The sequence below is a fragment of the Streptomyces sp. NBC_01237 genome (assembly GCF_035917275.1).
In the GTDB taxonomy this organism is placed as follows: Bacteria; Actinomycetota; Actinomycetes; order Streptomycetales; family Streptomycetaceae; genus Streptomyces.
In genome coordinates this window covers 1,034,097-1,263,445 of record NZ_CP108508.1, presented here as the reverse complement: position 1 = coordinate 1,263,445, position 229,349 = coordinate 1,034,097, and the positions used below count along the sequence as shown (strand labels likewise).

General features: G+C 71.4%; 204 protein-coding genes, 4 pseudogenes and 3 riboswitches (1 of these 211 only partly in view). Of the genes and pseudogenes, 101 read left to right on the top strand and 107 right to left on the bottom strand.

The features are described 5' to 3' along the window. A protein-coding gene (locus OG251_RS05645; protein ID WP_073718773.1) for a response regulator crosses the window boundary here: on the bottom strand, nt 1-128 show its start. The gene continues 523 nt to the left of window position 1, outside the view; only the first 128 of its 651 coding nucleotides appear in the window; its start codon is at nt 126-128; the stop codon falls past the left edge of the window. A gap of 4 nt (nt 129-132) precedes the next feature. Then, a complete protein-coding gene (locus OG251_RS05640) occupies nt 133-1,308 on the bottom strand; it encodes a sensor histidine kinase (RefSeq protein WP_326676090.1) in 1,176 nt (391 codons plus the stop codon). A 108-nt stretch (nt 1,309-1,416) separates the two neighbouring features. Here OG251_RS05640 and OG251_RS05635 point away from each other — a divergent pair, with 108 nt between their 5' ends. The 3 genes from OG251_RS05635 (at nt 1,417) to OG251_RS05625 (ending at nt 3,652) form a co-directional block, all read left to right on the top strand. Beyond that, nucleotides 1,417-2,355, top strand: a complete 939-nt coding sequence (locus OG251_RS05635; RefSeq protein ID WP_326676089.1) for an ATP-binding cassette domain-containing protein — start codon at nt 1,417-1,419, stop codon at nt 2,353-2,355. Continuing rightward, nucleotides 2,352-3,095, top strand: a complete 744-nt coding sequence (locus OG251_RS05630) for an ABC transporter permease (protein ID WP_326676088.1) — start codon at nt 2,352-2,354, stop codon at nt 3,093-3,095. The genes OG251_RS05635 and OG251_RS05630 overlap by 4 nt, the downstream gene beginning before the upstream one ends. A gap of 119 nt (nt 3,096-3,214) precedes the next feature. Further along, nucleotides 3,215-3,652, top strand: coding sequence for a hypothetical protein (locus OG251_RS05625; protein ID WP_326676086.1), 438 nt, complete (start codon nt 3,215-3,217; stop codon nt 3,650-3,652). A 113-nt stretch (nt 3,653-3,765) separates the two neighbouring features. On the opposite strand, the gene mug is transcribed toward OG251_RS05625, so the two are convergent. The 7 genes from mug to OG251_RS05590 form a co-directional block, all read right to left on the bottom strand. Continuing rightward, the gene (mug, locus tag OG251_RS05620; protein ID WP_326676085.1) at nt 3,766-4,320 is read right to left on the bottom strand and encodes a G/U mismatch-specific DNA glycosylase; all 555 of its coding nucleotides are present in this window, start codon (nt 4,318-4,320) and stop codon (nt 3,766-3,768) included. A 19-nt stretch (nt 4,321-4,339) separates the two neighbouring features. Next, complete coding sequence (gene purB / locus OG251_RS05615; protein ID WP_326676084.1) at nt 4,340-5,782, bottom strand: adenylosuccinate lyase; 1,443 nt, start codon at nt 5,780-5,782, stop codon at nt 4,340-4,342. Between the two features lie 277 nt (nt 5,783-6,059). Continuing rightward, a complete protein-coding gene (locus tag OG251_RS05610) occupies nt 6,060-6,905 on the bottom strand; it encodes an SGNH/GDSL hydrolase family protein (protein WP_326676083.1) in 846 nt (281 codons plus the stop codon). A gap of 128 nt (nt 6,906-7,033) precedes the next feature. Continuing rightward, nucleotides 7,034-8,053, bottom strand: a complete 1,020-nt coding sequence (locus tag OG251_RS05605; protein ID WP_326676082.1) for a hemolysin family protein — start codon at nt 8,051-8,053, stop codon at nt 7,034-7,036. Further along, complete coding sequence (locus tag OG251_RS05600; RefSeq protein ID WP_326676081.1) at nt 8,050-9,387, bottom strand: hemolysin family protein; 1,338 nt, start codon at nt 9,385-9,387, stop codon at nt 8,050-8,052. Before OG251_RS05600 ends, OG251_RS05605 begins: the two co-directional genes overlap by 4 nt. Before the next feature lie 219 nt (nt 9,388-9,606). Then, nucleotides 9,607-10,032: a GNAT family N-acetyltransferase gene (locus OG251_RS05595; protein WP_326676079.1), complete on the bottom strand. Its 426-nt coding sequence runs from the start codon at nt 10,030-10,032 to the stop codon at nt 9,607-9,609. A gap of 218 nt (nt 10,033-10,250) precedes the next feature. Then, complete coding sequence (locus tag OG251_RS05590; protein ID WP_326676077.1) at nt 10,251-11,132, bottom strand: TIGR03621 family F420-dependent LLM class oxidoreductase; 882 nt, start codon at nt 11,130-11,132, stop codon at nt 10,251-10,253. A 242-nt stretch (nt 11,133-11,374) separates the two neighbouring features. Between OG251_RS05590 and OG251_RS05585 the strand changes: the two genes are divergently transcribed. Then, nucleotides 11,375-11,602, top strand: a complete 228-nt coding sequence (locus tag OG251_RS05585; RefSeq protein WP_073718784.1) for an antitoxin — start codon at nt 11,375-11,377, stop codon at nt 11,600-11,602. Then, complete coding sequence (locus OG251_RS05580) at nt 11,599-11,970, top strand: fic family toxin-antitoxin system, toxin component (RefSeq protein WP_073718785.1); 372 nt, start codon at nt 11,599-11,601, stop codon at nt 11,968-11,970. Before OG251_RS05585 ends, OG251_RS05580 begins: the two co-directional genes overlap by 4 nt. Nucleotides 11,971-12,084: 114 nt before the next feature. Here the strand turns inward: OG251_RS05580 and OG251_RS05575 are convergent, their stop codons facing one another. From OG251_RS05575 to bioB, 4 genes are read right to left on the bottom strand one after another with little or no spacing between them, the layout of a single operon-like run. Next, complete coding sequence (locus OG251_RS05575) at nt 12,085-12,780, bottom strand: class I SAM-dependent methyltransferase (protein WP_326676075.1); 696 nt, start codon at nt 12,778-12,780, stop codon at nt 12,085-12,087. Nucleotides 12,781-12,840: 60 nt separating this feature from the next. Continuing rightward, the gene (gene bioD, locus OG251_RS05570; protein ID WP_326676074.1) at nt 12,841-13,539 is read right to left on the bottom strand and encodes a dethiobiotin synthase; all 699 of its coding nucleotides are present in this window, start codon (nt 13,537-13,539) and stop codon (nt 12,841-12,843) included. A 1-nt stretch (nt 13,540) separates the two neighbouring features. Further along, entirely contained in the window at nt 13,541-14,893 is a 1,353-nt protein-coding gene (locus OG251_RS05565; protein ID WP_326676072.1) for an adenosylmethionine--8-amino-7-oxononanoate transaminase, read from the bottom strand. Next, nucleotides 14,886-16,055, bottom strand: coding sequence for a biotin synthase BioB (bioB, locus tag OG251_RS05560; protein ID WP_326676071.1), 1,170 nt, complete (start codon nt 16,053-16,055; stop codon nt 14,886-14,888). The genes OG251_RS05565 and bioB overlap by 8 nt, the downstream gene beginning before the upstream one ends. A 143-nt stretch (nt 16,056-16,198) precedes the next feature. Here bioB and OG251_RS05555 point away from each other — a divergent pair, with 143 nt between their 5' ends. Continuing rightward, the gene (locus OG251_RS05555; protein ID WP_326676070.1) at nt 16,199-17,365 is read left to right on the top strand and encodes an 8-amino-7-oxononanoate synthase; all 1,167 of its coding nucleotides are present in this window, start codon (nt 16,199-16,201) and stop codon (nt 17,363-17,365) included. Here OG251_RS05555 and OG251_RS05550 read toward each other — a convergent pair. Together OG251_RS05550 and OG251_RS05545 are read right to left on the bottom strand one after the other, a co-directional pair. Then, on the bottom strand, nt 17,358-17,564 hold the full coding sequence (locus tag OG251_RS05550; RefSeq protein WP_073718791.1) for a DUF397 domain-containing protein: 207 nt from the start codon (nt 17,562-17,564) through the stop codon (nt 17,358-17,360). The genes OG251_RS05555 and OG251_RS05550 overlap by 8 nt on opposite strands. Nucleotides 17,565-17,628: 64 nt before the next feature. Next, a complete protein-coding gene (locus OG251_RS05545) occupies nt 17,629-18,486 on the bottom strand; it encodes a helix-turn-helix domain-containing protein (protein WP_326676068.1) in 858 nt (285 codons plus the stop codon). Between the two features lie 236 nt (nt 18,487-18,722). Between OG251_RS05545 and OG251_RS05540 the strand changes: the two genes are divergently transcribed. Continuing rightward, nucleotides 18,723-19,154, top strand: coding sequence for an ATP-binding protein (locus OG251_RS05540; RefSeq protein WP_326676067.1), 432 nt, complete (start codon nt 18,723-18,725; stop codon nt 19,152-19,154). A gap of 200 nt (nt 19,155-19,354) precedes the next feature. Here OG251_RS05540 and OG251_RS05535 read toward each other — a convergent pair whose 3' ends face one another. After that, nucleotides 19,355-20,272, bottom strand: coding sequence for a LysR family transcriptional regulator (locus OG251_RS05535; protein WP_326676065.1), 918 nt, complete (start codon nt 20,270-20,272; stop codon nt 19,355-19,357). A gap of 72 nt (nt 20,273-20,344) precedes the next feature. On the opposite strand from OG251_RS05535, the gene OG251_RS05530 reads away from it, so the two are divergent. Beyond that, the gene (locus tag OG251_RS05530) at nt 20,345-20,986 is read left to right on the top strand and encodes a LysE family translocator (protein ID WP_326676064.1); all 642 of its coding nucleotides are present in this window, start codon (nt 20,345-20,347) and stop codon (nt 20,984-20,986) included. Nucleotides 20,987-21,012: 26 nt separating this feature from the next. On the opposite strand, the gene OG251_RS05525 is transcribed toward OG251_RS05530, so the two are convergent. The 7 genes and pseudogenes from OG251_RS05525 to OG251_RS05495 all read right to left on the bottom strand — a co-directional run. Beyond that, nucleotides 21,013-21,483: a C40 family peptidase gene (locus OG251_RS05525; RefSeq protein ID WP_326676062.1), complete on the bottom strand. Its 471-nt coding sequence runs from the start codon at nt 21,481-21,483 to the stop codon at nt 21,013-21,015. A 3-nt stretch (nt 21,484-21,486) separates the two neighbouring features. Then, a riboswitch (cyclic di-AMP (ydaO/yuaA leader) is annotated at nt 21,487-21,651 on the bottom strand. A gap of 473 nt (nt 21,652-22,124) precedes the next feature. After that, the gene (locus OG251_RS05520) at nt 22,125-22,433 is read right to left on the bottom strand and encodes a hypothetical protein (protein ID WP_326676060.1); all 309 of its coding nucleotides are present in this window, start codon (nt 22,431-22,433) and stop codon (nt 22,125-22,127) included. Nucleotides 22,434-22,440: 7 nt separating this feature from the next. After that, the gene (locus OG251_RS05515; RefSeq protein ID WP_326676059.1) at nt 22,441-23,076 is read right to left on the bottom strand and encodes an ATP-dependent Clp protease proteolytic subunit; all 636 of its coding nucleotides are present in this window, start codon (nt 23,074-23,076) and stop codon (nt 22,441-22,443) included. A 544-nt stretch (nt 23,077-23,620) separates the two neighbouring features. Further along, nucleotides 23,621-23,845: a ferredoxin gene (locus OG251_RS05510; RefSeq protein ID WP_326676057.1), complete on the bottom strand. Its 225-nt coding sequence runs from the start codon at nt 23,843-23,845 to the stop codon at nt 23,621-23,623. A 4-nt stretch (nt 23,846-23,849) separates the two neighbouring features. Next, nucleotides 23,850-25,103, bottom strand: a complete 1,254-nt coding sequence (locus OG251_RS05505; RefSeq protein WP_326681165.1) for a cytochrome P450 — start codon at nt 25,101-25,103, stop codon at nt 23,850-23,852. A gap of 904 nt (nt 25,104-26,007) precedes the next feature. Beyond that, complete coding sequence (locus OG251_RS05500; RefSeq protein WP_326681164.1) at nt 26,008-26,196, bottom strand: hypothetical protein; 189 nt, start codon at nt 26,194-26,196, stop codon at nt 26,008-26,010. Nucleotides 26,197-27,192: 996 nt separating this feature from the next. Continuing rightward, nucleotides 27,193-27,405: pseudogene (locus OG251_RS05495) on the bottom strand (IS630 family transposase); the annotation flags it as partial. 46 nt (nt 27,406-27,451) lie between these two features. Here OG251_RS05495 and OG251_RS05490 point away from each other — a divergent pair. Then, nucleotides 27,452-27,631 (top strand): hypothetical protein, encoded by a 180-nt coding sequence (locus tag OG251_RS05490; protein WP_326676055.1) that lies wholly within the window; start codon nt 27,452-27,454, stop codon nt 27,629-27,631. Nucleotides 27,632-27,644: 13 nt separating this feature from the next. On the opposite strand, the gene OG251_RS05485 is transcribed toward OG251_RS05490, so the two are convergent. From OG251_RS05485 to OG251_RS05470, 4 genes and pseudogenes are all read right to left on the bottom strand, one after another. Then, on the bottom strand, nt 27,645-28,016 hold the full coding sequence (locus OG251_RS05485) for a S24/S26 family peptidase (RefSeq protein WP_326676053.1): 372 nt from the start codon (nt 28,014-28,016) through the stop codon (nt 27,645-27,647). 110 nt (nt 28,017-28,126) lie between these two features. Next, nucleotides 28,127-28,576 (bottom strand): annotated as a pseudogene (locus OG251_RS05480) (transposase); the annotation flags it as partial. Nucleotides 28,577-28,598: 22 nt separating this feature from the next. Further along, nucleotides 28,599-29,267, bottom strand: a complete 669-nt coding sequence (locus OG251_RS05475) for a response regulator transcription factor (RefSeq protein WP_326676051.1) — start codon at nt 29,265-29,267, stop codon at nt 28,599-28,601. 33 nt (nt 29,268-29,300) lie between these two features. Further along, nucleotides 29,301-30,473, bottom strand: coding sequence for a sensor histidine kinase (locus OG251_RS05470; protein ID WP_326676048.1), 1,173 nt, complete (start codon nt 30,471-30,473; stop codon nt 29,301-29,303). Nucleotides 30,474-30,620: 147 nt separating this feature from the next. Between OG251_RS05470 and OG251_RS05465 the strand changes: the two genes are divergently transcribed. From OG251_RS05465 to OG251_RS05455, 3 genes are read left to right on the top strand one after another with little or no spacing between them, the layout of a single operon-like run. Continuing rightward, on the top strand, nt 30,621-31,361 hold the full coding sequence (locus OG251_RS05465; RefSeq protein WP_326676047.1) for an ABC transporter ATP-binding protein: 741 nt from the start codon (nt 30,621-30,623) through the stop codon (nt 31,359-31,361). Further along, entirely contained in the window at nt 31,358-32,725 is a 1,368-nt protein-coding gene (locus OG251_RS05460; protein ID WP_326676045.1) for an FtsX-like permease family protein, read from the top strand. The genes OG251_RS05465 and OG251_RS05460 overlap by 4 nt, the downstream gene beginning before the upstream one ends. Nucleotides 32,726-32,779: 54 nt before the next feature. After that, entirely contained in the window at nt 32,780-33,496 is a 717-nt protein-coding gene (locus OG251_RS05455; protein WP_326676044.1) for a DUF4097 family beta strand repeat-containing protein, read from the top strand. Between the two features lie 54 nt (nt 33,497-33,550). Here the strand turns inward: OG251_RS05455 and OG251_RS05450 are convergent, their stop codons facing one another. Beyond that, nucleotides 33,551-33,982 (bottom strand): VOC family protein, encoded by a 432-nt coding sequence (locus tag OG251_RS05450; RefSeq protein ID WP_326676043.1) that lies wholly within the window; start codon nt 33,980-33,982, stop codon nt 33,551-33,553. 230 nt (nt 33,983-34,212) lie between these two features. After that, complete coding sequence (locus OG251_RS05445) at nt 34,213-34,788, bottom strand: TetR/AcrR family transcriptional regulator (RefSeq protein WP_326676042.1); 576 nt, start codon at nt 34,786-34,788, stop codon at nt 34,213-34,215. A gap of 97 nt (nt 34,789-34,885) precedes the next feature. Between OG251_RS05445 and OG251_RS05440 the strand changes: the two genes are divergently transcribed. The 11 genes and pseudogenes from OG251_RS05440 to OG251_RS05390 all read left to right on the top strand — a co-directional run bounded on the left by OG251_RS05440 (nt 34,886) and on the right by OG251_RS05390 (nt 44,201). Further along, entirely contained in the window at nt 34,886-35,146 is a 261-nt protein-coding gene (locus OG251_RS05440; protein ID WP_326676040.1) for a hypothetical protein, read from the top strand. Between the two features lie 40 nt (nt 35,147-35,186). After that, nucleotides 35,187-35,384, top strand: a pseudogene (locus tag OG251_RS05435) (antibiotic acetyltransferase); the annotation flags it as partial. Between the two features lie 16 nt (nt 35,385-35,400). Further along, nucleotides 35,401-36,678 carry an erythromycin esterase family protein gene (locus OG251_RS05430; protein WP_326676039.1) on the top strand — a complete coding sequence of 426 codons (1,278 nt, stop codon included), beginning with the start codon at nt 35,401-35,403 and terminating at the stop codon, nt 36,676-36,678. Between the two features lie 522 nt (nt 36,679-37,200). Then, nucleotides 37,201-37,485 carry a type II toxin-antitoxin system Phd/YefM family antitoxin gene (locus tag OG251_RS05425; RefSeq protein WP_326676037.1) on the top strand — a complete coding sequence of 95 codons (285 nt, stop codon included), beginning with the start codon at nt 37,201-37,203 and terminating at the stop codon, nt 37,483-37,485. Between the two features lie 471 nt (nt 37,486-37,956). Continuing rightward, the gene (locus OG251_RS05420) at nt 37,957-38,259 is read left to right on the top strand and encodes an urease subunit gamma (protein ID WP_326676036.1); all 303 of its coding nucleotides are present in this window, start codon (nt 37,957-37,959) and stop codon (nt 38,257-38,259) included. A 15-nt stretch (nt 38,260-38,274) separates the two neighbouring features. Next, nucleotides 38,275-38,586 (top strand): urease subunit beta, encoded by a 312-nt coding sequence (locus OG251_RS05415; protein WP_326676035.1) that lies wholly within the window; start codon nt 38,275-38,277, stop codon nt 38,584-38,586. Further along, on the top strand, nt 38,579-40,300 hold the full coding sequence (locus tag OG251_RS05410; RefSeq protein ID WP_326676034.1) for an urease subunit alpha: 1,722 nt from the start codon (nt 38,579-38,581) through the stop codon (nt 40,298-40,300). The genes OG251_RS05415 and OG251_RS05410 overlap by 8 nt, the downstream gene beginning before the upstream one ends. Nucleotides 40,301-40,315: 15 nt before the next feature. After that, on the top strand, nt 40,316-40,978 hold the full coding sequence (locus tag OG251_RS05405; protein ID WP_073718803.1) for an urease accessory protein UreF: 663 nt from the start codon (nt 40,316-40,318) through the stop codon (nt 40,976-40,978). A 25-nt stretch (nt 40,979-41,003) separates the two neighbouring features. Then, entirely contained in the window at nt 41,004-41,681 is a 678-nt protein-coding gene (gene ureG / locus OG251_RS05400) for an urease accessory protein UreG (RefSeq protein WP_326676032.1), read from the top strand. Next, complete coding sequence (locus tag OG251_RS05395; protein WP_326676030.1) at nt 41,678-42,463, top strand: urease accessory protein UreD; 786 nt, start codon at nt 41,678-41,680, stop codon at nt 42,461-42,463. Before ureG ends, OG251_RS05395 begins: the two co-directional genes overlap by 4 nt. Before the next feature lie 157 nt (nt 42,464-42,620). Continuing rightward, nucleotides 42,621-44,201: an alpha/beta hydrolase gene (locus tag OG251_RS05390; RefSeq protein ID WP_326676028.1), complete on the top strand. Its 1,581-nt coding sequence runs from the start codon at nt 42,621-42,623 to the stop codon at nt 44,199-44,201. Nucleotides 44,202-44,408: 207 nt separating this feature from the next. Here OG251_RS05390 and OG251_RS05385 read toward each other — a convergent pair whose 3' ends face one another. The 7 genes from OG251_RS05385 to OG251_RS05355 all read right to left on the bottom strand — a co-directional run bounded on the left by OG251_RS05385 (nt 44,409) and on the right by OG251_RS05355 (nt 50,949). Further along, entirely contained in the window at nt 44,409-45,458 is a 1,050-nt protein-coding gene (locus OG251_RS05385; protein ID WP_326676026.1) for an NAD-dependent epimerase/dehydratase family protein, read from the bottom strand. Nucleotides 45,459-45,522: 64 nt separating this feature from the next. Then, nucleotides 45,523-46,233 carry a lysophospholipid acyltransferase family protein gene (locus tag OG251_RS05380; RefSeq protein WP_326676024.1) on the bottom strand — a complete coding sequence of 237 codons (711 nt, stop codon included), beginning with the start codon at nt 46,231-46,233 and terminating at the stop codon, nt 45,523-45,525. 260 nt (nt 46,234-46,493) lie between these two features. Next, a complete protein-coding gene (locus tag OG251_RS05375; RefSeq protein WP_198952991.1) occupies nt 46,494-46,652 on the bottom strand; it encodes a hypothetical protein in 159 nt (52 codons plus the stop codon). A 66-nt stretch (nt 46,653-46,718) separates the two neighbouring features. After that, nucleotides 46,719-47,672: a cytochrome c oxidase assembly protein gene (locus OG251_RS05370; RefSeq protein WP_326676023.1), complete on the bottom strand. Its 954-nt coding sequence runs from the start codon at nt 47,670-47,672 to the stop codon at nt 46,719-46,721. Nucleotides 47,673-47,781: 109 nt separating this feature from the next. Then, the gene (locus tag OG251_RS05365; RefSeq protein ID WP_073718810.1) at nt 47,782-48,807 is read right to left on the bottom strand and encodes a 6-phosphofructokinase; all 1,026 of its coding nucleotides are present in this window, start codon (nt 48,805-48,807) and stop codon (nt 47,782-47,784) included. A gap of 140 nt (nt 48,808-48,947) precedes the next feature. Next, complete coding sequence (locus tag OG251_RS05360) at nt 48,948-49,676, bottom strand: type 1 glutamine amidotransferase (RefSeq protein WP_073718811.1); 729 nt, start codon at nt 49,674-49,676, stop codon at nt 48,948-48,950. 34 nt (nt 49,677-49,710) lie between these two features. Further along, nucleotides 49,711-50,949 (bottom strand): MurT ligase domain-containing protein, encoded by a 1,239-nt coding sequence (locus OG251_RS05355; protein WP_326676020.1) that lies wholly within the window; start codon nt 50,947-50,949, stop codon nt 49,711-49,713. A gap of 114 nt (nt 50,950-51,063) precedes the next feature. On the opposite strand from OG251_RS05355, the gene def reads away from it, so the two are divergent. Next, the gene (gene def, locus OG251_RS05350) at nt 51,064-51,609 is read left to right on the top strand and encodes a peptide deformylase (protein WP_326676018.1); all 546 of its coding nucleotides are present in this window, start codon (nt 51,064-51,066) and stop codon (nt 51,607-51,609) included. 29 nt (nt 51,610-51,638) lie between these two features. Here the strand turns inward: def and OG251_RS05345 are convergent, their stop codons facing one another. Further along, nucleotides 51,639-52,289 (bottom strand): TetR family transcriptional regulator, encoded by a 651-nt coding sequence (locus OG251_RS05345; protein WP_266809377.1) that lies wholly within the window; start codon nt 52,287-52,289, stop codon nt 51,639-51,641. 174 nt (nt 52,290-52,463) lie between these two features. Between OG251_RS05345 and OG251_RS05340 the strand changes: the two genes are divergently transcribed. Beyond that, nucleotides 52,464-53,693, top strand: a complete 1,230-nt coding sequence (locus tag OG251_RS05340) for an acyl-CoA dehydrogenase family protein (RefSeq protein WP_326676015.1) — start codon at nt 52,464-52,466, stop codon at nt 53,691-53,693. A gap of 147 nt (nt 53,694-53,840) precedes the next feature. On the opposite strand, the gene OG251_RS05335 is transcribed toward OG251_RS05340, so the two are convergent. Beyond that, entirely contained in the window at nt 53,841-54,329 is a 489-nt protein-coding gene (locus OG251_RS05335) for a glutathione peroxidase (protein WP_073718815.1), read from the bottom strand. 32 nt (nt 54,330-54,361) lie between these two features. Then, nucleotides 54,362-55,372, bottom strand: coding sequence for an Lrp/AsnC family transcriptional regulator (locus OG251_RS05330; protein WP_326676013.1), 1,011 nt, complete (start codon nt 55,370-55,372; stop codon nt 54,362-54,364). Between the two features lie 151 nt (nt 55,373-55,523). Here OG251_RS05330 and OG251_RS05325 point away from each other — a divergent pair, with 151 nt between their 5' ends. The 3 genes from OG251_RS05325 to OG251_RS05315 all read left to right on the top strand — a co-directional run bounded on the left by OG251_RS05325 (nt 55,524) and on the right by OG251_RS05315 (nt 59,914). Then, nucleotides 55,524-57,083: an amidase gene (locus OG251_RS05325; RefSeq protein WP_326676011.1), complete on the top strand. Its 1,560-nt coding sequence runs from the start codon at nt 55,524-55,526 to the stop codon at nt 57,081-57,083. 94 nt (nt 57,084-57,177) lie between these two features. Further along, on the top strand, nt 57,178-58,611 hold the full coding sequence (locus tag OG251_RS05320) for an MFS transporter (RefSeq protein ID WP_326676009.1): 1,434 nt from the start codon (nt 57,178-57,180) through the stop codon (nt 58,609-58,611). Nucleotides 58,612-58,663: 52 nt separating this feature from the next. Continuing rightward, complete coding sequence (locus tag OG251_RS05315) at nt 58,664-59,914, top strand: metal-dependent hydrolase family protein (protein WP_326676008.1); 1,251 nt, start codon at nt 58,664-58,666, stop codon at nt 59,912-59,914. On the opposite strand, the gene OG251_RS05310 is transcribed toward OG251_RS05315, so the two are convergent. From OG251_RS05310 to OG251_RS05300, 3 genes are read right to left on the bottom strand one after another with little or no spacing between them, the layout of a single operon-like run. Then, complete coding sequence (locus OG251_RS05310) at nt 59,884-60,477, bottom strand: GNAT family N-acetyltransferase (RefSeq protein ID WP_326676007.1); 594 nt, start codon at nt 60,475-60,477, stop codon at nt 59,884-59,886. The genes OG251_RS05315 and OG251_RS05310 overlap by 31 nt on opposite strands. Nucleotides 60,478-60,491: 14 nt before the next feature. Then, nucleotides 60,492-61,073 (bottom strand): helix-turn-helix domain-containing protein, encoded by a 582-nt coding sequence (locus OG251_RS05305; protein ID WP_326676006.1) that lies wholly within the window; start codon nt 61,071-61,073, stop codon nt 60,492-60,494. Between the two features lie 44 nt (nt 61,074-61,117). Continuing rightward, nucleotides 61,118-61,813, bottom strand: coding sequence for a hypothetical protein (locus OG251_RS05300; RefSeq protein ID WP_326676005.1), 696 nt, complete (start codon nt 61,811-61,813; stop codon nt 61,118-61,120). Between the two features lie 68 nt (nt 61,814-61,881). On the opposite strand from OG251_RS05300, the gene OG251_RS05295 reads away from it, so the two are divergent. Then, the gene (locus OG251_RS05295) at nt 61,882-62,136 is read left to right on the top strand and encodes a DUF6011 domain-containing protein (protein WP_326676003.1); all 255 of its coding nucleotides are present in this window, start codon (nt 61,882-61,884) and stop codon (nt 62,134-62,136) included. A 25-nt stretch (nt 62,137-62,161) separates the two neighbouring features. Here the strand turns inward: OG251_RS05295 and OG251_RS05290 are convergent, their stop codons facing one another. Both OG251_RS05290 and OG251_RS05285 read right to left on the bottom strand, forming a co-directional pair. Further along, nucleotides 62,162-63,031 (bottom strand): acyl-CoA thioesterase, encoded by an 870-nt coding sequence (locus tag OG251_RS05290; RefSeq protein ID WP_326676001.1) that lies wholly within the window; start codon nt 63,029-63,031, stop codon nt 62,162-62,164. 61 nt (nt 63,032-63,092) lie between these two features. After that, the gene (locus tag OG251_RS05285; protein ID WP_326676000.1) at nt 63,093-65,606 is read right to left on the bottom strand and encodes a DEAD/DEAH box helicase; all 2,514 of its coding nucleotides are present in this window, start codon (nt 65,604-65,606) and stop codon (nt 63,093-63,095) included. Between the two features lie 138 nt (nt 65,607-65,744). Here OG251_RS05285 and OG251_RS05280 point away from each other — a divergent pair, with 138 nt between their 5' ends. Together OG251_RS05280 and OG251_RS05275 are read left to right on the top strand one after the other, a co-directional pair. Next, nucleotides 65,745-66,536: a metal-dependent hydrolase gene (locus OG251_RS05280; protein ID WP_326675998.1), complete on the top strand. Its 792-nt coding sequence runs from the start codon at nt 65,745-65,747 to the stop codon at nt 66,534-66,536. A 173-nt stretch (nt 66,537-66,709) separates the two neighbouring features. Continuing rightward, entirely contained in the window at nt 66,710-68,245 is a 1,536-nt protein-coding gene (locus OG251_RS05275; protein WP_326675996.1) for an ATP-dependent DNA ligase, read from the top strand. A gap of 66 nt (nt 68,246-68,311) precedes the next feature. Here the strand turns inward: OG251_RS05275 and OG251_RS05270 are convergent, their stop codons facing one another. The 3 genes from OG251_RS05270 to OG251_RS05260 form a co-directional block, all read right to left on the bottom strand. Continuing rightward, the gene (locus tag OG251_RS05270) at nt 68,312-69,673 is read right to left on the bottom strand and encodes an NAD(P)/FAD-dependent oxidoreductase (RefSeq protein ID WP_326675994.1); all 1,362 of its coding nucleotides are present in this window, start codon (nt 69,671-69,673) and stop codon (nt 68,312-68,314) included. Between the two features lie 163 nt (nt 69,674-69,836). After that, complete coding sequence (locus OG251_RS05265; protein ID WP_326675993.1) at nt 69,837-71,618, bottom strand: ABC transporter ATP-binding protein; 1,782 nt, start codon at nt 71,616-71,618, stop codon at nt 69,837-69,839. After that, entirely contained in the window at nt 71,615-73,462 is a 1,848-nt protein-coding gene (locus OG251_RS05260; protein ID WP_326675992.1) for an ABC transporter ATP-binding protein, read from the bottom strand. The genes OG251_RS05265 and OG251_RS05260 overlap by 4 nt, the downstream gene beginning before the upstream one ends. Before the next feature lie 283 nt (nt 73,463-73,745). On the opposite strand from OG251_RS05260, the gene OG251_RS05255 reads away from it, so the two are divergent. After that, the gene (locus OG251_RS05255; RefSeq protein ID WP_399591841.1) at nt 73,746-74,468 is read left to right on the top strand and encodes a hypothetical protein; all 723 of its coding nucleotides are present in this window, start codon (nt 73,746-73,748) and stop codon (nt 74,466-74,468) included. A gap of 48 nt (nt 74,469-74,516) precedes the next feature. Here OG251_RS05255 and OG251_RS05250 read toward each other — a convergent pair whose 3' ends face one another. The 3 genes from OG251_RS05250 to OG251_RS05240 all read right to left on the bottom strand — a co-directional run bounded on the left by OG251_RS05250 (nt 74,517) and on the right by OG251_RS05240 (nt 79,867). Continuing rightward, the gene (locus tag OG251_RS05250; RefSeq protein WP_326675991.1) at nt 74,517-75,959 is read right to left on the bottom strand and encodes a Gfo/Idh/MocA family protein; all 1,443 of its coding nucleotides are present in this window, start codon (nt 75,957-75,959) and stop codon (nt 74,517-74,519) included. Nucleotides 75,960-76,435: 476 nt separating this feature from the next. Beyond that, the gene (locus OG251_RS05245) at nt 76,436-79,366 is read right to left on the bottom strand and encodes an FAD-binding and (Fe-S)-binding domain-containing protein (protein WP_326675990.1); all 2,931 of its coding nucleotides are present in this window, start codon (nt 79,364-79,366) and stop codon (nt 76,436-76,438) included. Nucleotides 79,367-79,423: 57 nt separating this feature from the next. Continuing rightward, nucleotides 79,424-79,867 (bottom strand): MarR family winged helix-turn-helix transcriptional regulator, encoded by a 444-nt coding sequence (locus OG251_RS05240; protein WP_073718830.1) that lies wholly within the window; start codon nt 79,865-79,867, stop codon nt 79,424-79,426. 122 nt (nt 79,868-79,989) lie between these two features. On the opposite strand from OG251_RS05240, the gene OG251_RS05235 reads away from it, so the two are divergent. Both OG251_RS05235 and mltG read left to right on the top strand, forming a co-directional pair. Beyond that, on the top strand, nt 79,990-81,795 hold the full coding sequence (locus tag OG251_RS05235; protein WP_326675989.1) for an ABC transporter ATP-binding protein: 1,806 nt from the start codon (nt 79,990-79,992) through the stop codon (nt 81,793-81,795). 368 nt (nt 81,796-82,163) lie between these two features. After that, nucleotides 82,164-83,012 (top strand): endolytic transglycosylase MltG, encoded by an 849-nt coding sequence (mltG, locus tag OG251_RS05230; RefSeq protein WP_326675988.1) that lies wholly within the window; start codon nt 82,164-82,166, stop codon nt 83,010-83,012. A gap of 52 nt (nt 83,013-83,064) precedes the next feature. Here mltG and OG251_RS05225 read toward each other — a convergent pair whose 3' ends face one another. From OG251_RS05225 to OG251_RS44955, 6 genes are all read right to left on the bottom strand, one after another. Beyond that, the gene (locus OG251_RS05225; protein ID WP_326675987.1) at nt 83,065-84,171 is read right to left on the bottom strand and encodes an NAD(P)-binding domain-containing protein; all 1,107 of its coding nucleotides are present in this window, start codon (nt 84,169-84,171) and stop codon (nt 83,065-83,067) included. A gap of 122 nt (nt 84,172-84,293) precedes the next feature. Beyond that, the gene (locus tag OG251_RS05220) at nt 84,294-85,502 is read right to left on the bottom strand and encodes an LLM class flavin-dependent oxidoreductase (RefSeq protein WP_326675986.1); all 1,209 of its coding nucleotides are present in this window, start codon (nt 85,500-85,502) and stop codon (nt 84,294-84,296) included. Then, on the bottom strand, nt 85,499-86,527 hold the full coding sequence (locus OG251_RS05215; protein ID WP_326675985.1) for an ABC transporter substrate-binding protein: 1,029 nt from the start codon (nt 86,525-86,527) through the stop codon (nt 85,499-85,501). The genes OG251_RS05220 and OG251_RS05215 overlap by 4 nt, the downstream gene beginning before the upstream one ends. Nucleotides 86,528-86,584: 57 nt before the next feature. Continuing rightward, a complete protein-coding gene (locus OG251_RS05210; RefSeq protein WP_326675984.1) occupies nt 86,585-87,352 on the bottom strand; it encodes an ABC transporter ATP-binding protein in 768 nt (255 codons plus the stop codon). Beyond that, nucleotides 87,325-88,224, bottom strand: a complete 900-nt coding sequence (locus OG251_RS05205) for an ABC transporter permease (RefSeq protein ID WP_326675983.1) — start codon at nt 88,222-88,224, stop codon at nt 87,325-87,327. Before OG251_RS05205 ends, OG251_RS05210 begins: the two co-directional genes overlap by 28 nt. Before the next feature lie 194 nt (nt 88,225-88,418). Next, the gene (locus OG251_RS44955) at nt 88,419-88,502 is read right to left on the bottom strand and encodes a putative leader peptide (RefSeq protein WP_353962292.1); all 84 of its coding nucleotides are present in this window, start codon (nt 88,500-88,502) and stop codon (nt 88,419-88,421) included. 92 nt (nt 88,503-88,594) lie between these two features. Between OG251_RS44955 and OG251_RS05200 the strand changes: the two genes are divergently transcribed. Beyond that, the gene (locus OG251_RS05200) at nt 88,595-89,017 is read left to right on the top strand and encodes a YjbQ family protein (protein WP_326675982.1); all 423 of its coding nucleotides are present in this window, start codon (nt 88,595-88,597) and stop codon (nt 89,015-89,017) included. Between the two features lie 211 nt (nt 89,018-89,228). Further along, nucleotides 89,229-91,517, top strand: a complete 2,289-nt coding sequence (locus OG251_RS05195) for a serine/threonine-protein kinase (protein WP_326675981.1) — start codon at nt 89,229-89,231, stop codon at nt 91,515-91,517. A gap of 88 nt (nt 91,518-91,605) precedes the next feature. Here the strand turns inward: OG251_RS05195 and OG251_RS05190 are convergent, their stop codons facing one another. After that, on the bottom strand, nt 91,606-92,166 hold the full coding sequence (locus tag OG251_RS05190; protein ID WP_326675980.1) for a hypothetical protein: 561 nt from the start codon (nt 92,164-92,166) through the stop codon (nt 91,606-91,608). Nucleotides 92,167-92,344: 178 nt separating this feature from the next. On the opposite strand from OG251_RS05190, the gene OG251_RS05185 reads away from it, so the two are divergent. Together OG251_RS05185 and OG251_RS05180 are read left to right on the top strand one after the other, a co-directional pair. Continuing rightward, nucleotides 92,345-94,072 (top strand): AAA family ATPase, encoded by a 1,728-nt coding sequence (locus OG251_RS05185; RefSeq protein ID WP_326675979.1) that lies wholly within the window; start codon nt 92,345-92,347, stop codon nt 94,070-94,072. 154 nt (nt 94,073-94,226) lie between these two features. Then, nucleotides 94,227-96,998, top strand: a complete 2,772-nt coding sequence (locus tag OG251_RS05180; RefSeq protein WP_326675978.1) for a SpoIIE family protein phosphatase — start codon at nt 94,227-94,229, stop codon at nt 96,996-96,998. A gap of 72 nt (nt 96,999-97,070) precedes the next feature. Here the strand turns inward: OG251_RS05180 and OG251_RS05175 are convergent, their stop codons facing one another. Continuing rightward, nucleotides 97,071-98,879, bottom strand: coding sequence for a flavin-containing monooxygenase (locus OG251_RS05175; RefSeq protein WP_326675977.1), 1,809 nt, complete (start codon nt 98,877-98,879; stop codon nt 97,071-97,073). A 202-nt stretch (nt 98,880-99,081) separates the two neighbouring features. Between OG251_RS05175 and OG251_RS05170 the strand changes: the two genes are divergently transcribed. After that, entirely contained in the window at nt 99,082-100,101 is a 1,020-nt protein-coding gene (locus tag OG251_RS05170) for an SMP-30/gluconolactonase/LRE family protein (RefSeq protein ID WP_326675976.1), read from the top strand. A 14-nt stretch (nt 100,102-100,115) separates the two neighbouring features. Here the strand turns inward: OG251_RS05170 and OG251_RS05165 are convergent, their stop codons facing one another. Further along, on the bottom strand, nt 100,116-100,706 hold the full coding sequence (locus tag OG251_RS05165) for a TetR/AcrR family transcriptional regulator (RefSeq protein ID WP_326675975.1): 591 nt from the start codon (nt 100,704-100,706) through the stop codon (nt 100,116-100,118). Nucleotides 100,707-100,737: 31 nt separating this feature from the next. Next, nucleotides 100,738-101,484, bottom strand: a complete 747-nt coding sequence (locus OG251_RS05160; RefSeq protein ID WP_326675974.1) for an SDR family NAD(P)-dependent oxidoreductase — start codon at nt 101,482-101,484, stop codon at nt 100,738-100,740. Between the two features lie 145 nt (nt 101,485-101,629). Between OG251_RS05160 and OG251_RS05155 the strand changes: the two genes are divergently transcribed. Beyond that, entirely contained in the window at nt 101,630-102,043 is a 414-nt protein-coding gene (locus tag OG251_RS05155; protein WP_442818308.1) for a winged helix-turn-helix transcriptional regulator, read from the top strand. A gap of 114 nt (nt 102,044-102,157) precedes the next feature. On the opposite strand, the gene metE is transcribed toward OG251_RS05155, so the two are convergent. Then, nucleotides 102,158-104,476: a 5-methyltetrahydropteroyltriglutamate--homocysteine S-methyltransferase gene (gene metE, locus OG251_RS05150; RefSeq protein ID WP_326675973.1), complete on the bottom strand. Its 2,319-nt coding sequence runs from the start codon at nt 104,474-104,476 to the stop codon at nt 102,158-102,160. A gap of 163 nt (nt 104,477-104,639) precedes the next feature. Beyond that, a riboswitch (cobalamin riboswitch) is annotated at nt 104,640-104,855 on the bottom strand. Between the two features lie 215 nt (nt 104,856-105,070). Between metE and tsaD the strand changes: the two genes are divergently transcribed. From tsaD to OG251_RS05120, 6 genes are all read left to right on the top strand, one after another. Next, nucleotides 105,071-106,141: a tRNA (adenosine(37)-N6)-threonylcarbamoyltransferase complex transferase subunit TsaD gene (gene tsaD / locus OG251_RS05145; RefSeq protein ID WP_326681161.1), complete on the top strand. Its 1,071-nt coding sequence runs from the start codon at nt 105,071-105,073 to the stop codon at nt 106,139-106,141. A gap of 263 nt (nt 106,142-106,404) precedes the next feature. Further along, nucleotides 106,405-106,589, top strand: a riboswitch (cobalamin riboswitch). A gap of 224 nt (nt 106,590-106,813) precedes the next feature. Beyond that, a complete protein-coding gene (locus tag OG251_RS05140; RefSeq protein ID WP_326675972.1) occupies nt 106,814-108,313 on the top strand; it encodes a CoA-acylating methylmalonate-semialdehyde dehydrogenase in 1,500 nt (499 codons plus the stop codon). Nucleotides 108,314-108,318: 5 nt separating this feature from the next. Continuing rightward, nucleotides 108,319-109,467 (top strand): acyl-CoA dehydrogenase family protein, encoded by a 1,149-nt coding sequence (locus OG251_RS05135; RefSeq protein WP_326675971.1) that lies wholly within the window; start codon nt 108,319-108,321, stop codon nt 109,465-109,467. After that, nucleotides 109,464-110,531 (top strand): enoyl-CoA hydratase/isomerase family protein, encoded by a 1,068-nt coding sequence (locus tag OG251_RS05130; RefSeq protein ID WP_326675970.1) that lies wholly within the window; start codon nt 109,464-109,466, stop codon nt 110,529-110,531. Before OG251_RS05135 ends, OG251_RS05130 begins: the two co-directional genes overlap by 4 nt. After that, nucleotides 110,528-111,457, top strand: a complete 930-nt coding sequence (gene mmsB, locus OG251_RS05125) for a 3-hydroxyisobutyrate dehydrogenase (RefSeq protein ID WP_326681160.1) — start codon at nt 110,528-110,530, stop codon at nt 111,455-111,457. Before OG251_RS05130 ends, mmsB begins: the two co-directional genes overlap by 4 nt. Continuing rightward, complete coding sequence (locus OG251_RS05120; protein ID WP_326675969.1) at nt 111,454-112,236, top strand: enoyl-CoA hydratase; 783 nt, start codon at nt 111,454-111,456, stop codon at nt 112,234-112,236. Before mmsB ends, OG251_RS05120 begins: the two co-directional genes overlap by 4 nt. A 105-nt stretch (nt 112,237-112,341) precedes the next feature. On the opposite strand, the gene OG251_RS05115 is transcribed toward OG251_RS05120, so the two are convergent. Continuing rightward, on the bottom strand, nt 112,342-112,800 hold the full coding sequence (locus tag OG251_RS05115) for a hypothetical protein (RefSeq protein ID WP_326675968.1): 459 nt from the start codon (nt 112,798-112,800) through the stop codon (nt 112,342-112,344). Between the two features lie 333 nt (nt 112,801-113,133). Continuing rightward, on the bottom strand, nt 113,134-113,688 hold the full coding sequence (locus OG251_RS05110) for a hypothetical protein (protein ID WP_326675967.1): 555 nt from the start codon (nt 113,686-113,688) through the stop codon (nt 113,134-113,136). A gap of 389 nt (nt 113,689-114,077) precedes the next feature. Here OG251_RS05110 and OG251_RS05105 point away from each other — a divergent pair, with 389 nt between their 5' ends. The 15 genes from OG251_RS05105 (at nt 114,078) to OG251_RS05035 (ending at nt 137,281) form a co-directional block, all read left to right on the top strand. Continuing rightward, nucleotides 114,078-114,314 carry a hypothetical protein gene (locus OG251_RS05105; RefSeq protein ID WP_326675966.1) on the top strand — a complete coding sequence of 79 codons (237 nt, stop codon included), beginning with the start codon at nt 114,078-114,080 and terminating at the stop codon, nt 114,312-114,314. 231 nt (nt 114,315-114,545) lie between these two features. After that, a complete protein-coding gene (locus OG251_RS05100) occupies nt 114,546-114,785 on the top strand; it encodes a phosphopantetheine-binding protein (RefSeq protein ID WP_326675965.1) in 240 nt (79 codons plus the stop codon). Continuing rightward, complete coding sequence (locus OG251_RS05095; RefSeq protein WP_326675964.1) at nt 114,782-115,633, top strand: siderophore-interacting protein; 852 nt, start codon at nt 114,782-114,784, stop codon at nt 115,631-115,633. Before OG251_RS05100 ends, OG251_RS05095 begins: the two co-directional genes overlap by 4 nt. Before the next feature lie 103 nt (nt 115,634-115,736). Further along, nucleotides 115,737-116,735, top strand: coding sequence for an ABC transporter substrate-binding protein (locus tag OG251_RS05090; protein WP_326675963.1), 999 nt, complete (start codon nt 115,737-115,739; stop codon nt 116,733-116,735). Next, a complete protein-coding gene (locus tag OG251_RS05085) occupies nt 116,732-117,754 on the top strand; it encodes a FecCD family ABC transporter permease (RefSeq protein WP_326675962.1) in 1,023 nt (340 codons plus the stop codon). The genes OG251_RS05090 and OG251_RS05085 overlap by 4 nt, the downstream gene beginning before the upstream one ends. Nucleotides 117,755-117,816: 62 nt before the next feature. Then, entirely contained in the window at nt 117,817-118,746 is a 930-nt protein-coding gene (locus OG251_RS05080; protein ID WP_326681159.1) for a FecCD family ABC transporter permease, read from the top strand. Then, nucleotides 118,743-119,528 (top strand): ABC transporter ATP-binding protein, encoded by a 786-nt coding sequence (locus OG251_RS05075; RefSeq protein WP_326675961.1) that lies wholly within the window; start codon nt 118,743-118,745, stop codon nt 119,526-119,528. Before OG251_RS05080 ends, OG251_RS05075 begins: the two co-directional genes overlap by 4 nt. A 1-nt stretch (nt 119,529) precedes the next feature. Then, complete coding sequence (locus tag OG251_RS05070) at nt 119,530-129,504, top strand: non-ribosomal peptide synthetase (protein ID WP_326675960.1); 9,975 nt, start codon at nt 119,530-119,532, stop codon at nt 129,502-129,504. Then, nucleotides 129,501-130,922, top strand: coding sequence for an MDR family MFS transporter (locus OG251_RS05065; protein ID WP_326675959.1), 1,422 nt, complete (start codon nt 129,501-129,503; stop codon nt 130,920-130,922). The genes OG251_RS05070 and OG251_RS05065 overlap by 4 nt, the downstream gene beginning before the upstream one ends. A gap of 294 nt (nt 130,923-131,216) precedes the next feature. Next, nucleotides 131,217-131,570 carry a hypothetical protein gene (locus tag OG251_RS05060; RefSeq protein ID WP_326675958.1) on the top strand — a complete coding sequence of 118 codons (354 nt, stop codon included), beginning with the start codon at nt 131,217-131,219 and terminating at the stop codon, nt 131,568-131,570. Nucleotides 131,571-131,824: 254 nt separating this feature from the next. After that, nucleotides 131,825-133,849 carry a CocE/NonD family hydrolase gene (locus OG251_RS05055; RefSeq protein ID WP_326675957.1) on the top strand — a complete coding sequence of 675 codons (2,025 nt, stop codon included), beginning with the start codon at nt 131,825-131,827 and terminating at the stop codon, nt 133,847-133,849. Continuing rightward, the gene (locus OG251_RS05050) at nt 133,846-134,841 is read left to right on the top strand and encodes an ABC transporter substrate-binding protein (protein WP_326675956.1); all 996 of its coding nucleotides are present in this window, start codon (nt 133,846-133,848) and stop codon (nt 134,839-134,841) included. The genes OG251_RS05055 and OG251_RS05050 overlap by 4 nt, the downstream gene beginning before the upstream one ends. A 79-nt stretch (nt 134,842-134,920) precedes the next feature. Next, on the top strand, nt 134,921-135,919 hold the full coding sequence (locus OG251_RS05045) for an ABC transporter ATP-binding protein (RefSeq protein ID WP_326675955.1): 999 nt from the start codon (nt 134,921-134,923) through the stop codon (nt 135,917-135,919). Further along, nucleotides 135,916-136,623, top strand: coding sequence for an ABC transporter permease (locus OG251_RS05040; RefSeq protein ID WP_326675954.1), 708 nt, complete (start codon nt 135,916-135,918; stop codon nt 136,621-136,623). Before OG251_RS05045 ends, OG251_RS05040 begins: the two co-directional genes overlap by 4 nt. A gap of 4 nt (nt 136,624-136,627) precedes the next feature. Next, on the top strand, nt 136,628-137,281 hold the full coding sequence (locus OG251_RS05035) for an ABC transporter permease (RefSeq protein WP_326675953.1): 654 nt from the start codon (nt 136,628-136,630) through the stop codon (nt 137,279-137,281). Between the two features lie 100 nt (nt 137,282-137,381). On the opposite strand, the gene OG251_RS05030 is transcribed toward OG251_RS05035, so the two are convergent. Beyond that, a complete protein-coding gene (locus OG251_RS05030) occupies nt 137,382-137,936 on the bottom strand; it encodes a YceI family protein (RefSeq protein ID WP_326675952.1) in 555 nt (184 codons plus the stop codon). Between the two features lie 266 nt (nt 137,937-138,202). Continuing rightward, nucleotides 138,203-140,515 carry an FdhF/YdeP family oxidoreductase gene (locus tag OG251_RS05025; protein ID WP_326675951.1) on the bottom strand — a complete coding sequence of 771 codons (2,313 nt, stop codon included), beginning with the start codon at nt 140,513-140,515 and terminating at the stop codon, nt 138,203-138,205. A 325-nt stretch (nt 140,516-140,840) separates the two neighbouring features. Between OG251_RS05025 and OG251_RS05020 the strand changes: the two genes are divergently transcribed. Further along, nucleotides 140,841-141,485: a DUF1345 domain-containing protein gene (locus OG251_RS05020; RefSeq protein WP_326675950.1), complete on the top strand. Its 645-nt coding sequence runs from the start codon at nt 140,841-140,843 to the stop codon at nt 141,483-141,485. Nucleotides 141,486-141,553: 68 nt separating this feature from the next. On the opposite strand, the gene OG251_RS05015 is transcribed toward OG251_RS05020, so the two are convergent. Beyond that, nucleotides 141,554-142,036 carry a GreA/GreB family elongation factor gene (locus OG251_RS05015; RefSeq protein WP_326675949.1) on the bottom strand — a complete coding sequence of 161 codons (483 nt, stop codon included), beginning with the start codon at nt 142,034-142,036 and terminating at the stop codon, nt 141,554-141,556. A 118-nt stretch (nt 142,037-142,154) separates the two neighbouring features. Then, nucleotides 142,155-142,568: a DUF6083 domain-containing protein gene (locus OG251_RS05010; protein WP_326675948.1), complete on the bottom strand. Its 414-nt coding sequence runs from the start codon at nt 142,566-142,568 to the stop codon at nt 142,155-142,157. A 318-nt stretch (nt 142,569-142,886) separates the two neighbouring features. Between OG251_RS05010 and OG251_RS05005 the strand changes: the two genes are divergently transcribed. From OG251_RS05005 to OG251_RS04995, 3 genes are all read left to right on the top strand, one after another. Continuing rightward, nucleotides 142,887-143,975, top strand: a complete 1,089-nt coding sequence (locus OG251_RS05005) for an MDR family NADP-dependent oxidoreductase (protein WP_326675947.1) — start codon at nt 142,887-142,889, stop codon at nt 143,973-143,975. Nucleotides 143,976-144,046: 71 nt separating this feature from the next. Then, a complete protein-coding gene (locus OG251_RS05000) occupies nt 144,047-144,478 on the top strand; it encodes a helix-turn-helix domain-containing protein (RefSeq protein ID WP_326675946.1) in 432 nt (143 codons plus the stop codon). A gap of 227 nt (nt 144,479-144,705) precedes the next feature. Continuing rightward, entirely contained in the window at nt 144,706-149,670 is a 4,965-nt protein-coding gene (locus OG251_RS04995; protein ID WP_326675945.1) for a HEAT repeat domain-containing protein, read from the top strand. Nucleotides 149,671-149,722: 52 nt separating this feature from the next. Here the strand turns inward: OG251_RS04995 and OG251_RS04990 are convergent, their stop codons facing one another. Continuing rightward, complete coding sequence (locus tag OG251_RS04990) at nt 149,723-150,283, bottom strand: DNA polymerase ligase N-terminal domain-containing protein (protein ID WP_326675944.1); 561 nt, start codon at nt 150,281-150,283, stop codon at nt 149,723-149,725. 289 nt (nt 150,284-150,572) lie between these two features. Between OG251_RS04990 and OG251_RS04985 the strand changes: the two genes are divergently transcribed. Together OG251_RS04985 and OG251_RS04980 are read left to right on the top strand one after the other, a co-directional pair. Then, nucleotides 150,573-151,463 carry a glycoside hydrolase family 16 protein gene (locus tag OG251_RS04985; protein ID WP_326675943.1) on the top strand — a complete coding sequence of 297 codons (891 nt, stop codon included), beginning with the start codon at nt 150,573-150,575 and terminating at the stop codon, nt 151,461-151,463. A 55-nt stretch (nt 151,464-151,518) separates the two neighbouring features. Beyond that, entirely contained in the window at nt 151,519-152,511 is a 993-nt protein-coding gene (locus OG251_RS04980; RefSeq protein ID WP_326675942.1) for an aldo/keto reductase, read from the top strand. A gap of 511 nt (nt 152,512-153,022) precedes the next feature. Here the strand turns inward: OG251_RS04980 and OG251_RS04975 are convergent. Further along, nucleotides 153,023-154,225 (bottom strand): annotated as a pseudogene (locus OG251_RS04975) (serine/threonine-protein kinase); the annotation flags it as partial. A gap of 381 nt (nt 154,226-154,606) precedes the next feature. Then, nucleotides 154,607-155,089 (bottom strand): Lrp/AsnC family transcriptional regulator, encoded by a 483-nt coding sequence (locus OG251_RS04970; RefSeq protein WP_326675940.1) that lies wholly within the window; start codon nt 155,087-155,089, stop codon nt 154,607-154,609. 228 nt (nt 155,090-155,317) lie between these two features. On the opposite strand from OG251_RS04970, the gene OG251_RS04965 reads away from it, so the two are divergent. Then, complete coding sequence (locus OG251_RS04965) at nt 155,318-156,820, top strand: FUSC family protein (RefSeq protein ID WP_326681158.1); 1,503 nt, start codon at nt 155,318-155,320, stop codon at nt 156,818-156,820. Nucleotides 156,821-156,946: 126 nt separating this feature from the next. Then, nucleotides 156,947-158,014 (top strand): lactonase family protein, encoded by a 1,068-nt coding sequence (locus tag OG251_RS04960; protein WP_326675938.1) that lies wholly within the window; start codon nt 156,947-156,949, stop codon nt 158,012-158,014. Nucleotides 158,015-158,225: 211 nt separating this feature from the next. Here OG251_RS04960 and OG251_RS04955 read toward each other — a convergent pair whose 3' ends face one another. The 4 genes from OG251_RS04955 to OG251_RS04940 all read right to left on the bottom strand — a co-directional run bounded on the left by OG251_RS04955 (nt 158,226) and on the right by OG251_RS04940 (nt 162,317). Beyond that, nucleotides 158,226-159,149 carry a sirohydrochlorin chelatase gene (locus OG251_RS04955; protein ID WP_326675936.1) on the bottom strand — a complete coding sequence of 308 codons (924 nt, stop codon included), beginning with the start codon at nt 159,147-159,149 and terminating at the stop codon, nt 158,226-158,228. A gap of 166 nt (nt 159,150-159,315) precedes the next feature. Then, nucleotides 159,316-160,428, bottom strand: a complete 1,113-nt coding sequence (locus OG251_RS04950) for an N-acetylglucosamine kinase (protein WP_326675934.1) — start codon at nt 160,426-160,428, stop codon at nt 159,316-159,318. A gap of 80 nt (nt 160,429-160,508) precedes the next feature. Then, complete coding sequence (locus tag OG251_RS04945) at nt 160,509-161,186, bottom strand: uracil-DNA glycosylase (RefSeq protein ID WP_326675932.1); 678 nt, start codon at nt 161,184-161,186, stop codon at nt 160,509-160,511. A 45-nt stretch (nt 161,187-161,231) separates the two neighbouring features. Further along, the gene (locus tag OG251_RS04940) at nt 161,232-162,317 is read right to left on the bottom strand and encodes a WD40/YVTN/BNR-like repeat-containing protein (protein WP_326675930.1); all 1,086 of its coding nucleotides are present in this window, start codon (nt 162,315-162,317) and stop codon (nt 161,232-161,234) included. A 331-nt stretch (nt 162,318-162,648) separates the two neighbouring features. On the opposite strand from OG251_RS04940, the gene OG251_RS04935 reads away from it, so the two are divergent. The 6 genes from OG251_RS04935 to OG251_RS04910 all read left to right on the top strand — a co-directional run bounded on the left by OG251_RS04935 (nt 162,649) and on the right by OG251_RS04910 (nt 168,482). Then, on the top strand, nt 162,649-163,365 hold the full coding sequence (locus OG251_RS04935; protein ID WP_326675929.1) for a cupin domain-containing protein: 717 nt from the start codon (nt 162,649-162,651) through the stop codon (nt 163,363-163,365). 134 nt (nt 163,366-163,499) lie between these two features. Then, the gene (locus OG251_RS04930) at nt 163,500-163,907 is read left to right on the top strand and encodes a hypothetical protein (protein WP_326675927.1); all 408 of its coding nucleotides are present in this window, start codon (nt 163,500-163,502) and stop codon (nt 163,905-163,907) included. Nucleotides 163,908-164,020: 113 nt separating this feature from the next. Continuing rightward, nucleotides 164,021-165,127, top strand: a complete 1,107-nt coding sequence (locus OG251_RS04925) for an NADH:flavin oxidoreductase/NADH oxidase (protein WP_326675925.1) — start codon at nt 164,021-164,023, stop codon at nt 165,125-165,127. Nucleotides 165,128-165,520: 393 nt separating this feature from the next. Then, the gene (locus OG251_RS04920; protein WP_326675923.1) at nt 165,521-167,221 is read left to right on the top strand and encodes a PHP domain-containing protein; all 1,701 of its coding nucleotides are present in this window, start codon (nt 165,521-165,523) and stop codon (nt 167,219-167,221) included. A 38-nt stretch (nt 167,222-167,259) separates the two neighbouring features. Continuing rightward, nucleotides 167,260-167,988, top strand: a complete 729-nt coding sequence (locus tag OG251_RS04915; RefSeq protein WP_326675921.1) for a class I SAM-dependent methyltransferase — start codon at nt 167,260-167,262, stop codon at nt 167,986-167,988. An 86-nt stretch (nt 167,989-168,074) separates the two neighbouring features. After that, entirely contained in the window at nt 168,075-168,482 is a 408-nt protein-coding gene (locus tag OG251_RS04910; protein WP_326675919.1) for an ArsR/SmtB family transcription factor, read from the top strand. Between the two features lie 78 nt (nt 168,483-168,560). Here OG251_RS04910 and OG251_RS04905 read toward each other — a convergent pair whose 3' ends face one another. Both OG251_RS04905 and OG251_RS04900 read right to left on the bottom strand, forming a co-directional pair. After that, nucleotides 168,561-169,940 carry an FAD-dependent oxidoreductase gene (locus tag OG251_RS04905; protein ID WP_326675917.1) on the bottom strand — a complete coding sequence of 460 codons (1,380 nt, stop codon included), beginning with the start codon at nt 169,938-169,940 and terminating at the stop codon, nt 168,561-168,563. A gap of 70 nt (nt 169,941-170,010) precedes the next feature. Continuing rightward, entirely contained in the window at nt 170,011-170,697 is a 687-nt protein-coding gene (locus tag OG251_RS04900; protein WP_326681157.1) for a DUF305 domain-containing protein, read from the bottom strand. Nucleotides 170,698-170,856: 159 nt separating this feature from the next. On the opposite strand from OG251_RS04900, the gene OG251_RS04895 reads away from it, so the two are divergent. Beyond that, nucleotides 170,857-172,347 carry an LVIVD repeat-containing protein gene (locus OG251_RS04895; RefSeq protein ID WP_326675916.1) on the top strand — a complete coding sequence of 497 codons (1,491 nt, stop codon included), beginning with the start codon at nt 170,857-170,859 and terminating at the stop codon, nt 172,345-172,347. A 247-nt stretch (nt 172,348-172,594) separates the two neighbouring features. On the opposite strand, the gene OG251_RS04890 is transcribed toward OG251_RS04895, so the two are convergent. From OG251_RS04890 to OG251_RS04870, 5 genes are all read right to left on the bottom strand, one after another. Continuing rightward, nucleotides 172,595-173,092 carry a GNAT family N-acetyltransferase gene (locus OG251_RS04890; protein WP_326675915.1) on the bottom strand — a complete coding sequence of 166 codons (498 nt, stop codon included), beginning with the start codon at nt 173,090-173,092 and terminating at the stop codon, nt 172,595-172,597. 54 nt (nt 173,093-173,146) lie between these two features. Next, nucleotides 173,147-173,344, bottom strand: a complete 198-nt coding sequence (locus OG251_RS04885) for a hypothetical protein (protein ID WP_073718891.1) — start codon at nt 173,342-173,344, stop codon at nt 173,147-173,149. A gap of 137 nt (nt 173,345-173,481) precedes the next feature. Further along, nucleotides 173,482-174,189 carry a phosphatase PAP2 family protein gene (locus OG251_RS04880; protein ID WP_326675912.1) on the bottom strand — a complete coding sequence of 236 codons (708 nt, stop codon included), beginning with the start codon at nt 174,187-174,189 and terminating at the stop codon, nt 173,482-173,484. A 33-nt stretch (nt 174,190-174,222) separates the two neighbouring features. Then, nucleotides 174,223-175,158: a M56 family metallopeptidase gene (locus tag OG251_RS04875; RefSeq protein WP_326675911.1), complete on the bottom strand. Its 936-nt coding sequence runs from the start codon at nt 175,156-175,158 to the stop codon at nt 174,223-174,225. An 87-nt stretch (nt 175,159-175,245) separates the two neighbouring features. Then, complete coding sequence (locus OG251_RS04870) at nt 175,246-175,890, bottom strand: DUF5134 domain-containing protein (RefSeq protein ID WP_326675910.1); 645 nt, start codon at nt 175,888-175,890, stop codon at nt 175,246-175,248. A gap of 245 nt (nt 175,891-176,135) precedes the next feature. On the opposite strand from OG251_RS04870, the gene OG251_RS04865 reads away from it, so the two are divergent. Next, a complete protein-coding gene (locus OG251_RS04865) occupies nt 176,136-176,684 on the top strand; it encodes a GNAT family N-acetyltransferase (protein ID WP_326675909.1) in 549 nt (182 codons plus the stop codon). Nucleotides 176,685-176,781: 97 nt separating this feature from the next. Here OG251_RS04865 and OG251_RS04860 read toward each other — a convergent pair whose 3' ends face one another. Continuing rightward, nucleotides 176,782-177,432, bottom strand: a complete 651-nt coding sequence (locus tag OG251_RS04860; protein WP_326681156.1) for a glycerophosphodiester phosphodiesterase — start codon at nt 177,430-177,432, stop codon at nt 176,782-176,784. A 327-nt stretch (nt 177,433-177,759) separates the two neighbouring features. Here OG251_RS04860 and OG251_RS04855 point away from each other — a divergent pair, with 327 nt between their 5' ends. The 4 genes from OG251_RS04855 to OG251_RS04840 all read left to right on the top strand — a co-directional run bounded on the left by OG251_RS04855 (nt 177,760) and on the right by OG251_RS04840 (nt 181,248). Next, on the top strand, nt 177,760-179,157 hold the full coding sequence (locus OG251_RS04855) for a DUF6421 family protein (protein WP_326675908.1): 1,398 nt from the start codon (nt 177,760-177,762) through the stop codon (nt 179,155-179,157). 26 nt (nt 179,158-179,183) lie between these two features. Continuing rightward, entirely contained in the window at nt 179,184-179,951 is a 768-nt protein-coding gene (locus OG251_RS04850) for an SDR family oxidoreductase (RefSeq protein WP_326675906.1), read from the top strand. Then, entirely contained in the window at nt 179,930-181,009 is a 1,080-nt protein-coding gene (locus OG251_RS04845; RefSeq protein ID WP_326675904.1) for a threonine aldolase family protein, read from the top strand. Before OG251_RS04850 ends, OG251_RS04845 begins: the two co-directional genes overlap by 22 nt. Before the next feature lie 104 nt (nt 181,010-181,113). Continuing rightward, nucleotides 181,114-181,248 (top strand): hypothetical protein, encoded by a 135-nt coding sequence (locus tag OG251_RS04840; RefSeq protein WP_326675902.1) that lies wholly within the window; start codon nt 181,114-181,116, stop codon nt 181,246-181,248. Nucleotides 181,249-181,280: 32 nt separating this feature from the next. Here OG251_RS04840 and OG251_RS04835 read toward each other — a convergent pair whose 3' ends face one another. Next, the gene (locus OG251_RS04835) at nt 181,281-182,003 is read right to left on the bottom strand and encodes a lysophospholipid acyltransferase family protein (protein ID WP_326675900.1); all 723 of its coding nucleotides are present in this window, start codon (nt 182,001-182,003) and stop codon (nt 181,281-181,283) included. Nucleotides 182,004-182,221: 218 nt separating this feature from the next. On the opposite strand from OG251_RS04835, the gene OG251_RS04830 reads away from it, so the two are divergent. The 5 genes from OG251_RS04830 (at nt 182,222) to OG251_RS04810 (ending at nt 186,821) form a co-directional block, all read left to right on the top strand. Beyond that, nucleotides 182,222-182,548, top strand: a complete 327-nt coding sequence (locus OG251_RS04830; protein WP_326675898.1) for a TlpA family protein disulfide reductase — start codon at nt 182,222-182,224, stop codon at nt 182,546-182,548. 243 nt (nt 182,549-182,791) lie between these two features. Continuing rightward, nucleotides 182,792-183,298, top strand: a complete 507-nt coding sequence (locus OG251_RS04825) for a flavin reductase family protein (protein ID WP_326675897.1) — start codon at nt 182,792-182,794, stop codon at nt 183,296-183,298. A 200-nt stretch (nt 183,299-183,498) separates the two neighbouring features. Beyond that, nucleotides 183,499-184,284 (top strand): electron transfer flavoprotein subunit beta/FixA family protein, encoded by a 786-nt coding sequence (locus tag OG251_RS04820; RefSeq protein WP_326675895.1) that lies wholly within the window; start codon nt 183,499-183,501, stop codon nt 184,282-184,284. A 78-nt stretch (nt 184,285-184,362) separates the two neighbouring features. Next, nucleotides 184,363-185,325, top strand: coding sequence for an electron transfer flavoprotein subunit alpha/FixB family protein (locus OG251_RS04815; protein ID WP_326675893.1), 963 nt, complete (start codon nt 184,363-184,365; stop codon nt 185,323-185,325). Nucleotides 185,326-185,522: 197 nt separating this feature from the next. Next, nucleotides 185,523-186,821 carry a DUF6986 family protein gene (locus tag OG251_RS04810; protein WP_326675892.1) on the top strand — a complete coding sequence of 433 codons (1,299 nt, stop codon included), beginning with the start codon at nt 185,523-185,525 and terminating at the stop codon, nt 186,819-186,821. A 90-nt stretch (nt 186,822-186,911) separates the two neighbouring features. Here OG251_RS04810 and OG251_RS04805 read toward each other — a convergent pair whose 3' ends face one another. Then, nucleotides 186,912-187,940, bottom strand: coding sequence for a LacI family DNA-binding transcriptional regulator (locus OG251_RS04805; protein WP_073724429.1), 1,029 nt, complete (start codon nt 187,938-187,940; stop codon nt 186,912-186,914). A 195-nt stretch (nt 187,941-188,135) separates the two neighbouring features. Here OG251_RS04805 and OG251_RS04800 point away from each other — a divergent pair, with 195 nt between their 5' ends. Next, nucleotides 188,136-189,083 (top strand): ROK family protein, encoded by a 948-nt coding sequence (locus tag OG251_RS04800; protein WP_326675889.1) that lies wholly within the window; start codon nt 188,136-188,138, stop codon nt 189,081-189,083. A 232-nt stretch (nt 189,084-189,315) separates the two neighbouring features. Beyond that, nucleotides 189,316-190,353 (top strand): NUDIX hydrolase, encoded by a 1,038-nt coding sequence (locus tag OG251_RS04795; RefSeq protein ID WP_326675888.1) that lies wholly within the window; start codon nt 189,316-189,318, stop codon nt 190,351-190,353. Nucleotides 190,354-190,461: 108 nt separating this feature from the next. Here OG251_RS04795 and OG251_RS04790 read toward each other — a convergent pair whose 3' ends face one another. Beyond that, on the bottom strand, nt 190,462-191,826 hold the full coding sequence (locus tag OG251_RS04790; RefSeq protein ID WP_326675886.1) for a dipeptidase: 1,365 nt from the start codon (nt 191,824-191,826) through the stop codon (nt 190,462-190,464). Between the two features lie 195 nt (nt 191,827-192,021). Between OG251_RS04790 and OG251_RS04785 the strand changes: the two genes are divergently transcribed. Beyond that, nucleotides 192,022-193,236: a geranylgeranyl reductase family protein gene (locus OG251_RS04785; RefSeq protein ID WP_326675884.1), complete on the top strand. Its 1,215-nt coding sequence runs from the start codon at nt 192,022-192,024 to the stop codon at nt 193,234-193,236. 132 nt (nt 193,237-193,368) lie between these two features. Here the strand turns inward: OG251_RS04785 and OG251_RS04780 are convergent, their stop codons facing one another. Next, complete coding sequence (locus OG251_RS04780) at nt 193,369-193,821, bottom strand: nitroreductase/quinone reductase family protein (protein ID WP_326675883.1); 453 nt, start codon at nt 193,819-193,821, stop codon at nt 193,369-193,371. 126 nt (nt 193,822-193,947) lie between these two features. Between OG251_RS04780 and OG251_RS04775 the strand changes: the two genes are divergently transcribed. From OG251_RS04775 to OG251_RS04765, 3 genes are all read left to right on the top strand, one after another. Beyond that, entirely contained in the window at nt 193,948-194,724 is a 777-nt protein-coding gene (locus OG251_RS04775) for a TetR/AcrR family transcriptional regulator (protein WP_326675882.1), read from the top strand. Nucleotides 194,725-194,898: 174 nt separating this feature from the next. Continuing rightward, a complete protein-coding gene (locus OG251_RS04770) occupies nt 194,899-196,182 on the top strand; it encodes a sensor histidine kinase (RefSeq protein ID WP_326675880.1) in 1,284 nt (427 codons plus the stop codon). After that, nucleotides 196,179-196,844, top strand: coding sequence for a response regulator transcription factor (locus OG251_RS04765; protein WP_326675879.1), 666 nt, complete (start codon nt 196,179-196,181; stop codon nt 196,842-196,844). The genes OG251_RS04770 and OG251_RS04765 overlap by 4 nt, the downstream gene beginning before the upstream one ends. Here OG251_RS04765 and OG251_RS04760 read toward each other — a convergent pair. From OG251_RS04760 to OG251_RS04745, 4 genes are all read right to left on the bottom strand, one after another. After that, complete coding sequence (locus OG251_RS04760; RefSeq protein WP_326675878.1) at nt 196,805-197,101, bottom strand: DUF6332 family protein; 297 nt, start codon at nt 197,099-197,101, stop codon at nt 196,805-196,807. The genes OG251_RS04765 and OG251_RS04760 overlap by 40 nt on opposite strands. An 86-nt stretch (nt 197,102-197,187) precedes the next feature. Next, nucleotides 197,188-197,958, bottom strand: a complete 771-nt coding sequence (locus OG251_RS04755; RefSeq protein ID WP_326675877.1) for a maleylpyruvate isomerase family mycothiol-dependent enzyme — start codon at nt 197,956-197,958, stop codon at nt 197,188-197,190. A 22-nt stretch (nt 197,959-197,980) separates the two neighbouring features. Continuing rightward, nucleotides 197,981-198,349 carry an SCO4225 family membrane protein gene (locus tag OG251_RS04750; RefSeq protein WP_326675876.1) on the bottom strand — a complete coding sequence of 123 codons (369 nt, stop codon included), beginning with the start codon at nt 198,347-198,349 and terminating at the stop codon, nt 197,981-197,983. A 96-nt stretch (nt 198,350-198,445) separates the two neighbouring features. Then, nucleotides 198,446-199,570 carry an MFS transporter gene (locus tag OG251_RS04745; RefSeq protein WP_326675874.1) on the bottom strand — a complete coding sequence of 375 codons (1,125 nt, stop codon included), beginning with the start codon at nt 199,568-199,570 and terminating at the stop codon, nt 198,446-198,448. 240 nt (nt 199,571-199,810) lie between these two features. Between OG251_RS04745 and OG251_RS04740 the strand changes: the two genes are divergently transcribed. Next, entirely contained in the window at nt 199,811-201,025 is a 1,215-nt protein-coding gene (locus OG251_RS04740) for an ROK family protein (protein ID WP_326675872.1), read from the top strand. Between the two features lie 196 nt (nt 201,026-201,221). On the opposite strand, the gene OG251_RS04735 is transcribed toward OG251_RS04740, so the two are convergent. The 3 genes from OG251_RS04735 to OG251_RS04725 form a co-directional block, all read right to left on the bottom strand. Then, the gene (locus OG251_RS04735; protein ID WP_326681155.1) at nt 201,222-202,121 is read right to left on the bottom strand and encodes a phosphotriesterase family protein; all 900 of its coding nucleotides are present in this window, start codon (nt 202,119-202,121) and stop codon (nt 201,222-201,224) included. Nucleotides 202,122-202,192: 71 nt separating this feature from the next. After that, entirely contained in the window at nt 202,193-202,774 is a 582-nt protein-coding gene (locus OG251_RS04730) for a DUF4865 family protein (protein WP_326675870.1), read from the bottom strand. A gap of 69 nt (nt 202,775-202,843) precedes the next feature. Beyond that, the gene (locus OG251_RS04725; protein WP_326675869.1) at nt 202,844-203,437 is read right to left on the bottom strand and encodes a TetR/AcrR family transcriptional regulator; all 594 of its coding nucleotides are present in this window, start codon (nt 203,435-203,437) and stop codon (nt 202,844-202,846) included. A 197-nt stretch (nt 203,438-203,634) separates the two neighbouring features. Here OG251_RS04725 and OG251_RS04720 point away from each other — a divergent pair, with 197 nt between their 5' ends. Further along, on the top strand, nt 203,635-203,934 hold the full coding sequence (locus tag OG251_RS04720; protein WP_326675868.1) for an SHOCT domain-containing protein: 300 nt from the start codon (nt 203,635-203,637) through the stop codon (nt 203,932-203,934). A gap of 68 nt (nt 203,935-204,002) precedes the next feature. Here the strand turns inward: OG251_RS04720 and OG251_RS04715 are convergent, their stop codons facing one another. Together OG251_RS04715 and OG251_RS04710 are read right to left on the bottom strand one after the other, a co-directional pair. After that, nucleotides 204,003-204,521 (bottom strand): ATP-binding protein, encoded by a 519-nt coding sequence (locus OG251_RS04715; RefSeq protein WP_326675866.1) that lies wholly within the window; start codon nt 204,519-204,521, stop codon nt 204,003-204,005. Nucleotides 204,522-204,814: 293 nt separating this feature from the next. After that, complete coding sequence (locus OG251_RS04710; protein WP_326675864.1) at nt 204,815-205,132, bottom strand: hypothetical protein; 318 nt, start codon at nt 205,130-205,132, stop codon at nt 204,815-204,817. 302 nt (nt 205,133-205,434) lie between these two features. Here OG251_RS04710 and OG251_RS04705 point away from each other — a divergent pair, with 302 nt between their 5' ends. Next, nucleotides 205,435-206,568 carry a PLP-dependent cysteine synthase family protein gene (locus OG251_RS04705; RefSeq protein WP_326675861.1) on the top strand — a complete coding sequence of 378 codons (1,134 nt, stop codon included), beginning with the start codon at nt 205,435-205,437 and terminating at the stop codon, nt 206,566-206,568. Nucleotides 206,569-206,756: 188 nt separating this feature from the next. Here OG251_RS04705 and OG251_RS04700 read toward each other — a convergent pair whose 3' ends face one another. The 4 genes from OG251_RS04700 to OG251_RS04685 all read right to left on the bottom strand — a co-directional run bounded on the left by OG251_RS04700 (nt 206,757) and on the right by OG251_RS04685 (nt 210,944). Next, nucleotides 206,757-207,236: an SRPBCC family protein gene (locus OG251_RS04700; protein WP_326675860.1), complete on the bottom strand. Its 480-nt coding sequence runs from the start codon at nt 207,234-207,236 to the stop codon at nt 206,757-206,759. Nucleotides 207,237-207,439: 203 nt separating this feature from the next. After that, the gene (locus OG251_RS04695; RefSeq protein ID WP_326675859.1) at nt 207,440-209,443 is read right to left on the bottom strand and encodes a hypothetical protein; all 2,004 of its coding nucleotides are present in this window, start codon (nt 209,441-209,443) and stop codon (nt 207,440-207,442) included. A gap of 134 nt (nt 209,444-209,577) precedes the next feature. After that, a complete protein-coding gene (locus tag OG251_RS04690) occupies nt 209,578-210,057 on the bottom strand; it encodes an SRPBCC family protein (RefSeq protein ID WP_326675857.1) in 480 nt (159 codons plus the stop codon). A 41-nt stretch (nt 210,058-210,098) separates the two neighbouring features. Beyond that, on the bottom strand, nt 210,099-210,944 hold the full coding sequence (locus tag OG251_RS04685; RefSeq protein WP_326675856.1) for a DeoR/GlpR family DNA-binding transcription regulator: 846 nt from the start codon (nt 210,942-210,944) through the stop codon (nt 210,099-210,101). Nucleotides 210,945-211,304: 360 nt separating this feature from the next. Here OG251_RS04685 and OG251_RS04680 point away from each other — a divergent pair, with 360 nt between their 5' ends. Then, a complete protein-coding gene (locus OG251_RS04680) occupies nt 211,305-213,584 on the top strand; it encodes a hypothetical protein (RefSeq protein WP_442818411.1) in 2,280 nt (759 codons plus the stop codon). Here the strand turns inward: OG251_RS04680 and OG251_RS04675 are convergent. The 4 genes from OG251_RS04675 to OG251_RS04660 form a co-directional block, all read right to left on the bottom strand. Further along, complete coding sequence (locus OG251_RS04675) at nt 213,554-215,998, bottom strand: right-handed parallel beta-helix repeat-containing protein (RefSeq protein ID WP_326675853.1); 2,445 nt, start codon at nt 215,996-215,998, stop codon at nt 213,554-213,556. The two genes, OG251_RS04680 and OG251_RS04675, sit on opposite strands and share 31 nt — an antisense overlap. Nucleotides 215,999-216,275: 277 nt before the next feature. Next, the gene (locus tag OG251_RS04670) at nt 216,276-216,884 is read right to left on the bottom strand and encodes an Rv1733c family protein (RefSeq protein ID WP_326681154.1); all 609 of its coding nucleotides are present in this window, start codon (nt 216,882-216,884) and stop codon (nt 216,276-216,278) included. Between the two features lie 163 nt (nt 216,885-217,047). Beyond that, a complete protein-coding gene (locus OG251_RS04665; protein ID WP_326675851.1) occupies nt 217,048-217,872 on the bottom strand; it encodes an MOSC domain-containing protein in 825 nt (274 codons plus the stop codon). 102 nt (nt 217,873-217,974) lie between these two features. Further along, nucleotides 217,975-218,499 carry a DUF6643 family protein gene (locus tag OG251_RS04660; RefSeq protein WP_326675849.1) on the bottom strand — a complete coding sequence of 175 codons (525 nt, stop codon included), beginning with the start codon at nt 218,497-218,499 and terminating at the stop codon, nt 217,975-217,977. Nucleotides 218,500-218,761: 262 nt separating this feature from the next. Between OG251_RS04660 and OG251_RS04655 the strand changes: the two genes are divergently transcribed. Continuing rightward, entirely contained in the window at nt 218,762-220,066 is a 1,305-nt protein-coding gene (locus OG251_RS04655) for a TerD family protein (protein WP_326675847.1), read from the top strand. An 86-nt stretch (nt 220,067-220,152) separates the two neighbouring features. Here OG251_RS04655 and OG251_RS04650 read toward each other — a convergent pair whose 3' ends face one another. Further along, on the bottom strand, nt 220,153-221,334 hold the full coding sequence (locus OG251_RS04650) for a glycosyltransferase (protein ID WP_326675845.1): 1,182 nt from the start codon (nt 221,332-221,334) through the stop codon (nt 220,153-220,155). A 58-nt stretch (nt 221,335-221,392) separates the two neighbouring features. Here OG251_RS04650 and OG251_RS04645 point away from each other — a divergent pair, with 58 nt between their 5' ends. Together OG251_RS04645 and OG251_RS04640 are read left to right on the top strand one after the other, a co-directional pair. Beyond that, nucleotides 221,393-222,178, top strand: a complete 786-nt coding sequence (locus OG251_RS04645; RefSeq protein WP_326675843.1) for a glutamate racemase — start codon at nt 221,393-221,395, stop codon at nt 222,176-222,178. Nucleotides 222,179-222,248: 70 nt separating this feature from the next. Beyond that, nucleotides 222,249-222,812, top strand: coding sequence for a hypothetical protein (locus tag OG251_RS04640; RefSeq protein WP_326675842.1), 564 nt, complete (start codon nt 222,249-222,251; stop codon nt 222,810-222,812). On the opposite strand, the gene OG251_RS04635 is transcribed toward OG251_RS04640, so the two are convergent. Beyond that, nucleotides 222,760-223,923, bottom strand: coding sequence for an O-antigen ligase family protein (locus OG251_RS04635; protein WP_326675840.1), 1,164 nt, complete (start codon nt 223,921-223,923; stop codon nt 222,760-222,762). The genes OG251_RS04640 and OG251_RS04635 overlap by 53 nt on opposite strands. 323 nt (nt 223,924-224,246) lie before the next feature. On the opposite strand from OG251_RS04635, the gene lnt reads away from it, so the two are divergent. Then, on the top strand, nt 224,247-225,851 hold the full coding sequence (lnt, locus tag OG251_RS04630; protein WP_326675839.1) for an apolipoprotein N-acyltransferase: 1,605 nt from the start codon (nt 224,247-224,249) through the stop codon (nt 225,849-225,851). Between the two features lie 51 nt (nt 225,852-225,902). Beyond that, nucleotides 225,903-226,382, top strand: coding sequence for an NUDIX hydrolase (locus tag OG251_RS04625; RefSeq protein WP_326675837.1), 480 nt, complete (start codon nt 225,903-225,905; stop codon nt 226,380-226,382). A gap of 27 nt (nt 226,383-226,409) precedes the next feature. Here OG251_RS04625 and OG251_RS04620 read toward each other — a convergent pair whose 3' ends face one another. Then, complete coding sequence (locus OG251_RS04620; RefSeq protein WP_326675835.1) at nt 226,410-227,804, bottom strand: MFS transporter; 1,395 nt, start codon at nt 227,802-227,804, stop codon at nt 226,410-226,412. Between the two features lie 940 nt (nt 227,805-228,744). Next, nucleotides 228,745-229,335, bottom strand: a complete 591-nt coding sequence (locus OG251_RS04615) for a hypothetical protein (RefSeq protein ID WP_326675834.1) — start codon at nt 229,333-229,335, stop codon at nt 228,745-228,747. Nucleotides 229,336-229,349 lie beyond the last annotated feature (14 nt).

Sequence of the window (229,349 nt, the reverse complement as noted above, 5' to 3'; positions counted from 1 at the left end):
AGAGGGATCACCGCGGCGCCGTCGGCCGCCTCGCCCACCACCTCGATATCGGGCTGAGCCCCAAGGACGGCACGCAGGCCCGCGCGTACAAGAGGTTCGTCGTCGACCAGAAGAACGGTAACCGGCATCCGGTCAGCGTATGCGGTCCAGAGGGAGGCTCACATGGACTCTCCACTCGCCGTCGTAGGGCCCTGTTCTAGCCATTCCGCCCAGGAGCGCCGCCCGCTCACGTATGCCACGCAGCCCACTTCCGCTCCCCGACAGCCCGGAAGATCCCGTCAGCGGATTGGCCACCTCCAGCTCCAGGCACCCGCTCATCACGGCAATCCTCACCCGGACGGGGACCGACCCGGCGTGACGCAGCACATTGGTGAGGCACTCCTGAAGAATGCGATAGCCCTCGCGGGACACCGGGCCCGGTACCTGGTCCAGAGTTCCGGACACCTCCGCGTCCACCGTGGCACCGGAGCCGCGGGCCGAGTCGAGGAGGCGGTCGGCCTCGCCGAGCGTCGGCCGTCGGCTCACCGGCGTACCGGACTCCCGCAGCACCCTCAGCACCCGCTCCAGATCGTCCAGCGCATCACGCCCCGTCTCCTCGATGGCGGCGAGTGCTCGCTCGGTGAACTCGGGATCGTTCGCGGTCCGCGCCGCACCCGCCTGCACCACGGCGACCGTGAGCGCGTGCCCGATGGAGTCGTGCAGCTCGCGAGCGATGCGATTGCGCTCCAGCAACTGCTCGGTGAGCTCCTCAAGAGCGGTCATCCGCTCCGCCGGTGAAGGCCCGAGCAACTGGCGGGCCGCCGCTGTGGCGAGAGTGCCCGCGAGAACGATCACGGGGAACAGCAGCACCATGGGCAGAGGAGCGAGCAGCAGCGTGCACCAACCGGGCGGATCGCCGTACGCGAGCAGTCCGTCGTCACTTGGGACTCTGCCCAGGCCGATCAGGACGAGGTCGACCGTGGTGGCGGGCAGCCAGATCGTCGCCAGCCCTGCTGTGAGGGCCAGCAGCAACCGCACCTCCAGCCACAGAACGGTCCGCCACCGGTCCGCCCATGTAACCGCGACCGCCGCGGAGATCGAGGCATCCGGACTACCGCGCTCGTCAGGAGTGAGGAGCAACTGCGCCTGGACCCCCTCCGCGAGGCGCATCGCGGGGACGAGTCCCACCGGCACCGCGAGGAGCATCGGCATCCACGGTGTGTCCATCGAGATGAACAGCCACACGCTGACGACGGCGGCCGGAACGAGCAGATGCAGCCAGCGGGTGTAGGTGACCGGCCTGGCCAGCGGGATGAGGAAGCGGCGCATGCCGTCATCGTGTCAGCCGCGCAGCACACGACGGCTCCCCCGAGCGAGGGAGATGAACCCCACGGTCGGGGGAGGCAGGGCGGCGGGCACGGCGGCCAGGCTGAGGACATGACCAGCATCGACGTCCACGAACTCACCAAGGAATACGGCCCCGCTCGCGCCGTGGACCGCCTCACGTTCAGCGTGCTGCCCGGCCGGGTCACTGGATTCCTCGGTCCGAACGGTGCGGGAAAGTCCACCACCATGCGACTCGTCCTCGGTCTCGACCGGCCGACCGGTGGCACGGCGACCGTGGGCGGGAAAAGCTACGCCGCGCTGCACAATCCGCTGAATCGGGTCGGTGCGCTGCTCGACGCCCAGGCAGCTTACGGCTCGCGCACAGCGCGCAACCACCTGCTCGCCCATGCCGCGAGCAACGGCATAGCGCCCACCCGTGTGGACAACCTGCTGGAGGAGGCCGGACTCGGACCGGTGGCGAGAAAGCGGATCAAGACCTTCTCCCTCGGTATGCGGCAACGCCTCGGAATCGCGGCGGCGCTGCTCGGCGACCCGGAGGTGGTGATGCTGGACGAGCCGTCCAACGGACTGGACCCCGAAGGCATCGTCTGGATCCGCGAGCTGATGAAGAGGCTGGCTCGCGAAGGCCGCACGGTTCTGATCTCCAGCCATCTCATGAACGAGACATCGTCCTTCGCCGACCACTTGGTGGTTCTCGGCAGGGGCAGACTCCTCGTCGACATGCCGATGCGGGAGTTCCTCGACTCCCGCAGCCGGCCCCGGGTGCGACTGCGTACGACGCAGTCCAGCAGGCTCCGAGACGTGCTGACCCGGAAAGGTCATACACCCGCACAAAGTGACGACGGGAGTTGGACGGTCGACGGTGCCACGGCCGAGGACATCGGGGTCCTGGCCGCTCTTGAAGGCATCCCTCTCCTTGAACTCATCGACGAGCGGATGAGCTTGGAACAGGCATACCTGGATCTCACGGCGGACCAGACGGAATTCGCCGCCGCCACGGCGTCGCCCAGCGATCGCCAGGAGGCGTGACCATGTCCCCGACCGCAGTGCTCCACTCCGAGTGGATCAAGATCAGATCGATGAGGTCCATCTCCGGCTCGCTGGCAGCGGTCTTCGTCGCGACACTTGCCATCACTGTTCTCACGTTCGCCACGATCGGCCGCGCGGAGGCGGGCAACGCGGGTGCCGAGCCGGTCTTCGACGCCTTCTACGCCTTGAATTTCGGACAGATCGCCGCCATCAGCTTCGGTGCGACCGCACTGTCTTCGGAGTTCCTCAACGGTGCTCTACGGATATCGCTGTGTGCCGTCCCGCGCCGCGGTCTCTTCTACCTGTCCAAGATGACAGTCGTGGGCGGCCTGGCCCTTGGCGTGGGGCTGATCACCAGCTTCACCGCGTTTCTGGTGGGACAGCTCTTCATGGGGGACTTCGCGATCGGCCTCGGGCATCCGGGCGCACTGCGGGCAGCCTTCGGAGGCGGTGTCTACCTCGCGCTGATGGCCTTGTTCGCGGCAGGGCTGGCGGCGCTGTTCCGTAGTGCCGTGGCAGTGCTCAGCCTGCTCATACCCTTCATCCTGATCGTCTCCTTCGTGATCGGGGACATCGTGGGCGGTGTGTCTCGATATCTTCCGGACCGGGCGGGCCAGTTGGTGCTGCACCAGAATCCGGACGGCAGCCTCGGGCCGTGGACGGGACTGACGGTGACGGCGGCCTGGGCCGCGGCCGCGCTGCTCGCGGGCTGGTGGGCGATACGGAAACGGGACGCGTGAGGCCCAATAGCGGAGGCAGAGGGAGGCGCCTCGGGAGACGAAGCCGCTCCAGCCACCCGGTGCGCTTCACGGCAGGGGCCAGGACGTCACTTGTCAGTGCCAGACGGTTTACTGATGGCATGACGACCGCACATCACCTCCGCCTCATCGACGGGATGCGCACCAGGGAGTTTCCCGAGGAGCGCACCCCATGGGGTTCAGGAGTCAGCGGACCCGGCTATCACACTGCCTCCCTGCACACGGATGAGGAGCACTGGGACGACGACGAGCCAGGTGGTCCTGAGCACCGGGCCCAGTGTCTCGCGGAGCACGACGCGCTGCTGACTCTGCTCACCTCGCGCTGGGGCGAGCCGCAGTTGGTGAGTCTGTGGAGCGCGCAGGAGCGGATGATGGCAGGCGAGGTGATACCGGAACCCTGGGCGGATCCGGTCGCCGGTTGCGAGTACCTTCAGCTCTGGCGGATAGAGGACCGGTGGCTCGCGGTGGGGCTCTTCCTGGAGGCGGGCGGACCGGGCTGCGAGCTGACTGTCCTGGTGACCGTGATCGACCCGCCCTGATCGGTTTTGCCGCGAGGCATGAACGGAGTGAACTCTCTCCGGCATGGGGCCGACGGGACGGTGAGGTCTTGTCGGCGCAGAGGTACCTGGGTGAAGCCCGGTTTCCGCAGCGTTCAGGGACAGGCCGATGGGGGCGACTCGACGGCTTCACGGAGGCGGGCGTACTCGTCGGCCATGGTGTGGGTGGTCCAGTGGGCGTTGAGGCCGCTGGGGTTGGGCAAGGCCCATACGCGGGCGCCGCCGATCGTCCGGTCCTGCGGGCCGATCCGCGCACCGCGTTCACCGAAGGCCGTGCGATACGCCGTGACACCGACCACGGCGAGCCACAGCGGTGCGAGCCGTTCCGTCTTCTCCGCCAGGATCCGGCCGCCTTCGCGGAATTCGTCGGCGCCGAGTTCGTCCGCCCGAGCCGTCGCACGGGCCACCACGTTGGTGATGCCGAGTCCGTGGGCCAGTAGTTCGCCCTGCTCCGAGGGCTTCAGCCGACGGGGCGTGAAGCCCGAGAGGTGGAGCACCGGCCAGAAGCGGTTGCCGGGGTGCGCGAAATGATGGCCCGTGACGGCGGTCATCAGGCTCGGATTGATTCCGCAGAACAGCACACGCAGGCCGCCCGCGACCACATCGGGAACGACGCGATCGCGGGCGGCCTGGAGCTCTTCGGGTGTCATCGGGTGACCGTGGTGACCGTCAGAGGATGGAACCGGGGGTGTAGGCCGCGGCCTCCGGGTGCTGCTTCGTGATGTCCTCGATCCGGGACACCAGGGCGGTGACCTGGTCGCCCGCCGCACCGGTGAAGGACAGCTTGTCGGCCATCAGGGCGTCCAGCTGTGCGCGGTCCAGCGGGATCCGCTCGTCGGTGGCCAGCTTGTCCAGCAGTTCGTTGCGTTCCGCACCCTGCTCGCGCATCGCCAGGGCGGAGGCGACCGCGTGCTCCTTGATGGCCTCGTGGGCGACCTCGCGGCCCACCCCGGCCCGTACGGCGCCCATGAGGACCTTGGTGGTGGCCAGGAACGGCAGGTAACGGTCCAGCTCCCGCGCCACGACAGCCGGGAACGCGCCGAACTCGTCCAGAACGGTCAGGAAGGTCTCCAGCAGGCCGTCGAACGCGAAGAAGGCGTCCGGCAGGGCCACCCGGCGGACCACGGAGCAGGACACATCGCCCTCGTTCCACTGGTCACCGGCGAGCTCACCCGTCATCGAGGCATAGCCGCGCAGGATCACCATCAGCCCGTTCACACGCTCGCAGGAGCGGGTGTTCATCTTGTGCGGCATCGCGGACGAGCCGACCTGGCCGGGCTTGAAGCCCTCGGTGACCAGTTCGTGGCCGGCCATCAGCCGGATGGTCTTCGCCACCGACGAGGGGGCCGCCGCCAGCTGGACCAGAGCGGTCACCACGTCGTAGTCGAGCGAGCGGGGATAGACCTGACCGACCGAGGTGAAGGCCTGGGCGAAGCCGAGGTGCCCGGCGATGCGCTGCTCCAGGTCGGCGAGCTTCCCGGCGTCCCCGCCCAGCAGGTCGAGCATGTCCTGCGCCGTACCGACAGGGCCCTTGATACCGCGCAGCGGGTAGCGGCCGAGGAGGTCCTCCAGCCGCCCGTACGCCACGAGCAGTTCGTCCGCCGCGGTGGCGAAGCGCTTGCCGAGGGTCGTCGCCTGAGCCGCGACATTGTGCGAGCGCCCCGCGATGACCAGCTCGCGGTACTCGGCCGCCAGCTTGCCGAGACGGGCCAGGACCGCCACCGTACGGTCGCGCATCAGCTCCAGCGAGAGCCGGATCTGCAGCTGCTCGACGTTCTCGGTCAGGTCCCGGGAGGTCATGCCCTTGTGGACCTGCTCGTGGCCCGCGAGAGCGTTGAACTCCTCGATCCGGGCCTTCACGTCGTGCCGGGTGATCTTTTCGCGCTCGGCGATCGAGGCCAGGTCCACCTGGTCGAGGACGCGCTCGTAGTCGGCGAGAGCCGCGTCGGGGACCTCGATCCCGAGGTCCTTCTGAGCGCGCAGCACCGCCAGCCACAGCTGACGCTCCAGCTTCACCTTCTGCTCGGGGGACCAGAGGACGGCCAGCTCCGTGGAGGCATAGCGGCCGGCCAGGACATTGGGGATGCGAGGCTTCGCAGACACAGCAGTCACGTGAACAGATTCTACTGGCGGTTTGTGCAGGCCAGCGCCGCAGGCCGGTTTGTGGCTTGCTACGAACGCGCGCGGGGTATGGCAGCGGTGAGTGGGGCCGGGGTCAGTCCCTGCCGTCGGGCGGTGGAATCCACCGCGTGCACCCGGAGGCGTCGGATACCCGGGAGCCGAGGCGCCCCGGATGCCCGAGAGCGAAGGATGCCGTGCACGGGCCCCGAGGCGCCGTCAGTGTCCGGAGGACTTCACCCGGTCAGTCCGTGTGAGGTCTTTCACCCGGTCAGGGTGCGGAGTCTTCCACCCGGTGCCAGCTCGCCACCGGGCCCGGAGCGGCGGAGTCGGCGGGCGTGATCCAGAAAGCCCGGCCCGTCTCCGCGCTGAACTGTGCCCCCGACCGCCCGTCCCCCGACGACCGGCCGGTGAGCCGACGCCCGATCCAGGGCGCCAGGTGCTGCCGGGCGAAGCGGAGGTCGTCGACCCGCCGCGTCGGCCAGCGCAGAGGCGGTGTCGCCCGCATCGGCGTCCGCCAGTCGAGCTCGGAGGGGAGGCCCAGGCTCTGCCAGACCGCCTCGGCCACCCTGCGGTGCCCCTCGGCGGTGAGGTGCAGCCGGTCGACGTCCCACATGCGGGGATCGCCGAGCGAAGGCGCGCCGTACAGGTCCACCACCAGTGCCCCATGCCGGTCGGCCAGGTCGTCGACCAGCGAGAACAGCTCCTCCATGCGCGGACGGAAACGTTCCATCACCGGGCCGTTGCGACCGGGGCTGCGCATGAGCACCAACTGCTTGCAGGACGGAGCCAGCCGCTCCACCGCTTCTTCGAGCCGGGCGCGCACCATGCCCATGTCGCACTTGGGCCGCAGCGTGTCGTTGAGACCGCCCACGAGGGTGACGACATCCGCCTGCAGGGCTGCCGCGGGTGCCACCTGCTCGTCGACGATCTGGCCGATCAGTTTTCCGCGTACGGCGAGGTTGGCGTACCGGAATCCGGGGGAGCGGGCCGCGAGCCGGGCGGCGAGGACATCGGCCCACCCCCGGTACGTACCGTCGGCCAACAGGTCCGACATGCCCTCGGTGAACGAGTCGCCGACCGCGACAAGACTGGTGTAGGAGGCATTCAATTCCATGGCCTTGCGATCGTACCGTGGCAGCCGCGCCGGGGTCCGGGCGTCCGGGACGGGGGATGGACAGGCACGGCACATGAGTGAGGGGCGGGGCAGCCGTGCACGTCGGCTGTCCCGCCCCTCCTGGTGACTCAGCGCGCCTGTGGCCTGCCCACGAGCTCGCGCAGTACGTCCTCCATCGTGACCATGCCCGCCAGCCGGCCGTCCTCGTCGAGTACGGCCGCCAGGTGGGTGCGGCTGCGCCGGAGCGCGGTGAGCACGTCATCGAGCGGAGTCGCCGCGCGCACCCGTGCGATCGGCCGCATCGCGGTCACCGGGAAGGGGACATCGCGCGGAGTCGCGTCCAGCGCGTCCTTCACATGGAGGTAGCCCAGGATGCGCTCCTCGGTGTCCATCACGGGGAAGCGCGAGAAGCCGGACACGGAGGAGAGGCGTTCCAGCTCCTCGGGTGTGGTGCCGATCCGGGCGTACACCACCCGGTCGACCGGCATGACCACGTCCCGCACCGGGCGACGGCCCAGTTCCAGGGCGTGCCGCAGCCGCTCCGCCGAGCGGTCGTCGACCAGCCCGGCGTCCCCGGCGTCCTTCACCAGCCGCGCCAGTTCGTCGTCCGAGAAGGTCGCGGACACCTCGTCCTTCGTCTCCACCCGCAGAAGCTTCAGGAGCGCGTTGGCGAAGGCGTTGATCGTGAAGATCACCGGACGCAGGGCGCGGGCGAGGGCCACCAGGGGCGGCCCGAGCAGGAGGGCGCTGCGGGCAGGCTCGGCCAGGGCGATGTTCTTGGGGACCATCTCGCCCAGCAGCATGTGCAGATATGTGGCCACGGACAGGGCGATCACGAACGAGATCGGATGGACCAGTCCGTGCGGCACACCGACCGCGTCGAAGACGGGCTCCAGGAGGTGCGCGATGGCCGGCTCCGCGACGATGCCCAGCACCAGTGTGCAGAGCGTGATGCCGAGCTGGGCCGCCGCGAGGAGCGCAGATACATGCTCCAGTCCCCAGATGACGCTGCGGGCCCGCCGGTTCCCGGCCTCCGCCTCCGGCTCGATCTGGCTGCGGCGTACGGAGATCAGCGCGAACTCCGCGCCGACGAAGAAGGCGTTGACCACGAGGGTCAAGAGGCCGATGAACAGCTGGAGGGCGATCATCGTGCGTCCTCCATGTCTTCCTCGGAGCCGGGCAGCGGGGCGTGCAGAAGGGCACGCGCGGCGCGGCGCCCGGAGGCGTCCACCACATCGATCCGCCAGTCGGCCAGTTCGACGGTGTCACCCACCGCCGGGATGCGGCCGACCTCGGTGGCGATCAGCCCGGCCAGCGTCTCGTACGGTCCGTCCGGCACCCGCAGCCCGATGGTGCGGAGCTGGTCGGTGCGGGCCGCGCCGTCGGCCGACCACAGGGTGCGTCCGTCGGCGTCCTCACCGGCGGGGGCGAGGTCCGGTGTCTCGTGCGGGTCGTGCTCGTCGCGCACCTCGCCGACGACCTCCTCGACGATGTCCTCCAGCGTCACCACGCCGGCCGTGCCGCCGTACTCGTCGATCACGACGGCCATCGCGAGTTTGCCGGACAGCCGGTCCAGCAGCCGGTCCACGGTGAGCGTCTCCGGTACGAGAAGGGGTTCGCGCAGCATCTCCGAGACTCGTCTGCGCGACCTCTGCTCCGCCGGGATCGCCAGCACGTCCTTGATGTGGGCCACGCCGACGACCGTGTCGAGGCTGCCCCGGTAGACGGGGAAGCGGGACAGTCCGGTCGCCCGGGTGGCGTTGGCCACATCCTCGGCCGTCGCCTGTATGTCGAGGGCGGTGACCTGGACCCGCGGCGTCATCACGTTCTCCGCGGTCAGTTCCGCCAGATTGAGGGTGCGGACGAAGAGCTCGGCGGTGTCCGCCTCCAGCGCGCCCGCCTTGGCGGAGTGCCGGGCCAGTGCCACCAGCTCCTGGGGGCTGCGGGCCGAGGCCAGTTCTTCCGCCGGTTCGAGACCGAAGCGGCGGACGATCCGGTTGGCGGTGTTGTTGAGGTGGCTGATGAAGGGGCGGAACACCGCGGTGAACGCACGCTGCGGTGTGGCGACCGCCTTGGCCACGGCCAACGGGGAGGAGATCGCCCAGTTCTTCGGGACGAGCTCGCCGACCACCATCAGGACCACGGTGGACAGGGCCGTGCCGATCACGAGGGCGATCGAGGACGACACACCGGGTGAGAGGCCGATCGCCTCCACCGGTCCGCGGATCAGCTTGGAGATGGACGGTTCGGAGAGCATGCCGACCACCAGGTTGGTGACCGTGATGCCGAGCTGCGCACCGGAGAGCTGGAAGGTGAGGCTGCGAACGGCCTTCAGGGCACTCGACGCGCCCCGGTCGCCCCGCTCCACGGCCCGTTCGAGCTCGCCGCGCTCCACCGTGGTCAGGGAGAACTCCGCGGCGACGAAGGCGCCACAGGCCAGGGAGAGCAGTACCGCGACGAGCAGCAGAAGCACTTCGGTCATCGGTTCACCTCCGTCCCATGATCGGGCAGGGTCAGGAGGATCGCGCGATGTCGGCGATGTCGGCTACTGGGAGGCTCGCCCATGGGCGGACGCTCACACCTTTCGAAGAGGGGGGTGGTCGAAATGAGATCCCATAGTAAAGGATCAGCAAAGTCGCAGGCGGGTCGTCGATATCGCATGCGGGTGGTCGATCGAGGGTAGTCGGTCCCTCCGCGGGGGTCATCCGGTCAGATGCTTCACCCACCGGCTCCACTGGGCTTCCGGGACGTATCCCGCCGCTCGCCAGGCGTGCCGCGCGAGATCGTTGCGGTCGAGCACCATGGCGTCGCCCCGTCGCCCGCCCAGCCGGACGAACCGTTCCTCCGCGGCCGCGAGCAGTGCACCACCGACTCCTCGGCGGCGCTGGTCGGGGTGGACCGCGAGCCGGTACAGATGGCAGCGCCAGCCGTCGAAACCCGCGATCACGGTTCCGGCGAGGGCGCCGTCCCGCTCCGCGAGGATCAGGGACTCGGGGTCGCGTTCCACCAGGCGTGCGACGCCTTCCCGGTCGTCACTGATGCTGGTGCCCTCGGCCGCCACCTTCCAGAAGGCGAGAATCCCGTCCAGGTCGGCGGGCGTCGCGACGCGTATCGAAAGATCATCCATGACGTAATCCCAGCACCGGGCGACCGGGGCGTCGACAGTGTTTCGGCATGCGATACCCCGTACCCCGCGGCCCGTATTCCGTCACGCTCAGTCGCATTCCTGCTGATTCCGACACGCGCCGACGACACGCGCCGACAGACGCCGACAGCGCGCGCCGACGTGCTCCGGCGGGTTCCGTCATGCTCCGGTACGGGGCACTCCGCGCCGGGTTCGCGCGGTCAGCTGCCCGCCAGCTCCTCGATCACCAGTCCGAACGCCTCCATCGACGGCTCCAGCACGCTCAGATACGAGAAGCCGAACCGTTCCCGCTGTTCGCGCAGCTGGTCGGCGATCTGCCGCACGGTGCCGACCGCGAACAGCGGCAGCTCCAGCACCGTTTCGTCGTCGAGGTCCGCGAAGGGCGGCAGCAGGCCGCTCACGGCCGCACGCCGGTTCTCGGTCACCTCGACCTTCTGGAGGAGCAGATTCAGCTCTGCCGGGGTCTCGCGGTCCCTCGCGAACCCCTGGTAGGCGGCGACCCGCTCGTCGAGCTGTTCGGCGCTGATCATGGAGAGTGAGCCGTCCTTCCCCGTCGCGGCTCCGGTGAACGCCACGATGTCGGCGTACTCGGCCGCGAGTCGCAGGACCCGGTCCCCGTTCCCGCCGATCATCAGTGGGGGCCGGGGCCGCCGCACGGGGGCGGGCAGATGGGCCTCGTCCCGCAGGAGCCGGTCCACTTCCTGGACCGTACGCCGCAGGTGATCCACCCGGTCGCCGGGGGAGAGGAACGGGATGCCTGCCTGCTCGTGCTCCCCGCGTACGTATCCGGTGCCGATTCCCAGCTCCAGGCGGCCCTCGGTGAGCGCGTCCGTCCCCGCCGCCTCGCGGGCCAGCAGCGTCGGATTCCAGAAACCGGCATTCAGTACGAACGTGCCCACCTGAGGGCGCTCCGTGGCCGCGGCGGCGGCGACCAGGGCGGGAAAGGGGGCGGGCATGCCCAGATGGTCCGGGACCAGGATCACGTCGAATCCGAGCTGTTCCGCCCGGCGGCAGCGATCGCGCCACTCCGCGCCGCCGGTCGGTGTCAACATGTTCACGCCGAAGCGGAACGGCCTGGTCATACCGTCTCCTCACTCCGCCGGCGCCCCGAGAACCCCGGCGGTACGGAACGCCGGTGCGCCGGGCGCACAACGGCGGTGGACCGGTGGACGGTCCGATCGATGGCTTGCCACCCACCATGCCAAGCGCACGGCGGGGCGTCCGCCGAACCGGGGAATCCCGCGATCCATGGAGCGGGAACGGTGTACGGGGCAGCTCCGGCTTCCTCTTGCCGCTGCTAGCGGAGTCGCGCTAGCGTGAGGCTGTGCCCAAGACTCAGCTGAACGTTCGAGTGGACGAGGCCACCGCCGAGGCCGCGCGGCAGCGCGCGCTGCAGAGGGGGATGAGCGTGAACCGCTACATAGAAGAGCTCGTCAAACAGGACGCGGGCGAGGTGGGACACACCTTCGTCGAAGCGGCGGCCGACTTCATGAAGCAGTACGAATCGGTGTTCGCCGATGAGTTCGGCCCGGAGCGCGAAGGTACCCGTTGAACCTACGGATCGACCTTTCCTGGCTGCTCATGGTCGCCGAGCACAAGACGCCCGGTGATCCGCAGGTCGTCGACTGGGGCGCGCTCGTCGCCGCGGTGAGCCGCCACGAGGCGGAGATCTTCGGCAGCCCCGTCTACAGCGACCCGCATTCCCGTGCCGCGGCCCTGCTGCAACTGCTGCTCCACGTTCCCGCGCTCGAACGCTCCAACGCCATGTTCGCCTCGGCCGTGGCATACGGCTACCTGGTCGCCTCCGGGCTGAAGGTGATCACCTCGCCCGAGCAGGTGAGAGATCTGGCCCGGCTGGTCAAGGAGGGCAAGGCCGACGTCCGGGCCATCGCGGACGAGCTCCGGCAGTGGAGCGTGTGAGGGCCCTCCCGCCCGGCCGCTGTCGGCCGATGTACGACCGTCCGGTCGACGTGAGACCGGACAGCAGCCCTGCGCGACCGGTCGGCCACCCGCCCCGGAGTGGGACGTGACGGGTCATTCCGCCGCGGCCGGGCCGTCCACCGTGAAGGGCCGACGGGCCACGCCCAGCACACAGGGCGAGGTGGGGAGCTGCACGCCCTTCTCCGGAATCCGCAGCCTGCGGTACGTCCCCATCTCGAAGCCCGCGGCCTCGATCGCGGCGAGGGTGTCGCGCGCCGTGTGACAGCCCCCGAAGAGCAACGGCCAGACGGTCCGGTCCGCGGCACGCTGTGCGACCGCCAGGGGCCGGCCCGGCGCCAGCCCGTGTTCGAAGAAGCGCAGTTCACCACCGGGCCGCAGGACGCGCTTGAGCTCGGCGAGCGCCCGGGGCAGATCCCGTACCGTGCACAGGACCAGTGAGGCCACGGCCACGTCGAACGCCTCGCTCTTGACCGGCAGCGCCTCCGCCGCGCCGGGCACCACGTCCACCGGCACCTCGGACCGCAGTGCGGCACGGACCGCCAGTTGCCTCAGGGTGCGCTCCGGTTCGATCGCCACCACCTCGGAGACGGCGCCCGGGTAGTGCGCGAAGTTCAGCCCGTTGCCCGCGCCGATCTCGATCACCCGGCCGGACACCCCGGCCAGCAGCTCCCGGCGGTACGCGGCGATGCCGCCCCGCTGATCGGCGCTCACGCTCATCCGGGCATAGAACCGGGCGAAGACCGGGTGGTGCACGGCGTCCCGGGGGATCTTCGTGCTGCGCAGATGCATGACGGGCCTCCGTGGCGGGAAAACAGCGGCTGCCTTCGATTCTCCCCCGTACCGGCCCGCTCAGCCCCCCGTCGTCCACGTACGGACCCCGCCGAGCTCCGGGGCCAGCCAACTGGCCGCCCGCGCCCTGAAGTCGGCGGGTGCCAGCGCCCCCGCCCCGGCCGGGACGGCGCCCAGCAGCGGGGCGCCGGCCGCCACCGGCAGGTCGTCCACATTGCACCGTGCGGCCAGATCCGGCTCGGCCGGCATGCTGCCCACCACCACACCGAGGCACGTCAGGCCCCGGGCCCGCAGGGCCTCCGCGGTCAGCGCGGTGACATTGAGCGTGCCGAGACCCGCCTGCGCCACCACCAGCACCGGCGCCGCCAGCAGCCGGGCCGCGTCCGCGAGTGTGGCGCCCTCGTCGTCGAACCGCACGAGCAGCCCGCCCGCCCCCTCCACCAGCACCAGATCGTGCTCGGTGGCCAGCTTCTCGGCCGCCTCGGCGACCTCGTACGGGCGCACCGGTGCGAGACCGGCCCGTCGCGCCGCGGTCGCCGGGGCCAACGGCTCGGGGAAGCGCGCCAGTTCGACCGCTGTGACATGACCGCCCGCCAGACGCACCACCTCGGAGGCGTCCCCCGGCTCCCCGGGCCGGAGACCGGTCTGGGCGGGCTTGAGCACCGCGACCCGGCAGCCCCGGGCGGCCGCGGCCACGGCGGCGGTCACCACCGTCTTGCCGATCTCGGTACCCGTACCGGACACCACCAGAATCGTCATCTCAGCCCTCCTCGGCCGCCGCGCACACGGCCCGGCAGATCAGCGCCACATCGTCATCACCGGTCACATACGGCGGCATCGTGTACACGAGATCGCGGAACGGCCGGAGCCAGACACCCGTGCGTACGGCCGCCCGGGTCGCGGCCTCCATGTCCACCTCGTGATCGAGCTGTACGACACCGATGGCGCCCAGCACCCGTACATCGACGACACCGGGCAGACCGGCCGCGGCGGCCAGTCCGTGCCGCAGCCCGGCGCCGATCCGCTCGACCTCCCGCTCCCAGTCCTGGCCGACCAGCAGATCCACGGAGGCGCACGCCACCGCGGCGGCCAGCGGATTGCCCATGAACGTCGGGCCGTGGGCCAGCACCGGAACCTCGCCGCGGGAGATGCCCTCCGCCACCCGGGAGCTGCACAGCGTCGCCGCCATGGTCAGATAGCCGCCGGTCAGGGCCTTGCCGACACACATGACATCGGGGGAGATCCCGGCGTGCTCGGCGGCGAACAGCTTTCCGGTGCGGCCGAAGCCGCTCGCGATCTCGTCGAACACCAGCAGGACGTCGTTCTCGTCGCACGCCTCGCGCAGAACCCGCAGATACGCGGGCGAGTGGAACCGCATCCCGCCCGCACCCTGCACCACGGGCTCCACGATGACCGCGGCGAGTTCGTCCGCGTGGAACGCGATCAGTTCCCGCAGACGGCGTATGTAGCCGGGGTCCGGCTCCACGTCGAAACCGTCCGGTGGCGCGTCGGCGAACACCTGCCGGGGGAGCGCCCCCGACCACAGTTCGTGCATCCCGCCCTCGGGATCGCACACGGACATCGGCTGCCAGGTGTCCCCGTGGTAGCCGCCGCGCCAGGTCAGCAGCCGGTGCTTGGCCGGCCGACCCGCCGAACGCCAGTACTGGAGGCACATCTTCACCGCGACCTCGACGGAGACGGAGCCCGAATCGGCGAGAAAGACGTGGCGCAGCGGCTCCGGGGTGATCTCCACCAGCCGTGTCGCCAGGCGCACGGCGGGCTCATGGGTGAGCCCGCCGAACATCACATGGCTCATCCGGTCCAGCTGACCGCGCGCCGCGTCGTTGAGTACCGGGTGGTTGTAGCCGTGCACCGCCGACCACCAGGACGACATGCCGTCCACCAACTCGCTCTGCCCGTAAGCCGGTTCGGCGAGCCGGAGTCGCACCCCGGACGCGGACTCCACGACCAGCGGTTCCTGCCGGCCCGGCATCGGGCCGTACGGGTGCCAGACGTGCGCCCGGTCCAGGGCGCGCAGTTCGGCGGGGGCGAGCGCGGGCGTGCGCGGGAGCGAGGGAGCTACGGACGACTCGGGGGCGCAGGTCTCAGGCATTGGGCGCGAGATCCGTACCGGCGCCCCGGCGGCGGACCGCCACCAGATCCGTGCGCGCCGCCGGGACCTCGGCGGAGACGGGCTCCTCGCCCTCCGCGGCCGTGTCACCGCAGGGTGCGCAGCCGCCCTCGTGCGAACCGCAGCCGCCACCGGACGGCACCCGGTGCTCGGGCAGCGTCGTCGTTCCCGCGCCCTCCACCTCGAAACCGGCATCGGCGATCATGTCCAGGTCCGTCTGGCCGGCCTGGCCCTCGCTGGTCAGATAGTCGCCCAGGAAGATCGAGTTCACCAGGTTCAGGGCGAGCGGCTGCATCGAGCGCAGATGCACCTCGCGCCCGCCCGCGAGGCGGACCTCGACGTCGGGGCAGACGAAGCGGACCATGGCCAGAATGCGCAGGCAGCGCTGTGGGGTGAGGTTCCACTCCTTGGCGAGCGGGGTTCCCTCGAACGGGATCAGGAAGTTCACCGGAACGGAGTCCGGGTCCAGCTCCCGCAGCGAGAAGACCACGTCCACCAGGTCCGCATCGCTCTCACCCATACCGGCGATCAGCCCGGAACAGGCCGAGAGCCCCGCGGCCTGCGCCTGCTGGACGGTCTCCACCCGGTCCGCGTAGGTGTGCGTGGTCGTGATGTCCCCGTACGTTCCCTCGGACGTATTGAGGTTGTGGTTGTACGCGTCCGCGCCCGCCGACCGCAGCCGGTCGGCCTGCCCGTCGGAGAGCAGACCGAGACAGGCGCAGACCTCGACGCCCTCGTTCTGCTCCTTGATCGCTTCGATCGTCTGCGACACCCGGTCGACGTCGCGGTCCGTCGGCCCGCGTCCGCTCGCCACCAGACAGACCCGCTTCGCCCCGCCGGCCACCCCGGCGGCCGCGGCCTTGGACGCCTCATCGGGCTTGAGCCACGTGTACTTGAGGATCTCCGCCTTCGACCCCAGCCGCTGCGAGCAGTAGGAGCAGTCCTCGGGGCAGAGCCCGGACTTGAGGTTGACCAGATAGTTGAGCTTCACGCGCCGCCCGAACCACTGGCGGCGCACCTTCCCTGCGGCGGCCACCACATCGAGCAGTTCGTCATCGGAGGTCGCCAGCACGGCGAGCGCTTCTTCGCGGGTCGGCAGTTCGCGCCGCAGCCCCTTGTCCACCAGCGTGTTCAGCAGGTCCATGGCGTCGATCCTGGCCTACGCCGGGGTCTCCGGCCAAGGAGGAACCAGACAGGAGAGCCGGGTGAGCGTGTGTGTATTGCCACACCCTGACCTGCTGCGCACCCGGCTAGGGTCTGTGAGCTGCCTACAAAAGGGACCGTCTCATGTCCTTCGCCCCGTTCGACTGGATCAACGACGAGGCCCGCCGCCGAGCCGCCGCCGGACTCGTCCGCACGCTCCGCCCGCGGCCCGCCGAACCGGACGTCCTCGACCTCGCGAGCAATGACTATCTCGGCCTCACCCGGCACCCCGAGGTCACCGCCGCCGCCGCCGGAGCGGCGCACCGCTGGGGCGCGGGTGCCACCGGATCGCGGCTGGTCACCGGATCCACCGCGCTGCATGCCGAACTCGAACGCGAACTGGCCGATTTCTGCGGCTTCGAAGCGGCTCTGGTGCTCTCCTCCGGATACGCGGCCAACCTCGCGGCTCTCACCGCGCTGTCCGCCCGTGGCTCGCTGATCGTCTCCGACGCGGGCAACCACGCCTCGATCGTGGACGGTTGTCGCCTCTCCCGGGCGGAGACCGCCATCGTTCCGCACGCGGACCCCGAGGCGGTGCGCAAGGCGCTGCACACGCACGGCGGACGGGCGCTCGCCGTGACCGACTCCGTCTTCTCGGTCGACGGCGACGCCGCCCCGCTGTCCGCGCTCGCCGACGCCTGCCGGGCCGAGGGTGCCGCACTGGTCGTCGACGACGCGCACGGTCTGGGTGTGCTCGGGGACGGCGGACGCGGTGCGCTCGCCGCCGCCGGGCTCGCGGGCGGCGAGGACATCGTCGCCACGATGACCCTCTCCAAGTCGCTGGGCAGCCAGGGCGGAGCGGTGCTCGGTCCGGCCCGGGTCATCGACCACCTGGTCAACACGGCGCGTACCTTCATCTTCGACACCGGACTCGCTCCGGCGTCGGCGGGCGGCGCCCTCGGCGCGCTGGGACTGCTGGGCCGGGAACCGGAACGCGCGGACCGGGCCCGAGCGGTCGCCGCCGCCCTGTACGAACGGCTGACCGACGCGGGGCTGACCGCCGTGCGACCCGACGCCGCGGTGGTCTCCGTGCGCGCGCCCTCCGCGGACGCGGCGGTGCGCTGGGCGGCCGACTGCCGCGCTGCCGGGGTGCTGGTGGGATGCTTCCGCCCGCCGTCGGTGCCGGACGGCATCTCCCGTCTTCGGCTGACCGCGCGGGCCGACCTCACCCAGGAGCAGATCATGACCGCGGTGGACACGGTCGTACGCACCGCGCCCCGGGCGGAGGCCGTCCCGGTCCGGGTCAGCTGACCGGGCGGTCGCCCAGTCCTGTCACGAACGACGTCCAGGCCGGCGCGGAGAAGCGCAGCGCCGGCCGGTCCACGTCCTTGGAGTCCCGCACGGCCAGGTGCTCACCGTCGAGCGGCGCGGTCTCCACGCAGTTGTTCATTCCGGTGCTGCGGCTGCTGCGGCGCCACCGTAACGCGGGCTGTGCAAGGCGGTCGGACATGAAGCACCCCTCGGGCAGTCGGAAGGTCCTAGGGGGAGCCCGGCGGGTCCGGCCCGATCTCCCCCTAGTCGCCGCGGTTGACCGCGGCGATGAGGTCCAACGAACGCTCCGGCGACAGCGCGTGAGCCTGCAAGGTGCGGAAGGCCGAGCTGTACGCCTCAAGGTCTTCTTTCCGCTCCAGGTAGAGGCTACTCGTCAAGTGGTCAAGAACGACCACATCCAGATCAGAAATGTTCGGAAAGGAGAAAATAACGAAAGGGCCGGTGAGCCCGACGTAGCCGCCTACCTTGAACGGCAGTAACTGAAGTTGCACGTGCGGTAATTGGGCCACACGCGTCAGATGGGCCAGCTGGTCCTTCATCACCTCGGGCCCGCCCACCTCGCGCCGCAGTACCGCCTCGTCGAGGACCGCGGTGAAGTGCAGTGGTGGCTTCGCCCACAGAACCCGCTGACGGGTCAGTCGCACCTCCACCAGCGAATCCAGCTGTCCCGCAGGCAGTCCGTCCAGCGACGCATGGGTCACCGCACGGGCGTACTCGGCGGTCTGGAGCAGTCCGGGCACCACCGACGTCTCCAGCGTCCGCGCGGTCCGTGCCTGGGACTCCAGGCTGATGAAGTCGCGGTACTGGGGCGGGATCAGGCCCCGGTACGCGTGCCACCACCCCGTACCGCCGCCCCCCGCCGAACCGGCGAGCACTTCGAGGAGAGCGCGCAGCTGTATGTCGCGTACGCCGTAGGCGTCCAGCAGCCGGGTCACATCGGCGGGACTCACCCCGCTCGCGCCGGTCTCGATACGGCTCACCTTCGACTGGTGCCAGCCGAGCAGCCGCGCCGCGTCCCGGCTGGTCAGCCCGGACGAGTGGCGCAGACCGCGCAACTCCTCGCCCAGTTTGCGTCGGCGTACCACGGGGCCGTGCTGCATGCCGGCCTCCTTCCGCTCGTACAGAGGAGCCGGCCCGCACCGGGGTCCGGCCCGCAAAGAGGTCAGTGTGCCGCGTGTTCGAGCCCCACCGGAGCAGAGTTCACCGCTTCGAGCGACAGATATATGCATATCTTGGTCGATCGTCGTTACAGAGGGCAGCATCAGTGGCAATCTGGCGCGAAGCACAATCCTGGCCGATCGCGGGTCGGCCGGGGCGGGAAAGGGACGGCGTCGCCATGGCAGACCATCAGGAAGCAACCGTCACTCTGCCGAGCGATCCGGTATCGGTCTCCTCGGCCCGCAGGTATGTCGCCCGGACGCTCGCCGAGTGGGGCATGTCCGAAGACACCGAGATCGCCGAAACCATCCGGCTGATCGTCTCGGAGCTCGCCACCAACGCCGTGCAGCACACGTTCGGGCAGTCGCCCACCTTCACGGTGGACCTCCGGCTGGACCGAGAGGAGGAACTGCACCTGGGGGTGACGGACAGCCACCCCCGCTGGCCCCAACGGCTGCCGGCCGCCGTGCAGCAGGACAACGGACGCGGCATGGTCATCATCCGGGCCCTGGCCAAGGAGTTCGGAGGACGGCTCACCGTCACTCCCACCGCGGAGGGCGGCAAGACCGTCTGGATCACCCTGCCCTGGACGGTCCCGGTCCAGGGCTGACCCCGGCCCTGTCGACAGCGCTCGTGGTCGATACGCCCGAGGGCTGTCCCGTCATCCCCGGCGGGCGCACGACGACGCCTACGGCACCTCGCGGCGATGTCGGAACGCCCGAACACGTCCCGTATGCGGATGTCCCTCCGCCATGCGACGCACCGCATCCGAGGTCGCGCGCCGATCCACCAGGGACGACGGGACAGCCCTCAGCGCGTCGCGGCACCACGGCCGAAACCGCTGCGCAGCAGGGCCATCAGCGTCGACGCCGCGGCGCTCGCCCGGTCGCCCCGGTGCGCGACGGAGATCGTCCGCCGGAAGGCCGCGGGCTCCAGCCGTCGCACCGACAGCGGGGTCGGGGACATCGCGGCGACCATCTCCGGCACCACGGCCACCCCGAGCCCCGCGCTGACCAACGCGCACACCAGGGCATAGCCGGGCGACTCGCACACGACGGCAGGGGTGGCCCCGGCCTCCGCCAGGGCCCGTTCCACCCCGCGACGGGGCGGATGTGTGGGCGCGCTGCTGATCAGCGGCCGGCCCGCCAGCTCGGCGACGGGCAGCCGGCCCGTGCCCTCGGACAGCATGTGGCCGACCGCGGTGATCAGGACCAGCTCCTCGACCAGCAGAGGTTCGATGGTGACGCCCGCCGGAGGCGGATCGGCGGCTGCCGGTTCGTATGTGTGGGTCAGGGCGAGATCGACCTCCCCGGCGGCCACCGCGGCGACCGTACCGGGCGGCTCGTAGTCGGTCACCGCCAGCTCGACATCGGGATGGGCGCGCCGGAACGCGCTCAGCACCGGCGGCAGCAGATGGATTCCGGCCGTGGTGAACGTGCCGACCCGCAGCCGCCCCCCGGAGAGCCCCGCGAGCTGGGCCAGCTCGTGCCGCGCCTGGTCCAGCTCGTCCAGGACCCGTCTGGCCCGGCCCGCGAGCAGCTCACCGGCGGCCGTGAGCCTGGCGCCGCGGTGGTGGCGCACCAGGAGCGCCGCACCGGCCTCGCGCTCCAGCTTGGCCAGCTGCTGGGAGAGGGCGGGCGCGGTGTAGCCCAGCCGGGCCGCGGCCCGAGTGATCGATCCGGCCTCGGCGACCGCCACCAGCGCCGCGAGCCGTGTCGGGTCGTACATTAAGCGTTCCTTTTGGCAGACCCAGAAGATTGCAAGTACACGCTAAAGGCTACTTCGGGCCAGGCTGTACGCATGGACGCACAACTGCTCGCCTTCACGGGAGTCGCCGCAGGCATGGTGGCGCTGCCCGGCGCCGACTTCACCGTCGTCGTACGCAACGCGCTGGCCTCACGCCGTTCGGGGGTGGCCACAGCGCTGGGAGTCGCCGGGGGGCTGCTGGTGCACACCGCGCTGGCCGTGGCGGGGCTGGCCGCGGTGCTGGTGACGATGCCCGTGCTGTTCCGCACCGTCCAGCTGCTCGGCGGGGCGTATGTGCTCTATCTCGGTCTGAGCGCCCTGTACGCGATACGGCGACGGACCGCGGCGACCGACGGGGTGGCGGCACAGGCCCCCGGCCCCGCGCCGAAGGAACTCGGCCGCTCACTGCGCCAGGGCTTCCTGACCAACGCGCTGAACCCCAAGGCGCCGGTGCTCTTCCTCAGTCTGCTGCCCCAGTTCGTCCCCGACGGGCAGCCGCCGTTGCCCAGGACCCTGCTGCTCGCGGCCGTCGTCGTGGTGCTGGCGCTCATCTGGTTCCCGGCCGTGGCCCTGCTGGTGGACCGGTTGGGCCGGTGGCTGCGCCGGCCGCGTACCGCCCGTGCGATCGAGGGCGGCAGCGGCGCGGCGCTCACCGCACTGGGGCTCGCGCTGGTGACCGGACCGCTGCTGCGCTGAAGCGGTTCCGGCCGGGGATCAGGGGATCAGCGCACCCGCCCGTACCAGACGCTGTTCGACCAGATCTTCTCCAGCCGGACCAGGGCCCCCGTCTTGGGGGAGTGCCAGATCTTCCCCTTACCCGCGTAGATGCCCACGTGGTACACGCTGCGGCCGGAGTGGAAGAAGACCAGGTCGCCCTTCTTGCGCATCGAGGAGGAGATGTGGCGGGTCTTGTTGTACTGCTGCTGGGCCGTGCGGGGGAGCTTCTTGCCCGCCTTCTTGAACGAGTAGAGAGTCAGCCCCGAGCAGTCGAACCGGCGGGGGCCGGATGCTCCGTACTTGTAGGGCGATCCCTTCTTCGAGGCAGCGATCTTGAGCGCCTTCGTCGAGTGAGTGGCGGCCTCGGCATCGGTCACCAGACCCGGCGCCAGCATGGTGCTGCCGACGGCGAGAGTGAGAACCGAGGCCGTACCGACCCGGGCAAGCAGAGACGGGACATGTACCTGCGCAGTCATGCGCAACCCTTCGTCAGCCGCCTGTGAAGGATGACCTGTCGGGTTCGGGCTGGCGAAGTTGCCCGGCCGCACTTGGCGGCTTCACCCCGAGGGGCGACCGGTTGCCCGGTCGACCCGTTGTGCTCGGGTCCTCCACTCCTGCCGATCCACTTCTGTCGACCAGTCATCCGGGCAGCGGCAGGACTCGGCGTCCGCCCGGACCGCCCCGCCGCGGTGGCGGGGGCTTGTCGTCCCAGGGATCTTGACTCACGAAGTGCCGGATTTCCGAGGCGAAACAGTGATTTGTGAGGCTCATCACGACTGATCCGTTCGGGTGGACGGGTCGGATTCGAGCCCTCGGCGGCGCTGTCCGACCAGTCTCGTACCAGCGGCGGAACCGCATATTCCGAGTACCGTCCACGCGCAGAGCGCAAGTTGGGTTGTCCCTCATGAGGGGGACTGCCTACGCCGAACGAGCGAGGAAAATTGATCAATCGACCGGGCGTGTCGCGTCGGCTCAGCGGCGCCCCGGTCCGGCTCCCTCACGCCCGGCCCGGCTCCCTCTCACCCGTGGCCACGGCCCCCCTCACGCCCAGACCCCGGCCTCAGCCGCGGGGGCGGGAGGGGCCGGGGTCGGGGTCGGGGTCGAGGTGGAGGGGCGGTCAGCCCGTCGGTGGTGGGGGTACCGCGACCCGGCCCGCGCGCCGCTCCCCGTCGAGCAGGCGCAGCGCCCGCGCCAGGGTGGTCGCGTGGATCTGTGTCTCGCCCCGCTCGTGCATCAGCGTCAGGGCGTCGCGCAGTGCCGCGGCCCGGGAGGCCAGTGCCTGGGCGGCCCGCAGAGCGCCGTAGGTGTCGCTGCCACGGGCCGGGTTGATCCGGCCCAGCTGGTCGAGGACTTCCAGGTAGCGGTCGATGAACTCCCCTTCGGCGCGGGTCAGGGCGGGGAGCGGTGGGAACTCGGGTGGCAGCATCGTCGGTTCACCTCGCGGGGTGCGGCGGCCGGGGCGGGTTGCGGTTCTCCACGACGTGGTCGACCAGCCCGTACGCCTTGGCGGCCCGTGCGTCGAGGATGGTGTCGCGCTCGATGTCGGCGGTGATCCGCTCGGCGGACCGGCCCGTGTGACGGACCAGCATGCCCGCGAGCATCTCGCGTACCCGCATCAACTCGCGCGCTTCGATTTCGAGATCGGACGGCTGGCCCTGCACCGGTTCGTCCAGCACGGGCTGACGGATGACTACCCGGGCGCCGGGCAGGGCATGTCGGCGGCCCGGTGCCCCGGCCGCCAGCAGTACGGCCGCGCTGGAGCCGGCCTGGCCGAGGCAGAAGGTCTCCACGTCGCAGGCCAGGTACTGCATCGTGTCGTAGATCGCTGCCATGGCGCTGAACGATCCGCCGGGAGAGTTGATGTACAGCGATACGGGCCGGTCCGGTTCGGCGTATTCCAGGTACATGAACTGGGCGATCAGGTCGGTGGCCGCGGTGTCGTCCACCGGGGTGCCGAGGAAGACGATCCGCTCGGAGAGCAGCTTGGAGTAAGGGTCCAGAGTCCGGGTCCCCGTCGCGGTGCGCTCGGTGAACTCGGGCAGGACATAACGGGCGACAGGTCGGATCATCGCGGTGCCTCTCCTGGGATCTGCGCAGGCCTCGGTCCGCATGCGTGCTTCAGCTGCTGCATGCCGGTAAAAAATGTACAGGACGTACAGAAGGGTGTGGTGCTGGTGTGTTCCTCGACGGTGGCCCTGACCGTGCGCTCGCGCGCAGAGGTGAAGTCGACGTCTGCGGTTGAGGATTCTGCTCGTGTGTCCCGCGGCCATGACGCCGACCGCGGCCCGGCGGCGTCATGGATTCGGGGCAGAACGGCGACGGAGCCGCGCCCGTGGGCTCTCTTTCGCCGACCGAGACCGCAGGCCGGGTGGAGGTGGAGGGCCGAGGCCGGTGACGGAGGTCTCGCCGTGGGCGGTGGCCGGCGAGGATGATCAGCCTGCGCAACGACTGCTCGGTCGGCAGTCGCATGGACCGATCGCCAAGGCCCACCGGCGGTGTCCGCGGCCGCGTGGCAGCGTGGCGGACGTGTCCGTACGCGGCGAGAGCCCCCACCGGGTCCGTGGTGCGCACGGTGCCCGATGCGGGGCTCTGCTCAGGGAAATGCCACGGTCGCTACGATTCCGGAGAGTTGAGGGCGATGGCCCCGGCGGGGCAGAGGCCGACGGCCATCCGGGCGGCGGCGCGGTGCTCGGGTGCCGGTGCGGGCCGCAGGAGTATCACCAGGCCTTCCTCCTCGTCCTGGTCGAAGACCGCGGGAGCCGTCAGGGCGCACATGCCGGCGCCCGCGCAGCGCTCACGGTCGACGCCGAGACGCAGCGGTGCTTGTGGGTCGCTCACGGTGCTACTCCTTGTCCCAGGTGACGGGCAGGCTGACCACGCCGTAGATGTTGGAGCGCTCACGCAGCGGCACCTCCTGCGGTGGCACCGCGAGGCGCAGGGTCGGGAATCGGGCGAGTAGCGCCGGGAACGCAACGGCCATCTCGACGCGGGCGAGCTGCTGGCCCAGGCACTGGTGGGCGCCGTGGCCGAAGGACAGGTGCCCGGTGGCCTTGCGGTGGATGTCGAGCCGGTTGGGGTCGGGGAACCGGCGTGGGTCCCGGTTGACGGCCTGGACGGAAATGGTCACCGTCTCGCCTGCCCTGATGAGCGTGCCCTCCACCTCGACGTCCTTGAGCGCCGACCGAAGCAGAGGGTCGGCCACGCTGAGGTAGCGCAGCAGCTCCTCGACGGCCTGCTCGGCAAGGCCCGGGTCGGCGCGCAGGGCGTCCATCTGGTCGGGGTTGCTGAGCAGGGCGAAGGTTCCGAGGCCGAGCATGTTCGCGGTGGTGTCGAGTCCGGCGGCGAGCAGCAGCCCGCCGACTCCGGCCAGTTCCTCATCGGTGAGGTCGGAGGTCGTCAGATCACTGAGCAGATCATCGGTGGGTTCGGCGCGCTTGGCGAGGACGAGTTCGCCCAGGTACCGCACCAGCGCCGTATAAGCCCCGCCCGTCGCCTCGGCATCCGCCGTCTGGTCGAAGATGGTCGCCACGTGGCTCTGGAATCGCTTCCGGTCGGTGTACGGAACGCCGAGCAGCTCGCAGATCATGAGCGCGGGCACGGGCTGCGCGAACGCCTCCACCAGGTCGGCCGTGGGTCCGGCCTGTTCCATGGCATCCAGGCACTCCTCGGTGAACTGCTTCACGCGTTCCGTGAGTTGTCGCATCCTGCGGACGGTGAACTTGCCGGTGAGCAGGCGACGGTAGCGGGTGTGCTCGGGGGCGTCGAGGCCGATGATGTCGCCGACCGGTGCCGGTGGTAAGTCCCCTGACACACCCTCCATCGGCACCGGTAGACGCAGAAGTTCGTAGCGCGAGCTGAAGAGGGGGTCGGCCAGGACCGCGCGGGCCGTGGCGTGGCCGGTGACCAGCCGCCCCACATGTCCGTCGGCGTAGCGCATGCGGCGCATCGGCTCGTCGCTCAGGGCGGTGAGCCCTTCGGGCGGGTCGAAGGGGCAGCCGGTGTGCCGGTCGGTGGGCAGGGTGGGCAGATCATCGGCGGTGATGTCGTCGGTCGTGGCACCGGTGATGGTGTCGACGGCCGTCGGGTCGTGCGACATGGGGTCCTCCCGTGATCGTGGGGCGGGGTGCGGCTGCTGCGAATCGGTGAAGCGGTGCGAGGCAAGCGGCGGATACCGCTTGGGCCCGGTCCTGAGGGCGCGGGTGCGCCCATACGTGACCGACCGGGGGAGCGCTTCGCACCGGGCGAGGCCGCTGACTGCGCTGGAGCCGGTCTCGGTGCAGAGCCGTTGTTCGCGCAGCGTCTCGATGAGTGGAGTCAAGAGCTGGTACTCGGCGAGCGAGCGCGGGTCGGTGGGCATGGACCGCGTCGGCACGATGACGCTGCCGACGCCGACGCTTCGCGCCGTCAGGGGTGGTGGAAACGGCCCGCGACGGCCGGGTGTTGACCGCCCGGCGCGTCCGCTGCGGCGTTCGCGGTGCGGGTGCGGGTGCGGGTGCGGGTGCGGGTGCGGGTGCGGCGGGGCCGTGACCGGTGCCCGCTCCCTCCGGAATGGTGCGGGTGGCGGCGTCACCGCGAATAAGGGGCGAACCGCGCTCGGGCAGGGTGCGGGCTTCGTGACCACACATGCCCGCCGGGGCGACCAACTGGCGTCGGAGGGCGCCGACATAGGGCATGAGGTTCATGGTGCCATCGTGGCACATGATCGGCGCCAGGGCGAAGTAATCTGACTATTTGTTGCCGATTGGGACCTGACCTGCAATGTTTTACTGGACATTGCGCAGTGTCATGTCGTTTCGGCGAAGAAATGGCTTGCGTTGGCGGGAAGTTGGCGCCAAGGTGACACCACTGGATCGAGTGTCGGACACGTCGCTGTGCTACGGACGACGAGTGGGCTTTGACCAAGCCGGTGTTCGTCACCGGACACCAGGGCAAGCAGGCGTTCCTCGCCCCCGACGCAGATCGTCCGGGGACCACGAAGGCCAAACCAGGCACTCGCTCCGTCAGCGCCTCTGTGCCCGGTAGTGCTTGAGGAGAGCGGTGATCTTCGCCGCTTCAGCGGCACCGTTCAACTCTGCCAGGAGAGCGTCAGGGCAGAGTGCGTAGTGGTCACCCCACCACCGCCGACCCTTGTTGTCCCAGATGCGATAACCCCCGGGTACACCCCGCGCCACGTACCGTCGTCTGCTGATATCACTCACCCCATGGCAGTTTCCTCACAGTACAACTGGCGGGCCCTCTGCCCGACCTGAGTTTTCCTGCCGGGGGTTTTTGACAAGGCGGCGGTCCATGCGGATCGGTGCCGGTCTCGCAGGCGACAGGCGGGATTGAACGGGAGATGGGACGGCTCTGCGGGACCGGTCGGCGGTCGAGGTGCAGGGCAGAAGTGGACAGCCTTTCGTTCACCGATCCAGGCCACGTGAAATCTGGGGGTGGCTACCCGGGGCGGGACAGCGGCATGTGTCCAATTCTGGTCTTGGGTGGAAGTCGGATATCTCGCGACGGGTCCGTGCTGCGATTTCCGTTCGCGAGTGATGGTGGCCCTCAGTTCCGCCTGGCGTGAGCCGCGTACTTTCGTGTCAGCTCGTCGGTTGTTCGGGTCGGTGCCGGACAGGGTGGTGGCCCGGCTCTCGTGTCGTACGGCCTCGATCAGCAACAGCCCACCGGCGTACCGGACCATGCGCGTCGCCGTGCGGATCACCTGCCGCTGCCTCCGTCTTCGGATGTCGGCGACACGTGGCCCTGGCGACATGCACTCGCCGCCGCATTTCGCCGCCCGGCCGCACTATCCCGCCCCGCCGACTGACCCGTTGTCCCTGCCCATCCTCGGCTCAAGGACCTCGAAAACCCAGCCCCGCGTCGGGCTCACCTCATGCCCACCGGCCGACACAGCCTCGAACAACCGCACTCAGCCACCACGCACCCTCAGTCGACAGCGAGGCCAACTCAGCGACTTCACTGGGTGCTTGGGTGAACCTGTTGTTCGGGGCGATCGGTGATGACACCATCGGTCGAAACTGTATTCGGGGGGTACATCATTATTCTCATCGTCTTGGGCGGCCTGTTACTGGCTGCAATCTGTCTGGCGTTTCTGGGCCCGGTCATGCTTCGTGAGCGGATCGGCTGCTCAGGCTGCCTGGTTGTCACCATTGTCGTCTGTCTGATCGGTGCAGGCATCACGATCGCGGTCATGGGGAACTAGTGCCGCTCCAGGCGGCGTTTGCCGTGTCGACGACGGCGCGTAGGCGCCGGTCGTCGGCACGGCGGTTTCGCCAGATGATGTAGCGGCGAATCATGCTGCCCTGCTCCCTGTGGTCGACGTGGTCGGTGCCGTCGAGGGTGAGGTGGCGCAGGGCCGCGGACTGGGCCTCGATCCGGTTCAGCCAGGAGGAGTCGGCCGGCATACAGGCGGTCTCGATGGTCGGCGGTCGCGTAGAGGTGTTCGGCGTGGGCCTTCTTGGCTGCGTGGTCCGGATCGCGGAGGTCTTCCAGGTCTTGCAGGTCCTCCAGGTCTTCAGGCGTCGAAAGGGGGACGGCCTCCTCGCGGAGCGGAAGGCGCCGGCCCTCGTCGCCATCGATCTCGCGAACGCGCACTCGTTCTGCCACCCATATGCCTTGGCGGCGTGATGCCGAGGGGACGTCAGGTCCGGGAGGAGTCGTTGGAGTCGGCCGCGAGTGCCTTGCGGGCAACTCCGGACCGGGTGACGCCGTCGACTGTCATGCAGATGCCGAAGACACGATCGTGGCTGGTCCAGCCATTGACGCGGCCACGGTTGTTGCTGATCTGCACCCGCTTCCTGGCGGGGTCCACGGACGACACCAAGTGCAGGTAGACCGACCCGGCTACACGGGCGAGAACGATGTCCCCGACCTCCAGTTTCGACGGGTCGACCGGGGCAACGACCACCCGCTGCCGACTGCGTATCAGCGGGACCATCGAGGAGCCGCTGGGCCGGAACGTCACGGTGGCCCCGCCGGCGACCCTGCCTGCCACTGCATCCAATGCACCCATCCGATGATCGTGGCAGATTCCCCTGCATTACCCCACCGATTTCCGCTCCGCGCTTCATCAATGAGGCGAACGCTGCCTGATGCGGCTCCAGGGGCTGTGTGAGGTCGTGATCACTCTGCTGTCCAGGTGAGGGCGTTGAGCCAGATCATCAAGGCCCGGAGGCGGAGGCCGGCGTCGTAGTTTTCGGGGGTTCTGTCGTAGCGGGTGGCGATGCCGCGTCAGGCTTTGAGTTTGTTGGTCATGCGCTCGACGGTGTTGCGGTCCTTGTAGAGCTCGGCCTCGTAGGTCGCGGGTCGGCCGCCTCGGCTGCCGCGCCTCTTTCTGTTCGCGGCCTGGTCCTTCTTCTCCCGGATGAGGGCCTCGATGCCGCGCCTGCGCAGGTGGGCGCGGCTGGCGCGAGAGGAGTACGCCTTGTCGCCGGCCACCGCGTCGGGCCGGGTACGGGGCCGGCCGACGGGCAGCCGGATGCGGACCTTGCTCAGGACGGGCCCTTGCGGATTTTGCTGAGCGCGTGAAATCCATCGAGAACGAGCAGCGGAAGCGGCAGCTCGATCAGCCGACGGAGACCCCTCAGGCTTGAACTCAGTAGTTGTACTCGAACCAGGTCAGAATGGCCTTGACGCGGCGGTTGTCTTCGTTCGGGGGCATTCCGAGTTTCACGAACACATTGGCCACGTGCTTACTCACGGACGCTCCGGAAAGAAACAGCTTTGATGCGATCTCCGCGTTGGAGCGCCCTTCCGCCATAAGTGCGAGAACCTCGCGTTCGCGGTCGGTGAGCCGGGCGAGCGGGCCCTGGGGTGCGTCCGCGTGTGTGACGTAGCGGACGACTTCCGGGTCGATCACGACGCCGCCGGCGGAAACCGTATCGAGTACGCGCAGGAAGTCGACGACTCTGCCGACCTTTTCCTTGAGCAGGTACCCGACGGCCCCGTCCGCGCCCGGACCGTTCAGCAGCTCTTGGACGTACGGTCCGGTGACGTAGGCGGAAAGGACGAGGACCGGCAGATCCCGATGGCGTGATCGCAGGTCGATGGCGGCGCGGAGTCCGTCGTCGGTGTTTCCCGGGGGCATGCGGACATCGGTGATCACCAGGTCCGGTGCGGCCCCGGAGCTCGCGAACTCGTCGACGGCGGTAACCAGTTCGGTAGCGTCCTCACATTCACGGATCACTTCGTGAGAGTGGGAGGTCAGGATTTCCCGGATTCCGGCACGAATCAGCATGCTGTCATCTGCCAGGACAATTCTCATGGCCTCTGCCTCACCTGTTCGCCTTCATTCACTCTATTCCCATGTGGGTTGGCCGGGAGCGGATGCTATGACTTCGGTCCCACGGCCATCCGCAGGACTTCGGATCTCGAGCTCCCCACCGATGCTTCGCATCCGCTCGCGCAGTCCGGCAAGACCTGAACCCGCGTCGATTTCCGCGCCGCCCGCACCGTCGTCACGCACGCAGACGCGTACGCCACTTGAATCGCACTGCAGGTCGATCCGGGCGCTGCCCACGCCCGCGTGCTTCGTAATATTCGTGAGCGCCTCGGAGACCGTGAAATAGGCCGCTGTCGCAGTCGGCGACGACAAACGGGCATCATCTCCGGTGCTGTTCAGCTCGACCCGCAGCGGTGATCGGGCGGCCAGCTCGCGGACGGCGGCGACGAGGCCGAGGTCGCTCAATTCGCGAGGGTGGATCTCGCGCACTGTTTCCCGGAGCCGTTCCAGCGCATGCTCGGCCTGGTCCTGTGCCTGACGTGCCAGTTCCACGACGCGTTCCTCGCCGCTCGCCGAGGCTGCGGCCTCCAGCATCCCGAGGCGCATCACGACGGCGACCAGCTCCTGTTGAGCGCCGTCGTGCAGATCACGTTCGATGCGGCGGCGCTCGAATTCGAAGGCCGTTGTCAACGAGGCCCGGCTGCTGCGGAGTTCCTCCAGTTTCGCGAGCAGATCCGGGTCCTGGCTTCTCGAGAATGCGTGCAGGACGAGGTCCCGGAGAAGAGAAATTCCGGTCAGGAGAACTGTGGTGAACGCACCCAGAAGTACCCCTGCGGGCATCGCCAGAAATGATTCCGTAAGCGATTTCGGAGTGAAAGGGCCGACCTGTGCGGCGATACCGAACGACCAGAAAACAGGAGAGAAAACCAGCGCGGCGGCACCGATGAACCCGAAGAATGCCACCGCCAGTGAAAGTGCGGAAAGAAGCGTGGCGGCGACGAGGACCGGGAGGCCGGTACGCCACATCGACCGCGATCGCAGCTGGCGTGCCACCCACTGCGCCCAGCTCTGGTCCGCGGGCCGCAGCGGCATCGTGCCGACGCCGCACCACCGCGCTCTCGAGCGGTCCAACTCCGTCAGCACAGCCGCCGAGGCCGGTGCAACAAGAAGGGAGAGCAGCAGAATCGGGAAGGCCATTGCTGCGATGATTTCCGTCAGCACCCTTCGGGCGACACGAATCTGCGACATGATCATTATTATGGCATACGGCGGATCTCAAGAAGGTAGACCTAGGTCTACCTACAAGTAGTGCTGACACCCGTGCGGAGCGTGTTCAGTGCTGCCCAATATTGCCATATGCCTATCGCAGCCCCCATTTCCGCACCGTGTATCCGTATGCGCGGCCTCCGTATGGACTTCCCCATTCCCGGCCGTAAAAGAGAAATTACACGTGTACTGCGCGATATCGATCTGGACATTCCTGAGGGCCGACTGACCGCGATCGTCGGACCCTCCGGATCGGGAAAGTCGACGCTCCTGCTCTGCATGGCCGGCCTGGAGCGAGTGACCGCAGGTTCCATCGAGATTCTCGGAACGGATGTCCTGTCGCTCGGCCCACGCAAGCAAGCCGCGTTCCGCAGCGAGAACATCGGTTTCGTCTTCCAGGAGTACAACCTCGTCAGCTCGCTCACGGTCGAGGACAACATCTATCTGCCGTCGAGACTCGCCGGCCACCGGGTGCCCAAGTCACGGGTCCGCGAGGCCATGTCGCGGCTCGGCATCGCCCAGCACGCCAGGCGGCGACCCGACCGGCTCTCCGGAGGCGAACGCCAGCGCGTGGCCGTGGCCAGGGTCCTCGCGAATCAGCCACGGATCGTCTTCGCCGACGAGCCGACCGGCGCGCTCGACCTCAAGTCCGGTCATGTCGTACTCGATTGGCTACAGGCACTGCCCGCACAAGGATCGACGGTGGTCATGGTCACGCACGACCCGCATGCGGCTGCGCGTGCCGACCAGGTCGTGGTGATGGGGTCCGGGCGGGTGCACGCCGTCATCTCCGGCGGCGACCCGCACACGGTGAGCGATGCCGTCCTCGCGGCGCAGTCGAAGGATGACGCGAACGAGGCGGCGGCGTGAGCGGCGTGAGCGGTACGAGCGGCATGTTGCGGCTCGTCCTGTCGGACGTCCGCATGCAGGCGTCGATGTGGGTGTGGACGCTCGCGTGCGCGGTCGTCGGCGCGGCCTGCTCCGCGGGCTCGGTCATCGCCATGTTCACCGCCGTCTCGGCGGCGCGGACGGCGGGCGACGCACGGATGGTCTCCGCGTCGATCGCGCTCGGCGGCAACATCGTCTTCTTCACCGTGCTGGCCGCCGTGGGTGTCGTCGCCTCCACCGTCGGTCTGACCTTGACGACTCAGCGACGCGAACACGCCCTGTGGGTGATCCTCGGGATCCCGCGCCGCCGCGTCAGGTCCGTTCTCCGCGCCGAGCTGGTGGTCCTCGGCACGGTGGCCGGCGCGCTGGCCGTACCGTTGGCCCCCTTCGTCGCGAACACAGCCCTCTCGCAGTGGACGGCGACGGGACTCGACCTGCACGGAGCCACCGCCGGACTCCAGCTCTGGCACATCGGCGCGAGTCTGCTGGCCGGAGTGGTCCCGTGCCTGCTCGGCGGCTGGGGCGTCACACGCCGAGCCGCCAGGACGCCGGAGATGCGCGCCTTCCGGGACCACTCCGATCCGCCGGCGCGGCCCGGTGTCACGCGGAGCGTTCTCGCCCTCTGCCTTCTCGCCGGTGTGCTCGGGATGTGGATTCCCGGCCTCGGCCTCGAACTTGAAGGGGGCATCGAACAGCGGACCGCCTTCGCCTTCGCCGGAAACCTTTTCCTCATCTGCCTGTTGCTGCTGATGGGGCCGTGGGTGCTCACACCTCTGATGAGACTTTGGACCGCCCTCGTCCCGTCGCGTGGCGTCGCCTGGCACCTCGCCGTGCAGTCGTGCCGAACGCGCGCGGCCCGAAGCGTCACCACGGTGCTGCCCTTCGCACTCTCCCTGTCGTTCATCGCACTGTTCATGACGATGGGCAGCGTCATGCCCGGAAGTACCGCAGGGCTGGGCGATGTCATGACCGTTCTGGGCTGGGTCTTCGTCGTGTCCTGGTCCGGTGGCCTGGCGGTGATTGCCCTGGTCGGGCGGGAGCGCACACGCGATTCCGCGGTCGTTACCGTCGCCGGCGCGCGGCCGGGCGTCACCACGCGGTCCACGGTCTACGAGGGCGTGATCTACGCAGGCACGGCGATCGTCTTCAGCGCCGTCTTCCTCGCGGTGGCGAGTACCACCATCGCCGTGGGAGCCAAGGTCGGCGTGGGCCAGGTGCTCGACGGCCTCCCGTGGGCGACGCTCGGCGCACTTGCTGCCGTGACGCTCGTGACGACCTGCCTCGCCCTTGCACTCCAGGCCGCCCGCGTCTCCCGCACCGTCCCGGCCCGGGCTCTGCGCTCCTGAACCGAACCGGGACGACGACCGAACATGCAACTGAATCACTTGGGAACGGAAACAATGAACGACAGCCGGACACGCACGATCCTTGCCCTCGGCGCAGCCGCCTTCCTCGCACTCGCGGCAACCGGCTGCGACCCGGATGCCGACCAGGCGAATGCCACTTCTGAGTCGAAGTCCTTCGGCTTCAGCGGCGACAGCCTGACCGTGAAGTCGAACTCCGCCGACCTCCACCTCATCGCCTCCGACGTCGACGACGTCGAAGTGGAACGCCGGGTCAGCGGCACGAAATTCGGCGGTGAGATAGATGCCGGATGGCAGTTCGAGGGCGGGATTCTCACACTCTCGGTGGATTGTGGTGGTGTTTCCGTCAACTGCAATGCGAAGTACACCGTGAAGGTGCCGCACAATGTCGCGCTCACGGCCGAGTACGGCAACAGCGACGTGCAGTTGTCGAACCTCGGCGGCGCCGCCCTCCACCTGGAAGGACGCGACGGAACCGTGCAGGGCGACGGGATCTCCGCGACGTCTGTGAGCGCCGTCTCGCGAAACGGCGACATCGACCTCGGCCTCACCTCCGTACCCGATCGTGTCGATGTGCAGAGCCAGGACGGCAACGTTCAACTCGGCCTGCCTGCATCGGCATACGCGGTCCGTACGGCGGCGAAGAAAGGGGACGTCACCGTGGATGTCGCGGACGACAGCACGAGCAGCCACAGCGTGCACGTGCAGACGCGTAATGGCGACATCGACATCAGCGAGGGGGAGTCGTCCTAGGGACTGTGTGAGGTCGTGATCACTCTGCTGTCCAGGTGAGGGCGTTGCGCCAGATCATCGAGGCCCGGAGGCGCCCTCACCCAGTCCTTGGTTCTGCTGCGGTGCCAGGGTGCGCAGAACGTCGAACTCGTTGCCCTCGGGGTCGGCCATGACCACCCAGTTCCGGTCCGAGCCCTGACCTGCATCCGCTGTGATGGCGCCGAGTGCGAGCAACCTGGTCACCTCGTCCTCGGTGCTGCCGTCGATCGGGCTGACGTCGAGGTGGAGTCGGTTCTTGATGGTCTTCGCCTCGGGTACCTGGAGGAAATGCAGGGTGGGCGGCATCTGGCGGGCCCGCACCTCTTCGACTGTCGGTACCCAGGATCCGATCTCGACCCTGCCCTCGCTCCGGTCGATCACCTTGAAGTCCAGGACCGCGCACCAGAACGCTGCGAGCCGTTCTGGATCACGGCAGTCAACGACCAACTCAGTGAACCTACTTGTCATGACTCTCCCCTGTAATGAGGTCTGCGTGGAACATGCGCTCCGGTCCCGAGAGGTGTGGCACGTTGCTCACCCTCACCTCACGGGCGGGCTTGATGTCATCGGGGCATTGTTCGGCCCTCGCGAAGTTGTTGCTCCAATGCCGCGGAGGTCCCGGGGTACATGAGGGCGCCCGCGCCCTGGGCTCGTCCGGACGTCTGCGGCCTGATGGGCCCGCTGTCGCGCGACGGGCCTCATGAGGGTTTCCCCATGCCGGTGAAGAGGGCTTGGAGGACACGGTCGACGTACTCGTGGGTCAGGGGCTCCTGGGTGATCAGGAATTGGAAGTAGAGCGGGCCGGAGAGGATTGCCATGGCGAGGCCCAGGTCGAAGGCGGGCGAGAGCTGGCCTTGTTCCTGTGCCGCCTTCAGTCGGGCGACGGTCCTGTCGGCCTGGGGCTTGATGAAGCGCTCGTTGAGCGCGTCGGCGAGCTGCGGGTCGTGCTGGGCTTCACCGACCAGGGCTTGGTACAGCGGGCCGAAGGGCGGGTTGCCCAGCAGGTCGACGGCCGCGTGGATCTGTGTGCGCAGGTCGGCGACGATGTCGCCCGTGTCGGGGTAGTCCAGGCTGGACTTGTACAGAGAGAGCAGCGAGTCCAGGAACAGGGCGCCCTTGGAGGGCCATCTGCGGTAGATGGTGTGTTTTCCCGCGCCGGCCCGGGCCGCGATCGCTTCCATGCTGAGCTTGGCGTAGCCGATCTCCTGGCCCAGTTCCAGCGTGGTCCGCATGATGGCCTCGGTCCGGGCGGCGCCGCGGCGGGAGTCGGTCATACCGCCACCCTATCGGCACGGCACGTGCCGTACTTGACGAGATGCCCGCATGTGCGTTCTTCTGTCGGCACGACACGTGCCGTTCCGAAGGGAGTGTATGGACACCGCCCTGCACGCCGCACGGCCGCTCCTCCTGGACCTGGTCGGCCCCGAGGAACTCCGCCGGGCGACCCGGGACCGGCGCTCCCGCGTCGACATCCACACCACCAAGGCCCACGACAGCGCTGCCGACGCCCCTGATCCTGCCCGGCGCGCACATCGCCCGAGCCGCGGCCGTCGAGGAGCCTTCGCCGTCGCGGTGCCGGTACTGCGCGAAGGTTCTTCCGGCTGGTTCGGCGCCGTTGAAAACTACGCCTGACGTCCCCGTCTCCGGAAAGGATCGATCACAGATGCCGCTCGTTACCGACCACGGCATCGTCGGCGGCAACCCCGCCCGGCTGCTGCGCCGCCGCCACAGCGACGCCGGCATCGACCGCCTCCTCGCACTGGCCCGGTGGGACTGGCCCTTGCCGCACCTCACCGAACATCTCCCCACCACCATGTCCGGCACCCTCGAAGCCCTGGAGGCCGCGGCCCCCGGCCCCTTCCCGCACTGAGAATCGAGCCGCCAGTATGCCCCGTCCGTCCTCCGCCACCCCGTTCACCGGCTGGCTCGGCGAACACGCCGTCCCCCTCGCGCACCTCGATCCCGAAGCGCCGCTCGACGACCTGGAACCGCTGCGCGGCATCATCGGGGACGCCCGCGTCGTCGCGATCGGCGAACACTCCCACTTCATCGAGGAGTTCGCACTCCTGCGCCGCCGTCTTCTGCGGTTCCTCGTCGAACGCTGCGGCTTCAACGTCCTCGCCTTCGAGTACGGCTTCAGCGAAGGCATCCCCCTGGACGCCTGGGCCCGGGGAGAGGGAACGGACGAGGACCTGGCGGTCCACCTCGCCACGGCCATACCCGTGGGGATCACCGAGCCCGTGCAATGGGTCCGCCGGCACAACCGCACCGCCTCACCACCGGTGCGCTTCGCAGGCATCGACATCCCGGGGGCAGGCGGTTCCCTGCTCCCCGCTCTGGCCCCGGTCGCCGACTACCTGCGCCACATCGACCCCGAGACCGCGCCGGCGGTCGAGACGGCCATGCGGATCGCCGCATCATTCGCAGGCGGCTCGGCGGCCGTTGCCGCACCCGCCTGGGCGCGCCTGCCCACCACCGAACAGAACGCCCTCACCGCGATCCTCGCGCGCCTGTTCGTCCGATTCCGTTCCCTCGAACCGCTGTACGTCACCCGCGGCGACCAGGACGACTACGACCTCGCCCTGCACCGCCTCGAAGGCGCCTGCCACGCCGACTACACCTTCCGCGCCATGGCCGGGCTGTTCGCAGACAACGGCCTCACCGCCGACACCTCGGCCCGGGACGCCTACATGGCCAGAACGGTCCTCTGGCACCTGGAACGCCTCGATCCTGGAACCCGTATCGTCCTGGCCGCCCACAACGCCCACATCCAGACGGCACCCATCTCCTTCGACGGGCGCCTCACGGGGCTGCCGATGGGACAGCAGTTGCAGCGTGCACTGGGCGACGGCTACTTCGCGCTCGGTCTGACCAGCGTTGCCGGTCACACCGCGGACATGCACCGCGACGAGAAGGCGCCCTTCGGCTTCACCCTGGGCCACACGACGTTGGAACCGCCCGAACCCGGAAGCGTCGAGGGCGCCTTCGCCGACGCCGGCCTGGGACTCGGCATCGCTGATCTCCGCAAGGCACGCACGGAGACTTCCGGCCCTCCCGACCGCATCCGATTGCAGGGCACCTATGTGCACACCCCCGTCATCGACGCCTTCGACGCCGTCCTGACCACCCCTGCTTCCAGCGTCACCAAGGACCTCCGCATCTGATGATCGGACGCGCCGAACCGTGGCGTGCACGGGGCACCCGCTCCATATCTGTGCGCGCCGCCGGACCCGTGCGCGCCGCCGAAAGGAGGCGCACCGAAGTCCGCGCCGGACACGCGAACCCGGTAGAAACGGCAGGCGGGACGCAACAGCGGGAACGAGGCCGCGAGTGCCGCGGCGAGAAGCCCGGTCCCGGCCCCATGGGGTGACCTGCATGGTCGCGCTGCAACCGGCCACCGCGACGGTCCGTGCGGCCCGGCCGGCGGCGCAGGTGATCTGCCCGCCGGGCGCGCTGAGGAACACGGCGCCCAGGACGGTGACGCCCAGTGCCCAGTGCCCAGTGCCCAGTGCCCAGTGCGCTGCCGAGCTGCTGGACGGCGGTGACGGCCCCGGAGGCGGAGCCGCTCGTCTCACCCCGTCTCACACATTTCTCACCGACGAGAGCAGACGAGAGCCTCTGACCTGGACAATCGCTGTCGCCGCGGACCACAGCGGACCAAGTGGGCATTGCATAAACTGGGGACCATGGCCTACGAGATTCCGGTGACGCAAGCCCGGGCAGAGCTCGCCGAACTGATCAACCGTGTCGTCTACGGCGGTGAGCGCGTCGTCGTGACGCGGCACGGCAAGCCGCTCGTGGCGCTGGTCTCCGCCGCTGACCTGGAGCGGCTCGAGGGCGAGGAAGCCGCCGCGGAGGAGCAGGTGATCAGCTCGGTGTCCTCGATCGGGTCGGTGACGTCCGCTCCGGGGGAGCGGCGCCGCTTCGGCATCGCCGCCGAGCACCGCGGGCACCACGAGCGGAACGACTGAAGGCCCCGGGGTCTCAGGGGTCCCGCCGGCCCCAGGAATCTTCCCGGGCGCACCCCCGCCCGGAACAGAAAGGCCGTGCGTCCCCGTCCGCTGCGGACGGGGACGCACGGCTGTCTTCGGGCCTCGCGGTGGCGAGGACCACGCCCGTATACGAGACGGTCGCGAGGGCGGTACGGACACTCCGGTGCATCCGCCGACGGCAGGGTGCGCACGGTGATCGCCACGGCCCGGAGTCTCGTCGCCCAGGAGGCGCTCTTCGGGCGCGTACGGCCCGAAGAGCCGGAGGGCGGGTTGTGCGGCCCGATGTCCATGGCTTCACCAAAGATCAGTTAACGCGGTGGAAAAACTTCCGCCCTAACGTGCAATACCTCGCCGCGAGACCCTCATTCATCGTTCAACAGACTGTTGATGGCGGATAGGGTCCCGCTGCGCCCAGGGCCGGTACTGGGCGGAAGACGATGAGGTGGAAGCGTGCAACTGACCCCGCACGAGCAGGAGCGTCTGCTCATCCATGTGGCCGCCGACGTGGCCGAGAAGCGCCGGGCACGCGGGCTGCGGCTCAATCATCCCGAGGCCGTCGCCCTGATCACCTCCCATCTGCTGGAAGGCGCCCGGGACGGCCGCACAGTGGCCGAACTGATGGCGTCCGGACGCACACTGCTCACCCGGGCCGACGTCATGGACGGCATACCCGAGATGCTCCACGACGTGCAGGTCGAGGCCACCTTTCCGGACGGCACCAAGCTCGTCACCGTCCACGACCCGATCGTCTGACGAGGAGCGCCGCCGATGATTCCCGGAGAGATCCTGTACGCGGACGGGACCGTGCCCATCAACGAGGGCCGTGCCGTCACCCGCCTCACCGTCCTCAACGCAGCCGACCGCCCGGTCCAGGTCGGCTCGCACTATCACTTCGCCGAGGCCAACCCCGGGCTCCGTTTCGACCGCGCCGCCGCGCACGGGCTGCGCCTCCACATCGCCGCCGGTACGGCCGTCCGCTTCGAACCCGGCATTCCCGTCGACGTCGAACTCGTCCCGCTCGCCGGCCGCCGGGTCGTCCCCGGCCTGCGCGGTGCGACCGGAGGTCCCCTCGATGCCTGAGCTCCACCGTGCCGTGTACGCCGATCTCTTCGGGCCCACCACCGGCGACCGCGTCCGCCTCGCCGACACCGACCTGCTCGTGGAGATCGAGGAGGACCGCTGCGGCGGCCCCGGAATGGCCGGTGACGAGGCCGTGTTCGGCGGCGGCAAGGTGATCCGCGAATCGATGGGCCAGGCGCGCACCACCCGCGCCGAAGGTGCCCCCGACACCGTCATCACGGGCGCCGTCATCATCGACCACTGGGGCATCGTCAAGGCCGACCTAGGCATCCGGGACGGCCGGATCACCGGCATCGGCAAGGCCGGGAACCCGGACACCATGGACGGGATCCACCCCGACCTGATCATCGGGCCCGAGACCGAGATCATCGCGGGCAACGGCAAGTTCCTCACCGCGGGCGCCGTCGACGCGCATGTCCACTTCATCTCACCGACCGTCATCGACCAGGCGCTCTCCAGCGGGGTGACCACACTGGTCGGCGGCGGCACCGGTCCCGCCGAGGGCACCAAGGCCACCACCGTCACGCCCGGCCCCTGGCATCTCGCCCGGATGTTCGACGCGCTGGAGGCGTACCCGGTCAACATCGGGCTGCTCGGCAAGGGCAACACGATGTCCCGCGACGCGATGTACTCACAACTGCGCGGCGGAGCCCTGGGATTCAAGATCCACGAGGACTGGGGTGCCACCCCCGCCGTCATCGACGCGTGCCTGAACGTCTGCGAGGAGACCGGAGCCCAGCTCGCCATCCACACGGACACGCTCAACGAGGCCGGATTCGTCGCCGACACCCTCGCCGCGATCGCCCGGCGTTCCATCCACGCGTACCACACCGAAGGTGCCGGCGGCGGCCACGCCCCCGATATCATCACCGTCGTCTCGGAGCCCTACGTCCTGCCGAGCTCCACCAATCCGACCCGGCCGCACACCGTCAACACCCTCGAAGAACACCTCGACATGCTGATGGTCTGCCACCACCTCAACCCCTCGGTCCCCGAGGACCTCGCGTTCGCCGAGTCCCGGATCCGGCCCTCCACCATCGCCGCCGAGGACATCCTGCACGACCTCGGCGCGATCTCGATCATCTCCTCCGACGCCCAGGCGATGGGCCGCGTCGGCGAGGTCGTCCTGCGGACCTGGCAGACCGCCCATGTGATGAAGCGGCGGCGCGGCGCACTGCCCGGGGACGGGGCGGCCGACAACCACCGGGTCCGTCGCTATGTCGCCAAGTACACGATCAACCCGGCGGTGGCACAGGGCCTGGACCGGGAGATCGGCTCGGTCGAGACCGGCAAGCTCGCCGATCTCGTGCTGTGGGACCCGGCCTTCTTCGGCGTCAAGCCGCAGACCGTCATCAAGGGGGGCCAGATCGCGTACGCGCAGATGGGCGACGCGAACGCCTCCATCCCCACTCCGCAGCCGGTGCTGCCGCGTCCGATGTTCGGCGCACACGGCAGGGCGCCCGCCGTCAACTCCTTCAACTTCGTCTCGGCCACCGCGATCGAGGACGGTCTGCCCGAACGGCTCGCCCTGGGAAAGCGGTTCGTTCCGATCACCAGCACCCGAGGTGTCACCAAGGCGGACATGCGGCAGAACGACGCTCTGCCGCACGTCCACGTCGACCCCGACAGCTTCGCCGTCACCATCGACGGCGAACCGGTCGAACCCGCACCCGCCCAGGAACTTCCCATGGCCCAGCGCTACTTCCTCTTCTGACCGGCGGATCCGACCATGTCACGCGCAGCTCTGCTCGTCCTGGCCGACGGCCGGTTCCCCGCCGGAGGGCACGCCCACTCCGGCGGCGCCGAACCGGCCGTCAAGGCGGGACGCATCCGCGACGCCGACGATCTCGCGGACTTCTGCCGGGGCCGTCTGCACACCAGCGGACTCACCGCCGCGGCACTCGCGGCGGCGGCCGCCCACGGCCTCGACCCGCTCGCGCTGGACGAGGCCGCCGATGCCCGCACCCCGTCCCCCGCCCTGCGGGCTACCGCGCGCAAACTGGGCCGGCAGCTGATGCGGGCCGCCCGTGCCACCTGGCCGAGCCCCGAACTCGCCGCGCTCGCCGCCGCCCGGCCGCGCGGTGCCCACCAGCCCGTCGTCCTCGGGCTCACCGCACGCGCGGCGGGGCTCGGACCACAGGACGCGGCCCACTGCGTCGCATACGAAACGGTCAGCGGACCGGCCACCGCCGTGGTCCGGCTGCTCTCCCTCGACCCCTTCGAGGCCACCGCCGTCCTCGCCCGCCTCGCCCCCGAACTCGACCGAGTGGCCGCGCTGGCCGCCGCTGCCGCCCGCCAGGGCATCGACGCCCTGCCCGCCGCATCGGCCCCGCTGCTCGACATCACCGCCGAAGCGCACGCGGCCTGGCCGGTCCGGCTGTTCGCCTCGTAACCGCAAGAATCAGGAGCCGCACCCCATGCACCTCGACCACTTCCACGACGGACCCGCTGCCGTCGCCGCGGACGCCGCACGCCCCGACGGCACCCGCCGGGCCCTTCGGATCGGACTCGGCGGGCCGGTCGGCTCGGGCAAGACCGCGACCGTCGCCGCGCTGTGCCGCACCCTGCGCGACCGGGTGTCCATCGCCGTCGTCACCAACGACATCTACACCCGCGAGGATGCTGCCTTCCTCCTCCGCAACGCCGTCCTGCCGCCCGAACGCATCCAGGCCGTGGAGACCGGCGCCTGCCCGCACACGGCCATCCGGGACGACATATCCGCCAACCTCGAAGCGGTCGAGGACCTGGAGGACGCCGTGGGTCCGCTCGACCTGATACTCGTGGAGTCCGGCGGCGACAACCTCACCGCCACCTTCTCCAAAGGGCTGGTCGACGCCCAGATCTTCGTCATCGATGTGGCGGGCGGCGACGACATCCCGCGCAAGGGCGGCCCCGGCGTCACCACCGCCGACCTCCTGGTCGTCAACAAGACCGACCTCGCCCCTTACGTCGGCTCCGACCTGGACCGGATGGCCCATGACGCAGCCGAGCAGCGCGGCGAACTCCCCGTCGTCTTCACCTCCTTGACCTCCGCCGAGGGCGTCGGGCCGGTCGCGGACTGGGTACGGGCGCAGCTCGCCGCCTGGACCGCGTGAGCGTGCGGGCGACCGCCCGGATCGTCGCCGCACCGGACGGCCGGGGTTCCACCGCGCTCCCCGTGCTGGAGAGCGACGGGCCGCTCGCCCTGCGGCGCACCCGGTCCGTCGTCGGATCCTGCGCCAGGGTCACGGTCGTCGGCGCGATGAGCGCACCCCTGGGCGGTGACCGGCTCACCATCGAGGCGCGTGTCGAGGACGGCGCCCGGCTGACCGTCGACTCGGCTGCGGCCACGGTGGCGTTGCCGGGAGCCGGACCGGATGCCGAACCGGCCTCGTACGAACTGAAGTTGTCCGTGGGGGAGGGCGCGGAACTGCGCTGGCTGCCGGAACAGCTCATCTCGGCGTACGGCAGCGAGCTGCGGATGGCCACCAGGGTCGAACTCGCCGCCACCGCACGGCTGGTGCTGCGCGAGGAGCAGATCCTCGGCCGCCACGGCGAGAGTACGGGGGACCTGGCCACCCGGCTCACCGTTCGACGGGCCGGCCGCCCGCTGCTCGACCAGCAGATCGCCTACGGGCCCGGCGTACCCGGCGGCTGGGACGGTGCGGCCGTCCTCGGCGGTCACCGCGCGATCGGTCAACTCCTCGTCGTCGATCCGTACTTCGAGGACGCCCCGGCCCGGCCGGGGCTCATCGGCGACACGGCCGCGGTGACCCCGCTGGCCGGGCCCGCCGTCCTGGTGACCGCCGTGGCCGCCGACGCGCGCCTGCTACGAGGAGTCCTGGACGCGGCGTTGGACGACGTACTGGACGGGTTGCGGTCCGGTCGCGGTGAGTGAGTCCGCTCAGCGGGACAGCGGGCACCGGTTATTGGTTCGGTAAAGAAACATGTGTACGCACTGTTCTCAGGAACCCCACAGACGAAAGGATCCCGGGGAAGTCCCGATGAACTGCGCCGCCACCGGCGGCGCATCGGATAGATGGGGGAGGTTCCACTTGAGACGCACCGCAGTGCTCGGTTCGGCCGGCACTCTGATCGCGGGCACGCTCATAGCGGGCGCGATAGCCGCACCGGCGGCCACTGCCGACGGACGCCACCACAACAACGGCTCCGAGGCACGAGGCGTCCAGCTCGCCGCCGAGCGAGCGGCGAGGGCCGGGATCGACTGGACGGACTGTCCGGCCGACTGGGCGATCGCCAAGCCCATCCAGTGCGGCTGGGTGACCGTTCCGCTCGACTACGCCAAGCCGAACGGCAAGAAGATCAAGCTTGCCGTCGACCGCCATGTCAGCACCGGCACGAAGGCGGAGCGCCAGGGCGCGCTCATCTACAACCCGGGCGGTCCGGGCGGCTCCGGCATGGCGTTCCCGAAGCGGATCGTCACCAAGAACCCGCTGTGGACGAAGGTCGCGAACGCGTACGACTTCGTCGGCTTCGACCCGCGCGGTGTCGGCCACTCGGCGCCGATCTCCTGCATTGACCCGCAGGAGTACGTCAAGGCTCCGAAGGCCGACCCGGTCCCCGACAGCGAGGCCGACAAGCGCGCCCAGCGCAAGCTCGCCGCCGAGTACGCGGACGGGTGCGCCGAGCGCAGCGGCGACATGCTGCCGCACATGACCACGCCCAACACCGCACGCGACCTGGATGTCATCCGCGCCGCGCTCGGTGAGAAGAAGCTCAACTTCCTGGGTGTCTCCTACGGCACCTACCTGGGCGCGGTCTACGGCACCCTGTTCCCGGGCCATGTGCGCCGCATGGTCGTCGACAGCGTGGTCGATCCGTCGAAGGACAACATCTGGTACCAGGCCAATCTGAACCAGGACATCGCCTTCCAGTCCCGCTGGGACGACTGGAAGGCATGGGTCGCCGAGAACGACGCGGCCTACCACATCGGCAACACGCCCGCGAAGGTCGAGAAGGCGTGGCTGAAGCTGCGCGCGGCCGCCAAGAAGAGCCCGATCGGTGGCGTCGTCGGACCCGCCGAGCTCATCGGCTTCTTCCAGAACGCGCCGTACTACGACTCCACCTGGGCGCTCGTCGCCCAGACCTGGAGCGACTACCTGGGTGGCGACACCCAGGCGCTGGTCGACGCCGCCGGCCCCGATATGTCGGACATCGCGGGCAACATCTCCTCGGAGAACGGCAACGCCGTCTACACGGCCGTCGAGTGCGCGGACGCCAAGTGGCCCACCAGCTGGCGCAAGTGGGACCGCGACAACACCCGGCTGCACAAGGACTACCCGTTCATGACCTGGGCGAACGCCTGGATGAACCTGCCCTGTGCGACCTGGTCGTCCAAGCAGCGGTCCCCGCTCGACGTCAAGACCGGCAAGGGTCTGCCGCCGGTCCTGATCGTGCAGTCCACGCGTGACGCCGCCACTCCGTACCAGGGTGCCGTCGAGCTGCACAAGCGGTTCAAGGGTTCGCGTCTCATCACCGAGAAGGGCGCCGGATCGCACGGCGTCACCGGGCTGGTCAACCCCTGCGTCAACGAGCGGGTGGACGCCTACCTGCTCAGCGGGACGACCGACCGGCGTGACGTGACGTGCGCTCCGCACGCCACGCCCAAGCCGTAAGGACCCGGCACGGCAGGGGCGGGCGGGCGGAGTCTCTCCGTCCGCCCGCCTCGTCCCTCCGCCCGTCTCGTCCGTCCGCCCCGCCCCGATCGTCCGCATGGACCGGTAGGGGCAAAGGCGGTCCGGGCCCGCGACGGGCAGGGCGTTTCCGCCCGCCCCGGCAGGCCCCGAGCTGCCGGGCCCTCAGGCCCCGAGCTGCCGGCCCCCTCATACCCTCCCGTCGTACCGCGCCAGCCACGCGTCCTCCGCCGCGTAGTCGAAGAGCCCCGGACCGTAGTTCTTGAGCATCTTGGGAAACGCCTCCGTCCACTCCCGCCCGGCGAGCTGCGCGGACAGCCATTCGACGGTCTCCGGCAGCGACTCGGTGTAGCCGGTCACCGGCCGGTACCCCAGCTCCCGCTCGGCCGCCGACATGTCGTACACCACCGGATGCTCGGTACCCCACGGTGTGTCCCCGACCCCGTCCGCGCCCGGCGCCCCCGCCATCAGCACGGTCTCCGTCTCCCGGCCCAGCACCTCATCGACCGCCGCACCGATCTCCGCGGCCGTCGGCGTCTGCGGGTCCCCGGCGTTCAGCACGCGCGAGGCGGGCCGCAGCGCGGCCAGCCGGATCAGCTCGGCCACATTCGACGCGTGGACCGGATGGAAGACGCTCTTCCCGCCGTACGCCAGCACCCGGCGCCTGCGCCCGTCCAGTGCCCGCTTCACGAAATACAGCTCGCGGGGGGTGCGGCAGTACGGCCCATGGATCGCGCCCGCCCGCAGCAGGGTCACCGGCAGCTCCTCGCCCGCCGCCAGCAGCAGCCGCTCCAGCTCGATCTTCCGGGTCCCGTACGTCGTGTCCCCGGGCGACACCGTGCGCTGCGTCTCCGCGATCGGTACCGGATACACCGGAGCACCGCCGGGCTGCTGCTGGGTGTCGAAGCCGCGCCCCTCGTCGTCCTCGTACACCGCGCCGCTGGAGACGACGACCGCCGAACCGATCCGGCCGGCGAGGCCGGTCAACTGCCGGGCGTGGGACGCGTCGAAGGCCACCATGTCGACCAGGACGTCACAGCCCGTGCCGAGCGCCGACGCGAGCGCACCCTCCTCGTTCCGGTCGAGGCGCACCGTGCGCACTCTGTCGGCCCACCGTTCGTCACGCCCGCCGCCGAGCGAGGCCGCGGTCACCTCCCAGCCGTCCTCGACGAGGGCCCGCACCGCGGCCCGCCCGATCTGTCCCGTCGCCCCGAGTACCCACGCGTTTCCCTTGATCATGCGAGGAACGCTAGGCGCGACCGGTCTGCCGGGCGAGGGTTCTTCGCCGATCGCGAATTCGCCGTCAGCGTCGCAGTTTCGGGAACCTCTTCGCCTGAGCCGGCTGCTCGGCCTTCACCTTGACCGCGTACTCGTCGACGTACTCCTGGCCCGAGAGGTTGAGGATCGCGTACATGATCTCGTCGGTGACGGCCCGGATCGCCGCCTTCTGGTCCGCCAGGCCCGCGTAGCGGGAGAAGTCCAGCGGCTCACCGAACCGGATGGTGACCCGCTTGATCCGCGGGACGACCTGACCGGGCGGCTGGATCTCGAACGTCCCGACCATCGCGCACGGAACCACCGGAACCTGTGCCGTGATCGCCATCACCGCGACCCCGACCTTGCCCTTGTACAGGCGGCCGTCGTGCGAGCGGGTGCCCTCCGGGTAGATGCCCAGGAGCTCGCCCTTGCTCAGCACCCCCAGCCCCTCGCGGATCGCCGCCCGACCGGCGTCCTTGCCGGACCGGTCCACCGGAATCTGCCCCGCGCTGCGGAAGAACGCGGCGGTCAGCCTGCCCTTCAGGCCCGGTCCCGTGAAGTACTCGGCCTTCGCCAGAAAGGTGATGCGCCGCTTGATGATCGCGGGCATCAGGAAGTGGTCGGAGAACGAGAGGTGATTGCCCGCGACGATGGCCGCGCCGTCCGCCGGAATGTGTTCCAGACCCTCGATCCGGGGGCGGAACAGCAGCCGCAGAACGGGTCCCAGTACGACATATTTGAGGACGTAATAGAACACGGAGAGTGCACCTCGCTCTGCCGGGGTCGGCGTCAGGGCTGCGTTGTACCAGGTCATCGTGGTGCAAAGGACCGTCAGTCTAGGGTCCCGGTGGCGCGGTGTGACCGTTCCGACCGGTCACGGCCCGGTCACCTCTCACGCCTGCCCGTACTTCCGCGGGGCACGCTTCCCCTCCGGACGTGAAACGCCGCGGCGGCCCGGCCCCTCCTCCGGGGCCGGGCCGCCGCGCCGCCCGGAATGCCCTGTGGCGTGGAGCCGGGTCAGGTGTCCTGGGTGGCGAGCACCCCGAGTGTGGCCAGCCCCAGCACCACCCAGCCGAACCAGAGCCAGCCGTTGCTCCCCAGCGCCACGGTGTACGCGGTCACCGCGACCAGCGCCCCGACGGTCATGACTCCCATGGTCTTCGTCGATCCGGACATGAGCACACGCTCCTCATCGGCCACGCGGCCGTTGAGCCCATGGTCGCCCCACCGGCGTGCCCGGCGCTACTGTCCGCGGGCCTGCAAAGAGGCCAGATAGGTGTTGTACGCCGCCAGCTCCTGGTCGCCGTCCCGGTCGGCTGCCCGGTCGGCGCGCTTGGCGATCCGCTGGTCGGAGCGGTACCACTGGAAGACCAGGGCGATCAGCACCAGCACCGACGGGATCTCACTGAACGCCCAGGCGATGCCGCCGGCCCAGCCCTGATCGCTCAGCGCCTCGATGCCCAGCGAGGCCGGGGGGTTCTTGTACGTCTCCACCATCGGCGTGGTCGCCATCATCAGCGCGATGCCGAAGAACGCGTGGAACGGCATGCCGGCGAACAGCTCCAGCATCCGCATCACATAGCCCGGCCGGTGGGGGCCGGGGTCGATGCCCATGATCGGCCAGAAGAACACCAGGCCGACCGCGAGGAAGTGCACCATCATCGCGATGTGGCCGGGCTTGGACCCCATCAGGAAGTCGAAGAGCGGGGTGAAGTACAGCCCGTAGAGGCTGGCGATGAACAGCGGGATCGTGAACACCGGGTGCGTGATGATCTTCATGTAGCGGCTGTGCAGCAGCTTCAGCAGCAGCTCGCGCGGACCGGTGCGCCCCCGCCGGCTCGCGACCGGCAGCGCCCGCAGCGCGAGGGTCACCGGGGCGCCCAGCAGCAGCAGGATCGGCGACAGCATGCTGATCACCATGTGCTGCACCATGTGCACGCTGAACATGACCATGCCGTAGTCGTTGAGCTTGGTGCACATCACCAGGGCGATGCTCAGCACACCGATGACGAAGAAGACGATCCGGTTGACCGGCCAGCTGTCCCCGCGCCTGCGCAGGCGCACCACGCCGTAGCCGTACAGGGCGAGGCCGAGGAGGCAGCCGATGAAGAAGAACGGGTCCGCGGAGAATTCGAGCCCACGACCCAGCGTGAACGGCGGCAGATCCATGTTCATGCCGTGCCCGCTGTGATCCATCTGTTCACTCCCGATGGGGACGTCCCCGTTTCGTGCCGGTTGTCCGGTCCAGAGTAGAACTGCCCCCGGCCGCGGTTGCGGCCGGGGGCAGTTCCTCAGGTCATGTCGTTCAGAGCACGCACTCCGCCTCGGCGTACCGCTCGGCGGGGACCGTCTTCAGCGTCTCCACGGCGGCGGCCAGCGGGACCATGGTGATGTCCGTGCCACGCAGCGCCGTCATCATGCCGAACTCGCCGCGGTGCGCCGCCTCCACGGCGTGCCAGCCGAAGCGGGTGGCGAGAACCCGGTCGTACGCGGTGGGGGTGCCGCCGCGCTGGACATGGCCGAGTATCACCGGGCGGGCCTCCTTGCCGAGGCGCTGCTCCAGCTCGATGGAGAGCTGTGTGGCCACTCCGGCGAAGCGCTCGTGGCCGTAGATGTCCTTGGTGCCCTGCTCGAACTCCATGGAGCCCGCGCGCGGCTTGGCGCCCTCGGCGACCACGACGATCGCGAACTTCTTGCCCGCCGAGAAACGCCTTCCGACGACCTCGGTCAGCTCGTCGATGTCGAAGGGGCGCTCGGGGACGACGATCGCGTGCGCACCGGCGGCCATGCCCGAGTGGAGGGCGATCCAGCCGGTGTGCCGTCCCATGACCTCGACGATCAGTACCCGCTGGTGCGACTCGGCGGTGGTCTTCAGCCGGTCCAGGGCCTCGGTGGCGACACCGACCGCGGTGTCGAACCCGAAGGTCACATCGGTGGAGGCGATGTCGTTGTCGATGGTCTTCGGCACTCCGACGATCGGCAGGCCCGCCTCGGAGAGCAGATTGGCCGCCTTCAGGGTGCCTTCGCCGCCGATCGGGATGATCGCGTCGAGGCCGAGGTCCGCGACATGGCCGCGGGCCCGCTCCACCCCGTCACGCAGATGCGCGGGCTGGACCCGGGAGGAGCCGAGTATCGTGCCGCCGCGGGCCAGGATGCCGCCCACCGCGTCCAGGTCGAGCTTGCGGTAGTCGCACTCCAGCAGTCCCTTCCAGCCGTCGTGGAAGCCGATGACCTCGTCGCCGTGGTCGACCACCGCGCGGTGCACGACGGAACGGATGACTGCGTTGAGGCCGGGGCAGTCGCCGCCGGAGGTGAGCACACCAATTCGCATTGCCCGGGAAACCTTTGCAACGTGGGCCGACGACCGGACCACGTCGTCCGGTTGGATCCCCGCCACCCTACCGGCGCAGGGTGGCGGGACCGAACCGGGCGTCCGCCTGCTGGACTCCGCTCAGCTGAGCGAAAAACGCCTCAGGCGGGCTGTGTCGCCGCGGAGATCCGTTCGGCGCGCAGCGCGTCGTACCAGCGCTCGTCCGTCGGCGGCAGCGCGTTCACATCGAGCGCCAGCTTCAGCAGCAGATCGGCGATCTGCGGGTTGCGGGCCATCACCGGACCGTGCATGTACGTACCGAAGACGGTGTCGTTGTACGCACCCTCCGTACCGTCCCCGGTCCCGTTGCCCCGGCCGAACTGCACCCGGGCGAACGGCCGTGCGGTGGGGCCGAGATGGGTGACGCCCTGGTGGTTCTCGAACCCCGTCAGCGGCGGCAGCCCCAGGTGCGGGTCGATGTCCGCCAGTACGTCGCCGACGCACCGCGCACCCTCGCCCCGGGTGGACACCACATCGAGCAGACCGAGACCGGCCTCGCGCTCACCGAGGTCGTTGACGAACTCGTGCCCGAGGATCTGGTAGCCCGCGCACACCGAGAAGATGATCGCGCCGTTGGACGCGGCCCGGCTCAGCCCGCCGTCGCGGCGCAGCCGTTCCGCGGCCAGTCGCTGCGGCCGGTCCTCGCCGCCACCGATCAGATAGATGTCGCCGGAGGTGGGAACCGGCTGGTCGCTGCGCACGTCGACGCGCTGCACGTCCAGACCGCGCTGCCGGGCCCGGCGCTCCACGACCAGGGCGTTGCCCTGGTCGCCGTACGTGCTGAGCAGGTCGGGGTAGACCCAGACCAGACGCAGACCGTTGTTGCTCATGCTTCGTCCTCTCCGGAGGTGGCCGGCGCCGGGGTCAGTTGCCGACACGACGGCGCAGATCCTGGAAGGCGGTGTAGTTGGCGATGACCTCGATACGGCCGGGCGGAGCCAGCTGCACGGCCTCGTCGAGGGTCTCGCAGACCCGGAAGTCGAGACCGGCCACTTCGAGCCGGACCGCGAGGTCCAGCTTGCGGTCACCGAGCACGAAGATCGGGTGGCCGGCGAGCTGGGTGTAGTCGACGTCCCACAGCCAGGAGGTGTCCGTACCGTCCGCGCCACGGGCGTTGACCGAGAGGATCACCGGCGTCGGCGGCGGGTCGATCAGGGAGAACGTCTCCAGCCAGCCCGCCGGGTTCTTCGCCAGCAGGAGCCGCAGCTCACGGCCCTGGAAGGAGACCACGTCATAGCGGCCCGCGACGGCCTGCACCTGGTACATGCGTTCCAGGGCGACCTGCGGCGGCACACCGAAGACGGCCGCGACGGCGGCCGAGCTGGTGGCGTTCGCCTTGTTCGCCCGGCCGGGCAGCTGGAGGTGGATCGGCCATGCCGAACCGTGCGGGTCCAGCACGTAGTCGCCGTTCAGCGCCCAGCTCGGGGCGGGACGGCGGAAGCCGCACTGCCCGCAGAACCAGTCGTCGCCCGGCCGCTGCATCACGCCGCCGCAGGACGGGCAGGACCACGCGTCGTCCTTCCACGCCTGACCGGCCGCCACCCACACCACATTGGGGGAGGAGGACGCCGCCCACACGATCAGCGGGTCGTCGGCGTTGGCGATGATCACGGCCTTCGAGCCGGACAGCCCCTCGCGCCAGTGCTCCGCGAGCATCCGGGTCTCCGCCGCGCGGTCCAGCTGGTCGCGGGAGAGATTGAGCAGCGCGATCGCCTTGGGCGTCGTGTCGCGTGCGACACCGGCGAGGTACTTCTCGTCGACCTCGATCACGCCGTACTTCGCGTCCGAGCCGCCGGCCAGCGCCGAGGTGATGCCCGCGGGCATGTTCGCGCCGAGCGCGTTCGACACGACGGGCCCAGCGGCCCGCAGTGCCTCGGCGATCAGCCGTGTGGTGGTCGTCTTGCCGTTCGTCGCCGACACGAGGATCACGTCCAGGTGCTGCGCCAGCCGCCCCAGCAGGTCGGGGTCGAGCTTGAGCGCCACCCGGCCGCCGATCACCGATCCGCTGCCGCGCCCCGCGGCGCGCGACACCGCCGCCGCGGCCTTGCCCGCCGTCACGGCCAGCTTGGCCCGCGGCGACAACGGCTCCGTGTTGCCTGCCATCGTCCTAGATCCTCCTTGCATCGGTCCGCGCCCAGCCTATCGATGTCCGGTGCGACGACCGCACCGCGGCACCACGGGAAGTCCGTGGCCGCGGCGGAACGTACGCTTGCCGGCATGCGAAACCGCCCGATCCCCGGCAGTTCCGGACTCATCCGTGCCATGAGTCTGCTCGGTGACCCGGTGCTCCACAGCGCCTGCGAGGACGTCACGGACTTCGGACCCCCGCTCGCCAGGCTGGTCGAGGACATGTTCGCCACCATGTACGCGGCGCAGGGTGTCGGGCTCGCCGCCAACCAGATCGGCGTCCCGCTCAAGGTGTTCGTCTACGACTGTCCGGACGACGACGATGTCCGGCACCTGGGGCACATCGTCAATCCGGAACTGGTCGAGGCGGACGGCCTTACCGTACGCGGACCGGAAGGGTGTCTTTCACTTCCGGGTATCGAGGCGGGTACGGCACGCTTCGACCGCGCGGTCGTCGAAGGGGTCACGATGACCGGCGAACCGGTACGGATCACCGGCACGGGCTGGTTCGCCCGCTGCCTCCAGCACGAGTGCGACCACCTCGGCGGCACGGTCTACACCGACCGGCTGACCGGGCTGCGCCGCGCCAGGGCGCTGCGCGCGGCGCGGCGGGCGCCCTGGGCGAGCGGCGGCTGAGCGGCTGAGCGGTGGTGCCGGGCGGGGGGTCAGAAGCCGGGACCGCCGGGCCGGTCGCCCGCGCCGGCCAGCCTGCCCCACAGCAGATCGGCCAGGCTGCGCACCAACTGCGCGCGGGAGCAGGGCCGGTCGCCCAGCCACCAGTCGCCCGCCGCGTGCATCATGCCGACGATGCCGTGGCCCCAGATGCGCGCCATCTGCTCGCTGTCCGGGCCCAGGTCCACCCGCTCGGCGATGACCTTGCCGAGCTCCTCGCCGAGGCGGCGCAGCAGCGGCGCGGAGTGCCGGCCGACGTCGAAGCCCTGCTCGGGGGAGGGGGCGGCGTCGTCGGACGGGTGCATCAGGAAGCGGTAGACCTGCGGGCGGGCCTCGATCGCGGCGAGGTAGGTGTCGAGCGTGGCCTCCACCCGTTCACGGCGCTCAGCCGGTGCGTCGAGCGCCGAGCGCAGCGCGCTCAGCAGCGCGTCGGTGTGCCGCTTGGCGAGTGCGCGGTAGAGCCCGCCCTTGTCCCCGAAGTGGCGGTAGAGGATGGGCTTGGTGATCCCGGCCTCGGCGGCGATCGCGTTCATCGACGCCTTGGGCCCGTCCCTGAGCACCACCCGGTCCGCGGCCTCCAGCAGCTCGCGGCGGCGGCGTTCGGCCGCGCTGCGCTGCCGCTCGGCCTGTCGCGTGGTCTCCATGTCGTGTCTCTCCCCACCCCTGCCCTGCAGTTTCTTCACGCCGGGGCAACGTAACACCCTGCCCCGGGAGGGTGCCGATCGGCATCTTGGCTGTTGACAGTGGCTACTTGCCGGTAACAGACTGTTGTTACCGCAAGTAACGCACGCTTTTGACGGCAGTGCATGGAGGGGAACATGGCCGAGTTCACGCTTGATCTCAACGACGACCAGAAGCAGGTCCGCGACTGGCTCCACGGCTTCGCCGAGGATGTGATCCGTCCGGCCGCTTCGGAGTGGGACGAGCGTGAGGAGACGCCCTGGCCCGTCATCCAGGAGGCGGCCAAGATCGGCATCTACTCCCTCGACTTCTATGCCCAGCAGTTCTTCGACCCGACGGGCCTCGGCATCCCCATGGCCATGGAGGAGCTCTTCTGGGGCGACGCGGGCATCGCCCTGTCGATCGTCGGTACGGGCCTGGCGGCCGTCGGCGTCCTCGCCAACGGCACCGAGGAGCAGATCGGGACCTGGATCCCGCAGATGTACGGCGACGCCGACGATGTGAAGGTCGCCGCGTTCTGCTCCTCCGAGCCGGACGCGGGCTCCGACGTCGCCTCGATGCGCACCCGTGCCGTCTACGACGAGGCCAAGGACGAGTGGGTCCTCAACGGTACGAAGACCTGGGCGACCAACGGCGGCATAGCCAACGTCCACGTCGTCGTGGCCGTCGTCGACGCGGAGCTCGGCTCCAAGGGCCACGCCTCGTTCATCGTGCCGCCGGGCACGCCCGGTCTCTCGCAGGGCCAGAAGTTCAAGAAGCACGGCATCCGGGCCTCGCACACCGCCGAGGTGGTCCTGGAGGACGCGCGCGTCCCCGGCCACTGTCTGCTCGGTGGCAAGGAGAAGCTCGACGAGCGTCTCGCCCGCGCCCGTGAGCGGGCCAGGGCCGGTGGCGGCGAGCGCGTCAAGAACGCGGCGATGGCCACCTTCGAGGCGTCCCGCCCGGCCGTCGGCGCCATGGCCGTGGGCACCGCCCGCGCCGCGTACGAGGTCGCCCTCGACTACGCGAAGACCCGTACCCAGTTCGGCCGCCCGATCATCGACAACCAGGGCATCGCCTTCCAGCTCGCCGACATGCGGACGCAGATCGACGCGGCCCGGCTGCTGGTCTGGCGCGCCTCCTGGATGGCGTCCGCCGGAAAGCCGTTCACCTCTGCCGAGGGCTCCATGTCGAAGCTCTACGCGAGCGAGACCGCGAAGAAGGTCACCGCCCAGGCGATCCAGATCCTCGGCGGCAACGGGTACACCCGGGAGTACCCGGTGGAGCGGATGCACCGGGACGCGGCCATCTACACCATCTTCGAGGGCACCAGTGAGATCCAGCGCCTGGTGATCGCGCGGACCCTGTCGGGCATGCCGATCCGCTAGTGCCTCGGCCGGCAGTGTTCGCCCCGTAGGGGGCGTGCGTGCTGGGCGGCGCGACGGGGCAGAGCCCGTCGGGAGGGGCCGCCGGCCCTGAGGCGTCCGGCCGTGTGCCGCGCGGGAACACGCTCCCGCGCGGCACACGGCGTCGGCTCAGGACGGGAGCTGGGCCTCGATGGCCGCGACGACCTCGGGTGCCTCCGGCTCGGTGCCGGGGCGGATCCGGGCCACCGGCACACCGGCCGGTGAGATGACGAACTTCTCGAAGTTCCACTTCACGTCGCCGGCCTCGCCCTCGGCGTCCGCGAGCTTCGTGAGTTCCGCGTACAACGGGTGCCGGCTCTCGCCGTTGACGTCGAGCTTCTCCAGGAGCGGGAAGGTGACCCCGTACGTCGTCGAGCAGAAGGTCTGGATCTCCTCCGCGCTGCCCGGCTCCTGGCCCGCGAACTGGTTGCAGGGCACGCCGAGGACGGTGAAGCCGCGGTCCCCGTACTGATTCTGGAGCCGCTCCAGGCCCTCGTACTGCGGGGTGAGGCCGCACTTGGAGGCCACGTTCACCAGCAGGAGCGCCTGGCCGCTGTAGGCGCCCAGGGTGGTCGGCTCGCCGGTGAGGGTGTGCAGCGGGATGTCGTGCAGCGTCATGGAATCGCTCCTCGTGTCCAATGCGTCGGTGTTCATTGTGACGCCCAGAGGTTCATGGGAACGAAGCCGACGGCCCGCCCCTCGGGATCCAGCAGCCTGCCCATCAGCTTGACCGCGCGCAGGGCTACCGCCCGGTCGGCGATGCGCAGATGGGGCAGGGCGGCGGCCAGACGTACCTCCAGGGCTTGGGCGTCCACCAGGGACGATACCCAGACTGTGGCGATCAGATTCTGCGGCCCGGCAAGTCCCAGGCACTGCCGGATCTCGGGCAGCTTCGCCAGCTCCCGCGCCGTCGCGTCCAGGTGCTCGGCCGCCACGGTCCCGAAGAACGTCACGGCGACCGGTGAGCCCGACAGCGAACGGGCCAGGTCGCAGCGGAGCACCAGCTTCCCGGACTCCAGCAGCCGGTTGAGCCGGCGGCTCGCGGTGTTCACCGAGATCCCCAGCTGGTCGGCGAGTTCGCTCAGCGAGATGCGCCCGTTCTCCCCGATCGCGGTGACCAGGTCGGCGTACTCGGGAAGTTCGTTCGAGCTGCCCGCCGCCGCCCGCCGGGACGCGGCCAGGACCTCCTGCTGCGAGCGGCTCAGGCTCGTCAGCCGCCAGACGCTGCCCTCCGTATAACTGCGGGTGACCAGATGCGCCCGGGTCGCGATGATGCCGGGGATGGTGCCGAGCCGGTCCACGATGTACCGCGAGAGGGCGCCGAAGCTCGTGGCCATGGCGGTGATCAGCAGGTCCCGGCCGCCCGCCGCGTGTTCCACGGTCACCGCGTGCGGGTCCGCCGACAGGATCGCCGCCACCGCCCCCGCCTGACCGGGCGCGCAGTCGATCTCGATCAGCGCGCCGCCGCCGGCGTCCCCGTACGGATAGGCCGTCACCCAGGCGTGCCCGGCCGTCCGCACCCGCTCCCAGCGCCTCGCCACCGTCGCCGCGTCGACGTCCAGGGCCTTGGCCAGCTCGGTCCACGGCGCCCGCGGGTTGATCTGGAGGGCGTTGATCAGTGCCAGATCGAGCTCGCTGAGCGGGGGCAGATTTTCGGTCATCGGTGATCCGCATCCTGGGCCGTCGTGGGAAATTACTGCATTTGATGTTGGGCAGTGACAGGAATCAGCAATTCCTGGCCGCTTCTTGATCGGAGACTAGCATCGCCGTACCCCATCAGATCCAGCCACTTTCAGCGTCCGGAGGTGCGTCGTGCAGCAGCCATTCCCGACTCTCACCGAGGCGGTCCACAGCCTGCGCTCGGGTGCCGTCGGCAGCCGGGAACTCGTCGAGGCGGCCCTGCGCGACGCCGACCGGCTCGACCCGCTGCTCGGTGTGTACGTGACCCGCTTCCCGGAGCAGGCGCTCGCGGCGGCCGACGCCGCCGACGCCCGGCGCAGCGGCGACCGGGGTCCGCTGCACGGACTGCCGCTCGCCGTGAAGGACAACCTCGCCACGGTCGAGGGTCCTTCCACCGCACAGAGCCCCGTGCACGACCCCGGCTGGTGGCACGGCCAGGACGCGCCCGCCGTCGCCCGGCTCCGCGGCGCCGGGGCGGTCGTCCTCGGGAAGACCACCATGGCCGAGTACGCCATCGGCCGGCCCGACCCCGTCCACACCTTCCCGGTGCCCCGCAACCCGTGGGACCCAGAGCGCTGGACCGGCGGATCGAGCACCGGCAACGGCGCGGGGATCGCCGCGGGGCTCTTCCTCGGCGCCCTCGGGACCGACACCTCCGGAAGCGTCCGGCTCCCGGCCGCCCTGTGCGGCACCACCGGCCTGAAGACCACCTTCGGCCTGCTGCCCGCCGAGGGCTGCGTACCGCTCAGCCCCTCGCAGGACGTCCTCGGCCCGATGGCCGTGAGCGCCCGCGACTGCGGCCTGCTGCTCGACGCACTGACCGGACGGCCGAGGCCCACGGCCCCGGTCGCCGGGGTACGAGGTCTCCGCATCGGTGTCCCGTACGGTCTCGTCGAGGGGGCGGGCGTCACCGAGGAGTGCCGCACGGCCTTCCACCGCTCCTTGCGCGAGCTCCGGGAACTCGGTGCGGAGATACGGGAGTTCGACCTTCCCGAATTCGGCCCCCTGCTCGCCGTGAACGCCGTGACCATGCTCGCCGAGGCGTTCGCCGTGCACGGCGAACGCCTCGCCGCCCACTGGCAGGGACACGGGCGCGGATTCCGCAGGCTGGCCGCCGCCGGGGCCGTGCTCCCCGCACACCTCTACCTCCGCGCCCAGCGGACCCGCGAACAGCTCACCGCCCGCCTCCTCGCCCGCCTGGACTCACCCGGCGGCGTCGATGTGGTCGCCACCCCGACCTGGCCCGCGCCCGCCCGCACCTACGCGCACGAAGCGGCGCCCGGCGACGAGCTCAACCTCACCGCGGTCTGGAACCCCACCGGCTTCCCGGCCCTCGCGCTCCCCATGGGCGCCGATCCGGCCGGACTGCCGCTCTCCCTCCAACTGGCCGGCCGCCCCCACACGGAGAGCACCCTGCTCGCCGCGGGCGAGGCCTTCCAGTCCGCCACCACCTGGCATCTGCGCCGGGCCGCGCCCGACCCCCGGCACCGGCCCGCCCCGCTCCGGGACCCGGACGCCACCGGGGCCGACCCGAAGCCCCCCGTACCGTCCGCTCCCGCCCAGGCCCCGGAATCCGCCGGCATCGAGGCCGCCCTGGCCGCCGTCGGCATCACCCCGGGACCGGCCGATCTGGCCGCCGTACGGGCGGTCGCCCAGGCACTGCTGAACGCCGGAACACGCCCGGCCGGCTGATGCCGGGTCCTCCCCGTACCCGCTCCACCGCCATCGCTTCACCTCCTGCCTCAACCGCCGCGTCCCGATGCGGCCGTTCCCCAGTGGAGAACCCATGTCGCGTATCCAGCCCGTCAAGGGCACCGGCGCGCCCGGCCTCGACGGTCCGAGAGTCGCCGCCGTCGTCGGATTCCTCGTCTTCGTCGAACTGACCAGCGGCATCATCCAAGGAATGATGCCGACGCTCCTGCCGGAGCTCGGCGCCGTCCTGAACGTCGGCGCGGGTGACCTCAACTGGGTCAATGCCGCGCAACTGCTCGCCGCGGCCGTCTCCGTACCGGTCTTCGGACGCCTCGGCGACATGTACGGCCACCGGAGGCTGCTCCGCATCGCCGTTCTCTGCCTCGCCGTCGGCTCCGTCCTCGTGGCCTGGTCACCCTCCTTCGAGGTGCTCCTCGTCGGCCGGGTCCTCCAGGGCCCCCTCGCCGCCCTTCTCCCGCTGGAGATCGGCCTGGTCCGCGACCGGCTCGACGCGGCCGGCAGCCGCAGCGCCATCGCCATGCTGGTCGGCTCGCTCACCTTCGGCGCCAGCGCGGGCATGGTCATCGCCGGGCTGCTGCGCGAGGTCATCTCCTCCGTGCACGGCGTCCTGTGGATCCCCGCCGCCGCCACCGCCGTGTGCGCTGCCGTGGTCTTCTTCCTCGTCCCCGAGTCCACCGTCCGCGCCCGGGGCAAGGTCGACTGGGCGGGCGCGGGGCTCCTCAGCGTCGGGCTCGCCACCCTGCTGCTCGCCATCTCGCAGGGCCCCAAGTGGGGCTGGACCGACGCCTGGACGCTGACCCTGTTCACGGTCGCCGCACTCGCCCTGGTGACCTGGGTCCTGGTCGAGCTCCGGGTCGCCGAGCCGATCGTCGACATCCGGCTCACCGTGCGGCGCACCCTGCTCCCGGTCTACGCGGCGAGTTTCCTGCTGGGCACCGCCCTCTTCGGCGCCCAGACCGCCGCCGTGCTGTTCGTCTCCTCGCCCGCCGAGAAGCTGGGCTACGGCTTCGGATACGACGCCCTCGGCATCGCCTGGCTGATGCTCCCCTCCGGTGTGATGGCCTTCGTTGCCTCACTGTTCGCCGCGCGGCTCTTCAAGCGCATCGGCGGCCGCGGTGTCCTGGCGCTCAGCGGGGTGCTGATGACGGCCGGGTACCTCTTCCTGATCGCCGCCCATGACGAGCCCTGGCAGTTCGTCGTCGTCAACGGCGTCGTGGGTCTCGGCATCGGACTCGCGCTCAGCGCGATGCCCGTACTGATCGTCGACGCCAGCCCCCAGGAGCGCACGGCCGTCGCCACCGGCATCTACAACACCGCGAAGACCGTCGGAGGCTCCGTCGCGGGCGCCGTCTTCGCCGCCGTCCTCACCGCGATCACCTTCAAGGGCACCGAGATCCCGACCATCGACGCCTACACCACCGTGTGGTGGTGCTGCGCCGCCGTGTCGGCCCTGGTCGCCGTCGCCGCTTCGGTCGTGGCCCGGCCCCGCGCGGGCACGGCCACCTGAGCGCCCCGCGCACGCACCCCGCAACCACCCCCTCCAGAGAAGGAACCGTGCCATGCCCGCGCCCGCAACCACCCCCGTACTCCTGCACAACGGCCTGCTCATCGACGGCACCGGGGGCGAACCGGTCCGGGACGGCGCGGTGCTCGTGGTGGACGGGACCGTCCAGTGGGCGGGACCGTCCGCCGAGCACCCCGGACTCCCCGATCACACCCGCCGGATCGACGTGCGGGGCGACACGATCCTGCCCGGCTTCATCGACTGCCACGTCCATATGGCCGCCCCGGGCACCGCGATGAGCCACGCGGAGATCGCGACCATGCCGCGCAGCCTCCTCACGTTCCTGGCGGCGCCCCGGATGAAGCAGACCCTGGAAGCGGGTGTCACCACGGCCCGTGACCTCGGCGGAGCCGACGCCGGGCACCGGCACGCCGTCGAATCGGGACTCCTGGTCGGCCCCCGGCTGCTGATCGCCGTCGCCATGCTCAGCCCGACCGGCGGCCACGGCGACTTCCGTGCCGCCGACAACGACGGCGCGGTGGACAGCACCATGGGCCGCCTCGCCGACGGACCCGCGGAGTGCCGCAAGGCCGTACGCGGGGTGCTGCGCCAGGGCGCCGACTGTGTCAAGGTCGCCGCGACCGGGGGAGTGTGGAGCCCCACCGACCAGCCGGACGACGACGGATTCCTGGAGGACGAGATCCGTACGATCACCGAGATCGCGGCCGGACACCGGGGCAAGAAGGTCGCCGCCCACGCACAGGGCCGGGGCGGCATCCTCAACGCCGTGCGCGGCGGGGTCGCCAGCATCGAGCACGGTTACGAGATCGACGACGAGGCCATCGATCTGATGCTGGAGCGCGGCACCTTCCTCGTCCCGACCCTCACCACGGCCAACACCGACCCGGACCCGAAGAAGGCGGCGCCCTGGGCGTACGCGAAGAAGAGGCACTGGCAGGAGGTCGCCCGCACCCACATCCCGCACGCCATCGAACGCGGTGTGCGGGTGGCCATGGGAACCGACTGCGGCATCGCCGAGCACGGCACCAACCTGCGGGAGCTCGGCCATCTCGTGGACTGCGGGATGACCCCCATGGGCGCCCTGCGCGCGGGCACGAGCGAAGCCGCCGAACTCCTCGGCCTCGCCCATGAGATCGGCACCCTGGAACCCGGCAAGCGCGCCGATGTCGTCATCGCCCGCGGCAACCCGCTGACCGACATCCACGCACTGGGCAGGCCCGAGAACATCCTGCTCGTGATGAAGGACGGTGTCGCCTACAAGGACGTCGACGGGCTCGCGGCCTGATCCGTCGCCCGGCCGGTCGCTCCCGCCGGTCGGCCGGGCGCGGCGGAGCCGACCTCCTTGTAGTAGAAGGTGGTCGGCTTCAACACGCCCGCCGGGTCACCGGCGTACGCCGGAACCGTCCCGCACGCGGTCCAGCCCGCCGCGCGGTAGAGCCGCTCGGCGGGGCTCCCCGTCTCCGTGTCCAGGATCAGCAGCGTCACCCCGGAGCCGGCCGCCCACTCCTCGACCGCGGCCAGCAGCGACCGGCCGACGCCCCGGCCGCGTGCGGTGGGGCGGACCATCAGTTTGGCGACCTCCGCGCGGTGCCGCGCGTTCGGCAGCGGAGCCCGGACCAGACCGATGGTGCCCGCCACCCGCTCCCCGTCGCGGGCGATCCAGACGCCGAGGCCGCCCGCGTCGACCGCCGCGGCCCGCTCGCGCCACCAGGCGGCGGCGACCTCACGGTCCAGCGGGGCGAGGAAGCCCACCGACGACCCCTCCTCGACGGTCTCCACCAGGAGGGCGGCCAGCTCATCGGCGTACGTGACCAGTTCGGGGCCGGACACGGGGACGATCTCGGTCATGGGGCAGGGTCCTTTCACGGCAGAACGATCACGAGGGCGTAGCGGACCCGCTCCGGGCCCGGACAGTGGAAGTGCGAGGGGCCGTGCAGCCGGAAGCGCAGACTGTCACCGCGGCCCACGCGGTACGCGGTTCCGTCGACGGTGATCTCCACCGTCCCCTCCAGCACCCAGATGTGCTGCTCCACCCCGGGCACGGGAGCGTGCTCGTACGCGAGGGAGGCACCGGCTTCGAGCGTGGACTCGATGACCTCGGCGCGCAGTCCGGCGTGCGGGGGCGAGACCGAGCGCCGGACGAAACCGGCCGCCTCGTCCCGCCACACGGGCTGCTGATCCACCGGCACGAACATCACAGGCTCGGCCTCCACCTCCATCAGGAGCCGCGACATCGTCCGCCCGTACACCGTGCACAGGCGTCCCAGCAGGGTGGCGGTCGGGCTCAGCTCGCCCCGCTCCAGCCGGGAGAGCGTCGAACGGCTCACTCCGCTGCGCCGGGACAGTTCGTCCAGCGACCAGCCCCGCTCGCCGCGCAGTTCGCCCAGCCGCCGGGCGAGCCCGGCATCGAGGGAACCGGGTTCCACAGCCTCAGCGTCTCTCACTTGAGAGACGATATCCCATATCCGGGATGCCCTGAGGTGCTGGCCTACTTCTTCCCGTCGTCCCACGGGTGGCCGAGCCAGCCCTCGAAGGTCGGTACCAGTGCCACGAGCGCCGCACCGAGCCGCCAGTCGCACCACGGCGCGTGCAGATGGAGTTCGTCCTTGTCCGAGCGGAACTCCAGCGGGGCCTCCTCGCCCGTGCGCCACACGATGCGCCGGGGCCCGCGGGCGACGTCGCCGTTGCCGCTGAGCAGAGCGAGCGTGGCGACGACCGCCTGGACGGGCAGCAGCAGCCACCAGACGTACCACCAGAAGATCCGGCCCTTGTAGCCGACCGCCGCCGGGCAGCCGGTCTGGGTCACCGTCCAGCGCGTGCGCAGCCCCTTGCCGGAGAGGGCCTTCTCGCGGACGAGCGTGCCGATCGGTTCGTCCTGGGCGCCCAGCACCTGATAGGTCCACACGCCATGGGCCACCGACGCGGTGACCAGGGTGGCCAGCCGCTGCCGCCGGTCCGGATCGGCCCACAGGACGAAGGAGCGTGCCCCGTTCTTCCGGGCCGCGAGGTACTCCGGTATGCCGCCGGGCGGCAGCTCGCGCTCCACATGAGCCACCGCCCGGGGCTCGCCCCGGCCGTCCCGGAGGTTGATGACGCGCCCCACCGGAGCGGGCGGACCGCCCGTTCCCGGCGCCCGGACCGTCGTGTCCCGGGGGACGGATCTCATGGTCAGTACGCCGCTCATGCGCCCGCTCCTCGTTGTTCTGTCGCTGGGACCGCAGCGTAGACCGGACGGTTTGAGAGGATCACACCGTGGAGTCCGCCGAACCCTTCCCCGAACCGCTGCCCCAGCCCGCCGGAAACGCCGAGGCCGCCGGGACGGCGACGTCCGACGACCCTCCCGTACGCCGCCCCGTGCGCTGCCGGCTGTGCGGCCGCCCGCTCATCGGCGCCGGGTCACGGCGCAAGGCGCTCGGGCCGTCCTGCGACGCCAAACTGCACCCCGCGCCGCCGGACATCCGCACCCGCCGTCACGAGGTCGATCAGGACCCGTTGCCCGGCATCTGAGCCGGTCCCGGCCCGAGGGAACCCCCTACGCGTCCAGGCGCCGGAACAGCCCCTCCTGCACCACGGACACCAGCAGCCGGCCCTCACGGTCGTAGATCCGGCCGCGCGCCAGACCCCGTCCGCCCGTCGCGATGGGCGACTCCTGGTCGTACAGGAACCACTCGTCCGCCCGGAACGGCCGGTGGAACCACATGGCGTGGTCCAGCGACGCCATGTCGAAACCGCGCGGGCCCCACAGCGGTTCCACCGGAATGCGGACCGCGTCGAGCAGCGTCATGTCACTCGCGTACGTCAGCGCGCAGGTGTGCACCAGCGGGTCGTCGCCCAGCGGTCCGACCGCGCGCATCCACACCGCGCTGCGCGGATCCGCGTCCTTGATCTCCTCCCGCGTCCAGCGCAGCCGGTCGACGTAGCGGATGTCGAAGGGCTGGCGCCGGGCCATCCGCTCCAGCGCCTCCGGGAGCGCGCCCAGATGCTCACGGACCTCGTCGGCCACGGTCGGCAGCCCGTCCGGGTCCGGCACCGTGCGGGCCGGCGGCAGCTGGTGCTCGAAGCCGCCCGCCTCGGGGCGGTGGAAGGACGCCGTCAGATTGAAGATCGTCCGCCCCTCCTGGACGGCCGTGACCCGGCGGGTGGTGAAGGACCGGCCGTCCCGCACCCGTTCCACCTCGTACACGATCGGCACCCCGGGGCGCCCCGGCCGCAGGAAGTAGGCGTGCAGCGAATGCACCGGCCGCTCCCCGTCGGTGGTCCGGCCCGCCGCCACCAGCGCCTGGCCCGCGACCTGCCCGCCGAAGACCCGTTGCAGGGACTCCTGCGGACTGCGGCCGCGGAAGATGTTGACCTCGATCCGTTCCAGGTCGAGAAGGTCGACCAGACGCTCCGGGTTCGTCATGCCGTTCGTCTCCACTCCCGCGTGCGGTCCGCGGTGGCCGCCCGCCTCATCCGGTACGTGCTCACAGCTGGCCCACCGAGGTGACCCGGACGACCGCCCGGCCCTCCTCGTCGGAGGCCGCCAGATCGACCTCCGCCCTGATGCCCCAGTCGTGGTCCCCGTTCGGGTCGGCGAAAGCCTGCCAGACCCGCCACAGACCGTGCTCCGGGTCCTCCTCGATCTTCAGCAGCTTCGGCCCGCGCGCGTCGGGGCCGGTGCCGAGGTCCTCGTACTCGTCCCAGTAGCCGTCCATCGCCTCGCCCCAGGCGTCCTCGTCCCAGCCGGACTCGCCGTCCATCTCGCCCAGGTCGCGGACCCGGTCCAGAGCGGCCAGCTCCACCCGGCGGAACATCGCGTTGCGCACCAGCACCCGGAAGGCACGGGCATTGGCGGTGACCGGCTTGACCTCGTCGGCCCGCTCCTGCGCCTGCTCGGCCGTCTCCACCTCGGGGTTGGCGAGCTGCTCCCACTCGTCCAGCAGACTGGAGTCCACCTGGCGGACCATCTCGCCGAGCCAGGAGATCAGGTCCTCCAGGTCCTCGGACTTCAGGTCGTCGGGGATCGTGTGCTCAAGGGCCTTGTACGCGCTCGCCAGATACCGCAGCACAATGCCCTCGGTGCGGGCCAGCTCGTAGTGCGAGGTGAACTCGGTGAACGTCATGGCCCGTTCGTACATGTCCCGGATCACCGACTTCGGCGACACCGGGTGGTCGCCGACCCACGGGTGGCTCGTGCGGTACACGTCGTAGGCGTGCCACAGCAGTTCGCTCAGCGGCTTGGGGTACGTGACGTCCTGGAGCAGCTCCATCCGCTCCTCGTACTCGACACCGTCCGCCTTCATCTGCCCCACGGCCTCGCCGCGCGCCTTGTTCTGCTGGGCGGCGAGGATCTGCCGGGGGTCGTCCAGCGTCGACTCGACGACGGAGACCATGTCCAGCGCGTACGAGGGCGATTCGACGTCCAGCAGGTCGAACGAGGCCAGGGCGAACGTGGACAGCGGCTGGTTCAGCGCGAAGTCCTGCTGAAGATCGACGGTCAGCCGCACGATCCGGCCCTCGGCGTCCGGCGCGTCCAGCTGCTCCACCACACCGCCGTCGAGCAGCGAGCGGTAGATGGCGATGGCCCGGCGGATGTGCCGCAGCTGCGCCCTGCGCGGCTCGTGGTTGTCCTCCAGCAGATGCCGCATCGCCTCGAAGGCGTTGCCGGGGCGCGCGATCACCGCGAGCAGCATCGTGTGGGTGACCCGGAAGCGGGAGCTCAGCGGCTCCGGATCCGACTGGATGAGCTTGTCGAACGTGGTCTCCGACCAGGCGACGAAGCCCTCGGGGGCCTTCTTGCGGACGACCTTGCGCTTCTTCTTCGGGTCGTCGCCCGCCTTCTTGACGGCCTTCTCGTTCTCGATGACGTGCTCGGGCGCCTGTGCGACGACGAAGCCCGCCGTGTCGAAGCCCGCCCGCCCCGCGCGGCCCGCGATCTGGTGGAACTCACGTGCGCGCAGCGTTCGGACCCGGGTGCCGTCGTACTTGGTGAGCGCGGTGAACAGCACCGTGCGGATCGGCACGTTGACGCCGACGCCCAGGGTGTCGGTGCCGCAGATCACCTTCAGCAGGCCCGCCTGGGCGAGCTTCTCCACCAGGCGCCGGTACTTCGGCAGCATGCCCGCGTGGTGCACACCGATCCCGTGGCGTACGTACCGGGAGAGGTTCTGGCCGAACTTGGTGGTGAAGCGGAAGCTGCCGATCAGATCGGCGATCTTCTCCTTCTCCTCCTTCGTGCACATGTTGATGCTCATCAGCGACTGCGCCCGCTCGACGGCCGCGGCCTGCGTGAAGTGCACGATGTAGACGGGGGACTGCCGGGTGTCCAGCAGTTCGGTCAGCGTCTCGGTGATCGGGGTGAGCCGGTACTCGTAGCTGAGCGGGACCGGCCGGGTCGCGGAGCGCACCACGGAGGTGGGGCGGCCGGTGCGCCGGGTCAGATCCTCCTCGAACATCGCGACGTCGCCGAGCGTCGCCGACATCAGGATGAACTGTGCCTGCGGCAGTTCCAGGATCGGAATCTGCCAGGCCCAGCCGCGGTCCTGCTCCGCGTAGAAGTGGAACTCGTCCATCACGACCTGGCCGATGTCGGCGTGCTTGCCGTCGCGCAGCGCGATGGAGGCCAGCACCTCGGCCGTGCAGCAGATGACCGGGGCGTCGGCGTTGACCGAGGCGTCGCCGGTGAGCATTCCGACGTTCTCGGTACCGAAGAGCTTGCACAGGTCGAAGAACTTCTCCGAGACCAGTGCCTTGATCGGGGCGGTGTAGAAGGTGACCTTGTCCTGGGCCAGCGCCGTGAAGTGGGCACCCGCCGCTACCAGGCTCTTCCCCGAGCCGGTGGGGGTGGACAGGATCACGTTGGCCCCGGACACCACCTCGATCAGCGCCTCCTCCTGAGCGGGATAGAGGGTAATGCCCTGGGTCTCCGTCCATGACGAGAAGGCCTCGAAGAGGGCGTCGGGGTCGTCGGTCGGGGGCAGCTGATCGATGAGGGTCACGCCCCCATCTTGCCTGTCTTCCACCCCGATGAGGGAACCGGAGGACAGCACGAAGATCACGGACGATACGCTTCCCACTCAACTCGGCCGCGCCGCAACGGCGATGGCCGCACCACCGTACTGGGGGCGGGAACGACCATGATGGGACCGGCACACTCACTGTCAGGGGCAGCGGCCTGGCTGGGGGTGGGTGCGGCGGCGGCCGCCGCGGGCCACACGATGCCCTGGCCCGTCCTGGTCGTCGGGGCGCTGATCTGCGCGGGCGCCGCGCTCGCCCCCGACCTCGACCACAAGTCCGCGACCATCTCGCGCGCCTTCGGCCCCGTCTCGCGCGGCCTGTGCGAAATAGTCGACAAGCTCTCGCACGCGGTCTACAAGGCGACCAGGGGCCCCGGTGACCCCCGCAGGAACGGCGGCCACCGGACGCTGACCCACACCTGGCTGTGGGCGGTCCTGATCGGCGGCGGGGCCTCGGTCGCCGCGATCACCGGCGGCCGCTGGGCGGTCCTGGCGATCCTCTTCGTCCACCTGGTGCTCGCGGTCGAGGGCCTGCTGTGGCGGGCCGCCCGGATGTCCAGCGACGTCCTGGTTTGGCTGCTCGGCGCCACCAGCGCCTGGATCCTGGCGGGCGTCCTGGACCAGCCGGGCAACGGCTCCGGCTGGCTGTTCGACGCCCCGGGCCAGGAGTACCTGTGGCTGGGGCTGCCCATCGTGCTGGGCGCCCTCGTCCATGACATCGGCGACGCGCTCACCGTCTCGGGCTGCCCGATCCTGTGGCCGATCCCCCTGGGGCGCAAGCGCTGGTACCCGATCGGACCGCCGAAGGCCCTGCGCTTCCGGGCGGGCAGCTGGGTGGAGCTGAAGGTGCTGATGCCCGCGTTCATGGTGCTCGGGGGAGTGGGCGGGGCAGCCGCCCTCAACTTCATCTGACGGGGGCGTACGGGGGCGGGCGCGGCCCTGGGACGTCGGGGACGTACGGGGGCGCGGTGTCCCTGGGCCGACGTCGGCGTACGGGGGTACGGCGCACGGACCGGGTCCGCGATGCGCCGCCCGCCGCAGGTTCTGCGCGGGCGGTGTGTCCGGCGGCGTAGGACGATGAACCCATGCTGCTCGCCCGGCTCGCCCACGTGTCCCTCCAGGTCGCCGCCACGTCCGGGCGGAACCGGAAGGTGGCCCTGCTGGCCGAGCTGTTCCGGGACGCCGGGCCGGACGACGTACCGATCGTGATCCCGTACCTCGCGGGCCGCCTGCCGCAGGGGCGGCTGGGCATCGGGTGGCGCACGCTGGGCGACCCGGTGCCGCCCGCAGCCGCTCCCACGCTCACCGTGACCGGGGTCGACGCCGAGTTCACCGCGCTCGGCGCCCTGTCCGGCACGGGGTCCCGGGCCGTGCGCCGCGAGCGTCTGCGCGCCCTGCTCGGCGCGGCCACCGCCGACGAACAGCACTTCCTGCGGGCACTGCTCACCGGCGAGGTGCGCCAGGGCGCGCTCGACGCCGTCGCCCTCGACGCCCTGGCGCGGGCCGCCGGAGCGCCGCCCGCCGAGGTGCGGCGCGCCGTGATGCTCGCCGGGTCGCTCCAGGACGTGGCGCGGGGCCTGCTGGCGGACGGGCCGGACGCGCTCGCCACCTTCCGGCTCACCGTGGGCCGCCCGGTCCAGCCGATGCTGGCGCACACCGCACGCTCGGTCACCGAGGCGGTCGAGCGGCTCGGGCCGTGCGCCGTGGAGGAGAAGCTCGACGGCATCCGGGTGCAGGTGCACCGGGACGGCTCCCGCGTACGCGCCTATACGCGCACCCTCGACGACATCACCGAGCGGCTGCCCGACGTGGTCAACGCCGTGGCCGGATTCCCGGGGGAGCGGTTCATCCTCGACGGCGAGGTGATCGCGCTCGGGGACGACGGGAGGCCGCGCCCGTTCCAGGAGACCGCGGCCCGGGTGGGCTCCCGGCGTGACGTGCCCGGCGCGGCGGCGAACGTCCCCCTCGTCCCCGTCTTCTTCGACGCGCTGTCCGTCGACGACGAGGCACTCCTGGACCTGCCCTTCACCGCCCGGCACGCGGCGCTGGCCCGGCTGGTCCCCGAGACGCTGCGGGTACGGCGCACGCTGGTACCCGATCCGGACGACGAGGCCGCCCGGCTGGCCGCCGACACCTTCCTCGCCGACACTTTGGAACGCGGCCACGAGGGCGTCGTCGTCAAGGGCCTCGGCGCGCCGTACAGCGCCGGCCGGCGCGGTGCCTCGTGGCTGAAGGTGAAGCCCGTGCACACCCTGGACCTGGTGGTGCTGGCCGCCGAATGGGGACACGGCAGGCGTACCGGCAAGCTTTCCAACCTGCACCTGGGGGCTCGGCTGCCGGACGGCTCGTACGCCATGCTCGGCAAGACCTTCAAGGGACTCACCGACACGATGCTCAGCCGGCAGACCGAGCGGCTGGGCGAGCTGGCCACCGGAGACGACGGATTCGTGGTGACCGTGCGCCCGGAACTGGTCGTGGAGATCGCCTACGACGGACTCCAGCGCTCCACCCGCTATCCGGCCGGGGTGACCCTGCGCTTCGCACGGGTGCTGCGCTACCGCGAGGACAAGCGGCCGCAGGAGGCGGACACCCTGGAAACGGTGCTGTCCCGGCAGGGCTGACACAGGGCCGCGCCCCGCCGTCGCGGCGGAACACGGCCCTGCGGTGGTGCCGGGGCGGACCGGCCGTCAGTGGCGGATCACCGCCGACTCGGTGTACTCCTTGATCTGCTCCGGCGTCAGATACGAGTCCGTGTACTCGAAGTCCCGCAGCGTGGCCGGCTTGCGGGACTGGAATCCGGTCCGTACGAAGTCGTCACCGGCGACCGCGTTGAGCATCCAGTTCGTCAGGACCCGGGTCCTGGCCACATTCGTCCGCAGTGCCGACCAGTGGTAGCCGCGCGCCACCGCCTGCGCGGGCAGCCCCTTCAGCTCGATGCCGAGCGGCTTGGACACCGCGTCCGTGCCACCGAGGTCCACGACCAGACCGAGATCCTTGTGGACGTAGTTCCGCAGCGGGCGGCCACGCAACGACGCGATGAGGTTGTCCGCCAGCAGACGGCCCTGGCGCATGGCGTGCTGGGCGGTCGGCGGGCAGATCGCGCCGTCGCCCTTGGCCAGGTCCGGCACCGCCGCTGCGTCACCGAGCGAGAACACCTCGTCCGAGCCGGGCAGCTTCAGTTCGGGTGTCACGGCGAGCCGGCCGCGTACCGTCTCCGCGCCGAGCGTGGCGACCAGCGGGCTGGCCGCCACCCCGGCCGTCCAGATCAGCGTGCGGCAGGGCAGCACCCGGCCGTCGGTGAACGTCACCTGTTCCGGTCCGGCTTCGGCGATCGAGACCCCCAGCGACACTTCGATACCGCGCTTGCGCAGCACCTCCAGAGCGCTCAGCCCCAGCTTGTCGCCGAGCTCCGGCATGAGCTTGGGAGCGATGTCGATCAGATGCCACTTGATCAGCTTCGGATCCAGCCGCGGGTAGCGCTTGACGGCGCTCGTGGTGAGCCGCTGGAGACAGGCCGCGGTCTCCGTGCCCGCGTAGCCTCCGCCGACCACGACGAACCGCAGCCGGGAGGCCCGCTCCTCCTCGTCCTGGCTGGCGTCCGCCAGATCGAGCTGGGCGATGACATGGTCGCGGATGTAGGCGGCCTCGGCGAGCGTCTTCATGCCCCGGGCGTTGTCCAGCAGACCGGGGATGTCGAACGTCCGGGTGACGCTGCCCGCGGCGAGCACGATGTAGTCGTACGGCTCGTTCACGATCTCGTCGGTGATCTTGCGGATCACACAGACCTTCGCCGCCGTGTCCACACCGATGGCCCCGCCGGGGACGATCCGGGTGCGGTGCCGGCTGCTGCGCCGCAGCGAAACGGCGACCGACTGCGGAGTGAGCACCCCGGCGGCGACCTGGGGCAGCAGCGGCAGGTACAGCTGATAGGAGAACGGGGTGACGAGCGTGATCTCGGCTTCCCCGGGGGCCAGCCGACGCTCCAGACGGCGTACGCATTCGATACCGGCGAAGCCGGCGCCGACGACGAGAATCCTGGGTGGTGCCACGGTGTGCGTCCCTTCTCGGGCTTACGCGGTCCTGAGCTCGCCTGCCCCGTATTCCGGGACGGTCACCTCATCCTCACCGGGCACCGCTGAATTCGCCTCCCGGCGCCGGGCAGCCCCGGGGCGGTGGCCGCGGCCGATCCGCCCCAGGGGTGACCCGTGTGGCTCAGCCGTGCCAGGAGCGCCACAGCGCCGCGTACGCGCCGTCCGCCGCCACCAGGTCGTCATGGCTGCCCAGCTCACTGATCCGCCCGTTCTCCACCACCGCGATCACATCCGCGTCGTGCGCGGTGTGCAGCCGGTGCGCGATCGCCACGACCGTACGCCCGTCCAGCACCCGGGCCAGCGAACGTTCCAGATGGCGGGCCGCCCTCGGGTCCAGGAGCGAGGTCGCCTCGTCCAGCACGAGCGTGTGCGGATCCGCGAGCACCAGCCTGGCGAGCGCGATCTGCTGCGCCTGCGCCGGGGTGAGCGCCAGACCGCCCGAACCGACCTCCGTGTCCAGACCCTTCTCCAGCGCCTTCGCCCACCCGTCCGCGTCGACCGCGGCCAGCGAGGCCCACAGCTCCGTGTCGCCCGCGCCGTCCCGGGCGAGCAGCAGGTTGTCGCGGAGCGAGCCGACGAAGACATGGTGCTCCTGGTTGACCAGGGCCACGTGCTCACGCACCCGCTCCGCCGTCATCCGGGACAGCTCGGCACCGCCGAGTGTCACCTCACCGGTCCTCGGCGCGTAGATCCCCGCCAGCAGCCGCCCGAGCGTGGACTTGCCCGCACCCGAGGGGCCCACCAGAGCGAGGCGGGTGCCCGGGGCGACGTCGAGTGTCACCTCGTGGAGCACGTCGACCCCGGCCCGGTACCCGAAGCGCACCTCGTCGGCCCGTACCTCACGGCCGTCGGGACCGACCCCGGCGTCGCCCGCGTCCGGCTCGATCTCCCGCACACCGACCAGCCGGGCCAGTGACACCTGGGCCACCTGGAGCTCGTCGTACCAGCGCAGGATCAGCCCGATCGGGTCGACCATCATCTGGGCCAGCAGCGCCCCCGTCGTCAGCTGCCCGACGGTGATCCAGCCCTCGATGACGAACCAGCCGCCGAGCATCAGCACGGCACCGAGAATCGTCACGTACGTGGCGTTGATGACGGGGAACAGCACCGAGCGCAGGAACAGGGTGTACCGCTCCCAGGCCGTCCACTCCTTGATCCGCCCGTCCGAGAGCGCCACCCGCCGGGCCCCCAGCCGGTGCGCCTCCACGGTCCGCCCGGCATCCACGGTCTCGGCGAGCATCGCGGCGACCGCCGCGTATCCGGCGGCCTCCGAGCGGTACGCGGACGGGGCACGCCGGAAGTACCAGCGGCAGCCCACGACGAGCACCGGCAGGGCGACCAGCACGGCCAGCGCCAGCGGCGGAGCGGTCACGGTCAGCGCGCCGAGCAGCAGCCCGGCCCACACCACCCCGATCGCGAGCTGCGGCACTGCCTCGCGCATCGCGTTGGCCAGCCGGTCGATGTCCGTGGTGATGCGGGAGAGCAGATCACCCGTACCGGCCCGCTCCAGGACACCCGGCGGCAGCCCGACCGAGCGTACGAGGAAGTCCTCGCGCAGATCGGCCAGCATCTCCTCACCGAGCATCGCGCTGCGCAGCCGCATGGTCCGGGTGAACAGCGTCTGGACGACCAGCGCGAGCGCGAACACCGCGGCGGTGCGCTCCAGATGGAGGTCGGTCACCCCGTTCGACAGGTCCTCGACCAGTCCGCCCAGCAGATACGGACCGACGATCGACGCGATCACCGCCACCGCGTTCACCGAGATGAGCACGGTGAACGGTGTGCGGTGGCGCCGCAGCAGGTCGCGTACGTAGGCCCGTACGGTCGCCGGTGTACCGACCGGCAGGGTCGTCGCCGACTCCGGGGCGTCCGGGTCGTACGCCGGTGGTGCGACGCCGATCATGCCCTCTCCTCGATTTCCTCGATCGCGTTGATCGCTTCGATGCCGGCGATCCCCTCGGGTGCGGCCGATGCCGCGGCTTCGTCGTCGGTCTCGCGGGTGACGACCGCTCGGTAGTGCGGTTCGGCGCCCAGCAGTTCGCGGTGGCTGCCGACGGCCACGACGGTTCCCCCGTGGATCAGGACCACCCGGTCGGCCAGGTCGAGCAGCAGCGGTGACGAGGCGAACGCGACCGTCGTGCGCCCCTGGCGCAGCCGCTTGATGCCCGCCGCGACCCTCGCCTCCGTGTGCGAGTCGACGGCGGACGTCGGCTCGTCGAGCACCAGTGCCTCCGGGTCCGTGACCAGGGAACGGGCCAGTGCGAGCCGCTGGCGCTGGCCACCGGAGAGCGACCGGCCCCGCTCGGTGATCCGGGTCCTCATCGGATCGCCGTCCGTGTCGAGCGACGCCTGGGCCAGCGCGTCCAGCACATCGCCGCACTGGGCCGCCTCCAGCGCGTCCTCGGCGGCCACCTGGCCGGACGACGGAACGTCGAGCAGCTCCCGGAGCGTCCCGGAGAGCAGCACCGGGTCCTTGTCCTGCACCAGTACGGCGGCCCGCGCCGAGTCCAGCGGCAGTTCGTCCAGCGGTACGCCACCGAGCAGCACCGAAGGAGCCGTCGCGGCGGCCCCGTCCCCCTCGTCGGTCTCCTCGGTCTGGGCGTGCCCGCCGAGCCGCTCGGCCAGCCGGCCCGCCTCGTCCGGATCGCCGCAGACCACGGCCGTGAAGAGACCCTGGGGGGCCATCAGCCCGGTGGCGGGGTCGTACAGATCGCCCGACGGCGCCGTGCCGTCGATCGTGGCGGTCCGCGCGCTGCGGTGCAGCGACAGCACCCGTACCGCGCGCTGGGCGGAGGGCCGTGAGAAGGAGTACGCCATCGCGATCTCCTCGAAGTGCCGCAGCGGGAACAGCATCAGCGTCGCCGCGCTGTACACCGTGACCAGTTGGCCGACGTCGATCTTCCCGTCCCGGGCCAGTGTCGCCCCGTACCAGACCAGTGAGATCAGCAGAACACCCGGCAGCAGGACCTGGATCGCCGAGATCAGCGACCACATGCGGGCGCTGCGCACGGCGGCCTTGCGGACCTCCTGGGAGGCACGCCGGTAGCGGCCGAGGAACAGCTCCTCGCCGCCGATGCCGCGCAGTACCCGCAGACCGGCGACCGTGTCGGAGGCCAGCTCGGTCGCCCTGCCCGCCTTCTCGCGCTGGAAGTCGGCCCGCCGGGTGGCGCGGGGGAGCAGGGGCAGTACGGCCAGTGCCAGCACGGGCATGGCGATCGCCACCAGGACGCCGAGGGAGGGCAGATAGAGGACGAGCCCGACGCAGATCAGCACCAGGGCGGCGGCGGCGGAGGCGAACCGGGAGATCGCCTCGACGAACCAGCCGATCTTCTCCACGTCGCCGGTGGAGACGGCGACGACCTCGCCCGCGGCGACCCGCCGGGTCAGCGCGGAGCCGAGTTCGGCGGTCTTGCGGGCCAGCAGTTGCTGGACCCGGGCGGCCGCGGTGATCCAGTTGGTGACCGCGGTCCGGTGGAGCATGGTGTCGCCGACCGCGATGAGTACGCCGAGCACCACGATCAGCCCACCGGACAGCGCGAGCCGCCCGCCGGAACGGTCGATGACGGCTTGGACGGTGACACCCACGGCGAGCGGGAGTCCGGCGATCGCCAGCTGGTGAAGCAGCCCCCAGGAGAGGGCCTTCAGCTGCCCGGCGAGCTGATTGCGCCCGAGCCAGAACAGGAAACGTGGGCCTGAACGGACATCGGGATCGCCGGGATCTGCGTACGGAAGATCGCGAATCTGCATGACGTCCCAGGGCTCGGAAGGGCGGAGATCAGTGGTGGATCCCGATGTGCAGGTGGGGGGACCAAACCGTGCAAGGTTCGCTTCCCGCCCCCGTCCGGGGCAACAGGTTTTCCGCGCGGTGGACTTCGGCCGTTCCCGCGGCGACGGTGGCAGCACTGGCAGCAGTGCAGGGAGAGCAGCGACAGCAGTGGCAGCGGTGGCGGTGACGGCCTGGTGTCCTCGGCCGGGGGAGTGGAGTCCGGCCGGTCTCCGACCCGGCAGGTGGGGGTGCGACCATGGGCGGATGCCGAGGCAACGCGCAGTGCGCATGGCGGTCGCCGCAGGAGTCTGCGGCGCGCTGTTGATACCCCTGACCTCCTGCGGTGCGCCGCAGGGCGGCACGAGTCACCGCGACACCGGCCACGGGAAGGCGCGGGCCACGGCTCCCGAGCGCGTACCGGGCGTCGGTGACCGGTTGCGGTCGAAGATCCCGAAGACCTCTCGCCAGGTGGTCGCGGTGTACGGCGCGGGCAAGGACTCCCCGGACGCCACCGTCGTGCTCTACACGAAGGACGGCGCCGGCTGGGAGACATCGGGCCGATGGGCCGCCCACAACGGCAAGAAGGGCTGGACCACCGACCACCGCGAGAACGACAAGCGCAGCCCGGTCGGTGTCTTCACGCTCAGCGACGCGGGCGGGGTCCTGCCGGATCCCGGCGCCCTCCTGCCGTACGCGGAGTCGGCCTCCTTCCAGGCGCCCCACTACTGGTCCAAGAGCCACTGGCACGACTTCGACTACGTCATCGCCATCGACTACAACCGTCTCAAGGGCACCCCGCCCAACGAGCCGACGCGCCCGCGGGGACGGACGAAGGGCGGCAGTATCTGGCTTCACATGGACCACGGCAGCGGCACATCGGCGTGCGTGAGCGTGCCGAAGTCCGCCATGCGGGTGCTGCTGCGGACCCTCGATCCGCGCCAGCACCCGGTCGTCGTCATGGGTGACCGGGCCACCCTCAAGGTCTGAGCGTGCGGGTGGGGGTCCCACGCGCGCCGGCGCGGAACCCCCGGGCCGTCACGCCTCCGGGTTCTCCGAGTCCATGCCGGAACGGGCCTTCTTCCACTCACCGCGGGTGAAGTCCGGAATCTGCTGCGGGGCGCCCTTGGCCTTGATGGACAGATGACTGAGCGGTACGGGTGCCGTCCAGGTCGCCGCGTCGTAGACATCGAAGTCGGGAACGAGCCCGAGCCTCATGCACTGCATCAGCCGGAACACCATCATGTAGTCCATACCGCCGTGGCCACCGGGCGGATTGGCGTGCTCCTTCCACAGCCAGTGGTCCCATTCGGCGTACTTGGAGAAGTCCGCCCACTCGTCGTCGGTGTGGTCGGGCTCGATGTAGATACGGGCCGGGTAGTCCTCGAAGACGCCCTTCGTGCCGCCGAGGCTGTTGATGCGCGAGTACGGGTGCGGCGTCGACACGTCGTGCTCCAGCCGGATGACCCGGCCCTTGGCGGTCTGGACGAGACTGATCGTCCGGTCGCTCTCGATATAGGTCTCCTTCCAGCTGGGGTCACCGGCCGGCATGTGCTCCTTGCGGTACGCGGCAAGGCCGAGCGCGGGCGAACCGACGCTGGTGATGCTCACGGCGCGGTCCCCGCGGTTGATGTCCATGTAGTTGGAGACCGGCCCGAACCCGTGGTTGGGGTACAGGTCGCCCCGCAGCCTGGTGTGCCAGAGCCGGCGCCAGGGCCCCTCGTAGTAGTCGGGGTCGAACATCAGGCCGCGCAGATCGTGGTTGTACGCGCCCGCGCCGTGCAGCAGATCGCCGAAGAGACCGGCGTGCGCCATGCGCAGGACGCGCATCTCGTTCTGGCCGTAACAACAGTTCTCCAACTGCATGCAGTGCCGCCGGGTGCGCTCGGAGAGGTCGACCAACTCCCAGAGCTGGTCGAGCCGCAGCGCGATCGGACACTCCACACCGACATGCTTGCCATTGAGCATGGCGGTCTTCGCCATCTCGAAGTGGAAGTCCCAGGGCGTCGCCACATAGACGAAGTCGATGTCCCCGCGCTTGCACAGGTTCGCGTAGTCGTCCTCACCGTTGGTGTAGACGGCCGGTGCCGGCTGACCGGCGGCGGTGACCTTGGCGGACGCTCTCTCGGCCTTGGCCCTGACCGGGTCGCAGACGGCCACGACCCGCACTCCGGGGACGGCGAGGAAGAGATCGATCATGCTGCCGCCGCGGTTGCCGAGGCCCACGATGCCGACCCGCACGGTGGAACGTCCCTCGAAGGGTACGGAGACCATGGTGCGGCCCTTGCGCGCGGGTACGGCGGCGGCCTCCGGGCTCCGGGAGCCGGTGGCGGGCGCGGCGGACGCGGTACCGCCGCCCGGACCGCCGAGGACGAGCCCGGCACCGGCCACTCCCGCCGTGGTCCAGAGCACCGAACGGCGGCTCGGTGAGCCACCGTTCGCCTCCTGCGGAGCGTTCTCGTGCTGTGCGTCGTCGTTCATCGAGCCTCCAGGTGGGGTGGGGGTTCTGACGGTGCGCGTGCGGATCCGGAACCCCGGCTGTGCGTCGGGGCCCGAACCTCGGTAAGGACCCTGGACGGTGAGGCTGGTGATGCGCAAGAGATGCAATTGGACTCTCGCGCCGAAACCATGGACTTTCGTCCCGGCGGCGGGCCGTCACGCCGTACGGGATGCGTGCACGCAGCACGAACGCCGGTGCGCCGCAGAGTGCGGCGCACCGGCGTGAGCGCACCGGCGTGCGGGGTGCACGGCCGTGCACGGGCGTACGGGGTGCACGGGCGTGCGGAGTGAGGCGGTGTACGGCGGGGGCGTGCTCCGGCGTGAGGGCACGGGCGTGCGGGGTGTGCCGGTGTGAGGCGGTGGGCGTGGGCGCGCGGCTACGTCACCCGATGCCGGGACCCACCACGGTCACCCGGCGGCCGGCCTCGGCTCCACCCCGCCCGGCGGCCGTCGATCGCTCAGCCGGACGGCCGGGTGGCCCGTTCCAGCTCCATCAGCACCGAGTAGTACTCGCGGCCGGTCGCCCGGTCCATCCCGATCTCGCACATCCGGTTCGCCGACAGATAGGCGTCGTACTCCCGGCTGTTGACCTCGGCGGCCTCCTTCGCGGTCGCCGAATCCGTCAACTCCTTGTGCAGCATGCCTCGGTCGCCCGCGAAGGCGCAGCAACCGGCATCGTCCGGAATGACCACCTCGTCCGCGCATGCCTCGGCCAGCGTACGCAACTGCTCGACGTCGCCCAGGTGTTCCATCGAACACGTCGGGTGGAGGACCGCCGAACCGGCCCTTCGCAGCACCGTCAACTCCGGCAGCAGTTCATCGGCGGCCCAGACCAGGGAGTCGACGACCGTCAGCTCCCGGTGCAACTCCCGGTTGTCCTCGGTGAGATACGGCACCACCTCATGGGCGATACCGAGCGTGCACGACGAGGCGTCGACGACCAGCGGCAGCTTTCCGCCCGCCGTCCAGCCCCACGCCGCCTCCACGATGCGGTTGGCCATCACGGCGTTGCCCGCGTCGTACCCCTTGGAGTGCCAGATCGTCGCGCAACAGGTCCCCGCGACGTCCTCCGGGATCCACACCGGCTTTCCGGCGCGGGCGGACACGGCCACGACGGCCTCGGGCAACGAGGGCTCCCGGTGCCGGTCGGGGCCCGCGAAGATGCGGTTCACACACGCCGGGTAGTACACGGCGCTCGCACCGACCCGCGCCGTACGGGGCAGCTTCCGGGCGGCGGCACCGGGGATCTCCGGCAGCCACTCCGGTACGAGATCGGGGCGCACGGCCTTGCGGGCCAGCCCGGTCACGGACTCCAGCAGCCGGTCACCGATCCTGTCGGCCGCCGCGACCGCGAGCCGTGCCGAGACCTCGACGGACTTGAAGTTCTTCGCGGTGAGGGCGGCGACGCGCTCCTCGCGCGGCGAGTGCCGACGGTGGCGGAAGTCCTTCATCATCGCGCCGGTGTCGATGCCGACCGGGCACGCCAGCTTGCAGGTGGAGTCGCCGGCGCAGGTGTCCACGGCGTCGTACCCGTACGAGTCGAGCAGCGCGGTCTCCACCGGGGAGCTGTCCGGCTGCCGCATCATCTCGCGGCGCAGCACGATCCGCTGGCGCGGTGTGGTGGTCAGATCCTGGCTGGGGCAGGTGGGCTCGCAGAAGCCGCACTCGATGCACGGGTCGGCGACCGCCTCCACCTTCGGGATCGTCTTCAGGCCACGCAGATGGGCCCGGGGGTCGCGGTCGAGGACGATGCGGGGAGCCAGGACCCCGTCGGGGTCGATGATCTGCTTCGTGCGCCACATCAGCTCCGTCGCCTTCGGCCCCCACTCCAGCTCCAGGAAGGGGGCGATATTGCGGCCGGTGGCGTGTTCCGCCTTCAGCGACCCGTCGAAACGCTCCACGACGAGGGTGCAGAAGTCCTCCATGAACGCGGCGTACCGCTCGACGTCGGAGGGCAGCGCGGCGTCGAAGGCGAGCAGGAAGTGCAGGTTGCCGTGTGCCGCGTGGCCCGCGACGGCGGCGTCGAAGCCGTGCTCCGCCTGGAGCCCGAGCAGGGCCTCGCAGGCGTCGGCGAGCCGGGACGGCGGGACCGCGAAGTCCTCCGTGATCAGTGTCGTGCCCGAGGGACGGGAGCCGCCGACCGCGGTGACGAAGGCTTTGCGCGCCTTCCAGTAGCCGGAGATGGCCTTGGTGTCCCGGGTGAACTCATTGGTGACGGAGGCGGCCGGCGCGACCAGGTCGAGACCCGCGACGACCGCGTCCGCCACCCGCTCGTACTCCTGCTGACCGGCTTCGTCGGGGGCACGGAACTCCACCAGCAGCGCCGCGGTCTCCTTCGGCAGGGCCGCCCAGTCCGCGGGAACGCCCTGGACGCTGACCGAGGCGCGCAGCGTATTGCCGTCCATCAGCTCCACCGCGATGGCGCCCGCGTCGTTGAAGCGCGGAACCGCTGCCGCGGCGGCGGTCAGCGACGGGAAGAAGAGCAGCGCCGAGGAGATCCTGCGGTCCAGCGGAAGGGTGTCGAAGACGACCTCGGAGATGAAGCCGAACGTGCCCTCGGATCCGACCATCAGCCCGCGCAGGATCTCCACGGGCGTCGAGCCGTCGAGGAACGCGTCGAGGCGGTAGCCATTGGTGTTCTTGATCTCGTACTTGGCGCGGATCCGGGCGGTGAGCGCGTCGTCCGCCTCGATCTCCGCCTTCAGCGCCAGCAGTCCTGCGCACAGGTCCGGCTCGGCGTGCGCCAGCGTCGCGTCGGCCTCGGGATCGGCCGTGTCGACGACCGTGCCGCTCGGCAGGACGAAGGTGAGCGAGGAGACGGTGCGGTACGAGTTGCGGGTCGTCCCGGCCGTCATGCCGGAGGCGTTGTTGGCGACGACACCGCCGACGGTGCAGGCGATGGCGCTCGCCGGGTCGGGGCCGAGCAGGCGCCCGTGCCGGGCCAGCGTGGCATTGGCCCGCATCACGGTGGTCCCCGGCCGGATCCGGGCCCGCGCCCCGTCGTCCAGGACCTCGATCCCCGTCCAGTGGTGCCGTACGTCGACGAGGATGTCCTCGCCCTGCGCCTGCCCGTTCAGGCTGGTGCCGGCCGCCCGGAAGACGACGTCGCGGCTCTTGCCGTGCGCGTACGACAGGATCGCCGAGATGTCGTCGATGTCCTCGGGGACGACGACGACCTGGGGAAGGAACCGGTAGGGGCTGGCGTCGGAGGCGTACCGCACGAGGTCGGAGACCTTCCACAGCACCTTGTCGGCGCCGAGCAGCGCGGTCAGATCGGAGCGCAGTGGCTCCGGGGTGCCCTGCGCGTTCCGGTCGGGCACCCGGTCGGGCGAGGGCTCACGCACCGTACCGGGACGAAGGGATTCCGGGTTCGGCTCCAGCAACGGCATGTCAGGTCCCCTCAAGCGGCTCGGCGCGGTGCCCCGCGCCCGTTCGGTTTCAGCATGTCAGCAATGCCTTTCCGGCATTCCGTCGACCAGGGCGGACAGCAGTCCGCCGAGCACTTCGCGCTGATCGGCGGTCAGTGGAGCCAGGATCTCCTCCGCGGCGGCCCGGCGCGCGCTGCGCAGGGACCGGAGCGTGGCGTGCCCCTCATCGGTGATCTCGATGCGCACCACCCGGCGGCTGTCCGGATCCGGGGCCCGCCGCACCCGGCCGCTCGCCTCCAGGGCGTCGACCACGGTGGTCACGGCGCGCGGCACGACGTCCAGGCGCTGGGCGAGATCCGCCATCCGGGGTGCGGCGTCGTACTGCGCGACGGTGCGCAGCAGCCGGAACTGCGCGGGCGTGATGCCGATCGGCTCCAGCTGGCGGCTCTGGATGCGGTGGAGCCTGCGCGTCAGCCGCAGCAGTTGCTCGGCCAGCAGGCCGTCGGAGTCGGGGGAGTCCATGAGGGAACAATAACAGGACCTTGTTCATTGTGAGTATAGGTAACAATGAGCTATGCTCTCAAAAGTTCGGCAAGCTTGTCCGTGATCGCATGTCCGCCACCTCACGCCCGGCGAAGGAGCACATGAAACCCGACGAACCCACGTGGACGCCCCCGCCCCGAGATGCCGCCCAGCCGCCCGCCGAGCTGCGCCGCATCTTCCGTCTCTTCCATCCGTACCGCGGCCGGCTCGTGCTGGTCGGGCTGCTGGTCGGCGCCTCGTCGCTGGTGTCGGTCGCCTCTCCGTTCCTGCTCCGCGAGATCCTCGACACCGCCATCCCGCAGGGGCGCACCGGCCTGCTCACGCTGCTCGCCCTCGGCATGATCCTCACCGCCGTGATGAACAGCGTCTTCGGCGTCCTGCAGACCCTGATATCGACCACGGTCGGCCAGCGGGTCATGCACGATCTGCGCACAGCCGTCTACACCCAGCTGCAGCGGATGCCGCTGGCCTTCTTCACCAGGACCCGCACGGGCGAGGTGCAGTCCCGCATCGCCAACGACATCGGCGGCATGCAGGCGACGGTCACCTCCACCGCGACGTCACTGGTCTCCAACCTCACCGCGGTCATCGCCACCGTCGTCGCCATGCTCGCGCTCGACTGGCGGCTGACCGTCGTCTCCCTGCTCCTGCTGCCCCTGTTCGTCTGGATCAGCCGACGGGTCGGCCGGGAGCGCAAGAAGATCACCACGCAGCGTCAGAAGCAGATGGCCGCCATGGCCGCCACGGTCACCGAATCGCTCTCGGTCAGCGGCATCCTGCTCGGCCGCACCATGGGCCGCTCGGACTCCCTCACCCAGGGATTCGCCGAGGAGTCCGAGCGGCTGGTCGACCTCGAAGTGCGCTCCAACATGGCCGGGCGGTGGCGGATGTCGACGATCGGCATCGTCATGGCCGCGATGCCCGCCGTCATCTACTGGGCCGCGGGTCTCACCCTCCAGTCCGGCGGCACGGCGGTGTCCATCGGCACGCTGGTCGCGTTCGTCTCGCTCCAGCAGGGCCTGTTCCGTCCGGTCGTGAGTCTGCTCTCCACGGGTGTGCAGATGCAGACCTCTCTCGCGCTCTTCCAGCGGATCTTCGAGTATCTCGATCTGGACGTGGACATCACCGAGCCCGAGAAGCCCGTACGGCTGGAGAAGATCCGGGGCGAGGTCGCCTTCGAGGACGTCGACTTCAGCTATGACGAGAAGAGCGGCCCGACGCTCACCGGAATCGATGTGGCCGTGCCGGCGGGCGGCAGCCTGGCCGTCGTCGGACCCACCGGCTCCGGCAAGTCCACCCTCAGCTATCTGGTGCCGCGCCTGTACGACGTCACCGGAGGCCGGGTCACGCTCGACGGGATCGACGTGCGGGACCTGGACTTCGACACCCTCGCGCGGGCCGTCGGCGTGGTCTCGCAGGAGACCTATCTCTTCCACGCCTCGGTCGCCGAGAACCTGCGCTTCGCCAAGCCGGACGCCACCGACCAGGAGATGGAGGAGGCGGCCCGCGCCGCGCAGATCCACGACCACATCGTGTCCCTGCCCGATGGGTACGACACGCTGGTCGGGGAGCGGGGCTACCGCTTCTCGGGGGGCGAGAAGCAGCGGCTGGCCATCGCGCGCACGATCCTCCGGGACCCGCCGGTGCTGATCCTCGACGAGGCGACGAGCGCCCTCGACACCCGTACGGAACATGCCGTGCAGCAGGCGATCGACGCCCTCTCCGCGGGGCGCACCACGATCACCATCGCCCACCGGCTGTCCACGGTCCGCGACGCGGACCAGATCGTCGTCCTGGACGGCGGACGCGCGGCCGAGCGCGGCACGCACGAGGACCTGCTCGCCCAGGACGGCCGGTACGCGGCCCTGGTCCGCCGCGACGCCCAACTGGTCCCGGCGGCCCCGTGAGCACGGCACACGGCGACGCCGCCGCTCCCGTGGGACGGGGAGCGACGGCGTCAGGTGATGCGATCGTCAGACGAGCCAACCCACGAAGTGGATGACGCCGGCAAGCAGGTTGGTGAGGAAGTTCATCTGGTGCTTTCTCCTTGTGCGTGGTGCATCTGTGGGACTGCGCAGTCGCGGTCTGCAGCCCGTTGCCTGCGCTCTGTAATCATCAGGCCCCGTACGGGGGATGAGCAACGAAAACCGATACGATCACGCGTTCCAGCGAACACCCGATCCCTTGTTCGTGTGTTCTGGTCCTGCTCGGTGGTGCGCGTGTCGCCGATGTCGGGCTACCGGACCGCGAGGGCAGCGCGGGTTAACGTGCCCGCATGGTGAACGAGTCCCCGGACGTCCGGCCCCGCCGCAGACTCCGTCCGACGCGTCGCGGACGACTGGTCCTGATCATCGGCGCGCTGCTCGTCGTGGCGGCAGCGGTGGCGGTGCCCCTGCTGATCAGCGGGACGGAGGGGAAGAAGGAGCAGGTGCGTTCGCTGCTGATCCCCGAAGGCATGCGGGCCTCCCAGGTGTACGCGGCGGCCGACAGGAGCCTCGGCGTGGCGGCAGGCACCACCGAGAGGGCTGTGCCGTCCGCGGACCTCGCCCTTCCCGTCGAGGCCAGGGGCAACCCGGAGGGGTATCTCTTCCCGGCCACGTATCCCCTCGCCTCCGCCACCACCCCGAAGAGTCTGCTGCGCTACATGGTGGACACCGCGCTCCAGCGGTTCGGGGCGGACCGCATCACCGCCGGGGCGCAGCGCAACAGCGTCTCCGTCTACCAGTCGGTCACGATCGCCAGCGTGGTGCAGGCCGAGGCCGACACCACCTCCGACATGGGCAAGGTGGCCCGCGTCGTCTACAACCGGCTGGCCCGGGACATGCCCCTCCAGATGGACTCCACGCTCAACTACGCGTTGAAGCGATCCACCCTGGACACCACCACCGGCGACACCCGGATCGACAGCCCGTACAACAGCTACGAGCGCAAGGGACTCCCGCCGACGCCCATCGGCAACCCGGGCGAGCAGGCGATGCGGGCGGCGATCAGCCCCACGCCCGGCCCCTGGCTGTACTTCGTCACGGTCGCACCGGGGGACACCCGCTTCACCGACAACTACGCGGAGCAGCTGAAGAACGTCGAGGAGTTCAACCGCAACCGCCGCGCCGCCACCGCGGGCTGACCACGCCGTCGGGGCCCGCTCGGCCCCGAGGGATCGCCGTGCCGCGGTCCGGTCAGGCCGGAACGGATGCCGGGGCTGCCTCGTGGCGCCCGGCCGAGTCCAGCAGCCGCCGGACCGACCGGACCGCCGCCCGTCCCGCCCGGTTGGCCCCGATCGTGCTGGCCGACGGACCGTACCCGACGAGATGCACGCGCCCGTCCCGTACGGCCCTGGTGTTCTCGGCCCGGATGCCGCCCCCGGGCTCGCGGAGCTTCAGGGGCGCCAGATGGTCGACGGCGGCCCGGAAGCCGGTCGCCCAGAGGATCACATCGGCCTCCGCGGTCCGTCCGTCGTCCCAGGCCACCCCGGTCGGCGTGATCCGGTCGAACATCGGGAGCCGGTCGAGAATCCCCTGCTCACGGGCGCGCCGGACGGCGTCGGTGACCGGAAGGCCGGTGACGCTCACGACGCTCTGCGGTGGCAGCCCGCGGCGTACCCGTTCCTCGACCATCGCCACGGCGGCCCGTCCCGCTTCCTCGCCGAAGGGCCCTTCCCGGAAGACCGGGGGGCGCCGCGTCACCCAGTACGTCGCGGCGGCGACATCGGCGATCTCCATCAGATGCTGCGTACCGGAGGCGCCGCCCCCGACGACGATCACCCGCTGCCCGGCGAATTCCTCGGGTCCCGGGTAGTCCGCCGTGTGCAGCTGCCGCCCCCGGAAGGTCTCCTGCCCCGGGTAACGGGGCCAGAAGGGCCGGTCCCAGGTGCCCGTCGCGTTGATGAGCGCGCGCGTGGCGTACCCGCCCTCGGACGTCTCGACGAGCAGCCGCCCCCCGTCCCCCTCGCGTACGGCGCTGACCTCGACGGGGCGGTGCACCCGCAGGCCGAAGCGGTGCTCGTACGCGTCGAAGTACTCACCGATCACCTCGGACGAGGGCCGGCTGTCGTCGGCGCCGGTCAGTTCCATGCCGGGCAGCGCGTGCATCCCGTGGACCTTCCCGTACGTCAGCGAGGGCCAGCGGAACTGCCAGGCGCCGCCGGGGCGGGGCGCGTGGTCGAGGACCACGAAGTCACGGTCCGGCTCCAGCCCCGAGCGCCGCAGGTGGTAGGCGGCGGACAGGCCCGCCTGCCCGGCGCCGATCACGACCACGTCCAGCTCGCGCACCCCAAAGTAATTCACGCTTCTACTAACTGTGAGGGGTTCCCGGATCTTCCCGCCGGAAGGAAGTCCGGGAAACCCGCGCGCCGGCCTGTCACCTTCACTTTCGCCTTCCGGCTCAGCGCCGCGGCTCGGTCCCCGGCTCAGCGCCCCCCGGCGAACAGCAACGGCGCCCCGCCGGGTGCCGACGCCGGACGGCCATTGACCGCGGGCACGCCCAGCAGCGGAGAGGCCGGGACGGTGGACAGCAGCCCGCGCGCCGCCAGCTCGGGAGTCACGCCCTCGCCGAACCAGTACGCCTCCTCCAGATGCGGATACCCCGAGAGCACGAAGTGCTCCACGCCCAGCTCGTGATACTCCTCGATCCGGTCGGCGACCTCCGCATGGCTGCCGACCAGTGCGGTGCCCGCGCCACCCCGTACCAGACCGACGCCCGCCCAGAGATTCGGCGCGATCTCCAGCTTGTCGCGGGAGCCGCCGTGCAGCGCCAGCATCCGCTGCTGACCCACCGACTCGCTCCGGCCCAGCGCCTGCTGCGCCGCCGCGACCGTCTCCGCGTCGAGATCGCCGAGCAGCCGGTCGGCCGTCGCCCATGCCTCGCGGGAGGAATCCCTCGAAATGGTGTGCAGCCGGATGCCGAACCGGACCGTGCGCCCCCGCTCCTCCGCCAGCCCGCGAATCCAGTCGATCTTCTCCTTCACGGCCGCCGGGGGCTCGCCCCAGGTCAGATAGACATCGGCGTGCGCGGCGGCCACCGGACCGGCCGCCGCCGACGAGCCACCGAAGAAGATGTCCGGCAACGGGTCCGGCGGCAGGGCCGTCAGCCCGCCCTCCACCTGGTAGTGCTCGCCGTCGTAGTCGAACGGCCGCCCGCTCCACGCGCCCCGCACCACCGAAAGGAACTCCGCGGTCCGCGCATAGCGCCGGTCGTGGTCCAGATGGTCGCCGAACCGTCGCTGCTCCGTCGAATCGCCGCCGGTCACCACGTTGAGCAGCAGCCGTCCACGCGTGATCCGCTGATATGTCGCGGCCATCTGCGCGGCCAGCACCGGCGAGATCACGCCGGGCCGGAACGCCACCAGGAACTTCAGCCGCTCGGTGTGCTGGGCCAGCGCGACCGTGGTCAGCCAGGCATCCTCGCACCACGTCCCGGTCGGTGTCAGCACGGCTTCGAACCCCAGCTGCTCCGCCGCCTTCGCGATCTGCGCCAGATACTCGATGTCGGGAGCGCGCACCCCGCTCACCGGAGTGATCCGGTCGCGTTTGATACCGCCGTCGGTGTACGCGTGCCGGTCGACGAGGGTGCGGCCGTCACCGCCGGTGGGCAGGAACCAGTGCAGATGTACGTTCACGAGGAAGCCTTTCCGTACGAGCGGGGAGCCGCGGACGACGCGGGGAGGTCGCGGTTGAAACGGGTGTCGACGTAGTCCTTGAAGGAGAAGCGGCGCGGGATCAGACCCAGTTCGGCGAAGGTGTCGGCGATCTGCTGCTCGGAGGCGACGGCGGCCGCGTCGACGGCCACCGGGACCCGGGTCCCGTAGGTGAGCTTCACGGCGTCCAGTGCCACCTCGTACGGCATGCCCGTCTCCTTCGCCCAGACCTTCGCCCAGGCTTCCGGGTGTGCGAAGACCCATTTCTGCGCGCGCTGAAGGCGGACGAGTAGATCGCCGATGGCCCGGGACTTCTTCTCGTCCCTGAGTGCGGCGGGTGAGGCCACCTGGAACCCGAGTCCGTTGACCACCCCCTCACCCGTGGTGAGCACCCGGGCCCGCGCGGTCCGCAGGATCTGTGAGGTGTACGGATCCCAGATCGCCCAGGCGTCGACCTTGCCCCGGCTGAACGCCGCCAGCGCGTCGGCGGGCTGAAGGTAGTTCAGCTTCACATCGGAGATGCGCAGTCCGGCCTTCTTGAGCGAGGCCACCAGCTGATAGTGCGCGGAGCTGCCCTGGGCGACGGCGATCGACCTGCCCTTGAGCTGGGCGGGCTTCTTCAGCGGGGAGTCCTCCGGCACCACGATCGCCTCGCCCGCCGACGAACCGTGCGTGGCACCCACCACGACGATCTTCGAGTCGGACCCCGCGGCGAAGACCGGTGGTGTGTTCCCCACTCCGCCCAGGTCCACCGCCCGGGCGCTGACGGCCTCCAGGAGCGGTGGGCCGGAGGTGAACGTCGACCAGGTGATGCGGTAGTCGAGATCGTCCAGCTCTCCGGAAGCCCGCAGGATGGCTTCGTAACCTCCCCTCTGGTCACCGATGTCGAGGACGACACCGCCCTTCCCGTCGGTGTTGCCCGCCGTGTTCGCGGACGAGGCACCACCGCAGGCGGTGACCAGCAGGGCGAAGGGGAGAAGCAGGCCGGGCAGGGTGCGGCGTCTCATGATCTGTCTCCAGTGAGTCCGTGCGGAAGGAGAGCGGCAGGGGCGGGAGGGCGGGACTCAGGCGGCCGCGTCCGGGGCCTCGACACCGAGCTCGGCCAGGAGCCGGGAGCGCAGGGCGGCGAACCCGGGGCTGCCGGCACCGCGCGGCCGGTCCAGGGCGACCGGAGTGTCGTACGCGATCTCCCCGTCCCGCATCACCAGGGCCCGGTCGGCGAGCAGCAGGGCCTCATCGACGTCATGGGTGACCAGCAGCACCGCGCAGCCACGCCGCCGCCAGAGCTCGGCCACCAGCCGCTGCGCCCTGATCCGGGTCAACGCGTCGAGTGCGCCGAACGGTTCGTCGAGCAGCAGCAGGTCCGGTTCGCGTACGAGGGCGCGGGCCAGGGACGCGCGCTGAGCCTCGCCCCCGGAGAGCGTCCGGGGCCAGGCCCCGGCCCGCTCGGCGAGCCCGACCTCGGTCAACGCCTGCTCCGCCAGCGCCCGTTCGGGCTTGCCGGGCAGCCCGAGCAGCACGTTGCGCCAGACCCGCTTCCAGGGCATCAGCCGCGGTGCCTGGAAGGCCACGGCACGCCGTCTGGGCACGAGGACGGTGCCCTTGATCTCCCGGTCGAGTCCGGCCAGCACCCGCAGAAGGGTGGACTTCCCGCAACCACTGCGTCCCAGCAGAGCGGTGAACTCCCCGGCCCGAAGGGTGAGATCGAGCCCGTCGATCACCGGCCGGCCGTCGAATGCGCGGGTGAGCCCCTGGACCCGTACAGCGGCCTCCGGTTCCTCGGGCGGTGTGAGCGAGCGGGTGGTCACTGGCCCGTGAAGGTCGGTCGCCATTGCAGCAGCAGCCTTTCGAGAGTCCGGACGATGACATCGGCGGCGAGACCGAGGAAGGCGTAGACGACCAGGCAGACGACGATCACATCGGTGCGGAAGAACTCCCGTGCCTGGTTCATCAGGAACCCGATTCCGGCGTCGGCGTTGATGGACTCGCCGAAGACGAGGGCCAGCCAGGCGGTGGCGAGGGAATACCGCAGTCCGGTCATGGCGCCCGGAAGCGCCCCCGGAAGCACCACATGCCGCACCAGCCCCCATCGTCCGAGCCCCAACGACCGGCCCGCCTCGATGAGTTCGGCATCCACGCCCCGGATGCCGGCGTACACGTTCAGATACAGATGGAAGGCGACTCCGAGGGCGATCAGCGCCACCTTCGGGGCCTCGCCGATGCCGAGCCAGATGATGAACAGCGGAATGAGCCCCACCCAGGGCACGGTGCGCAGCATCTGCACGGTCGCGTCCACGAGATCCTCGCCCAGCCGGGAGAGCCCCGAGACCAACGCGAGTACCGTCCCCGCGATGCCGCCCAGCAGCAGCCCCATGGCCACCCGCTGGAGCGACACGGCCATGGCGGAGGGCAGGGTCCCGTCGGCGATCAGACCGGACCCGGCCCGCGCGATGGTGCCGGGCGAGGCGAGGACGTCCGGGTGCAGCACGCCCGTGGCGCTGAACACCTGCCACAGCGCGAGGAGCGACAGCGGACCGATCGTACGGCGAAGCCATCGGGGCAGGGAGCGCAGGCGGGAGGTGCGCACGGACGCCGGGACGACGGGTTCCAGATCGAGCGGCCCCGGCCAGGGGCCGGGAGTTCTTCCTGATTCCACGGTTATGTCGGGTGGCGGGGACGATGCGGGGGCATGGCCGATGGTCATGAAGGCTCCACGGGCAGTCCACGAAAGGAGCGGGGAGGGCGGCATGGCGCCGCCGGGACCGCACGCGCCCACCGGTCGGCTACGACCGGGGCACGGGGCTTACGTCGCGGGTTCGGTGAACCACGACGCGGGGGTACGTACGGCAAAGTGGCGCGAACCCGGTCGGATCGGGTGCCGCCAGACCTGAGAGAACGTCAGCAGCCGCGACAACACGCGGCGGAAGCCACTCGCAGCAGGTCGATGTGACCGCGCGCAGTGAGCAGAGCTGATCGGAACATGTCGCCGAACGTAGCGATGCGGTCCGGAACGGGTCAATGGTGTCTCGGCACGTGGACGCGCCATCTCGCCGCGCGGGCGGCAGGATGGGGGCATGGCCGATACCTTCACCACGAGCGTTCTCCACGTCACCACCGGCGCGACGGAGACCGTCACCGACCTGACCCGCGACTGCGAGGAGTTCCTCACCCGCACGGCGGCCGGCCGGGACGGGCTGCTCAACATCTTCGTCCCCCACGCCACCGCCGGAATCGCCGTGCTGGAAACCGGCGCGGGCAGCGACGACGACCTCCTCGCCGCACTGCACACCCTGCTGCCCGCCGACGACCGCTGGCAGCACCGCCACGGCACCCCCGGCCACGGACGCGACCACGTGGTACCCGCCTTCGTCCCGCCGCACGCCACGCTGCCGGTCATCGGCGGACGGCTGGAGCTGGGGACGTGGCAGTCGGTGTGCCTGGTCGACACCAACGTGGACAATTCCCACCGCCAGGTGCGGTTGAGCTTCCTCGGCTAGCGGGCCGGTGCGGTGGGGCCGCGGGGCTGGTCCCACGCGCGCCGAATGAGCGGCGCGCGTGGGGGCAGCATGGTGGGTAGGGGAGCAGCCCCGGACTTCCTGTGGGTCACCCGCTTTGCTCTGTCGTACTGCCTTGCGGCTAGTTTGTGTGCAGGACAGATACGCAGGCCCGTGGTGGCAGAGATGCACGGGGGACGGGAGGTCGGGAAGAGTGTCGCTGCGCGGAGGTGATCCAGCCGAGATCGGCGGTTATCCGCTTGAGGCGCGGCTCGGCTCGGGTGGCATGGGCACGGTCTTCCTGGCCCGTACGAGCTCGGGGCGGCCTGTCGCGATCAAGCTGATCCATCAGCAGTTCGCCGCCGACGACGAGTTCCGCACCCGTTTCCGGCAGGAGGTGGCGGCGGCGAGGCGGGTGAGCGGCGCGTTCACCGCCGCCGTGGTCGACGCCGCACCCGAGGCCGAGCAGCCGTGGATGGCGACGACCTATATCGAGGGGCACACGCTCGCCCAGCGCATCGCCATGAAGGGCCCGCTGGACGGAGCGGAGCTGAGGAGGCTCGCCATCGGGCTGGCCGAGGCGCTGCGCGACATCCACCGGGTGGGGGTCGTCCACCGTGATCTGAAGCCCTCGAACGTCGTGCTCTCGCCCGAGGGCCCGCGCGTCATCGACTTCGGCATCTCACGCGCCGTGGACCAGGAGACGCTGACGATGACGGGACGGGTCATCGGTACGCCGCCCTTCATGTCGCCGGAACAGTTGCAGGCGCCGCGTGGCGTGGGGCCGCGGTCCGATGTCTTCTCGCTGGGGACGCTGCTGGTGTACGCGGCGACGGGGCAGGGGCCCTTCGATGCGGACAGCCCCTACCTGACGGCATATCAGGTGGTACATGAGGAGCCGGCGCTGGGCGCCGTGCCCGCGGCTCTGCGCGCGGTCGTCGAGCCCTGCCTGGAGAAGGAGCCCGAGGGGCGCCCCTCGGCGGACGAGCTCCTCGTACTGCTGCGGGACCTGCCGCTCGATCTCGGCGGGACCGAGACAGGTGGGGTGGTCACGGGCCGCACCCGCGACATGATCACCCAGCATCACCTGGCGACACCGGCCACCCCGACGCCGGCTGCCCCTGCGCCGGCCACCCCTGCGCCGACTGCCCCGACACCGGTCACCCCGGCCGCCGACACGGCCGGTCCCGACACCGGGAGCACCGCCACCCCCATCGGGCGCCGTCTGCGCCGCCGGTGGCGGCCCGTGCTCGCGGCCGCGGTCGCGGTGGCAGCGATCGGCGGCGGAGTCGCCGCGGTGACGGCCGACGGCTTCGGGGGGAAGGGCGGCGTCGACAAGGACAACGGCGTCGCGGCGCCGGGCGCCGCACTTCCGGCCGGTTTCGCACCGTGGCGCACGACCGTGCCGGGGGGCCGCGAGGACATCCCCGACGAGCTGCGCTGCCTCGCGCACGGCGACGCGCTGTTCTGCGGGGGCGGCGGAGTCGTGGCGACCCGTATCAAGGCCGACGACGGCTCGCGGGTGTGGACGGCGAAGAGTCCGGGCATCCCCGTCCAGGGCATGCACCTGGTGGGCGCCACCGACGACACGGTGCTCGGCTACCGCTTCGCGGACCAGGACGCCCCGCAGGGCCCTCCCAGTGAGGTGGTGGCCATCGACGCGAACACGGGCCGGGAGCTGTGGTCCGTGCCGTCCGGTGCTCAGTCGACGGCTGTGACGGGCCGGACTCAGGACGCCGTGGTGGTCGGCTCCGCCGTCGTGACGGTGGACTCCTCCAACTCCCGCTTCGAGGCCCGGGACGCGCACAGCGGCAAGGTGGCCTGGCGCACGCGGTTCCCCGCGGGCAAGCAGTGCGCACCCGTTCCGGCGGGTGCCCAGCTCTACGCGATGTGCGCGACGGACACGGAGGTGGATGCCTTGGAGGTTCGCCACCCCACCCTGTACACGGTCGACCGCGCCTCGGGGACACTGGGCAGGCCCGTCGCGGTCGACGGCCCCGCCGTGCCGATGGGCGTCGCCGACGGCGGGCTCGTACTCCTTCAGAGGCGCATGGAGGGAACGGCACTGGCCGGCTACGACGGCGTGGCGCGGGTCGACCCGACCTCGCGCGAAGTTACGTACTCCCGGCTGGCCACGACATACGCGGGGACGCCCGGTATGGCGGACGGCACCGTCTACGTGAGCGGGCAGACGGGTCTCGTCACGGCGCTCGACCCCGCGACCGGCCGGAAGAAGTGGTCCCGGCAGACGGGCGTGGAGGGCGCGTCGGGCCCCGTGGCGGGAGCCGACGCGGTGTATTTCAGCTCGGCCACCGGCCGGGTGGTCGCGCTGTCGCCGCGCGACGGCGAACCTCTGTGGACAACGGATCCGCAGGCCGACGGCCTGACGGGCGAGCAGGGCGCAAGCCCGCGCGTGACCGTCGCGGGGCGTGCGCTGGTCGTCGCCGCGGCCAAGAACACCCTCTTCGCCTTCGACACACAGAAGCCGCCGAAGTCGGGCTGACCCCGGCGGAACCGGCCGTCGGCCGTCGTCTTCCTCGCCCGTGCCGACTCGGGAACAGGGCATCGGCGGCCCGGGGCGAGCGGGGCCGCTATCCGGGGAACGGGGCGACCGTCCGCCCGCCGGCCAGCGCGTCGAGCCGTCCGGCCGCGTCGTCGTCGAGGAAGAAGAGCGTCATGGCCTGGCCGTTGTGCCGGACATGGAAGCGCCGGTTGCCCTGTTCCAACTCGTCGACGAGATAGCCGACCACCAGCAGGTCGGCCCAGTCGTCCCTGACATCGATGGGCCAGTTGACCCGCCGGCCGTCGGCCGTGTACTCGATCCACGCCTCCTCCGTGCCGAGGTCGACGTGGTCCCGCACACCGGACAGGGCGTCCGGCCGGCCGGCGATCCGGCACAGCTGCCGGGCGATCGCCACGTACGAACCGGGCCCGCGGACGCACTCGGTGTCGAAGTGCCATGCCCGGTCGCAGAACCACCGCTCCCACGGCTCTTCCTCGACCGCGCACCCCAGCGCGAACAGCACCAGGTCGAACGGCTTGAGTTCGTACTCCTCACGCGGCCACGCGCGCAGCAGCTCCTCCACGGTGCGGCCGGCCGCGAGCGGCAGCCCCAGTTCCGCCAATATGTCCAGCTGATCTTCGAGACGCATGGCCGGGATCGTAACCGCCACCTCGGACAGGACCGAGGCACACCGTTCCGGCGGGTGACGCCAGGGGTGGCAGGCCGGGGCGTGGATACCGACGGACTGGACCCTTCCAAGATCCCCGGCACATACAATCGGGTGCCGAATTGCGTGATGGGACGGGGTATCAATGCCGGGTTCACCGGTGTCGCGACGATCCGCGAAGAAGTGCGAGCAGACCTGGGCCCAGGCCGTCACACTGCTGCGGCAGGGGAACTGGGCCGGTGCCGCCGACGGGTTCCGCGCAGCCATCGGGCATGATCCGACGGCCGCTGACGCCTGGCTGGGTCTTCACGCCAGTGGCCAGGGCCGGGACGAGGCGGTCGACGCGATGTCCGCGCACCGTGAATCGTTCGGCGCTCTGCGGGCCGGACTCGGAATGCCGGTGAAGTCCCAGTTCCAGATCGGGGTGTATGTGCGCTTCCGGCTGGAGTCGGCCCGTGATCTGTGGCTGGCGGGCATGACACGGCTGCTCGATGACGGCCGGCCGGACGAGGCGTGGCAGGTGCTGTCGTCCGCCATGCTCGACTGCGACGAGACGCGGTTCGTCTGCACGCGCTACGCGTTCCTCAAGAGGGACTGGCCGCTGGTCCTCGCCTTCGCCGAGGGCATCGGCGACAGCTTCCTGCGGGACGAGTCCCAGTTGTACGTCGCCTCGGCGCTGGTGGCGCAGCAGGTCCACCACGAAGCCCTCAACGTCCTGGCTCCGCTGCCGCTCGCGCTCGGGGAGCAGACCGAATTCCTGGCGGAGGTCGCCTATCTGCGCGGTTGCGCGTACGAGGGGCTGGGCCACGACGAGCAGGCGCTGAAGCAGTACCAGACCGCGTTCCGGTACAACCCCGGCCTCGCGGACGTCGCCGAGCGCGCGAAGGCTGCGGTGCGGACCGGACCGGCCGTCCCCGCCGAGTCCGCCACCTCCGACGGTCCCACCGCACCCCTCCCGCCCGCCGGGGCCGCCGCGCCCGCCGAGGCCCCGGGCGCCCTCACCGCCGCGGACCGGGCCGCGCTGCTGGACGAGGCGATGGCACAGCTCGACGGGATGGTGGGGCTCGCTCCGGTGAAGCGTCAGCTGCGCACCCTGTCCGCGCAGCTGCGGATGGCGGCCGTGCGCAGGGCACAAGGGCTGTCCGTCGTCTCCACGCCACAGCACTTCGTGTTCGCCGGGCCTCCCGGAACCGGGAAGACCAGCGTCGCCCGTATCGTCGGCAAGGTCTTCGCCGGGCTGGGTCTGCTCGAACGCGGCCACGTCGTCGAGGCCCAGCGCGTCGACCTGGTGGGGCAGCACCTCGGGGAGACGGCCATCAAGACCACGCGGGCCATCGACTCCGCGCTGGACGGCGTCCTGTTCGTCGACGAGGCGTACGCCCTGGTCAACAGCGGGTACTCGGGCGGCGACGCGTTCGGGAACGAGGCGCTCCAGGTGCTGCTCAAGCGGGCCGAGGACGACCGGCACCGCTTGGTCGTCGTCCTCGCGGGTTACTCCGAGGAGATCGCCGGACTCCTGGACAGCAACCCCGGGCTGGCGTCGCGCTTCACCACGCGGGTGGACTTTCCCGCGTACGCGGCCGATGAACTCGACCGCATCGCCCGTTCGTTCCTGCATGACCAGGGCGACGTCCTCGCGCAGGACGCGGCCGCCGCCCTGGCCTCGTGCTGTGATCTCGCCGTGGACGACGGGCTGATCGACCGGTTGGGCAACGGCCGTTTCGCGAGGGAGCTGAGCCGGAAGGCGGCGGCCCTGCGCGATCTGCGCGTCTTCGACCTGTACGGCAGTTCCGGCACCCCCTCGCCCGCGGAGGTCACCACCCTCCACCTCGGCGACATCATGGACGCCTACCAGGAACTCACGGAGGGCGTCCGGCCGAAGGCGTAACCGGATTCCCGATGATCGCCGGGCCGCGGACCGGCCGCGTCGAGATTCCTTCGTCACCGCGTTGACCAGCCAAAACGCTCAAATAGGGTGAGGAAATCCCCATGGGGGGATCATTGCTTCCACACCGGAATTCTCCAAGCCGTACGGAGACGGCATGAGGCACCCCAGAGCGACCACCGGCTCCGGTTCGGGGCTGCGACGCCTGCTGGACCTGCGCACCGCCGCCGGGCAGGTGTTCGTGCTCCAGGTCGTGATCGTGGTGCTGCTGGTGGCGGCGGCCGTGACGGCGCAGGTGGTCCAGGCCTCGCGGGACGCCACGCGCGAGGCCCGGCATCAGTCGGTGTCGGTGGCCGAGACGTTCGCCAACGCGCCGGGCACGGCCGCGGCGCTGAAGAGCCGGAATCCGACGGCGATCCTCCAGCCGCGCGCCGAAGCGGCCCGCAAGAAGGCCGGTGTCGACTTCATCGTCGTCCTGAACACGAAGGGGATCCGCTACACCCACCCCGACCCGGGCCGGATCGGGAAGAAGTTCATCGGCACCATCGGGCCGTCGCTGGACGGCCGTACCACCGTGGAGAAAGTCAGCGGAAACCTCCAGCCCGGCAAACGGGTGACGGTCGTCCAGGCGGTGGTCCCGGTGATCGGGGCCGACGGTTCGGTCGTCGGTGCGGTGTCCGTCGGGCTCACGGTCATGAACGTGACCGGCGTGTCCGATCAGCAGCTGCCGATCATCTTCGGCACCGGTGCCGCGGCGCTCGTGCTGTCCACCGCGGGGACGGCACTGGTGTCGAGGCGGTTGCGCCGGCAGACGCACGGGCTGGGCCCGGCCGAGATGACGCGGATGTACGAGCACCACGACGCGGTGCTGCACGCGGTGCGGGAGGGTGTGCTGATCATCGATGCCGACGGACGGCTGCTGCTGGCCAACGACGAGGCGCAGCGGCTGCTGAACCTGCCGAAGGACGTGGAGCGGCGGCAGGTGACGGACCTCGGTCTGGACGGGGACACCATGCGGCTGCTGGCATCGGGTGAGCCGGTCACGGACGTCGTGCATCCGGCCGGGGACCGCCTTCTCGCCGTGAACAAGCGGCCCACCGCCCTGCACGGAGGACCGGCCGGCAGCGTGGTGACACTGAGGGACACCACGGAGCTGGCGGCGGTCACCGGGCGGGCGGAGGTGGCACGGGAGCGCCTGAAGCTGCTGTACGACGCCGGGGTGCGCATCGGGACGACGCTGGATGTGGTGCGTACGGCCCACGAGCTGGCGGAGGTGGCGGTGCCGCGGTTCGCCGAACTTGCCGTCGTGGATCTGCTGGACGCGGTGGCACGGGGGCAGGAGCCGGTGCGGGAGTCCTGGGGGCGTATGCGCCGCACGGCGATCAGCGGGGACCGTGAGGCGTCGCCGCTGTACCCGGTGGGGGAGCTGATCACGATGGTGCCGACGACGCCGCAGATGCGGGCGCTGGCGTCGGGGCGGGCGGTGCTGGAGGCGGATCTCACCCGGGCGGAGGGGTGGCGGGAGCAAGATCCTGACCGGGCACGGAGGGTCCTGGCGTACGGGCTGCATTCGCTGGTGACCGTGCCGTTGCGGGCGCGCGGTGTGGTCCTGGGGATAGTGACGTTCTGGCGGGCGGATGATTCTCCGGCGTTCGACGAAGAGGACCTTTCGTTCGCGGAGGAACTGGCGGCCCGCGCGGCGGTGGCCATCGACAACGCGCGGCGGTTCACGAGGGAGCACGCGATGGCGGTGGCGCTGCAGCGGAGTCTGCTGCCACGGGTGCTGCCGGAGCAGGACGCGTTGGAGGTGGCATGGCGCTATCTGCCGGCCCGGGCGGGGGTGGGCGGGGACTGGTTCGACGTCATCCCGCTTCCCGGCGCCCGGGTGGCGCTCGTCGTCGGCGACGTGGTCGGTCATGGTCTGCACGCGGCCGCGACGATGGGCCGGCTGCGTACCGCCGTGCGCAACTTCTCCGCCCTCGATCTGCCACCCGACGAGCTGCTCTGGCACGTCGATGAACTGGTCGCACAGATCGACGGCGAGGAGAGCGGTGCCAACGGTCCGGCGGACGGGGAGAGCGAGGGGGTCACCGGTGCGACGTGCCTGTACGCGATCTACGACCCGGTGACGGGCGTGTGTACGGTTGCGCGGGCCGGACACCTGTGCCCGGCCGTGGCGTATCCGGACGGGAGCGTCACCTATCCGGATGTTCCGGCCTCCCCGCCGCTGGGCCTGGGCGGCCATCCTTTCGAGACGCTTGAGCTGCTTCTGCCGGCGGGGTCACAACTGGTGCTGTTCACGGACGGGCTGGTGGAGCGCCGGGACCGGGATATCGATGTCGGGCTGGACGCGCTGCGCACGGCGTTGGCGGCCGGAACGGACCGTACCGCGGAGGAGACCTGCCGGGCGGTGACCGACGCGACGATGCCGGCACACCCGGCCGACGACATCGCGCTGCTGGTCGCGCGCACCCGGCTGCTCGCGCCGTCGAGGGTCGCGGAGTGGGACGTGCCGGCGGACCCGGCGGCCGTGGCGCCTGTGCGCGCGGAGTGCGGCGCGCGGCTGCGGGAATGGGGGCTTGAGGAGATCGGGTTCAGCACGGAGCTGATCCTCAGCGAGCTGATCACCAACGCGATCCGGTACGGGTCGCCGCCGATCAGGGTGCGGTTGCTCCACGACCGCAGCCTGATCTGCGAGGTTTCGGACGGCAGCAGCACGTCCCCGCACTTGCGACGGGCGGCGACCACGGACGAGGGCGGGCGCGGACTGTTTCTGGTGGCGCAGTTCGCGCACCGGTGGGGGACGCGCTACGTGCCGGACGGCAAGATCATCTGGACCGAACAGCCCCTCCACGGGGCGGTCGCCGCCGCCATGAGTGCCACCCCGGCCGACGTCCTCCTCGACCGGTTCGACGACCCGCCCCTCTGAGACGCCCGCTCTTCCGGAAGGACGGGCCACGCGTCCGGGACCCGCTCCCCGCAGAACGGGGCAGATGGATCGTCAGGGACGAGCGGGAGTCCTGGTCCGGAGGATCTCGTCCATGGACTCCTCGCGCCATCGCCTCAGGAGGTCGTGGAAGGCGCACGCCCCGTGGGGGTAGGCGAACGGGCCGTTCGGCCGGCCGCGCCCTTCGCGGTTGTAGTAGCCGGGGGTGCACTCGGCGTGGAACCACTCGTGGTCGGGGGCGTCCTCGGCCAGCGCGGCGATCCAGGTGTCCTCGGACTCGCGGGACGGTTCGATGAGGGCGCCCCCGGCTTCGGCGGCGGCGACGAGGGCGGCGGCGTGGACAGCCTGCTCGTCCAGGATGTGCGTGTAGTTGACGCTGCTGGCGTTCTGCAGGGAGCCCATCAGGATCAGGTTCGGGAAGCCGTTGCTGGTGAAGCCGTGCAGGGTGCGCGGACCCTGTCGCCCCCACGCGTGCAGCAGCGGGACGCCGCCGCGGCCGTGGACGGGGAGCTTGCCGGACAGGACACCGGAGGTGCCGACGGAGAATCCCGTGGCGAAGATCAGGCAGTCGAGTTCGTACGCGGTGTCGCCCACCACGACGCCGTTCTCCGTGACGCGCTCGATGCCGTGGGTGTCCGCGGTGTCGACCAGGGTGACGTTGTCGCGGTTGAACGCGGGGTAGTACCGGTCGGAGAAGGTGGGGCGCTTGCAGGCGTACCGGTACCAGGGTTTGAGCCTGTCCGCCGTCTCCGGGTCGGTGACGGTCTGCTCGACGCGGGCGCGGAGCTCGTTCATCTTGGCGGCGTCGGCCTTCTCGTACGCGGCTTCGAAGGCTGTCCGGTCGCCCTGGCGGCGGAAGCTCGGCAGGAGCTTCTCCAGGAGTCCCGCCGACGTGGTCCAGCGGTCCGCCACGAGATCCTGTTCGGCCGTCTCGCCGGAGACGATACGGAGGTAGTTCTCGCGGCGCTCGCGTGCCCAGCCCTCGCGGTCGGCGCCGACGTCCCGGGCGGTGGTACGGCGGTTGGCGCGCACGTCCACGGTGGAGGGGGTGCGCTGGAAGACGTAGACGTGTCCGGCGTCCTCGGCCAGCAGGGGAATGACCTGGACGCCCGTGGCTCCGGTGCCGACGATGCCCACCCGCTTGTGCGAGAGGCCGCTCATGCCGCCGTCCGCGGTGCCGCCGGTGTAGGCGTAGTCCCACCGCGAGGTGTGGAAGGTGTGGCCCGTGAAGTCCTCGATGCCGGGTATCCCGGGGAGCTTGGGCTCGGAGAGGGTGCCGGTGGCGGTGACGACGTACGTGGCCCGGAACGCGTCGCCGCGGTCGGTGGCCACGATCCATGTCCCGGATTCCTCGTCCCAGGTCAGCGAGGTGACCGCGGTCGAGAACAGGGCGTCCGGGTAGAGGTCGAACTGCCGTGCCACCCGTACCGCGTGGCGGCGGATCTCCTCACCGGGAGCGTACTTCCACTCCGGCACGTATCCGGTCTCGTCCAGCATCGGCAGGTACACGTGCGACTCGATGTCGCAGTGGACGCCCGGGTAGCGGTTCCAGTACCAGGTGCCTCCGAAGTCGCCGCCCTTCTCCACGATACGGACGCGCGCCACACCCTGTTGCCGCAACCGGGCCCCGGCGAGGATGCCGCCGAATCCACCACCGACCACGGCGACGTCGACGGTGTCGCGCAGCGGATCGCGTGCGGCCGGCTCCCCCGCGTACGGATCGGCGGCGTAGTAGCCGAACTCGGTCTCGGCGTCGCGGTACTGGCGGGTGCCGTCGGGCCGTACGCGTCGTTCACGTTCGAGGCGGTATCGCTGCCTCAGCGCGGTGAGGCCGTCGGGTGTCGACGCTTGAGTAGGTGTCATGCGGGGACCTCGATCCTGCCGATCGGACCGTCCCGGGGTGAACGGCCGTCCGCTACGGTAGCAACTACCGGACAGTGGTGTCCGGTTGAAGCGCGGGCCCATCGCGACACTCGGCCGGAGCACGTCCGCACGCCCGAACGGGCGCTTGCGAACCTCCCGGCCCGCGGCACCCGCACCCAGCGGACAGGAAGAGTGATCCCCCATGCGACGACTCCCGATCCGATCCCTTGCCGTGCTCGCCGCGATGGGCGCGCTGGCCCTCACCGGATGCGGTACGGAACCGGGCGACCCTCGTGACCGAGCGGCCCCCGCAGGTACGGACCGGACCATCCGCGCGCACAAGGTCATGCGGCTGACGCAGGTGCACGAGGAGACCGGGATGACCCTGCTGGAGGGGCCGACCTTCGACGAGGACGGCCACCTGATCGTCGTCGATGTCACCGCACCCGCGGGCAAGCCGAAGGTGATACGCGTCGACGTGGAGAAGAAGACGTCGCGGGCGCTCCACACCGACGCCCGGGGGGCCTACACCTCGGCACAGTTCAGCCCGTACGACGGACGGCTCTACCTGACCGACTACGCCCACGGCGAGGTCGTGAGCCTGGCCCCGGACGGCAGCGATCCGCGGACCTTCTTCTCCGGCGAGGTCGACGGAGCGCAGATGAACCCCGACGACATCGCCTTCGACGAGGAGGGAAACCTGTACGTCAGCGACTCACGCGGCCTGGCCGAGGGAGTGGCGCACGGGCGTGTGGTGCGGATCGGCCGCGACGGCGGAAAGGCCACCGTCCTGGCCGAGGACCTCGCCGCGACGAACGGCATCTCGTTCGACGCGGACTACCGAGGGCTGTGGATCAGCGAGCTGACACAGAACCGGATCTCCTACCTCCGCCTCGACGGAAAGGGCGGGGTGGCTTCCCGGCACACCGCTGTCCGCGTCGACGGGGGGATCGCCCAGACCGACTCGATCGCCGTCGACGCGGACGCCAACCTCTACCAGGGGCTGCACGGCCGGCCCGCGATGGTCGTCTACGACCAGCACGGTGAGCGTCTGGCGACGGTCGAAGTACCCGCCCGCGACAAAGGGCTGGAGTCGGTGACGAACGTGGCGATCACGCCCGGCGGGACCAGGGCGTACATGACCGTCAGCGGGCCCGCCGGGGGGTATCTGTACGCCTTCGACGCGCCCGCGGAAGGCATCCGGCAGTCCAACGGCGGCTGACACCGCTCCCGCACTCACCCGTCGAAGGGCCGCACCGGTCCCACCTCGACGCCGAGCAGCCGCCAGGCGGCCAGGGCCCGGCGTTCCCGCTCCTCACGGGTCGGGCCGGTGACGGCGCCGGAGACCATGGCGACCGCGAGCATGAGGTCGTCCGCCGCACCCAGCCGGTGACCGTCCGTCAGGTGCCCCCGCAGGCCGCGCTCGACCCGCTCGGAGAGCGCCAGGGCGTGGGCGCGGATGCCGGATCGGCCGGCCGCTCCATCGACGTGTAAGAGGCCGATGAATGCCGCCGACTCCGTCAGGTGCCACGTCATGACACCGAGGGCGTCGGCCAACGTCGCGTCCTGGGCGGCGGCTGCCTGCTCGACCTGCCGCACGTTCTCCTCCAGAACCGCGGTCGCCACGGCGGCCCGGTCGGGAAAATGCCGGTACAGAACGCCCTGCCCGACCCCGGCCCGGCGCGCGATCGCGGAAAGCGGAGCGTCCAGCCCGTACTCCGCGTAGATCTCCCGCGCGGCGGCGACCAGCGCGGCCCGGTTGCGGGCGGCAGCCTTCGGCCCGTCGTTCGCGGGACGCCGTTCGTCCGGCATGGGGTGCTGCGTCACCCCGGAAGCGTACCGGCCGGACGGAGCGGGCTCATGCCTGCCGAGTGTGCGCACCGTCTTCGGAGCCTGCGGCGTCCGGCGCCCCGTGGACCCGCTGGTCCACGAGGGCCCGGAAGGCGTCCAGGTCGCCGATGATCTCCTCGGCACGGTCCCGCCGCTGATACAGGGTGTAGTACCGGGCCCCGATGACGTCGGGGTCGGCCTCACCGCCACCGGGGACGATGCCGCGGGCGATGGTCACGGTGCCGACGTGGACCCCTTCCGGAGCGAGTTCGGTGTGCAGGGCGTGTGCCCAGTTCCGCAGCCCGGCCATGGCCATGCCGACGTTGGCCAGGAAGGGAGCCGGGACCGTCGAGGAGACGCCCGTGGTGAGCAGCAGCGTGCCATTGCCACGGGCGCGCATCTCCGGCAGCACGTGCCGCACCGCGGTCACGGCTCCCAGTGCGTGCAGTTCGAACTGTGCGGTGGCCGAGGCGACCGTGGTCGCGGCGGCGTGCGTGATGGCCCCGGTCGGGCTGGGGCTGTATTCCAGGACGTCGATCGGACCCAGCGCGCTCCTCGCCGCGGTCAGAGCCGCGGCGAGGGCCTCGCGGTCGCGGATGTCGGCGGGGAAGGCCGCGGCGGTGACGCCCAGCGCGGTCAACTCAGCGACCAGGGCGTCCAGTTTCGCCTTGGTACGTGCGATCAGTCCGACCCTGAAGTCATGGCGGCCGAACGCACGGGCCACCCCCATCCCCAGCCCCGGGCCCGCACCCACAACGATCAGTGTCTTTGCCACCAAGGTTCCTTCCCGACCGGAGCGTCGGACGTAACACCGGCCCGAGCCCCAATACTTACGTATTGTTCGTAGCCCCATGCTTCGTTACTACGAGGAGAGGGACAAGACGGCACATTGCTGTCAGTCACGCACACGGAGGTAACCGTTGCCTTCCATCCCGGACAGCTCGTCGGCGGCCAGGACCGAGGGGCACGAGCGAGGCGAGACCGAGGAAGAAGCATGCCGACAGGTGCTCCAGATCCTCGGCGTGATCGGCGACAAGTGGAGCATCCTGGTCATCGGCCGGCTCCGCGACCGCACGCTGCGCTTCGGTGAGCTCCACCGCGCCGTCACCGGCATCTCGCAGCGGATGCTCACACTGACGCTGAGGCAGCTCGAACGGGACGGACTGCTGACCCGCACCGTCTATGCCAGCGTTCCTCCCCGCGTGGAGTACACCCTGACCGGACTCGGCTCGACACTGCTGGATGCCGCCACCGCCTTCGGTGAATGGGCTGCCTCGCACCGGAAGGAGATCGGCGACAACCGGCGCCGCTACGACGACACGCTCCGGCCCTGACCCGAATCCCGTCCTCGCCTCCGTTGTCGTGCGCTGTCCGCCGTGCCGCGGCCGGGGTGCCCGTAGGGGCCGGGGAGCCGGTCGGCGCGCCCCGGCCCCTTGGGCACCTTCGGGTCAGGCGGAGGGCAGCTCACCGCGGACGGTGCGGGCCGCGGCGACCAGGTTCTCCAGGGATGCCCTGGTCTCTCGCCAGCCGCGGGTCTTCAGTCCGCAGTCGGGGTTGACCCAGAGCCGTTCGGCGGGGATGGCCTCCAGGCCCTTGCGGAGCAGGGCGGCGGCCTCGTCCGCGCCGGGCACCCGGGGGGAGTGGATGTCGTACACCCCGGGGCCCGCCTCGCGCGGGTAGCCATGGGCGGCGAGTTCGCGGGCGACCTGCATATGGGAGCGGGCGGCCTCCAGGCTGATGACGTCGGCGTCGAGGTCGTCGATGGCCTGGACGATGTCGCCGAACTCGGCGTAGCACATGTGGGTGTGGATCTGGGTGTCGGGACGCACGCCGCCGGTGGTGAGGCGGAACGACTCGGTGGCCCAGTCGAGGTAACCGGCGTGGTCCGCCGCGCGCAGGGGCAGGGTCTCGCGCAGGGCGGGTTCGTCGACCTGGATGACCGAAGTGCCGCTCGCCTGGAGGTCGTCGACCTCGTCGCGCAGGGCGAGGGCGACCTGGCGGGCGGTGTCGCCGAGCGGCTGGTCGTCACGGACGAAGGACCATGCGAGCATGGTGACGGGCCCGGTCAGCATGCCCTTGACCGGGCGGTCGGTGAGGGACTGGGCGTACGAGGTCCAGCGCACCGTCATCGCCTCGTGGCGGGAGATGTCGCCGGCCAGGACCGGCGGGCGGACGTAACGCGTGCCGTACGACTGGACCCAGCCGTGCTGTGTGGCGAGGTAGCCGGTGAGCCGCTCGGCGAAGTACTGGACCATGTCGTTGCGTTCGGGCTCGCCGTGGACCAGGACGTCGATGCCGGTCTGCTCCTGGAAGGAGATGACCTCGCCGATCTCGGCCTTGATCCGCTCCTCGTAACCGGCCGTGTCGATCCGGCCCGCGCGCAGGTCGGAGCGGGCCGTGCGCAGCTCGGCGGTCTGGGGGAACGAGCCGATGGTCGTGGTCGGCAGCAACGGCAGCCCGAGGTGCGCCCGTTGAGCTGCGGCACGCTCCTCGTACGGCTGGGAGCGGCGGCCGTCGGCGTCGGTGATGGCGGCGGCCCTGGCCCGTACGGCGGGGTCGTGGGTGATGGGGGAGTGGGCGCGGGAGGCGAGGTCGGCCCGGTTGGCGGCGATCTCGGCGGTGACGGCACCCGTGCCCTGTGTCAGGCCCTTCGCGAGTGTGACGACCTCCGCGGTCTTCTGTTCGGCGAAGGCGAGCCAGCGAAGGATCTGAGGGTCGATGTCCCTCTCCGGGGCCGTGTCCAGCGGGACGTGCAGCAGGGAGCAGGAGGCCGCGACGTCGACCCGGCCGGCGAGGCCGAGGAGGGTGGCGAGGGTGGCCAGCGACTTCTCGTAGTCGTTGATCCAGATGTTGCGGCCGTTGACGACACCAGCGACGAGCCGTTTGCCGGGAAGCCCGCCGGCGGCGGCGAGGTCTTCGAGGTTGGCGGCGGCGGCATCGGTGAAGTCGAGGGCCAGGCCGTCGACCGGGGCCTTCGCCAGGACGGGAAGGGCCTCGCCCAGCCGGCCGAAGTAGGAGGCGACGAGCAGCTTGGGGCGGTCGGTGAGGCCGCCGAGGTCACGGTAGACGCGGGAGGCGGCGTTCAGTTCGGCCGGGGTGCGGTCCTGGACCAGCGCGGGCTCGTCCAACTGCACCCATTCCGCGCCGGCGGCCCGCAGATCGGCGAGGACCTCCGCGTACACCGGCAGCAGCCGGTCGAGCAGGGTGAGCGGTTCGAAGCCGGCCGCCACCCCGGGGGCGGCTTTGGCGAGCAGGAGATACGTGAGGGGGCCGACGAGCACCGGGCGGGCGGTGTGCCCGAGCGCGAGGGCTTCCTTCAGCTCGGTGACCTGCTTGGTGGAGTCGGCGGTGAAGACGGTGTCCGGGCCCAACTCGGGTACCAGGTAGTGGTAGTTGGTGTCGAACCACTTGGTCATTTCCAGCGGTGCCACGTCCTGCGTCCCGCGCGCCATCGCGAAGTAGCCGTCGAGCGCGTCGGCTTCGACGGCCTCACGGTGCCGCCGGGGGACAGCACCGACCATGACGCTGGTGTCCAGGACGTGGTCGTAGTAGGAGAAGTCGCCGGTGGGCACTTCGTGCACTCCGGCATCCGCCAGTTGCCGCCAGTTGGACCGGCGCAGGCCCACCGCCGTCTCCCGGAGGGCGTCGGCGGTGATCCGGCCGTTCCAGTAGCCCTCGATGGCCTTCTTCAGCTGCCGCTTCGGGCCTTGGCGGGGGTAGCCGTACACGGTGGCCTGTGCTGCCGCGGCTGCGGGCTGGGTTGTCACGGAAATCTCCTTCGCGAGATGACTCCTTGAGATCCCGGAGACGGGACACGGACGCGAAGGGGTGACGAACCGGACGGACCCGGTGTACGCCATCGGCGTGCAGTTCCGTCTGGTATGTACGCCGACCCGCCCACGAGGTCACCGGGATATCCGCACACGAGGGGTCGCGTGCGGGCAACGGGCAGGTCTTCGGACTCGTGGGCGCATCTGCCGGGGCAGATTCCTAGTGGCCGTCGCTTCCCGGATCCGACCGGATCCAGTGCGTATGACGGCGGTCGTTCCCACTCACCGCTGCGGGGCAGTCCCGGATTCCCACCGGGTTCCCTCTTACGACGCGTCTGCCTGGCGGACAGGGCGAACCAGCTGCACCGCCAGAGTAGAGGGCGGGCCACTTCCGGTGCGCCGATGTTCACCATCCGGAACGTGACATGAGACACGGGATCCGCCCCCACGGGTCATGCCGAAGGGGCGTGCCGCGGGCCGCTGCCCCGCTCTCCACGCATCGTCGGCCCCTCGCGGAACCGTTCCGGCCCGACGCCTTATTGCACATCTGTTGCAACTACACTGGGTGTGCGAAAAGCCTGGGTGGAGGAGATGCCGGTGGCAGCGGGGCGCATTGTGCTGGGGATCGAGTCGTCGTGCGACGAGACGGGCGCGGGGATCGTCTCCCGGGGACGTCTGCTCGCTCACGCGGTGGCGTCCAGCATGGACGAGCACGCCAGGTTCGGCGGCGTGGTACCGGAGATCGCCGCACGGGCGCATCTGCACGCCTTCACCCCCGTCGTCGGGCAGGCCCTCGACCAGGCGGGTCTGCGGCTGTCCGGCATCGACGCGGTGGCCGTCACCACGGGACCGGGCCTCTCCGGTGCGCTCCAGGTCGGCCTCGCGGGCGCGAAGGCCCTGGCCTACGCGATCGACGCCCCGTTGTACGGGGTGCACCACCTGGCGGGGCATGTCGCCGCGGACACGCTGGAGCACGGCCCGCTGCCCGACCCGTCTGTGGTGCTGATCGTCTCCGGCGGGCACACCTCCCTGCTGCTCGTGCGGGACCTGGCCCGCGACCCGATCACGCATCTGGGGGACACCCTGGACGACGCCGCCGGCGAGTGCTTCGACAAGGTCGCCCGGGTCTTCGGTCTGCCGTATCCGGGAGGCCCGGCCATCGACCGCGCCGCCCGGGGAGGCGATCCGCGCGCGGTGGCCTTCCCCCGCCCGCTGACCGGTCGGACGGAGGACCCGTACGCGTTCTCCTTCTCCGGTCTCAAGACCGCCGCCGCGCGCTGGGCCGAGGGGCACCGGGGCCGTGAGCTGCCGGTGGCCGACGGCGCGGCCTCGCTCCAGGAGGCGATCGCGGACGTCCTGACCCGTACGGCGCTGGCCGCCTGCCGGGACCACGGCGTCGGGACCCTCGTCGTGGTCGGTGGTGTGGCCGCGAACTCAAGGGTGCGCGCGCTCGCCGAGGAGCGGTGCGCGGCCGCGGGCGTGCGACTGCGCGTACCTCCGATGACCCTGTGTACGGACAACGGCGCGATGATCGCGGCTGTCGGCGACCTCCTCGTACGAGCGGGAGCGGAGCCCGCCCCCCTCGATGTGTCGATCGATCCGTCCGCGCCCCTGGAATACGCGGCCCTGACCCCCGGGGCGGCTGCGGCGACGGCCGCCTGAGGGCTGTCCGCGTCAGGATTCCGCGAGGCGGGTGACCGCTCGCGCACGCCGGTGTCCCGCGCGCCTGGAGGAGCGGACGTCGCCCGTTCACCACCGCGTGGGCCACGCGCCCTCTTGTGTCGCTCCGGTCCCTCCGGCCGCTCCGGTCCCTCCTTGTTCCGAGGTGCGCCCGGCGCGCGGTCACGGCATAAGCCGGCTGCTCGGGAAGGCCGTTCGGGAGGCCGGTCGCGACGCGGGGTGAGGAGGGGTGGACTTACTAGGACGTCCAACTATATGTTCGTGGCACAAGGTCCGCGGTGCAGGGAAGCCGGTGTGAATCCGGCACGGTCCCGCCACTGTGACCGGGGAGTGTGCTGCCATCCACACGCCACTGGCGAGGTCTGCCGGGAAGGCGGGCGGCACGCGGGGATCCGGGAGTCAGGATACCGGCCGCGGAATGTTCCGTGTTTTCCACGAGGATGGAGCAGACACGCATGGCACCGGTCCGTACGCATACCCACGACCCTGGTGATCCGGCGGAGCGCACCCGAACCACCGCGCGCTCATAGACCTCCGAGGCCCCCGGCCCCGCTGTTCGCTGTCCCACGGCCTTCCCGGCGGTGCGCCCACCCGTGCGCCCGACGGCGTCCCGCCGTGCCATCCCCGGATCTCACCTGACGAGAGCAGGCATCCATGGTCCGTGAACTCACCCACTTCATCGGCGGCAAGCACACCACCGGTACGTCCGGCCTCTTCGGCGACGTGTACGACCCCAACACCGGCGCCGTCCAGGCCCGCGTACCGCTCGCCGGCCACGCCGACACCGGAGCCGCGATCACCGACGCGGCCGGCGCGCAGCAGGAATGGGGCCGGTGGAACCCGCAGCGGCGCGCCCGCGTCCTGCTGCGCTTCCTCCAACTCGTCGAGGCGGAGCGCGAATCCCTGGCCCGGATGCTGTCGGCCGAGCACGGCAAGACCGTGGCCGACGCACACGGCGACATCCAACGCGGGCTGGAGGTCGTCGAGTTCGCCGCCGGAATCCCGCATCTGCTCAAGGGCGAGTTCACCGACAACGCGGGCACCGGAATCGATGTGCACTCGCTGCGTTCCCCGATCGGAGTGGTCGCGGGAATCACACCGTTCAACTTCCCCGCGATGATCCCGCTGTGGAAGGCCGCACCCGCTCTCGCGTGCGGAAACGCGTTCGTCCTCAAGCCGTCGGAGCGGGACCCGTCCGTGCCGCTGCGCCTGGCCGAGCTGTTCCTGGAGGCCGGTCTGCCGCCCGGTGTCCTCAACGTCGTCAACGGCGGCAAGGAAGCCGTCGACACCCTCCTGAAGGACCCCAGGGTCGGTGCGCTGGGCTTCGTCGGCTCCACTCCCGTCGCCGCCCACATCTATGCCACCGCCGCAGCCCACGGCAAGCGCGCCCAGTGCTTCGGCGGCGCCAAGAACCACATGATCGTGATGCCGGACGCCGACCTCGACCAGGCCGTCGACGCGCTCGTCGGCGCCGGATACGGGTCCGCGGGAGAGCGCTGCATGGCGATCTCCGTGGCCGTACCCGTCGGGGAGGAGACCGCCGACCGGCTCGTCGCCGCGCTCAGGGAACGCATCGCCACGCTCCGCATCGGCCGCTCCGACGACCCGGAGGCCGACTTCGGCCCCCTGGTGAGCCGGGACGCCCTCGAACGGGTCCGCCGCCATGTGGACATCGGCGTCACCGAGGGCGCCGAACTCGTCGTCGACGGAAGGGATTTCACCCTCCCCGGCCATGAGAACGGGTTCTTCGCCGGGGCCTCCCTCTTCGACCGGGTCTCCTCGCGGATGCGGATCTACCGGGAGGAGATCTTCGGACCCGTCCTGTGCGTCGTACGGGCCGCCGACTACGAGGAGGCCCTGCGCCTGCCCAGCGAGCACCCCTACGGGAACGGGGTCGCGATCTTCACCAGGGACGGGGACACCGCCCGCGACTTCACCCGCCGGGTGAACACCGGCATGGTCGGCGTCAACGTCCCCATTCCGGTCCCCGTCGCCTACCACACCTTCGGCGGCTGGAAGCGATCCGGCTTCGGCGACCTGAATCAGCACGGCCCGGACGCCATCCGCTTCTACACCCGCACCAAGACCGTCACCTCGCGCTGGCCCTCGGGCGCCAGGGAAGGCGCGAGCTTCACCCTCCCCACCATGGGATGAGCGCCATGACCACGACCTCGCTCACCGAGGACCAACAGGCCCTGATCGAGACCACCCTGGACTTCGCGCAGGACCATCTGGCCCCTCATGCCGTCCAGTGGGACCAGGACAAGCACTTTCCGCTCGACACGCTGCGCAAGGCGGCCGGGCTCGGGCTCGGCGGCGTGTACGTACGGGAGGACGCGGGAGGCAGCGGCCTCTCCCGCGCCGACGGTGTCCTCGTCTTCGAGGCCCTGGCCTCCGGCTGCCCGTCCATCGCCGGCTACCTCTCCATCCACAACATGGTCGCCTGGATGCTCGACACCTATGGCGACGAGGGGCAACGCGCACGGTGGCTGCCCCGGCTGTGTGCCATGGACGACCTCGGCAGCTACTGCCTCACCGAACCCGGCGCGGGATCGGACGCCGGGGCGATCGGCACCCGCGCGGTGCGGGACGCGGACGGCTACCTCCTCACCGGCGTCAAGCAGTTCATCTCCGGGGCGGGCGCCTCCCAGGTGTACGTCGTCATGGCCCGCACCGGGGGAGCGGGCCCCGACGGCATCTCCGCGTTCGTCGTGGACCGGGACGATCCCGGCCTGTCGTTCGGGCCGAACGAGAAGAAGATGGGCTGGAACGCCCAGCCCACCCGCCAGGTGATCCTGGACGGGGTCCGGGTGTCCGCGGACCGGCTGCTCGGCCGTGCGGGCGACGGCTTCCGCATCGCGATGAACGGCCTGAACGGCGGCCGGCTCGGTATCGCCGCCTGCTCCCTGGGCGGCGCCCGCAGCGCCCTCGGCAGGAGCCTGTCGTATCTCGCGGGCCGGGAGGCGTTCGGCGCCCGGCTGCTGGACCAGCAGGCCCTGCAGTTCCGCCTCGCCGACATGGCGACCGAACTCGCCGCGGCCCGCGCCCTGGTCCACCAGGCCGCCGAGGCCCTGGACCGCGGAGACCCGCAGTCCCCGCAGTTGTGCGCGATGGCCAAACGTTTCGCCACCGACACCGGCTATTCCGTCGCCGATCGCGCCCTCCAACTCCATGGAGGCTACGGATACGTGCACGAGTACGGCATCGAGAAGATCGTCCGCGACCTCCGTGTCCACCAGATCCTGGAAGGAACCAACGAGATCATGCGCGTCATCGTGGCCCGCGGACTGACGGAGGCGTTCCGGTGACCGCCGCCGAGGAGCACGTACTGCTCCGTACCGAGGGCCGCGCGGCCCACCTCACGCTCAACCGGCCGAAGGCGCTCAACGCCCTCACCCACAGCATGGTGCGGCGCATCGACGCGGCACTGACCGCCTGGGAGCACGATCCGGCGGTGGAGACCGTGATCATCACCGGTGCCGGCGCACGCGGCCTGTGCGCCGGCGGCGACATCCGCTCCATCTACGAGGACGTGCGCGCCGGGAACACGGCCTCGGCCGGTTTCTGGCGGGACGAGTACCGGCTCAACGCCCGCATCGCCCGCTACCCGAAGCCGTACGTCGCCGTGATGGACGGAATCGTGATGGGCGGCGGCGTCGGGGTCTCCGCGCACGGCAGCGTCCGCATCGTCACCGAACGCTCCCGGATCGCGATGCCGGAGACGGGCATCGGCTTCGTCCCCGACGTGGGCGGCACCTATCTGCTCGCCCTCGCACCGGGCGAACTCGGTACCCACCTCGCGCTGACGGGTGCGCGGATCGGCGCGGGTGACGCGCTGCTGTGCGGGCTCGCCGACCACTTCGTCCCCTCCGAGGATCTGCCCCGGCTGCTCGCCGACCTCGCCGCGCGGCCGGTGCACGATGTGCTCCCCGCGTACGTGCGGGAGGCGCCGCCCGGCGAACTGGCCGGTCACCGGCCCTGGATCGACGCCTGCTACCGGGCCGCCACCGTCGAGGAGATCCTCGCCCGGCTGCGCGCCCACGGCTCGCGTGCCGCCGCGGAGAGCGCCGGCACCCTGGCCGACAGGTCGCCCACCGCGCTGAAGGTCACGCTCGCCGCGCTCCACCGGGCACGGGGACTCGGCCCGTTGGAGCGTGTTCTGGAACAGGAGTACCGGATCTCCTGCGCCGCACTCGCCTCGCACGACCTGGCGGAGGGGATCCGGGCGCAGGTCATCGACAAGGACCGCAGCCCCCACTGGACACCGGCCACCCTGGCCGAGGTCACCGAAACGGACGTGGCGCGCTACTTCGCCCGGCCCGCCGGGGGCGGACTCCACCTGGCCGCAACCGCACAGGAGGTGCCGTGGTGAACAGCAGGCGCACGATCGGCTTCATCGGCCTCGGCCACATGGGCGGCCCGATGGCGGCCAACCTCGTCCGGGCCGGCCACCGGGTCATCGGCCACGACCTGATGCCCGAACTGCGCGGCACGGCCGTGGCGAACGGGGTGGAACCGGCCGGATCATCGACGGAGGCAACCGCTGCGGCGGACGTGGTGATCACCATGCTGCCCGCGGGACGCCATGTCCTGGGCCTCTACCGGGAGGAGGGGGCGTTGGCCGCCGCCCGGCCCGGCACCCTGTTCATCGACTGTTCGACCATCGATGTGGCCGACGCGCGAAGCGCCCACGGGACCGCGGTCGCGGCGGGGATGCGGGCGCTGGACGCCCCGGTCTCCGGGGGAGTGGTCGGCGCGGAGGCCGGCACGCTCACCTTCATGGCGGGCGGCGGCGAGGCCGAGTTCGCCGAGGCGGACCCACTGCTGGCGATCATGGGGAAGCGGGCGGTGCACTGCGGCGGCCCCGGCGCCGGGCAGGCCGCGAAGATCTGCAACAACATGATCCTCGGTATCTCGATGATCGCGGTGAGCGAGGCGTTCGTCCTCGGCGAGAGCCTGGGCCTGTCCCACCAGGCCCTGTTCGACGTGGCCTCCACCGCGTCCGGCCAGTGCTGGGCCCTGACCGTCAACTGCCCCGTGCCGGGCCCCGTCCCGGGCAGCCCGGCCAACCGCGCCTACCGTCCCGGCTTCGCCGCCGAGCTGATGGCCAAGGACCTGGGACTCGCGGCCGACGCCGCCAGGGCCGGTGGTGTGCACGCGGAACTCGGCGCGAGGGCGGCAGAGGTGTACGCGGCCTATGCCGAGGGGGCCGGGACGGGCCGGGACTTCTCCGGGATCGTCGGAACCATCAGGGAGAAGTCGGCACCGCACACGGTCCGGGAAGGAGACGGCGCATGACCACAGAGCCCTACGGGACGATCCGGGTCGAACGCACGGGGCGTACGGCACTTCTCACGCTCGACCGCCCCAAGGCCCTCAACGCACTCAACGTCCAGGTGATGAACGAGGTCGTCGCCGCGACGGCGGACCTGGACCGGGACCCCGGCGTCGGCTGCATCGTCCTCACCGGATCGCCCGAGGCATTCGCGGCCGGAGCCGACATCAAGGAGATGCGGCCCCACAGTTATATGGACATGTACCTCAGCGACTGGTTCACCGCCTGGGACCGGCTCGGGGCGCTGCGGACTCCGACGGTCGCGGCCGTCTCCGGATACGCGCTCGGCGGCGGATGCGAGCTGGCGATGCTGTGCGACATCCTGCTGGCCGCCGACACCGCCGTGTTCGGACAGCCCGAGATCAAGCTGGGCGTCATCCCCGGTATCGGAGGCTCCCAGCGGCTGACCCGTGCGGTGGGCAAGGCCAAGGCCATGGAGATGTGTCTGACCGGCCGCACCATGGACGCCGCAGAGGCGGAGCGGGCCGGTCTCGTCTCACGGGTGGTACCCGCCGACGACCTCATCGGCGAGGCGCTCGCCGTCGCCGGGACCGTCGCCGCGATGTCCCTGCCCGTCGCGATGATGGCGAAGGAAGCGGTGTCCCGCGCCTTCGAGACGACCCTCGCGGAAGGGGTCCGCTTCGAACGCCGGCTCTTCCACGCCGTGTTCGCGACCGCGGACCAGAAGGAGGGCATGACCGCCTTCGTCGACAAGCGACAGCCCGGTTTCACCCACTCCTGACGCAAGAGGCCGGCCGTGCCACCCGCCGAGGACGGGTGGCACGGCCGGCCGCACCGACATGCCGGTCCGCTGTACCGATCCGGCACGTCGGCCGGTCGGGACCGGTCAGAACACGAACGGGCCGGGCGACTGCGCGGAGGTCGCGTTGCAGGTCGCGGTGATGCCGAAGACCACAACCTTGAGGGATGTGGCCGCCAGGCTGTCTCCCGGGGCGACCGTCCCGGCGAGCGGCCCCGTCGACACGGGACTTCCGGCCGGGATGGCCGGGTTGGAGTTACCGGTGAAGGTCACCGCGCCTGCGCCCTTGTTGCTGAGCGTGAGCGTTGATTTGACGGAGTTCGCGCCGATACTGATGGGGGCGGTGATGGCGGACGTCGAGACGTTGATGGTCGCGGCCGTACCGCTCTGGGTGGCAGTGAGCGTCGCACTGCCCGAGCCGTACGAGCCGCAGTCGAAGGAGATGGTGGCGGTGGTGGGGGCGACCGCGCCGGCCGTGGGGGCCAGAGCGAGCGTGCCCGCGGCGAGGGCGGAACAGACACCGAGCCGCCGTAAACCGTGCCTCATGATGTTTGCCCTTCATGTGGGGGGACTGCCGGCGCGCCGGGGCTGCGTGCCGCGCCGACCAACTTCCTGACGAGCCATCAGCAAGGTGGGTCCCCCATTGAGACACGGTCGCCTTGAGGCAACAAGACACATCGCCATGATTTTTGACATGCTACGGTCAATCAAGGGTGTGGCGTGTCGCGCGGACCGCCGTCGGCGGGGCCTGTGGCCCGGCTCCGCCCCGCTCGGTCCGGGCGGCGTGCCGGTCTCGTCGGGCGATGGTGCCCGGGTGTGCCCGGTGCGCTCATCCTGTGCCGCCGGCGCTTCCGCCGACGGCTGGATGTGCGGCCGGTGTCACATGAACAGCAGGCCCACGAGGGCGAAGTAGGCGACCGTCGACGCGGTCAGCAGGAGGATCGTGGCCCATGGGCGGGCGTGCCACCACGGCAGTCGCACGTGGGGGTACTGCCTCTTCAGCTCCTTGGGCGAGAAGGTCTGCGCGTCCATCAGGGGTATGTCCCGAAGCCGGCGCGACAGCCGCTCCACGTCGGCCGCTCGCCACAGCCGCAGGTCGAGCACGAAGGGCCGGGTGGACTGCGAGGCGATGACCATGCGTTCGGGTGTGGGGGCGAAGGGGCCGGTGCCGAACGTGATCGGGTGCAGCGCGGTCAGGAACTCCAGAGGAGCGCTGTAGAGGTTCACTCCGAAGGAGTTGTCGATCCGGAGTTCGTCGTCGATGACCGTGATCTGGGCCATCGAGGAGCGTAACGCCATCATCACGAGAGTGGTCGCCACCGGCAGGAGGATCAGCACCACGAACGGCAGGAGCCAGCTCACCCCGAACTCGCCGATGGTCATGGCCCCCAGGGAGCAGAGTGCGGGAACGCCGATCACCCCGTACATCGCCAACCGTCGACGATAGAGGGAATTGTCCGGTGTGACGACCACACGTGCACCCACCGTACCCACGGCATCCCCCTGCCCCGCGAAGTTTTGTGCACAGCATCGCACCCGCGCACTCCTCCGGGACAGGGTATGGGCCACCCCGCCTTGGAACAGGCCCGTCCCGGCGGTGCGGGCGGGCTCACAAGTGAGTGCGCCGACGCTACGGACGGGGGTGATCGGTGGGACCGCGAGACGATATGACGGGCAGTCATGCGACGTGGGGCCGCCTCGCGCGAGTCGGTCGACGCCCATTCCGCTTTCCCGTATCCCCCACTCGTGAGTTAGGTTAGCCTTGCCTGGGTTGAGCGCGAGAGGGGGAGTTCATGGTGGCCTGGAACCTGAGAGGCCGGGGCTTGAGCGTCGACGTCGACGAGGCCGGAGCGGAGGGCGCGGACACCTTCTCCCTCGCCACCGCCGGGATGCCCTGCGACGGCACGGTCGCGTACACCGTGTCCACCGCGCGAACCCGCCCCCACGGCCCGGAGTCCGCCCGCGACGGCATCCGTTGCGACGTCCCCCGGCCCGGCCCGAACGGCACCCCGGCACCTCGGCCGGGCGTCGGACGGACGGGGACGACCGTGCACGGGTGATCGCCTTCCGGGCGGTTCCCGGCCGGGCGCACCGCCGACGTCGTGCTGCACCCGCTTCCCGGCCGCGCCCGGCACCCCGCCGTGCGGGACCTGTTCGCCGACCTCCCTCGCGCACGCCATGGCCGGGCGGGCGTCCACCTCCCACGTCGCCCAGTGCTGTGGCGTCGTCCCCACCATCACCGCCGGCCTGCTGACCGCCGGGCCGGTGCCCATCCCCGCAGGAGTGAACCGATGAACAAGACCTTGTCGCCCGAACGTGTCCGCGCCGACGTCGCGGAGCTGCTCGACTGCGACCCCGCGGACATCGCGCCCGAGGAGAACCTGGTCGACCTCGGCCTGGACTCGGTGCGGATCATGATCCTGGTCGAGCGCTGGCGCGCCGCGGGGGCGGCCACGCTGGAGTTTCCCGATCTGGCCGAGCAGCCCGAACTGGCGCACTGGACGGCGCTGCTGACGGGGGGTGCCGCATGAGCCGCGTCGATCACCGGCACCGGCACCTGGACCGGATCGCGGAGGTGCGGGCGGGCCGTCACGCGGAGAAGGTGGGCTACCCGATCGGCATCCGGGAGACCGAGGTCGTACGGACCGCCATGGTCGGCTCCGGCCTGCTGCGGGTGACCCTGGGCGGGGCGGGCGCCGAGGGGTTCGAGGCCCATGCGCCGGACGAGCACGTGAAACTGATCTTCCCGGATCCGGACGGCTCGCTGCGGCTGCCCGAGCCGAACGGGGCGATGCTGCGCTGGCCGCGCCCGGCGCTCGTCTCGCGGGAGTACACCGTGCGCCGGTACGACCCCGTCGCGGGCGAGATCGATATCGATATCGCGCCGCACGAGGGCGGTCTCGCGTCGGACTGGGCGCTTGCGGCCCGCCCGGGCACCGTTATGCACATCGCGGGACCGCCCGGCGGGCTGATCGTCCCGCACGCCTACGACCACTATCTGCTGGCGGGCGACATCACGGCCCTGCCCGCGATCGCGCGCCGGCTGGAGGAGCTGCCCAGGGCCGCGAAGGGCTGGGCGTTCGTCGAAGTCGCCGATGCCGCGGAGGAGATCGAGCTGTCCGCGCCCGAGGGTGTTCGGGTGCACTGGCTGCACCGCGGCGGCCTGCCGGCCGGAACCGGCGACGCGCTGGCAGGGGCCGTGATGTCGGTGACCGTGCCCGAGGGGGAGCGCGTGTACGTGTGGGCGGCGGGTGAGGCGGGGCAGATCAAGCCGCTGCGCCGCTGGGTCCGCGACGAGTTGTGCCTGGACAGGGCTGACAGCGACATCACCGGCTACTGGAAGCGCGGCGTCGCCGACTTCGACGAGGACGAGCACTGATCAACCGGCCGGACCGGGGCGGGCGTTACGCCCGCTCCTGGCTTGTCCTGCCGAAAGGCCATCAACTAAGGTGAGCCTTACCTAACTAGCAAGGAGCAATCGCATGTCCATACGCAGATCGTTCGGCCTGGTCGGCGCGGTGTCGCTGACCCTCGTCCTGGCCGGATGCGGGTTCTCCTCGGAGGGCGGGTCGGCCGCCTCGGAGGAGGGCGGGACCCGGGTGTTCGCCGCGGACAACGGCAAGATCACCATCCCGGCGAAGCCGAAGCGTGTGGTGGCCACCGGCTATGCCGTGCCGGTCATGATCGAGGCCGACGCGCCGCTGGTCGGGATCTCGTCGTGGAAGCGCGGTGAGCCGATGATGTCCAAGGAGGACCTGGCCGCGTACAAGAAGCTCCCCAAGGTGGCGGGAGAGCAGGCGGCCGAGACCAACTACGAGGCCGTGGCCGAGGCCGAGCCCGACCTGATCGTCATCGGGGTGCCCGCCCCGGTGCTCGGCGACATCGACATCAAGCGACTGGAGTCCATCGCCCCGGTCGTGGCGATCGGCCCGACCGTGCCGTCCGCATGGCGCGAGCTGTCCCACAAGCAGGCCGACGCCGCCGGCGCGCTCAAGCGGTTCGACGCCGCGAAGGGCACGTACGAGGCCAAGGCCGCCGAGCTGGCCACGAAGTACAAGGACGTGCTGCCCCAGCTCAAGCTGGGCCACGTCGGCGCGTACGGAGAGGTCGCCAAGGGCACCTTCCAGCGCGAGTTCGGTGGTTCGTGGGGCACCAACATCGCCGAGGACCTCGGCGCGAAGTACTACGGCAAGGTCAAGGAGTCCGGTCCGGGCTCGCGCTCGGTCAGCGAGTACCCGTCCATCGAGGAACTCCCGGCCGCTTTCGGTGAGGCCGACGTCATGACGTACTCGGTCAACGCCGACGGCAGCATCCCCAAGCCGGTCCAGTACGTGATGGACTCGAAGCTCTGGAAGAACCTGCCCGCGGTCAAGGCCGGGAAGGCATACCCGCTCCGCTACACCGAGGCCGCGACCTACGGGCAGGGCATGCAGACCCTGGACGCGATCGACAAGTCGCTCGCCCCGCTGCTGAACCGGTGACCGTCGCGGGCCGCGCGTCCGGGGCGGCGGAAACCAGGCGGGCCGTACCGCAGACCGGCCTGCTGATCGGCGGACTGGTGCTGCTGGCGGCGGTCGCCGTGCTCAGCATGGGTGTCGGGGCCCGCCCGGTCCCGCCCGCCGAGGTCGTGCGGGCGTTCCTGGACTTCCACGGCACCGACGACCATGTGATCGTGCGGGACGTCCGGGCGCCGCGCGCGCTGCTGGCCATCGCGGTGGGCGCCGCGCTCGCGGTGGCCGGCGCGCTGATCCAGACACTGGCCCGCAACCCCCTGGCCGAGCCCGGCATCCTCGGGGTCACCGCGGGCGCCGGGTTCGCCGTCACCGTCGGATCGGCGCTCGGGCTGGCCGCCGGACAGGCGGGCGAACTGGGCTTCGCGATCGCCGGCTCCGTGCTCGCGGCGCTGCTGGTCGCCGCGGTCGGGCGGCGCTCGCCACTGCGCCTGGTGCTCACCGGCGTGGCTCTGACCGCGGTGCTCAGCGGCGTCTCGCTGGGCATGCGGCTGATGCTCCCGGACGTCTTCGACACCTACCGGTTCTGGTCGGTCGGGTCGCTGGCGGCCCGCGAACAGGCTCCACTGGCACTGCCGTTGGCCGCGATCGCCGTGTCCCTGCTCGGCGCGCTGATGCTGAGCCGCGCACTCAACGCACTGACGCTGGGCGAGAGCGTGGCGCACACCCTGGGGGCGGGCGTGGGCCGGGTCCGGGCCCTCGCCCTGGTGCTGATCACCGTGCTCAGCGGGGCGGCCACGGCGGTGGCCGGGCCGATCCTGTTCGTCGGGCTGATCGTGCCGCACCTGGTCCGCAGACCGGCCGCGGGCTCCGTGCCGTGGCTGATCCTCTACACGATGGTGCTGGGTCCGATCCTGCTGCTGGTCGCCGACATCGGGTCGCGGGTGCTGCTGCCCACCGGCGAGGTTCCGGTGGCCATCGTGACCGCGTTCCTCGGCGGCCCCATGCTCATCTGGGCCGTTCGCCGCTACGGGGCGGGGTCGCTGTGAAGGCGCTCGCGCTGAGGGCCGGACGACGCACGGTGGTGCTCTGCGCCGTGCTGGTCACCCTGATGCTGGGCCTGGGCCTGCTCGGGCTCTGCTACGGGGCGTCATGGTCCACCCCCGGCGAGGTGTTCGCCGCGCTGAGCGGGTCGGACCCCTCCGTGGTGATCCGGGACTGGCGGTTGCCACGCGTGCTCGCCGGACTGGTCTTCGGCGCCGCGCTCGGTGTGGCGGGGGCGATCTTCCAGAACCTCACCCGCAACCCGATGGGCAGCCCGGACGTCATCGGTCTCGACGCGGGCGCCTACACCGGCGCCCTGGTCGCCATCACCGTGCTGTCGGGCACGTCCGCGCAACTGGCCGTCGGCTCGGTGCTCGGCGGGCTGGTCGTCGCGGCCGCGATCTATCTGCTCTCGTTCGACCGGGGCTTCTCCGGGATGCGGCTGGTGGTCATCGGCATCGCGTTCAACGCGATGGTGACCGCGATCAACTCGTGGATCGTGCTGCGCGCCGAGCTGGAGGTGGCGATCGCCGCCGTCGGCTGGAGCGCCGGCTCGCTCAACGGCGTGGGCTGGGCCGACCTGGGAATTCCGTTCACGGTGATCGCCGTCCTGCTCACCCTGATGACCGCGCGGGCGCACGCCATGCACCAGGCAGCGCTCGGCGACGCGATCGCGGTGACCACCGGGGTCGGGCTCGACCGGCTGCGACTGCTGATGGTGCTGGTCGGCGTCGGCTGCACGGCCACGGTGACCGCGGTGGCCGGGCCGATCGCGTTCATCGCCCTCGCCGCCCCGCAGATCGGCCGCAGGCTCGCGGGCGCGGCCGGAGTGCCGCTGCTCCCGGCCGCGCTCACCGGGGCGGTGCTGCTCCTGGGCGCCGACCTGATCGCCCAGATGCTGCTGGCGCCCGTCGCGCTGCCCGTCGGCGTGGTGAGCACCGCGATCGGCGGTTGCTACTTGATCTGGCTGCTGACCAAGGAGGTGAGGCGCGCGTGACCGCACGCCTGACGGCGCGGGAGATCACCCTGCGCTACGGAGACCGCGTCGTGTCCACACGGCTGAGCCTCGACATCCCCGATGGCGCGTTCACCGCCATCGTGGGCCCCAACGCCTGTGGGAAGTCGACCCTGTTGAGCGCCCTGGTCCGGCTGCTGCGCCCCGACTCCGGTCAGGTGGAACTCGACGGCCGCGCGGTCGGCGGCTATGCGACCAAGGCGCTGGCCAAGCAACTCGGCTTCCTGCCGCAGGATCCGCTGGCACCCGACGACATCAGGGTCCGGCAACTCGTGGGCCGGGGGCGGTTCCCCCACCAGTCGATGCTGGCGCTGTGGTCGCCGGACGACGAGGAGGCCGTCACCGGGGCGATGGACGCCGCCGGCGTCGGCGACCTGGCCGACCGGCCGGTGCAGGAGCTGTCCGGCGGACAGCGTCAGCGGGTGTGGATGGCCATGGTGCTCGCCCAGCAGACGCCCTACCTGCTGCTCGACGAACCGACGTCGTTCCTGGACATCACCCACCAGTACCAGCTGCTCGGACTGCTGACCCGGCTGCGCAACGAGGGCCGGACGGTGGTCGCGGTCCTGCACGACATCAACCAGGCCTGCCGGTTCGCCGACCACCTGATCGCCATGAAGGACGGCCGGGTGGTCGCCGAGGGCGATCCCGGGGACATCGTGGACGCCGCGCTGATCAAGGACGTGTTCGACCTGCCGAGCGTCATCGTCCCCGACCCGGTGACCGGCACACCGATGATCGTTCCCACACTTCTAGGAGAGTAAGTTGAGCACCGCAAGCGTGTCATCGGACGGCCTCCTCGCCCTGACCAGCGCCCAGTTGGGCATCTGGAACGCGCAACGCCTCGAACCCGACTCGCCGTACTACATGGTCGGCGACGTGGTGGAGATATCCGGCAGCGAGCCGGTCGACGTGGACGCGCTGGCGGAAGCGGTCCGGGCGACCACCGAGGAGGCCGACACGCTGCGGCTGCGGGTGTACGACACCCCGGACGGGCCGCGCCAGGCGGTGAGCCGGGAGCCGGTCGAGCCGCCCTCGGTGGTCGATGTCAGCGGCGCCGCCGACCCTGTGGCCGCCGCACACGCGCTCGTCGACGCCGAGCGGGGCCGGGCGGCCGAGGCATGCCGGGGGATGGTGGACCGGCCGCTGTACGCGCGTACCGTCATCAGGCTGTCCGACCGCGAGGTCTGGTACACCCAGCTCGGCCACCACCTGGTCTTCGACGGTTACACCGCCGCGATGCTCGCCCGCCGCACCGCCGCCCGTTACACCGCCCTGGTACGCGGGACCGAGCCGCCGAAGTCGACCTTCGGCGCCTTCGACCGGCTCGTCGCCGCCGACCGGGCCTACCGGGACAGCGACCGGTTCGCCGAGGACCGCGCGTACTGGGTCGAGCGGTTCACCCCGCTCCCCGACCTCGGTCACCTCGCTGATCCCGACACCGCCGCCGGTTCGCCCGACCGCACCCTGACCGCCCGCGCCGTCGTCACGCCCGAGGAGACCGCCCGGCTGCGCGCGTTCGCCGACGGGCAGGGCGTCACCTGGGGCGAGGCACTGATCGCCTGCTACGCCGCCTTCCTGCACCGCATGCTGGGCCGCACCGATGTGGTGTTCGCGCTGCCGCTGATGTGCCGGGCGGGTTCGACCGAGCTGCGTACCCCCGCCATGGCGGTCAATGTGCTGCCGCTGCGGGTGACCGTGCGCGGCGGGGACGGGCTCGGGGAGCTGAGCCGGCGGGTCGCCTCCGCCATGCGCGAGATGCGCGACCACCAGCGCTACCGGGGCGAGGATCTGCCGAGGGACCTCGGAGCACCCGGCGCAGGCGCGCTGCTGCACGGACGCGGGATCAACCTCAAGGCGTTCGACCTGGCGATCGACTTCGCCGGGGCCGGCGGCGTGATGCGCAACGTCGCGGGCGGTCCGCCCGAGGACATGGGCCTGAGCGTCCTGCCGACCCGTGACGGTGGGCTGCTGCTCGGCTTCGAGGTCGACGCCCGGTCCAACGACCAGGCCGCGGTCGACGGTCTGCTGTCCGGACTGCGGGCCCTGCTGTCCGGGCTGACCGACGGGCTGCCCGTCGCACGGATCGCCCTGACCGCCGACGTGGACCGGCTGCTGGCCGACTGGTGCCCGCCCGCGCTGCCCGGCACGCCGGTGGACGTGCCGACCGCGTTCGACACGATGGCCGCCGCCGGTCCGGGGCGTACGGCCCTGGTGTGCGGTGAGGACCGGCTGTCCGCGGCGGAGCTGGCGGGCCGGGTGCACCGGCTGGCCCGTGCGCTGCGGGCCCGCGGGATCGGGGCCGACGACGTCGTGGCGCTCGCGCTGCCGCGCTCGGCCGACTCGGTGGTCGCCCTGCTGGCGGTGCTGGACGCGGGCGCCGCGTTCCTGCCCCTGGACGCCGCGTACCCGCCCGAGCGGCTGCGCGAGCTGATCGACGACACCCGACCCGCGCTGGTCCTGACCACCGGCGCGGTCGACGGGCTGCCGTGGACCACCCTGCTCGACGAGGCCGCCGCCCTGTCCGGCACGCCGCTGGCGGCCGATGAACTGGCCGAGCCCCGGCACCCCGAACACCTCGCCTATGTGATCCACACCTCCGGGTCGACCGGGCGCCCCAAGGGCGTGCTCGGCCGGGCCGGCGGTCTGGCCTCGCTGCTGCACCACCAGCGGGCGACGGTCGTCGCGGAGGCCGAACGGTCCGCTGGCAGGCCGCTGCGCGCCGCGCACACCTACTCGTTCGCCTTCGACTCCGCGTTCGACCACCTGGTGTGGCTGCTGTGCGGGCACGAACTGCACGTCTACGACACCGAGACCGCCCGCGACGCCGACGCCCTCCTCGCCGCGTACGCCCGCGACGGCATCGACATCGTGGACACCACGCCGTCGATGGCCACGCCGCTGATCGACGGCGGCCTGCTGGACCGGCGGCCGACGCTGCTGGTCCTCGGCGGGGAAGCCACCCCGCCCGCGCTGTGGCGGCGGGTCGCCGCGTCGGGCATCACCGCGCGCAACATGTACGGGCCGACCGAGGCGACGGTGGACAGCACCACCGCACCGGTCGACGGCGACGAGCCGACGATCGGCCACCCGCTCGCGGGCACCCGGATCCATGTGCTGGACAGCGCGCTGCAGCCGGTGCCCCACGGCACCGCCGGCGAGCTGTACCTGGCCGGACCGCACCTGGCCCGCGGCTACCTCGGCCGGCCCGGAGCGACCGCCGAGCGCTTCGTCGCCGACCCGTTCGGCGCGCCGGGGGAGCGGATGTACCGCACCGGCGACCTGGCCCGATGGGTGCCCGGCCGGGGCCTGGAGTACCGGGGCCGGGGCGACGGACAGGTCAAGATCCGCGGACACCGGGTGGAGACCGGCGAGGTCGAGGCGGCGCTCGCCGCGGTGCCCGGAGTCACCGCGTCGGCCGCCAGGGTGCGGTCGTCCCGGCTGATCGGTTACGTCGTGTCCACCTCGGTCACCGGGGACGAGGTACGTGCCCGGCTGGCCGAGCGGCTGCCCGAGCACATGGTGCCCGCGGCGGTCGTGGTGCTGGCCGGGCTGCCGCTGACGCCCAACGGCAAGCTCGACCGCGCCGCCCTCCCCGCGCCCGCGCTGCCCGGCGGCGGCCGGGAGCCGGGCACCGAGCGGGAGCGGCTGCTGTGCGCGGTGCTCGCCGAGGCGCTCGACGTCGAACGGGTCGGCGTGGACGACGACTTCTTCGCCCTCGGCGGGGACAGCATCACCGCGATCACCGTCAGCAGCAGACTGCGGGCGGTGGGCCTCGGGCTGCGTCCGCGGGACCTGCTGGCGCGCCGCAGTTTCGCCGCGCTGGCCGCCTCCGCCGAGCTGTTGGAGGACGCTCCCGAGCCGGCGGACGACCCGGTCGGGCCCGTGCCCGCGCCGCCGATCGTGCGCGGTCTCCTCGACCCGCATCCGGATGTGGACGTCGTCGCCGGCTACGCGCAGTGGACCGCCCTGCGTGTCGACGAACTCGCCCACGACGACCTGGTTACCGGCGTGCAGGCCGTACTCGACCACCACGACGCACTGCGGCTGCGGGCGGGCGAGGGACTGGAGATCCTGCCCCGCGGCGCCGTGCGGGCCGTCGTCGGAGAGGTCCACGGCGAGGACGTGACCGCCCTGGCCCGGCGGCTGGCGGGAGAACTCGACCCGAGGACCGGCGACCTGCTGCGGGCCGCGCTGCTCCGCACCGGTGACGACACGTCGGACCGGCTGGTCGTCGTCGTGCACCACCTCGCCATGGACGGCGTGTCCTGGCGCATCCTGCTGCCCGACCTGTACACGGCCTGCGCGGGCGGCACCCCCGACCCGGTCGGCACATCATGGCGGAGGCACGCCACACTCCTCGCCGACCAGGGAGAATCCGGCGCGCGCCGGGGCGAACTCGACCACTGGCGGACCGCGCTCCGCTCCGCGTCCCGGCTGGGCGCCCGGCCGCTGGACCACACACGGGACACGGTGTCGACCGCCCACCGGTCGGTCACCGTGGCCTCGGCCGAAGCCACCGAGGCGCTGCTGACCACCCTGCCCGCGGCGTACCGCGCCGGGGTCGACGAGGTGCTGCTGGCCGCCCTCGTACTCACCCTGCGCAACTGGGGCCTGCCGGGCGACGCGGTGACCGTGTCGATGGAGGGCCACGGCCGCGAACACCTCGACCTGTCGCGCACCATCGGCTGGTTCACCAGCGAGTACCCGGTGCGCGTGCCCGCGTCCGACGACATCGGGCAGGCGCTGCGCGCCGCCAAGGAGGCCAGGCGCGGCGTCCCCGACGGCGGTGTCGGCTACGGCGTCCTGCGCCACCTCGACCCCGAGACCCGTGCCGAACTCGCGGCCACCCCGCCGCCGGACGTGCTGCTCAACTACCTGGGCCGGTTCGCCCCGCTGTCCGGAACCGGCTGGCGCCTGCCCGAGCACGACGCCTTCTCGGTGAACGAGCCCGGTGCCAAGGCGCTGGAACAGGTGCTGGCGCTCAACTGCTTCGTCCACGAAGAGGGTGCACCACGGCTCGCCGTCGAGTGGACGGCCGCGACCGGGGTGCTCGGCACCGACGCCGTCGCAGCCCTCCAGAGCGCCTGGGCCGCCGCCCTGGACGCACTCGCCGAGCACGCGCTCCGCACCCCGGGCGGCCTCACCCCGTCCGACCTGCCGCTGGTAGACCTCGACCAGACCGCCATCGACGCCCTCGAACGCACCGGCCGCATCGCTGACGTACTGCCCGCCACACCCCTCCAGGTCGGGCTGTCCTTCCACACCCTGGTCCGCGACGACACCGACACCGACGTCTATGTCGTCCAGGCCGTGACCACCCTGGCCGGTGAGCTGGAGCCGGACCGGATGGCCGAGGCCGCACGCGAACTGCTGCGCCGCCACCCCGCCCTGCGCATGTACCTGGGCACGGCCGGGGACGACGTGGTGCAGGTGATCCCCGCCGATGTCGCCCTGGACTGGCGGGAGGACGACCGGTTCCCCGAAGCGGCCCGCGCCGAACTGGAGCGCCCGTTCGACCCGGCCGGGCCGCCGCTGATCCGCTTCCTGCTGTCCCGTGTCGGGCCCGCCGAGCACAAGCTGGTGATCACGAACCACCACGCCCTGCTCGACGGCTGGTCGATGCCGCTGGTCGGCCGCACCCTGCTCGCCATCTACGCCGAGCTGAGCGGCGGCCCCGCCGCCCCCGCCGCCCCGCCGCTGTCGGAGTACTTCCGGTGGCTGGCGGGCCGGGACCGGGAGGCGTCGCTCGCCGCGTGGCGGGACGCGCTGGCCGGAGTCGACGACGCGACACGGCTGGCACCCGCGAGCACTGGAACCGGTGTCGAGCGGCCCGGCCGCGAAATCGTCGGACTGGGACGCGAGTTCAGCGACCGGCTGCGGGCGTTCGCCCGTGAACAGGGCGTCACCCTGACCACGGTGCTCCAGACGGCGTGGGGCCTGCTGCTGGGCAGGCTCACCGGGCGCCGCGATGTCGTGTTCGGCTGCCCGGTGTCCGGGCGGCCCGCCGAGGTCGACGGCGTGGAGTCGATGATCGGCCAGCTCGGTACCACCATCCCGGTGCGGGTGCGGCACACCCAGGACCAGACCGCGCGGGACCTCATGGCACACGTGCACGCCGACAGCGTCGCGCTGGGCGAGCACCACCACATCGGCCTGCCCGAGATCCAGCGGGCGGTGGGCATCGGCGAACTCTTCGACACGATGCTGGTCATGGAGAACTTCCCGCTGTCCAGCCGGAAGCGCACCCCGCTCACCCCCGGCCTCGACCTGGCGGGCGTGGACATCACCGACGCCACGCACTACGCGCTGACCGTCATCGTGATTCCGGACGAGGAGATCACGATCGGCCTCGGCTACCAGCCGCACGCCTTCGCCGCGGAGACCGTGCGCGACTACGGACGCTGGCTGCACCACCTCCTGCGGGAGCTCGTCGACGACCCGGCACGGCCCGCGATCCGGCTGTCCGCGCTCGACCCCGACGAGCGGGCGCGGATGCTGCGTACCGGCACCGCGGCCGTCCCCGCCAAGGCGCGCGGCCACTGGCTGGAGGAGTTCGCCGCCCAGGTGCGCCGCAGGCCCGACGCCGAGGCCCTGGTCTGCCGCGACCGCAGCCTCAGCTATGCCGAGCTGGACCGGCAGGCCAACCGGCTCGCCCACGCGCTGATCGGGCGTGGGGTACGGCCCCAGGACCCGGTCGCGGTCCTGCTCGGACGCGACATCGAGATGACCGTGGCGCTGTTCGGCGTGGCCAAGGCGGGCGCGGTGTACGTGCCGATGGACGCGAGCTACCCGCGGGAGCGGCTGGCGTACATGTTCGACGACATCGCCCCGGCAGCCGCCGTGACGACCGGCGCCGAACTGCCCGTCGACCGCGAGATCCCGGTACTGCGGCTGGACGACCCCGCCGCACTCGCGTCCGCGGCGGACACCGACCCGGCCGGGGCGCGCGCCCGGCTCACCGAGGACGCGCTCGCCTACGTCATCTACACCTCCGGAACCACCGGGCGGCCCAAGGGCGTCGGCGTGACCCACCGGGGCGTGCCCGACCTGATCGCGCTCCAGGAGGAGGTCGTCGGCGTCACCGAGAACGACCGGTACCTGCACTTCGCGTCGACCGGCTTCGACGTCGCGTTCTGGCAGACCATGGTGCCCCTGCTCTCCGGCGGTACGTCGGTGATCGCGCCCGAGGAGGTACGCGTCCCCGGCGACGAACTGCTCGACTACATAGTCGAGCACCGGGTGACCGGAGTGAACCTGCTTCCCTCGTTCCTGGCCGCGATGCCCGACGACCGCACCGTCGACCCCGACGTGTTCTTCGTCGTCGGCGCCGAGCGCCTCGACCCCGAGCTGGCACGACGCTGGGGCCGGGGCCGCAGGGCACTGTTCAACGCCTACGGTCCGACCGAGGTCACCATCAACTCCACGACCTGGCACTACGACCCGGACGACGCCGGGCCGCTGCCGATCGGCCGCCCCGACCCCAACGTCCGCGCCTATGTCCTCGACGGCGGACTCCAGCCGGTCGGCGTCGGCGTCACGGGCGAGCTCTACCTCGGCGGGCCGAGCCTGGCCCGCGGTTACCTGGGCCGCCCCGGTCTTACCGCCGCGACGTTCGTGGCCGACCCGTTCGGACCGCCGGGGGAGCGGTTGTACCGCACGGGCGACCTGGTGCGGTGGCGGCCGGACGGACAGCTGGTGTTCCTCGGCCGCGCCGACCACCAGGTGAAGGTCCGCGGCTTCCGGGTCGAGCTGGGCGAGATCGAGTCCACTCTGACCAGCCACCCCGATGTGCGCGCCGGCGCCGTGATCATGCGGGAGGGCAGGCTCGTCGGCTACGTCATCCCGACCGACGACGCCGACCTCGACACCGCGCGGGTGCGCGCGTACCTGGCCGAGGAACTGCCCGACCACATGGTGCCGACGGTGCTCGTACCGATCGACCGGCTGCCGCTGAGCCCCAGCGGCAAGCTCGACACCGCCGCGCTGCCCGCTCCCGAAACCGTCGCAGCCCCGCGGCGCGAACCCGCCACCGGGGCGGAAGCGGTGCTGCTCGGCGTCTTCCAGGACGTCCTGGGCACCGATGACATCGGCCCCGACGACAGCTTCTTCGCCATCGGCGGGGACAGCATCGTGTCACTGCAAGTGGTGTCGCGGGCCCGGCGCCAGGGCCTCGGCCTGAGCGCGCGGGACGTGTTCGAGGGAGAGACGGTCGCCGGGATCGCGGCGCGGGCGCGCACCCTCGACGACGGTGCGGGACCCGCGGACGGGGACGCACCGCTGACCCCGATCATGCGGGACCTGCTGCGCCGCGCCGGCTCCACAGCGGACGGATTCTGCCAGTGGGTGGAGATCTGCGTCCCGCCGGGCGGCGACGAGCCGGCCTGGCGGGCGGTGCTCGACGCGCTCCTGGCCCGTCACGACGTGCTGCGGGCCCACCTGGCCGACGACGTGCTGCGCATCCCGCCGGTCGGCACGGTGACCGGTGCCGAGGTGCTGACCCGCGTGCCGGCGACGGAGGACCTGCGGGGTCCGGCCGACGCCGCGATCGCCGCCGCCCGGGAGTCCATGGACCCGCGCACGGGCCCCTTGCTGCGCGCGGTGTGGGTGGACGCCGGCCCGGCCCGGCCCGGCCGGCTCGTCCTGATCGCCCACCACCTGGTCGTGGACGGCGTGTCCTGGCGCATCCTGCTGGACGACCTGGAACACGCCCACTCCGGTGGATCACTGGCCCGGCACGGTCAGTCGTTCCTCGGCTGGGCGCGCTCGCTGCGCGACGCCGACCGGCGGACCGAACTGCCGCACTGGCGGCGGATGAACACCACACCGGCGCTCACCCGCCCGCTCGACCCCGCCCGGGACACCGTGGCGACCGCGACGCACCACGAGATCCGGCTCGACGCCGACTCGACCCGCGCCCTGATCACGACCCTGCCGGCCGCCTGCCGCATCACGCCGGACGCCGTGCTCCTGACGGCGCTCGCCCGGGCGGTACGGGCCTGGCGCGGGACACCGCGGGTGCTGGTCGCGCTGGAGAGCCATGGCCGCCCCCGGCAGGTCGACCTGTCCCAGACCGTCGGCTGGTTCACCGCCGTCCACCCCGTGCGACTCGACGCGGGCGACGACGTGAAGGCGGTCGGGGAACGGCTGCGCGCACAGGGCGACGGCCTCGGCCACGGCATTCTCACCGCGGCGGGCCTGCTGGATCCCGTGGCACCGGAGATCGCCTGGAACTACCTCGGCCGGTACCCCGGCGCCCCGGCGCGGGAGACGCCGTGGCAGGCGCCCCCGGACGCCGACCCGCTCGGTTCCAACGGCTCCGACGCGATGCCCCTGCCGTACAGCCTGATGATCAACGCCCTGGTGCGCGACGACGCGCTCGGGGTCCGGATCACCTGGCCGTCCGCGCTGTTCACCGCAGCCGAGGTCGAGGAACTGGCCGAGAGCTTGCGGACCGCGCTCCTGCACGTCGCCGCCGCCCCGGAGATCAGGGCGCTCGACCAGGACCGTCCGGTCGCCGACATGCAGCCGCTGACCCCGTTGCAGGAAGTGATGCTGCGGCACTCGCGCACCGAGCGCCCCGACCCGTACACCGTGCAGTCGGCGTTCACCCTCGCCGGCCCGCTCGACACCGAAGCCCTGCGCGACGCGGGCGCCGACCTGCTGGCCCGTCACCCGAACCTGGGTGCCGTGTTCCCCGCCTCCCTGGCGGTGATCCCCACGTCGCCCCGCCCGGACTTCCGCGTGATCGACGGGCCCGCCGAGGAGGTGCTGGCGGCGGACCTGGCCGAGCCGTTCGACCTCGCCCGGGGCCCGCTCTTCCGGCTGACCGTGATCCGGCGTGGCTCCGAGCGCGCCGATCTGGTCCTGACCAGCCATCACGTGCTCTCCGACGGCTGGTCGGCCCCGCGCATCCTCACCGAGCTGTTCGCCCTCTACACGGCGAGGGTCCGCGGCGAGGCCCACGGTCTGCCCACCCCCGTACCGTTCGGCGACTACCTGGCCTGGTGCGCCGACCACGAGCCCGATCTCGGTGCCTGGGCAGCCGAGTTGGAGGGCCTGCCCGAGGGTGACTATCTGGGTGGCGGCGCACCCGGTCCGGCCTGGCAGGAACCCGAGGTCATCGCGTTCGACGCGGCACTGGTGGCCGACCTCACCCACCTCGCCGCCCGGCGCGGTCTGACCCTGAACACGCTGGTGCAGGGCGCGTGGGCGGTGCTGCTCGCACGGCGATCCGGCCACGCGGACGTCTGCTTCGGCGCCATGGTCTCCTGCCGTCCCCCGGAGCTGGAGGGTGTCGAGGAGATCATCGGGCTGCTGGCCAACACCGTGCCTGTACGGGCCCGGCTCGGCGGCACGCTCGCCGACACGCTCACCGGTCTGCAGGCCGGACAGCGGGCACTGGTCGAGCACCACCACGTCGCCCTCACCGACCTGGAACGGCTGACCGGGCGGCGCAGGCTGTTCGACAGCCTGGTGGTGTTCGAGAACTACCCGGTCGACCCGGACCGCCTCCGTGAACCCGCCCCCGGGCTCACGGTCGTCGGAACCCGCTTCCGGGAGGCCACGCACCACCCGGTGACCCTGACCGTCATGCCGGACGGCGACGGCTGGACCGGCGTGTTCGCCCACCGGGCCGGGACGGACGCCGACGGGCTCGCCGAGGAACTGCTCGACCTGCTGCGCACCCTGGACAAGCACCTCGACAACGACGTGCTCGATCTCCTGGAGGGCCGATGAGCGGGAAGACCGCGCCGCCGGACGGGAACGTCGCGCCGGCGGACGACCGCATGGACAGGCAGTTGCTGCGGGTCGCGTTCATCCTGGTGCTCGGCACCTTCATGGCCACGCTGGACGCCACGATCGTCAGCGTCGGCATCGACAGCCTGACCCAGGAGTTCGGCGCCTCCGTCGCCGAGATCCAATGGGTCACCACCGCCTACCTGCTGGCCGTCGTGGCCGCCGTACCCGCGTCCGGCTGGCTGGCCGGCCGGTTCGGCGGCCGACGGACGTGGCTCGTCGCCGTGGGGGTGTTCCTGCTCGGCTCGATTCTCTGCGCCTCGGCCTGGTCGGTGACCAGCCTGATCGTGTTCCGGGTGATCCAGGGCCTCGGCGGCGGGCTGCTGCCCGCGACCGGGCAGGCGCTGCTGGCCCGCGTCGCGGGCCCCGGCCGCACCGGGCGGGTGATCAGCGTCGTCGCCGTCGTCCCGCTGCTGTCACCGGTGTTCGGCCCGCTGGTCGGCGGCTCCATACTCGAAGTGGCGCCCTGGCCGTGGCTGTTCCTGGTCAACCTGCCGATCGGAGTGGTCGCGGCCCTGCTCGCCCGCCGCCATGTGCCCGTGGTGCCGCCGTCGACGCGGCGTACGGCGTTCGATCTGCGGGGGGCGCTGCTGCTCTCGCCCGGCCTGGCCGTGCTGGTGTTCGGGCTGACCGAGGTCGCCCACGGCCGCACCCTCCCGGCCACGGCCGGCGTGGTGGCGGGGCTGGCGATGCTGACCGGCTTCACCGTGCACGGGCTGCGGACCCGCCGCACCCCGCTGGTCGACCCCCGGCTGTTCGCCCGGCCGCCCTTCGGCGCCGCCGCCGTCGCGCTGCTCGTCCTGGGCGCGTCGGTGTTCGGCACGATGTTCCTGCTGCCGCTGTACTTCCAGACCGGCCGCGGAATGTCGGCGTGGGAGGCCGGGCTGCTGCTCGCCCCCCAGGGGCTGGGCGCGGCGGCCGGGTCCGTGCTGGTCAACCGCACCATCAACAAGGTCGCGCCGCGGACCCTGGTGGTCACCGGCATCGTGCTGATCCTGGCGGGCACGGTTCCGTTCACCCAGCTCGGCCATGAAGTCCCGGACGCCGTGATCGTCTCGGCGCTCGCGGTCCGCGGCGTCGGGATGGCCATGGTCGGCGCGCCCGTGATGAACATCGTCTACAGCCGCATCGAGCCCGAACAGCTTCCGCGCGCGGCCGGAGCGCTCAACCTGCTCAACACCGTGGGCGGTTCGGTCGGCACCGCTGCCCTGGCCGTGGTCCTGCAGAACCGGCTGTCGGCCCGCGGCCCGGACGTCGCCGCGGCGTTCGGTGACACCTTCTGGTGGGTGCTCGGCTTCTGCCTGATCGCCGCCGCCGGAGCCACGAGGCTGCCCCGGACCCGGACCGGGAAGCCGTGACGCGCCCACTCGCCGGCACCGGCCGAGCGCACACCCGCCGGCGGGAGGCGAACGCCACGGCCGCGGTGACGCGGTGTCGGGTTGCGGGTTCACCACAGGGCGATGACGGCCACCGGGCCTTGTGGACCGTCCGGCCGTCCGTCACGATGGTGATCGTGACGATCTGCCGAAAGGCCCATGCCGCGTAGACGGCCCGGCGCGCTTCGCGCCGAAGACCCGGTGGCGCCGGTCCCAGGCCCCTGGACCGAACGGATTCCGGGCCTCTCCGAGCGCACCTGCGCCGAGGTTCAGCGCATGGAAGGCGAACACGACGACCCTGCGGGCGGCCTGTGGCGTGGCGCGGTCGAGGCCGCGCTCAGGCACTATCGGGCGTTCCTGCGGCAACCCGGCCGCTACCTCGACCTGTGTTTCGAGGTCTCTCCCCATCCGGAGTCCTCGCTCGTCAACGTGGCGAACGCCCGGGACCTCCTGCAAGAAGCGCTGTGCTCCCTGCCCCCGTCCGCCCGCGCCGAGCTCGGGCGGCTGGTGGCGGCCCTCGATACCGAGCTGCGACGTCGGACCCTGCCCGATCCGCTCGCGCACCGGCGCGTTCGGTGCGGTGGCGGATGGTGGCACCGGCGGCTCTACGACGGTGAGTTCCGGTGGTGAGGTTCTTCGGCCGGCACCGTCGCGCCCCAACGCCGGTGATACGGAGCGGAGATCGGCCCCGTCCACCCCCGAGAGAGTGGCCGAAAAGAGCGGGTGGGAGGTGTTCCTCTGGCGCCCCCTCGGCAGAGGGGCATCATCCGTCTACCCCCGATGCCCCCTCGCAATCCTGTGCTCTTGTTCACCGTTAAACAATTCCGGAATATCCAGGAATATACGTCCAGTTCATCCCAGCTGCTCGTCTATCGTCCGGGATCATGAGCACCACCAGTACCTCGCAAACCACCGCACGTCACCCCGTACGCGTCCTGCGCCACGTATGGATTCCTCTCAAGGACGGCAACAGGCTCGCCGCCCGGGTGTGGCTGCCCGCCGACACCGAGGGGCCGGTTCCAGCCGTTCTGGAGTACATCCCGTACCGCAAGAACGACGGCACCGCGCCCCGTGACGTGACCCTGCACGCTCAGTTCGCCGCCGCCGGATACGCGGCCGTGCGCGTCGACTGCCGGGGCAGCGGCGACTCCAGCGGCATCATGCTCGACGAGTACCACGCCACCGAACTCGCCGACGCCCTCGAAGTCCTCGACTGGATCGAGGGCCAGGACTGGTCCGACGGCCAGGTGGCGATCATCGGCAAGTCCTGGGGCGGATTCAACGGCCTCCAGATCGCGGCGCTCCAGCCGCCGCAACTGCGCTGCATCGTCACCGTCTGCTCCACGGACGACCGGTACGCCGACGACGTGCACTACGCGGGCGGTTCCCTGCTCGCCTCCGAGATGCTGCCCTGGGCCGCGACCATGCTCGCCTACAACGCCCGCCCCGCGGACCCCGCCGTGCTCGGCGACTCCTGGCGTCAGGAATGGCTGGACCGGCTGGACCGCACGGTCCCCTACGCCGAGGAGTGGCTGAGCCACCAGCGCCGGGACGCCTACTGGCAGCACGGATCGGTCTGCGAGGACTACTCCGCGATCAAGGTGCCCGTCTACGCGGTCGGCGGCTGGCTCGACCCCTACCGGGGCGCCGTCCTGCGGCTCATGGAGAACCTGGAGGTGCCTTTCAAGGCCATGCTCGGGCCCTGGGCGCACACCTACCCCCACCAGGCCGAACCCGGCCCGGCGATGGACTTCCAGAGCGAGTGCGTACGCTGGTTCGACCGCTGGACGGGCGGTGTCGACGACGGCATCATGGACGAGCCGGCGCTGCGCGCCTGGATCCCCGACCCCGCCCCGGTCGGCTCCGACCTCACCGGGCGTCCCGGCCGCTGGGTCGGCGAGCCCTCCTGGCCCGCACCCGGTGTCGAGGCGCGCGAGCTGCCGCTGAGCACGCTCGGCGGAGCCCCGGGCGCCGCGGTACTCCGCTCGCCGCTGACCATCGGCGCCGGTGGCGGCGACTTCCTCAAGTTCGGTGACGTACCCGGCCAGTACGGGGACCAGGCCGCCGACGACGGCCGGTCGCACACCTTCACCGGTCCCGCCCTGACCGAGCGGCTGGAGATCCTCGGCACCCCCGGGATCACCCTCCGGGTCACCAGCGACCGGCCGCAGGCGCAGCTCGCGGTGCGGCTGTGCGAGGTCGCCCCGGACGGCAGCTCGAAGCTGGTCACGGCGGGATTCCTCAACCTCACCCACCGCGACGGACACGCCGACCCGAAGCCCCTGGAGCCGGGCCGCGCCTACGAGGTGTCGGTGCCCCTGTTCGCCATCGGGCACGCCTTCGCCGCCGGAAACCGCGTCCGGGTCTCCGTCTCCGCCTCCCTGTGGCCCTGGCTCTGGCCCTCGCCCGAGGTGGTCGCCCTGGAACTGGACACCGCCCACGGCGCCCTGACGCTGCCGGTACGCGCGCCCCGCCCCGACGAGGAGGCGGCGCTGCGCCCGTACGGTCCGCCGCGGGCGGTTCCCCCGCACAGCATCGAGACGGCGCCCATCCCCGGCGACCGGAAGGTCAGTCACGACGCCGAGACCGGGGAACAGGTCATCGTGACCACCCCGGCGGACGGCACCATGACGGACCACACCGACGGTCTCACCCGTTCCGGCAAGGATCTCAACCGCTTCCGGCTGGTCGAGGGCGATCCGCTGTCCGCGACGGTGGAGAGCGAGCGTGAGGAGTTCATCAGCCGGGGCGACTGGGCGACGCGCGTGCGCACCCGGTCCCGTATGACCGCCGACGCCAACGACTTCTGTGTGGTCAATCAGCTGTCCGCGTTCGAGGGCACCGGAGCGGCGGAGCGCGAGATCTTCACCCGCACCTGGTCCTTCACCGTCCCCCGGGACCAGGTGTGAGAGGCATCCGCCGCGTGTCGGCGGTCCTGTCCACCCTGGTCGGCAGAGTACGCGGAACGGATTCGGCCCCCACCCGGCGCTCCCGGCTCCGCCGTCCGGCAAGGGGAGCGGCGGCCGGGCTGCTGGCCTTCGCCTCCCTCGTCGCGCTCTCGGGCTGCGGCAGCGCCGTTGCCACGGTCGGCAAGCCCACCGTGGTCATCGGGGCCAAGCAGTTCACCGAGCAGTGGATCATCGGCGAGCTGTACAGACAGGCGCTGACCGAGGCCGGTTACGACGTCGAGCTGAAGTCGAACATCGGCAGCACCACGATCATCGACGGCGCGCTCACCTCCGGTCAGATAGACGTCTACCCCGAGTACACCGGGGTGATCCTCCAGGTGCTGGCCAAGAGCGATTCGATGCCCCCGACCGCCGCGGCGACCTTCCGCGAGGCGAAGACGTATCAGGAGACCCGCGGGCTGACGATGCTCGACCCGACCCCGTTCCAGAACCGCAACGCGGTCGCGGTCAAGCCCGCGTTCGCGAAGGAGCACGGGCTGAGGACCATCGGCGACCTGGCCAAGGCGGACCATGTCGTCTTCGCCGAGTACCCGGACAACATGGAAGGCGCACTCGGCTACCACGACATGGTGAAGGCGCACGGACTCACCAACACCGAGGTGAAGTCCCTGAACATCGGCCTCCAGTACCCCGCGCTGGACAACGGTCAGGTCGACGCCGCCGACGTCTTCACCACGGATCCGCAGCTCGCCCGCGGCGACTACACGATTCTGGAGGACGTGAAGGGCTACTACGGCTACCAGAACGTGGCCCCCGTCATCCGCCAGGGCGTACAGGAGGAGCAGGGCCCGGGGTTCGCCGAGACGCTCAACCGGGTGGACGCGCTGCTCACCGACGAAGCGGTACGTGAGATGAACCGGGGCGTCGACACCGTACGGCTCGCTCCGTCCGAGGTCGCGGCGGAGTTCCTGCGGGTCAACGACCTCATCTGACCTGCGGGGGACCGAACGTCCCGCCCGCACCCCTCGTGTCCGCGACCGTCCGCACCCGTCGCCCTCCAGGAGAAGCCCCATGAGCCAGGAAAACCAGAGAATTCCCGCCGGCGCGCAGGAGATCGTCTTCGACCATGTCGTCAAGACCTACCCCGGCAGCACCTCGCCCGCCGTCGACGACCTGTCGCTGACCGTCCCCGCAGGTGAGATCTGTGTGCTGCTCGGTCCGTCCGGCAGTGGCAAGACCACCGCACTGATGATGGTGAACCGGCTGGCCGAGCCGACCGGTGGCGACATCCGCATCGGCGACCGGTCCATCCGCGACCTCGATCCGATCCAGCTGCGCCGCTCCATCGGCTACGTCATCCAGCAGAGCGGCCTCTTTCCCCACCTGACGATCGCGGCCAACATCGCCACCGTCCCGAAGGTCCTCGGCTGGGACCGGAAGCGGGTGACGGACCGGGTGGCCGAACTGCTCGACCTCGTCGGGCTGCCGGTCGCGGAGTACGGGTCGCGCTACCCCGCCCAGCTCTCCGGCGGCCAGCGGCAGCGCGTCGGCATCGCCCGAGCGCTGGCGGCCGACCCACCGGTGATGCTGATGGACGAGCCGTTCGGCGCGCTCGACCCCATCACACGGGAGCATGTGCAGGACGAGTTCCTGGCACTGCACGAACGCATCCGCAAGACCGTGATCTTCGTGAGCCACGACATCGACGAGGCCGTGAAGATGGGCGACCGCGTCGCGATCTTCCGCGAGGGCGGCAGACTCGCCCAGTACGACACCCCGCAGAAGCTGCTGAAGGAGCCGTGCGACGACTTCGTGGCCCGCTTCGTCGGCGCCGACCGGGGCCTGCGGCGGCTCTCCCTGATCCGCCTCGCGGACCTGGAACTGACCCCCGGGACCACCACGCCCGCGGCCGGGACCGAGCTGCCCGGCCTCGCCGCCGACGCCACGCTCCGCTCCGCGCTCTCCCTCATGGTGGCCGAGGGCACCGACGCCGTCCGGGTCACCGGTGACGACGGCACGGTCCTCGGCACCGCCTCGCTGGACGCGATACGGAAGGCGGGCGCGGCATGATGGGCGGCCCCGTCATCCCCGACTACGGGGACCCCAGTACCTGCGTGGCCAACGACGCCACGTTCTGCGCGGACTGGTTCGCCGACCACTGGTCCAGCCTCTTCTGGCCCGCGCTCGTCCAGCACATCGAGCTCACCCTGATCGCCGTGGTGACCGGCTTCGTCATCTCCTTCCTGATGGCCGTACTCGCCCACTTCCAGGGCTGGTTCGCGGCACCCGCCTCCGCCGTGTCGTCCTTCCTCTACACGGTTCCGCCGCTGGCGCTCTTCCAACTCCTCGTACCGGTCAGCGGATTCTCCGTCCTCACGGTGGAGATCGCGCTCATCGCGTACAGCCTCTACCTGCTCTTCACCACACTCCTCACCGGGCTGCGCGAGGTGCCGGAGGACGCCGTGCGGGCGGCTCGCGGCATGGGGCTGACCAGACGGCAGATCCTCTTCAAGGTCGAACTGCCCCTGTCCCTCCCGGCGCTCGTCTCCGGGCTGCGCGTGACGACCGTGATGACCGTCGGGACCGTCGCCATCGCCGCGTACGTCATCGACGCCGGTCTCGGGTCGCTGATCCTCAAGGCGCTCCAGTCGCCCTTCAACACCCAGTTCGTCGGCGCGGGCGCGCTCGCCGTCGTCCTGGCGCTGACCGCCGACGGCCTGCTGGTACTCGCCGGACGACTGCTCACCCCCTGGGCCCGAAGCAGGAGGGCATAGCCACATGGACACCTTCATCGGCTCGTTCACCTTCATGCACGAGCGGCTGCCGCTGATGCTGGAGAAGACCGGTCAGCACGTGTGGATGTGCGCGGTGGTCATCGCCGTCTCGCTCGTCGTCGCCGTACCGGCCGGACTCTGGCTCGGGCATCTGCACCGCGGTGAGTTCCTCACCACCAGCATCTCCAACATCGGGCGCGCCCTGCCCAACCTCGCCGTCATTGCGATCGGGCTGGGCATCTTCGGCCTCAACTTCACGAACATCGCCGTGGCGCTCCTGATCACGGCCGTCCCGCCGATCCTCAGCCAGGCGTACCTGGCCGTGGACCAGGTCGACCCGGACACGGTCCGCGCGGCGCGCGGGATGGGCCTCACCCCGGTACAGGTGCTCATCAAGGTGGAGCTGCCGCTCGCGCTTCCGCTGCTCTTCGCGGGTATCCGTATCGCGGTGGTGTACGTCATCTCCGCCGCGACGCTGGCCACCGTGGCCGGCGGCGGCGGGCTCGGTGACATCGTTCTCGGCCAGGCCAACTACGGGCTGGAGGGGGTGATCGCCGCCGCGCTCTGGGTGGCGGCGCTGGCCCTCCTGGCCGACGGCCTGATCGGACTGGTCCAGCGCCTGCTGGTGCCCAAGGGGCTCCGCGGCTCACGGGCCTGAGCGGCGGAGACGACCGGGAGAGACCGGCCCCGGACCCCGGCAGGATCTCCTGCCGGGGTCCGGGGCCTGCCGCCATGAGCCGCAGGACGGGCCGCTCCGGTCAGGGCTGCCGGATCGCGGACACATCGAACTCCAGCACGACCTTGTCGCCGACCAGGACACCGCCGCCCTCCAACGGGGCGTTCCAGGTGATGCCGTAGTCCTTGCGGCTGATCGGTACCGAGCCTTCGAACCCGACACGCAGATTGCCGAACGGGTCCGTGGCGCTGCCCTGGTACTCGAAGTCGATGCCGATCGGCCGGGTGACGTCCTTGATGGTGAGGTCCCCGGTCAGCCGGTAGTGGCTGTCGTCGAGCTGCTCGACGCCCGTGGACACGAAGGTGATGTCCGGGAAGTTCGGTGCGTCCAGGAAGTCGTTGGTGCGCAGATGCTCGTCGCGCTGCGCGTTGCGGGTGTCGATGCTCGCGGTCTTGATGGTGACGGACACGGAGGAGTTGGCGGGGTCGGCGCCGTCGAAGTGGCCGGCGCCCTCGAACTCGTCGAACGAGCCCCGGACTTTGGTGACCATGGCGTGCCTGGCCACGAACCCGATCTGGGTGTGGGCGGGGTCGAGGATGTAGTTCCCTGACAGGGAGGCGAGGGGGGTGGTGGTCATGGACCTGCTCCGCGTGGCTCGGGGACGGGATGGGAAGGCGCCCGCCCACGCTAGCCAGGCCCGGCGCGACAGGCGTTCGACCGCGCCCGCACGTCACCCGATCGGCCGGAACGGGCCCGCGGTGAGGTCCATTGCGAGGTTCGCGGCGAGGTCCATGGCGAGGTTCGCGGCGAGGTCCATGGCGAAGTTCGGGGCGAGTTCCATGGCGAGGTTCGCGACGTGTGGGGAGGGGGCGGCGCGGATCTCCGCCCGTACGCCGCTCCCGCTCAGGCGGCGGGGTCGATGGTGACCTTGACGTGCTTCATGATCGGCTGGTCGCTCTGGGTGCTGTAGTCGCTGAGCGCGCACAGCACGTTCATCTCGGGCATATAGCCCGCCGCGCAGCCGCGGGGGATGTCGTAGGGGATGGCGAGGTAGCCGTTGAGGGACCGCCGGCTGCCGTCCTTCGCGGTGCTCGTGATGTCCACGGGGCCGAGGTCGGCGATACCGCGGTCGCGCATGTCGGCCCGGTTCATGAAGACGAGCGTGCGCAGGTTCTTGATGCCGCGGTAGCGGTCGTTGTCGGAGTAGATGGTGGTGTTCCACTGGTCGTGGGACCGCATGGTGCCCAGTGCCAGGGTGCCCGCGGCGGGGACGACGTCGGGCAGGGCCGCGCTGGAGAACTCGGCGCGTCCGGACGGGGTCAGGAAGACCAGTTCACGGGCGGGCTGCTTGATGCGGAAGCCGAGGGGCAGGCGCACACGGCGGTTGAAGTCCTCGAAGCCGTCGAGGGCCCGGGCCATGGTGTCGCGGATACGGTCGTAGTCCTCGATGTACCACTCCCAGGGCGTGGCACTGTCGGGCAGGGCCGCGCGGGCCATGCCCGCGACGATGGCCGGCTCGGACAGCAGGTGCGCGGAGGCGGGCCGTTTCATGCCGATCGACAGGTGGACCATGCTCATCGAGTCCTCGACGGACGTGCTCTGGACGCCCTTGCGCTGATGGTCCTTCTCGGTACGGCCGAGGCACGGCAGGATGAGCGCCCGGCGGCCGTGGACGATGTGGCTGCGGTTCAGCTTGGTGCTCACCTGGACGGTGAGGTCGCAGGTGCGCAGCGCCGCGCAGGTGGCCGGGGTGTCGGGTGCGGCGAGGGCGAAGTTGCCGCCCATGCCGACGAACACCTTCACCTCGCCGCAGCCCATCGCCTTGATCGTGCCGACCGTGTCCAGGCCGTGCTCACGGGGCGGCTCGATCTCGCAGGCCGCGGCGAGACGTTCCAGGAACGCTTCGGTGGGGCGGTGATCGATGCCGCAGGTGCGGTTGCCCTGGACGTTGCTGTGCCCCCGCACGGGGGAGGGGCCCGCCCCTTCACGTCCCAGATTGCCGCGGAGCAGAAGCAGGTTGACGATCTCCCGGACGGTGTCGACGCCGTGCTCGTGCTGGGTGAGCCCCAGACACCAGCTGACGATGCTGCGGTCGGCCTCCCCGTACACGCGCGCCGCCCTGAGGATGTCGGCGCGGCTCAGCCCGGACTGGTTCTCGATCTCCTGCCAGGGTGTGGCCTCGCAGAGCGCGCGGTACTCCTCGAAGCCGGAGGTGTGGCGGTCGATGAACTCCCGGTCCAGGGCCCTGGGGTCGGTCTCGGACTGGTCCAGGACCGCCTTGGCCATGCCGCGCAGCAGGGCCATGTCGCCGCCGATGCGGGGCTGAAGGTTCAGGGTGCTGGTCCGCGTCGTTCTGTAGAGGGCCATGTCCAGGAAGTCGTGGGGGACGATGGTGCGGGTCGCCGCTGCCTCGACGAGCGGATTGATGTGCACGATCTGTGCGCCGCGGTGATACGCCTCGGCGAGGGCGGTGAGCATCCGGGGTGCGTTGGAGGCGGCGTTGACCCCGAGGATGAACAGCGCGTCGGCGGACTCCCAGTCCTTGAGGTCGACGGTGCCCTTGCCGGTGCCCAACGAGGCCTGGAGAGCGCGGCCACTGGCCTCGTGACACATGTTGGAGCAGTCGGGCAGATTGTTCGTGCCCAGTTCACGGGCCATCAACTGGTAGAGGAAGGTGGCCTCGTTGCCGAGCCGGCCGGAGGTGTAGAACGCTGCCTGATCCGGATGGTCCAGCCCCCGCAGAGCCCGGCCGGCCACCTCGAACGCGTCCTTCCAGCTGATCGGGACATAGTGGTCCGACTCGGGGTCGTAGACCATCGGCTCGGTCAGCCGGCCCTGGTTCTCCAGGTCGTAGTCGCTCCACCCGGCCAGCTCGGTCACCGAATGGGCGGCGAAGAACTCGCGGCCCACCCGCTTGCGGGTCATCTCCCACGTGACGTGCTTGATGCCGTTCTCGCAGATGTCCAGGTGGAGGCCCTTGGTGTCGTCCGGCCACGCGCATCCGGGGCAGTCGAACCCGGTGTTCTCGTGGTTCATCCGCATGATGGCCCGCGGCCCGTCCACCAGCGCCCGCTCGTCCACCAGGAAGCGGCTCACGCTCTTGGCCGCGCCCCAGCCGGCGGCGGGGTGGTGGTAGGGCTGGAACCGCGGATCGCCCTGGGGAGCGGGACCGACCGAGGGTTCCAGGGGTTCCTGCTCGTCACGGTCGGTACTCAAGGCACTCAACCCTTCCACCGTTCGGGCACGTGGCGACAAATCGACACTTTTGGGCAGGCTACGCAGGGGGGCCGGCCCACGCCACTCGACCTCGGCGCGCTACGCGGAGTGCGGCTCGCCGCACGGTCACCGGCGCGTGCGGATGGGGACCGGTGCGCCGAGCCGCCGGACTGCGCCTTGTCGGACGCCTGGATAGGCTGAGGACCCCGTTGGATCAGTTCCGATCCCCTGCCTGTTCCATGGGCGGCCTCCCGGGCCGGAGACGTCACCACCTGGCCGAAGGAAAGCCCCGGACCCTCCACCGAGCCGTCGAAGGCGGTCGCTCTTGAGGTCGACGAACCGTTGGCAGGCGCTCTCCGCCGTTCCCCGACTCACCGGAGCGACCGGCGTCGGGGCACTGATCGGTGTGGTCGCGGGCGTGCTCTCCAATGTGCCGCTGGGAATTCTCGCCGGTATCGCCGGGGCGCAGCTGATCTTCGTCGTGACGGGGTGGATCGTGCTGTGGCCCATGGACGCGGCCACCACGCACAGCAATGTCCGGCGCCAGGAGTTCCGGCCCGTCCTCGAAGAGCTCTTCGTCGTCGCGGCAGCCCTGTGCGGGCTGGTCGGCATCGTGGTGCTGCTCCTGGTCGGCCACTCGGACCTGAATCAGGCCGCGGCCGCGATGGCACTCTGCGGCGTGTTCCTGGCGTGGGCGTCACTCCACCTGATGTACGCCACCCGCTACGCGTACCTCTACTACCTGCCGGCCGAAGGCGGGATCGACTTCAACTCCCCCGACCGCCCGAAGTACGTCGACTTCCTCTATTTCAGTTACAACCTCGGAATGACCTATCAGGTCTCCGACACCGACGTCTCCAGTTCCATGATCCGCGCGGTCGCCCTCCGGCACTGCCTGCTGTCCTATGTGTTCGGCGCCAGCATCCTGGCCACCACCATCAACCTCGTCGCCGGAATCGTCACGGGCTGATGGGCTGACGGGCCGAACGCCCCACGGGTGCGGGCCGGGTACGCGGGTCCGTACGGCGGGGCGTTCCGCTACGACCTGCCGCGGTCGCTGTCGCCGCCGAGCGACAGCACGAGCACGGTCGTCCGTCCCTCGGGGGCGTCATAGGTGATCGAGTCGCCGGCGCGGTGTCCGAGCAGCGCGCGCCCCAGGGGGCTGTCGGCGGTGATCAGCGTGCGGTCCAGCACTGCGGCGACCTCACCGATCTGGAGCGTCATCTCCGTGGAGTCCGCGAACCGCACGGTCACGGTGCTGCCCACGCCGACGGCTTCGGTCGGGGCGGGCCCCGCGACGTCCGCCTCACGCAGGCGCGTACCGATCTCGGAGATACGGGTGTCCAGGCGGTCGAGTTCCGTGGCGCGTTGCAGCTCGTCGGCGGAATCGGCCATGTCGCTCACCTGCTCGCCGCCGCTCAAGGTGGCGGCCACCGCCGCGCGCTCGGTCCGCAGATCGGCGAGCTCTCGATCGAGCGCCTCGCGGGCGGCAGTGCTGATGGGTTCGGGTCCACCGGTCATTCCTGCTCCCGTCGTGCGGGCGGCACGGTTGAGTGTCGCAGGCTCTATACGGCATTTTTCACGGTATCAGGCTGATCGGCACACTGTGGGGGTGGGCCGATCCGGCGGCGGGCTCGCTTCAGCCCCTGCCCGGCAGGTTGAAGAGCCGCTGCGCCCTGCGCCCGTTCTCCCGGCGCAGAGCGGTTCCCCACGGCCAGAGGTCGTGCGCCGCGGACCAGGGGCAGACCGAGCGATGGGAGATCCGGCAGCGGGATCCCGGGATCGGCTCCGCGTCCCAGGTGTTCCAGGCGATGCCGTCCGGGGTGATGAGCCACCGACGGCGGGGCGGCACCATGTGGGACGCGACCGTGATGCCGGGTTCCAGTAACACCCAGGTCTGCGGGTAAAGGGTGGGGTAGCGGTCCTGCGGGAGTTCGCAGCTCGGGCAGACGGGTGGGCTCGGAGGCGGGGGAGCGGTGGCTCCTTCGCAGGCGGCCTGCAGAGCGTCGTCGGGGTGGTCCGGGGCGGGCGCGGCGTTATCGGTGTACCCCATGGTTTTCAGGGTCCGGACCCGGTGTCGGCTTCGGTAGGACGCGATCCGGCCGTGACGGATGAGACAGGTGTCAACCGGAGTGACGTCACTCGCCACATGAGGCGTGGATCGGCTCAAGCGCGGTGAGACCGCTTGGCCGGTTCCTTACTGGCGAGTGCCGGACCGGCCTGTTCGCCGGGGACGACTTCCGCGCCCGGACAGGTGGCGAGACCCGATCGGCCCGCCTCGCGCTTGCCCTTGACGCGCGGGTGAGGGTTTAGCGTCTGCGTGCCTTCCGGCCGTCCGGTCGAAGGGGACCACACCTCCGAGGAGTTCACCATGTCCGTCGCAGAGTCCGCCCCGTCCCGTGCGCTGCCCGCCCCTCGCACGTCGAGAGAAGTGCGGCTGGCCGCCTTCCCCGACGGTCTCCCGCGCCCGGAGCACTTCGAGGTCGTGGAGACGGAGATCCCACCGTTGGCCGAGGGCGAAGTGCTCGTGCGGAACCGGTACTTCCAGGTGTTCCCGGCCCTCCGCACGGTCATCGCCGGAGGTGTGGAAGGGGCGCCCTTCCCCGGCGTACGCCCCGGTGAACCGCTGTTCGGAGCGGCTGTCGGCCAGATCGTGGCCAGGGGGGATGCCGGGGCCGAGGGCCGGAGCGGTGGCGCGGTGGGGCACCGGGCCGGTGAGTGGGTGTCGCACTGGCTGGGCTGGCGGGAGTACGCGGTGATTCCGGCGGGCGGGTACACCCCGCTCGGTGATGTACTGCCCGACCCGGCGGCCCATCTCTCCCAGGGGGCGCTGGGGTACGCGGCACTCAGCCGGGTCGCCGGACTCCGTTCCGGGGAAACGGTGTTCGTGTCGGGCGGGGCCGGTGCGGTGGGCTCCATGGTGGGACAGACAGCCCGGCTCCTGGGCGCGGGCCGGGTGATCGGAACCACCGGCTCGGCGGTGAAGGCGGAGCGTATGACGGCCGACCTGGGCTACGACGCGGCCATCCTGCGGGAACCCGGAACCTCGCTCGCCGCCCGGCTGGCCGAGGCCGCACCCGACGGCATCGATGTGTTCGTCGACATGGTCGGGGGCGAGCAGCTCCGGGCCGCCATCGAGGTGGCCCGGCCCGGTGCGCGGTTCGTCCTGATCGGCGCTCTGTCGGGTCAGTTGGCGGAGCGGGGGAACGGAGCCTTGGCCCCGGTCGAGATCGACTCGTTCCAGCTCATCGTCAAGCGGATCACGATGCACGGCATCAGCGGACTCGACCACCCCGAAGCCAACGAGGAGTGGAACCGGAGGTTCGGCGAGTGGCTGCGCTCCGGGGAGATCGCCTTCCCCCATGTGCGTATCGCGGGCATGGACAACGCGGCCCGCGCGTTGTACGAGTTGATCGACGGTCAGCATCTTGGCTCGGTGATCGTCGAGGTACAGGCATAGGTACAGGCGTAGGTATCGGTGAAGGTCCACGTGCTCGTACGTGCGGCCGCAGGTGCTGTCGGGGGTGGCGGATGCGGATCGGTGACGCGGCGGCAGCGGCGGGGACCACGCCGAGGGCACTTCGGTTCTACGAGGAGCGAGGTCTGCTGCCCCCTCCGCCGCGCACCGCGACGGGCCAGCGCGAGTACGGTGTGCGCGACATCGCCCGGGTCAGGGTCATCCGCGAACTGCTGGCGGTCGGACTCACCGTCGGGGACGTACACCGGTGCGCCGACCGTCTCGACACGCTGATGGACGCCCCGCCGCAGCAGTGCCGCGGCCTCGCGGACGCGGACGGGGGCAGGGGCGGCGAGGGAGTGGCGGCACGGCGGCTCGCCGCCCTTGACGCGGAGATCGCCCGGCTCACCGCACTGCGTGAGCGGCTGGCGGCCAGAGTCGTCCCGGAAGCGATCCCGGACCGGGCGAATTCCGCTGGTGGAGCCGTGAAGGCGCTGCCTGGCTAGTGCCCCTCCCGGCAAGCTTTGCCCCGTCGCAGACATTGCCGGTCGCGGCACCAAGGGCTGTCCCGTGATCCCTGGCGGGCGCACGACGACGGCTACGGCACCTCGCGGCGTTGCCGGAACGCCCGAATACATCCCGTGTGCGGACGTCCCTCCGCCTTGCGATGCACCGCATCCGACGCCGTGCGCTGATCCACCAGGGATGACGGGGCAGCCCTTAGTATCCGGTCGTGACGACACCTGCGGACGAACAGATCCTGGACGCCCTGGACAGGGCCGACGCCGGATGGCTCGCCCGGCACCTCGACGCGCGGGTCTGTCCGCCGGCCGTCCTCGGACGCCTCGTCCGGCACGAGGATTCACGGGTGCGGTATCTGGGGCTCACCCTCCTCGCCGAGCGGGTGGGATCCCCGTACGGCACGGCGGGAGAGGCCGGACCCGCCGGGCCGGCCGGAGGAGGCGATCCGGCCGGACTGGGGGAGCCGGCAGCGCTGTTGCCCCGCCTTCCGGCCGGTTCGCCGGAGGAATCGCTCGTCCTCGCCGGACTCCATGAACGTTTCGGGCCGCGGCTGCCGCGCGGGAGCAGGCCGGACTGGCGGGCCGCCCGGCTGCCGGTACGGGTACAGGTCGCCTGGCTGCGCGCGGAGGTTCTCACCGATCCCGCCGCCATCCGCGACGAGACGCCCGGGGAGCTTCTGTACCAGGCCGTGCGCGGCAGCGACATCATGAACGCGCACCGGCCCGCGCACCTTGTGTCCGAACTCGTGGACACCCGGAACCCGGTGCTCCAGGCAGAGGCCCTGCGGCTGGCCCGGCAGGGGCTGCACGCCGGACTGCTCTCCCCGGCGACGGTGCGCGCCCGGCTGATCCCCCTGCTCGGGGCGGCCGACGCCGATGTCGCGGCCGGCGCACTGGGCGAACTCGCCGCACCGTGGGCCGCGGTGAGGCCGCTGGATCCGGCGCTCCTGGCCCCCGGCCTCACCGCGGAGTCCGCGACCGGGAGGCCGGCGGTCGCGGCGGCCGCGCTCATCACCGCGGCCCGCCACGGGCACGCCCGGCTCCTTCGGCGGACGGCGGAGGACCAGGACCTTCCGCCCGCCCTTCGCCGCAACGCGCTGGAACTCCTCGGTGATCTCGCGGAACGCGACGACATCAGTGGGCTCCTGGCCGTCGCCGCGCGCGATCCGCTGCTGTTCGGCGGGCCGGCGCTGACCTGTCTGCGCGGACTGCACCGGCGCGGGCACTTCCCGGTATCCCCGGACGTACGGACCGTCGTCGGGCTGGCGCTGGCCGACCATTCGGTCCCGTCGCGCGATGTCGCCACCGTGCTCTACACCTGCCGCCGGGAGATGCTCGACGCCCTGACCGACGCGCCGGCCGATGACCCGAGCTGGCCACGCCGGCTCGACCTGCTCGTCGCGCTGGGCGCTCAGGGCACGGGCGAACTGCCGATCGGCGCGGCCGTCACCGCTCTGCTCCGGGCCGCTCCCACGCCGGGGCCGTTTCTCGCCGCCCTTCGTACGCTGCGTCACGCGGACGCCGAGGAGGCGGTGATCGGTCTGCTTCCCCACGCCCCCGTGTCGGCCCTGACCACCCTGGAGGCCATCGGAGGCCGCCGGACGGCCGAGGTGCTGGCCGAAGGGCTCGGCCTCGACACGGACGAAGGTCCGGGCGCGGGCGAGGACACGGAGGCGGGCCCGAGCGCGGACACGGGCGCGTACCCCCGCACGGCCACGGGCACGATCGCGCCGCCGTTCCGCGGCGTCCGGGACCGGGCCTTGGAGCTCCTGTGGCATCTGAGCCACGATCCGGAATCACGGCATCGCCTTCTCGTCCGTCTCGACCCCACGGACCTGCCCGCCCGCATAGCCGCCGACCTCGGGGGCCCCGACGAGGCCGAACTGGCGCTCCTGAGCGCGCGTCCGGACCCCGACGACCCGGTGGCGGCGCTGTGCCGGCTCGCGGATCACGGGGGCGCCGGAACACTGCCCGTCATCGCCGATCTGCTTCTGCGCATCGTGCGCGACCTCGCCCTGCCCCGGGACGCGAACCCCGCCGCGGTCCGCCCCCGCGCGGCCGGGCCCACGGACGAAGCCCGCCCGGACACGGCCGGGCCCACCGGCGAACCCGAGGTACCGCAGGAGGTCGTGGACGCCGTGCACGCTCTGGGGTGCCGACTCCACCGGCGGCGGCGGATCCGGCCGGTCTGCCTGCTCGACGCGGCGGACGCGCAGGAGGCGGGCCACGCCCTCGTCGCCACGACGGCACTGGACCTGCTGGACCGCCCCGCGTTGTCCGGCGGTGAGCAGGCGGTGCTGCTGAGGCTGCTGCTCCAGGTGCCGGCCGCGGTCCGCCTGCGGCCGCGTGTGCACTCCTTGCTGCGCAGCCGCGACCCGCAGGTGCGCAAGCATGTGATCGCCCTGCTGGCGCGGGATGCCGAGGGCGACGACGCCCAGGCGCTGTCGGCGACCTTGACCGTGCTGACCCGGTCCGATGACATCAGGACCGTACGGCAGGCGCTGCTGGCACTCGGGCACGCGCGTGCCCGCTGGGCGTCCGCGTCGGTCGCGGCCTGCCTCGACCACCCGAACATGAACATCAAGAAGACCGCCGCGTCGGTCCTCGTCCGCGCCGGCGCACCGGCGGCGGTGCCGCGGCTGCTCCACTGGCTGGGCCGGCACGACAACCCCGGGCTGCGTACCGCGCTCGTCGAGGCGTTGCGCGCGATCCTCGGTGACGCCTGCACGGCGACCGTTCTCGCCGCCGCCGAACAGAGCGAGGACGGACGCGTCCGCGAACTGCTGCTGGCAGGTCTCGACAACGTCCTGACCCCACGTGCGGTTCTGGCCCTCGACGCCCAGGCGTCGCCGGCCGTTGCGGCGTTGCTCGGCCTGCTGTCGTCGGGCGGCGTCCGTCTTGCCTCGGGGTCCGTCGCGGAACTGGCGGAGCCCCTGTCCAGGCACGGCATCACGACGCACCTCTCGCGCGCTGCCCAACCGCCCGACGCGGCGGCCCCCGCCATCGACTCCCTGCTGACCGGGGGATGGAACTCCTCGGTCGCCCTGCGCATCGCCGGGCACTCCGCGGCGCCGGACGCGGACCGGCTGCGGGAGCTGCGGAGGCTGCGGCCCTTGCTGGAGGACTGGCTCAGGCTGGCGGAGAGCGCCCCCTCGGCCGATGTACGGCGCCGGGTCCTGCGCTGCACGCTCCGGCTGTGCCCGGCCCCGTGGACGCCCGGTGAGGTGGCGGCGTTCGCCCGGTTCGGCGGGACGGTGACCGACGCGTACGACGAGGTCGCGCACGGACAGCGGGATACGGCGGTGGCGGGGGAGTACGCCGCGGGACTCATGGCCGTCCTGATTGCCGTGGCGCCCCGGCTGTCCGCCGTCGAGCGGTTCACGGTCGCCGGGGCGGTACGCGCGTCCGCGGCCGGGACGGCAGGCAGCACGTCCGCACTGACCCTGCTGCGCGGATGCGGTGCCGTGCTGGTGCGCGCCGATCTGGACCGGGCTCTCGCCGGCGCCCGCCTCGGAGCCGATCCCTGGCTGACCGGTCCCGCTCTGCTGCGCGAGACCTTCGGAGTGCCGGTGCGGGCGTCCGCCTCCACCGCGTCGACGGCGTGGCGGGCCGCGCTGGACGCCGCCGTACGCACGCCCTGGGCCCTGGAGGAGTTCCGCCGCCGCGATCATGACCCGGCTCCGGGTTCGCGGGACCGTCTCGACGCACTGATCGACGCCTACCCGGGCGCCGGTCCCGGGGTGCGCGAGCGGCTGGTCGACTGGATGACGCGGCTCCAGCCACTCGACGCACCGGCCTGGACGATCTCCGAGACGGCCGTGCCGACGCGGGAAGCGGCGGAATCACGGACCAGTACGCCGGCTTCGGCCGTCAGGTCCGTACACCTCGACGATCTCGACCAGCCGCGTTCCGCCGCCCTGCGTGCCCGGTTGCTGACCCTGCTGGAAGCCCCCGGAGCGGACCGGCGGAACGCCGCCGCCCAGGCCCTGCGGGCGTGGCCCGAACCCGACATCTCCCTGGCCGTGCTCCGCGCCTTCCTGCGCGGCCGGGTGGACGACCCGGCCACCGGAACCGGCCTCGGCGATGGCACCGGCACTGCGTACGGCCCCGGCACCAGGATCGATCTTGCCCGTGCGCTCGTCGCCGTCGACGGGGCGGAGCTGCGCGGCGACGGGGTCCGGCCGGAACGCGTGCTCCGCCTGGCGGCCCGGCTGGACCCCTGGGACCTGCCGCCGCTCGTCCCGCTGCTCCTGGGGTGGTGGGAGAGCGGGCCGCCCGACCTCCGTACGGAAGCCCTGCGGGTACTGCGCGAGGTCCCCGCCGACGTACTGGCACAGCTGCTGGGCGAGCGCATCGACACGGGCGCCACGGGGCTCCTGGAATTGCTGTCGGGGCGGCCACTGCTGCGCACTCCCGCCCTGACCCGGGCCCGGCGACGGCTGCGCGCCGAAGGGCGCGACGCCCTGGCCGACGCGCTCCTCCTGGTCGAGGGGCCGTTGCGCGGACCCGGCGCCGCACGGGCGGACGCCGCCGCGCTCGAAGCCCTGCGCAGTCCGGCACCGGTCGTGGCGGTGGCGCCGGGGGCCCGGCCGAGCCCCACACCGCCGGAGCTGCTGACCCTGGCCCGTACCGGCACCCCCGAGGAGATACGCCGTGGCCTCACGCTCCTCACCGAGGAGCACGGCGACCGGGCAGCGGGGAGCAGTCGCAACGCCCCGTCGCGGGCCGGCCGGAAGCCGGGGCCGGGGTTGCGGGACGGCGGGCACCCGACGCCGGGCGACACCGGCGACCAGGTGGTGCGCGAACTGATCGACGTCTTGCTGCGCCACCCGAGGACCGGTGTACGGCTGCACGCTCATCGGACCTCGCGCGCGCTGCTGGACCGCTCGACGTATGCGCGGCAGACGATGATCCTGCTGGACGACCCGCAGCCGGATGTGGTGCGCATGGCGATCCGGACGCTCGCCCACGCGTCCTGGGAACCGGCGATCCCCGTTCTGGTCGGTCTCCTCGGCCATCCACAGCCCGCGGTCCGCAGCGCGGCCCACGAGGCCGTCGGCCGCTTCGGGGCCGCTGCCGTCCCGGCGCTCCGGCACGCCGCCTCCCACGCACGCCCCGACAAACGCTCCCGGTACACGGATGTCCTGGACCGGCTCACGGGCGCCGACGGCACGTAGCCGCTCCGCGTCCGGCGCGGAGACACGGACGCCGACGTCCACCGCCGGCCCGTCAGCCGTCAACTCCCCGCGCCGCGGCCGCGACCTGGTGCAGCGTGCGTCCGGTGCGCGCCGAACGGGCGTGGTACGGGTCGGGCGATCCGGGTCCGTCGCGTACGGCCAGCCGGTCGTTGGCCTTGATCAGCAGCCATGCCTCCTGGCCGACGCCGTCCTCCTCGTCGCCCACCCGGAACCGGGTGAGGGCGAACTCGCCGTGCAGTTTGGCCCCGTACAGCCAGAACGTGGCATGACCGAGGGCCAAGGACTCGTCGAAGGGCACGGCGGCGCCCTGCCGGTCGTGGCTGAGCGGACGGTACGTGCCCTGGTCCCAGACGATCACGGTGCCACTGCCGGACTCGCCCTGCGGAATGACCCCCTCGAACTCCCGGTACTCCAGCGGGTGGTCCTCGGTCGGAACGGCCAGCCGCCGGTCGCTCGGGTTCCCGGAAGGGCCTCGGGGCACCGCCCATGACTTCAGTACGCCGTCGACCTCCAGCCGGAAGTCGAAGTGCATGCGCCGTGCGTCGTGGATCTGCACCACGAAGCGGGGTCGAAGTGTGTCGTCAGCGTCCACGCCCGCGCTCCCTCCGCCCGCCCCGTACTTCCACTGTGACGCCGTCGGCCGTGGACCGCACGACGGGCGGGGGACCGGGCGTGCGCCCGCGTGTCCGACGATGCTCCGGGTTCAGTCGCACATGCCGGAGGCACGGTCCGTTCCCTCTCCGGTCTGGACCAGGCCATTGACGCCGCTTCGAGCACTCCCTTAGAACAAGTAGTGAAAAGTTCGCCCGAGGTGATCATGCTGTTCGTTCACCTCTCGGTGTGAATCTGTCATGTGCATGCCCCCCACGCGAAGTGATGTGATGACTGTGCACCTCTCGCGACACACTGTGCGGCACGCCTCCAAGCGCCGCCGCGCCACCCTGCTCGCACTCTCCCTGCTCTGCTGCTCCGCGGTCGTGACCGCGCTGCCCGCCGGAGCCTCGGCCGCCCCCCACTCGGCCGCGGCTCCTTCGGCGGTCGCCTTCTCCGACGAATTCGACGGCCCGGCCGGGTCCGCGGTGAACGGCGGCAAGTGGCAGATCGAGACCGGCGACAACGTCAACAACCATGAGCGGCAGTTCTACACCGCGGGCAACAACAACGCGGCACTCGACGGCCAGGGCAACCTCGTCATCACCGCCCGCAAGGAGAATCCCGCCAACTACCAGTGCTGGTACGGCTCCTGCCAGTACACCTCGGCCCGGCTCAACACCTCCGGCAGGTTCACGACGGCGTACGGGCATGTCGAGGCCCGGATGAAGGTGCCGCGCGGACAGGGCATGTGGCCCGCGTTCTGGATGCTCGGTGACGACATCGGCAACGTCGGCTGGCCCAACAGCGGTGAGATCGACGTCATGGAGAACGTCGGCTTCGAACCCGGCACGGTCCACGGAACCCTGCACGGCCCCGGCTACTCCGGCTCGGGCGGCATCGGCGCCGGCTACACGCTCCCGGGCGGGGCCGCCTTCGCCGACGCCTTCCACACCTTCGCCGTCGACTGGTCCCCCGACTCCATCACCTGGTCCGTCGACGGCACCGTGTACCAGCGGCGCACCCCGGCCGACCTCGCCGGGAAGCAATGGGTGTTCAACAAGCCGTTCTTCCTCATCCTCAACCTCGCGGTCGGCGGCTACTGGCCCGGCGACCCCGACGGGAACACCACGTTCCCGCAGCAGCTCGTCGTCGACTACGTGCGCGTCACCACCGGCTGACGTACCTCCGGGCGGGCACCCGCCGGAACCGCCGCCCCTGGCGCACCCGCTTAGCATGAGCCCCATGGAACAGCGCACACTCGGCCGGACCGGCCGTGACGTATCGGTCGTCGGACAGGGCACCTGGCAGCTCGGCGGCGACTGGGGAGAGGTGGCGGAGCCCGACGCATTCGGCGTGCTGGACGCGGCCGTCGAGTCGGGCGTCACCTTCTTCGACACCGCGGACGTGTACGGGGACGGCCGCAGCGAACAGCTCATCGGCCGGTACCTCAAGGACCGCCCGGACGCGGGCATCCTCGTCGCCACCAAGATGGGCCGCCGCGCCGACCAGGTGCCGGAGAACTACGTCCTCGACAACTTCCGCACCTGGAACGACCGCTCCCGCGCCAACCTGGGCGTCGACACGCTCGATCTCGTCCAGCTGCACTGTCCGCCGAGCAGCGTCTACTCCTCGGACGCGGTCTACGACGCCCTTGACACTCTGGTCGCCGAGGAGCGGATCGCCGCCTACGCGGTGAGCGTCGAGACCTGCGCCGAGGCGCTCGCCGCCCTCGCCCGCCCGGGGGTGGCGAGCGTCCAGATCATCCTGAACCCGTTCCGCCCGAAGCCACTGGATCAGGTCCTCCCGGCCGCCGTGGCCGCCGGGGTCGGCATCATCGCCCGCGTCCCGCTCGCCTCCGGACTCCTCTCGGGGAAGTACACCGAGGACACGGTCTTCGCCCCCGGCGACCACCGCACCTACAACCGTCACGGAGAGGCGTTCGACCAGGGCGAGACGTTCTCCGGCATCGACTTCGCCACCGGGGTCGCCGCGGCCGCCGAATTCGCCGAGCTGGCTCCCGAGGGCGTCACCCCCGCACAGACCGCGCTGCGCTGGATCATCCAGCAGCCCGGTGTCACCAGCGTGATCCCCGGGGCGCGCTCGGTGGATCAGGCCCGTGCCAACGCGGCGGCCGCGGCCCTCCCGCCGCTCCCGCAGAGCACGTTGGACGCCGTGCGGGAGCTGTACGACCGGCGCATCCGCGCCGCGATCCACGATCGCTGGTGACGAACGGCCGGGGGCACGGGGCGGCTGACCCCGGTCCCCGCGCCGTGCGGGCGGCCGTCCGCGCCGATGCCGCAGGCCGGACTGTGGAATCCGGGAGCCCGGCGGAGGGCGGCCCAGGACTCCGGGCGATGCGGAACGGAGCCGCTGAGGGCTGTCCCGTCATCCCTGGCGGGCGCACGACGACAGCTACGGCACCTCGCGGCGTTGTCGGAACGCCCGAATACATCCCGTATGCGGACGTCCCTCCGCCGTGCGACGCACCGCATCCGACGCCGTGCGCTGATCCACCAGGGATGACGGGACAGCCTCAGTCCTCCCCGTCCTCCTCGTCCCCTCCATGCTTCTTGTCCCGCTCGCCCTGCTGCCGGCCGTGGTCCTGGTCCTGTTGCCCGGTGCCCGGCTGCTGCCCGGCGTCCTGCTGCCCGGCGCCTTCCTGCCCGCTGCCTTGCTGCTGCCCGGTGCCCGGCTGCTGCCCGGGGTCCTGTTGTTGTCCGGCGTTCCCGGCCGAGGCGTCCTGCGGGGCCCGGTCCTGTGACTGTTCGTTCGGGGCCGGGGCGTTCCCGGTGGAACCGCCGTCCGTCGAACCGCCCTGCCCCGGCGCGTCGGCACCGGCCGAGGGGGTGGGGCCCGACGGGCCGGATTCCGGTGTCCCGGCCGAACTGGAGTCCGGCGAGAACAGGATCATCCCCAGATACACCGCGGCCAGGAAGGTCGCCGTCCCCGCGATCGCGCTCGCCACCCGCGGGCGCCGTCTGATCGCCTCACGTGCGCCGCGCCGACGTGCGGGAGCGGCCCTGCTGCCCGAGGTGTTCCGCCGTCGGCCCGTGGGCTGCGGGAGCCTGTACGTCGTGGGGCCGACCGGCGCGGCCGGAGTGGCCGGCGGCGGCGTGGCGACCGGCGCGATGCGGGGAGTGCGTGCGGCGGCGGGCGTCGGCATCGGCAGCGGCTCCGGACGGCCGCGCCAGGCATCGGTACGGAACCAGTCGGAGACCTGCTGGGCGCTCGGCCGGTCCTCGGGCTGCTTCGCGAGCAGCCCCAGCAGATACGAGTCGAACGCGGCGGAGATGTCCACGCCCCGCTGTCTGAGGGGTACCGGTGCCGTGTCGACATGCTGATAGAGCGTCGCGGTCGCGGTGTCGGAGCGGAACGGCGGCTGTCCGAGCAGAAGTTGGTAGATGACGCAGCCGAGTGAGTACATGTCGGATGCGGAGTCGGCCGTGCGGCCGAGGGCGCGCTCCGGTGCCAAGTAGAGGCTGGTGCCCACGATGTGACCGGCCGTCGTCAGCGCCGTCGAGGGATCGTCGACGAACTGGGCGATCCCGAAGTCGCCGATCTTCACCGACCCTTCGGCGTCCAGCATCAGGTTGCCGGGCTTGATGTCCCGGTGGACGATGCCCTGACGGTGCGCGGCGGCCAGACCGGCCGCCGCCTGGCCCGCGATCAGGGCCACCTGCTCGGGGTGGACGGTCTCCTGCGTGGCCAGCACATCGCTCAGACTCCGGCCCTCGACCAGTTCCATCACCAGATAGAAGCGGTCCTCCCAGGCCCCGAAGTCGAACACGGCCACCAGATGAGGGTGGCTCAGCCGGGCGGCGGTCTGCGCCTCCATGCGGAACCGGGCGGTCGACGAGGCGTCGGCATGGTCTCCCAGCAGCAGCTTCACGGCCACGGCCCGGCCCAGCACCTCGTCCGTGGCACGCCACACCTCGCCCATGCCGCCACGACCGATGGGGGATACCAACCGGTACCGACCAGCTACCAGCACCTGTGCACCAATCTCGAATTGTGGGCCCGCTCCGACTGCCGTGGCACCTGCCCCCGTCGGGCTCTTCCGGAGCGGGGACGGGGCGGGGCGCACGACCCGGTCAGGATATCGGTCTGTAGGACCGCGAATGCCCCGTCGGTCACCCCGGACGCCGGGGAAGCGGTGCAGGAAGCTGACGGACCGGCGGATACGGACCCGGCAGGCCGGGCGCGGCCCGGTCCACCGGGCGCTCGTACCCGGCCCACGGCGTGAACTCGGCCTGCTCCGCCGAGAGATACGGCCCGCTGCCCGGGGCCGTGGAAACCGGTGCCGTTCCCACGGCGGCTCGGGTCAGTCGGGGGCTCCCGCTGCCCGTCCCACGGCTTCCACCAGAGGCAGCACCCGGTGCGCCACCCGCTCGCGCAGCGCCACCTCGGTGCGTGTTCTGACCACCCCGGGGAGCTGGATCAACTGCTGGATCACATCCTCCAGATGCCCGTTGTCCCGGGCCACGACCCGGGTCAGCAGATCCCCGCCCCCCGTCGTGGAGAACGCTTCGATGATCTCGGGGACGGCCGAGAGCGCGTCACCCACCTCGTCCAGATGCCCCTGGGTGACCTCCAGGTGGACAAAGGCCAGGACCGGGTGGCCGAGCGCCGCCGGCGAGAGGGCAGGTCCGGTCCCGGTGATCACGCCGTCCCGCTCCAGCCGCTCCAGCCGGGCCTGCAGCGTGCCCCGGGCCACTTTGAGGAGGCGCGCGTACTCGCGCACGCTGGTACGCGGCTGCTCGATGAGCAGCCGCAGGATGCGGGTGTCGAGGGCGTCCACCGCCATGGTCCGTTGGTCTCCTTCTGGCGCGCCGAATCCGGCTTTGACTGTGCCAATGGCACAGTACTCCCTCATCGATTTGAGCCACTGTCCCGCAGGATGCTTTCCTTTGGTCATCGATGGCGCCGCGCAGCGCCGGACGGCGACGAAGCCGCATCCGGTTCCGCGGCGCCTTTGCCATGCAGAAGAGGGTGTTCTCCAGCCGAAGGGGGCGGTCCGACCGTCGTGAAGAGGATGTTCGTGGCCCCGGATCCGGGGCTTGTACGACTGCGGGTCTCCCTGCGTGCCGTGCTCGGTATCGGCCTGGCCGTGGCCGCGGCCGAACTGGCCGGCCTTTCCCTGACCGCCTCCATCACCGGAGGACTCGCCGCGCTCCTCGCGCTGTTCACGGTCGGCGACCCGACCGTCCGCAGGCAGGCGGTGACCACCCTGCTGCTGCCCGCCGTCGGCTTCCCGGTGCTCGCCCTGGCGAGCACCCTGCACGGACTGCCCCTGCTGCGGGCCGTCTGCTGGCTGGCCGTCGTCTTCGCCGGCGTGTACGCCCGGCGCTGGGGGCCGCGCGGCCACGCGCTGGGGATCTTCGGCTTCATGATGTTCTTCAGCACCCAGTTCCTGCACGCCGTTCCGGCCCAGCTGCCGGAGCTGTACGGCGCGATGGCGCTGGCCGTCGCGGCGTCCTGCGCGGTCCGCTTCGGCGCCTGGTGCATCGAGCGCCGCACCCCGTTGCCCGCCCAGCCCGCGCCCCTCACCGGATACGGATTCGACAGGCCCACCACCCGTCAGGCGCTCCAGGCCACCGCGGCCTGCGCGATCGCGCTCGCGGTGGGGATGCTGCTGTCCCCGGACCGCTGGTACTGGGCGGTCGGCACCGCCTGGTGGATCTTCGTCAACACGGCCTCGCGCGGGGAGACGCTCGTCCGCGGCTTCCGCCGCGTCGTCGGGACCGTCGCCGGGATCGGCGTCGGACTGCTGGTCGCGGTACCGCTCCACGGGGCACCCGCGCCCACCGCCGCGCTGGTCGCCGTCTGCGTCTTCGGGATCTTCTACACGGCAGCGCCCTCGTACAGCTGGATGACCTTCTTCGTCACCGTCATGGCCGGACTGCTCTACGGGCTCCTCGGCGTCCTGCACCCCGGGCTGCTGTGGCTCCGCTTCGAGGAGACCGCGGCCGGGGCCCTCGGTGCGGTCCTCGGGGTCGCCCTGATCCTGCCCGTCACCACGCACGCCACCACCGAGGCGTGGATCCAGCGCGCCCTGCACTGCGTGCACCGCTGCACCGGCGCCGCGGCGCTGCGGCTGGCCGGTGACCAGCACGCCGACCCGGCGCCCCTCGCCGCCGAGCTGGAACTGCTGCTGGGCCGGGCCAGGCTGTCGCTCGCCCCGCTCGTCCACCCCGTCAGCCCGCTGCGCGCCCGCAAGGCCCGCGCCCGCCAGGTACTGGACCTGCTCGACGCCTGCGCCCGCGAGGTGCGCGGTCTCGCCACCGTGGCGGCCGACCCGGACGCCTCCCACGACGCACGCCTCACCGCCGCCTGCCACCGCGTGGAGGCCGCCGTGCTGGCACTGGTGCCTCCGGGGCAGCCCCGTGCGGACCGGCCGGACGTACCGGTTCACGCCCCGCACCACCACCCCGGGGCCGAGGCCGCACTCGCGCATCTGCACGCGCTGGAGGGAGCGCTGGTGGACCTCGCCGCGCCCCTGCGCAGTTCCACGCGGGCACCGCTCGTCTCCGCCTGACCCCGGCACGACGGAGCCCGGCGAGCACCGCCGCCCGACCGGAGCGGATTGGTCCGGACCGCGTCGGGGGCTGCCTGCTACCGTCGGCCGTGAAGATCGCGGCGGACAGCGAAGAGGGGTAGCGCGATGGGCGGCAACAGCGCCGTGCGGGCATTCATAGGATCGTTCACCTCGTCGGGCGGGCCGGGCATCACCGCCGCCGCCGTGGACCGGGACACCGGCGCACTGACCGTGCTCGGGTCCACGGACGTCCTGGCCGATCCCTCGTTCCTCGCCGTCGGGCTGGGGCCGGGGCCGGGCGGAACGGCCCTGTACGCCGTCGGTGAGACCCCCAGCGGCGCGGCTGCCGCCCTCGACATCAGCGGCGACGTACCCCGGCTCATCGGTGGCGTCCAGGCCGTGGACGGCGGCTCGCCCACCCATCTCGCGCTCGCGGCGGGTCACCTGGTCACCGCCAACTACGGCTCGGGCAGTGTCACCGCGCTGCCGGTGCTGGCCGACGGTTCGCTCGGCGCGGCGGTCTCCGTGCTCCAGCACGAGGGCAGCGGTCCGGACGCCCGCCGGCAGGAGGGCCCGCACGCCCACCAGGTGCTGGGTGACCCCTCGGGCGCCTGGGTGTTGAGTGTGGACCTCGGCACCGACTCCGTACGCGTCTGCGCCCTGGACGCCGGTACGGGAGCCCTGCGGCTGCACGGCGAGACGGCACTGCGGCCGGGTGCGGGTCCACGTCATCTGGCCTTCCACCCCGGGGGCGCACTCGCCTACGTCCTCAACGAACTGGAACCGACGGTCACCGTGTGCCGCTGGGACGCGGCCGCCGGACGGCTCGAACCGGTCGGCGAGACCCCCGTGCTGCCCGAGTCCCCGTCCTCGGACGGCGCGGTGCGTACGTACCCCTCCGAGGTGGTCGTCTCGCACGACGGACGCTTCCTGTGGACCGCCAACCGCGGGCACGACACCATCTCGGTGCTGACCCTCGACGAGACCGGTGAGAAGCCGGTCCTGGTCGCGACCGTGGGCTGCGGCGGCCGCTGGCCGCGCGACCTCACCCTCGACCCCACCGGCCAGTGGCTGTACGCGGCCAATGAGCACTCGGGGAACGTGAGCTGGTTCGCCGTGGAGGCGGAGACCGGAGTGCCGCAGTACGCGGGCTCCATCGAGGCCCCTGCGGCCTCCTGCGTCGTCTTCGCCTGAGACTGCGCGCGGCCCCACCGAGGGCCCCCGGGCCCGCGGGGACCGGCCCAGAAGCCGCCACGGGCGTCCTGGGGCCGGCCCGGGGCGCCCGTACGTCACGGCGATGCGGCTCGGCGCCGGGATACGGCAGTGGGGCGCGGACCGGGTCCCGGTCCGCGCCCCACCGCTCGTTACGTCATTACGTCGCTACGCCGGGGCGTGCGGACGCTGATCAGTGCGCCTGCGCGCCCTGGGGCGTCGCCGGAGTGATGCCCAGTGCCGTGGCGTACATCGACAGCACCAGCTTGCCGATCGCCGGGTACGCGCCCAGCGGCTCGGCCGTCGCGCAGCCGGCCTCCTTCGCCGCCGCGTCCAGCAGACCCGGGTCGATCTCGGGGCCCACCAGGTACGGTGCCAGCGCGAGCTGCGCGGAACCGGAGCTCAGCAGCTGCTCCGCGACCGCCGCGACCGAACCCTCCACGTCGAGCGCGGCGGCCATCACCGGCACCGCGAGGCGGGCGGCGAGCAGCATGCCGGTGATCCCGGCCGCCCGCACTGCCTCGTCGCCGCCCACCGTGGCCAGCACGATGCCGTCGGCGGCGGTCGCCACGGTGAACAGCCTCGCGCGGTCGGCGCGCGCCAGGCCGGCCTCCGACAGCCGCACGTGCAGCGCTTCGGCGAGCAGCGGGTGCGGACCGAGCACATCGGTCAGCTCGACCTGGGTACCGCTGTCCATCACTGCCTGCCGTATCCGCCGGATCAGGGCGCTGTCCGGCCCCGCGAGCAGCGGTACCACGACGGCGGGCGGGCCGACGGGTTCGGCGACCTCGCGGCCCACGGCCCTGGCCTGCTCGTAGCGCGCGACGCGCTCGGCGGCGGAGTGTGTGAGAACGGTGGTCAGCGTGGGGTACTCGGCGTCGTCACCGTCGAGGTAGCCGATCCGCGCGTTGAGGCCGGGCAGCTCGGAACGGGCGATGCTGATCACCTCTTCGGCCAGGCTGCGCGTGGCCGAGGAGGGGGTACCGGGAACGACGAGAACGAGCGCGGCAGCGCCCTCAGGCGCGACCACGGGCTCCGGGCGGCGGTGCCGTCCGGACTGGCGAGGTCGCGGCATTCGTACAGGCAGGCCGGAAGCGGGCCCAGTGGGGGTGCTCATGGCGCCGCATGCTACTGGTTTTGCATGCTCCTCTGTTCGGGGAGGGCCCAGTCAGGCGTTATCTGTCCGCTTATGTCTGATGAGTGGCATACCGGTCAACTGCCCCGCTCTGTCGGCCCGGTTTCGGGTCGGAGGACTACGGCCGGGCATCGGCGCAAGAGCGTCGTCAGGGCTGCCCCGCCGCCGGTGCGAACTCCGGTACGGCCCCCTGCGCGGACCCGGGGACGAACAGCAGCGTCGGATGGAGAGGCAGTCTCAGATCCCCTGTCGCCAGGGCCCGCGCGATCCGCAGCGCGCCGGCCAGCGGATCCCCCGAAGCGGGCACCACGCGTGCCTGCGGCACCTGTTGGGCCAGCTCCTCGCGCAGCGGTACCAGCAGGGGGTCACCCATCCTGAACAGGCCGCCGGTCAGGGCCACTTCGCGTCCCGCGTCGTCGTCCCCGGCCTCGGGGCACACGGCGGCGGCCGTCTCGGCGATATGGGCGGCGGCCCTGCGCAGAATGTCCGCGGCGACCGTGTCATCACCGGCGCACGCCGCCACCTCGGGAGCGAACGACGCGAGCAGCGCGGGGCGGTCGGCACGCGGATAGAGCAGGCCGGGCAGGTCGGGTGCCGGACCGAACACGGCGCGGAGCCGGGACAGCAGCGCCGCGGATCCGCCGCGCCGCCCGTCGTGGGCGCGCATCGCCGCGTCGAGGCCGGCGCGGCCGATCCAGGAACCGCCGCCGATGTCACCCAGAAGATGTCCCCAGCCATCGGCCCTGCGCCATGACGTCAGGTCGGTGCCCAGCGCGATCAGGCCCGTGCCGCCCGCGACGACCGCACCCGGCCGCTGGCCCACCGCACCCGCGTACGCGGTCACCGCGTCGGCGGCGAGGGCGAAGCCGCGTACGCCCAACGCGGCCGAGAGCGCCGCGGGCAGCTCCGCCCGCAACTGCCCGCCGAGCGTCGCCATCCCGGCGGCCCCCACGGCTACGGCGGCGATCGGCCCGTGGGCGCCCTCCGGGCCTCCTGCCGCCCCCCGTCCGGCCTCGGCCCGCTCCAACAGCGTCCGTGCGGCGGGCAGCAGCTGCTCCAGCAGATGGGCCGCGTCGATCCCCGCCGGCCCCGTCCGTACGGGTTCGGCACAGACCACCGTGGACAGCGGCTCCCGCGAGCCGGCCGTCGTCCCGAGCGCTACGCGCAGTCCGGAGCCGCCCGAGTCCACACCGAGGACGTAGGGGCCGACGGCCGGTTCGGAGGAATCACCGAGAACCCCGGAAGCAGCGCCGGCCGTCACTCCGGAAACAGCCTGCGAAGCAGTCCCGTGAGCGGCCGTCGATCCCGTTCCTGACGCGGGTCCGGGGGGCGGCGCATCCGTCACGGCAACCGCCAGTCGACCGGCTGCGCCCCCTGGCGCTCCAGCAGTTCGTTGACCCGGCTGAACGGCCGTGAGCCGAAGAACCCGCGGTCCGCCGACATCGGGGAGGGGTGCGAGGACTCGATGGCCGGGAAGTTGCCCAGCTGGGGCCGCAGGTTGCGGGCGTCACGCCCCCACAGGACCGACACCAGAGGTGTGCCGCGCGCCACCAGGGCCCGGATGGCCTGTTCGGTGACCTCTTCCCAGCCCTTGCCGCGATGCGCCGCGGGCCGTCGCGGTGCGGTCGTCAACGCCCGGTTGAGCAACAGGACCCCCTGCCGGGTCCACGGCGTGAGATCGCCGTTGGACGGCCGCGGAAGGCCCAGATCCGCGTGCAGTTCCCGGAAGATGTTCTCCAGGCTGCCCGGCAGTGGCCGGACCTCGGGAGCCACGGCGAAACTCAACCCGATCGCATGACCCGGGGTGGGATAGGGGTCCTGACCGACGACGAGGACCCGCACCTCGTCGAAGGGTTGCTGGAACGCCCGGAGCACATTGGGCCCCGAGGGCAGGTAGGTGCGCCCCGCGGCGATCTCGGTGCGGAGGAAGTCGCCCATCGCGGCGACGCGTTCGGCCACGGGTTCCAGGGCCTGCGCCCACCCGGGCTCAACGATTTCTTTCAACGGTCGTGCTGCCACGGGCCGCACTCTACTGGTGATACGACCACTCCGATCAACTGCCGGTCAGCCGAGCGCCACCGCGCGTACGCACAGCACATCCGGCAGATGCGAGGCGAGCTGCCGCCAGCTGTCCCCGTCGTCCGCGCTGGCGTACAACTCGCCGTTGCGATTGCCGAAGTAGACCCCGGCGGGGTCCGCGTCGTCCGTGCAGAGCGCGTCGCGCAGCACCGTGCCGTAGTGCGCGCCCTCCGGCAGGCCCGCCGACAGCGGCTCCCAGGTCCGCCCCGCGTCGCTCGTACGGAACACCCGGCAGCGGTGCTCGGCGGGCACGCGGTCGGCGTCGGCGTTGATCGGGAAGATGTAGGCCGTCCCACCGCGGTGCGGGTGCGCGGCGGCGGCGAACCCGAAGTCCGACGGCAGGCTCCCGCCGATGTCGGTCCAGTGGTCCCCGGAGTCGTCGCTGCGGAAAACGCCCCAGTGGTTCTGGAGGTAGAGCCGGTCGGGATCGGCCGCGTCCCGGGTGACCTTGTGGACGCACTGGCCGAACTCCGGGTCCGGATCGGGCAGGAAGACCGCCGACACCCCCTTGTTCGACGGAGCCCAGCTCTCCCCGCCGTCCTTGGTCCGGAACACCCCGGCCGTGGAGACCGCGACGGTCACCGCCCGGGCGTCCCTCGGGTCGGTCAGGATGGTGTGCAGGCCCTCGCCGCCGCCTCCGGGCACCCATTTCGAGCGGGTCGGGTGCTCCCACAGCGGACGGACCATCTCGAAGCTCTCACCGCGGTCCTCGGACCGGAACAGGGCGGCGGGCTCGGTCCCCGCGTAGACCACGTCGGGCGCCTCGGGGCCGGCGGGCTGCAACTGCCAGACCCGCTCCAGCGACGCCCCGGTGAACCCGGGGAACTTCACCGCGGGCTGTTTCGGCTCGGTCCAGGTCGCGCCCAGATCGTCGGAGTGGAACACGGAAGGGCCCCAGTGCCCGCTGTCGCCGCCGACCAGGATCCGGGGGGTCGGCCCACGGGTGTCGAGGGCGACCGAGTAGATCGCCTGGGCAGGGAAATCGGGGTCCGCGAACTCCCAGGCCCCGCCGCGCCTGCGGCCGAGGAAGAGTCCCTTGCGGGTGCCTACCGCCAGCAGTACTTCGGTCATGACCGAGACCTCCCGAAACGCCGTTGTGCCGGATACGGGACAGTCTGCACCCGGCCACTGACACCGGCTCGTGCGGAACGCGTCCACGCAGGTCGGAACGGCGGTGGCGCGAAGGTGCGGGCCCGGCGGAGGCGGCAGCCGGCCGAACCGGGACACCCGGACCGCGCGGACCCGGCGGCGCCCGGACCCGGACCGGGCGCGGAATCCCGGTACGGAACCGGGTGCGCGCCCTTGACCGGTATCCGACGGCCGACCTAGCGTGCAACCGCCCGTGGAAAGCGCTTGCCCGCGCAGTCGTGGCGGCCCGAGCGCCCGAATCCCAGGAGTACCCGTGGTGACCTTCGAAGGACTGCCCGGCGCAGTCGCCGTCTCGCACCTGAGCGTCTACGACTGGCCCGCCGAGGACGGGTTGCGGGGCGGGACCCCGCACCTTCATCTGACCTGTTCCGAGGGGTACGTGGTCGTCGGGGGCAGCGGCTCCGTCCAGACGCTCACCGCGTCCGGGTTCCGGCGGACGCCGCTGGCCCCCGGAGCCCTCGTCTGGTTCACGCCCGGCACCATCCACCGGCTCGTGAACGAGGACGGCCTGCGCATCGTCGTCCTGATGCAGAACAGCGGGCTGCCCGAAGCGGGCGACGCCGTCCTCACCCTGCCGCCCCGCTTCCTCGGTGACCCGGACACCTACCGCGCGGCCGTCGCGATCCCCGCCGACGGCACCGAAGCGGAGCAGGAGCGGGCCGCCCGTACCCGTCGCGACCTCGCCGTCGAGGGGTTTCTCGCCCTGCGCCGTGCCGCCGACGCGGGTGACCCCGAGCCGCTGGCCGCGTTCCACCGGGCCGCCGCCGCGCTCGTACGGCCCCGGACCGAGGACTGGCGCGAGAGGTGGGAGCGGGGGGCCGCCGCCGCGTCCGGGGCGACGGGTGCGCAGCTCGACGCGCTGGCCCGGGGTGATGCCGGTCATCTCGCGGACGCCTGTGTGCACGCCGAACAGCCCTCCGTGCGCGGCAGGTTCGGTATGTGCGGGCGCCTGGACGTCTACCCGGGCTGACGAGCGGGCGGCGCCGCCCCTCGGGCATGTGCTCAAATTCCGGGGAAGAGGCTGGTCCGGGGCGGTGCTGGACGGTAGGGCGCCGCCGTCGGGCCCGGCCCGGTCTGTGGCGCGGCGGTGAGGAGAGTGCGGCGATGGGTATCGAGATCACGGACGCGGGCGGGCGGGAAGCGCTGGTGGAGGTGGCCCCCGGTGCGGCCGGCGGCCCGGCACTGGTCGGTGTCCGGATCGCGTCGCCGGCCGGGGAGGCCGACTGGTCCTGCACCCCCGCGACCGCCAGGGCGCTGGCGGCCGCACTCGTCCGGGCCGCCGAGGAGACGGAGGACGCGCGGTCGGCGCGGCCCGTCACCGTCAAGGCGCACGAACTGCTCCGGGGCGATGTGCGGGACACCGGGCGGGCCATGACGGTGGTGAGGGTCAAGGCGGACGGAAACACCGTCCAGGTCACCTGGACCTCGGGCGCCGGACGCAGCTGGACCCAGGGCTACGCGCCGGACGCCGAGATCGCCCTGAGGCGTCGGCTGCGGCCGGAGGAGCGGTGAAGTACGAGGGTTGTCGTAATTCGATGGGCGTCGTAGTACGATCACTCTCGTACTAGGCCCGGTCGTTCCGCCGTGCCGTCAGTCCAGTCGTACCTGCTGAAACGGAGTCCGGCGTGAGCGCCCTTTTCGAGCCCTATGTCCTGCGGTCGCTGACCATTCCCAACCGCATCTGGATGGCCCCCATGTGCCAGTACAGCGCGGAAGCGTCCGGACCCGACGCCGGCGTCGCGCACGACTGGCACTTCGCGCACTACGCCGCCCGTGCGGCGGGCGGCACCGGCCTGATCCTGGTGGAGGCCACCGCGGTCAGCCCCGAAGGCCGGATCAGTCCCGCGGACCTCGGTATCTGGAACGACCGGCAGGTGGCCGCCCTGCGCCGCATCACCGACTTCCTCGCCGGGCAGGGGACCGTCGCGGGCATCCAGCTCGCCCACGCCGGGCGCAAGGGTTCGACCGAACGCCCCTGGCTCGGTGGCGGCCCGATCGAGGCGGATGCCCCGGGCTCCGGCGGCTGGCAGCCGCTGGGTCCGAGCCCGCTCGCGTTCGACGAGGGACACCCGGTCCCGGCCGAGCTGACCACCGACCAGATACAGGCGGTCGTCGCCCAGTTCGCCGACGCCGCTCGCCGGGCCCTGGCCGCGGGCTTCCAGGTCGCCGAGATCCACGGCGCGCACGGCTATCTGATCGGTGAATTCCTCTCCCCGCACAGCAACCACCGCACCGACGCCTACGGCGGCTCCTTCGAGAACCGCACGCGTTTCGCCCTGGAGGTCGTGGACGCGGTCCGTGCGGTGTGGCCCGAGGACCTTCCGCTGTTCTTCCGGATCTCCGCCACCGACTGGCTCACCGAGAACGAGGCCGACGAGCGCGACGGCTGGACCGCCGACGACACCGTCCGCTTCGCGCGGGAGCTGCGGGCGCACGGCGTCGACCTGCTGGACGTCTCGACCGGCGGGCTTGCCCCCAGGGCGAAGATCCCGGCCGCCCCCGGCTTCCAGGTTCCGTTCGCCGAGCGGGTCCGCACCGAGGCGGGGCTGCCCGTCGCGGCGGTCGGGCTGATCACCGAACCGGCCCAGGCCGAGAAGATCCTCTCCGAGGACCGCGCGGACGCCGTACTCCTCGGGCGGGAGCTGCTCCGCAACCCCTACTTCGCCCGCAGCGCCGCACGCGAACTCGGCGGAGAGGTGTCCGTACCCCAGCAGTACGGCCGCGCGGCCTGACGCGACGCCGCCCGTCCGGCGGTGACGTCGGGCCCGGCGGTGACGTCCGTCCGGCGGTGACGTCCGCCCGGACGGGGCGATCCTCCGGACGTGAGGTCTTTGCGGGCCGCCCGCTTCCCGCGGACGGCCCGCAGGCCGTCATCCCCGAGGCCGTCATCTCCGAAGGCGAAGAACCGAAGGGATCCCAGCCGGAGGACATGGCGGCATCCGGCCGGTCATATGGGCATCGCCGTACCTTTGGGCCTGGTTCACCTGCGGTTTTCCGTGCCGGGACACTCTGCGGTGAAGGGCCGACGGCCGCCCTCCGGGGTGGCCCGTCATGGATGCGTACGCAAACGGATGCGACGATCCTGCCGTGTCGGTGCCCTTCCGTACAGAGGAGAACACGCCGTCATGCGCCAGCCCCTGCCCGAATGGGCCGACCCGCAGGTCCCCGCAGAATCTCTCGACGCCCAGGGGCTCAGCCGCCGGGGGGTGATGCGCCGCGCGGGCCTCTTCGGCGCCGCGTTCGCCGCCGCGTCACTGGCATCGCCCGCGCAGGCGTTCGGCCGGGGCGGCGGGCACGGGAACGGTCATGGCCACGGTGGCGGCCACGGCCACGGCGGCAGCGACCCCGAGCTCGTCTACCTCGTCGGGGACCACCACAACCACTCCGTCTACAGCCACGACGCCAAGTACACCTTCTCCCAGCTGGCCACCGCCGGGCGGAAGTTCGGCCTGGACTGGATGGTCTTCACCGAACACAGCAACATCGGCCACGCCGAGTTCGGCGCGCACCAGGAGCACCGCGAAATCCTGAAGGCCCGCGCGCAGAACAAGCGCATGCTGATCTTCCAGGGCCTGGAGTGGTACATCCCCGGCGCCGAACACTGCACCGTCTTCTCCCCGCCCGGACGGCACGAGGTCGATCTGCTCACCCGCTTCGAGTCGGCGTACGACGGGAAGCTGCTCGGCTACACCGCCGGCGCCCCCACCCACCCGGACACGCCCCGCAACGAGGCGCACGCGGTCAAGGCCCTCAAGTGGCTCGCCGAGCAGCGCCGCACCGGGTACGTCGACGACGTACTCGTCCTCGCCAACCACCCCATGAGGCTCGGCATCGACTCCCCGCACGAGCTGCGCGGCTGGCGGGACGCGGCGCCCGGCATCATGATCGGGATGGAAGGCGCGCCCGGCGCGCAGGCCGGAGCGATCCCCGGCTGGCACCCGCCGACCAACGTCCGCGGTGAGTACAGCAATCAGCCGTCCGCCGATTCCTGGCCGGGCTACCCGCGCGAGGCGTACGTCACCCACGGCGGCTTCGACTGGGCGACGGCCACCGTGGGCGGACTCTGGGACGCGATGCTGGCCGAGGGCAAGCTCTTCACGATCACGTCCAACTCCGACGTCCACCGCGTCGCCCAGGACACCTGGGTCAACGGCGCCTGGCCGCCCGGCGCGACGTTCGACAACACCGGCCACCTGCCCGACCCGTACAACACCACCGAGCCGCAGCCGGGCGGCGACTTCTGGCCCGGCCAGTTCAGCCGTACGCATGTGGGCGTCACCCGGTACGGCTACCGCGACGTGATGGCGGGGCTGCGGGCGGGCCGGGTCTGGGTCGACCACGGTCACCTGCTGGACGCCGTCGACGTCCGGCTGCGCGGCGAACGGGGCCGCGGCGTCACCCTCGGCGGCAGGCTGCGCGCCCGGCGCGGCGAGAAGCTGACCCTGGACGTCACCGTGACCACGGCCTCCCGTCGCAACCCGCACGGCCTGCTGCCCAAGCTGGCCCACGTGGACGTCATCCGCGGCGCCGTCAACGGACCGGCCGCCGACCGCGACGAATGGCGGGCACCGGACACCCGTGTCACGCACACCACGGACGTCTCCGGACGCCGGGGTACGTACACCCTGCGCATCCCCGTCGGACGCGCGGACGAGCCCTTCTACCTGCGGCTGCGCGGCAGTGACGGCAAGCGCCACGGAACCGGCCCGCTCGGCAGGTCCGTCGACCCGCACGGTCCGCTCCCGCACGAGCCGGGGCAGGGCAATCCGTGGCTGGACACCTGGTTCTACACGAACCCGGTCTTCGTGGACGTGGCCGGTCGATGAGCCCGGACAGGGGCCCTCGGTCGGTACGCTGACCGGCAATGTTCACACAAACGGGCCCCACCTTCCGCGAGCTGGCCGTCCAGGCGCTCTCCTCCACCGAGCGCGGATACGACCTGCTCGCCCCGAAGTTCGACCACACGCCGTACCGCACGCCCGACCGCGTGCTCGACGCCGTCACCAGCGCCCTCCGGCCGTCGGGGCCGTTCGACGCTGGGCTGGACGTCTGCTGCGGCACCGGCGCGGGCGTGGGGGTGCTGCGCCGGCTGTGCCGGGAGCGGGTCACCGGCGTCGACTTCAGTGCGGGCATGCTCGCCGAGGGCCGGTCCTCGCTGCCGGAGGGCACCGGGGGACCGGCGGTGGACTGGGTACGGGCCGACGCGCGGGCGCTGCCCTTCACGGCATCCTTCGATCTGGCGCTGAGCCTCGGCGCGTTCGGCCACTTCCTGCCGAAGGAGCGCCCCGGTCTCTTCGCCCAGGTGCACGGGGCGCTGCGACCGGGCGGCCGGTTCGTCTTCCCGTTGGGCGCACCGCCCGCCGTGGGCTCCCGGACCTACTGGACCCTGCTGGGATTCGACGCGGCGATGCGGGTGCGCAACGCACTGTGGCGCCCGCGATTCATCATGTACTACCGCACCTTCCGGCTCCCCGACGTCCTGGCCGACCTGACCCGCACCGGGTTCACCGTGCGGCTCCTGCCCCTGACGGAACTGGGGCTGCGGGACGACGGGAGCCCGCGCGGCCGACTGGTGGTGGCGACCCGGGAATGAGCCGGCCGCCGGCTCCGGCCGACGCCCCGGACGGGAATTACGATGGCTCTCGTACAATGGAGTCCTCAGGACGAAGTGGAGCCACCGTGACCCCCGCAAGCGCCACCACCGCAGTCCCGGCCGTCGTGGCGGGGGCCCGCGCGCTGTCCCATCCCGCGCGCGAGGAGATCCGGATCGAGAGCGTCCTGCACGCGCTGGCCGACCCGATGCGGCTGCGCATCGTCCGCCAGTTGTCGGGTGCGGCCGAGGAACTGGCCTGCTCACGGTTCGACCTCCCGGTGTCCAAGTCCACCTCCACGCACCACTTCCGGGTGCTGCGCGAGAGCGGGGTCATCCACCAGATCTACCGGGGCACCGCCAAGGTGAGCGGTCTGCGGCAGGACGATCTGGACGCGCTCTTCCCCGGCCTGCTCGACAGCGTTCTCCGGGCCGTGGACCGACAGGCGCAACGCCTGGGCGAGGACGGACCTGCCGAACGCCTCCTGGAAAGCTGACACGGCCCACCGGCCCGGAGCCGTCCGGAGGGCTGACGCGTCCCACCGGCCCCGGCCCATGGCACCCCCGGCCGCCGGTCAGCCGCTGTCGCCCCGTGCCGCGTCGAGCAGCCCCGCCCAGTCCGGGATCTTCACCGGGCCGCGCCCCAGCGACCGCCCCAGTGCGGCCTCCGCGCGCTCGATCGACAGCCAGCCGTCCCACTCCACCGGCCGCAGCCCCCACTCCCGCAGCACCGACAGCGGATCGGCCGTCACCGACCGCCGCGCCAGCAGCGGCGCGTCCTCGATCAACGAGGCGACGGTCTCCTTGGCGCACGAACGGTTCGAACCGATCACCCCGGTCGGCCCGCGCTTGATCCATCCCGCCACATACTCACCGGGCGAGGGCTCCCCGCCCCGCAGCACCCGCCCCGCCAGGTGCGGCACGGTGCCGTGGGCGGGGTCGAACGGCAGGCCCGGCAGCGGCATCCCCCGGTAGCCGACCGCCCGCAGCACGAGCTGTGCCTCGATGTCCTCGTACGCACCGGTGTCCCGTACGCCTCCGGAACCGTCCGGTGCCGTACGGGCGAACCGCACCCCGGCGACCCGGCCGCCCCGCTCCAGCAGCTCGGCCGGGCGCAGGAAGAACCGCAGACGGATACGGCGCCCCCGGTCCGCGGCAGTGGGCGGCGGGTCCGCTGCCCACCCGCGCAGCACCTCCAGATTGCGCCGCACCACCGCGGGCAGCGGCGGCGTGCCGGGCCCGCCGGCCGGGGCCGCGTACGCCGGGTCGAGCGCGAGCTCCGCGGGGTCGACGACCAGGTGCGCCCGCGGCAGGGCGCCCAGCTCCCGCAGCTCCTTCGTGGTGAATCTGGCCTGGGAGGGGCCACGTCTGCCCACGATGTGCACGTCGCGCACCCGGCTCCCGGAGAGTGTGTGGAGCGCGGCCCGGGGCACATCGGTGGAGCGCAGCTCGTCCGCGCCGCGCGCCAGGATCCGGGCCACGTCCACCGCTACGTTGCCGACCCCGATCACCACCGCCGAGCGGGCGCGCAGCGCGAACCCGTCGGCGGCCGTGTCCGGGTGCGCGCTGTACCAGGAGACGAACTCGGTGGCGGAGAAGCTGCCCGGCAGATCCTCGCCCGGTACGCCGAGCGGGCGGTCGGTCGCCGCGCCGACGCAGTAGACGACCGCGTGATAGAGCTCCTTGAGCCGTGCGGGTGAGAGCCCTTCGGCTCCGCCCACCTCGACATGGCCCACAAAGGTGATCCGCTCGTCCTCCAGGACGGCCCGCAGACTGTTCTGGAGCGACTTGATCTTTTCGTGGTCGGGGGCCACCCCGTAGCGCACCAGACCGTACGGAGTGGGCAGCCGGTCCAGTACGTGGACCCGCACATCGGGCACCAGCGACTGCTGCAACAGGGACTGGGCGGTGTAGACCCCGCTGGGGCCCGACCCGACCACGGCGACACGGAGCACGGTGCACCTCTTCCCGAAGTGTCCCTCCAGCATCGCACCGCCCGGCGGAAGGGGGGAGAGGCGCGCACCGTCAGTCCATCAGCTTGCGCATCCGGTCGATCTCCACCGTCTGCTGCGCGACGACATCGCCCGCCATCTCCTCCACCAGCACGTTGTTGCCCTCCGAGAGCGCCTCGGTGGCCATCGTGATCGCTCCCTGATGGTGGGTGATCATCAGCTTCAGGAACAGGGTGTCGAATGCGTCGCCCCGCGCGGCGCGCAACTGCTTCAGCTGCGCCTCGGTCGCCATGCCGGGCATCGTGGAGTGGTCGTGCGTCTCCTTGCGCCTGTCCCCGGCATTGCTTTTCAGCCACCCCTCCATCGTGCCGATCTCTGGCTTCTGGCCTGCGGAGATGCGCTCCGCGAGCCGTTTGACAGATACCGAGGAAGCGCGGTCCGGGACGAGTCGGGTCATGACGAGGGCCTGACCGTGATGCTGGATCATCATCTGCGCGTAGCGGAAATCGGCGGAGTTCGCCGGGTCCTGACCGGCCTCCCGCACGGCTTCCTCGGCGGAGAGTGTCCGGGCCGGCTCGCCCGGCTTTCCGGGGGCCACCACCGCCGGACCTGCGTCCGACCCGGCCTTCGGGCTTCCGTCACCCCCGGCCGCATCACAGGCTCCCAGAGTCAGGGCCAGAGCAACGGCCGCTGCCGCGAGGACGGTTGCGCGCACGCGTGTGGACTGACGGCGGATCGACACGGCGACCTCCTGTGCCATGAAAGGTTTGTTGCGGACCGTCCTAGCACGCTTCCGCACAGCGATGATCAAAAACTTTTATTACGTCTCTGTTGCCATCTGTTGGTGTGTACATGGAAGGGACGATACTGCCGGAGTCCGTAAGCCGTTCAACTACGAACGGATACAAGGGAGGACGCAGTGACCTCGTTGCCCACCACCCGCGTGCGGCGCAGACGTCTGGGCGTGGCAGCAGCCGCGGCCGGGCTCTTCGCCACTCTGCTGACGGCCACCACCGCGGCCGCGACACCCGACCCGGGTGACGCCCCGGCCAAGCGCGGCGGAATCTCCGCGAGCCAGGAGGCCGAAGCCGCGGCAGCCATCAAGAGCGGTGAGATACCCGGCGTGGACGAGATCGTCCACAGTGACAACATCGAGCACCTCACCAACATCCCGAAGGACGCCCTCCAGGGCACCAACACGGATCTGGCTTTCCAGGGCAAGTACGCCTTCGCCGGCAACTACGACGGCTTCCGCATCTTCGACATCAGCAACCCGAAGAGGCCGAGGACCGTCGCGCAGGTCCTCTGCCCCGGCTCCCAGAACGACATCTCGGTCTCCGGGAACCTGCTGTTCCTGTCCACCGACTCCTCGCGCAGTGACAACTCCTGCGCCAGCACCACCCAGCCCGCCACGGAGAAGTCCTCCTGGGAGGGCATGAAGGTCTTCGACATCAGCGACAAGCGCCACCCGAAGTACGTCGCCGCCGTCGAGACCGCCTGCGGTTCGCACACCCACACGCTGGTGCCCGAGCGCAGGAACGTCTACGTGTACGTCTCCTCGTACTCCCCGAGCGCGGCGTTCCCCGACTGCCAGCCGCCGCACGACGGGATCTCCGTCATCAAGGTGCCGCGCAACGCGCCCGAGAAGGCCGCGATCGTGAACTTCCCGGTCCTCTTCCCGGACGGCGGGAACCCGGGTGCCCCCGACAACCCGGGCGTCTCCAAGACGACGGGCTGCCACGACATCACGGTGCTTCCGTCGAAGGACCTGGCCGCCGGTGCCTGCATGGGTGACGGCCTGCTGTTCTCCATCAAGGACCCGGAGAACCCGAAGATCATCGACCGGGTCCAGGACAACGTGAACTTCGCGTTCTGGCACTCCGCCACGTTCAACCAGGGTGCCGACAAGGTCGTCTTCACCGACGAGCTCGGCGGCGGCGGCGCGGCCACCTGCAACGAGGAGATCGGCCCGAACCGGGGCGCCGACGGCATCTACGACATCGTGGGACGCGGCGACCACCGCAAGCTCGTCTTCCGCAGCTACTTCAAGATCGACCGCCACCAGGCCGACGTCGAGGTCTGTGTCGCCCACAACGGCTCGATCATCCCGGTGAAGGGCCGCGACCTCATGGTCCAGGCGTGGTACCAGGGCGGCATCTCCGTATGGGACTTCACCAACTCCTCGAAGCCCAAGGAGATCGCCTACTTCGAGCGGGGTCCCGTCACGCTCGACGGTGTCACCACGGCGGGCTCCTGGTCGGCGTACTACTACAACGGCTACATCTACTCCAACGACATCGCCAAGGGCTTCGACGTGCTGAAGCTCGATGACCGGCGTACCGACCCGGCGAAGAGGGTACGGCTGAAGGAGCTCAACGTGCAGACGCAGCCGGACTACTTCGACCGCTGACCGTTCAGCTCCCAGGCATCCGAAAGCACGGGACACCAGTGTGGTCCGCCGGGCAGTTCCCCGGCGGGCCACACCCCGTGAGGCCGCGCAGCCGTAATTCATTGACCGATGAGCCGCGCGGGGAGATGCTGTATGTCTGCGTCGACGGCCTCCGGTTCTTCGGTCGTCGCCGTGGCCCACGGCCGTATCCTCCGGGACCCGGCCGCGGGTGCGCGCCTGGATCCGGCGACGCGGGGGATCGCCGGAGTCAGGCGTGCTCCATGCACACGAGCCCGTCCCGGGCGTCCCAGGAATCGACCACGCCGAAGCCGGCCCGCTCGTACAGGGCGATGGCACCGCTGCGCCAGCTCCACACCGAGAGCCGCACCCTGGACGCACCCGACTCCGCCGCGTGCGCCAATGCCCCATCGACGAGGGCCGACGCGACGCCGCGCCCGCGTACCGAGGGATCCACCCAGAGCCGTTTGATCTCCGATGCGCCCTCCACGGGCGCGGTCACCACCACGCAGCCCACCACCGCACGCCCTTCCCGGGCGACCACCACGGTGTCGTCGGCGAACGCGCTCCGGGGCGAGCGGATCTCGGACCGGTAGCGGTCGGGCAGCTCGTCCACGCTACCCACGGCGAGGCCCTTCTCGGCCTCCGTGAACAGGTGGTAGGCGGTCAGCAGCTCGGCCAGGCCGTCCGCGCGGGACAGGTCCCGGCCCGCCACGGCGGTAACGGCGACAGGGGGCTGATCAGTCATGACCACCACCATCGCACCGGGCTCCGGAGCCTGTGACGCCACCCCCGCGCTCCGTCAGGCGGCGTCCCGGGCGCTTCCGCCCGTCGCCGCCGCCCACTCCACCAGCAACCGCTGGTACTCCGCCTCGCCGTCCGGCGACAGCAGCCCGCCGGAGCGCTGCCACAGGTCGCGGATCTCTTCATTGACCACTGCTGCGGAACGCACGGAGCGCATCGAACGCACGGAAGGGGACGAGGACGGAATGGGGGACATACGTACAAGGCTACGGCCCCGGTCCGACAATCCGACCCATTGCGTGGCAGGGACATCCCTCACACTCCGGCCGCCCGGTGCCACTACGGGGTGTGAGACCGGCCACCCGGCGTGTTCGCACAGCCCGGCGCAGGCGCTCAGCCGCTACGGGGCAGGCCGACCGCTCCCGATGTCCGGCGAGCCGCCCACGCGGCGTATCCGACGACCGAGAACGCCACCGCCGCCACGCCCAGCAGTACGCCGCCCAGCACATCGGTCAGCCAGTGCACGCCCAGGTAGATCCGGGTGAATCCGACCCCGGCCACCGAGACGCCCGCCACGGCACACGCCCCCCACCACAGTCGCGGACCCGCTCCGAACAGACGCAGCAGCCACAGGAACAGCCCGCAGCTCACCACCGCGGTCATGACGTGACCGGACGGGAACGCCGCGTAGTTGGCGGAGTCCACCGGATCGGGCCACTCCGGGCGCTCCCGGCCCATGGCGCTCTTCAGACCCTGTTGTACGAGGGTGGAGAAGAGGCTCGTCGCCGCCACCCATCCCGCGAGCAGCCGGAACCCACGCCACCACAGGGCGATCACGACGACCGCGACGAGCGCGCGCATCGTCCATGGGTCCCACACCCAGTCCGTCATCACCCGGTTGGCGTGGACCAGCCCCGGCTCGGTCACCGCCCGCCGGTGCAGGGCCTCGGCGACCGTACGGTCCAGCGACATCAGAGGGGACCAGCGCACGGCGACGAGGATCAGCAGTACCGCGGAGAGGGACGCGCTGACGACGCCCGTCCGGAAGGCGGTCGCGGTGGCGGGGGAGTGGTCGGAGTGGTGCGGGAGCGGGGTGTGCATGGGGTGATCCTCGCGGACGACCCGGCCCACCGGCTATCCCAGGGCGCTGAGTCCCGGAACGAAGGCGACCAGCAGCGGTACCACCGGCACCAGCGCGGCGGCGGCGGTGAGCCGCAGCCGACGGCCCGCGGTGAGCCGCTCCACCGGTGCCAGCAACCGGTTCACCCGCAGCGGCAGTTGCGCGTGCGGTGTGGGGCACGGGCCGAACACCCCGCGATCCTCGTTGAGTTCGACCAGGGCGAGCGCGATCGTGAGACGCCCGAAGCGCCGCGAGGCGACATCGTCGGCGGCCAGCTCGACCAGCCGGTGCATCTCGTCCCGGAACGCGGCGAAGACCGGGATCTGGGGGAAACCGGTCGCCAGCGCGGAGGAGCAGTTCAGCAGCCAGTCGTGCCGCGCCTGGGCGTGGCCCTGCTCATGGGCCAGTACGGCATCGAGCTGACGTCCCTTCAGGCGGCCCAGCGCGGCGGTGGTGATGACCAGTTGGGGAGCGGCGCCGGGGAGCCACCAGGCATCGGGACGCTCGCCCTCCAGCACCACGAGACGCCCGCTGCCCGGTTCCTCCCCGGGCATCAGGGGGGAACGGACCAGCAGTTCGGCGCGCCGCTGCCTGCGACGCCGCTGCGCGCGGTGGATCTCCCGGATCAGCATGGCCGCCGTCCAGACGCCCCCGAGGGCCAGCAGCACCGCGATGACGGCCGACCACGGCCCGTACGCCGCCAGTGCGTACGCCTCCACGACGGCGTGCGGCGCGGGGGCGAAGACATGACCGCGGACCGCCTGCCAGGCGGCGGCGGCACTGAACGTCATCGACAGCCCGAAGGAGAGCAGCACCCCCGACACGACGCACTGCCACACCCACAGTGCGACCACGGGCTCGCGCTCCGGCCACTGGGCCCGTGCCATCAGCCGCGGAGTCAGCACAGCGGTCAGCACACCGAGCGACAGCAGCACGAGGGAGACCAACATGGGCGTCAGCCTATGAGGGGCACGGCATCCACGGGTATGGATGCGACCGGCAAGTGACGTAGGACACCGTTTGAAGCGTGTGCTGTCTCACAGTGTGAGCAGCATCGCGAACATGGCCATCCCCATCGTCAGCCGGCAGGCCGACGTCAGATCGGGCAGGCCCGCCCAGCCGCTGCCCGTCCCCGCCGGCCCCGGCGTGCCGCCCGCACCGCTCGAAACGCCCGGTGCGACGGGTCCGGCGGGAACGGGCACCGGTATCAGCCGCCCGGCGGACCGCAGCACGTAGAACGCGTAATACACGAGCAGGGCCCCCGTCAGCAACGGTATCCCCCCGGCCGCCGGTGCGACGCCGTGCGAGCCTGCGGCCCCGTGCCCGGCGTGTCCGCCCTGACCGCCGCCGCCCGCGATGCCCGGGGCCATCATGACGGCCATGTAGACCATCGCCAGCGAACCGACCAGGTGATGCCGGTGGTGCCCGCTGATCCGGGCGAACCACAGGGCCCGCAGCGCGGCGCCGCCGAACAGCACCACGTACACCCCCCAGGCCCACCTCGGGGGTGTGAGCAGGGCGGCCGGGACGGCCATCGTGGCCATACCGAAGCCCATCAACGCCTCCGCCCGCGCGGTTCTGCGTTCCTGCGCGGTCCCCTCACGCGTGCGCAGCAGGCAGTACGCGCCCGTCACACCGCACAGCACCATCAACAGCCAGCCGGACAGGGCCGGTCCGTGCACAGCGCACCTCCCCCTGGAGCAGGCCGCTCAGGACCTGCGACACCGGTGTCGCGTCGACTGATCGATGCCCGTACCGCACCGGTCCTACCCGGCGCATCGAAGTGCGAGGGGAGTGCGCCGGGGCCTGCGGGGGGCGGTTCCGGACGGGTTAGTCTCGTACGGGACCATCGGCAGCAGCGAATCCGGCAGCGGAGGAGCAGCAGGGAATTCCGCAGCAGAGAAGCAGAGAAACGGAGAGCTCCACCATGGACACCGCCCCGGCCCGCGACTCGCACCGGCTCACCTTCCGCGACGCGACCGAGGACGATGTCCCGGCTCTCGTGACCCTGATCGAGTCCGCCTACCGCGGCGACTCCAGCCGGACCGGCTGGACCACCGAGGCGGACATCCTCCAGGGGCAGCGGACCGACGAGGACGGGGTGCGCGCGGTCGTCACCGCACCCTCCGGCCGACTGCTCGTGGTCGAGCGCGACGGCGCGCTCATCGCCTGCTGCCAGCTCGAACACCGTGGCGAGGCCGCGTACTTCGGAATGTTCGCCGTCCGGCCCGGACTCCAGGGCGCCGGTCTCGGCAAGGAGATCATCGCCGAGGCGGAGCGCACGGTCCGGGAGGACTGGGGCGTGAGCGAGATGCACATGACGGTGATATCCGTGCGTGAGGAACTGATCGCCTGGTACGAGCGCCGCGGCTACCGCCGTACCGGAAAGCTCACCCCGTTCCCGTACGGCGACGAGCGCTTCGGTATCCCGCAGCGCTCGGACCTGGCCTTCGAGCTGCTGGTGAAGGGCCTGTAGCAGCCGGTCGCCCCGACCTGCGGACCCGCGGACCCGTGCTCCCGGTCAAGGACCTGCGGAGTACGGGTCACGGGCCGGTACGGCCCCCGGTGGACGCTCAGGCGGTGAACCGGCCGGCGCGGCGGATCTCCGGGAAGTCGGTCGTCGCGCCGTCCAGGCCCAGCGCGCGCACCAGACGCAGATGGTCCTGGGTGTTCACCACCCAGCCGATCACCTTCAGACCCTCGCCGTGCGCCCGCTCGACGACCTCCAGCGTGAGGCGGCGGATGTTCAGCGCGAGTGTCGCCGCGCCCACCGCCGTCGCCCGCTCCACCACATCACCGCCCCAGCGGCTGGCGATGAGTACGGTCCGGACTCCCGGTACCAGCCGTGCGATCTCGGCGACGGCCTCGTCGTGGAACGAGGACACCTCGACCCGGCCGGCGAGGTCGCGCCGCAGCATCACCTCGGCCAGTGCGCGCGCCGCCGCGACATCCTTGATCTCCGCCTGGACCGGTGAACCCACGGCGTCGAGGACCTCCTCGAAGACGGGCACCCGCTCGCCCTGCCCGGCGTCCAGCCCGCGCAGCTCGGCCAGCGTCTTCTCAGCGATCAGCCCGCTGCCGTCGGTGGTGCGCGCCACGTCGGCATCGTGCATCACGGCGAGCGCGCCGTCCTTGCTCAGATGGAGATCCAGCTCGATGGCGTCCATCCCGGCCTGCTCCGCGCGGACGAAGGACCGCAGCGTGTTCTCCGGTTCGACCCCCATGACCCCGCGGTGGCCGATGGTGAGAAAAGTCAAGGCAATCTCGCTTCCGTCGTCGGCTCCCCCTGAGCTGCTCCTGCCCACAGGGCTGTACGGCATTACGGCACTGCGGAGAGTAATGGCCCCGGTGGCGACTGTCTTCCGCCGTGCCGGGCCGGTCCCACCCGTCCCGGCACGGCGGGGGGAACTAGCCGTCATCGCGGTTCACCGCAGGAAAAATGACGGTGACCATGGGGGGTCGGCAGGATAATTTTCTGATGCCCACTTGTCCGGAGCAACCGCACATGGATACGGTTGCTTAACGCGAGGTTCTCCCGTGGAGGAAGTGTGATGACGGAAATTCTTGTGCACGACGCCGCCGAAGGTGCGATAACTACTGCCCAGCGGGTGGTCGAGCACCCGGCCTGGCCCGCGCTCAAGGATGCCGTGGAGGAGATCCGGCCCTGGCAGTCCAAGGACGGCTCCATCGACTTCGAGGCCGAGGGCGCCCCTGCGCCGTCGACGGCCACCGCGGCCGTCGACCGGGTGATCAGCGCGGTCGAGGAGCTCGCCCCGCTGCTCCCGCACGACGCCGCGTATCACCGCGCCCTCGTCTCGGACCTGCGCCGCTGGGCCGCGGACGGCTTCCGGGTCCCCGACTTCCTGGACTCCCTGCTCGCCTTCCAGCCCGCCAAGGACCGCGTCGACGGCCTCCAGCACCTGGTCGTCTTCGCGATGTACACGCAGAACGGCAACCCGGACCGCAACCTCGAAGCGGTCGTGCTGCGGATGGTGTGGCCCGAGTGGCTGGCCGACCTCGAAGCCACCCGCTACGACAACCCGCTCTTCTGCGGCATCACCTTCGAGGACTTCACCGCCGGCTACGACACCAACTCCGCGGTGCTCTTCCCGGAGACCATCGCCGTGCGCGAGGCCCCCGAGCGCTTCAGCTGGGGCGGCATCTTCTGCGACCGCGAGGCCGCCCGCTTCCGCCGGGTCACCGAGGCGTCCGTCGACATTCTCGGCGTGGAGCTGCCCGAGGACATCCGCGAGATGGTCGGCGACCAGCGACGCTGCGAGCAGGCGTTCGTGCTCTGGGACATGGTCCACGACCGCACCCACAGCCATGGGGACCTGCCGTTCGACCCCTTCATGATCAAGCAGCGGCAGCCGTTCTGGATGTACGGCCTGGAGGAGCTGCGCTGCGATCTCACCGCCTTCAAGGAGGCCGTGAAGCTGGAGGCCGACGGCTTCGGCCAGGGGCGGGACGTGCAGTACGCCGTGCTGTTCGACCGGATGTTCCGGTTCCCCGTCACCGGTGAGCGCGTCCGCAACTACGACGGCCTGGGCGGCCAGCTGCTCTTCGCCTACCTCCACAAGCACGACGTCGTCCGCTGGACCGACAACACCCTGAAGATCGACTGGGAGCGGGCCCCGCAGGTCACCAACCAGCTCTGTGCCGAGATCGAGAAGCTCTACCGCGACGGCATCGACCGCCCCAAGCTGGTCCACTGGTTCGCCGCGTACGACCTGGTCGCGACCTATCTCGCCCCGCACCCCGGCTCCCGCTGGGCCAAGGGTCCGGACGCCCTGGACCTCGCCCAGCCGCCGCGCAAGCTCGTCGACGACGTGCTTCCGGACGAGTTTCCCCTCAGCATGTTCTATGAGGCGCTGTCCAAGAAACTGAAGAACGTGATCGCCTCCACCAAGGGGATCACCGCGACGAATGCCGAGCAGGCAGCCGCGTGAGCGCTCGTGCCGAGGAGGCGGTGGCCATGAACGGAACCGGTAGGGCCAATGGGAGCGGTGCGCTCGAAGGCGCCGTGGTCGCGGTGGCCGGAGCGGCGGGACCCGCGGGCCGGGCGACGCTGCTGCGGCTCGCCGAGGCGGGCGCGACCGTCGTCGCGTCCGACGCCCACCCCGAGCGGCTCGCCGAGGCGGTCGACGCGGCGAGGTACGCCCACGGCGGCGCGACCGTCACCGGCGACACCGTGGATCTGCTCGACCTGGCCGCAGCCCGGGAGTGGGCGGCCAGGACCGAGAAGGAGTTCGGCCGGATCGACGGCCTGGTCCACCTCGTCGGCGGCTGGCGCGGCAGCGCCTCCTTCGGTGAGACCGAGCTGGCCGACTGGGACGTGCTGGAAAAGCTCCTGATCCGCACGGTCCAGTCCACCTCGCTCGCCTTCCATGAAGGGCTGCAGCGCAGCGACCGGGGCCGCTACGTGCTGATCAGCGCGGCCGGGGCGAGCAAGCCCACCGCGGGCAACGCCGCCTACGCGTCGGCCAAGGCCGCGGCCGAGGCATGGACGCTCGCGCTGGGCGACGCCTTCCGCAGGGCGGGGGGCGACGAGGGGCCGAAGACCGCGGCTGCGATCCTGGTCATCAAGGCACTGGTGCACGACGCGATGCGCGCCGAGCGCCCGAATGCGAAGTTCGCGGGCTACACCGACGTCAAGGAGCTGGCCGAGGCCATCGCCGGCGTCTGGGACAAGCCCGCCGCAGAAGTGAACGGAAAGCGCCTGTGGCTGACCCCGCAACCGTAAGGACCGACGCTCGACGTCATCACGACCCGCAGGTGCGCGGCTTCGCCAGCGACAACTACGCGGGCGCGCACCCGGAGGTCATGGCGGCCCTCGCCCTCGCCAACGGCGGCCACCAGGTCGCCTACGGCGAGGACGACTACACCGGCCATCTCCAGCGGGTCATGCACAGCCACTTCGGGGCCACCGCCGAAGCGTTCCCGGTCTTCAACGGCACCGGAGCCAACGTCGTCGCCCTCCAGGCGCTGACCGACCGCTGGGGCGCCGTGATCTGCGCCGAGTCCGCGCACATCAACGTGGACGAGGGCGGCGCCCCGGAACGGATGGGCGGCCTGAAGCTGCTCACCGTGCCGACCCCGGACGGCAAGCTGACACCCGAGCTCATCGACCGGCAGGCGTTCGGCTGGGACGACGAGCACCGGGCGATGCCGCAGGTCGTCTCGATCACCCAGAACACCGAGCTGGGCACGGTCTACACGCCGGACGAGATCCGCGCGATCTGCGACCACGCCCATGAGCGCGGCATGAAGGTGCACCTCGACGGCGCCCGGATAGCCAACGCCGCCGCGTCGCTGGACGTACCGATGCGTACGTTCACCAACACCGTCGGCGTCGATGTGCTGTCCTTCGGCGGCACGAAGAACGGTGCCCTCTTCGGCGAGGCCGTCGTCGTGCTCAACCCCGACTCGGTCCGTGCGATGAAGCACCTGCGCAAGCTGTCGATGCAGCTCGCCTCCAAGATGCGCTTCGTCTCCGTGCAACTGGAGGCGCTGCTCGCGCGTGACCTCTGGCTGCGCAACGCCCGCCACGCCAACGCGATGGCGCAGCGGCTCGCCGACGGGGTCAGGACGGTCGACGGGGTGGAGATCCTGTATCCCGTCCAGGCCAACGCCGTCTTCGCGCGGCTGCCGCACGACGTCAGCGAGCGGCTGCAGAAGCGCTTCCGGTTCTACTTCTGGGACGAGACCGCCGGTGACGTCCGGTGGATGTGCGCCTTCGACACCACCGAGGACGACGTCGACGCGTTCCTGCAGGCGCTCAAGGAAGAGATGGCGAAGTAGCACCCCCGCCCCTCACGCACACCCGGGTTCGTAGGGATATGCGGCCGACCGGAGATCAGTTGATCTCCGGTCGGCCGCATGCGTGCGTTTCCGGGCAGGAACTGATGCGGCACGTCCCGCCGGTCTTTGCCCTCGCCCCCGCGCCGACCGGCGAGCTCGAAGCCGCAGGCGCCGAACTCGCCGAGCCGCTGGACAGGCCGGGCCCCGGTGCGTGGATCACCGTCCACGCGCCGGAGTGACGTTTCCCCCGCCGGGGCCGCGCCGGGCCGGGTCAGCCGAGCTCGCGCACCTCGGCGGGCGTCGGAGCCGTACCGCCGAGATGGGCGGGTACCCACCAGGTGTCGCTCGCGTCCTTCGGGCGCACCGGATAGGCCCGCTGCGCCGCTTCGAGGAGCTCCTGGACCCGCTCGCGCAGCCGTCGGGTGATCGCACCGGCGTACTGGTCGGCGGGCGCCTCCATCGGCTCCCCGACCCGGATGGTGACCGGGATGTGGCTGCGCCGGAAATTGCGCGGCCGTCCCTTGGTCCAGAGCCGCTGTGTACCCCACAGGGCCATCGGGATCAGCGGTACGCCGGCTTCCTGGGCCAGCCGTGCGGCGCCCGACTTGAAGCTCTTGAGCGTGAACGACTGCGAGATGGTCGCCTCGGGGAACACACCGACGATCTCACCGGACCGCAGCGATTCGAGCGCGTGCGCGTACGCGTCCTCACCCTGGTTCCGGTCGACCGGGATGTGCTTCATCCCGCGCATCAGCGGGCCGGAGATCCGGTGCCGGAAGACCGATTCCTTCGCCATGAACCGGACGAGCCGCTTCTGCGGCAGGGCGCCGAGACCCGTGAAGATGAAGTCCAGATAGCTGATGTGATTGCTGACCAGTACCGCACCGCCGGTCTTCGGGATGTGCTCCGAACCCTGAGTGTCGATCTTCAGGTCCAGCGCCTTGAACAAAGTGCGAGCGGCGCCGATGACCGGCCGATAGACGAGTTCTGCCATCTGGAGAAGACCCTTCTTCAGCGCCTGAGGAGGGTTCTCCCGGCGGAAGTTACGCAGCCGTAGGTTTTCGGCATTGTGGCGATGGTGCCCCATGCGCGACGTGGTGGCCAGTCCCGGCGGGTGCGGGGCGCGAGATTCTCGTCACGTGAGAAGAGCGGGAATGTCCTGCCGCCGGCCGGTGCTGAGTCTTTGCGTAGAGCTCTGACAGGAGGCCGGAAGTGGACGTGCAGGCAGGCAGCGACAGGCTCGACGCGTCCCAACTCGGCGCGGAACTGGGGGATCGGGCCACCCTCGTCCAGTTCTCCAGCGCCTTCTGCCAGCCCTGCCGGGCCACCCGCCGCACGCTCGCGGAGGTGGCCGGAATGGTCGAGGGGGTCGCCCACATCGAGATCGACGCGGAGGCGCATCTCACTCTCGTGAGGCAGCTGGACATCAGCAGTACGCCGACCGTCCTGGTGCTCGACGCGCACGGAGAGGTCGTCCGCCGGGCCACCGGGCAGCCACGCACCGTCGACGTGGTGGCGGCACTGGGCCGGGCCATGTGAGAGAGGGACAGGGATGCGGAGCCATTGTTGCGTGGGGAGGGCACATGACGGACCGTGAGGCATCTCCCACATTGCGGAACGCCCTTGACCTCAGCCATCCGCATCGTCAGTCTGACGCTATGCCGCCAGAACTCCTTCTCTACGGGCGGGTCCATGTGGACCTCGCACGCAACGCGAGTGCGCGCTGTCCGGGTGCCTGAGCAACCACGGTCATGTACGCCACTCCCGCAGAAGGACACCTCCATGACGGCCACACCCGATCTCGCCACCGCCCGGACGGCTTCGCCCGGCCTTCTCCGCTCCGTCTTCAGGCAGCACGCCGCAGGCGTCGCCGTGATCACCGCGGCCGGTGACGGCCCGGTCGGCTTCACCGCCACCTCGCTCAACTCCGTCGCCGCCGAGCCGCCGCTCATCTCGTTCGGTGTGGGTACCTCCTCCTCCAGCTGGCCGGTGATCGCCGACGCCGAGCACATCGGAGTCCACATACTCGGCGAGCACCAGGAGGAGCTGGCCGCCAGGTTCGCCCGCAGTGGCGCCGACCGGTTCGGCCCGGCGACGGACTGGCGTGAGGGCCCCGAGGGCGTACCGCTTCTGGACGGGGTGCCGGCCTGGCTGGTCTGCCGCGTGGTGGACCGTATTCCGGCGGGGGACCACCGCATCGTCATCGCCCAAGCCGTGGTCGGCGATCCGGCCGGAGGCGGCCGTCCGCTGGTCTACCACCAGGGGCGATTCACGGCTCTGCGAGACTGAGGGCACCAGGCGGCGCAGGGGCCGACCACGTTGGCAAGGTCACAGTGCGGAGCGCTTGCCCATGAGTGAACCTCTGGGTGTACTGGCGAGTAATATTTCGTTCGGAGCGTCGGTCGCCCCGACCGGAAACCGCCCCATAAGGCGCCTATGCTGCGTGCAACAAGGCAGCCCGGAAATGACGATGCAGTAGGAGAGCCGGCGTGAGCTTGAGGATCGTTGTCTGTGTGAAGTATGTGCCCGACGCGACCGGTGACCGGCGTTTCGCCGATGACCTGACGGTGGACCGTGAGGATGTCGATGGTCTGTTGTCGGAGCTGGACGAGTATGCGGTCGAGCAGGCGTTGCGGATCGCGGACGGGGTGGACGGGGCTGAGGTGACCGTGCTGACGGTGGGTCCCGAGGACGCGAAGGACGCGTTGCGCAAGGCGTTGTCGATGGGTGCGGACAAGGCTGTGCATGTGGAGGACGACGGTCTGCACGGTTCGGATGCGATGGGGACGTCGCTGGTGCTGGCGAAGGCGGTCGGGGGTGCCGGGTTCGATCTGGTGATCTGCGGGATGGCGTCGACGGACGGCACGATGGGTGTGCTGCCGGCGTTGCTCGCGGAGCGGCTGGGGGTGGCTCAGGTGTCGTTGCTGTCGGAGGTGTCGGTGGCCGGTGGTGTGGTGACGGGGCGGCGGGACGGTGACACGGCCAGTGAGGTGCTGGAGGCGTCGTTGCCGGCGGTGGTGTCGGTGACGGACCAGTCGGGCGAGGCGCGGTATCCGTCGTTCAAGGGGATCATGGCGGCGAAGAAGAAGCCGGTCGAGTCGCTGGATCTGGATGATCTGGGGATCGATGCGGGTGAGGTCGGTCTGGCGGGTGCGTGGACGGTGGTGGACGCGGTGGCCGAGCGTCCGGCGCGTACGGCGGGCACGATCGTGAAGGACGAGGGCGAGGGCGGCAGGCGGCTGGCCGAGTTCCTCGCGGGCCAGAAGTTCATCTGAGGCCCGCGTTCCGGGTCCGCTGTTCCGTTCAGTTCGTGATTGCCCTTTTCGTTTCGTTTCGCAGGAGATTGAAGTCCCATGGCTGAAGTTCTTGTCTATGTCGATCATGTGGACGGTGCCGTCCGCAAGCCCACGCTGGAGCTGCTGACGCTGGCGCGGCGTCTGGGTGATCCGGTGGCTGTCGCGGTGGGTGCCGGTGCGCGGGAGACGGCCGGTGTGCTGGGTTCGCACGGTGCGGTGCGGGTGCTGGCGGTGGAGGGGCCGGAGTTCGCGGAGTATCTGGTGGTGCCGAAGGTCGATGCGCTGCGGGCGGCGTTCGACGCGGTGTCGCCGGTCGCGGTGCTGCTTCCGTCGTCGGCGGAGACGAAGGAGATCGCGGCGCGTCTGGCGGTGCGGACGGGTTCGGGGATCATCACGGACGCGGTGGATGTGGAGGCGGGCGAGTCGGGTCCCGTCGCGACGCAGTCCGCGTTCGCGGCGTCGTTCACGACGCGGTCGCGGGTGGTGCGGGGTGTCGCGGTGATCACGGTGAAGCCGAACTCGGCGCCGGTGGAGCCGGCCGGGGCCGCGGGTGCCCTGGAGGACCTCGCGGTGGTGTTCTCGGGTACGGAGAACGCGGCGCGGGTCGTGTCGCGTACGCCGCGTGAGTCGACGGGCCGTCCGGAGCTGACCGAGGCCGCGATCGTGGTGTCGGGCGGGCGCGGGGTCAACGGTGCGGAGAACTTCCCGCTGATCGAGGCGCTCGCGGACTCCCTGGGCGCGGCGGTCGGTGCCTCGCGTGCCGCGGTCGACGCCGGGTGGTACCCGCACTCCAGCCAGGTCGGGCAGACCGGCAAGTCGGTCTCCCCTCAGCTGTACATCGCGTCCGGGATCTCCGGCGCGATCCAGCACCGGGCCGGGATGCAGACGTCCAAGACGATCGTCGCGATCAACAAGGACGCCGAGGCCCCGATCTTCGACCTCGTCGACTACGGCGTCGTCGGCGACCTCTTCGACGTCGTCCCCCAGCTCACCGAAGAGATCAACACCCGCAAGAGCTGACCCCCACACAGCACAACACACAACACGCAACACACAGCGCGCGGGCGCACCACCCCCGGGGCCGCACGGTGAAACCCACCGCGCGGCCCCGACCCATTACCGGACACCATTGACGCAGGTACGACGGCCTTATAACTTCACTATACGGATTGTTGATTCCGAGAAGCGGAAAAAGCGAGAGCGTGGAGGGTACGGGAATGGGTCAGCAGGAGAAGGTGGCAACGAGCCTCGCCGGGACGGTCGGCGAGCACATCAGCGCCTCCCTCGCGGCGGTGGACGCCGAACTCGCCCGCCGCTACCCGGGAGACCCCGGCACCCGCCAGCCCGTGCACACCGTCTACGTACCCGGCGACGTGTTCGCCGCCGACACCATCCGCTCCTGGGGCGACCGGGCGCTGGAGGCCCTCGACACGCACGCCCCCGACGCCGCCTCCTTCGCCACGGCCCTCGGCATCCCCGAGGAACTGGCCGGGCCCGTCCATGACCGCGTACGCGCCAAGCTGGAGCGCGAGCCCGTCGAGGACCTGCGCATCGACTTCGAGGACGGCTACGGCCCGCGCTCCGACGCCGAGGAGGACGAGGCGGCGGCCCGCGCCGCCCTGCTCGTCTCGCAGGCGTACGGGGACGGCACCTCGGCCCCGTACATGGGTATCCGGATGAAGTGCATGGAGGCCGCCGTACGCGATCGCGGAATCCGCACCACGGATGTCTTCCTCACCGGCCTGATGCGGGCCGGCGGGCTGCCCGACGGGCTCGTGCTGACCCTGCCCAAGGTGACGTACCCCGAGCAGGTCACCGCCTTCGTCCAGCTGCTCGAAGCCTTCGAGAAGGCCCATGGGCTCGACGCCGGGCGGATCGGCTTCGAGATCCAGATCGAGACCAGCCAGTCGATCCTCGCGGCGGACGGCACCGCCGCCGTGGCCCGCATGATCGACGCCGCCCGGGGGCGGGCGACCGGTCTGCACTACGGGACCTTCGACTACAGCGCCTGCGTCGGTGTCAGTCCCGCCTACCAGGCCAGTGACCATCCGGCCGCCGACCACGCCAAGGCCGTCATGCAGGTCGCCGCGGCGGGTACCGGCGTACGCGTCTGTGACGGTTCCACCAACGTCCTGCCCGTCGGCCCCACCTCCCGGGTCCACGAGGCGTGGCGGCTCCACTACGGACTCACCCGCCGCGCCCTGGCCCGCGCCTACTACCAGGGCTGGGACATGCACCCGGGCCACCTGCCCACCCGGTACGCGGCCGTCTACACCTTCTACCGCGAGGGTCTGGAACAGGCGGCGGGCCGTCTCGCGGCGTACGTCGCCAAGGCGGGCGGCGACGTCATGGACGAACCGGCCACCGCCAAGGCCCTCAGCGGCTATCTGCTCCGCGGCATCGACTGCGGCGCCCTGGACACCGCCGAGGTCGCCCGTCTCACCGGGCTCACCCGCGCGGACCTCGACGCGTTCGCCTCGCCTCGCCGCGGCGGGCTGACGGTCACCGCCCCGTAGCGGTCCCGGCGCGGTCGCTCCCACGGCCGCGCCGGTGCCGACGGCGACGCGCGTACGGGCGACGGGCCGCCCGCATGCCGTCGGACGGCATCAGGCGGGCGGGCGTTCGCCCGACCCGCGCGCGATGAGCGTCGTCGGGAGTTCCACCCGTACCGGGGCGTGGTCGACGCCGTCCAGGCGGCGGAACAGATGCTCGGCGGCGGTGCGGCCGACCGCCGCCGCGTCCTGGGAGATGACGGTGATGCCGAGCAGATCGGCCAGCTCGATGTCATCGAAACCGACCAGGGCCACAGGGCGTTCCCGGTCCGCCAGGACGCGTACGACGGTCACCGTCACCCGGTTGTTCCCCGCGAACAGGGCGGTCACCGGCTCCGGGCCACGGAGCATCGACTCGGCGGCGTCCCGGACCCGGTCGGGGTCGGTGGAGCCGAGCGAGACCCAGGCGTCCTGGACCTCGATGCCCGCGTCCGTCATCGCCGCGTGGTAGCCGCGCAGTCGCTCGGTCGCGGTGTGGATGCGGGGCTGGTCACCGATGAAGCCGATCCTCCGGTGGCCGTGCGCGATCAGATGGGCGACGCCTTCGCGGGCGCCGCCGAAGCTGTCCGAAAGGACCATGTCGGCGTCGATCCGGCCCGCCGGGCGGTCCACGAAGACCGTGGCGATGCCCGCCTTGATCTCCGGCTCCAGATAGCGGTGGTCGTCCCCTGCGGGGATCACGATCAGACCGTCCACGCGGCGGGCGCACAGCGCGAGCACGAGTTCCTGTTCGCGCTCGGGGTCCTCGGCGCTCGAACCGTTGATCAGGAGCGCGCCGTGGGCACGGGCGACCTCCTCCACGGCGCGGCTCAGCGGGCCGTAGAACGGGTCGGCGAGGTCTTCCAGGACCAGGCCGATGGAAGCGGTGCGGCCCTTGCGCAGGACCCGTGCGCTGTCGTTGCGGCGGAAGCCGAGGGCATCGATCGCCTCCTGCACGCGGCGTTCGGTGTCGGGGGTGACGCCCGGTTCGCTGTTCACCACCCGCGAGACCGTCTTGAGGCCCACTCCGGCGCGGGCGGCCACGTCCTTCATGGTCGGCCGGTTGCCGTAGCGGGTCTCGGAATGACGGGTGGTCTCGGCCACGGTGCGCTGTCCTGTCGTCGGTACGGTCGGGTGTGAGAGGCTCCGGCGGGTCCCGCGAACGGTCCGGGAAGGCGCTGGAAGGCTGTGGCGTCGAGCATAGGCCCTGGACAACGTTGTCAGAAGAATGGAGACTGTGCAGACCATCGACTGAACTCGCAGGTCCCGCCCCCTCACTCACCCGGAGAGCCCACACCGATGCATACCGACCTCGTCGCCGCGCTCGACATCGGAGGCACCAAGATCGCCGGTGCGTTGGTGGACGGCGGAGGAACCCTGCTCGCGCGGGCGCAGCGGCCGACGCCCGCTCTGCGGGACGCCGAAACGGTCATGGAGGCCGTCGGCGACGTACTGAACGAGCTGATGGAGTCACCGCTGTGGGGCGGGGCGGGCTCCGTGGGCATCGGCAGCGCGGGCCCCGTGGATGCGTCGGCCGGCACGGTGAGCCCGGTCAACGTCCCGGCCTGGCGCGACTTTCCGCTGGTGGAGCGGGTGCGCAAGGCGACCGGTGGGTTGCCCGTGGCGCTGGTCGGCGACGGTGTGGCGATGACGGCGGCCGAGCACTGGCTCGGTGCGGCCCGCGGCTATGACAACGCGCTCTGCCTCGTGGTCTCGACGGGCGTCGGCGGTGGCCTGGTTCTCGGCGGCAGGCTGCACCCCGGTCCCACGGGCAACGCCGGGCACATCGGCCACCTCTGTGTGGAGCTGGACGGCGATCCGTGCCCGTGCGGCTCACGCGGGTGCGTCGAGCGCATAGCCAGTGGGCCGAACATCGCCCGACGGGCCCTCGACGGCGGCTGGCTCCCCGGCCCGGACGGCGATGCCACGGCCGCCGCCGTGGCCGCCGCCGCGCGCGCCGGGGACCCGGTCGCCGTCGCCTCGTACGAGCGCGCCGCCCAGGCGCTGGCCGCGGGAATCGCCGCGACCGCGACGCTCGTCGAGATCGACATCGCGGTGATCGGCGGGGGAGTGGCCGGTGCGGGCGAGGTGCTCTTCGCGCCGCTGCGCCGGTCCCTGCGCGACTACGCCACGCTCTCGTTCGTACGCCGCCTCACCGTGGCGCCTGCGGTGATGGGCACCGACGCGGGGCTGGTGGGAGCGGCGGCCGCCGCCGCCACGGCCGTGCGCCGGCCACAGGCCCTCTGAACTTCCGGGGGGTGCCCGGATCGTCAGGCCGGACACCCCCTGGACGGATCGTGTCGGCCGCGACGACCCCCGGCCGCCCGCCGTCACGGCTCCGCCACGCGGGGCCTCGTACAGTGGGCTGCCCGCCGACGGGCACCCGGCCGCCACTTCCCGGCAACAGCATCGCCACATCGGGGTTTCCGCGGCAGGGTGTTGCGGGCAAGCCACAGGGGGCTACGGAAGAGGGGGAACCGTGATCGTCTGGGTGAACGGTGCGTTCAGTGCGGGCAAGACGAGCGCCGCGTGCGAACTGATCGATCTGATCCCGAACAGCACGCTGTACGACCCCGAGCTGACCGGCGGCGGGCTGCGCGCCCTGCTGCCCCAGAAGAAGCTCGCCGAGGTGACCGACTTCCAGGACCTGCCGATCTGGCGGCGACTGGTGGTGGACACGGCGGCCGCGCTGCTCGCCGAGGTGCCGGGAGTGCTCGTGGTACCGATGACGCTCCTGCGCCAGGAATACCGCGACGAGATCTTCGGCGGGCTCGCCTCCCGGCGCATTCCCGTGCGCCATGTACTGCTCTCACCTGAGGAAACGATCCTTCGTGGCCGGATCGCGGGGCGGACGGAATTCCCGGACGACCCCGAACACAGCGAGCGGATCCGACGGTGGGCCTACGAGCACATCGACCCCTATCTGGCGGCCCTCGACTGGATCACGGCGGACGCCCACACCATCGACACCAGCACCCTCACTCCGCACGAGACGGCACAGCGGATCGCGGAGGCGGTGCGCAACGGGCAGGCCGAGGCGTGCGAGATAGTCCAGACTCCCGAACCGACCGCGGAGACGGTCGCCTCCGGGGTGCTGCTCTTCGACGAACAGGACCGCGTCCTGCTCGTCGACCCCACGTACAAGCCGGGCTGGGAGTTCCCCGGCGGAGTGGTGGAGGCGGGGGAGGCTCCGGCGCGGGCCGGGATGCGTGAGGTCGCCGAGGAGATAGGGCTCAGGCTCGACCGGGTACCGAAACTCCTGCTGGTCGACTGGGAGTCGCCGAAACCGCCCGGCTACGGCGGGCTGCGCTTCCTCTTCGACGGCGGGCTGCTGCGCAGCGAGGACGCCGCGAACCTGCTGCTGCCCGGCTCGGAGCTGCGCGGCTGGCGGTTCGTCACCGAGGCGGAGGCGGCGGCGATGCTGCCGCCCACCCGCTACGAGCGGCTGCGCTGGGCGCTGCGGGCGCGCGAACGGTCGACCGTGCTCAATCTGGAGGCCGGGGTGCCGGTGGGATGACGGACCGGGGCCCGCCCCCGCCCCGGCTCCTGCCCGGATCACCGGGCGACGGGGCAGGGCCGGGGGCGAAAGCCCACCGTCGGACCGGGCGCGATCCGACGCGGCGGACTAACCCTTCTTGGACTCCGCGTAGTTCCGCAGGAACAGCGCCTCGGCCACCGAGAGCCGCTCCAGTTCCTCGGGCGACACGCTCTCGTTCACCGCGTGGATCTGGGCCTCGGGCTCACTGAGACCGATCAGCAGGATCTCCGCCTCCGGGTACAGGTTCGCGAGTGTGTTGCACAGGGGGATCGAGCCGCCCATGCCGGAGGACTGCATCTCCTCGCCCGGGTACGCGACCCGCATGGCGTCCGCCATCGACGTGTACGCCGGGCTCGTGGTGTCCGCACGGAACGGCTGACCCTGGCCCACCTGCTCCACCGTCACCCGCGCCCCCCACGGGGCGTGCGACTCCAGGTGGGCGGTCAGCAGCTCGGTCGCCTTGACGGCGTCCTGGCCCGGCGGCACCCGCAGGCTGACCTGGGCCCGCGCGCTCGCCTGCAGGGACGGCGTCGCACCGACCACCGGCGGGCAGTCGATCCCGATGACGGTGACGGCGGGCCGGGCCCAGATCCGGTCCGCGACCGTCCCCGCGCCGATCAGCTCCACCCCGTCCAGGACCTTCGCGTCCTTGCGGAACTCCGCCTCCGGGTACTGCAGACCGTCCCACTCCGCGTCCGCGGTGAGACCGTCGACCGTCGTCGTGCCGTCCTCGGCGCGCAGCGAGGCCAGCAGCTGGATCATCGCGGCCAGCGCGTCCGGGGCCGCGCCGCCGAACTGCCCCGAGTGCAGGTTCCCTTCGAGCGTGTCGAGCTTCACCCGCAGCATCGTCATCCCGCGCAGCGTCGCGGTGACGGTCGGCAGGCCGACCCGGAAGTTTCCGGTGTCGCCGATGACGATCGTGTCGGCGGCCAGCAGCTCGGGGTGCGCCTCCGCGTACCGCTCCAGACCGCCGGTGCCCTGCTCCTCCGAACCCTCGGCGATCACCTTCACGGAGACCGGGACGCCGCCGTTCGCCTTCAGCGCGCGCAGCGCGAGCAGATGCATGATGAATCCGCCCTTGCAGTCGGCCGCGCCGCGGCCGAACCAGCGGCCGTCGCGCTCCGTCAGCTCGAACGGCGGGGACAGCCAGGCGGACTCGTCCAGCGGGGGCTGCACGTCGTAGTGCGCGTAGAGCAGTACGGTGGGCGCGTCGGCCGGGCCGGGCAGGAAGCCGTAGACGGACTGGGTGCCGTCGGGAGTGTCGAGCAGGGCCACGTCCTGGAAGCCCTCGGCGCGCAGTGCGTCGGCGACCCATCCGGCCGCCGCCTCGCACTCGCTCTTCGGGAACTGGGCGGGGTCCGCCACCGACTGGAAGGCCACCAGCTCGGCCAGCTCCGTCCTGGCGCGCGGCATCAGCGAGGCGACGGTCTCGGAAATCGGACGGGCGGTCATGGGCACGCTCCTCGTGGGTGCGACGTTATGTGTACGGCGCGTTGTGTACGCGGCCGTGGGCGACGCCTTTTGTCCGGCGTTGTCAGTACGACGAAATCATGGCCGATCCTCCCACAGCGGGGCTTGGCCGAATCGCGCCGTAGGATGCCGTGAGCAGCTTGGGGCCACTGGTCGGATCGGGAGCAGAAGCACATCGTGAGCAGCGAGAACGCAGACGCCGGACGTGAGTCGGAAGAGTCGTCCGTTTGGGACGTCGTCGTGGTCGGCGCCGGACCGGCCGGAGCATCGGCGGCGTACGCGGCAGCCGTGGCGGGCCGGCGGGTGCTGCTGCTGGAGAAAGCGGAACTGCCCCGCTACAAGACATGCGGCGGCGGCATCATCGGGTTCTCCCGTGATTCGCTGCCCCCCGGCTTCGAACTGCCCCTGAAGGACCGCATCCACGCGGTGACCTTCTCGCTCAACGGGAAGCTGTCGCGTACGCGCCGGTCCAAGCGGATGCTCTTCGGACTCATCAACCGCGCCGAGTTCGACTCGGGTCTGGTGGAGGAGGCGCAGAAGGCCGGAGCCGAACTGCGCACCGGAGCCGCGGTGGTGCGGGTGGAGCAGCACGGGCCCGCCGTACCCGACCGGCGCACGGTCGCCGTGGTGCTGTCCGGGGGCGAGACGGTGCTCGCCCGCGCCGTCGTCGGCGCCGACGGCAGTGCGGGCCGGATAGGCGCTCATGTCGGAGTGAAGCTCGACCAGGTGGACCTCGGTCTGGAGGCCGAGATCCCCGTGCCGGCGACGGTGGCGGAGGACTGGGCGGGGCGGGTGCTCATCGACTGGGGCCCGATGCCCGGGAGTTACGGCTGGGTGTTCCCCAAGGGGGACACCCTGACCGTCGGGGTGATCTCGGCGCGTGGTGACGGTGCGGGCACCAAGCGGTATCTGGAGGACTTCATCGCCCGGCTCGGCCTCGCCGGGTTCGAGCCCGCGGTCTCCTCCGGCCATCTGACCCGCTGCCGGAGCGATGACTCACCGTTGTCGCGCGGCCGGGTCGTGGTGTGCGGCGACGCGGCGGGGCTGCTGGAGCCGTGGACGCGGGAGGGCATTTCCTTCGCGCTGCGGTCGGGGCGTCTCGCCGGTGAGTGGGCGGTCCGGATCGCCGAGTCGCACGACGCGGTGGACGCCCGCAGGCAGGCCCTCAACTACGCGTTCGCCATCAAGGCCGGGCTGGGTGTGGAGATGGGCGTCGGACGGCGCATGCTCAAGCTGTTCGAGCGCCGCCCGGGGCTGCTGCACGCGGTGCTGACCAGTTTCCGCCCGGCCTGGAAGGCATTCGCAGGGATCACCCGCGGGACCACGTCGCTGGCCGAGCTCGTCCGCACGCACCCGCTGGCGCAGCGGGCGATGAGCGCGATGGACCGCTAGGGCTGTTCCGCGGGTTGCGGGTCCGCGTGTTAGCTGCGGTTCGGCGTGTTCCTGCGCCCCCGTGCTTCTGCGCGGTTCGGCCGGATCGCGGTCTTTGGGGCGGGCGCGCCGGCCGGTCGGCTGTGCGGGCGGTCACTTCTCGACGGTGATCCGGAAGACGGGGTGGTCCGGGCACGCGGCGAGGAGCTCGGCGTCCGTGGACTTCGCCGTGATGCCCTTGAAGTAGCTGTTGACCTCCCAGCCCCAGCGCTCCAGGTAGGTGCGGAGGATGCGCGTCTTCTGCTCGTCGTCCGCGATCTCCACGGCCGTGAACGCGCGGACCTTCCGGCCCACCCGCAGCTCGCCGCCGCCGGCGACCCGCATGTTGCGCACCCACTGGGAGTGGCCGCGGGCCGATACCAGGTACTGCGTGCCCTCGTAGGTGTGCGGGTTCACGGGGATGCGCTGCATCTGCCCGCTCTTGCGCCCGCGCACCGACATCTCGGCCGACCCGAGAAAGCTCACTCCGTGCCGGGCGAGCCAGCCGATCGCGCTGTTCAGCCGGATGGTGAACGGGCTGCCCTGAAGGTAGTACGGCTGCGACATGGTGACTCCCGCTGTTGGGAGAGCAGTGCTCTCGCTTGAGATCAGTGTGCACGCGTTCAGTGCTCAAAAGCAAGAGCGCTGCTCTCGTTAGTGTTCAGTGATCCGCCGCCGTGGCAGACTGAGGCCATGAGCACTATCCGAGGGGCCCGGGAACGCGCCCGTATCGAAGTGACCGCCGCCATCAAGGACGAGGCCCGGAAGCAGCTCGCGGCCGAGGGCGCCGCCAAGCTCTCCCTCCGCGCCGTCGCCCGCGAGCTGGGCATGGTCTCCTCCGCGCTCTACCGCTACTTCCCCAGCCGCGACGACCTCCTCACAGCTCTTATCGTCGACGCCTACGACGCGGTCGGCGAGGCGGCGGAGTCCGCCCGTGCCGCGGGAGCCGCTCCCGCTGCCGAGGCCCAGGACGGTGCCGGTTCCGGTGGTGGCGCGCGCCGCGCCGCCGCCTCACCGTCCGGCCCGTACCTCGCGCGCTGGACCGCGGTCGCCTGCGCCGTACGCGACTGGGCCCTGGCACACCCTCATGAGTACGCACTGATCTACGGCTCGCCCGTCCCCGGCTACATCGCTCCGCAGGACACGGTCGGCCCCGCCTCCCGCGTCGGGGTGGTGTTCATCGGTCTTCTCCGCGAGGCGTACCGCGCCGACGGCCTGGCCGTGCCGCCCCTCGACGGCGAACTCCGCCCCGAGGCGGAGCGGATGGCGGCCGACCTCGCCGCGGATCTCCCGCCCGCGGTCGTGGCCGCGCTCGTCGCCGCCTGGGCGCAGCTCTTCGGCCTGATCTCGTTCGAACTCTTCGGTCAGTTCAACCGGGTCGTCGAGGCGCGGGACGTGCTCTTCCGGCACGCGGTCGGTGAACTCGCCCGCTCGGTGGGACTGACCGGAAGCCGGGCCGGAACCCGGTAGGGCACCTGCGGGGGAGCCGGAGAGCGAGCCCGACCGGGAGCCGTCCGCCGGAACCCCGGGCATCGCCCGTCCCGCCACCGCCCGCCGCCCTCACGGTGTACTCCCCGGGGAGTACGTGTGATCACCACGCCCGGCTGACGCCCGCGCGGCGGTGGCCCGTCTAGCGTTGCCGCCATGGAAGAGCAGCAGCGATCACACACGCGTGGTGGCCCCCGCGGCCCCTGGGGGCGCGGGGAACCTCCGCACCGGCTGTCCGGTCCGGGGGCACGGTCCGGAGCCGGGCTTCCGTGGCCCTCGACCATCGCGCTGCTGGTGTTCGTCATGGTCGGCACGGGCTTCGCCGCGCACGGCCAGGACAGGCAGCCGGTGGACGTCCTCGCGCGGCTGCTGCTGTTCGTCGCGGTCGCGGTGCTGCTGGTGCGCCACCGGCATCCCGTGGTGGCGGTGACCACGGCCTCCGCCGCCGCGCTCCTCTATCTCGCCGCGGGCTACCCGTACGGCCCGGTCTTCATCGCCGTCGCCGTGGGGTGCTTCAGCGCCATCGTCTCCGGGCACCGGAAGGCCGCCTGGTGGTCGCTCGGCGGGCTGTGGGCCGGGCATGTGCTGGTGGGCCACTGGCTCTACCGGTGGCTGCCGCCCGCCGGGGACGGTGCCGCGCCCTGGGGGCAGGAGGCGTTCATCACCGCATGGGTGGTGGCCATCGTCGCCGCCGCCGAACTGCTGCGGGTACGCCGCGAACAATGGGCGGCGGCCAGGGCGGAACGGGCGGCCGCGGAGCAGCGGCGGGCGGACGAGGAGCGGCTGCGGATGGCCCGCGAGCTGCATGACGTCCTCGCCCACAGCATCTCCGTCATCAACGTCCAGGCCGGGGTCGGGCTCGCCCTGCTCGACTCCGATCCCGAGCAGGCCCGCTCGGCCCTCATCACCATCAAGGGAGCCAGCAAGGAAGCGCTCGGCGAGGTACGGCAGGTCCTCGCCAACCTCCGTACGCCGGGCGACGCCCCTCGCGCCCCGGCCCCCGGCCTCGACCGGCTGCCCGAACTCGTCGACCAGGCGGCGGGCGCCGGCCTGACCGTCACCGTCGGGACCGAGGGCGCGGAGACCGCCCTCCCGCCCGGCACCGATCTGGCCGCCTTCCGGATCGTGCAGGAGGCTCTGACCAACGTCGTGCGGCACTCGGGCTCCCGTACCGCACTGGTCCGGATCGGCTACAGTGCCGGGCGCCTCCGCCTCCGTATCGACGACGAAGGCCCCGCGACCGGCGGCGACGCGGGCGGCAGCGGCAATGGGCTCGTCGGCATGCGGGAGCGGGCGGCGGCGCTCGGTGGCACGATCGAGGCGGGCCCCCGGACCGGCGGCGGTTTCCGGGTACGGGCGGAACTCCCGTTGCCCGCCGCCCCGCGACACCCGGAGACCGGGCCCGGGGACCCAGCGGCTCAGCCGGAGGAGACACCGTGATCCGCGTACTGCTCGCCGACGACCAGCTCCTGGTCCGGGCCGGCTTCCGGGCGCTGCTGGACGCCCAGCCGGACATCGAGGTGGCCGGAGAGGCGGCGGACGGCGAGGAGGCCGTGCGGCTGGTGCGCGAGCTGCGCCCGGACGCCGTGCTGATGGACATCCGGATGCCGCGGCTGGACGGCCTGGCCGCGACCCGGCGGATCACCGACGATCCCGCGCTGAACGGGGTGAAGGTGGTCATGCTCACCACCTTCGAACTCGACGAGTACGTCTTCGAGGCGATCCGGTCCGGGGCTTCCGGCTTCCTCGTCAAGGACACCGAGCCGGAGGAACTGCTGCGCGCGGTACGGGCGGTGGTGAACGGGGACGCGTTGCTCTCGCCCGGAGTGACCCGTCGGCTGATCGCGGAGTTCGCCGCCCGGTCCAAGGAACCCACGGCCGCGACCGCTCTCGGCCGGCTCACCGACCGGGAGCGGGAGGTGATGGCGCTGGTCGGCATCGGGCTGTCGAACGAGGAGATCGCCCGCAGGCTGGTGGTCAGCCCGCTCACCGCCAAGACCCATGTGAGCCGCACCATGGTCAAGCTGGGCGCCCGCGACCGGGCTCAACTGGTCGTCATGGCCTATGAGTCGGGGCTCGTACGCCCCGGCTGGCTGGGCTGATCGGCCGGGACGGGCCGGCCCTCCGCGGTACGGGGGAACCGCCACAGCACATGGACGGTCCGGGTGAGGAAAGCGAGAGCGGCGGCTCCGGCACCGATGCCGAGGAGGAGGCGTTCGCCGTGGTGCGTGAGTTCGAAGAGCAGGGCGGGCGCGCAGATCCCCGCGAAGGTGACCGCCGCCACGACGGCCGCGCTCACCAGCGCGTAGCCGATCTCGATGGTGATCGCGTCCCGGTCCGCCTGTGTGCGTCGCCCCATGCCCGGATTCTCACAGGGGCGTCCGGTGGCGGCAAGGGAGCCCCGCCGGTGGTGTGCCGCGCTTCCGGGAAAAGCGCGGCACGACGTCAGTTCCAGGTGACCGCGGAGTTGTCCGTCCACAGCCTCGCCACCGTACGGTCGCCGGTCAGCGTGACGGCCGAGAGGGGCAGCCGGTTCCAGAGGGCCAGATAGACGCCCTCCGCCGTCCCGCTCAACTCGCAGTCGGCAGGCGGCACATCGCGCACCTGTTCACGGGTCGCCTTCGGCGGTTCGGCCGACAGGCGTACGGTCCACACCGCGTCGGCGCCCCCGTCGGCGTCCGCGCCCACGGCCCGCACACGGAGGGTGCGAGGGAGGTCGGTGCGCACCCGGCTCCTGGGACGGGCGTGGAACCCGTTCAGCAGCTCGTCGATGCCGTCCAGCGCCTGCTCCGTACCCACCTCGGTGAGCGCTCCTCCGAGCGCCGACTCGGCATCCGCTCGGTGCACCGCGGTCTCGTGCAGCTGGCGCCGCGCCCAGAAGGCGAGGGGCGAGGGCGCGGGCAGGAAGGCCCAGCAGTCGAGATCGGCGGGGGCCGCCGCGAGGGCTTCCACCAGATGGTGGTGGCCCGCGCGGAACCAGTCGAGCAGCTCGACCCCGTCGAGATCCGGTTCACCGCCGTCCGGGTGGTACTCCCTGTGCCCCTCGGTCACGAACGCCGCCGCCCAGCGGTGCACCATGCCGGTGTGCCGCAGGAGATGGCGCACCTGCCAGCCGGGGCAGGTCGGGACCGACGCGCCCGGACCGGCCTGTTCGGCCGCCGTCGCGAGCAGACGGCCTTCCACGGAAAGGGACTTGAGGTAATCCACGATCTCCATGGTGCCGATTGTGGCAGGGGGCTCAGGCGCTCTGCGGGTGTGCGGACCTGGCCCGGCCGCCGCGGCGTACCAGACGGGCGAACCATCCGAGCGCCAGCGACTGGACCAGGACCGACACCACGAGGGCGAGGCAGAGGAACCAGGTCGGCCCGCCCGCGTCCGCACCCGCCAGGGAGCTCCCGACGAAGAAGACGAACACGGTGGGGGCGGCCAGCAGGAACAGCCAGACCCCGGAGAACGAGGCGTCTTCGTGGGTGACGAAGAGAGTGTCCACCGTGACGAGGACCGTTGCCGCGAGCACCAGGCCGAGATAGCACAGCGAGGCGGCGTTGCCGAAGGTCAGACGCACCAGTGCGCGCAGCTGCGGGTGGTTGATGACCTGGTTCTTCATAGCCGGCTCCCGATCGAGTGGTTGAGGCTTCCAGCGTGCGCCGGGGGAGCCGGGAACGCCTGAGTACGGCTACTCAATCGCGCATGTGTGCGTAGCTCACGTGTGTGTGGCGTTGCGTGCGCCGTACCCCAGAACGGCGGCTCCCATGGCCAGCAGGGCCACCGTCGTCAGGGCGACCGGCAGGGAGAACCAGTCGGCCAGGAAGCCGATCGCGGGCGGGCCCAGCAGCATTCCGCCGTAGCCGAGCGTCGAGGCGGCGGCGACCCCGCTCGGCCCTGCCAGCTCCCCGGCCCGGCTCACCGCGACGGGGAAGATGTTGGCGAGACCCAGGCCCGTGACGGCGAAGCCGACGAGCGCGAGCCAGACGGTCGGCGCCAGCGCGCCCAGCAGCATTCCGGCCGCGGCCGTCGCGCCGCCCAGGACGAGCGTCCGGGTCTGGCCGAACCGTTCGAGAAGGGTGGTGCCGGTGAGCCTGCCGATGGTCATGGTGAGGGCGAACAGGGAGTATCCGGCGGCGGCCAGGCCGGGGTGGGCGTCGAGATCCTGTTCGAGGTGCAGGGCGCCCCAGTCGGCGAGTGCCCCCTCGCCGTACGCGGTGCACAGCGCGATCACTCCGAAGAGGAGGACCACCCGGCGGGCCCGTCCGTCCAGCCGCCGCTTCGGGGCCGACGGGGCCTGCGAGGCGGCGGGCGCCGCGGATCGCGAGGGGTGGCGCAGCAGCGTCGGCCCCAGCGCGGCGGTGGCGATCAGTCCGACTCCGGTGAGGGCGAAGAGATGCGTGGCGGGGGAGAGCCCGCCCGCGACCAGTCCGCCGAGCCCGGCGCCGATCATTCCGCCGAGGCTGAACGCGGCGTGGAAGCTCGGCATCACCGGTCGTCGCAGGGCGGCGACCAGATCGACCGCGGCGCTGTTCATCGCCACGTTCATGCCGCCGTAGGCGGCGCCGAAGACCAGCAGCACCAAGCCGAGGGCGGTCGCCGAATGGGTCTGCGCGGGAAGCGCGATGCTCAGGGAGAGGAGGACTCCGCAGACCACGGTGACGGCATGGCTGCCGTAGCGCCGGCAGAGCCGGCCGGTGAGCATCATGGTGATCACCGCACCCGCCGAGACGCCCAGCAGGGCGAGTCCCAGGGTGGAGGCGGTGGCACCGGTCTGCTGCTTGATGGCCGGGATACGGACCACCCAGCCGGCGAAGAGGAAGCCATCGAGGGCGAAGAACACGGTCAGCGCGGTACGGAGGCGGGCCGACGAGGGTGGGGCGGTGTCTCCGCCGAGTCCCCCCGGTAGGGCCGTCCGCGGTTTGTTTAGTTGCGGCACAAACTCAGCATAGGGGCGCGCGGACGAAGGGCGCAAGACGGTGGCCGGAGGTGGCCGACGGCGCGGCGGCATACGGCACGGGAGCGGGTGGCGCACGGCTCCGAAGCGTCGGCGGCACCTCCGGATCATGGGAGACTCGCCCCCATGAACGGCAAGGTGACCACCACCCGGACGAAGTTGGAGAGGGGCCGCAGCGCGCTCGGCCCCGCGCTGGAACTGGTCCACACCGGACGCGCGCCCACCCGCGCCGTACTCACCTCCGAGCTCGGCGTCACCCGGGCCACCGCCGGTGCGGTCGCCGCGGAACTGGAGGCGCTCGGGCTCATCCGGGTCGACTCCAGCCCCGGTTCGGCGGCCGGCTCGCAGGGCCGCCCCTCGCACCGGCTGTCCGTCCGCGAGAACGGACCGGTCGCCCTCGCGGCCCAGGTGCACGCCGACGGCTTCCGTGCCGCGCTCGTCGGCCTCGGCGGCCGGATCGTCGCCACCGCGCCCGGCTGTGTCGCCGTGATGGCCGACCCCGCCCAGGTGCTCGGCGAGGTCGTCGCCGAGGGCGCCCGGCTGCTGCGCGAGAGCGGGCTGCGCTGTGTCGGCGCCGGGCTCGCCGTACCGTCCGCCGTTGCGGAGCCCGAGGGCACGGCACTCAACCCGCTCCACATCGCCTGGCCGGCGGGCGCCCCGGTCCGCGAGATCTTCGCCTCCTGCGTACGCGAGGCGGGCATCACCGCACCCGCGTTCACCGCCAACGACGTCAACCTCACCGCGCTCGCCGAACACCGCCACGGCGCGGGACGAGGCGCCCGGCATCTGCTCTGTGTCGCCACCGGCCACCGCGGCGTCGGCGGCGCCCTGGTGATCGACGGCCGCCTGCACAGCGGGAGTTCGGGGCTCGCGCTGGAAGTGGGACAACTCACGGTGAACCCCGAGGGGCGCCCCTGCCACTGCGGCGGGCGCGGCTGCCTCGATGTGGAAACGGATCCGCTGGCCTTCCTCACCGCCGCCCGCCGTGCCCCCGGGCCGGAGGAGTCCCTGCTCAAGCAGGCCGGTGATCTGCTGCGTACGGAGTACGAGGACGCCGCCGTACGCAACGCCGCCGAAGAGCTGATCGACCGGCTGGGGCTCGGTCTGGCCGGTCTGGTCAACATCCTCAACCCGGACCGCATCATCCTCGGCGGGCTGCACCGCGACCTCCTCGAAGCCGACCCGGAGCGGCTGCGGGCGGTCGTCGCCGACCGCAGCCTGTGGGGGCGCAGCGGCAGCGTGCCGATCCTGCCCTGCACCCTCGCCCACAACAGCCTGGTGGGCGCCGCCGAACTGGCCTGGCAGCCGGTGCTCGACGACCCGCTGAGCGCCCTCTCCTGAAGAGGGTGCCCGGCGGTCCGGGCCCGTGAGGTGCCCGGCGGCTCAGGGCGTGGGACTCAGCACGCTCCGGCGCGCGGCGCATCGGCTGTTGAGCCGGAGCGCGAGGGTCGGTTCCCGTGCCGGAGCGCGGGGGGTCGGAGATCGCACACCGGCGTGTGCCGTCGCCCGGCCGCCCAGCATCGACTTCGCCGCGCGCTCAGCCACCGCGTACCGGCGTGAAGGAGAAGGCCCGCGCCGGGTTGCCGATCAGCGCCGCGTTCAACAGCTCCTTGCCCAAGGTCTGTTCGAGCCGGGGCCGCACCCTGCGCAGCAGATGGGGCATGCCGGGTGTCTCGGGCACCGTCGTGTCGCCGCCGAGCAGCAACTGCCCGCCGAAACCCGCGTCCGCGAGCGCCGCGAGCTGCTCCGGCAGCCTCCAGTCCGTCGCATGGTTCGCCCGCGAGGGACCGTCGAACGCCAGGAACGCCCCCGCCGCCGCGGCCTCGCGCTGCACGACTCCGTCCGGGGAGCGGCCGAGGTGGCCGAGGATCACCCGACGCGGATCGACCCCCGAATCCCCGCACAGCAGATCCAGCACGTCGAGCGCACCGGTGCCCAGTTCCAGGTGGACGGCGATCGGCGCACCGGTCCGGTGATGCGCCTCCGCCGCCGCGGTCATCGTGCGCCGCGCGTGGGCGTCGACCCCGTGGAACGCCCCCGCCACCTTGATCAGCCCGGCACGCACCCCGGTCGTGCCGATGCCCCCGGTCAGCTCGGCGACAAAGAGATCGGCGGGCCGGGGGCCGATGCGGCGGAGCAACTCCTCGTCGTAGTGCACCGCTTGATGCAGCCCGGTCGCCGCTACCACGTGCGCGCCCGTCGAACGGGACAGCGCCGCGAGATCCGCCGCCCGTCTGCCCATCCCGTACGGCGTCCACTGCACCACCGAACGCCCGCCGAGCCCGCGGAACGCGCGCAGCCGCTCGCCCGCCCGGCCCACGTCGTCCAGCTCCTGCCCCGCCAGGCGCGGGCTGCGCAGGAAGAGATGGTCATGGGCGTCGCAGACCCCCAGCTCCCCGGCGGGAATATCACCGAGGACGGTACGGACCACCGCCACCGCCGACTCTGCCTCCACTGCTTCCGTCACCACGGTCTCCGCCGCCTCGGTCTCGGTCTCCGCCGCCTCGGTCACCACTGCCTCCCGCGGGCCAGCCGCTCGCGCTCCGGCGCCGACAGATGCAGCACCTCGTAGTGGTCGCCGACCGCTTCCGGGCTCGCCTGCTCCCAGAGCGTGAAGTAGACCAGCTCCCAGTGGCGCGGGTCCACCGCGAGCGCGGCGGCGACGGCCCCCGGCGCGGCGGCCAGCCGCACCGACTCCTCCAGCGCGGCCTCGACCGCCTCCGCGGGCCGTACCGCCGGGGGAATGCGCTCGCGGCGGCGGACGGCGGTACGGGGGAGGGCGCCGGCCGAGGGACCCTCCCCGTACGACAGGCCCGTCCAGTGCTGCACCTCCGGCCGCCCGAAGTCATCGACGACGCCCTGGAATCCGGGCCCCCAGAGGAAGGAGTTCATGCCTTCGGGGGCCGCCCACAGATAGCAGGGGGCGTACTGGTTCACGGGCGAACCCTTGCCGCGTTCACGGATCAGGTACGCCTTGAGGCCGAGGCCGGGAAAGGCGTCCAGCAGAGGGCCCTTCGTCGCGACCCGTTCACGGATGATCTCCATGTCGTAGTCGGCGGGCAGCGTGATCTCGTACTGCATGACGTGCATGGCGCACTCCTCGGGCCCCGCCGTCGGGTGGGGGCGGGTGAGCGGGCGGACGGGTATGGAGGCGGGGGATCAGCCGGTCGTGGGGCTCGGTGCGGGGGCCGTCAGCAGGGCGAGGAGGCCCTCGACGGCCGTGTCGAAGGCGGCGGTCGAGCCCGAGGCGCGGGCCAGCACATAGCCGCCCTGTACGGTCGCGACGATGGTCGCCGCGACCTGTCCGGGAACGAGCCCGGGAGTGAACTCGCCCTCGTCCAGGCCCTCCTGGACAAGCTCGGCGAGCCGTCCGCGCAGCCAGCCGATGGTCTCGTCGACCGGCGCGCGCAGCTCGTCGTTCGCGATGACCTCCGGATCCATCGTCAGACGCCCCACCGGGCAGCCGCGCAGCACATCGCGCTCCCGCAGCAGATAGGCCGAGATCCGCTCCCGGGCGGAACCGGGGCCGTCCAGCAGCCGCCCCGCCGTCCCGCGCATCTCCTCGGCCGTACGCAGGATGGCGGCGAGTGCCAGGTCGGGCTTGCCGGTGAAGTGGTGGTACATGCTGCCCTGGCCCGCTCCGGCCTGCTGCTGGATGGCCTTCGGGCTGGTGCCCACATAGCCGCGCTCCCACAGCAGTTCCCGGGTTGCTTCGATCAGACGTTCCGGAGTGCTCATGAGCCTACTGTACATACCAGTAGGTACAGATTGCGGGATGGGTAGGCGGGCGGGCGGCCACGGGCCGGGAGCGGCAGGGATACCGCCGACTACTCCCACGGGGGTACGCACACTGCCGCCGGTCGCACGACGCGCCGGACCCCCTGCCGGGGAGAGGCTCGTAAGCGACAGAAGAACGTGACTCCACCCGTGAACCGAGGGAGCTGACCGAGATGAACACCTTGGCGTACGACGGCGGACCCGGGCCCTGGATCCTCCTCTTCCCGATCCTCTGGGCGGCCGTCGTCGTCGGCGTCGTCACCCTGCTGCGACGCACTGTGTGGCGCTCCCGGCGCGGACCCTGGCAGGGCGCCGTAGCCCGGACCCCGCTCGGCGCTCCGGGCGAGCCCTCGCCGATCGCTCTGCTCGGCCGCCGGTTCGCCGCCGGAGAGATCGACGAGGACGAGTACTGGCGCCGGCTCTCCGTCCTGGACGAGCAGTTCGGTCCCGGTGCCCACGGCCGTGCGGCATGACCCCGCGCGGGCGCGTGAGCCATCCGGCGGTGCTCACCACCTCCGGGACGTGAGCCCGCCCTGCCCGGTCAGCCGACGACGGCCGACCGGGCGGGGCTCGCGACCGACTCCACGGGGTCGGTGCGCACGGCACCGAACGGCCCGTCGGTCATCGACCCGTACACCGGGAGCGGTGGCAGGGTGGTGGTGTCGCAGGGCGCCGGAAGGGTGAACCAGACCGCCTTGCCGGACACGCCGCTCGGGCGCACGCCCCAGCTCTCGCTGACCGCGGCGATCAGTGCGAGGCCCCGGCCCGAGGTGGCGAAGGAATCCGCCTCGTTCACGGTCGGCAGCCGTGGGTCGTGGTCGTGGACGGAGACCGTCAGCCGGTCGAGCAGCAGCTCGATCTCGACGGTGCATGACTTGTCCGGCTGGGCATGCCGGTGGACATTGGTCAGCAGTTCGGTGACGCCCAGTGCTGCCGGATCGATCAGAGGATCGAGATGCCAGTAGCGCAGTTGCGCCGAGATGATTCTGCGGACCTGACCGATCCGCGACGGCAGGGCCTGGAGCTCCACCGTGCAGTGCCTGCTTGGCTCGCTGATCACGGCTGCGACTCCCCGAAATAGGTCCGGAAGAAGACGAAGGAACGGATCCAGCAGATGGCTGGCTGCTGTTTCTGGTCTGCTTGTTGCTCGGTCCGTCCTGATTGCTGGTGCCCGGCGGACTGGATCGCAGTGTTACCGCCGGTGCACCATCAGTGACGTATGTCCAGCGTGGACCAGTGGTTACGGCTCCGCAACTCGCGGTGCCCGCCCGGCCACTCCGCCCGGCCGCCGGACGGCCCTCGCGGGGCCGTCCGCGCCGCAGCCTCCCGCGGGCCGTCCGCTCTGTCCGGCCGTCAGCCCCGCCGGCCGCCCGCGTTGCGCAGCACCTCCAGGAAACGGTGGACCGGAGCCGCACCGTCCCGTCTGTGGCTGCGCTGCCCCATCGTCAGCCGGTACCGCACGCCGTTCACCCGCGCGGTCGCCGAATCGGCGGTCGCGAACCAGGGTTTGCCCGCGCTCACCGCCCCCACCGGGGCGCTGTCGATCTCCCGCCCGTAACTCGTCAGGAGGGCAACCCGGCCGTCCTTGACGACCACCTGCCCCGCATTGGTCAGCGACCTGGCCCATCGCTCGATCCTGACCCCTGTCGCACTGAACTCGGCGTCCGTCATCGCGGCTTCGCCCCCCTTCGTACCGACTCCTGCTTGGGCAGTCTGCCCTGGTCGGGCCGAGTTCACCAGGTGTCATCCGGACGGGATGTGCGCCCCCCGGCGCCGCACGTCACAGCCGTCACACGCGTCCACGTCCGGCAGGGGCGCGAGCTCACACCGGGCGGGTGCGCGGGTTCGCGCCGGAGCAGCGCCGCAGATCCGCACCAAGGCAGTGCTATGGAACATCAAAGTCAATGTTTGCGCAGGTGGGGGGAATATCGTGGGTGGACGGGAGTATCGGTGACACGAGGAGGAACGCGCTGATGGACACCAGTGGGCACGGACGTGACAGTGGGGCCAGGGCGACCGTGGACATCGACCGCAGCGACCCGGAGTACCGGGCCTGGCTCAAGGAAGCCGTACGCAAGGTGCAGGCCGACGCCAACCGCTCGGCCGACACCCATCTGCTGCGCTTCCCCCTGCCCGAGCAGTGGGGCATCGACCTCTACCTCAAGGACGAGTCGACGCACCCCACCGGCAGCCTCAAGCACCGGCTGGCCCGGTCACTGTTCCTCTACGGGCTCTGCAACGGCTGGATCCGCCGGGGCAAGCCGGTCATCGAGGCGTCCAGCGGCTCGACGGCCGTCTCGGAGGCCTACTTCGCGAAGCTGATCGGTGTGCCGTTCATCGCGGTGATGCCGCGCACCACCAGTCCGGAGAAGTGCCGGCTGATCGAATTCCACGGCGGGCAGTGCCACTTCGTCGACGACTCCCGGAAGATGTACGAGGAGTCCGCGGCCCTGGCCGCGGAGACCGGCGGCCACTACATGGACCAGTTCACCTACGCGGAGCGGGCGACCGACTGGCGCGGCAACAACAACATCGCGGAGTCGATCTACCAGCAGCTGCGACTGGAGCGGTACCCGGAACCCGCCTGGATCGTCGCCACCGCCGGGACCGGCGGCACCTCGGCGACCATCGCCCGGTACGTCCACTACATGCAGCACGACACCCGGATCTGCGTGCCCGACCCGGAGAACTCCTGTTTCTTCGACGGCTGGACCCACCACAATCCGCTGGCCACCAGCGACTGCGGTTCCCGCATCGAGGGCATCGGCAGGCCCCGGATGGAGCCGAGTTTCGTGCCGGGCGCCATCGACCGGATGATGAAGGTGCCCGACGCGGCCAGCGTCGCCGCGGTGCGCGCCCTGGAACGTGCCATCGGCAGGAAGGCGGGCGGCTCGACCGGCACCGGTCTGTGGAGCGCGTTCAAACTGGTCGCCGAGATGGTGGAACAGGGCCGGACCGGCAGTATCGTCACCCTGATCTGCGACCCGGGGGACCGTTACCTCGACAAGTACTACTCCGACAGCTGGCTGCGCGAGCAGGGCCTCGACATCGCCCCGTACACCGAGACCGTCGACCGCTTCCTCAGCACGGGCAAGTGGCCCGACTGACCGGCCCCCGTGCGCCCGACCTGCCCGACCTGCCCGACCTGCCCCCGTGCGCCGGACCCGGCCGACCGGACCCGTGCGGCCGGCCTGCCCGACCGGCCCCCGTGCGCCGACCCCGTGTGACGGACCCCGGCTGACCGGACCCCGGACCCGCGCGCCGGGCGGCCGCGCGGCGCACGGAAGCGCGTCGCTCAGGCGGCTGCCCCCGCAAGCCGGTCGCCGAGCCGCCGCACGGCGTCGCGGAACGAGCGCCCCACCCCCGCCCGCGCCAGCCCCAGGATGAACCGGAACGGGGCGGTCCCGTCAGCGGCGAACGTCCACTGCACATGCGTCCCGGTCGCGGACGGGGTGAGCCGCCACTCCTCCAACAGCGCCCGCAGTCCGGGGGCGTTGGACTCATCGACCCGATAGGCGTACCGCACGTCCGGTTCCGCCGCGACGATCGTCTCGCGGAACACCGTGCCGCCCCTGAGCCGTACCTCCCGGCCCGCCCCCGCACCGGTGGGAGTGGCCCTGGTCACCGCGGTGAACCAGTACGGCCAGGACGCGACATCCTCGGCGAGCGCCCGGTACACGGCGTCGGGAGGCGCGGCCACCTCGGCGGCGAAGACCAGGCGCAGTGGCGCGGACTCGGTGAAGTCCAGGCCCACGGGACGGAGTCGGCGTGCCATGGAACGCACCTCCCGGGCGATCGGCGACGGAGAGCCGCGCACACGATAGCGGTCACGACGTCAGATGTCTGTACCAATACGCTGATCAGCCCGCTCCCTGCCCGCGCCGGGCTGTTCCTCGCCGGTGGCGACCCTTGTCGCGAACGCGCACCCGCTCCCTGCCCGTGCCGACCCTTGTCGTGAAAGCGCACCCGCGCCCCGCCTCAGCGCACCGCCGACATCGTCCCGCCCTCCCGCAGCCGGGCCGTCAGATCGACCGCGGCGTCCTGCGGCGCCCGCAGCGCGAGCGTCGTGCCGGGCACGCTGCCGCGCACGGCTCCCGCGGCCTCGATGCGGTTCACCGCCCGGCTGCCCGCGGCCAGCACGTACCACCGGCCGGACGGTGCCTTCCAGCGGGCGCTCGCCAGAATGTGCTGCCCGAACCGGCTGCACAGCGCCGTGTCGCTCCGGTCGGCCACCACCGCGGCCGGGGCGGTGGGGGAGGCGGACGGCTGGAGCAGCTGGACCAGGATCCGGCCCGGCCCCTGCCAGGTGTCGGCCCGTGTGCACACCCAGTCCATCCGGGCGCCGCCCTCGGGAAGCTTCTGCTCGGCGAACTCCCAGTTGTTCACGGCGCGTACACCGGTGCCCCGCAACGTGCGCAGCGAACACGCGGTGCGTGCCCAGCCGAGCAACGCCTCGGTGCCCGTCGCCTCGCGCGGCTGACGCGACGGCGCACCCCGGCCGGGCTTCGGCGTGTACGTGAGATGGACCGGGGTGAGATCACCCAGGTCGGTCAGGAGGAAGGCGTGGTTCTCCACGATGCTTTCCGAGGACCGCAGTTGCATGACCGGCCAGGAGCCGCAGTCGCCGCCGGGCGCGGGACGGGGCACCGGAGCGGTGACACCGTCCGCGCCCACGTCCAGGGGGCGGGCCGGGGTGTCCGGAGTGAGCAGGTCCCGGGTCGTGGTCTCCGAGACCCACGGGGCCAGCAGGAACCTCGCCCGGTCTCCCGTCCGGCTGACGACCACGGCCGCCCCCGTCGTCACATCGGCGTCGTCGGCCCGTGCGAAGTCCAGCGCCGGGGCGCCGGATCCGGACAGCGGTTCGGCATAGCGCATCACCCGTACGCCGCCGTCGTGGAGCAGCACCACGGCCGCCCCGTCCACCTCGCCCGCGTACAGCAGTCGGGGTGGCTGGGCGGGGGGCGCGTCGGACGCGCCCGGGGCGGTGGAGACCCGCAGGGCACGCGGGGGCTGCCCCCAGGCCCGCAGGGCCCGGCCGAGCAGGGCCCGGTCGCCGCGCCGGTCGCCGCGGGCGGGCCAGGCGGTGAAGTCCACCCGCGAGGTGTCCGCCCACTCCTCGTCCGGCGCGCGCAGCAGCCCCGCGGGATCGAGCGCGGCGACGGGCGACGCCCGCTGGAGGGCCCCGTCCGTCACGCCGCCGGAACTCTCCCCGGCCACCACGGCGAGTGTGCCCGCCACCACGCACAGGGCTGCGAGCGCCGCCGCGGCGCGCGTCCGGTGCCTGCGCCGCAGCAGATCGCTGGGCCGGGTCTGCACCGTGCACGGATCGAACTCACCGGATCGCAACAGCGCCTCGGCCGCCGAGCGGTCGGGCCGGCCCAGCCGCCCGGCAGCCCGCACCGCGTCGGCGGCATGGCTCCACCCGGCCTCGATGAGCACCGCGCGGACCTCGGGCTCCGGCAATCCCTCCAGCAACTGGAGGGCGAAGGCGGCCCGTACCCCTCCCGACACCGTGGACAGGGCCCGGTCCAGCGCGAGTTCGTCGACACCGCCCGCCCGTGGAAAGAGCCGCAGCCCCCGGACCGACGGCACGGTGGGGCGCAGGGCGGCCGGCGCGGGAAGGCGTCCGGGCCACCAGCGGGGCCGGCGCTCGTACGCCAGCGCGGCACGGAGCACCCGTAGCCGCACCCAGGTGTACGCGGCCCCCCGGGGCCCGTCCGGTCCCTCGCCGGAATCGGGGGCTCGTGTCTGTGCCGGAACCCGGACCCGGCCGGGTGCGGCACTCCGCCGTGCGGGCAGGGACCGTTGCACCGCCCCGTGGGCGGCGAGGACCCTGCGGTGCCGGCCGAGCGAGGGCGGCAGCACGAGATAGGCGAGCCGGACGAGATGCGGGTAGTGCTCCATGAGCGCGGCCTCGGCCTGCTGGACGCCGGGGCGTTCGCTCGTGGGGTCGGTCCGCTGCTGCGGTTGATGGATCGGCATGAGTTCGGTGCCTTCCGGGGCCACGTGGGGAGAACGTCATACCGGCAAACGAGTCAATCGTGTGACGGTCACATCACCCGCACCGAATCGTGCGCCCGGTCGTTGCCGATCGGCCCGGAACCGTCAGCAGCCCGTCAGGACCTGCCGGGGGCCCCGGACCCCTCGGCGGCCCGGCCCGCCGGCGCGTCGAGCAGGGAGTCCAGAACCCCGCCGAACATCCGCCGACCGCACGAGGCGAGCAACGGATCACCCCAGGAGGGCAGCAGCCGGACGCGCAGTTCCTCCACCCACACCACATGGGACCCGGAATTGGTCGGCAGGACATCGATCGACGCCCGGCCCAGCACCACGGACCCGCGCTTCTCCAGTCGGCAGGCCCCGGCACGCCCGGCGGACGGCGGAGTCCACCGCACCACTTCCATCGGATCGTCGAAGGCCAGCGGACCCACCCCCGTCCGGGCCACGAACACGGTGCCGATCCGGGACGGAGAGCCCGTCGGGACAGTGACCGAGGTGAGCGGGACATGCGCGGCGTGCCGCTCCCAGTCGGTCACCCGGCGCCAGGACTCGGCGGCGGGAAGGGGAGTGAATCGCTCGATCCGGAAGACGGCCACAACATGATCCTAAGACCGACCGCCCCCGCGCGCCGGTCGGATCAGCGCTCCGGGGCCGCCTCGTCGGGAGTTCCGTCCGCCACCACGAGACCCGGCAGATGCTCCTCGATCTCCTCGCGAACCCCGGTCGACAGGCCCGAGTCCGTGACGAACGCGGCCACCTCGTCCAGCGTGGCGAAGGAACTCAGGCCGACCGTGCCCCACTTGGTGTGATCGGCCACCACCACGACCCGCCGCGCCGCCCGCACGAAACGCCGGTTCGTCTCCGCCTCCGCGAGATTCGGGGTCGACAGACCGGCCTCGACCGAGATCCCGTGCACACCGAGGAACAGCACATCGAAGTGGAGCGAGGCGATGGCCCGGTCGGCGACCGGACCGACCAGGGAATCCGACGGGGTCCGTACCCCACCGGTCAGCACCACCGTCGCCGCTCCGGCGCGCGCCGCGCCGCCGGAGGCCGGACGCTGCGCCCCGTGGAACACATCGGCCACCCGCACCGAGTTGGTCACCACCGTCAGATCCGGCACGTCCACCAGATGCTGGGCCAGCGCGTACGTGGTGGTCCCCCCGGACAGGGCGATCGCACTGCCCGGTACCGCCATCGCCGCGGCAGCCCGTGCGATGTCCTCCTTGGCGCGCAGCTCCAGCGTCGACTTCGCCTCGAACCCGGGCTCGTGCGTGCTCGCCTCGACCACCGGCACCGCACCGCCGTGCACCTTCTCGATGACGCCCTGACGGGCCAGCGCGTCCAGATCCCGGCGGATGGTCATATCGGAGACGTTCAGCTTCCGGGTCAGCTCATTGACCCGGACACCCCCGCGCCTGCGCACCTCGTCGAGGATCAGGGCACGCCGCTGCTCCGCGAGCAGATTCTGATTCTCGCTCAACGCCGGGTCCCGGTCCTTCCCTCTGGCCGTACCGTCCCGCAGCGGCCCGCAGAACGTACTCATCCTGCCACGCAGGAATGTCGGCCGCGTCACTGGGGAGATTCCGTGAGAGCTCTGCCGCACCCGCCCCGGGTCCGGGATTCTGGTGACCGCGCGTCGGCCCGTGGCCCCGCGCGGCGCGCCCCAACTCCTCCCACGGCTTCTCCTCCGTCGTCCCTCCGTTTTCCCCCCGTCGGCCGTGAGGCCGAGCGCCCCAGAGAGCGAGTCACCCCATTGCCCCCTGCCATCCAGGCCCCGCAGAGCACCGGGGCAGCGCTCGAACTGCTCGTCCACGGCGTCGGCGGCACCACGCCCCAGGAGATGCTCGGCGATCCCCGTACGGTCCGGGTCACCGGTGACGCGACGGCGGCCGTCTACCGGCGCCCCGAGGACATCGACGGCGAACACCATCCCGAGCGGTACGGGAAGGAACCCGTCGCGGAGGCGTACTGCTGGTCCAACCTCACCTCCGGCAACGGCTCCCGCGCCCTGTGGCTGCTGCTGCTCCCGTTCATGGTGGTCAACCTCGCCCACTGGATGCGGCCCACCGCCTCCGGCCGCGCCCGCGCCGTCCGGCTGTACGGAGTGCTGGTGCGCCTCGTCGCGCTCAGTCTCACCGTCCTGCTGACCGCCGCGGCCTGCGAGGTGGCCCTGGACCTGGTGGCCTGGCAGTGCGCGGGCGTACCCGACTGCTCGAACCGGCGGTCCTGGCTGGGCTTCCTGTCCACGGAGCAGGGCGGCTGGTGGTCCCAGCCGGGACGCCGCCTCGCGGTCGCCGCGCTCGTGCCCACCGCACTGGTGGGACTGCTGTGGTACCTGTCCAACCGCACCTGGAGCGCGTACGAATCACAGCGCCCCCTGGACGGGGCCGAGCCGGAGGAGGAGACCCCGAACGCGCGGGCGCACACCCCGGCCGACCCCGTCCGCCCCGCCCTCGGCCGGCCCGGCTTCTGGTACGGCCGCAGGCTCGTCGCCCGGCTCCGCGCCGCCCACACCACGGCCGGATTCCTCACCGTCGCCGCCTGTCTCACCGTGGCCGCCGCCCGCCACGACCGGGCCGCCGACAGCCCCGTACCGAACGTCCTCGGCGGGCTGCTCGGGACGGCGCTGGCACTGTGCGCCCTGGTGGCCCTCTGGGTGGTGTGCAGCCGAGGCCGCAGCGAACGGCACCTGGACAAGAAGCTCGACAGCGCCCTCATCACGTTCCTGCCCGGCACCGCGCTCGCCCTGCTCGTCCTCGCCGCCGGATACGCGGCCTGGTCGCGCCCCGACTGGGGCTCCGCGGGCTCCCTGCCCGGCGAGGTCGCCTTCCGTGCCCTCACCCTCGGCCAGGGCACGCTCGTCGTCGCCCTCGCCGTCGTGGCCATGAGCCTGTACCGCCGCACACCCGAACCCCGCACGATCATGTACGGGCTGGGCGGGCCCGCCGTCGCGATGCTCGCCTGCGCGCTCGGGGGCGTCATGACCGGCGGGGTCGCCCAGCGCGTGGCCGACTGGCTCGACGGACCCGGCACGCCCGGCATGGGCGTCGGCGCCGCCATCGAAGGCCCGCCGGTACTGCTCAGCTGGCAGGCATCCATCATCCCGATCCTGCTGCTCCTCCTGCTCGTTCCGGTGATCGCCCTGGTCGTCCGCACCGCGCGCAACGCCCGCCGCATGGGCAGCGTCATCGAGAAGGAGTACGGCGTCGAGCGGCCCGACCCCGGACGCACCCGGCGGATCGCGCGGACCCGGGCCGCTGCCGCGCTCACCGATTCCGCACCCTGGATCGTCGGCCTGGTCTCCGGCGCCACCCTGCTGCTCGGAGCCGGGGCGGTCGCCGGGGCCTGGGCGAGCGGCCAGGTGCCGGGGCTGGCGGCGGACGGCGCCTCTCCCGCCATCGAATCTCTCGCGGAGACCGCCCAGTCGACCGGCTCCTGGCTGATCGGCTTCGGCTTCATCCTGTTCGTCGCCTGCGGCCGCCGTGCCTACCGCGACGCCTCCGCCCGCCGCACCATCGGCATCCTCTGGGACGTGGGAACCTTCTGGCCGCGCGCCGCCCACCCCTTCGCGCCACCCTGCTACGCCGAACGCGCCGTCCCCGACCTGGCCTCCCGGATGACCGCCTGGACCGGCGGGAACCCCCAGGGCCGGCTCGTCATCTCCGGCCACTCCCAGGGCAGCGTCCTCGCCGCTTCCGCGGTCTGGCAACTGCCCGACGAGACCCGCCACCGGGTCGCCCTGCTCACCTATGGATCGCCGCTGGAACGGCTGTACGGACGGTGGTTCCCGGCCTACTTCGGTCCCGGTCCCCTGCGCGGGCTGCACCGCTCCGTGCACTGCTGGCGCAATCTGTGGCGGCCCACCGACCCGATAGGCGGCCCCGTCCGCATCGCCGGGAGTCCGGGCGCCGACGTCGACCGAGGACCGCTGAAGGACCCGCTGGCCTACGGGCGTACCCCCGAACTGCCCCTGCCCGAACCGATCCTGGGGCATTCCGACTACCAGGCCGACCCGGTCTTCGCCCAGGAGCGGGCCGCGCTGCTCGAACAGCTCGGGCCGCTCCTGCCGCGGCAGACGGGCGGGGAGACTCAGACCAGCTCCGGGAGGTCCTCCGGATAGAGCAGGGTCAGGTCGTCCGTGCTCGTCTCGGCGAGCTGGGCGACCCGGCCCGCATGCCGCTCCACCATCGACTCGAAGGTCTGGCGGGCCGTGCGGCCGTTACCGAAGGCGGGGCCCTTGGGAAGCGCCGTGAAGTACTTGAGCAGTGCCTCCCCGGTCCCGTCCGCCAGGCTGTACTCGTGCTCCTCGGCCTGCTGCTCGACGATCCGCAGCAGCTCCTCGGGGAGATAGTCGCTGAAGGTGATGGTCCGCGAGAAACGGGACGCCACACCGGGGTTGACGGTGAGGAACCGCTCCATCTCGTGGGTGTACCCCGCGACGATCACCACGACCGCGTCCCGGTGGTCCTCCATCAGCTTCACCAGCGTGTCGATGGCCTCCCGGCCGAAGTCCCGGCCCGAGTCCTCGGGCGAGAGCGCGTACGCCTCGTCGACGAACAGCACCCCGCCCCGCGCCCGGTCGAACGCCTCCTGGGTCCGGATGGCGGTCGAGCCGATGTGCTCGCCGACCAGATCGACCCGGGACACCTCCACGAGGTGACCGCGCTCCAGCACCCCGAGGGAGGCCAGGATCTCCCCGTACAGCCGGGCCACCGTCGTCTTGCCGGTACCGGGGGAGCCGGTGAAGACGAGATGGCGGCGCACCGAGGCGGCCTTGAGCCCCGCCTCCTGGCGCCGCCTGCCGACCTCGATCATGTCGGTGAGGGCCCGTACCTCGCGCTTGACGCTGTCCAGGCCCACCAGCGCGTCCAGTTCGCCGAGGACGGCGCCCGGGTCACGAGCGGGCTCGGCCGCGGGCTCCGGGACCGGTGCGCTCCGCACGGCCGCGCGCTGCTCCGGCATGGCGCCGAGCAGCCCGGGAGTCGCCTGGGTCGCCGTCAGTACCGCGGGGGCCGGAGCGGCGGCCGCCCCGCGCAGCCCGCTCTCGTCGCTGGTGCAGTCCTCCACCACGGGGCCTGTGCCGTTGCCGTCGTTGTGCGGGGCGCCGCCCTCCGCGAACTCGTAACCCCCGCGGGCACACCGTTCGGTACGGCAGCGGGTGAGGGTGGTGCGGCAGCCGTCCATCACATGGAAGCCGTAGCCGTCGCTGCCCGTCACCCGGCAGCCGTGGAAGGTGCCGCGCCCCTCGGCGGAGACGTAGAAGCCCGCTTCGGCGGGTGAGGTGACCGTGCAGCGCTCGATGGTCGGGTCGGCGCCCTTGGTGACGATGACTCCGGTCTGGGCGGCGTCGATGGTGCAGTTGTTCAGCGTGCCCCCGCTGCCGTGGTCGCGGAACCACGCACCCGTGGACGCCTCCCGGATCCGGCAGTCGTCCAGCTGGGCGGTGGCTCCGTCGCTCACCGAGACCGCGGTGTTGCGGATCTGGGAGAGATCGCTGTCCACGACGTCGGCCCGTGAACCCCGGTCCAGGACGAAGATCGCGTCGGGCACGTCATGGACGCGGCAGGCGTCGAGTATGACCGTCGCCCCGTCGCTCACCCAGACCGCCGGGTAGTCGCCGGTGCTGTCGTGGATCTCGCACTGGTTGGCGTCGACCCGGGTGCCCGGGTCCCAGACCGAGAGTCCGTTGCGGCCGAAGCGGCGCACCGTGGACCGGGTCAGGGTCAGCACCGAACGGGACCGCAGATCCACCGCGTTCTCCGGGATGTCATGGATGTCGCAGTCGGCGAGTGTCAGCACCGCGTCCGTGTCGAGCGTGACCCCGTCGGCGGATGTGCGGTGCACGGTGCAGTCGGTGAGGTGCGCGGAGGCGCGGGCGGTGATCTGGACCCCGCTGCCCTTGATCTCGTACACCTCGCAGCCGACGGCCTCCAGGCCGCTGCCCTCTCCGGTGACGCTGAGGCCCGCGCCCGACGCGTGATGCACCCGGCACCGGTCGAGGCGCGGATGTCCGCCGTCGCGCACCGCGACACCGGACTGACCGGCGGACACGACCTCGCACTCCTCGAACACCCCGCCACCGCCGTCCAGTACGGCTATGCCGACACCGGCGGGGTTGTCCACGGTGCACCGCCGCACCGTGGGCCGGGCGGCGCCCCGTACCTCTATGCCGGCCGCCGACCGGGTCACGATCCGCAGATCCGTGAACTCGGGCGCACCGTCCTCGACGAGCAGGGCGGGGGCCGCCGAGTCCTGGCCCTCCACATGCAGATCCTGGACGATCGCGGAAGCCCTGACGGTCAGCGGTACGCCGTCGACCGGCGCGATCCGCACGGAGCCGACCGAGCCCTCGGGACCGCGCAGCGTGACCGCGCGGTGGACGACGAGATTCTCCCGGTAGGTTCCGGGCGCGACGGTGAGGACGTCGCCGTCGGCCGCCGCCTCCAGAGCCGCGGAGAGGGAGGCGTATTCGCCGGTACGGCGCCGCCATCGAGATGTGCCGGTGTGCGTCACCTGGACCGAGCCCTGTGCCATGGCGCTGCTGTGCCCCCACCTCGTGCTGTGTGCGATCCCCCGGGTCCGTCCGCGTACGGCGGGCGATGTGCCGGTGCCACAGCCATGGGACGACGACAGCACCGGGTCCGCCTGCCGAGGGGGCGGGCGGCCGGTCCACCGTAGCGCGCGCGAAGGGCGGGAGTTGACGAGTCGGCCGTCGATCAGCCCGACGGGCCTTTCCGTATGACTGTGCGTGCACCGTCTCTCACCGTTTCGTCTCCGGTGGCGGGTGCGGGACGACGGGCAGAGGCGTCCGTCAGGTGCCCGTCCCGGTCCTGCCCCAGTCCGGACCGGCCCTGGCCCACGCCCGGTCGAGCCGTGCGTACCGCCGCCGGGTCATGCGCCAGAGGACCAGCCGTCTGCCCGCTTCGACGAACCCGGCGGCGAGCAGGAACACGCCGACTCCGGCCAGCACCGCGTGGGTGTGGGCCGTCGGCGGGTCCATCGGGCGCAGCGCCGGACGCCCCGCGTCATCGGTCCAGATCCGCACCCGGGAGCCGGGGCCGCCGACCTTGGAGGCGGTGGACACCGTCCCCTTGCGGGGCCTTCCGTCAGGGGCTCTCCACGTGGCCACCACCGAGGTCTGCGCGGCCCGTCCGGAAGAGCTTTCCTGGTCCCCGGAGAAGCGCGGTGGCGCCGCGGCCCGGCGCACCACGACCGCGGCCGTGAGATGCCGGTGCGCCTGCTGGGCCCGCACCGACTCCTGGAGGGCGTCGTCGGTGAGCGCACCGCATATCCAGCCGAGCACCGGCGCCGCCAGCGCGATCAGCAGCAGCGCGGTCAACGCCAGCCATGCCTCGCTGCGATCGGTGGACCGGCGCAGGGGGTTGTGCCGCCAACGCCAGACTCCCGCTACCGCCCGTATCACCGTGCGCCCCCTTCCGTATCCGTGGCCCACCGAATCCGTGATACCCGATACGGCGGGTCTCGCCTGTCGGGGAAGCGGGGAGAGAGCGATCCCGCTCCTCCAACGTCCGGTGTGTCCGGGCGAGTTCCCCGCTCTTCGGCCCGGTCCGGACTCCTTGTCGTCAGTCGAGGATCCGGACAGGATCCCCGACCCGGATCACTCCGGTCCCGTCGGGGATCAGATTCTGGCCGAAGAGAAGGTCCTTCCCCACCCGACGATGACGGGCGAGCGTGCGCAGCGGTTCCTTTCCGCGTTCGGAGGTGCGCTGGTCGGTGGTGGTGATGACACAGCGGCCGCACGGTTTCACCACGCGGAACGGGACCTCGCCGATGGAGATCCGCTTCCAGTCGTCCTCCGCCCAGGCACCGGTGCCGTCGACGACCGCGTTCGGCCGGAACCGGTTCATCGGCAGGGGGCCTTCCTCCGGATGGCCGCCCGAGGCGATCAGCACGTTGAGGGCGGCGAGCGAGGCGGTGGTGGTGAGGAGCAGCGGATACCCGTCGGCGAGCGAGACGGTCTCGCCGGGGCGCCCGAAGGCGGGGTCGATGAGTCTGCGGTGCGACGGCGCGTCGAGATGGACGAGCCGGACCGGCGTACCGAGGAAATCACCGAGCCAGGAGTGCGCGTCGGCGGCGGCCTGAACGACCTCGAACCTGCTCCCGTGGAGCTCGGCGGTGAGGGTGCGGCCGGGCGGGGGCACCCGCACGGTCAGGGGCGCACTCCCCGGCGCCCTCAACGTCACCCCGCCGTCCCCGGTCAGCGCGGCGGACACCTGCCCCATGCGCGGCTGCTGACGTTGTGTGACGGCCCTGCCCGTGCGGTCGATCAGCATCCAGCGCCGGTCGCCGTCGAGTCCCCATGGCTCGACGACGACCTCGTCGCGGGCGCACGCGGCCAGTGATTTGACCGGATGCACATGGAGGGACCGGAGCATGGGAGAAGCCATGCCGTCCATCCTGCCAGCCACCCCTGAACGTGCATGACCGGCCCGGAACGGGCATACGGTGCCGTCGCGCGTGTGTGGCCGTGGCGGTGCCTGTCGCCCCTGTCAGTACCCCCGGCCCTGGTACGGGCGGTTGTTGTACGGGTCCTCGTAGGGGGACGGCGCCGGGGCGGGCCGGGGCGAAGCCGGGCGCATCGACTCGTACCCGGTGCCGGGTGCGGGCCGCGGCGGCTGGGGCTGGGGCTGGGGCTGATAGCCCCGGGCCGGGGGCTGCTGCTGATAGCCACGCGCCGGGGCCGGCTGCTGCGGGATGTAGGGCGCCGGGGCGTGCTGCAGATGAGCGGGCTGCATCGGCGAGTGCTGCGCCGGTGCCTGCTGCTGATACTGCGGCGCCATCGGCTGCTGGTAGCCGTACGACCCGGTGGGCTGCGAAGGAGCCGCGGGAAGGGCGGGCAACGCCGACGGCAGGGCCGGCAGGTAGCTGTTGCCGGTGTCGTAGGCGGCAGGCACTCGGATCGGCGCGATCTGAGGGGTACCCCGCTCCGCGACCAGGGAGTCGTAGATCGGAGTGTCGGGGAACGACGGTGCGGCGTAGTAGCCGCCGCCGTAGGTGGAGCGGGGGGAGGTCATGCCACCTAAGTTAAGCCCACGATGTGCTGGTTGGGGAGCCCGATAAGAGGGTTGTTTTGCGTGTTGTGCGTGAACCGCGATCCCCAATGCGAGCGAACTTGGCAAAAAAGGGCGCCCAGTGGCGTAGTGATCGTGTAAAGGGCGAGTTCACGGGGGGTTACCGGCAGATCGCCGAGCCGGTCCCGGTGAGGGCGGCGGGTGCCCCGGCCGGCCGGGGGATTAGGTTTGGCGGGAAAAGGCTTTTCGGGCAGCCCGACTCGTGATGGGAGCGAGCATGACCATGCTAAAAGGAACCAATGTTCCGGTGCCGGCTCAGGCCGTGCGGGTCGAATTGGGATGGCGGGCCTCTCCGGGGACCCCGGATGTCGATGCGTCAGCCCTGCTTCTGGTGTCGGGAAAGGTCCGCAGTGACGCGGACTTCGTCTTTTACAACCAGCCCGCGCACGCCTCCGGTGCCGTCCGGTACGAGGGTAAGGCCACCACCGGCGACAGCGTCACCGACACCCTCGCGGTCGACTTCGCGCGGATCGAGCCCGCGATCGACCGTGTCGTCGTCGCGGCTTCGGCGGACGGCGGCGGTTTCGGGCGGGTGAGCGGTCTGTACGTACGGATCGTGGACACGGCGAGCGGCGCGGAGATCGCCCGCTTCGAGAGCACGGACGCCACGGTCGAGACCGCCTTCATTCTCGGGGAGCTGTACCTGCGTCAGAGTGCCTGGAAGTTCCGTGCCGTCGGTCAGGGGTACAGCACCGGACTCGAGGGCCTCGCCACGGACTTCGGGATCTCGGTCGACGAACCCCAGAAGCCGCAGCAGGCCCCGCAGGCCCAGCCGTCACGGCCGACGCGACAGCCGCAGTCCCCGCCGCCCGTGGTCCGGCCCGCGGCCACCGCACCGCCCGCCGTACCCGCACCGCCCGCCGCCCCGCCCGTGAGGCTGACCAAGGTCACGCTGACGAAGGACGCCCCTTCCGTCTCGCTCGCCAAACAGGGCGGTACCTCCGGAGAGCTTCGCGTCAATCTCAACTGGGAAGTACGCAAACAGTTCAAGAGCTGGGGCGCCAAACTCGGCCGGGCCATCGCCATGCACGCCGACCTCGATCTCGATCTCTGCGCGCTCTACGAACTCACCGACGGCAGCAAGGGAGTTGTACAGTCACTCGGAAACGCCTTCGGCTCTCTGCGGCAGCCGCCCTATATCCATCTGGACGGGGACGACCGCACCGGCGCCGTCTCCACCGGTGAGAACCTCACCGTCAACCTCGACCACAAGGACCGGATCCGCCGCGTTCTGATCTTCGTCACCATCTACGAAGGTGCCCGGAGTTTCGCCGATCTCCATGCCACCGTCACCCTTCAGCCGCGGAACGGCGCGGCGATCGACTTCTCCCTCGACGAATGCACCGTGCCCTCAACCGTCTGCGCGCTCGCGCTGATCAGCAACAACGCCGGAGACCTCACGGTGCGGCGCGAGGCCCGCTATCTCGTACCCGAGCGCGGAGTGAGCCCGCAGCGCACCATCGACGCCGCGTACGGGTGGGGAATGAACTGGACCCCGGGCCGCAAGTAGACACCGGCCGGCGAGCCCGCGCAGGGCCTCGGCGGGCCTCCGGCAAGACGCCCTGCCGGTCACGGCACGGGGGCGCGGCGGCCGGGTCACACGTCGGGGGTGGCCTCGGGGCGTGAGTAGGTGCGCCCCTTCCAGGCCGCCCCCCGGCCACGGTAGTGCTGCACCGCCGAGTCCACCGTCATCAGCAGATACAGCACCGCCGTGAACGGCAGCAACGGCGCGAGCCACAGCGACTGCCGGTAGTACGTCAGCATCGGCAGATACGTCGCCGTCATCACCGCCCACGCCGCCCCACCCGCCCAGGCCGCCACCGGATCACCCGTCAACAGCCCGGCCACCAGGGTGACGGGCGGACCCAGATAGACGAGCGCGAGTCCCGGCACGGTCCCGGCGAGCAGCAGCGGGCTGTGCCGCAGCTGCGCGTACGCACTGCGCGAGACCATCTGCCACAGGTCCCCGAGCCGCGGGTACGGGCGCACACTGTCGACCCGCTCCGCGAGCCCCAGCCAGATCCGGCCACCGCTGCGCTGCACCGCACGGGCCAGCGACACATCGTCGATCACCGCCTGCCGGATGGACTCCGGGATCCGGGCCCGCTCGGCTGCCTCCGTGCGCAGCAGCACACAGCCACCCGCCGCGGCCGCCGTACGGGCCCCCGCCCGGTTCACCCGCCGGAACGGGTAGAGCTGCCCGAAGAAGTACACGAAGGCGGGCACCACCAGTCGCTCCCAGCCGCTCGCCACCCGCAGCCGCGCCATCTGGGAGACCAGGTCGAAAGAGTCCGGCCCCCCGGTACCGGCCGCGGCCACGAGATCGCGCAGGCTGTCCGGCTCATGCGCGATATCGGCATCCGTGAGCAGCAGGAACTCCGGCTTGCGCTGCCGGGCCAGCGCGATCCCGTGCCGCACCGCCCACAGCTTGCCCGTCCAGCCGGGCTCCGGCTCCCCGGGCGAGACCACGGTCAGCGGCAGCCCGCCGTGCCGTACCGACAGGTCCCGGGCCACCTGCCCCGTACCGTCCCGGCTGCAGTCGTCCACCAGGATGATCTCCGCCTCCCCGGGATAGTCCTGGGCCAGCAGCGAGGGCAGGCTCACCGGCAGCATCGCGGCCTCGTCGCGCGCGGGCACGACGACGGTGACCGACGGCCAGCGCGGGGGCTCTGCGTGGCGGGGCAGCCGCTGGTCGGTGCGCCAGTAGAACCCCTGCCCCAGCAGCAGCCACACCCACGCGATCAGCGAACCCACGGCGATCCAGGCAACGGCGCTCATCCGCCGAAGTCTGCCCCACTTCGGCCGGGGCGCAAGGGCTGTCGACTATGGTGACCGGGTGAAGATCGCACTTATGGACTCCGGAATCGGCCTGCTCCCGACGGCTGCCGCCGTACGCCGTCTGCGGCCCGACGCCGACCTGGTGCTCTCCTCCGACCCGGACAGCATGCCCTGGGGCCCCCGCACGCCGCAGGACGTCACGGCGCACGCGCTGGCCGTGGCCCGTGCCGCCGCCGAACACCGGCCGGACGCGCTGATCATCGCCTGCAACACCGCCTCCGTCCACGCTCTGCCGGCACTCCGCGCCGAGCTGGAACCCACGTTGCCGGTCATCGGCACCGTCCCCGCCATCAAGCCCGCCGCCGCGGGCGGCGGTCCCGTAGCCATCTGGGCCACCCCGGCCACCACCGGCAGCCCGTACCAGCGCGGGCTGATCCAGGAGTTCGCCAGCTCCGCACAGGTCACCGAGGTCCCGTGCCCCGGCCTCGCCGACGCCGTGGAGAACGCCGACGAAGCCGCGATCGACCGCGCCGTCGCCGCGGCCGCCGCCCTCACCCCGCCCGACGTGCGGGCCGTCGTCCTGGGCTGCACCCACTACGAGCTGGTGGCCGAACGCATCCGCGCCGCAGTGCAGCGCCCCGGCCGCCCGCCGCTCGCCCTGCACGGTTCCGCGGGAGCCGTCGCCGCCCAGGCGCTGCGCCGCATCGGTGTCGTACCGGCTCCGTCGGCCGAACCGGCCGGCACGCTCGCGGTCATCCTCAGCGGACGCGCCGCGGCACTGCCGGAACCCGCAATGGCCTATGCGGAGGGTCTGCTCCTGAAAGCGGTCAGCCCCGCGCACTGACCGCCCGGACCGGGGGAAACAGGGCCGCTCGCCCCCTCCCGGCGACGCGGAACGTGAGTACGCTGCTGGCATGACGCACCACCCCGACAGTGCGAGGCACGGCTCGACCGAGGCGCCGTCCACGGTGTGGACCGGCCGGGCGACCAATCGTGTGCAGTGGCTGCTCGCGGCCGTGGGCGCGGGGTGCATGGCGCTGGGCATCCAGCTCGCCGTCGACTCCGCGTGGACCTCCGGCATCGTTCCGCTGCTGATGTCCGTGATCGGCTGCGTCGCCGCCGGGCTGCTCATGCTGTTCGGGACGCTCGCCTTCGTCCACGTGGCCGTCAAGGTCGACGGGGACGCCCTGGAGGTGCGCTGCGGACACGCCGGCCTGCCGCGCCGCCGCATCCTGCTCACCCATGTGGTCGGCGCGGAGTTCGCGCCCACGGTCAATCCGCGGCAGTGGGGCGGCTGGGGCTACCGCTGGCGTCCCGAGCAGGGCTCCGCCGTGGTGGTGCGCAAGGGCGAGGGCCTGGTGCTCAGACTCGGTGACGGCCGGACCTTCACCGTCACGGTGGACGACGCGGAGGCGGCCGTACGGTTCATCCGCGACCGTCTGCACCTCCCGGCCCCTGGACCGGCCGCCGGAGCCTGACCTCCTCGGCGCGGCCCCTGCCGGCCCCGCGCGGTCCGGTGAGGCGGAGTCCGCCTTCTCCCGCACCCGTATCCGTAGCCGTGTCCGAGGGCTCGCCCACGGGGCGCCGCGCCGAGGCGAGGCCGGCCAGCAGTCCGGCGCCCGCGGTCACCGGAGTGAAGCTCAGCGCGTTGCCGACGACGGCCAGAGCCGCCAGCGCGGTCAGTGCCGCGCCGGCCGTGAGCACCACCACCGTCGTACGGGGAGAGCGCCACAGGACGTACAACAGCCAGCCGAACGCGGCCCCCAGCAGCGCCACCCCGACCACGCCCTGTTCGGCGGCCTGTTGCAAGGGGGCCGAGTGCGGCTTTCCGTCGGAGCGCAGTGTCTCCTGCGCGGTGGGGCTCAGCTCTCCGAACCGGTCGGGCCCCACCCCCAGCAGCGGATTCTCCCGTGCCAGCTCCACCGCGTCGCGCCACAGCAGCACCCGGTTCCGGGTGAGCTGCCCCTCCAGGGAGACCGCGAGCCCTTCCGGCAGGGCGTTCTCGGCCACCGCCCAGGACGCCCCGGCCATCAGCCCGGCGATCAGGGCCAGCCCGGCCAGACCGGTCAGCCGGTGCCGCATCCGGACCGCGGCCAGCGAACAGAGCAGCACCCCGAGCGCCGCGGCGAATCCGACCGCCGAGCCGAGCGTCAGTGCGGCACACGCGGAACCGAGGGCCAGCAGCCGCAGGGTGACGCGCAGCGAGGCCCGCCCCGCCGCGGCCGCCGCGCAGCAGGCGGCGCCCGCCGCCAGCACCATCAGAGCGGTGGCGGCACCGGTATGACCGGGAACGATGTCCGAAGCGGCGGTGGCCCCCGGCATACCGTGCCGCGAGCCGAGCCCCATGACCAGGGCGGCGACGGAGACCACGGTGGTCGCGGCGACGGGCAGCAGCGTTCCGCAGATCCTGCCGCAGGTGAAGCCCGCCGCGACGGCCAGCAGGGCGAGCAGCACGCCTTCCGGCCTGGTGTCCCGGCCCGCGGCGCTCACCAATGACCAGACGGCGCAGGCGGCGAGGATCACGGCCCCGGCCGCGTCGGACGCGCCGCCGCGTTCCCGGGTGCTGTCCCGGCCCACAGGTGCAGTCATCCTGATCGACCCCCCGACCATGACCGTCCCGCCACGACGGCCGGATAAGCCGGCCGACAGGGGACTGGCGCACACCGTAACCGGCCATGGGGCGCGGGTGTGAGGGAATGGCGCAGAAACGGTGTGGCAGGAAGAGGCGCGCCGGGCGGCGGGCCCCGGCACGTTCCTCCCCCCGGGATGTCGAGCCGGCCGATTCGACCGCGGACACACCGTCCCGGCCACCGGCCACACCTCCACCGGCCACACGGCGCACCGGCTACCGCCGCCGAAGCCCGCCCCGGCCACGTCCACCGCGCACAGCGGCCCACCGTAGACTCCGCCAGGTGAGCGCCACCATGACCACCGTCGACGACTCGTCGCCCGCCGCCACGCCCTCCGGCCGCAGGCTGCTGCCGGGGCTCGTCCGGCCGTTCGCTGCCGCACTCTCCGGTGTGCTGCTGTACGCGAGCTTTCCGCCCCGGCCACTGTGGTGGCTGGTTCTGCCCGGTTTCGCACTGCTCGGCTGGGTCCTGTTCGGCCGCAGGCTGCGCGCGGCCCTGGGGCTCGGCCTCCTCGCCGGGCTCGGTTTCATGCTCCCGCTGCTGCACTGGACGGGTGAGGAGGTCGGCCCGGTGCCGTGGCTGGCGCTCGCCGCCGCCGAAGCGCTGTTCATCGCGGTGGGCTGCGTCGGGATCGCCGCCGTGTCCCGGCTCGCGTACTGGCCCGTGTGGGCGGCCGCGGTCTGGACTCTGGACGAAGCGGTCCGGGCACGGGTGCCGTTCGGCGGCTTCCCCTGGGGCAAGATCGCCTTCGGCCAGGCGGACAGCGTGTTCCTGCCGCTCGCCGCGCTGGGCGGGACCCCGCTGCTGTCCTTCGCGGTGGTGCTGTGCGGCTTCGGACTCTTCGAGGCGGTACGCCGGTTCCGTTCCCGTCGCACCACCGGCGGGGTGCCGCGCGCCGCGGTCGTCGCCGCGGCGGCGACCGTCCTGGTCCCCGTCGCGGCGGCACTCGCCGCTCTGCCACTGGTCGACGACTCCGCGGAGGACGGGACGGCGACGGTCGCCGCGATCCAGGGCAACGTGCCGCGCCTCGGCCTCGACTTCAACTCCCAGCGCCGCGCGGTCCTGGACAATCACGCCAAGCGCACGGAACAGCTGGCCCGGGAGGTCAAGGCGGGCAAGGTGCCGCAGCCCGACTTCGTGCTGTGGCCGGAGAACTCCTCCGACCTCGACCCGTACCGCAACGCCGACGCCCGCATCGTGATCGATGACGCCGTGAAGGCGATCGGCGTGCCCACGGTCGTCGGCGCGGTGGTCGAGCCCGACTCGGGCAACCTCCGCAACACCCTCATCGAGTGGGACCCGGACAAGGGCCCCGTCGCCACGTACGACAAGCGGCACATCCAGCCGTTCGGCGAGTACATGCCGATGCGTTCCTTCGTCCGGATCTTCAGCAAGGATGTCGACCGCGTCCGCCGGGACTTCGGGCCGGGCGAGAAGGTCGGTGTCTTCGACCTGGCCGGCACCAAGGTCGGCCTGGTCACCTGTTACGAGGCCGCGTTCGACGACGCCGTACGCGACACCGTGAAGCACGGCGGGCAGCTGATCGCCGTACCGAGCAACAACGCGACCTTCGGACGCAGCGAGATGACCTACCAGCAGCTGGCGATGTCCCAGGTGCGGGCCGTCGAGCACGGGCGCTCCGTCGTCGTACCGGTCACCAGCGGGGTCAGCGCGGTGATCAGGCCGGACGGCACGATCGTGCGGAAGACCAAGATGTTCACGCCCGACGCTCTGGTCGACGAGGTGCCGCTGCGCTCCTCGCTGACGCCCGCCACCCGGATGGGACCGCTGCCGGAGGGCGTCATCGCCCTGCTCGCCGTCGCCGGCCTCGGCTGGGTCACGGTCCGCGCGGTGCGCGCCCGGCAGGCTCGACGCGGTGAGGCGTAGGGCCGGGAGCTGATCCACCGAGGAGTGCGGCACACCCTCTAGGCTCGCCGCATGGCTACTCCCGACTTCATCCGCGACATCCGCGCCACCGCGGGCCACCAGCTGCTCCTGTTGCCGGGGGTCAGCGCGGTGGTCTTCGACGACGACGGCAGAGTACTGCTGGGGCGGCGCGCCGATACGGGCAAGTGGGCGCTCATCGCCGGTATCTGCGAGCCGGGGGAGGAGCCCGCGGAGACGGCCGAACGCGAGGTGCTGGAGGAGACGGCCGTGCAGTGCGTGGCCGAGCGGGTGGTGCTCACCAAGGCGCTGAAGCCGGTGCAGTACGGCAACGGCGACCGGTGCCAGTTCCTCGACATCACCTTCCGCTGCCGGGCGACGGGCGGCGAGGCTCGGGTCAATGACGAGGAGTCGCTGGAGGTGGGCTGGTTCGACGTCGACGCACTCCCGCCGCTCGCCGAGTTCAATCTCTTCCGGATCAAGCAGGCCCTCACCGACGGACCGACCTGGTTCCAGCCCACCGCCCCCGCCTGAGGCGGCCGTCCGCCGCCGCCCGAGGTCTCAGACCGGACGGGCGTCGGCGGGCAGCTCCGCCCGGTCGGCCGGTTCCCGCCCTTCCGCCGCTTCGGCGTCGATGTCGGCGAGGTCCCGGTGCCGGGTCTCCTTCGCACACAGGAGCGCCACCACGGTGAGCAGTGCCGCGGCGATGACGTACAGCGCGATCGGCGTCGAACTGTCGAAGTCGGCGAGCAGCGCGGTGGCGATCAGTGGTGCCGGAGCACCCGCGGCGACCGACGAGAACTGGGCCCCGATCGACGCACCCGAGTACCGCATCCGGGTCGCGAACATCTCGGCGAAGAACGCCGCCTGCGGTGCGTACATCGCGCCGTGGAAGATCAGCCCCACGGTGACGGCGAGCAGCAGACTCCCGAAGCTCCGTGTGTCGATCAGCGCGAAGAACGGGAACATCCACAGCCCCACTCCGATCGCCCCGACCAGATAGACCGGCTTGCGCCCGATGCGGTCCGACAGGGCGCCCCACAGCGGAATGACGGCGAAGTGCACGGCGGAGGCGATGAGTACGGCGTTGAGTGCCGTCTGTTTGCTGAGATCGACGGCGGTCGTCGCGTACACGAGGATGAACGCGGTGATGACGTAGTAGCTGATGTTCTCCGCCATCCGGGCGCCCATGGCGATCAGTACGTCCCGCCAGTGATGGCGCAACACGGCGACCAGCGGCATCTTCTCCGCCGCGGCGGACTCCGCCCTGCGCTGGGCGGCCTGCGCCAACGCGGCCTTGAAAACAGGGGATTCATCGACAGAGAGACGAATCCACAGGCCGAGAATCACGAGCACGCCCGAGAGCAGGAACGGGATCCGCCACCCCCACGCCAGGAACGCGGAGTCCGACATCAGCGCGGTGAGCGCGGACAGCACCCCGGTGGCGAGCAACTGCCCGGCCGGAGCACCGGTCTGCGGCCATGACGCCCAGAATCCGCGCCGCTCCGCATCCCCGTGCTCGGACACCAGCAAGACGGCCCCGCCCCACTCACCACCGAGGGCGAACCCCTGCACCAGCCGCAGGACGGTGAGCAGTACGGGGGCGGCCGACCCGACCGTGGCATGGGTCGGGAGCAGTCCGATGGCGAACGTCGCCCCGCCCATCATCAGCAGACTGAGCACCAGCAGCTTCTTGCGTCCGAGGCGGTCGCCGTAGTGCCCGAACACCAGGGCCCCGACAGGCCGAGCGGCGAAGCCGACGGCATAGGTGAGGAAGGAGAGGAGGGTACCGACGAGCGGGTCGGATTCGGGGAAGAACAGCTTGTTGAAGACCAGCGCGGCAGCGGAGCCGTACAGGAAGAAGTCGTACCACTCGACGGTGGTGCCGACGAGGCTGGCGGCGACGACTCGCTTGAGGGAGCCGGGTGTTGGGGGAGAGGTTGCGGGGGCGGCCATGGGACACCACTTCCGGACGGTTGGCGGGGACGTTCCGTGTCGCCACACCGTAGGAATCTGCAGGTCAGGCGCACATGTGGCGGGACAACATAGTTCGAGGGTTCGCTGTGCGTCCGGCCGCCATGCCAGCTTGTGGAAAGGCGGTTGAGGGGAGTGAGGGTGGTCGAAAAGGGTGTCGCCCGGGACGCGTAGTTCAGGGTGATTTGCCGGTGTGGTGCTGACTCCCGTGCTGGTTTGGTGCTGACTGACGGCCAACGTCATCACCCTCTTCGCCTGTCCCGTGCTGACTTGGTGCTGACTTGGTGCTGACTACGCTCCGTTGAACTCGGACGGGCCCGGGGTGATCGCTCAGAGTCATGGTGTGGCAGGTGGGTTGGGCTGCGATACCGAAACCAGCTCTGTCGTTCAGCCGCCGCGGTCATTGGTAAGGCGCTGATCCTTGGCGCGGTGTGGGTTCGTTCCAGCAGATTCTTCGTCTGCTGGTGGTACACGTCCCGCACCGCTGGGGACCAGCGAAAACACGTTCCTTGGTGGTCTTCGAGTGAGACTTGGTCCGCGAATGGCCCGGACCTTGGGGTAGCTGAGGGCCTGGGTGTCCGTTGCAGCCTGGCTTGGGCAGGGGGCGAACGTGCTGTATGTCGGAGTGCCTGGGGCCTGGCTCCAGATGCCAGGCACTCGGCGAGAGAGGGGGTGGAGGTGCTGGTGGGACTGCCGAGCAGTTCTGACCGAGCGTCCACGGAACGGTTGGCGGTCGGGCTGGCGCCGACAGCTTCACCGCTCGCCCAACTCTGCTCCTACCGACGGGCTAAGAGCTCGTAACACGATCTTGTCGAAGTGTGCTGGTGGGGCGCAACCGGTGTGACGATTTGGCCGTTCGTGAGGGTGTGGGTACTCGACCGTGGAGCGTGGACGATGATTTGTGGGCGCTGATCGAGCGGCTTTACGATCTGCCGCAGGCTACCGGAATCCGCGATGCCGGTGTCCGCGCAGCGCGGGCAGGGCAAGATGTCATTCTCGGCGTCTCGGTGCGGACGTAGCCGCAGGAGGGGCAGAACCGCCAGTGCCGCCAGTCTTGGTCCTTGCCGGTGACGATGTCGATGCCGGTGATGCGGTGTTTGTAGTCCTCGGCGTAGAACGTGTTGCCGGGGGCGAGTTCGGACAGCGCGAAGCCGCGCGGTCTCTCATAGCGATACGACTTCGACTTGTAGTTGTCGCGTCCCTCGGCCGTCTTGCCCTCGGGCCAGTAGACGGTGGCGTCCAGGGTGGTCACGGCGTCGATGAGGGCGTAGTTGGGCAGCAGGCCGAGGTCGCACAGAACTTTCTGGGCGGGCCGGCGCTGTCGGGCGGCGCCGTGCTTGGAGGTGGCGTGTAGTTCGGCCTCCAACTCGGCCTTGGTGCGCGCCTGTTCCTCGTCGCCGTCCCTGAGTTCATCAATCGCAGCCCGGATCGTGCGGATCCGGGTGCGGAGCTTCTGGTTGTCGATATCCCACGCGAGCTCGGCCTTCTCCACCGCGCTGCGGAGGCCGCGCACCGCGGAGGAGATGC

What these genes read in the sequence shown, in the direction of transcription:
- OG251_RS04730 (WP_326675870.1), bottom strand. Translation starts at nt 202,774, where the DNA reads ATGCACGTCATGCAGTACGAGATCACGCTGCCCGCCGACTACGACATG.
- OG251_RS04965 (WP_326681158.1), top strand. Translation starts at nt 155,318, where the DNA reads ATGTTCGTGGCCCCGGATCCGGGGCTTGTACGACTGCGGGTCTCCCTG.
- OG251_RS04815 (WP_326675893.1), top strand. Translation starts at nt 184,363, where the DNA reads ATGGCTGAAGTTCTTGTCTATGTCGATCATGTGGACGGTGCCGTCCGC.
- OG251_RS05525 (WP_326676062.1), bottom strand. Translation starts at nt 21,483, where the DNA reads ATGACTGCGCAGGTACATGTCCCGTCTCTGCTTGCCCGGGTCGGTACG.
- OG251_RS04920 (WP_326675923.1), top strand. Translation starts at nt 165,521, where the DNA reads ATGCGCCAGCCCCTGCCCGAATGGGCCGACCCGCAGGTCCCCGCAGAA.
- OG251_RS04915 (WP_326675921.1), top strand. Translation starts at nt 167,260, where the DNA reads ATGTTCACACAAACGGGCCCCACCTTCCGCGAGCTGGCCGTCCAGGCG.
- OG251_RS05010 (WP_326675948.1), bottom strand. Translation starts at nt 142,568, where the DNA reads ATGGGGTACACCGATAACGCCGCGCCCGCCCCGGACCACCCCGACGAC.
- OG251_RS04740 (WP_326675872.1), top strand. Translation starts at nt 199,811, where the DNA reads ATGAACGGCAAGGTGACCACCACCCGGACGAAGTTGGAGAGGGGCCGC.
- OG251_RS04675 (WP_326675853.1), bottom strand. Translation starts at nt 215,998, where the DNA reads ATGGCACAGGGCTCGGTCCAGGTGACGCACACCGGCACATCTCGATGG.
- OG251_RS04875 (WP_326675911.1), bottom strand. Translation starts at nt 175,158, where the DNA reads ATGTTGGTCTCCCTCGTGCTGCTGTCGCTCGGTGTGCTGACCGCTGTG.
- OG251_RS04940 (WP_326675930.1), bottom strand. Translation starts at nt 162,317, where the DNA reads ATGACCGAAGTACTGCTGGCGGTAGGCACCCGCAAGGGACTCTTCCTC.
- ureG (WP_326676032.1), top strand. Translation starts at nt 41,004, where the DNA reads ATGCACCTCGACCACTTCCACGACGGACCCGCTGCCGTCGCCGCGGAC.
- OG251_RS04635 (WP_326675840.1), bottom strand. Translation starts at nt 223,923, where the DNA reads ATGACTGCACCTGTGGGCCGGGACAGCACCCGGGAACGCGGCGGCGCG.
- OG251_RS05600 (WP_326676081.1), bottom strand. Translation starts at nt 9,387, where the DNA reads ATGACCGAAGTGCTTCTGCTGCTCGTCGCGGTACTGCTCTCCCTGGCC.
- OG251_RS05175 (WP_326675977.1), bottom strand. Translation starts at nt 98,879, where the DNA reads ATGACACCTACTCAAGCGTCGACACCCGACGGCCTCACCGCGCTGAGG.
- OG251_RS04955 (WP_326675936.1), bottom strand. Translation starts at nt 159,149, where the DNA reads ATGAGCACCCCCACTGGGCCCGCTTCCGGCCTGCCTGTACGAATGCCG.
- OG251_RS04835 (WP_326675900.1), bottom strand. Translation starts at nt 182,003, where the DNA reads ATGGCAGAACTCGTCTATCGGCCGGTCATCGGCGCCGCTCGCACTTTG.
- OG251_RS05205 (WP_326675983.1), bottom strand. Translation starts at nt 88,224, where the DNA reads ATGACCATCGGCCATGCCCCCGCATCGTCCCCGCCACCCGACATAACC.
- OG251_RS05100 (WP_326675965.1), top strand. Translation starts at nt 114,546, where the DNA reads ATGAACAAGACCTTGTCGCCCGAACGTGTCCGCGCCGACGTCGCGGAG.
- OG251_RS05120 (WP_326675969.1), top strand. Translation starts at nt 111,454, where the DNA reads ATGACCACAGAGCCCTACGGGACGATCCGGGTCGAACGCACGGGGCGT.
- OG251_RS04775 (WP_326675882.1), top strand. Translation starts at nt 193,948, where the DNA reads ATGAGCACTATCCGAGGGGCCCGGGAACGCGCCCGTATCGAAGTGACC.
- OG251_RS04980 (WP_326675942.1), top strand. Translation starts at nt 151,519, where the DNA reads ATGAGCCCCATGGAACAGCGCACACTCGGCCGGACCGGCCGTGACGTA.
- OG251_RS05625 (WP_326676086.1), top strand. Translation starts at nt 3,215, where the DNA reads ATGACGACCGCACATCACCTCCGCCTCATCGACGGGATGCGCACCAGG.
- OG251_RS05140 (WP_326675972.1), top strand. Translation starts at nt 106,814, where the DNA reads ATGGTCCGTGAACTCACCCACTTCATCGGCGGCAAGCACACCACCGGT.
- OG251_RS04755 (WP_326675877.1), bottom strand. Translation starts at nt 197,958, where the DNA reads ATGGAGATCGTGGATTACCTCAAGTCCCTTTCCGTGGAAGGCCGTCTG.
- OG251_RS05095 (WP_326675964.1), top strand. Translation starts at nt 114,782, where the DNA reads ATGAGCCGCGTCGATCACCGGCACCGGCACCTGGACCGGATCGCGGAG.
- OG251_RS04700 (WP_326675860.1), bottom strand. Translation starts at nt 207,236, where the DNA reads ATGGCACGCCGACTCCGTCCCGTGGGCCTGGACTTCACCGAGTCCGCG.
- OG251_RS05300 (WP_326676005.1), bottom strand. Translation starts at nt 61,813, where the DNA reads ATGAGCGGCGTACTGACCATGAGATCCGTCCCCCGGGACACGACGGTC.
- OG251_RS05590 (WP_326676077.1), bottom strand. Translation starts at nt 11,132, where the DNA reads ATGACCAGGCCGTTCCGCTTCGGCGTGAACATGTTGACACCGACCGGC.
- OG251_RS05290 (WP_326676001.1), bottom strand. Translation starts at nt 63,031, where the DNA reads ATGACGAACCCGGAGCGTCTGGTCGACCTTCTCGACCTGGAACGGATC.
- OG251_RS04625 (WP_326675837.1), top strand. Translation starts at nt 225,903, where the DNA reads ATGGCTACTCCCGACTTCATCCGCGACATCCGCGCCACCGCGGGCCAC.
- bioD (WP_326676074.1), bottom strand. Translation starts at nt 13,539, where the DNA reads ATGACGATTCTGGTGGTGTCCGGTACGGGTACCGAGATCGGCAAGACG.
- OG251_RS05320 (WP_326676009.1), top strand. Translation starts at nt 57,178, where the DNA reads ATGTCGCGTATCCAGCCCGTCAAGGGCACCGGCGCGCCCGGCCTCGAC.
- OG251_RS04655 (WP_326675847.1), top strand. Translation starts at nt 218,762, where the DNA reads ATGGGAGCGAGCATGACCATGCTAAAAGGAACCAATGTTCCGGTGCCG.
- OG251_RS05330 (WP_326676013.1), bottom strand. Translation starts at nt 55,372, where the DNA reads ATGACCGAAAATCTGCCCCCGCTCAGCGAGCTCGATCTGGCACTGATC.
- OG251_RS05355 (WP_326676020.1), bottom strand. Translation starts at nt 50,949, where the DNA reads ATGGCAGGCAACACGGAGCCGTTGTCGCCGCGGGCCAAGCTGGCCGTG.
- OG251_RS05040 (WP_326675954.1), top strand. Translation starts at nt 135,916, where the DNA reads ATGATGGGCGGCCCCGTCATCCCCGACTACGGGGACCCCAGTACCTGC.
- OG251_RS05345 (WP_266809377.1), bottom strand. Translation starts at nt 52,289, where the DNA reads ATGGAGACCACGCGACAGGCCGAGCGGCAGCGCAGCGCGGCCGAACGC.
- OG251_RS05055 (WP_326675957.1), top strand. Translation starts at nt 131,825, where the DNA reads ATGAGCACCACCAGTACCTCGCAAACCACCGCACGTCACCCCGTACGC.
- OG251_RS04855 (WP_326675908.1), top strand. Translation starts at nt 177,760, where the DNA reads ATGACGGAAATTCTTGTGCACGACGCCGCCGAAGGTGCGATAACTACT.
- OG251_RS04970 (WP_326675940.1), bottom strand. Translation starts at nt 155,089, where the DNA reads ATGGCGGTGGACGCCCTCGACACCCGCATCCTGCGGCTGCTCATCGAG.
- OG251_RS04850 (WP_326675906.1), top strand. Translation starts at nt 179,184, where the DNA reads ATGAACGGAACCGGTAGGGCCAATGGGAGCGGTGCGCTCGAAGGCGCC.
- OG251_RS04770 (WP_326675880.1), top strand. Translation starts at nt 194,899, where the DNA reads ATGGAAGAGCAGCAGCGATCACACACGCGTGGTGGCCCCCGCGGCCCC.
- OG251_RS04650 (WP_326675845.1), bottom strand. Translation starts at nt 221,334, where the DNA reads ATGAGCGCCGTTGCCTGGATCGCCGTGGGTTCGCTGATCGCGTGGGTG.
- OG251_RS05190 (WP_326675980.1), bottom strand. Translation starts at nt 92,166, where the DNA reads ATGCGTCTCGAAGATCAGCTGGACATATTGGCGGAACTGGGGCTGCCG.
- OG251_RS05425 (WP_326676037.1), top strand. Translation starts at nt 37,201, where the DNA reads ATGGCCTACGAGATTCCGGTGACGCAAGCCCGGGCAGAGCTCGCCGAA.
- OG251_RS05035 (WP_326675953.1), top strand. Translation starts at nt 136,628, where the DNA reads ATGGACACCTTCATCGGCTCGTTCACCTTCATGCACGAGCGGCTGCCG.
- OG251_RS04725 (WP_326675869.1), bottom strand. Translation starts at nt 203,437, where the DNA reads ATGTACAGTAGGCTCATGAGCACTCCGGAACGTCTGATCGAAGCAACC.
- OG251_RS04660 (WP_326675849.1), bottom strand. Translation starts at nt 218,499, where the DNA reads ATGACCTCCCCCCGCTCCACCTACGGCGGCGGCTACTACGCCGCACCG.
- OG251_RS04840 (WP_326675902.1), top strand. Translation starts at nt 181,114, where the DNA reads ATGCGGCACGTCCCGCCGGTCTTTGCCCTCGCCCCCGCGCCGACCGGC.
- OG251_RS05445 (WP_326676042.1), bottom strand. Translation starts at nt 34,788, where the DNA reads ATGACCGACTCCCGCCGCGGCGCCGCCCGGACCGAGGCCATCATGCGG.
- OG251_RS04710 (WP_326675864.1), bottom strand. Translation starts at nt 205,132, where the DNA reads ATGACGGACGCCGAGTTCAGTGCGACAGGGGTCAGGATCGAGCGATGG.
- OG251_RS04890 (WP_326675915.1), bottom strand. Translation starts at nt 173,092, where the DNA reads ATGACTGATCAGCCCCCTGTCGCCGTTACCGCCGTGGCGGGCCGGGAC.
- OG251_RS05335 (WP_073718815.1), bottom strand. Translation starts at nt 54,329, where the DNA reads ATGACGCTGCACGACATCCCGCTGCACACCCTCACCGGCGAGCCGACC.
- OG251_RS05440 (WP_326676040.1), top strand. Translation starts at nt 34,886, where the DNA reads ATGGACACCGCCCTGCACGCCGCACGGCCGCTCCTCCTGGACCTGGTC.
- OG251_RS05045 (WP_326675955.1), top strand. Translation starts at nt 134,921, where the DNA reads ATGAGCCAGGAAAACCAGAGAATTCCCGCCGGCGCGCAGGAGATCGTC.
- OG251_RS05555 (WP_326676070.1), top strand. Translation starts at nt 16,199, where the DNA reads ATGTCCTTCGCCCCGTTCGACTGGATCAACGACGAGGCCCGCCGCCGA.
- OG251_RS05410 (WP_326676034.1), top strand. Translation starts at nt 38,579, where the DNA reads ATGCCTGAGCTCCACCGTGCCGTGTACGCCGATCTCTTCGGGCCCACC.
- OG251_RS04760 (WP_326675878.1), bottom strand. Translation starts at nt 197,101, where the DNA reads ATGGGGCGACGCACACAGGCGGACCGGGACGCGATCACCATCGAGATC.
- OG251_RS05275 (WP_326675996.1), top strand. Translation starts at nt 66,710, where the DNA reads ATGCTGCTCGCCCGGCTCGCCCACGTGTCCCTCCAGGTCGCCGCCACG.
- bioB (WP_326676071.1), bottom strand. Translation starts at nt 16,055, where the DNA reads ATGGACCTGCTGAACACGCTGGTGGACAAGGGGCTGCGGCGCGAACTG.
- OG251_RS05535 (WP_326676065.1), bottom strand. Translation starts at nt 20,272, where the DNA reads ATGTACGACCCGACACGGCTCGCGGCGCTGGTGGCGGTCGCCGAGGCC.
- OG251_RS05385 (WP_326676026.1), bottom strand. Translation starts at nt 45,458, where the DNA reads ATGATCAAGGGAAACGCGTGGGTACTCGGGGCGACGGGACAGATCGGG.
- OG251_RS05215 (WP_326675985.1), bottom strand. Translation starts at nt 86,527, where the DNA reads ATGAGACGCCGCACCCTGCCCGGCCTGCTTCTCCCCTTCGCCCTGCTG.
- OG251_RS04665 (WP_326675851.1), bottom strand. Translation starts at nt 217,872, where the DNA reads ATGGCTTCTCCCATGCTCCGGTCCCTCCATGTGCATCCGGTCAAATCA.
- OG251_RS05610 (WP_326676083.1), bottom strand. Translation starts at nt 6,905, where the DNA reads ATGGAATTGAATGCCTCCTACACCAGTCTTGTCGCGGTCGGCGACTCG.
- OG251_RS05265 (WP_326675993.1), bottom strand. Translation starts at nt 71,618, where the DNA reads ATGATCGGCGTCGCACCACCGGCGTACGACCCGGACGCCCCGGAGTCG.
- OG251_RS04985 (WP_326675943.1), top strand. Translation starts at nt 150,573, where the DNA reads ATGACTGTGCACCTCTCGCGACACACTGTGCGGCACGCCTCCAAGCGC.
- OG251_RS05485 (WP_326676053.1), bottom strand. Translation starts at nt 28,016, where the DNA reads ATGGGTGCATTGGATGCAGTGGCAGGCAGGGTCGCCGGCGGGGCCACC.
- OG251_RS04800 (WP_326675889.1), top strand. Translation starts at nt 188,136, where the DNA reads ATGCATACCGACCTCGTCGCCGCGCTCGACATCGGAGGCACCAAGATC.
- OG251_RS05235 (WP_326675989.1), top strand. Translation starts at nt 79,990, where the DNA reads ATGAAACCCGACGAACCCACGTGGACGCCCCCGCCCCGAGATGCCGCC.
- OG251_RS05360 (WP_073718811.1), bottom strand. Translation starts at nt 49,676, where the DNA reads ATGAGCAACAACGGTCTGCGTCTGGTCTGGGTCTACCCCGACCTGCTC.
- OG251_RS05280 (WP_326675998.1), top strand. Translation starts at nt 65,745, where the DNA reads ATGATGGGACCGGCACACTCACTGTCAGGGGCAGCGGCCTGGCTGGGG.
- OG251_RS05200 (WP_326675982.1), top strand. Translation starts at nt 88,595, where the DNA reads ATGGCCGATACCTTCACCACGAGCGTTCTCCACGTCACCACCGGCGCG.
- OG251_RS04680 (WP_442818411.1), top strand. Translation starts at nt 211,305, where the DNA reads ATGCTCGGCGATCCCCGTACGGTCCGGGTCACCGGTGACGCGACGGCG.
- OG251_RS05575 (WP_326676075.1), bottom strand. Translation starts at nt 12,780, where the DNA reads ATGCATCTGCGCAGCACGAAGATCCCCCGGGACGCCGTGCACCACCCG.
- OG251_RS04860 (WP_326681156.1), bottom strand. Translation starts at nt 177,432, where the DNA reads ATGGGGGTCGAACCGGAGAACACGCTGCGGTCCTTCGTCCGCGCGGAG.
- OG251_RS04620 (WP_326675835.1), bottom strand. Translation starts at nt 227,804, where the DNA reads ATGGCCGCCCCCGCAACCTCTCCCCCAACACCCGGCTCCCTCAAGCGA.
- OG251_RS05080 (WP_326681159.1), top strand. Translation starts at nt 117,817, where the DNA reads ATGCTGGGCCTGGGCCTGCTCGGGCTCTGCTACGGGGCGTCATGGTCC.
- def (WP_326676018.1), top strand. Translation starts at nt 51,064, where the DNA reads ATGCGAAACCGCCCGATCCCCGGCAGTTCCGGACTCATCCGTGCCATG.
- OG251_RS05250 (WP_326675991.1), bottom strand. Translation starts at nt 75,959, where the DNA reads ATGAACGACGACGCACAGCACGAGAACGCTCCGCAGGAGGCGAACGGT.
- OG251_RS05000 (WP_326675946.1), top strand. Translation starts at nt 144,047, where the DNA reads ATGCGGATCGGTGACGCGGCGGCAGCGGCGGGGACCACGCCGAGGGCA.
- OG251_RS05260 (WP_326675992.1), bottom strand. Translation starts at nt 73,462, where the DNA reads ATGCAGATTCGCGATCTTCCGTACGCAGATCCCGGCGATCCCGATGTC.
- OG251_RS05405 (WP_073718803.1), top strand. Translation starts at nt 40,316, where the DNA reads ATGTCACGCGCAGCTCTGCTCGTCCTGGCCGACGGCCGGTTCCCCGCC.
- OG251_RS44955 (WP_353962292.1), bottom strand. Translation starts at nt 88,502, where the DNA reads ATGTTCCGATCAGCTCTGCTCACTGCGCGCGGTCACATCGACCTGCTG.
- OG251_RS05210 (WP_326675984.1), bottom strand. Translation starts at nt 87,352, where the DNA reads ATGGCGACCGACCTTCACGGGCCAGTGACCACCCGCTCGCTCACACCG.
- OG251_RS05065 (WP_326675959.1), top strand. Translation starts at nt 129,501, where the DNA reads ATGAGCGGGAAGACCGCGCCGCCGGACGGGAACGTCGCGCCGGCGGAC.
- OG251_RS05030 (WP_326675952.1), bottom strand. Translation starts at nt 137,936, where the DNA reads ATGACCACCACCCCCCTCGCCTCCCTGTCAGGGAACTACATCCTCGAC.
- OG251_RS05315 (WP_326676008.1), top strand. Translation starts at nt 58,664, where the DNA reads ATGCCCGCGCCCGCAACCACCCCCGTACTCCTGCACAACGGCCTGCTC.
- OG251_RS05470 (WP_326676048.1), bottom strand. Translation starts at nt 30,473, where the DNA reads ATGTCGCAGATTCGTGTCGCCCGAAGGGTGCTGACGGAAATCATCGCA.
- OG251_RS05530 (WP_326676064.1), top strand. Translation starts at nt 20,345, where the DNA reads ATGGACGCACAACTGCTCGCCTTCACGGGAGTCGCCGCAGGCATGGTG.
- mug (WP_326676085.1), bottom strand. Translation starts at nt 4,320, where the DNA reads ATGACACCCGAAGAGCTCCAGGCCGCCCGCGATCGCGTCGTTCCCGAT.
- OG251_RS05090 (WP_326675963.1), top strand. Translation starts at nt 115,737, where the DNA reads ATGTCCATACGCAGATCGTTCGGCCTGGTCGGCGCGGTGTCGCTGACC.
- OG251_RS04750 (WP_326675876.1), bottom strand. Translation starts at nt 198,349, where the DNA reads ATGAAGAACCAGGTCATCAACCACCCGCAGCTGCGCGCACTGGTGCGT.
- OG251_RS05505 (WP_326681165.1), bottom strand. Translation starts at nt 25,103, where the DNA reads ATGTCGCACGACCCGACGGCCGTCGACACCATCACCGGTGCCACGACC.
- OG251_RS05515 (WP_326676059.1), bottom strand. Translation starts at nt 23,076, where the DNA reads ATGATCCGACCTGTCGCCCGTTATGTCCTGCCCGAGTTCACCGAGCGC.
- OG251_RS05520 (WP_326676060.1), bottom strand. Translation starts at nt 22,433, where the DNA reads ATGCTGCCACCCGAGTTCCCACCGCTCCCCGCCCTGACCCGCGCCGAA.
- OG251_RS05370 (WP_326676023.1), bottom strand. Translation starts at nt 47,672, where the DNA reads ATGGATCACAGCGGGCACGGCATGAACATGGATCTGCCGCCGTTCACG.
- OG251_RS05565 (WP_326676072.1), bottom strand. Translation starts at nt 14,893, where the DNA reads ATGCCTGAGACCTGCGCCCCCGAGTCGTCCGTAGCTCCCTCGCTCCCG.
- OG251_RS05170 (WP_326675976.1), top strand. Translation starts at nt 99,082, where the DNA reads ATGCGACGACTCCCGATCCGATCCCTTGCCGTGCTCGCCGCGATGGGC.
- OG251_RS05595 (WP_326676079.1), bottom strand. Translation starts at nt 10,032, where the DNA reads ATGGATGATCTTTCGATACGCGTCGCGACGCCCGCCGACCTGGACGGG.
- OG251_RS05550 (WP_073718791.1), bottom strand. Translation starts at nt 17,564, where the DNA reads ATGTCCGACCGCCTTGCACAGCCCGCGTTACGGTGGCGCCGCAGCAGC.
- OG251_RS04780 (WP_326675883.1), bottom strand. Translation starts at nt 193,821, where the DNA reads ATGTCGCAGCCGTACTACCTTCAGGGCAGCCCGTTCACCATCCGGCTG.
- OG251_RS04825 (WP_326675897.1), top strand. Translation starts at nt 182,792, where the DNA reads ATGACGGCCACACCCGATCTCGCCACCGCCCGGACGGCTTCGCCCGGC.
- OG251_RS05060 (WP_326675958.1), top strand. Translation starts at nt 131,217, where the DNA reads ATGGAAGGCGAACACGACGACCCTGCGGGCGGCCTGTGGCGTGGCGCG.
- OG251_RS05455 (WP_326676044.1), top strand. Translation starts at nt 32,780, where the DNA reads ATGAACGACAGCCGGACACGCACGATCCTTGCCCTCGGCGCAGCCGCC.
- OG251_RS05475 (WP_326676051.1), bottom strand. Translation starts at nt 29,267, where the DNA reads ATGAGAATTGTCCTGGCAGATGACAGCATGCTGATTCGTGCCGGAATC.
- OG251_RS04790 (WP_326675886.1), bottom strand. Translation starts at nt 191,826, where the DNA reads ATGACCGCCCGTCCGATTTCCGAGACCGTCGCCTCGCTGATGCCGCGC.
- OG251_RS04705 (WP_326675861.1), top strand. Translation starts at nt 205,435, where the DNA reads ATGGACACCAGTGGGCACGGACGTGACAGTGGGGCCAGGGCGACCGTG.
- OG251_RS04880 (WP_326675912.1), bottom strand. Translation starts at nt 174,189, where the DNA reads ATGCACACCCCGCTCCCGCACCACTCCGACCACTCCCCCGCCACCGCG.
- OG251_RS05240 (WP_073718830.1), bottom strand. Translation starts at nt 79,867, where the DNA reads ATGGACTCCCCCGACTCCGACGGCCTGCTGGCCGAGCAACTGCTGCGG.
- OG251_RS05005 (WP_326675947.1), top strand. Translation starts at nt 142,887, where the DNA reads ATGTCCGTCGCAGAGTCCGCCCCGTCCCGTGCGCTGCCCGCCCCTCGC.
- OG251_RS04640 (WP_326675842.1), top strand. Translation starts at nt 222,249, where the DNA reads ATGACGCACCACCCCGACAGTGCGAGGCACGGCTCGACCGAGGCGCCG.
- OG251_RS05365 (WP_073718810.1), bottom strand. Translation starts at nt 48,807, where the DNA reads ATGCGAATTGGTGTGCTCACCTCCGGCGGCGACTGCCCCGGCCTCAAC.
- OG251_RS05375 (WP_198952991.1), bottom strand. Translation starts at nt 46,652, where the DNA reads ATGTCCGGATCGACGAAGACCATGGGAGTCATGACCGTCGGGGCGCTG.
- OG251_RS05255 (WP_399591841.1), top strand. Translation starts at nt 73,746, where the DNA reads ATGCCGAGGCAACGCGCAGTGCGCATGGCGGTCGCCGCAGGAGTCTGC.
- OG251_RS05135 (WP_326675971.1), top strand. Translation starts at nt 108,319, where the DNA reads ATGACCACGACCTCGCTCACCGAGGACCAACAGGCCCTGATCGAGACC.
- OG251_RS05640 (WP_326676090.1), bottom strand. Translation starts at nt 1,308, where the DNA reads ATGCGCCGCTTCCTCATCCCGCTGGCCAGGCCGGTCACCTACACCCGC.
- OG251_RS04885 (WP_073718891.1), bottom strand. Translation starts at nt 173,344, where the DNA reads ATGTCCCCCATTCCGTCCTCGTCCCCTTCCGTGCGTTCGATGCGCTCC.
- OG251_RS05450 (WP_326676043.1), bottom strand. Translation starts at nt 33,982, where the DNA reads ATGACAAGTAGGTTCACTGAGTTGGTCGTTGACTGCCGTGATCCAGAA.
- OG251_RS05340 (WP_326676015.1), top strand. Translation starts at nt 52,464, where the DNA reads ATGGCCGAGTTCACGCTTGATCTCAACGACGACCAGAAGCAGGTCCGC.
- OG251_RS05015 (WP_326675949.1), bottom strand. Translation starts at nt 142,036, where the DNA reads ATGACCGGTGGACCCGAACCCATCAGCACTGCCGCCCGCGAGGCGCTC.
- OG251_RS05415 (WP_326676035.1), top strand. Translation starts at nt 38,275, where the DNA reads ATGATTCCCGGAGAGATCCTGTACGCGGACGGGACCGTGCCCATCAAC.
- OG251_RS05540 (WP_326676067.1), top strand. Translation starts at nt 18,723, where the DNA reads ATGGCAGACCATCAGGAAGCAACCGTCACTCTGCCGAGCGATCCGGTA.
- OG251_RS04810 (WP_326675892.1), top strand. Translation starts at nt 185,523, where the DNA reads ATGGGTCAGCAGGAGAAGGTGGCAACGAGCCTCGCCGGGACGGTCGGC.
- OG251_RS05310 (WP_326676007.1), bottom strand. Translation starts at nt 60,477, where the DNA reads ATGACCGAGATCGTCCCCGTGTCCGGCCCCGAACTGGTCACGTACGCC.
- OG251_RS05605 (WP_326676082.1), bottom strand. Translation starts at nt 8,053, where the DNA reads ATGATCGCCCTCCAGCTGTTCATCGGCCTCTTGACCCTCGTGGTCAAC.
- OG251_RS04930 (WP_326675927.1), top strand. Translation starts at nt 163,500, where the DNA reads ATGGGTATCGAGATCACGGACGCGGGCGGGCGGGAAGCGCTGGTGGAG.
- OG251_RS05635 (WP_326676089.1), top strand. Translation starts at nt 1,417, where the DNA reads ATGACCAGCATCGACGTCCACGAACTCACCAAGGAATACGGCCCCGCT.
- OG251_RS05430 (WP_326676039.1), top strand. Translation starts at nt 35,401, where the DNA reads ATGCCCCGTCCGTCCTCCGCCACCCCGTTCACCGGCTGGCTCGGCGAA.
- OG251_RS05115 (WP_326675968.1), bottom strand. Translation starts at nt 112,800, where the DNA reads ATGAGGCACGGTTTACGGCGGCTCGGTGTCTGTTCCGCCCTCGCCGCG.
- OG251_RS05180 (WP_326675978.1), top strand. Translation starts at nt 94,227, where the DNA reads ATGAGGCACCCCAGAGCGACCACCGGCTCCGGTTCGGGGCTGCGACGC.
- OG251_RS05465 (WP_326676047.1), top strand. Translation starts at nt 30,621, where the DNA reads ATGCGCGGCCTCCGTATGGACTTCCCCATTCCCGGCCGTAAAAGAGAA.
- mltG (WP_326675988.1), top strand. Translation starts at nt 82,164, where the DNA reads ATGGTGAACGAGTCCCCGGACGTCCGGCCCCGCCGCAGACTCCGTCCG.
- OG251_RS04960 (WP_326675938.1), top strand. Translation starts at nt 156,947, where the DNA reads ATGGGCGGCAACAGCGCCGTGCGGGCATTCATAGGATCGTTCACCTCG.
- tsaD (WP_326681161.1), top strand. Translation starts at nt 105,071, where the DNA reads ATGCCGGTGGCAGCGGGGCGCATTGTGCTGGGGATCGAGTCGTCGTGC.
- OG251_RS04900 (WP_326681157.1), bottom strand. Translation starts at nt 170,697, where the DNA reads ATGGCACAGGAGGTCGCCGTGTCGATCCGCCGTCAGTCCACACGCGTG.
- OG251_RS05245 (WP_326675990.1), bottom strand. Translation starts at nt 79,366, where the DNA reads ATGCCGTTGCTGGAGCCGAACCCGGAATCCCTTCGTCCCGGTACGGTG.
- OG251_RS04695 (WP_326675859.1), bottom strand. Translation starts at nt 209,443, where the DNA reads ATGCCGATCCATCAACCGCAGCAGCGGACCGACCCCACGAGCGAACGC.
- OG251_RS05545 (WP_326676068.1), bottom strand. Translation starts at nt 18,486, where the DNA reads ATGCAGCACGGCCCCGTGGTACGCCGACGCAAACTGGGCGAGGAGTTG.
- OG251_RS04865 (WP_326675909.1), top strand. Translation starts at nt 176,136, where the DNA reads ATGGACACCGCCCCGGCCCGCGACTCGCACCGGCTCACCTTCCGCGAC.
- OG251_RS04720 (WP_326675868.1), top strand. Translation starts at nt 203,635, where the DNA reads ATGAACACCTTGGCGTACGACGGCGGACCCGGGCCCTGGATCCTCCTC.